At 66.5% G+C, this 225920-nt stretch carries 226 protein-coding genes, 1 tRNA gene and 2 pseudogenes (2 of these 229 cut by a window edge); 133 read left to right on the top strand and 96 right to left on the bottom strand.

The annotated features are described in order from the left end of the window. Both ACOGI8_RS15910 and ACOGI8_RS15905 read right to left on the bottom strand, forming a co-directional pair. Positions 1 to 1843, bottom strand: the 5' portion of a protein-coding gene (locus ACOGI8_RS15910; RefSeq protein WP_419854767.1) for a hypothetical protein. 1112 nt of this gene lie to the left of the window's left edge; 1843 of the gene's 2955 nt are visible here — the first part of the coding sequence; its start codon is at positions 1841 to 1843; its stop codon lies off the left edge, out of view. After that, positions 1840 to 2406 (bottom strand): hypothetical protein, encoded by a 567-nt coding sequence (locus tag ACOGI8_RS15905; RefSeq protein WP_419854766.1) that lies wholly within the window; start codon positions 2404 to 2406, stop codon positions 1840 to 1842. Before ACOGI8_RS15905 ends, ACOGI8_RS15910 begins: the two co-directional genes overlap by 4 nt. Positions 2407 to 2832: 426 nt before the next feature. Between ACOGI8_RS15905 and ACOGI8_RS15900 the strand changes: the two genes are divergently transcribed. From ACOGI8_RS15900 to ACOGI8_RS15890, 3 genes are all read left to right on the top strand, one after another. Further along, positions 2833 to 5664, top strand: a complete 2832-nt coding sequence (locus ACOGI8_RS15900; RefSeq protein WP_419854765.1) for a DEAD/DEAH box helicase family protein — start codon at positions 2833 to 2835, stop codon at positions 5662 to 5664. Then, entirely contained in the window at positions 5661 to 6899 is a 1239-nt protein-coding gene (locus tag ACOGI8_RS15895; RefSeq protein WP_419854764.1) for a restriction endonuclease subunit S, read from the top strand. Before ACOGI8_RS15900 ends, ACOGI8_RS15895 begins: the two co-directional genes overlap by 4 nt. 156 nt (positions 6900 to 7055) lie before the next feature. Continuing rightward, entirely contained in the window at positions 7056 to 8519 is a 1464-nt protein-coding gene (locus ACOGI8_RS15890; protein ID WP_419854763.1) for a hypothetical protein, read from the top strand. 14 nt (positions 8520 to 8533) lie between these two features. On the opposite strand, the gene ACOGI8_RS15885 is transcribed toward ACOGI8_RS15890, so the two are convergent. Then, positions 8534 to 9910, bottom strand: coding sequence for a DNA cytosine methyltransferase (locus ACOGI8_RS15885; RefSeq protein WP_419854762.1), 1377 nt, complete (start codon positions 9908 to 9910; stop codon positions 8534 to 8536). After that, positions 9897 to 11939, bottom strand: a complete 2043-nt coding sequence (locus ACOGI8_RS15880; protein ID WP_419854761.1) for an ATP-binding protein — start codon at positions 11937 to 11939, stop codon at positions 9897 to 9899. Before ACOGI8_RS15880 ends, ACOGI8_RS15885 begins: the two co-directional genes overlap by 14 nt. A 519-nt stretch (positions 11940 to 12458) precedes the next feature. On the opposite strand from ACOGI8_RS15880, the gene ACOGI8_RS15875 reads away from it, so the two are divergent. Next, positions 12459 to 13898 carry a type I restriction-modification system subunit M gene (locus ACOGI8_RS15875; RefSeq protein WP_419854760.1) on the top strand — a complete coding sequence of 480 codons (1440 nt, stop codon included), beginning with the start codon at positions 12459 to 12461 and terminating at the stop codon, positions 13896 to 13898. 139 nt (positions 13899 to 14037) lie between these two features. On the opposite strand, the gene ACOGI8_RS15870 is transcribed toward ACOGI8_RS15875, so the two are convergent. From ACOGI8_RS15870 to ACOGI8_RS15850, 5 genes are all read right to left on the bottom strand, one after another. Next, positions 14038 to 14730, bottom strand: coding sequence for a hypothetical protein (locus tag ACOGI8_RS15870; protein ID WP_419854759.1), 693 nt, complete (start codon positions 14728 to 14730; stop codon positions 14038 to 14040). A gap of 74 nt (positions 14731 to 14804) precedes the next feature. Further along, positions 14805 to 15056: a MoaD/ThiS family protein gene (locus tag ACOGI8_RS15865; protein ID WP_419854758.1), complete on the bottom strand. Its 252-nt coding sequence runs from the start codon at positions 15054 to 15056 to the stop codon at positions 14805 to 14807. Between the two features lie 42 nt (positions 15057 to 15098). Then, a complete protein-coding gene (locus ACOGI8_RS15860) occupies positions 15099 to 17372 on the bottom strand; it encodes a xanthine dehydrogenase family protein molybdopterin-binding subunit (protein ID WP_419854757.1) in 2274 nt (757 codons plus the stop codon). A gap of 51 nt (positions 17373 to 17423) precedes the next feature. Then, positions 17424 to 17903 carry a (2Fe-2S)-binding protein gene (locus ACOGI8_RS15855; RefSeq protein WP_323671058.1) on the bottom strand — a complete coding sequence of 160 codons (480 nt, stop codon included), beginning with the start codon at positions 17901 to 17903 and terminating at the stop codon, positions 17424 to 17426. Continuing rightward, a complete protein-coding gene (locus ACOGI8_RS15850) occupies positions 17903 to 18781 on the bottom strand; it encodes an FAD binding domain-containing protein (protein WP_419854756.1) in 879 nt (292 codons plus the stop codon). Before ACOGI8_RS15850 ends, ACOGI8_RS15855 begins: the two co-directional genes overlap by 1 nt. Positions 18782 to 19042: 261 nt before the next feature. On the opposite strand from ACOGI8_RS15850, the gene ACOGI8_RS15845 reads away from it, so the two are divergent. From ACOGI8_RS15845 to ACOGI8_RS15680, 34 genes and pseudogenes are all read left to right on the top strand, one after another. Continuing rightward, positions 19043 to 20068 (top strand): NADP-dependent oxidoreductase, encoded by a 1026-nt coding sequence (locus ACOGI8_RS15845; protein ID WP_419854755.1) that lies wholly within the window; start codon positions 19043 to 19045, stop codon positions 20066 to 20068. A gap of 46 nt (positions 20069 to 20114) precedes the next feature. Next, positions 20115 to 21080 (top strand): sterol desaturase family protein, encoded by a 966-nt coding sequence (locus tag ACOGI8_RS15840; RefSeq protein ID WP_419854754.1) that lies wholly within the window; start codon positions 20115 to 20117, stop codon positions 21078 to 21080. Further along, positions 21077 to 22801: a GH3 auxin-responsive promoter family protein gene (locus tag ACOGI8_RS15835; protein ID WP_419854753.1), complete on the top strand. Its 1725-nt coding sequence runs from the start codon at positions 21077 to 21079 to the stop codon at positions 22799 to 22801. Before ACOGI8_RS15840 ends, ACOGI8_RS15835 begins: the two co-directional genes overlap by 4 nt. Before the next feature lie 23 nt (positions 22802 to 22824). Beyond that, positions 22825 to 23955 (top strand): mandelate racemase/muconate lactonizing enzyme family protein, encoded by a 1131-nt coding sequence (locus tag ACOGI8_RS15830; RefSeq protein WP_419854752.1) that lies wholly within the window; start codon positions 22825 to 22827, stop codon positions 23953 to 23955. Then, positions 23952 to 24410 (top strand): hypothetical protein, encoded by a 459-nt coding sequence (locus ACOGI8_RS15825; protein WP_419854751.1) that lies wholly within the window; start codon positions 23952 to 23954, stop codon positions 24408 to 24410. Before ACOGI8_RS15830 ends, ACOGI8_RS15825 begins: the two co-directional genes overlap by 4 nt. A 302-nt stretch (positions 24411 to 24712) precedes the next feature. Continuing rightward, positions 24713 to 25387 carry a 50S ribosomal protein L3 gene (rplC, locus tag ACOGI8_RS15820; RefSeq protein WP_419854750.1) on the top strand — a complete coding sequence of 225 codons (675 nt, stop codon included), beginning with the start codon at positions 24713 to 24715 and terminating at the stop codon, positions 25385 to 25387. A gap of 11 nt (positions 25388 to 25398) precedes the next feature. After that, positions 25399 to 26091, top strand: a complete 693-nt coding sequence (gene rplD, locus ACOGI8_RS15815; RefSeq protein WP_419854749.1) for a 50S ribosomal protein L4 — start codon at positions 25399 to 25401, stop codon at positions 26089 to 26091. Further along, on the top strand, positions 26088 to 26378 hold the full coding sequence (rplW, locus tag ACOGI8_RS15810) for a 50S ribosomal protein L23 (protein ID WP_419854748.1): 291 nt from the start codon (positions 26088 to 26090) through the stop codon (positions 26376 to 26378). Before rplD ends, rplW begins: the two co-directional genes overlap by 4 nt. A gap of 10 nt (positions 26379 to 26388) precedes the next feature. Beyond that, on the top strand, positions 26389 to 27225 hold the full coding sequence (gene rplB, locus ACOGI8_RS15805; protein ID WP_419854747.1) for a 50S ribosomal protein L2: 837 nt from the start codon (positions 26389 to 26391) through the stop codon (positions 27223 to 27225). A 4-nt stretch (positions 27226 to 27229) separates the two neighbouring features. Continuing rightward, entirely contained in the window at positions 27230 to 27508 is a 279-nt protein-coding gene (gene rpsS, locus ACOGI8_RS15800) for a 30S ribosomal protein S19 (protein ID WP_323671047.1), read from the top strand. A gap of 61 nt (positions 27509 to 27569) precedes the next feature. Further along, positions 27570 to 28268: a 50S ribosomal protein L22 gene (gene rplV / locus ACOGI8_RS15795; RefSeq protein ID WP_419854746.1), complete on the top strand. Its 699-nt coding sequence runs from the start codon at positions 27570 to 27572 to the stop codon at positions 28266 to 28268. 2 nt (positions 28269 to 28270) lie between these two features. Beyond that, a complete protein-coding gene (rpsC, locus tag ACOGI8_RS15790) occupies positions 28271 to 29158 on the top strand; it encodes a 30S ribosomal protein S3 (protein ID WP_419854745.1) in 888 nt (295 codons plus the stop codon). Beyond that, positions 29158 to 29574: a 50S ribosomal protein L16 gene (gene rplP, locus ACOGI8_RS15785; protein WP_323671046.1), complete on the top strand. Its 417-nt coding sequence runs from the start codon at positions 29158 to 29160 to the stop codon at positions 29572 to 29574. The genes rpsC and rplP overlap by 1 nt, the downstream gene beginning before the upstream one ends. Then, complete coding sequence (rpmC, locus tag ACOGI8_RS15780) at positions 29574 to 29963, top strand: 50S ribosomal protein L29 (protein ID WP_419854744.1); 390 nt, start codon at positions 29574 to 29576, stop codon at positions 29961 to 29963. The genes rplP and rpmC overlap by 1 nt, the downstream gene beginning before the upstream one ends. Next, positions 29960 to 30238, top strand: coding sequence for a 30S ribosomal protein S17 (rpsQ, locus tag ACOGI8_RS15775; RefSeq protein WP_419854743.1), 279 nt, complete (start codon positions 29960 to 29962; stop codon positions 30236 to 30238). The genes rpmC and rpsQ overlap by 4 nt, the downstream gene beginning before the upstream one ends. A 4-nt stretch (positions 30239 to 30242) precedes the next feature. Continuing rightward, positions 30243 to 30611, top strand: a complete 369-nt coding sequence (rplN, locus tag ACOGI8_RS15770) for a 50S ribosomal protein L14 (RefSeq protein WP_419854742.1) — start codon at positions 30243 to 30245, stop codon at positions 30609 to 30611. A gap of 43 nt (positions 30612 to 30654) precedes the next feature. Next, complete coding sequence (gene rplX, locus ACOGI8_RS15765) at positions 30655 to 30963, top strand: 50S ribosomal protein L24 (protein WP_419856424.1); 309 nt, start codon at positions 30655 to 30657, stop codon at positions 30961 to 30963. Positions 30964 to 31028: 65 nt separating this feature from the next. Then, a complete protein-coding gene (gene rplE / locus ACOGI8_RS15760; protein ID WP_419856423.1) occupies positions 31029 to 31586 on the top strand; it encodes a 50S ribosomal protein L5 in 558 nt (185 codons plus the stop codon). Between the two features lie 45 nt (positions 31587 to 31631). Next, positions 31632 to 31817, top strand: coding sequence for a type Z 30S ribosomal protein S14 (locus ACOGI8_RS15755; RefSeq protein WP_323671042.1), 186 nt, complete (start codon positions 31632 to 31634; stop codon positions 31815 to 31817). A gap of 13 nt (positions 31818 to 31830) precedes the next feature. After that, positions 31831 to 32235, top strand: a complete 405-nt coding sequence (gene rpsH / locus ACOGI8_RS15750; RefSeq protein ID WP_419854741.1) for a 30S ribosomal protein S8 — start codon at positions 31831 to 31833, stop codon at positions 32233 to 32235. A 9-nt stretch (positions 32236 to 32244) separates the two neighbouring features. Next, a complete protein-coding gene (rplF, locus tag ACOGI8_RS15745) occupies positions 32245 to 32826 on the top strand; it encodes a 50S ribosomal protein L6 (RefSeq protein ID WP_419854740.1) in 582 nt (193 codons plus the stop codon). Then, positions 32823 to 33176, top strand: a complete 354-nt coding sequence (gene rplR, locus ACOGI8_RS15740) for a 50S ribosomal protein L18 (protein ID WP_419854739.1) — start codon at positions 32823 to 32825, stop codon at positions 33174 to 33176. Before rplF ends, rplR begins: the two co-directional genes overlap by 4 nt. Continuing rightward, positions 33145 to 33897, top strand: coding sequence for a 30S ribosomal protein S5 (gene rpsE / locus ACOGI8_RS15735; RefSeq protein WP_419856422.1), 753 nt, complete (start codon positions 33145 to 33147; stop codon positions 33895 to 33897). The genes rplR and rpsE overlap by 32 nt, the downstream gene beginning before the upstream one ends. Beyond that, positions 33894 to 34151: a 50S ribosomal protein L30 gene (gene rpmD, locus ACOGI8_RS15730; RefSeq protein ID WP_419854738.1), complete on the top strand. Its 258-nt coding sequence runs from the start codon at positions 33894 to 33896 to the stop codon at positions 34149 to 34151. The genes rpsE and rpmD overlap by 4 nt, the downstream gene beginning before the upstream one ends. Beyond that, entirely contained in the window at positions 34135 to 34626 is a 492-nt protein-coding gene (rplO, locus tag ACOGI8_RS15725; protein WP_419854737.1) for a 50S ribosomal protein L15, read from the top strand. Before rpmD ends, rplO begins: the two co-directional genes overlap by 17 nt. A 9-nt stretch (positions 34627 to 34635) precedes the next feature. Further along, positions 34636 to 35964: a preprotein translocase subunit SecY gene (gene secY, locus ACOGI8_RS15720; protein ID WP_419854736.1), complete on the top strand. Its 1329-nt coding sequence runs from the start codon at positions 34636 to 34638 to the stop codon at positions 35962 to 35964. Further along, positions 35964 to 36524, top strand: coding sequence for an adenylate kinase (locus ACOGI8_RS15715; protein WP_419854735.1), 561 nt, complete (start codon positions 35964 to 35966; stop codon positions 36522 to 36524). The genes secY and ACOGI8_RS15715 overlap by 1 nt, the downstream gene beginning before the upstream one ends. Positions 36525 to 36630: 106 nt before the next feature. Beyond that, positions 36631 to 36744, top strand: a complete 114-nt coding sequence (gene rpmJ / locus ACOGI8_RS15710) for a 50S ribosomal protein L36 (protein ID WP_323671035.1) — start codon at positions 36631 to 36633, stop codon at positions 36742 to 36744. A gap of 18 nt (positions 36745 to 36762) precedes the next feature. Then, positions 36763 to 37140, top strand: a complete 378-nt coding sequence (rpsM, locus tag ACOGI8_RS15705) for a 30S ribosomal protein S13 (RefSeq protein ID WP_323671034.1) — start codon at positions 36763 to 36765, stop codon at positions 37138 to 37140. Positions 37141 to 37198: 58 nt separating this feature from the next. Then, the gene (gene rpsK / locus ACOGI8_RS15700) at positions 37199 to 37591 is read left to right on the top strand and encodes a 30S ribosomal protein S11 (RefSeq protein ID WP_323671033.1); all 393 of its coding nucleotides are present in this window, start codon (positions 37199 to 37201) and stop codon (positions 37589 to 37591) included. A 1-nt stretch (position 37592) separates the two neighbouring features. Further along, entirely contained in the window at positions 37593 to 38210 is a 618-nt protein-coding gene (gene rpsD / locus ACOGI8_RS15695; RefSeq protein ID WP_419854734.1) for a 30S ribosomal protein S4, read from the top strand. 59 nt (positions 38211 to 38269) lie between these two features. Then, positions 38270 to 39283 (top strand): DNA-directed RNA polymerase subunit alpha, encoded by a 1014-nt coding sequence (locus tag ACOGI8_RS15690; RefSeq protein WP_419856421.1) that lies wholly within the window; start codon positions 38270 to 38272, stop codon positions 39281 to 39283. 2 nt (positions 39284 to 39285) lie between these two features. Further along, a pseudogene (gene rplQ, locus ACOGI8_RS15685) lies at positions 39286 to 39636 on the top strand (50S ribosomal protein L17); the annotation flags it as partial. A 24-nt stretch (positions 39637 to 39660) separates the two neighbouring features. Next, a complete protein-coding gene (locus ACOGI8_RS15680) occupies positions 39661 to 40380 on the top strand; it encodes an RraA family protein (protein ID WP_419854733.1) in 720 nt (239 codons plus the stop codon). A gap of 40 nt (positions 40381 to 40420) precedes the next feature. On the opposite strand, the gene ACOGI8_RS15675 is transcribed toward ACOGI8_RS15680, so the two are convergent. The 3 genes from ACOGI8_RS15675 to ACOGI8_RS15665 all read right to left on the bottom strand — a co-directional run bounded on the left by ACOGI8_RS15675 (position 40421) and on the right by ACOGI8_RS15665 (position 42443). Beyond that, entirely contained in the window at positions 40421 to 41359 is a 939-nt protein-coding gene (locus tag ACOGI8_RS15675) for an acyl-ACP desaturase (RefSeq protein WP_419854732.1), read from the bottom strand. A gap of 122 nt (positions 41360 to 41481) precedes the next feature. Continuing rightward, on the bottom strand, positions 41482 to 41817 hold the full coding sequence (locus tag ACOGI8_RS15670) for a transcriptional regulator (RefSeq protein ID WP_419854731.1): 336 nt from the start codon (positions 41815 to 41817) through the stop codon (positions 41482 to 41484). Continuing rightward, positions 41811 to 42443, bottom strand: coding sequence for a hypothetical protein (locus ACOGI8_RS15665; RefSeq protein ID WP_419854730.1), 633 nt, complete (start codon positions 42441 to 42443; stop codon positions 41811 to 41813). The genes ACOGI8_RS15670 and ACOGI8_RS15665 overlap by 7 nt, the downstream gene beginning before the upstream one ends. A 224-nt stretch (positions 42444 to 42667) precedes the next feature. Here ACOGI8_RS15665 and ACOGI8_RS15660 point away from each other — a divergent pair, with 224 nt between their 5' ends. Then, positions 42668 to 43924 carry a DUF6361 family protein gene (locus ACOGI8_RS15660; RefSeq protein ID WP_419854729.1) on the top strand — a complete coding sequence of 419 codons (1257 nt, stop codon included), beginning with the start codon at positions 42668 to 42670 and terminating at the stop codon, positions 43922 to 43924. Between the two features lie 113 nt (positions 43925 to 44037). On the opposite strand, the gene ACOGI8_RS15655 is transcribed toward ACOGI8_RS15660, so the two are convergent. Then, the gene (locus ACOGI8_RS15655; protein ID WP_419854728.1) at positions 44038 to 44634 is read right to left on the bottom strand and encodes a hypothetical protein; all 597 of its coding nucleotides are present in this window, start codon (positions 44632 to 44634) and stop codon (positions 44038 to 44040) included. Here ACOGI8_RS15655 and ACOGI8_RS15650 point away from each other — a divergent pair, their 5' ends adjacent. Beyond that, a complete protein-coding gene (locus ACOGI8_RS15650; RefSeq protein WP_419854727.1) occupies positions 44635 to 45921 on the top strand; it encodes a phospholipase D family protein in 1287 nt (428 codons plus the stop codon). Next, positions 45918 to 49826 carry a helicase C-terminal domain-containing protein gene (locus ACOGI8_RS15645; protein ID WP_419854726.1) on the top strand — a complete coding sequence of 1303 codons (3909 nt, stop codon included), beginning with the start codon at positions 45918 to 45920 and terminating at the stop codon, positions 49824 to 49826. Before ACOGI8_RS15650 ends, ACOGI8_RS15645 begins: the two co-directional genes overlap by 4 nt. Positions 49827 to 49894: 68 nt before the next feature. Here ACOGI8_RS15645 and ACOGI8_RS15640 read toward each other — a convergent pair whose 3' ends face one another. The 3 genes from ACOGI8_RS15640 to ACOGI8_RS15630 form a co-directional block, all read right to left on the bottom strand. After that, positions 49895 to 50299, bottom strand: a complete 405-nt coding sequence (locus ACOGI8_RS15640; RefSeq protein ID WP_419856420.1) for a type II toxin-antitoxin system VapC family toxin — start codon at positions 50297 to 50299, stop codon at positions 49895 to 49897. Then, positions 50299 to 50523 carry a ribbon-helix-helix protein, CopG family gene (locus tag ACOGI8_RS15635; RefSeq protein ID WP_419854725.1) on the bottom strand — a complete coding sequence of 75 codons (225 nt, stop codon included), beginning with the start codon at positions 50521 to 50523 and terminating at the stop codon, positions 50299 to 50301. Before ACOGI8_RS15635 ends, ACOGI8_RS15640 begins: the two co-directional genes overlap by 1 nt. A 68-nt stretch (positions 50524 to 50591) precedes the next feature. Then, complete coding sequence (locus ACOGI8_RS15630; RefSeq protein WP_419854724.1) at positions 50592 to 51212, bottom strand: superoxide dismutase; 621 nt, start codon at positions 51210 to 51212, stop codon at positions 50592 to 50594. A 118-nt stretch (positions 51213 to 51330) separates the two neighbouring features. On the opposite strand from ACOGI8_RS15630, the gene ACOGI8_RS15625 reads away from it, so the two are divergent. Next, positions 51331 to 51675, top strand: a complete 345-nt coding sequence (locus ACOGI8_RS15625; protein WP_419854723.1) for a hypothetical protein — start codon at positions 51331 to 51333, stop codon at positions 51673 to 51675. Positions 51676 to 51773: 98 nt separating this feature from the next. Then, positions 51774 to 54806: a M16 family metallopeptidase gene (locus tag ACOGI8_RS15620; protein WP_419854722.1), complete on the top strand. Its 3033-nt coding sequence runs from the start codon at positions 51774 to 51776 to the stop codon at positions 54804 to 54806. A 9-nt stretch (positions 54807 to 54815) separates the two neighbouring features. Here the strand turns inward: ACOGI8_RS15620 and truA are convergent, their stop codons facing one another. Further along, positions 54816 to 55706, bottom strand: a complete 891-nt coding sequence (truA, locus tag ACOGI8_RS15615) for a tRNA pseudouridine(38-40) synthase TruA (protein WP_419854721.1) — start codon at positions 55704 to 55706, stop codon at positions 54816 to 54818. A gap of 103 nt (positions 55707 to 55809) precedes the next feature. On the opposite strand from truA, the gene ACOGI8_RS15610 reads away from it, so the two are divergent. The 19 genes from ACOGI8_RS15610 to sucD all read left to right on the top strand — a co-directional run bounded on the left by ACOGI8_RS15610 (position 55810) and on the right by sucD (position 79625). Further along, the gene (locus ACOGI8_RS15610; protein WP_419854720.1) at positions 55810 to 57531 is read left to right on the top strand and encodes an N-acyl-D-amino-acid deacylase family protein; all 1722 of its coding nucleotides are present in this window, start codon (positions 55810 to 55812) and stop codon (positions 57529 to 57531) included. 117 nt (positions 57532 to 57648) lie between these two features. Further along, complete coding sequence (gene rplM / locus ACOGI8_RS15605; protein WP_419854719.1) at positions 57649 to 58095, top strand: 50S ribosomal protein L13; 447 nt, start codon at positions 57649 to 57651, stop codon at positions 58093 to 58095. A gap of 59 nt (positions 58096 to 58154) precedes the next feature. After that, the gene (gene rpsI / locus ACOGI8_RS15600; protein WP_419854718.1) at positions 58155 to 58547 is read left to right on the top strand and encodes a 30S ribosomal protein S9; all 393 of its coding nucleotides are present in this window, start codon (positions 58155 to 58157) and stop codon (positions 58545 to 58547) included. 6 nt (positions 58548 to 58553) lie between these two features. Beyond that, on the top strand, positions 58554 to 60029 hold the full coding sequence (locus ACOGI8_RS15595; RefSeq protein WP_419854717.1) for a phosphoglucosamine mutase: 1476 nt from the start codon (positions 58554 to 58556) through the stop codon (positions 60027 to 60029). Between the two features lie 110 nt (positions 60030 to 60139). Continuing rightward, positions 60140 to 63934, top strand: a complete 3795-nt coding sequence (locus ACOGI8_RS15590) for an SIS domain-containing protein (RefSeq protein ID WP_419854716.1) — start codon at positions 60140 to 60142, stop codon at positions 63932 to 63934. 12 nt (positions 63935 to 63946) lie between these two features. After that, the gene (locus ACOGI8_RS15585; protein ID WP_419854715.1) at positions 63947 to 64315 is read left to right on the top strand and encodes a holo-ACP synthase; all 369 of its coding nucleotides are present in this window, start codon (positions 63947 to 63949) and stop codon (positions 64313 to 64315) included. A gap of 27 nt (positions 64316 to 64342) precedes the next feature. Continuing rightward, the gene (locus tag ACOGI8_RS15580; protein ID WP_419854714.1) at positions 64343 to 65779 is read left to right on the top strand and encodes an NAD(P)H-hydrate dehydratase; all 1437 of its coding nucleotides are present in this window, start codon (positions 64343 to 64345) and stop codon (positions 65777 to 65779) included. Continuing rightward, positions 65776 to 66999 (top strand): alanine racemase, encoded by a 1224-nt coding sequence (gene alr, locus ACOGI8_RS15575; RefSeq protein ID WP_419854713.1) that lies wholly within the window; start codon positions 65776 to 65778, stop codon positions 66997 to 66999. The genes ACOGI8_RS15580 and alr overlap by 4 nt, the downstream gene beginning before the upstream one ends. Positions 67000 to 67011: 12 nt before the next feature. Then, positions 67012 to 67515 carry a tRNA (adenosine(37)-N6)-threonylcarbamoyltransferase complex ATPase subunit type 1 TsaE gene (gene tsaE / locus ACOGI8_RS15570; protein ID WP_419854712.1) on the top strand — a complete coding sequence of 168 codons (504 nt, stop codon included), beginning with the start codon at positions 67012 to 67014 and terminating at the stop codon, positions 67513 to 67515. A gap of 25 nt (positions 67516 to 67540) precedes the next feature. Continuing rightward, positions 67541 to 68239, top strand: a complete 699-nt coding sequence (gene tsaB / locus ACOGI8_RS15565) for a tRNA (adenosine(37)-N6)-threonylcarbamoyltransferase complex dimerization subunit type 1 TsaB (protein ID WP_419854711.1) — start codon at positions 67541 to 67543, stop codon at positions 68237 to 68239. An 86-nt stretch (positions 68240 to 68325) separates the two neighbouring features. Then, positions 68326 to 68907: a ribosomal protein S18-alanine N-acetyltransferase gene (gene rimI / locus ACOGI8_RS15560; protein WP_419854710.1), complete on the top strand. Its 582-nt coding sequence runs from the start codon at positions 68326 to 68328 to the stop codon at positions 68905 to 68907. After that, positions 68904 to 69911, top strand: coding sequence for a tRNA (adenosine(37)-N6)-threonylcarbamoyltransferase complex transferase subunit TsaD (gene tsaD / locus ACOGI8_RS15555; protein WP_419854709.1), 1008 nt, complete (start codon positions 68904 to 68906; stop codon positions 69909 to 69911). The genes rimI and tsaD overlap by 4 nt, the downstream gene beginning before the upstream one ends. A gap of 178 nt (positions 69912 to 70089) precedes the next feature. Continuing rightward, positions 70090 to 70380 carry a co-chaperone GroES gene (groES, locus tag ACOGI8_RS15550; protein WP_419854708.1) on the top strand — a complete coding sequence of 97 codons (291 nt, stop codon included), beginning with the start codon at positions 70090 to 70092 and terminating at the stop codon, positions 70378 to 70380. Between the two features lie 34 nt (positions 70381 to 70414). Next, positions 70415 to 72064 carry a chaperonin GroEL gene (groL, locus tag ACOGI8_RS15545; protein WP_419854707.1) on the top strand — a complete coding sequence of 550 codons (1650 nt, stop codon included), beginning with the start codon at positions 70415 to 70417 and terminating at the stop codon, positions 72062 to 72064. 153 nt (positions 72065 to 72217) lie between these two features. Continuing rightward, the gene (gene guaA, locus ACOGI8_RS15540; RefSeq protein ID WP_419854706.1) at positions 72218 to 73795 is read left to right on the top strand and encodes a glutamine-hydrolyzing GMP synthase; all 1578 of its coding nucleotides are present in this window, start codon (positions 72218 to 72220) and stop codon (positions 73793 to 73795) included. Between the two features lie 96 nt (positions 73796 to 73891). Then, positions 73892 to 75088 (top strand): bifunctional glutamate N-acetyltransferase/amino-acid acetyltransferase ArgJ, encoded by a 1197-nt coding sequence (argJ, locus tag ACOGI8_RS15535; protein ID WP_419854705.1) that lies wholly within the window; start codon positions 73892 to 73894, stop codon positions 75086 to 75088. Positions 75089 to 75146: 58 nt separating this feature from the next. Further along, on the top strand, positions 75147 to 77519 hold the full coding sequence (locus ACOGI8_RS15530; RefSeq protein WP_419854704.1) for an ATP-dependent helicase: 2373 nt from the start codon (positions 75147 to 75149) through the stop codon (positions 77517 to 77519). A gap of 63 nt (positions 77520 to 77582) precedes the next feature. Further along, positions 77583 to 78725: an ADP-forming succinate--CoA ligase subunit beta gene (gene sucC / locus ACOGI8_RS15525; protein ID WP_419854703.1), complete on the top strand. Its 1143-nt coding sequence runs from the start codon at positions 77583 to 77585 to the stop codon at positions 78723 to 78725. A gap of 15 nt (positions 78726 to 78740) precedes the next feature. Next, a complete protein-coding gene (gene sucD / locus ACOGI8_RS15520) occupies positions 78741 to 79625 on the top strand; it encodes a succinate--CoA ligase subunit alpha (RefSeq protein ID WP_419854702.1) in 885 nt (294 codons plus the stop codon). 35 nt (positions 79626 to 79660) lie between these two features. Here sucD and ACOGI8_RS15515 read toward each other — a convergent pair whose 3' ends face one another. Next, positions 79661 to 80968 carry a glycosyltransferase family 4 protein gene (locus ACOGI8_RS15515; RefSeq protein WP_419854701.1) on the bottom strand — a complete coding sequence of 436 codons (1308 nt, stop codon included), beginning with the start codon at positions 80966 to 80968 and terminating at the stop codon, positions 79661 to 79663. A gap of 154 nt (positions 80969 to 81122) precedes the next feature. Between ACOGI8_RS15515 and ACOGI8_RS15510 the strand changes: the two genes are divergently transcribed. Both ACOGI8_RS15510 and ACOGI8_RS15505 read left to right on the top strand, forming a co-directional pair. Beyond that, positions 81123 to 82118 carry a lysylphosphatidylglycerol synthase transmembrane domain-containing protein gene (locus ACOGI8_RS15510; protein WP_419854700.1) on the top strand — a complete coding sequence of 332 codons (996 nt, stop codon included), beginning with the start codon at positions 81123 to 81125 and terminating at the stop codon, positions 82116 to 82118. A gap of 33 nt (positions 82119 to 82151) precedes the next feature. After that, the gene (locus ACOGI8_RS15505) at positions 82152 to 83480 is read left to right on the top strand and encodes a cytochrome P450 (protein ID WP_419854699.1); all 1329 of its coding nucleotides are present in this window, start codon (positions 82152 to 82154) and stop codon (positions 83478 to 83480) included. 86 nt (positions 83481 to 83566) lie between these two features. Here ACOGI8_RS15505 and ACOGI8_RS15500 read toward each other — a convergent pair whose 3' ends face one another. Then, entirely contained in the window at positions 83567 to 83854 is a 288-nt protein-coding gene (locus ACOGI8_RS15500; RefSeq protein WP_419854698.1) for a DUF1330 domain-containing protein, read from the bottom strand. Between the two features lie 103 nt (positions 83855 to 83957). Here ACOGI8_RS15500 and ACOGI8_RS15495 point away from each other — a divergent pair, with 103 nt between their 5' ends. After that, positions 83958 to 84485, top strand: coding sequence for a pyridoxamine 5'-phosphate oxidase family protein (locus ACOGI8_RS15495; protein WP_419854697.1), 528 nt, complete (start codon positions 83958 to 83960; stop codon positions 84483 to 84485). Here ACOGI8_RS15495 and ACOGI8_RS15490 read toward each other — a convergent pair. Further along, the gene (locus ACOGI8_RS15490) at positions 84482 to 85702 is read right to left on the bottom strand and encodes an aromatic ring-hydroxylating oxygenase subunit alpha (RefSeq protein WP_419854696.1); all 1221 of its coding nucleotides are present in this window, start codon (positions 85700 to 85702) and stop codon (positions 84482 to 84484) included. The genes ACOGI8_RS15495 and ACOGI8_RS15490 overlap by 4 nt on opposite strands. Positions 85703 to 85749: 47 nt before the next feature. On the opposite strand from ACOGI8_RS15490, the gene ACOGI8_RS15485 reads away from it, so the two are divergent. Next, entirely contained in the window at positions 85750 to 86232 is a 483-nt protein-coding gene (locus ACOGI8_RS15485) for a VOC family protein (protein WP_419854695.1), read from the top strand. A gap of 4 nt (positions 86233 to 86236) precedes the next feature. Here the strand turns inward: ACOGI8_RS15485 and ACOGI8_RS15480 are convergent, their stop codons facing one another. Continuing rightward, positions 86237 to 87874, bottom strand: a complete 1638-nt coding sequence (locus ACOGI8_RS15480) for an aromatic ring-hydroxylating oxygenase subunit alpha (protein WP_419854694.1) — start codon at positions 87872 to 87874, stop codon at positions 86237 to 86239. 163 nt (positions 87875 to 88037) lie between these two features. Here ACOGI8_RS15480 and ACOGI8_RS15475 point away from each other — a divergent pair, with 163 nt between their 5' ends. Next, complete coding sequence (locus tag ACOGI8_RS15475) at positions 88038 to 89318, top strand: NAD(P)/FAD-dependent oxidoreductase (protein WP_419854693.1); 1281 nt, start codon at positions 88038 to 88040, stop codon at positions 89316 to 89318. A 40-nt stretch (positions 89319 to 89358) separates the two neighbouring features. Further along, complete coding sequence (locus ACOGI8_RS15470) at positions 89359 to 90204, top strand: bifunctional 5,10-methylenetetrahydrofolate dehydrogenase/5,10-methenyltetrahydrofolate cyclohydrolase (protein ID WP_419854692.1); 846 nt, start codon at positions 89359 to 89361, stop codon at positions 90202 to 90204. A gap of 64 nt (positions 90205 to 90268) precedes the next feature. Here the strand turns inward: ACOGI8_RS15470 and ACOGI8_RS15465 are convergent, their stop codons facing one another. Next, positions 90269 to 90541, bottom strand: coding sequence for a hypothetical protein (locus ACOGI8_RS15465; RefSeq protein ID WP_419854691.1), 273 nt, complete (start codon positions 90539 to 90541; stop codon positions 90269 to 90271). Beyond that, complete coding sequence (locus ACOGI8_RS15460) at positions 90538 to 91644, bottom strand: aromatic ring-hydroxylating oxygenase subunit alpha (RefSeq protein WP_419854690.1); 1107 nt, start codon at positions 91642 to 91644, stop codon at positions 90538 to 90540. Before ACOGI8_RS15460 ends, ACOGI8_RS15465 begins: the two co-directional genes overlap by 4 nt. A gap of 76 nt (positions 91645 to 91720) precedes the next feature. Here ACOGI8_RS15460 and ACOGI8_RS15455 point away from each other — a divergent pair, with 76 nt between their 5' ends. Next, on the top strand, positions 91721 to 92719 hold the full coding sequence (locus ACOGI8_RS15455; protein WP_419854689.1) for a PaaX family transcriptional regulator C-terminal domain-containing protein: 999 nt from the start codon (positions 91721 to 91723) through the stop codon (positions 92717 to 92719). 92 nt (positions 92720 to 92811) lie between these two features. Next, complete coding sequence (locus ACOGI8_RS15450) at positions 92812 to 93801, top strand: malate dehydrogenase (RefSeq protein ID WP_419854688.1); 990 nt, start codon at positions 92812 to 92814, stop codon at positions 93799 to 93801. A gap of 93 nt (positions 93802 to 93894) precedes the next feature. Here the strand turns inward: ACOGI8_RS15450 and ACOGI8_RS15445 are convergent, their stop codons facing one another. The 6 genes from ACOGI8_RS15445 to purN all read right to left on the bottom strand — a co-directional run bounded on the left by ACOGI8_RS15445 (position 93895) and on the right by purN (position 100386). After that, positions 93895 to 95154, bottom strand: a complete 1260-nt coding sequence (locus ACOGI8_RS15445) for an RNA ligase (RefSeq protein WP_419854687.1) — start codon at positions 95152 to 95154, stop codon at positions 93895 to 93897. An 87-nt stretch (positions 95155 to 95241) separates the two neighbouring features. Next, on the bottom strand, positions 95242 to 95787 hold the full coding sequence (locus ACOGI8_RS15440; RefSeq protein ID WP_419854686.1) for a DUF6036 family nucleotidyltransferase: 546 nt from the start codon (positions 95785 to 95787) through the stop codon (positions 95242 to 95244). Between the two features lie 2 nt (positions 95788 to 95789). Beyond that, positions 95790 to 96185: a hypothetical protein gene (locus ACOGI8_RS15435; RefSeq protein WP_419854685.1), complete on the bottom strand. Its 396-nt coding sequence runs from the start codon at positions 96183 to 96185 to the stop codon at positions 95790 to 95792. 64 nt (positions 96186 to 96249) lie between these two features. Further along, entirely contained in the window at positions 96250 to 98046 is a 1797-nt protein-coding gene (locus ACOGI8_RS15430) for a D-alanyl-D-alanine carboxypeptidase (protein WP_419854684.1), read from the bottom strand. A gap of 70 nt (positions 98047 to 98116) precedes the next feature. Continuing rightward, complete coding sequence (gene purH, locus ACOGI8_RS15425; protein WP_419854683.1) at positions 98117 to 99679, bottom strand: bifunctional phosphoribosylaminoimidazolecarboxamide formyltransferase/IMP cyclohydrolase; 1563 nt, start codon at positions 99677 to 99679, stop codon at positions 98117 to 98119. After that, a complete protein-coding gene (gene purN, locus ACOGI8_RS15420; protein WP_419854682.1) occupies positions 99676 to 100386 on the bottom strand; it encodes a phosphoribosylglycinamide formyltransferase in 711 nt (236 codons plus the stop codon). The genes purH and purN overlap by 4 nt, the downstream gene beginning before the upstream one ends. Before the next feature lie 83 nt (positions 100387 to 100469). Between purN and ACOGI8_RS15415 the strand changes: the two genes are divergently transcribed. Next, positions 100470 to 103502: a UPF0182 family protein gene (locus tag ACOGI8_RS15415; protein WP_419854681.1), complete on the top strand. Its 3033-nt coding sequence runs from the start codon at positions 100470 to 100472 to the stop codon at positions 103500 to 103502. A gap of 122 nt (positions 103503 to 103624) precedes the next feature. Next, positions 103625 to 103701, top strand: a tRNA-Met gene (locus ACOGI8_RS15410). 46 nt (positions 103702 to 103747) lie between these two features. Here the strand turns inward: ACOGI8_RS15410 and ACOGI8_RS15405 are convergent. Continuing rightward, on the bottom strand, positions 103748 to 104902 hold the full coding sequence (locus ACOGI8_RS15405; protein WP_419854680.1) for an IS481 family transposase: 1155 nt from the start codon (positions 104900 to 104902) through the stop codon (positions 103748 to 103750). A 220-nt stretch (positions 104903 to 105122) separates the two neighbouring features. On the opposite strand from ACOGI8_RS15405, the gene ACOGI8_RS15400 reads away from it, so the two are divergent. The 3 genes from ACOGI8_RS15400 to ACOGI8_RS15390 are packed head-to-tail and all read left to right on the top strand — an operon-like array spanning position 105123 to position 106117. Then, positions 105123 to 105542 carry a GNAT family N-acetyltransferase gene (locus ACOGI8_RS15400; RefSeq protein WP_419854679.1) on the top strand — a complete coding sequence of 140 codons (420 nt, stop codon included), beginning with the start codon at positions 105123 to 105125 and terminating at the stop codon, positions 105540 to 105542. A 52-nt stretch (positions 105543 to 105594) separates the two neighbouring features. After that, a complete protein-coding gene (locus ACOGI8_RS15395) occupies positions 105595 to 105816 on the top strand; it encodes a hypothetical protein (protein WP_419854678.1) in 222 nt (73 codons plus the stop codon). Further along, the gene (locus ACOGI8_RS15390; protein ID WP_419854677.1) at positions 105803 to 106117 is read left to right on the top strand and encodes a type II toxin-antitoxin system PemK/MazF family toxin; all 315 of its coding nucleotides are present in this window, start codon (positions 105803 to 105805) and stop codon (positions 106115 to 106117) included. The genes ACOGI8_RS15395 and ACOGI8_RS15390 overlap by 14 nt, the downstream gene beginning before the upstream one ends. Positions 106118 to 106339: 222 nt before the next feature. Here ACOGI8_RS15390 and ACOGI8_RS15385 read toward each other — a convergent pair whose 3' ends face one another. The 5 genes from ACOGI8_RS15385 to ACOGI8_RS15365 all read right to left on the bottom strand — a co-directional run bounded on the left by ACOGI8_RS15385 (position 106340) and on the right by ACOGI8_RS15365 (position 109948). After that, on the bottom strand, positions 106340 to 106735 hold the full coding sequence (locus ACOGI8_RS15385) for an FAD-dependent oxidoreductase (protein ID WP_419854676.1): 396 nt from the start codon (positions 106733 to 106735) through the stop codon (positions 106340 to 106342). A gap of 73 nt (positions 106736 to 106808) precedes the next feature. Further along, positions 106809 to 107960: a transporter substrate-binding domain-containing protein gene (locus tag ACOGI8_RS15380; RefSeq protein WP_419854675.1), complete on the bottom strand. Its 1152-nt coding sequence runs from the start codon at positions 107958 to 107960 to the stop codon at positions 106809 to 106811. A gap of 37 nt (positions 107961 to 107997) precedes the next feature. Beyond that, positions 107998 to 108516 carry a superoxide dismutase family protein gene (locus ACOGI8_RS15375; RefSeq protein ID WP_419854674.1) on the bottom strand — a complete coding sequence of 173 codons (519 nt, stop codon included), beginning with the start codon at positions 108514 to 108516 and terminating at the stop codon, positions 107998 to 108000. A gap of 155 nt (positions 108517 to 108671) precedes the next feature. After that, the gene (locus tag ACOGI8_RS15370; RefSeq protein ID WP_419854673.1) at positions 108672 to 109184 is read right to left on the bottom strand and encodes an RES domain-containing protein; all 513 of its coding nucleotides are present in this window, start codon (positions 109182 to 109184) and stop codon (positions 108672 to 108674) included. Then, positions 109181 to 109948, bottom strand: coding sequence for a helix-turn-helix domain-containing protein (locus tag ACOGI8_RS15365; RefSeq protein ID WP_419854672.1), 768 nt, complete (start codon positions 109946 to 109948; stop codon positions 109181 to 109183). Before ACOGI8_RS15365 ends, ACOGI8_RS15370 begins: the two co-directional genes overlap by 4 nt. 186 nt (positions 109949 to 110134) lie before the next feature. On the opposite strand from ACOGI8_RS15365, the gene ACOGI8_RS15360 reads away from it, so the two are divergent. Next, complete coding sequence (locus tag ACOGI8_RS15360; protein ID WP_419854671.1) at positions 110135 to 110539, top strand: hypothetical protein; 405 nt, start codon at positions 110135 to 110137, stop codon at positions 110537 to 110539. A 29-nt stretch (positions 110540 to 110568) separates the two neighbouring features. Here the strand turns inward: ACOGI8_RS15360 and ACOGI8_RS15355 are convergent, their stop codons facing one another. Continuing rightward, positions 110569 to 111045, bottom strand: coding sequence for a mobile mystery protein A (locus tag ACOGI8_RS15355; RefSeq protein WP_419854670.1), 477 nt, complete (start codon positions 111043 to 111045; stop codon positions 110569 to 110571). 279 nt (positions 111046 to 111324) lie between these two features. Between ACOGI8_RS15355 and ACOGI8_RS15350 the strand changes: the two genes are divergently transcribed. Continuing rightward, on the top strand, positions 111325 to 112011 hold the full coding sequence (locus ACOGI8_RS15350; RefSeq protein ID WP_419854669.1) for a DUF433 domain-containing protein: 687 nt from the start codon (positions 111325 to 111327) through the stop codon (positions 112009 to 112011). Then, positions 112008 to 112439: a hypothetical protein gene (locus ACOGI8_RS15345; protein ID WP_419854668.1), complete on the top strand. Its 432-nt coding sequence runs from the start codon at positions 112008 to 112010 to the stop codon at positions 112437 to 112439. The genes ACOGI8_RS15350 and ACOGI8_RS15345 overlap by 4 nt, the downstream gene beginning before the upstream one ends. Positions 112440 to 112460: 21 nt before the next feature. Here the strand turns inward: ACOGI8_RS15345 and ACOGI8_RS15340 are convergent, their stop codons facing one another. The 6 genes from ACOGI8_RS15340 to ACOGI8_RS15315 form a co-directional block, all read right to left on the bottom strand. Continuing rightward, positions 112461 to 113114: a uridine kinase family protein gene (locus ACOGI8_RS15340; RefSeq protein WP_419854667.1), complete on the bottom strand. Its 654-nt coding sequence runs from the start codon at positions 113112 to 113114 to the stop codon at positions 112461 to 112463. Between the two features lie 67 nt (positions 113115 to 113181). After that, complete coding sequence (locus tag ACOGI8_RS15335) at positions 113182 to 113730, bottom strand: carboxymuconolactone decarboxylase family protein (RefSeq protein WP_419854666.1); 549 nt, start codon at positions 113728 to 113730, stop codon at positions 113182 to 113184. Positions 113731 to 113741: 11 nt separating this feature from the next. Next, positions 113742 to 114848 (bottom strand): helix-turn-helix domain-containing protein, encoded by a 1107-nt coding sequence (locus ACOGI8_RS15330; protein WP_419854665.1) that lies wholly within the window; start codon positions 114846 to 114848, stop codon positions 113742 to 113744. Between the two features lie 476 nt (positions 114849 to 115324). Continuing rightward, positions 115325 to 115528 (bottom strand): hypothetical protein, encoded by a 204-nt coding sequence (locus tag ACOGI8_RS15325; protein ID WP_419854664.1) that lies wholly within the window; start codon positions 115526 to 115528, stop codon positions 115325 to 115327. Between the two features lie 363 nt (positions 115529 to 115891). After that, a complete protein-coding gene (locus tag ACOGI8_RS15320) occupies positions 115892 to 116260 on the bottom strand; it encodes a hypothetical protein (protein ID WP_419854663.1) in 369 nt (122 codons plus the stop codon). Positions 116261 to 116406: 146 nt separating this feature from the next. Continuing rightward, a complete protein-coding gene (locus ACOGI8_RS15315; RefSeq protein WP_419854662.1) occupies positions 116407 to 116976 on the bottom strand; it encodes a hypothetical protein in 570 nt (189 codons plus the stop codon). Between the two features lie 135 nt (positions 116977 to 117111). On the opposite strand from ACOGI8_RS15315, the gene ACOGI8_RS15310 reads away from it, so the two are divergent. The 3 genes from ACOGI8_RS15310 (at position 117112) to ACOGI8_RS15300 (ending at position 118653) form a co-directional block, all read left to right on the top strand. Beyond that, entirely contained in the window at positions 117112 to 117792 is a 681-nt protein-coding gene (locus tag ACOGI8_RS15310) for a hypothetical protein (RefSeq protein ID WP_419854661.1), read from the top strand. Further along, positions 117789 to 118289 carry a hypothetical protein gene (locus ACOGI8_RS15305; RefSeq protein ID WP_419854660.1) on the top strand — a complete coding sequence of 167 codons (501 nt, stop codon included), beginning with the start codon at positions 117789 to 117791 and terminating at the stop codon, positions 118287 to 118289. Before ACOGI8_RS15310 ends, ACOGI8_RS15305 begins: the two co-directional genes overlap by 4 nt. A gap of 193 nt (positions 118290 to 118482) precedes the next feature. After that, the gene (locus tag ACOGI8_RS15300; protein WP_419854659.1) at positions 118483 to 118653 is read left to right on the top strand and encodes a hypothetical protein; all 171 of its coding nucleotides are present in this window, start codon (positions 118483 to 118485) and stop codon (positions 118651 to 118653) included. A gap of 17 nt (positions 118654 to 118670) precedes the next feature. Here ACOGI8_RS15300 and ACOGI8_RS15295 read toward each other — a convergent pair whose 3' ends face one another. Together ACOGI8_RS15295 and ACOGI8_RS15290 are read right to left on the bottom strand one after the other, a co-directional pair. Then, the gene (locus ACOGI8_RS15295) at positions 118671 to 118904 is read right to left on the bottom strand and encodes a hypothetical protein (protein ID WP_419854658.1); all 234 of its coding nucleotides are present in this window, start codon (positions 118902 to 118904) and stop codon (positions 118671 to 118673) included. A gap of 85 nt (positions 118905 to 118989) precedes the next feature. Beyond that, a complete protein-coding gene (locus ACOGI8_RS15290; RefSeq protein WP_419854657.1) occupies positions 118990 to 119247 on the bottom strand; it encodes a DUF3892 domain-containing protein in 258 nt (85 codons plus the stop codon). On the opposite strand from ACOGI8_RS15290, the gene ACOGI8_RS15285 reads away from it, so the two are divergent. The 3 genes from ACOGI8_RS15285 to dcd all read left to right on the top strand — a co-directional run bounded on the left by ACOGI8_RS15285 (position 119231) and on the right by dcd (position 122083). Next, positions 119231 to 119773: a helix-turn-helix domain-containing protein gene (locus ACOGI8_RS15285; RefSeq protein ID WP_419854656.1), complete on the top strand. Its 543-nt coding sequence runs from the start codon at positions 119231 to 119233 to the stop codon at positions 119771 to 119773. The genes ACOGI8_RS15290 and ACOGI8_RS15285 overlap by 17 nt on opposite strands. 581 nt (positions 119774 to 120354) lie before the next feature. Then, on the top strand, positions 120355 to 121491 hold the full coding sequence (locus ACOGI8_RS15280; protein ID WP_419854655.1) for a hypothetical protein: 1137 nt from the start codon (positions 120355 to 120357) through the stop codon (positions 121489 to 121491). After that, complete coding sequence (gene dcd, locus ACOGI8_RS15275; RefSeq protein WP_419854654.1) at positions 121481 to 122083, top strand: dCTP deaminase; 603 nt, start codon at positions 121481 to 121483, stop codon at positions 122081 to 122083. The genes ACOGI8_RS15280 and dcd overlap by 11 nt, the downstream gene beginning before the upstream one ends. A gap of 102 nt (positions 122084 to 122185) precedes the next feature. Here dcd and ACOGI8_RS15270 read toward each other — a convergent pair whose 3' ends face one another. Beyond that, complete coding sequence (locus ACOGI8_RS15270; RefSeq protein ID WP_419854653.1) at positions 122186 to 123856, bottom strand: hypothetical protein; 1671 nt, start codon at positions 123854 to 123856, stop codon at positions 122186 to 122188. 219 nt (positions 123857 to 124075) lie between these two features. On the opposite strand from ACOGI8_RS15270, the gene ACOGI8_RS15265 reads away from it, so the two are divergent. The 9 genes from ACOGI8_RS15265 to ACOGI8_RS15225 all read left to right on the top strand — a co-directional run bounded on the left by ACOGI8_RS15265 (position 124076) and on the right by ACOGI8_RS15225 (position 132181). Then, positions 124076 to 125881, top strand: coding sequence for a DUF262 domain-containing protein (locus tag ACOGI8_RS15265; RefSeq protein WP_419854652.1), 1806 nt, complete (start codon positions 124076 to 124078; stop codon positions 125879 to 125881). Positions 125882 to 126054: 173 nt separating this feature from the next. Next, positions 126055 to 127110, top strand: a complete 1056-nt coding sequence (locus tag ACOGI8_RS15260) for a nucleotide kinase domain-containing protein (RefSeq protein WP_419854651.1) — start codon at positions 126055 to 126057, stop codon at positions 127108 to 127110. A 65-nt stretch (positions 127111 to 127175) separates the two neighbouring features. Further along, positions 127176 to 127505, top strand: coding sequence for a hypothetical protein (locus ACOGI8_RS15255; RefSeq protein ID WP_419854650.1), 330 nt, complete (start codon positions 127176 to 127178; stop codon positions 127503 to 127505). Then, on the top strand, positions 127502 to 128332 hold the full coding sequence (locus ACOGI8_RS15250; protein WP_419854649.1) for a hypothetical protein: 831 nt from the start codon (positions 127502 to 127504) through the stop codon (positions 128330 to 128332). The genes ACOGI8_RS15255 and ACOGI8_RS15250 overlap by 4 nt, the downstream gene beginning before the upstream one ends. After that, positions 128332 to 128832: a holo-ACP synthase gene (acpS, locus tag ACOGI8_RS15245; RefSeq protein WP_419854648.1), complete on the top strand. Its 501-nt coding sequence runs from the start codon at positions 128332 to 128334 to the stop codon at positions 128830 to 128832. Before ACOGI8_RS15250 ends, acpS begins: the two co-directional genes overlap by 1 nt. Beyond that, on the top strand, positions 128829 to 129206 hold the full coding sequence (locus ACOGI8_RS15240) for a helix-turn-helix transcriptional regulator (RefSeq protein WP_419854647.1): 378 nt from the start codon (positions 128829 to 128831) through the stop codon (positions 129204 to 129206). Before acpS ends, ACOGI8_RS15240 begins: the two co-directional genes overlap by 4 nt. A 72-nt stretch (positions 129207 to 129278) precedes the next feature. Further along, complete coding sequence (locus ACOGI8_RS15235) at positions 129279 to 130517, top strand: ImmA/IrrE family metallo-endopeptidase (protein ID WP_419854646.1); 1239 nt, start codon at positions 129279 to 129281, stop codon at positions 130515 to 130517. A gap of 120 nt (positions 130518 to 130637) precedes the next feature. Continuing rightward, entirely contained in the window at positions 130638 to 131258 is a 621-nt protein-coding gene (locus ACOGI8_RS15230) for a C1 family peptidase (protein ID WP_419854645.1), read from the top strand. Between the two features lie 95 nt (positions 131259 to 131353). After that, positions 131354 to 132181 (top strand): MazG nucleotide pyrophosphohydrolase domain-containing protein, encoded by an 828-nt coding sequence (locus tag ACOGI8_RS15225; RefSeq protein WP_419854644.1) that lies wholly within the window; start codon positions 131354 to 131356, stop codon positions 132179 to 132181. 38 nt (positions 132182 to 132219) lie between these two features. Here ACOGI8_RS15225 and ACOGI8_RS15220 read toward each other — a convergent pair whose 3' ends face one another. The 3 genes from ACOGI8_RS15220 to ACOGI8_RS15210 form a co-directional block, all read right to left on the bottom strand. Beyond that, positions 132220 to 133320 (bottom strand): hypothetical protein, encoded by a 1101-nt coding sequence (locus tag ACOGI8_RS15220; protein WP_419854643.1) that lies wholly within the window; start codon positions 133318 to 133320, stop codon positions 132220 to 132222. Between the two features lie 200 nt (positions 133321 to 133520). After that, a complete protein-coding gene (locus ACOGI8_RS15215) occupies positions 133521 to 134840 on the bottom strand; it encodes a hypothetical protein (RefSeq protein WP_419854642.1) in 1320 nt (439 codons plus the stop codon). A gap of 147 nt (positions 134841 to 134987) precedes the next feature. Beyond that, entirely contained in the window at positions 134988 to 135671 is a 684-nt protein-coding gene (locus tag ACOGI8_RS15210; protein ID WP_419854641.1) for a TIGR02391 family protein, read from the bottom strand. 149 nt (positions 135672 to 135820) lie between these two features. Between ACOGI8_RS15210 and ACOGI8_RS15205 the strand changes: the two are divergent. The 4 genes and pseudogenes from ACOGI8_RS15205 to ACOGI8_RS15190 all read left to right on the top strand — a co-directional run bounded on the left by ACOGI8_RS15205 (position 135821) and on the right by ACOGI8_RS15190 (position 142930). Then, positions 135821 to 137374, top strand: a pseudogene (locus ACOGI8_RS15205) (N-6 DNA methylase). Positions 137375 to 137394: 20 nt separating this feature from the next. Then, positions 137395 to 138321: a hypothetical protein gene (locus tag ACOGI8_RS15200; protein ID WP_419854640.1), complete on the top strand. Its 927-nt coding sequence runs from the start codon at positions 137395 to 137397 to the stop codon at positions 138319 to 138321. 506 nt (positions 138322 to 138827) lie between these two features. After that, complete coding sequence (locus tag ACOGI8_RS15195) at positions 138828 to 139514, top strand: restriction endonuclease subunit S (protein ID WP_419854639.1); 687 nt, start codon at positions 138828 to 138830, stop codon at positions 139512 to 139514. Next, positions 139511 to 142930: a DEAD/DEAH box helicase family protein gene (locus ACOGI8_RS15190; RefSeq protein WP_419854638.1), complete on the top strand. Its 3420-nt coding sequence runs from the start codon at positions 139511 to 139513 to the stop codon at positions 142928 to 142930. The genes ACOGI8_RS15195 and ACOGI8_RS15190 overlap by 4 nt, the downstream gene beginning before the upstream one ends. Positions 142931 to 142945: 15 nt before the next feature. Here the strand turns inward: ACOGI8_RS15190 and ACOGI8_RS15185 are convergent, their stop codons facing one another. Then, positions 142946 to 143569 (bottom strand): NYN domain-containing protein, encoded by a 624-nt coding sequence (locus ACOGI8_RS15185; RefSeq protein WP_419854637.1) that lies wholly within the window; start codon positions 143567 to 143569, stop codon positions 142946 to 142948. 478 nt (positions 143570 to 144047) lie between these two features. Between ACOGI8_RS15185 and ACOGI8_RS15180 the strand changes: the two genes are divergently transcribed. The 4 genes from ACOGI8_RS15180 (at position 144048) to ACOGI8_RS15165 (ending at position 146028) form a co-directional block, all read left to right on the top strand. Then, the gene (locus ACOGI8_RS15180) at positions 144048 to 144842 is read left to right on the top strand and encodes a DUF5131 family protein (RefSeq protein WP_419854636.1); all 795 of its coding nucleotides are present in this window, start codon (positions 144048 to 144050) and stop codon (positions 144840 to 144842) included. After that, positions 144839 to 145186: a hypothetical protein gene (locus ACOGI8_RS15175; RefSeq protein WP_419854635.1), complete on the top strand. Its 348-nt coding sequence runs from the start codon at positions 144839 to 144841 to the stop codon at positions 145184 to 145186. Before ACOGI8_RS15180 ends, ACOGI8_RS15175 begins: the two co-directional genes overlap by 4 nt. A gap of 185 nt (positions 145187 to 145371) precedes the next feature. Next, positions 145372 to 145695 carry a type II toxin-antitoxin system RelE/ParE family toxin gene (locus ACOGI8_RS15170; RefSeq protein WP_419854634.1) on the top strand — a complete coding sequence of 108 codons (324 nt, stop codon included), beginning with the start codon at positions 145372 to 145374 and terminating at the stop codon, positions 145693 to 145695. A gap of 12 nt (positions 145696 to 145707) precedes the next feature. Continuing rightward, on the top strand, positions 145708 to 146028 hold the full coding sequence (locus tag ACOGI8_RS15165; RefSeq protein WP_419854633.1) for a helix-turn-helix domain-containing protein: 321 nt from the start codon (positions 145708 to 145710) through the stop codon (positions 146026 to 146028). 120 nt (positions 146029 to 146148) lie between these two features. Here ACOGI8_RS15165 and ACOGI8_RS15160 read toward each other — a convergent pair whose 3' ends face one another. From ACOGI8_RS15160 to ACOGI8_RS15150, 3 genes are read right to left on the bottom strand one after another with little or no spacing between them, the layout of a single operon-like run. Beyond that, positions 146149 to 146412 carry an antitoxin Xre/MbcA/ParS toxin-binding domain-containing protein gene (locus ACOGI8_RS15160; protein ID WP_419854632.1) on the bottom strand — a complete coding sequence of 88 codons (264 nt, stop codon included), beginning with the start codon at positions 146410 to 146412 and terminating at the stop codon, positions 146149 to 146151. A 1-nt stretch (position 146413) separates the two neighbouring features. Beyond that, positions 146414 to 146788, bottom strand: coding sequence for a helix-turn-helix domain-containing protein (locus tag ACOGI8_RS15155; RefSeq protein WP_419854631.1), 375 nt, complete (start codon positions 146786 to 146788; stop codon positions 146414 to 146416). Beyond that, entirely contained in the window at positions 146785 to 146988 is a 204-nt protein-coding gene (locus ACOGI8_RS15150; RefSeq protein WP_419854630.1) for a type II toxin-antitoxin system HicA family toxin, read from the bottom strand. Before ACOGI8_RS15150 ends, ACOGI8_RS15155 begins: the two co-directional genes overlap by 4 nt. 334 nt (positions 146989 to 147322) lie before the next feature. On the opposite strand from ACOGI8_RS15150, the gene ACOGI8_RS15145 reads away from it, so the two are divergent. From ACOGI8_RS15145 to ACOGI8_RS15135, 3 genes are all read left to right on the top strand, one after another. Next, positions 147323 to 147913: an ArsR family transcriptional regulator gene (locus ACOGI8_RS15145; protein ID WP_419854629.1), complete on the top strand. Its 591-nt coding sequence runs from the start codon at positions 147323 to 147325 to the stop codon at positions 147911 to 147913. 99 nt (positions 147914 to 148012) lie between these two features. Beyond that, the gene (locus tag ACOGI8_RS15140; RefSeq protein ID WP_419854628.1) at positions 148013 to 148246 is read left to right on the top strand and encodes a CopG family ribbon-helix-helix protein; all 234 of its coding nucleotides are present in this window, start codon (positions 148013 to 148015) and stop codon (positions 148244 to 148246) included. Beyond that, positions 148243 to 148602: a type II toxin-antitoxin system PemK/MazF family toxin gene (locus ACOGI8_RS15135; RefSeq protein ID WP_419854627.1), complete on the top strand. Its 360-nt coding sequence runs from the start codon at positions 148243 to 148245 to the stop codon at positions 148600 to 148602. The genes ACOGI8_RS15140 and ACOGI8_RS15135 overlap by 4 nt, the downstream gene beginning before the upstream one ends. Before the next feature lie 56 nt (positions 148603 to 148658). Here ACOGI8_RS15135 and ACOGI8_RS15130 read toward each other — a convergent pair whose 3' ends face one another. Genes ACOGI8_RS15130 through ACOGI8_RS15115 form a run of 4 tightly spaced genes read right to left on the bottom strand, consistent with a single transcriptional unit; the run spans position 148659 to position 151070 of the window. Then, on the bottom strand, positions 148659 to 149387 hold the full coding sequence (locus tag ACOGI8_RS15130; protein WP_419854626.1) for an ABC transporter permease: 729 nt from the start codon (positions 149385 to 149387) through the stop codon (positions 148659 to 148661). Continuing rightward, positions 149380 to 150312: an ABC transporter ATP-binding protein gene (locus ACOGI8_RS15125; protein ID WP_419854625.1), complete on the bottom strand. Its 933-nt coding sequence runs from the start codon at positions 150310 to 150312 to the stop codon at positions 149380 to 149382. Before ACOGI8_RS15125 ends, ACOGI8_RS15130 begins: the two co-directional genes overlap by 8 nt. A 55-nt stretch (positions 150313 to 150367) precedes the next feature. Beyond that, positions 150368 to 150916, bottom strand: coding sequence for a DUF1697 domain-containing protein (locus tag ACOGI8_RS15120; RefSeq protein ID WP_419854624.1), 549 nt, complete (start codon positions 150914 to 150916; stop codon positions 150368 to 150370). A 10-nt stretch (positions 150917 to 150926) separates the two neighbouring features. After that, positions 150927 to 151070: a hypothetical protein gene (locus tag ACOGI8_RS15115; protein ID WP_419854623.1), complete on the bottom strand. Its 144-nt coding sequence runs from the start codon at positions 151068 to 151070 to the stop codon at positions 150927 to 150929. 346 nt (positions 151071 to 151416) lie between these two features. On the opposite strand from ACOGI8_RS15115, the gene ACOGI8_RS15110 reads away from it, so the two are divergent. Continuing rightward, on the top strand, positions 151417 to 153093 hold the full coding sequence (locus ACOGI8_RS15110) for an HNH endonuclease signature motif containing protein (RefSeq protein WP_419854622.1): 1677 nt from the start codon (positions 151417 to 151419) through the stop codon (positions 153091 to 153093). Positions 153094 to 153365: 272 nt separating this feature from the next. Further along, the gene (locus tag ACOGI8_RS15105) at positions 153366 to 153992 is read left to right on the top strand and encodes an MSMEG_1061 family FMN-dependent PPOX-type flavoprotein (RefSeq protein WP_419854621.1); all 627 of its coding nucleotides are present in this window, start codon (positions 153366 to 153368) and stop codon (positions 153990 to 153992) included. Between the two features lie 201 nt (positions 153993 to 154193). Here the strand turns inward: ACOGI8_RS15105 and ACOGI8_RS15100 are convergent, their stop codons facing one another. From ACOGI8_RS15100 to ACOGI8_RS15090, 3 genes are all read right to left on the bottom strand, one after another. Beyond that, positions 154194 to 154952, bottom strand: a complete 759-nt coding sequence (locus ACOGI8_RS15100) for an SDR family oxidoreductase (RefSeq protein ID WP_419854620.1) — start codon at positions 154950 to 154952, stop codon at positions 154194 to 154196. 114 nt (positions 154953 to 155066) lie between these two features. Continuing rightward, on the bottom strand, positions 155067 to 155252 hold the full coding sequence (locus ACOGI8_RS15095) for a hypothetical protein (RefSeq protein ID WP_419854619.1): 186 nt from the start codon (positions 155250 to 155252) through the stop codon (positions 155067 to 155069). A 51-nt stretch (positions 155253 to 155303) separates the two neighbouring features. Continuing rightward, positions 155304 to 155747 carry a VOC family protein gene (locus ACOGI8_RS15090; RefSeq protein ID WP_419856419.1) on the bottom strand — a complete coding sequence of 148 codons (444 nt, stop codon included), beginning with the start codon at positions 155745 to 155747 and terminating at the stop codon, positions 155304 to 155306. Between the two features lie 158 nt (positions 155748 to 155905). On the opposite strand from ACOGI8_RS15090, the gene ACOGI8_RS15085 reads away from it, so the two are divergent. After that, positions 155906 to 156274 (top strand): hypothetical protein, encoded by a 369-nt coding sequence (locus ACOGI8_RS15085; protein WP_419854618.1) that lies wholly within the window; start codon positions 155906 to 155908, stop codon positions 156272 to 156274. Positions 156275 to 156284: 10 nt separating this feature from the next. Here the strand turns inward: ACOGI8_RS15085 and ACOGI8_RS15080 are convergent, their stop codons facing one another. From ACOGI8_RS15080 to ACOGI8_RS15070, 3 genes are read right to left on the bottom strand one after another with little or no spacing between them, the layout of a single operon-like run. Then, a complete protein-coding gene (locus ACOGI8_RS15080) occupies positions 156285 to 157928 on the bottom strand; it encodes an FAD-dependent monooxygenase (protein WP_419854617.1) in 1644 nt (547 codons plus the stop codon). Between the two features lie 18 nt (positions 157929 to 157946). Next, positions 157947 to 158516 carry an NADPH-dependent FMN reductase gene (locus ACOGI8_RS15075; RefSeq protein ID WP_419854616.1) on the bottom strand — a complete coding sequence of 190 codons (570 nt, stop codon included), beginning with the start codon at positions 158514 to 158516 and terminating at the stop codon, positions 157947 to 157949. A 1-nt stretch (position 158517) separates the two neighbouring features. After that, positions 158518 to 159468 carry an alpha/beta fold hydrolase gene (locus ACOGI8_RS15070; RefSeq protein ID WP_419854615.1) on the bottom strand — a complete coding sequence of 317 codons (951 nt, stop codon included), beginning with the start codon at positions 159466 to 159468 and terminating at the stop codon, positions 158518 to 158520. A 195-nt stretch (positions 159469 to 159663) separates the two neighbouring features. Between ACOGI8_RS15070 and ACOGI8_RS15065 the strand changes: the two genes are divergently transcribed. Next, on the top strand, positions 159664 to 160065 hold the full coding sequence (locus ACOGI8_RS15065) for a VOC family protein (protein WP_419854614.1): 402 nt from the start codon (positions 159664 to 159666) through the stop codon (positions 160063 to 160065). A gap of 1 nt (position 160066) precedes the next feature. Here ACOGI8_RS15065 and ACOGI8_RS15060 read toward each other — a convergent pair whose 3' ends face one another. From ACOGI8_RS15060 to ACOGI8_RS15015, 10 genes are all read right to left on the bottom strand, one after another. After that, the gene (locus ACOGI8_RS15060; RefSeq protein WP_419854613.1) at positions 160067 to 161044 is read right to left on the bottom strand and encodes a DUF1295 domain-containing protein; all 978 of its coding nucleotides are present in this window, start codon (positions 161042 to 161044) and stop codon (positions 160067 to 160069) included. Positions 161045 to 161138: 94 nt separating this feature from the next. Further along, positions 161139 to 162041 (bottom strand): SH3 domain-containing protein, encoded by a 903-nt coding sequence (locus tag ACOGI8_RS15055; protein WP_419854612.1) that lies wholly within the window; start codon positions 162039 to 162041, stop codon positions 161139 to 161141. A gap of 5 nt (positions 162042 to 162046) precedes the next feature. Next, positions 162047 to 162508, bottom strand: a complete 462-nt coding sequence (locus tag ACOGI8_RS15050; protein WP_419854611.1) for an FxsA family protein — start codon at positions 162506 to 162508, stop codon at positions 162047 to 162049. A 61-nt stretch (positions 162509 to 162569) separates the two neighbouring features. After that, positions 162570 to 163952, bottom strand: a complete 1383-nt coding sequence (locus ACOGI8_RS15045; RefSeq protein ID WP_419854610.1) for a serpin family protein — start codon at positions 163950 to 163952, stop codon at positions 162570 to 162572. A 134-nt stretch (positions 163953 to 164086) separates the two neighbouring features. Continuing rightward, a complete protein-coding gene (locus ACOGI8_RS15040; RefSeq protein WP_419854609.1) occupies positions 164087 to 164755 on the bottom strand; it encodes a 3-oxoacid CoA-transferase subunit B in 669 nt (222 codons plus the stop codon). Then, positions 164752 to 165462 (bottom strand): 3-oxoacid CoA-transferase subunit A, encoded by a 711-nt coding sequence (locus tag ACOGI8_RS15035; RefSeq protein ID WP_419854608.1) that lies wholly within the window; start codon positions 165460 to 165462, stop codon positions 164752 to 164754. The genes ACOGI8_RS15040 and ACOGI8_RS15035 overlap by 4 nt, the downstream gene beginning before the upstream one ends. Positions 165463 to 165480: 18 nt before the next feature. Further along, a complete protein-coding gene (locus ACOGI8_RS15030) occupies positions 165481 to 165786 on the bottom strand; it encodes a putative quinol monooxygenase (protein ID WP_419854607.1) in 306 nt (101 codons plus the stop codon). A gap of 145 nt (positions 165787 to 165931) precedes the next feature. Next, positions 165932 to 167353 carry an amidase gene (locus ACOGI8_RS15025; RefSeq protein WP_419854606.1) on the bottom strand — a complete coding sequence of 474 codons (1422 nt, stop codon included), beginning with the start codon at positions 167351 to 167353 and terminating at the stop codon, positions 165932 to 165934. Between the two features lie 162 nt (positions 167354 to 167515). Continuing rightward, positions 167516 to 168637, bottom strand: coding sequence for an epimerase (locus ACOGI8_RS15020; RefSeq protein ID WP_419854605.1), 1122 nt, complete (start codon positions 168635 to 168637; stop codon positions 167516 to 167518). 15 nt (positions 168638 to 168652) lie between these two features. Then, a complete protein-coding gene (locus tag ACOGI8_RS15015; RefSeq protein ID WP_419854604.1) occupies positions 168653 to 170503 on the bottom strand; it encodes a hypothetical protein in 1851 nt (616 codons plus the stop codon). A 186-nt stretch (positions 170504 to 170689) separates the two neighbouring features. On the opposite strand from ACOGI8_RS15015, the gene ACOGI8_RS15010 reads away from it, so the two are divergent. The 8 genes from ACOGI8_RS15010 to ACOGI8_RS14975 all read left to right on the top strand — a co-directional run bounded on the left by ACOGI8_RS15010 (position 170690) and on the right by ACOGI8_RS14975 (position 178576). Beyond that, complete coding sequence (locus ACOGI8_RS15010; RefSeq protein ID WP_419854603.1) at positions 170690 to 171097, top strand: hypothetical protein; 408 nt, start codon at positions 170690 to 170692, stop codon at positions 171095 to 171097. A gap of 101 nt (positions 171098 to 171198) precedes the next feature. Next, positions 171199 to 172398, top strand: coding sequence for a CaiB/BaiF CoA transferase family protein (locus ACOGI8_RS15005; protein ID WP_419854602.1), 1200 nt, complete (start codon positions 171199 to 171201; stop codon positions 172396 to 172398). A gap of 78 nt (positions 172399 to 172476) precedes the next feature. After that, positions 172477 to 173670, top strand: a complete 1194-nt coding sequence (locus ACOGI8_RS15000) for an acyl-CoA dehydrogenase family protein (protein ID WP_419854601.1) — start codon at positions 172477 to 172479, stop codon at positions 173668 to 173670. Between the two features lie 68 nt (positions 173671 to 173738). Beyond that, positions 173739 to 174770, top strand: a complete 1032-nt coding sequence (locus ACOGI8_RS14995) for a hypothetical protein (RefSeq protein WP_419854600.1) — start codon at positions 173739 to 173741, stop codon at positions 174768 to 174770. Positions 174771 to 174848: 78 nt separating this feature from the next. Continuing rightward, complete coding sequence (locus ACOGI8_RS14990) at positions 174849 to 175904, top strand: hypothetical protein (RefSeq protein WP_419854599.1); 1056 nt, start codon at positions 174849 to 174851, stop codon at positions 175902 to 175904. A gap of 118 nt (positions 175905 to 176022) precedes the next feature. Then, a complete protein-coding gene (locus tag ACOGI8_RS14985; protein WP_419854598.1) occupies positions 176023 to 177108 on the top strand; it encodes a hypothetical protein in 1086 nt (361 codons plus the stop codon). Between the two features lie 126 nt (positions 177109 to 177234). Then, positions 177235 to 178029 carry an enoyl-CoA hydratase/isomerase family protein gene (locus tag ACOGI8_RS14980; protein WP_419854597.1) on the top strand — a complete coding sequence of 265 codons (795 nt, stop codon included), beginning with the start codon at positions 177235 to 177237 and terminating at the stop codon, positions 178027 to 178029. Positions 178030 to 178069: 40 nt separating this feature from the next. After that, positions 178070 to 178576, top strand: a complete 507-nt coding sequence (locus ACOGI8_RS14975; RefSeq protein WP_419854596.1) for a cupredoxin domain-containing protein — start codon at positions 178070 to 178072, stop codon at positions 178574 to 178576. A 60-nt stretch (positions 178577 to 178636) separates the two neighbouring features. Here the strand turns inward: ACOGI8_RS14975 and ACOGI8_RS14970 are convergent, their stop codons facing one another. Next, the gene (locus tag ACOGI8_RS14970) at positions 178637 to 179515 is read right to left on the bottom strand and encodes an LLM class F420-dependent oxidoreductase (RefSeq protein WP_419854595.1); all 879 of its coding nucleotides are present in this window, start codon (positions 179513 to 179515) and stop codon (positions 178637 to 178639) included. 138 nt (positions 179516 to 179653) lie between these two features. Between ACOGI8_RS14970 and ACOGI8_RS14965 the strand changes: the two genes are divergently transcribed. Then, entirely contained in the window at positions 179654 to 180997 is a 1344-nt protein-coding gene (locus ACOGI8_RS14965) for an MFS transporter (protein WP_419854594.1), read from the top strand. Between the two features lie 88 nt (positions 180998 to 181085). Here ACOGI8_RS14965 and ACOGI8_RS14960 read toward each other — a convergent pair whose 3' ends face one another. Further along, complete coding sequence (locus tag ACOGI8_RS14960) at positions 181086 to 181937, bottom strand: hypothetical protein (protein ID WP_419854593.1); 852 nt, start codon at positions 181935 to 181937, stop codon at positions 181086 to 181088. A gap of 43 nt (positions 181938 to 181980) precedes the next feature. Further along, a complete protein-coding gene (locus ACOGI8_RS14955; protein ID WP_419854592.1) occupies positions 181981 to 182760 on the bottom strand; it encodes an SDR family NAD(P)-dependent oxidoreductase in 780 nt (259 codons plus the stop codon). Between the two features lie 146 nt (positions 182761 to 182906). On the opposite strand from ACOGI8_RS14955, the gene ACOGI8_RS14950 reads away from it, so the two are divergent. After that, on the top strand, positions 182907 to 183272 hold the full coding sequence (locus ACOGI8_RS14950; protein ID WP_419854591.1) for a VOC family protein: 366 nt from the start codon (positions 182907 to 182909) through the stop codon (positions 183270 to 183272). 18 nt (positions 183273 to 183290) lie between these two features. On the opposite strand, the gene ACOGI8_RS14945 is transcribed toward ACOGI8_RS14950, so the two are convergent. Next, positions 183291 to 184442, bottom strand: a complete 1152-nt coding sequence (locus tag ACOGI8_RS14945; RefSeq protein WP_419854590.1) for an NAD(P)/FAD-dependent oxidoreductase — start codon at positions 184440 to 184442, stop codon at positions 183291 to 183293. 23 nt (positions 184443 to 184465) lie between these two features. Beyond that, positions 184466 to 184876, bottom strand: coding sequence for an RDD family protein (locus tag ACOGI8_RS14940; RefSeq protein ID WP_419854589.1), 411 nt, complete (start codon positions 184874 to 184876; stop codon positions 184466 to 184468). An 87-nt stretch (positions 184877 to 184963) separates the two neighbouring features. Here ACOGI8_RS14940 and ACOGI8_RS14935 point away from each other — a divergent pair, with 87 nt between their 5' ends. After that, positions 184964 to 185953, top strand: coding sequence for a dienelactone hydrolase family protein (locus tag ACOGI8_RS14935; protein WP_419854588.1), 990 nt, complete (start codon positions 184964 to 184966; stop codon positions 185951 to 185953). 39 nt (positions 185954 to 185992) lie between these two features. Here ACOGI8_RS14935 and ACOGI8_RS14930 read toward each other — a convergent pair whose 3' ends face one another. The 3 genes from ACOGI8_RS14930 to ACOGI8_RS14920 form a co-directional block, all read right to left on the bottom strand. After that, positions 185993 to 186220 carry a hypothetical protein gene (locus tag ACOGI8_RS14930; protein WP_419854587.1) on the bottom strand — a complete coding sequence of 76 codons (228 nt, stop codon included), beginning with the start codon at positions 186218 to 186220 and terminating at the stop codon, positions 185993 to 185995. Further along, the gene (locus tag ACOGI8_RS14925) at positions 186211 to 186456 is read right to left on the bottom strand and encodes a type II toxin-antitoxin system HicA family toxin (RefSeq protein WP_419854586.1); all 246 of its coding nucleotides are present in this window, start codon (positions 186454 to 186456) and stop codon (positions 186211 to 186213) included. Before ACOGI8_RS14925 ends, ACOGI8_RS14930 begins: the two co-directional genes overlap by 10 nt. Positions 186457 to 186577: 121 nt before the next feature. After that, positions 186578 to 187588 (bottom strand): hypothetical protein, encoded by a 1011-nt coding sequence (locus ACOGI8_RS14920; RefSeq protein WP_419854585.1) that lies wholly within the window; start codon positions 187586 to 187588, stop codon positions 186578 to 186580. Positions 187589 to 187661: 73 nt separating this feature from the next. On the opposite strand from ACOGI8_RS14920, the gene ACOGI8_RS14915 reads away from it, so the two are divergent. After that, the gene (locus tag ACOGI8_RS14915) at positions 187662 to 187931 is read left to right on the top strand and encodes a type II toxin-antitoxin system Phd/YefM family antitoxin (RefSeq protein ID WP_419854584.1); all 270 of its coding nucleotides are present in this window, start codon (positions 187662 to 187664) and stop codon (positions 187929 to 187931) included. Next, entirely contained in the window at positions 187928 to 188212 is a 285-nt protein-coding gene (locus ACOGI8_RS14910) for a type II toxin-antitoxin system RelE family toxin (protein WP_419854583.1), read from the top strand. Before ACOGI8_RS14915 ends, ACOGI8_RS14910 begins: the two co-directional genes overlap by 4 nt. Positions 188213 to 188332: 120 nt before the next feature. On the opposite strand, the gene ACOGI8_RS14905 is transcribed toward ACOGI8_RS14910, so the two are convergent. Beyond that, on the bottom strand, positions 188333 to 188539 hold the full coding sequence (locus tag ACOGI8_RS14905) for a hypothetical protein (protein ID WP_419854582.1): 207 nt from the start codon (positions 188537 to 188539) through the stop codon (positions 188333 to 188335). 76 nt (positions 188540 to 188615) lie between these two features. Continuing rightward, positions 188616 to 189797: an ATP-binding protein gene (locus ACOGI8_RS14900; RefSeq protein WP_419854581.1), complete on the bottom strand. Its 1182-nt coding sequence runs from the start codon at positions 189795 to 189797 to the stop codon at positions 188616 to 188618. Between the two features lie 234 nt (positions 189798 to 190031). On the opposite strand from ACOGI8_RS14900, the gene ACOGI8_RS14895 reads away from it, so the two are divergent. Then, the gene (locus tag ACOGI8_RS14895) at positions 190032 to 190805 is read left to right on the top strand and encodes an SRPBCC family protein (RefSeq protein ID WP_419854580.1); all 774 of its coding nucleotides are present in this window, start codon (positions 190032 to 190034) and stop codon (positions 190803 to 190805) included. Positions 190806 to 190851: 46 nt separating this feature from the next. Here ACOGI8_RS14895 and ACOGI8_RS14890 read toward each other — a convergent pair whose 3' ends face one another. The 3 genes from ACOGI8_RS14890 to ACOGI8_RS14880 form a co-directional block, all read right to left on the bottom strand. Next, a complete protein-coding gene (locus tag ACOGI8_RS14890) occupies positions 190852 to 191244 on the bottom strand; it encodes a nuclear transport factor 2 family protein (RefSeq protein WP_419854579.1) in 393 nt (130 codons plus the stop codon). 76 nt (positions 191245 to 191320) lie between these two features. Further along, positions 191321 to 192379, bottom strand: coding sequence for an LLM class flavin-dependent oxidoreductase (locus tag ACOGI8_RS14885; protein ID WP_419854578.1), 1059 nt, complete (start codon positions 192377 to 192379; stop codon positions 191321 to 191323). Positions 192380 to 192427: 48 nt separating this feature from the next. Next, positions 192428 to 193978 (bottom strand): trimethylamine methyltransferase family protein, encoded by a 1551-nt coding sequence (locus ACOGI8_RS14880; RefSeq protein WP_419854577.1) that lies wholly within the window; start codon positions 193976 to 193978, stop codon positions 192428 to 192430. 199 nt (positions 193979 to 194177) lie between these two features. On the opposite strand from ACOGI8_RS14880, the gene ACOGI8_RS14875 reads away from it, so the two are divergent. Continuing rightward, positions 194178 to 194993 (top strand): enoyl-CoA hydratase/isomerase family protein, encoded by an 816-nt coding sequence (locus ACOGI8_RS14875; RefSeq protein WP_419854576.1) that lies wholly within the window; start codon positions 194178 to 194180, stop codon positions 194991 to 194993. Positions 194994 to 195060: 67 nt separating this feature from the next. Here the strand turns inward: ACOGI8_RS14875 and ACOGI8_RS14870 are convergent, their stop codons facing one another. Continuing rightward, on the bottom strand, positions 195061 to 196980 hold the full coding sequence (locus ACOGI8_RS14870; protein WP_419854575.1) for a flavin-containing monooxygenase: 1920 nt from the start codon (positions 196978 to 196980) through the stop codon (positions 195061 to 195063). A gap of 83 nt (positions 196981 to 197063) precedes the next feature. Between ACOGI8_RS14870 and ACOGI8_RS14865 the strand changes: the two genes are divergently transcribed. After that, complete coding sequence (locus tag ACOGI8_RS14865; protein WP_419854574.1) at positions 197064 to 199136, top strand: hypothetical protein; 2073 nt, start codon at positions 197064 to 197066, stop codon at positions 199134 to 199136. A gap of 85 nt (positions 199137 to 199221) precedes the next feature. Then, positions 199222 to 200496 carry a DUF3179 domain-containing protein gene (locus tag ACOGI8_RS14860; RefSeq protein WP_419854573.1) on the top strand — a complete coding sequence of 425 codons (1275 nt, stop codon included), beginning with the start codon at positions 199222 to 199224 and terminating at the stop codon, positions 200494 to 200496. A gap of 77 nt (positions 200497 to 200573) precedes the next feature. On the opposite strand, the gene bfr is transcribed toward ACOGI8_RS14860, so the two are convergent. The 3 genes from bfr to ACOGI8_RS14845 all read right to left on the bottom strand — a co-directional run bounded on the left by bfr (position 200574) and on the right by ACOGI8_RS14845 (position 202272). After that, positions 200574 to 201047, bottom strand: a complete 474-nt coding sequence (bfr, locus tag ACOGI8_RS14855; protein WP_419854572.1) for a bacterioferritin — start codon at positions 201045 to 201047, stop codon at positions 200574 to 200576. Positions 201048 to 201166: 119 nt separating this feature from the next. Beyond that, on the bottom strand, positions 201167 to 201397 hold the full coding sequence (locus ACOGI8_RS14850; RefSeq protein WP_323672585.1) for a (2Fe-2S)-binding protein: 231 nt from the start codon (positions 201395 to 201397) through the stop codon (positions 201167 to 201169). A gap of 197 nt (positions 201398 to 201594) precedes the next feature. Continuing rightward, positions 201595 to 202272, bottom strand: a complete 678-nt coding sequence (locus ACOGI8_RS14845) for a metal-dependent transcriptional regulator (RefSeq protein ID WP_419854571.1) — start codon at positions 202270 to 202272, stop codon at positions 201595 to 201597. A gap of 228 nt (positions 202273 to 202500) precedes the next feature. On the opposite strand from ACOGI8_RS14845, the gene ACOGI8_RS14840 reads away from it, so the two are divergent. The 4 genes from ACOGI8_RS14840 (at position 202501) to ACOGI8_RS14825 (ending at position 209081) form a co-directional block, all read left to right on the top strand. Then, complete coding sequence (locus ACOGI8_RS14840) at positions 202501 to 203268, top strand: SDR family NAD(P)-dependent oxidoreductase (protein WP_419854570.1); 768 nt, start codon at positions 202501 to 202503, stop codon at positions 203266 to 203268. Positions 203269 to 203331: 63 nt separating this feature from the next. Next, positions 203332 to 205731: a xanthine dehydrogenase family protein molybdopterin-binding subunit gene (locus ACOGI8_RS14835; RefSeq protein ID WP_419854569.1), complete on the top strand. Its 2400-nt coding sequence runs from the start codon at positions 203332 to 203334 to the stop codon at positions 205729 to 205731. Positions 205732 to 205923: 192 nt separating this feature from the next. Then, complete coding sequence (locus ACOGI8_RS14830) at positions 205924 to 207183, top strand: ABC transporter substrate-binding protein (protein WP_419854568.1); 1260 nt, start codon at positions 205924 to 205926, stop codon at positions 207181 to 207183. Next, positions 207183 to 209081 (top strand): hypothetical protein, encoded by a 1899-nt coding sequence (locus ACOGI8_RS14825; protein ID WP_419854567.1) that lies wholly within the window; start codon positions 207183 to 207185, stop codon positions 209079 to 209081. The genes ACOGI8_RS14830 and ACOGI8_RS14825 overlap by 1 nt, the downstream gene beginning before the upstream one ends. 37 nt (positions 209082 to 209118) lie before the next feature. Here the strand turns inward: ACOGI8_RS14825 and ACOGI8_RS14820 are convergent, their stop codons facing one another. The 4 genes from ACOGI8_RS14820 to ACOGI8_RS14805 all read right to left on the bottom strand — a co-directional run bounded on the left by ACOGI8_RS14820 (position 209119) and on the right by ACOGI8_RS14805 (position 215230). Continuing rightward, on the bottom strand, positions 209119 to 211956 hold the full coding sequence (locus ACOGI8_RS14820) for an ABC transporter permease subunit (RefSeq protein WP_419854566.1): 2838 nt from the start codon (positions 211954 to 211956) through the stop codon (positions 209119 to 209121). A 72-nt stretch (positions 211957 to 212028) separates the two neighbouring features. Then, positions 212029 to 212985: an IS481 family transposase gene (locus ACOGI8_RS14815; RefSeq protein ID WP_419854565.1), complete on the bottom strand. Its 957-nt coding sequence runs from the start codon at positions 212983 to 212985 to the stop codon at positions 212029 to 212031. 111 nt (positions 212986 to 213096) lie between these two features. Further along, positions 213097 to 214446, bottom strand: a complete 1350-nt coding sequence (locus tag ACOGI8_RS14810) for an ABC transporter substrate-binding protein (protein ID WP_419854564.1) — start codon at positions 214444 to 214446, stop codon at positions 213097 to 213099. A gap of 13 nt (positions 214447 to 214459) precedes the next feature. Beyond that, positions 214460 to 215230: an ABC transporter ATP-binding protein gene (locus ACOGI8_RS14805; protein ID WP_419854563.1), complete on the bottom strand. Its 771-nt coding sequence runs from the start codon at positions 215228 to 215230 to the stop codon at positions 214460 to 214462. A 112-nt stretch (positions 215231 to 215342) separates the two neighbouring features. Between ACOGI8_RS14805 and ACOGI8_RS14800 the strand changes: the two genes are divergently transcribed. Next, on the top strand, positions 215343 to 216494 hold the full coding sequence (locus ACOGI8_RS14800) for a serine hydrolase domain-containing protein (protein ID WP_419854562.1): 1152 nt from the start codon (positions 215343 to 215345) through the stop codon (positions 216492 to 216494). A gap of 96 nt (positions 216495 to 216590) precedes the next feature. Continuing rightward, positions 216591 to 217850, top strand: coding sequence for an LLM class flavin-dependent oxidoreductase (locus tag ACOGI8_RS14795; protein WP_419854561.1), 1260 nt, complete (start codon positions 216591 to 216593; stop codon positions 217848 to 217850). Between the two features lie 31 nt (positions 217851 to 217881). Here ACOGI8_RS14795 and ACOGI8_RS14790 read toward each other — a convergent pair whose 3' ends face one another. After that, positions 217882 to 220281, bottom strand: coding sequence for a CoA transferase (locus ACOGI8_RS14790; protein WP_419854560.1), 2400 nt, complete (start codon positions 220279 to 220281; stop codon positions 217882 to 217884). 124 nt (positions 220282 to 220405) lie between these two features. Between ACOGI8_RS14790 and ACOGI8_RS14785 the strand changes: the two genes are divergently transcribed. Continuing rightward, a complete protein-coding gene (locus ACOGI8_RS14785; protein WP_419854559.1) occupies positions 220406 to 221557 on the top strand; it encodes an MFS transporter in 1152 nt (383 codons plus the stop codon). 37 nt (positions 221558 to 221594) lie between these two features. Here the strand turns inward: ACOGI8_RS14785 and ACOGI8_RS14780 are convergent, their stop codons facing one another. Both ACOGI8_RS14780 and ACOGI8_RS14775 read right to left on the bottom strand, forming a co-directional pair. Further along, positions 221595 to 223865, bottom strand: coding sequence for a xanthine dehydrogenase family protein molybdopterin-binding subunit (locus ACOGI8_RS14780; RefSeq protein ID WP_419854558.1), 2271 nt, complete (start codon positions 223863 to 223865; stop codon positions 221595 to 221597). A gap of 108 nt (positions 223866 to 223973) precedes the next feature. Continuing rightward, positions 223974 to 225689 (bottom strand): flavin-containing monooxygenase, encoded by a 1716-nt coding sequence (locus tag ACOGI8_RS14775; RefSeq protein WP_419854557.1) that lies wholly within the window; start codon positions 225687 to 225689, stop codon positions 223974 to 223976. A gap of 199 nt (positions 225690 to 225888) precedes the next feature. Here ACOGI8_RS14775 and ACOGI8_RS14770 point away from each other — a divergent pair, with 199 nt between their 5' ends. After that, positions 225889 to 225920, top strand: the 5' end (the start) of a protein-coding gene (locus ACOGI8_RS14770; RefSeq protein ID WP_419854556.1) for an LLM class flavin-dependent oxidoreductase. 994 nt of this gene lie beyond the right edge of the window; the window shows 32 of its 1026 coding nt (coding positions 1–32); the start codon lies at positions 225889 to 225891; its stop codon lies off the right edge, out of view.

Below are 225920 nucleotides of genomic sequence, written 5' to 3'. Positions count from 1 at the left end.
GGACATTGCCCATGTCGGAGGCCTCACGTGCCGGTGACGGGTCCGGATCGTTCATGAGCGTTGCCAGGAGATGCCAAACCGTCTCGCGGAAGCGGAAGGGAATGCGGTTGTCTCGGTCGCCGACGCCCGTCTGGATCAATGACGCGACCTCGCCTCGCGCCCACCGCCATCCCGGGTCGCGATCCCAGCCGGGATCGTCGCCATCCTCTTCGAAGGGATGTCCGACGACCGACGACATCAGGGCCAGCACAGGCTCCCAGTCGAACTGCACGCCGCTCTTGATTGCCGATTGAAAGCCGTCCAGGCAGTGGCGAACGTACGTGGGGTCCAGCGTCGCGAGGCTGTCGGCGATTGGCGCGAATTCGGGTGCGCGTTCCGCGACAGCCTCCTTGACGACGCGCCCCAGGTCCTCCATTGAGGCGCTGAAGTGAGGCCGCTCGGAGTCTGGACGCCAGGCTCTGAGGTAGTCGGCGACCTTGGAGGGCGGCCAATCGTCCATCTCGTCTTTGGACAGCGGGCTGTCTGGACCCGAGTCGGTCGTTATCCAGCTGACGAAGTCAGGATGCTCAGCGTCGCCGTAGCGCGTGACGTGACTCCGGTAGAGCTCCGCTGCTCGGTCGGATAGGTGGTCGGCCACGTAGCTCAACCAGTCGCGCTGCCAGTCAGCGATGTAGCCAGACTCTTCGTCTCCGGTAGGGGTCGTGTCGTCGGACGCAGTTCGCCACTCGCGGAATCTCTCAAGGTCGGGTCCGGCGTAGACCCACTCCATAAAGCGCTGGCGTGCCTCGGCCGAGGCGTCTCCGAAGCGGTGCCGCAGCAAGGCTGCGTACTCGTGGCGCAGCCGGTAATCGTCGAACAAGTTCCTGTCCGAAATGCGTTCGCTGGCCAGTGTCTCGCCACCGTCGGCGTGTGCCAGCACGTGCAATGCGATGCGGCGGTGCAGAGATGTCGCCTTCTCGAGCTGAACCACCACGGCCTCGAGTGCGTGCGCCGAGGTGCTCGCAAAGCGAACCGCTGCATCCCTCACCGCCGAGACAAGGAGGCTGGCAACGTCACGGTCGGAGTTCTGAGCGTGGTCTTCGACCGCCGGCCGCCAGATATAGGAGTGATTGGCTTCGTCGGCCGACTCGCCTGCATATGTGCTCAGTCTCAGCGCATCGTTGAGCAGCGCCGAGAACATCCGCACGGCGTCAAGGCCCGCCGCGTCCACCAGGTCGGGCAGGAATTGCTCGATCGCCCGGCCGTATGCCCAGTCGGACAGTTGACTGACAGGCTGTGGCCGCAGCAACGAGGCCGCTTCGTCGGCCTCATCGGATGCGTGCGCATCCGACTGCGGCTCAAGTCGCAACAGCTCTCTCGCGACCCGCGCGCTCATGTCGACTTCGCCAATGCGCGCGAGACGCGAGATCGTCGCCGCCGCCTCATCTGCGAACTGATCGCCGAACCGAAAGCCCAACGGCTCTCTCAGCCACTCCAACACCTTCGGGGCCAGCCGACCGAAGTGGTCGTCAGGCAGAGCTCCCACGATCCTCAGCGCGGTTTGCGTGGCGACCGGATTGTCCGATGCCGGCAACGCCTCAAGAACGGACATCACGGCATCGGGCGCGAGCGGCACCATGCGCACGAGGTAGCGCCCCTCCGGCCACGGTGGGAACCGTACGGAACCCTGCTCTCCGTTGTGTATCGCGCTCGGTGGTGCAGAGAAGAATTCGCGCGCGGCCAGAGGCGCAACCCACTCAGGGTTCTCCAGCCGATCGAAGAAATACGCCCGGTTCTCCCTGCGGGCAACCTGCACCTGCAGCAGATCCAGCTGGGCGTCGTCGGGCGGCGTCCAAGCACTCATCGGCTGTTCGCCTCACGCAGCAACCCGTCGAGGTCTGCGATGTTGTCCTGAGCACGCTTCGAGATCACCATCAGAAACCGCTCAAACGCCAAGAAATTGTCGGTCCATTCACGATCGGCAGTCGGCGGCAATTTCTTGTCCCAACCGTGTGCGAACTTCACTGCATCGCTGTAGGTCGTCTTCCAGAGCCCGAATAGGAATGGAGGATGTGGACCAGGCCCGGCCAATGCCTCGAAGCGAGGTGTTGCGAGAGTCGCTTTGCGCCTCCTGATCGTGACGTGCCGTTCAAGCAATCTGGCCACGTCGTCAATGAACTCGGCCGAAACTTCAGCTTGGCTCGGGCCGGCGGCGGGCCGAATCCGCTCGTCGAGCGACGGACCGGAACCATCGGCGGGGAATCCGTCGGCGATCCAGCGCTTGCGTACCTTTTCCACGAGCGGCTCGTAGTCCAACCTTGGAAGCTTGAGTGTGCCGTTGATTGCGTTCGGAAGGTGGAGGACGAGTTCGCGAATCGCGTGCGCGATGAAGTGGACCCTGCCGGGGAAATCTTCGTCCATCGCCATCCGCAGCGCTGCCAAGTACAACGGGGTGAGATGCGGTGCCGTCCGGTCGAACCAGTCTCGAAGTTCTGCGCGCTCGGAGTTCCACCAAGCCTCAGTCGCTTGGCGGGGCACCGCAGGCCCATAGTCGGCGCTGGGCCCATCTTCGGGCGGTCCACAATCGAACACGCTCACATGATGCCCCCAGCAGTCCGGCGCGCCACGGCGGTTTTTTCAGGCCAGAGGCCCGCCTCGTCGCGCCGTCGTCAACGCGCGGGGTTTCGTACAGGCGCTATGCCGAGGTGTCAGCTAGGGCGGTGAGCTGCCCCCTTCGACGCTCGCGGGATCGAGCGTTACCCCGCCGCAGTCGCTCAGCACCTCGAAAACGGGCGCGCCAGCCCTACCATCGCGGGCTGTGCGGGTTGTTGATGTGTCGTGTGGGGGATCTCCGTGTCCGGAGGTCTGACACCTGAGCAGCTGGCTCGTCGTGACATTGATGAGCAGTTGGTGGCGTGCGGCTGGGTGGTGCAGGACTACAAGAGTGCGGCGGTGGCTGCGGCCCCGGGTGTCGCCGTTCGTGAAGTCCAGACCGCGGCGGGTCCGGCCGACTACGTGCTCTATGTGGATGGCCAGGCGGTTGGTGTCATCGAGGCGAAGAAGGTCGGCAGCACGCTCACCGGGGTTGAGTATCAGACTCGCAAGTACAGCTCCGCGTACCCCGATGAGCTGCCGGCGTTCGAGGTCGATGGGGCGCTGCCGTTCGGCTATGAGTCCACAGGTGCTGAGACGCGGTTCACGAGCGGTTTGGACCCTGTGCCGGTCAGTCGTCGGGTGTACACGTTCCATCGGCCTGAAACCTTGGCCCAGTGGCACGAGGACTTTGTCAATGGCCGTGGTGCCGGTCTGCGTGCTGGCATCCCGCTGCTGCCGGAGCTCGATGTCGCTGCAGGTGCATCAAACTTGTGGCCCGCCCAAGCCGAAGCGATCCGCAATCTTGAGCAGTCCCTGCGGGAGAACCGGCCCCGGGCGCTCATCCAGATGGCGACTGGCTCGGGCAAGACCTTTACCGCCGCCAATGTCTGTTACCGGCTGCTGCTTCACGCTGGAGCTGAGCGAGTCCTGTTCCTCGTCGACCGGGCGAATCTGGGCCGCCAAGCTCTCCGGGAGTTCCAGGGCTTCACCACTCCCGACGACGGCCGCAAGTTCAGCGAGCTGTACAACGTCCGCCATCTCACGTCGTCTCGTCTCGCTATGGCTGGCGAGGCTGCCACCAAGGTGCACATCTGCACGATTCAGCGGCTGCATTCGATCCTGCGAGGCGACGAGGCCGACGATTTCGACGAGAGCCTCGACGAGCTGAGCGGTTTCGAGGCGGCTCCGGCAGCCCCGGTCGAGGTTGCCTACAACCCGGCGGTGCCGATCGAGTCCTACGACGTGATCATCGTTGACGAGTGCCACCGTTCCATCTATGGAGTGTGGCGTCAGGTGCTTGAGTACTTCGACGCGTTCCTCGTGGGTTTGACGGCGACGCCCGGCATTCAGACGTTCGGGTTCTTCGACCAGAACCTCGTGATGGAGTACGGGCACGCCCAGGCGGTGGCCGACCGGGTGAACGTGGACTTCGACGTGTTCCGCATCCGCACCGAGATCACCGAGTCCGGCGGTACTGTCCCTGCTGATTTCGTCACGGACTTCCGCGACCGCGATACTCGCGAAGTCCGGTTCGAGAAGATCGACGAGGACATCGACTATGACGCCAACGAGCTGGACAAGCGAGTGGTGGCACCCGATCAGATCCGCACCGTGGTGCGCACGCTGCGTGATTCGCTTCCCGAGATCTTCCCCGACCGTGAGCGCCGGGACGACGGTCTGCTGGAGCATGTCCCCAAGACGCTGATCTTCGCCAAGGACGACAGCCACGCCGATGACATCGTCCAGGTCGTCCGCCAGGAGTTCGGGCTCGGCAACGAAGGTGCGGTGAAGATCACCTACCGCTCCGGCGATGCGGGCAACAAGCCCGAGGAGCTGTTGGCCCAGTTCCGCACCAGCTACCAGACCCGCATCGCGGTGACCGTGGACATGATCGCGACCGGCACCGATGTGAAGCCGATCGAGTGCGTGGTGTTCATGCGCATGGTGCGAAGCCGCAACTTCTTCGAGCAGATGAAGGGGCGCGGGGTACGGGTGATCGACAGCGACCAGCTGCGCGCGGTCACGCCCGATGCGACGGTCAAGGACCGCTTCGTGATCGTGGACGCCGTCGGCGTCACCGACGCCGAGCTGCACGACACGGTGCCGATGGAACGCCAGCGGACAGTGAGCTTCGACAAGCTGCTACACGACATCGGGCTTGGCTCGACCAACCCCGATGTCGTGTCGTCGCTGGCGTCGCGACTCACCCGACTGAACCGACGCATGACCGCCGAGGACCGGGCCGAAGTCGAGAAGGTCGCCGGCGTCGAGTTGAGCGACCTGGTCCGCAGCATGGTGAACGCGCTGGATGTCGACCGGCAATACGAGACAGCCGCCGCAGCAGTGGGTGGCGATGAGCCCACGACTGAACAGATCGAAGCAGCCGGCACACAGATGATCAAGGAAGCCGTGAAGCCGCTGGCCGGCAACGCAGCGTTGCGCGAGAAGCTGGTCGATGTTCGGCGCAGCTACGAGCAGATAATCGACACCGCCTCCAAGGACAAAGTGATCTCCGGCGAGTTCTCCAAGGAGGCAGCGGACCGTGCGAAGGCCCAGGTCGAGTCGTGGCGCCAGTTCATCGAGGACAACAAGGACGAGATCACCGCCCTGCAGGTCCTCTACGGCCAGCCCTATGGCGGGGGTCTGAGCTACGACGACATCAAAGAACTGGCGAACGCAATCGCGCGCCCGCCACATCGCTGGACTCCCGACGACCTCTGGGAGGCCTACGAGACGCTCGATGCCTCCAAGGTGCACGGCTCAGGCCATCGCGTCAGCACCGACCTGGTCAGCCTCGTCCGCTACACGCTCGGCGAAGCCGATGAACTCGTCGCCTACCCCGATCTCGTGGACGACCGCTTCCAAGCGTGGTTGCTGCAACAAGCGAGCGCCGGTCGAACGTTCTCACAAGAGCAGGCAGCCTTCTTGGAGCTGATCAGGGATCGCATCGCCACCAACCTCGGCATCGAACCTAAAGAACTGATGGCCCCACCATTCAGCACCCAAGGCGGCCTCGGAAGAGCCCAGCAACTCTTCGGCGACGAACTCGACACTCTGCTCGGCGAACTCACCCTGGCCCTCGCCGCATGACGGCTGACCTACCTCCGGGCTGGTTCTGGACGACATTGGGCGAGATTGCCGACTGGAGCAGCGGTGGAACCCCGCGGCGCACCGAGGAGAGCTACTACGGCGGAGACATTCCTTGGGCCGTCATCGGCGACCTGAACGATGAGGTCGTTACTCAGTGCAAGGGTTCAATCACCCATGAGGGGCTGAGCAACAGCAGCTGCAAGATCGTTCGCCCAGGAACAATCTTGATCGCGATGTACGGGTCAATCGGCAAGTTGGGCATCGCCGGGATGCCTATGGCAACCAATCAGGCGATTGCTTCGGCAGTCCCTCGCATCAGCAGCCAGTACCTCTTCTATTTCTTGCTCGCCCAGCGCAGCCAACTAGCGGAAGCCGGCAAGGGTGCGACGCAGCGCAATATCAGCCAGACGATTCTCAAGGCTTGGCCCATTCCTGTAGCCCCACCCGTGGAACAGGACCGCATCGTCGCCGTCATCGAAGAGCACATCTCCCGCCTCGACGCGACTGAGACAGCGCTCTTGACTGCACAGCAGAAGGCCGACGCGCTGCTGAAGGCGGTGGTGGGTCAGGAGTGTCGCGGTTCGTGGGCGACCGTTCCGCTCGCAGAGATCATCACTTCTCTCCGGAACGGAGTCTTTGTCTCACGGCCGGCAGCGGAGCCGCCTGGCCGACCGATCTATCGAATCAGTGCGGTTCGACCTCTTCGGCTTCGAATCGAAGATATCCGGTACGCCCTTCCAGAGCCCAAGAGGGCTGACGAGTACGCTGTGAATTCGGGTGACGTGCTGTTCACTCGGTATAGCGGTAATCCGAGCTATGTCGGTGCGGCGGCGGTCGTTCCCGACGCGGGCAGCGGGGTGCTGCATCCCGACAAGCTGATCCGTGTGGTGGTCGACCGGGCTCAGATCCTGCCCGAGTGGCTCGCTGCGTATATCTCGGTGGGCGAAGGCCGTCGCCAGGTCGAGATGAGGCTCAAGACCACGGCTGGCCAAGTCGGGATCTCTGGGAGCCAACTCAAGAGCGTCCCCGTTGCGATACCGCCTGTCGGCTACCAGCGTTCCGCCGTTGCGAGAATCGTCGGCGTCATGGCCGACCAGCAGCGCATCGAGCAGCAGTTGACGACGTTGCGAGCGAAGTTGTCGGTGCTGAGGCGCTCAATTCTTGCTTGCGCTTTCGCAGGCCAGCAATTGCCGCAAGACTTGGACGACGAGATGGCAGAGGTAATTGTGGGCTGAGTTTCCGACGTGAGACGAGCCCGACGACCTCGGCAGCGTGTGGATCTCCTCCTTGCAGCCGGAGGTGACGGCTGTCTTGCCGGCCGATCAACGCTGCGATCAGCATGGCTAGATTCGGATGCCGCCCAACGCAGTTCGTGATCGGAGTAGTCGGAAGTGATTCACGGCGAATGGTGGGTCGACAAGCGCAAGCGGTACCCGCGTCCGTACGTCCCGCCGCGTCACACCGCGGCTGGCGAACTGCTTGATGAGGGCTTCACAGGCTGGCGGCTTGAGACCCTCGGTCCGTTGTTGCCTAGGCCGACTGATGCGGTCGCATCGAATGGCCGCGCGGACGGCCCGACTGAGCCACTGACGATATGGGGCACTGATTTTGACGGGCACCTCTACAGCCTGCTCAGCGCCCACCATCCGCAGACTTTGCGCCAGATGCCCAGCGTTTACGGCGGTGTGCAGATCTGGCATGTGGGTGCGATCGTCAAGTCGCGCGACGCCTGGGTCGAGCCGGATGAACTCGTCGACCAAGTGGATGTGTACTTCGGCGACCTGGACGCGTGGGCTTCGGATCCTTCGGAGCTCCACGACGAACATGATTGGGAATCTGACGTGCTGTCGATCTCCGTGGGGAGGCACTCGGCGACGGCGTCCGTAGCGGACGCCGAAATCGAGGTGAGGTGGGGCCGAGATGTGAGTTCGTCGATCGAGCGCGTGTCCGCCAGCCCCGGCGCGCTCATTCGGATCATCGACACATTGCCGATCTTCGCCGTTGCGGACAAGTGGTCCCGGCCATTGAGCCAGTTGATGTCGCTGTTGATGATGGGCACCAGTGGCGTGACACACATGCGAGCACGGCTCGCGGGGACATCGGCAACGAGCCGACCCGCCTATCTGGATGTACGGTTCCCGCAACCGTTCGACGCGAACCGGCAGTTTGACTCTGAGTCCAGCATCGTTGGACGCCAGCACGAGATGTTGGCGACCCGCAAAGCTCTGAAGAGTGAGGGAATTGCGTGGAGCCAGCTGCTGCCCGCCTACTTCGCTGCGATCGACGACGATGGGTTTATGACGACTCTTTCACTGCTGACAGCTTCGCAGGAGAAGACGGAGGGCTTCAGATTCGATGATTCACTCCTGTACGCCTTCAATGGAATCGAGAGCCTCCACAGCACCAGATTCGTCGGCCACGTCACCGAGGAAGCACAGGTCGCGAAGGCACTGCGGGAACTGAAGCGGCAGGTCCCTCCAGAGTTCAAGGCGGCAATAAATCCGCGGCTGGCGACCAGTCGACGCAAATGGATGCGCGAGAAGCTTGCGGAGGTGCTGGGCATCTGCGGCGGAACGGCCTCGGCCCTCCAGTCGGCGTGCCCTGACTTGGTGTCGGTGCTCAACGATGCCCGATTGGCTGTCGCACACGCACGAACCGAGCAGCTGAGCGTGCAAGAACAAGTCGATGCGCTCGTCTCGACACAATGGCTCTTGCGGCACGGACTACTCCAGGCCCTCGGGCTCGACGCTGACGCTTGTGACAACCTCATCCTGCGTCATCTTCAGTTCAAGCGTCATGTCCGAGAACTGACCGAGCTCCACAGCCCCGAGGCCCGCGGCGGCCAATCGAACTGATGAGGCGGCGGCGCTTATGGGTGACGCAGTGAGGCTGGGTTTCGATTCGGTGAGCCGCGATGCATGCGTGTGTCGGCCTTCGTCACGCGGCGATCATGGGCGGATGCGGTCCCGTCGGTACGGCCGTCGAGGATCGCTGCCAGCGACCGCCCGTGCATCTCGGTGAACAGAGGCGGTACTGCTTCGCCGATCATGGCCCGTACGGCCGTCGCGCCCCAGTCATCCAGCGAGTTTCCCCAGTCGAAGTCCTGAGGAATCGTTTGCAAGTGTGCGCACTCGAAGGGGCTCAAGAGGCGGTTTTCAAATGGATGAATGGTGTTGTCTGATCCGACGTGACCGCTGGCCGTTGTGATGGTCGGTGCCGGAGCGCCCGGCCGCATTCGTGAGTAGCTCGATCGCCGAAAACCGCGCACCAACCGGTAGCTGCCGTCCGCCTCTTGCACCACCGGTCGCAGGAGAGGCCTAGTGCACGCGGGGCAGACCGCATCGTCAGCATCCACTTGTACGTCACACTTCGCCTCGCAGAACGTGGTGTCCCAAGCGCGCCCGCCGGAGTTAGGCGGGATCGCTGCGACCATGCGGTACCGGTGGTCTGAGCCCCAAACAGGCACTGAGTGCATCGGGGTCGATGGATCGTGTGCGGTCTCGTAGCTTGCCGCGTCGAGTTTCACCGGGTCGAGTTGCTCTAGGGCTTCCTTGAGCGTCGTCCAGTTGCCGTCCTCTGCCGACGCGGTTGGCTCGGGGTAGGGGATGCATCCTGATTCAGCGAGGGAAGCGATTGCCAGTTCATCACGCCGAATGAATGTCATAAAGGCCCGCACGCGGCGCTGTGGCACGCCGTAATCGGCCAGATCGGTAAGGAATGGGTAACACTCGTAGTGCGGTTCGAGCAGTTCCCGGAGTAGCACGGCAGCCGAGATTGGCGCCGGTTCGTCGTTTCGAGGGTCGAGGACCAGCCGCGAGAGAAAGGCCGCGACGTTCTCGACCACAACGAGCCGCGGCCGAAGTCCGTTCGCCACTTGGGCGACTACTTCGACGAGCAAGTTGCGACCGTCACGACTGCCTGCAGCGGCGTCTTCCTCGCGTCCCCGACCACCGCGCGCCGTGCTCATTCCCTGACACGGCGGGCAGGCCGAGAGCAGCGCTGGCGACTCAGTGCCCACTTCGCTCCGGAATGACGAAATGACCTCGCGCCAAGTGAACCGGAGATCGCCCAGCACCCCGCACGCGCCCTCGTGGTTTGCTAGCGCGACCGCGAGGCGGCGTTGCTCGATCTCCGCCATGACGTTGAAGGTGAAACCCGCTTTCGCGTAACCGAGGTCTCCGGCTCCGCAGTTGGAGAAGAGGCTCACTGCGCTCAGCGCTCCGGAGCCCATCTCAAGCGCTTTCACCGTCAGGCGGCCCGGACTCGCTGGCAACCTGCAGCGACGCCTGGCGCGCTTGGAGGAAATCGGCGTTGGATCGTCTTGTCTTCGCCAACAGGTCGTTCCATGTCGTATGAACAACGGTGCCGTCGTCGATGTAGCGGCGGAGCAAGTCGGCCTGCATATTGTCGGCAAGATCGATTTTGTCGACGATCAGGTGAAACATGCAGCCGCGTGCCCAGTGACCGGTCAAGGCCTGTTCCTGCTCCCGCATGGAGGCGAAGACAGTGATGTAGTGGTAGAAGCGAGTGAAGTCGTCCCGCCCGAGTCCCGCATGCGGTCGCTTGATTTCAATGCAATGAAGCTGGCCCGAAGTCTCCATCATGATGAAGTCAGGGCGTCGACGAAAATCTTCTGCGGGCAGATCCAGATCGCTCGGCCAGCGTTCTTGAACTAGCTCGGCATACCGGTCAGCGAAGGTTCTCAGCGTTTGGTTGTCCGAGACGACTTCCCACTCTGGGTTGATTAGCCAGGGGGCGCTACGCAGGATCTTTTGCAAGCTCAATTCGTCAACGGGCTCTGAACGATCTCGCGCTAGGGCAGCTTCGAGACTCGAAATGGCCTCGACCCGCCCTCTGGCTACTTGCGCGTACGAGGCGAGCGCGGCGACCTCCGTGCGCCGAAACAGCTCTACGAGGCGACCCAGTGCATCAGAGTTGCCACTTGTCAGCTGCGCCAGATCGGCAAAGCTCTCGACGAGCAGGTGGTGAGGCGCGACGGAGAGCACGAATTGGACGAGGCGTTCCAGGTACTCCGAATCCTTGAGCTTCTCCTCGGAAACCGACCTGCCGAGCATCTTGGTGAGTTCGACAGCAGAATCGACGAGTTCATCGTCGCCGAACGTGTTTCGCGCCCTCGACTCGACTCCCGACCTCTCAAGCACCCGCGTGGCCATCGACTGCTCGTGCACCGGAATGGCCGACAGCGCAACTTGCTTCACCAACTGCTGGCCATACAGCTTGAGCGCTTCGCCTTCTTCGGAGTTCCAGAGGATGTCTTGCCGGTCCGTCCTGATGAGATCGTCGTGACCGTCGACATCCAGCCAGTCGGCCACAACCTCGCCCACGAGGTACGACCGGACGACGAACTCTCCGCTGTAGCCGGAACTCTGTTCGAAGTCCCGGGTCGTGGCAACGATCTTGTTCCTCGCATAGATGCGGACACCGGCGTCTTCGTCGTTCTTGTAGGCACTCTTGGCCTTCGCGACCCAGCCCGTGACTGGCAACTCCCTGTCTCCACACGGCACTGGGCGATCGTCCAGGAGGATTCGGGTTTGCTCGTCAACTTCGATCTCGAAAGGCGGCAGGGGCTGCGCCCCAAAGAGTGGTTCTCTGAGGTTCAGAACCGCGATCTCGAAGTCGGTCGTGCCTCGAAATATGCGAGCGAGTTGGCGGAGGAACACCTCCGCTGGGGGAACACGCTTCGGAAGGAACTGCCGCAGCGTCACTCTGGTGCCACTCGTTTCCCGCCATGTCCGGTCGAGGTCACCGGACGTGACCGGGGCGGCGCCCGGCTCGTCCCTGATGATCTCGCCGTAGTCCATGACGAAATGGCTCACTTGGTACTGGCCATCGACGAGTTCGCCTCCTGCCGAGACGATTTCGATCTGGCGGCAGATACCAAATGGTGCGAGCTTGCCGATTCCCTTGCGGCCCATGACGGGTCTGTTGAATCGTGGCGATCTCGGCCCGTTCACCGAGCGCGTTCGACGGTCACCGCCGACATCGAGGAATAGGAGTTGCGCTTCTTCGGGACTCATTCCATGGCCGTCGTCTTCGACGATGATGTCCCACGGCTGACCGTCGTTGTCGGGTTTGTCAAGCTGCGTGCCCATGGGCAGGCTCACGGTCACATGGGTTGCATCGGCGTCATGGCTGTTGGCGATCAACTCGGCTACGACAGCGGACGCCCGGTCGTAGAGCCTCACTCCGAGCTTGTCGATTGTGAGCCGAGAGATGTTGAGCTTGTAACTCTCAGCGTCCCCGTCTGCGCTCATCGGTCGCACTTCCAGCCGCGTGGCCATGCGCGCTGTGACTGCGATCTGGACGCTCCGTCGGGCATCGCGTCAAGCTAGCGCTATGGCCTCGCGACCCTGATCCGATTTTCGGAGCGTTGCATTGGGTCACGACTGAGCGGCCAGCAAATTGCTGGCACGAATGAGAGAGCTTGGCTCAAGACTGGCGGGGTGGGTGACGCGGATGGCCCTTGGCGTCAACTGCCTCGACCGCTGGAACTAGCTCCCGCTGCAACTGCCTGCCAGAGGATCGGACTCGCTCGACGGTGGCGGCGGTTGGAATGCTCCAGGTGGTACGTCCTCGGGGCCAGCAGTACCGATGGGCGTGTAGCCGTAGCGGCTGACGACGCGCCCGCGGGAGGAGCGTTTCCTGTCGGCGCGCCCGTCACGGCTCATCTTCGACTCCTGCGCTTGCCAGCTGTCCTGTGGAATGAACGCTAGTGACTCGACATCGCGACGCAGTAGCAGGAATCCGCCGGTCGGCGGACGTAACGTGAGCCGGTGCCTGCTCAGGATCCGAAGGCTCTGGTGCAGAAGCTGTGGGACTTCTGCGATGTGCTGCGTGATGACGGCTTGTCCTATGGCGACTACTTGGAGCAGCTCACGTACTTGCTGTTCTTGAAGATGGCCGATGAGCAGTATGTGTTGCTGGGAGGCGACCGCATCGTGCCGGTCGAGCACGACTGGCAGTCGTTGTTGAGCCGTTCGGGTAGGGAGCTCGAAGACCACTACAGCGATGTGCTGGCCGCGCTGGGCACCGGCGAGGACATGCTCGGCGTGGTTTTCCACAAGGCTCGGAACCGCATCCAGACGCCGGCCAAGCTGGAGCAGCTCATCAAGGAGTTCATCGATCAGCACGAGTGGATGAGCTACGACGCCGACCTCAAGGGTGACGCATACGAGGGCCTGATCGAGAAGACCGCCCAGGAGGGTGCGCGGGGAGCGGGCCAGTACTTCACGCCCCGGGCGCTCATCAACGCCATCGTCGACGTGATGCAGCCAGAACCCGGCCACCGCATCTGCGACCCCGCATGCGGCACCGGCGGGTTCTTCCTTGGCGCATATCGATCGATCGTCGAACGCCACTCGCCGTTGGAGCCCGATCAGGCCGAGCACTTGCGGTCGGGTGCGTTCACCGGTTGGGAGATCGCCGATCTGCCTGCGCGGCTGTGCGCGATGAACATGTTGCTGCACGGCATCGAGAGCCCCGAGTCGGACTCGCCGATCATCGTGGACGACGCGCTTCGGGACTCGCCGGGCAGGCCGTTCGACATGGTGCTGACTAACCCGCCGTTCGGCCGGTCGTCATCGGACAGCTACGAGCGGGAGGACTTCTGGGCGACGACGCGCAACAAGCAGCTCAACTTCGTCCAGCACGTCGTGAGCCTGCTGCGTATCGGCGGCGACGCGGCAGTGGTGGTGCCCGACAACGTGCTGTTCGAGGCAGGCGCGGGCGAGACGATCCGCCGCCGGCTGCTGCACGATTGCGAAGTCCACACGCTGCTGCGGCTGCCGACGGGGATCTTCTACGCCCAGGGCGTGAAAGCCAATGTGCTGTTCTTCCGCCGCCGCGAGGGCGCCGAGGACCCGTGGACCCGTGAGCTGTGGGTGTATGACCTGCGCACGAACAAGCACTTCACGCTCAAGCAGAATCCGCTCACCCGAGCCGACCTGGACGACTTCGTCTCCTGCTACCGAGCCGACGCCCGCCACAAGCGTGAAGAATCCGAACGGTTCAAGCGCTACACCTACGACGAGCTGATCGCCCGCGACAAAGTCAGCCTCGACCTGTTCTGGCTCCGAGACGAAAGCCTCGAAGACGCCGACAACCTGCCACCGCCCGATGTCCTAGCCGCGAAGATCGCCGAAGACCTCGAAGCTGCCCTCGCCGAGATCCAAGTCCTGGCCGACAGCCTCGCCGCCTCAACCAAGCCCGAGTGAGCGACTCCTTCGTTGGGCCAATCTGAAGCTGAGTGGCGAACAGGGCAGGTTGTCGTTGTGCGATGCCATCCGTCCGCCAATTGGCGCAGCGGCGGTAGACGGCATTCGGCGGGATTGGGAGAGTCGGCGCTTCGAGCGCTCATGAGCGTCTTGGATCATGTCGAGCCCGCCAGAACGTTGAACGCTTCGGAGTTGGCTGCTTCGAGCGCTCGCTTGGTGCTGTCTCGGCGCTGGCGTGATCCATCAGCGAACGGAGCCGCAGCATCAGCCCGCCGAGCAGGATTGTGAGCCGCGCGTAGATGCTCGTCCATTCGCTAAAGCGCGGATCGTTGTCATTGAAGCGCGGAAGCCCCTTCAGCAGCTTCATCGCTTCGATCACGTCCTCAAACGCCGCTAGCAGCGGTGCGAGCGCGATCTCTGGTGCTGGATGCCCTTGGTCGGGTGCTTCGGTGCTGGCTCGTTCCGCCAGTGCGTCCAACCGCACCCCGCAACCGCCGATCCGCATTGCGAGCCGCGCGTGCCCTTGCGCCCATTCGCCTGAGAGTGGATCGTCGTCGAAGCGCGGAAGCTCATCCAGCAGCCTCGCTGCTTCAATCACGTCCGCCATGGCCGCCAGCAGCAGTCCGAGGATGTCGATGGGCGCTGCCCGATCTTGCACAGGCCGCAGGATCGGTTCGCTGGCCTTGTACTCCTGCAATTGGCGCAGCCGTTCGCGCTGCGCCTCCGCTATCGCTTCGTCGCCGATGATTGCGGGCAGAGGTTGGTTCCACCGAGCGCGCTGCGCCTCAGATGCTGCATCGGCTGCGCGACGGCGGCGGAATCGACGTAGCACGTCAACAGCTCATTGGCCGAGAGCATCGGCTAATTCTGTTGTGCATCCGTGCCTCGGTTTCCCCGGCAGCTCAGTTATCCGCCCGCGAGCGGGCGGACTAGATGCACCTCTGACGTTGGGGTGAGGACTTCGAGCCAGGGGTCGGGGATGATCTCGCCGTCGATGGCGACTGCCGTTGAGGACGTCTCGACGAGGTGTGCGTTGAGCGACGGGTAGAGCTCTGCGAGCTGACGCACCAGGTCGCGCACATTCGTAGCGTCGATGGTGACCTCAGATGTGCCGCCGGTGTGCTGGCGCTGGTCGGTCGAGAAGTGAACGACCGCCATCGAGTCGCCCCGACGAATCGGCTCAGCGGCTTCGGGCTGCGATCAGCTCTCGGCGGCCGTCAGCGCTTCCAGCACTCGCGGTGGCGAGAGCGGCAGGTCGCTGATGCGCACGCCGGTGGCATCGGCCACAGCGTTGGCCATCACCGGCAGCGGCGGCACGATGCCCACCTCGCCGACACCGCGCACGCCATAGGGATGCGACGGGTTCGGCACCTCCACGATGCAGGTCTCGATCATCGGCAGGTCCGATGCCACCGGGATGCGGTAGTCGAGGAATCCCGGGTTCTCGAGGTTGCCGTCGTCGGAGTAGATGTACTCCTCATTCAGCGCCCAGCCGATGCCCTGCACCACGCCGCCCTGCATCTGGCCTTCCACGTAGCTGGGGTGGATCGCCGTGCCGGCATCCTGCGCGGTGGTGTAGCGCTCGACGGTGACCCGCCCGGTTTCCTGGTCAACCGACACGTCGGCGACCTGGACCGAGAAGGCCGGGCCGGCGCCGCGGGCATTCAGCGACGCAGTGGCGCCCAGCGGGCCGCCGGTGCGCTTGGCATTGCCGGTGATGGCAGCCAGCGTCAGCGGCTCCTGCTCGCCAGGTCCGTGCACGGCCGAGCCGTCCACCCACTCGACCTCTTCTACATCGCAATCCCACGTCTTGGCCGCGCGCTTGCGCAGCTGCTCCTTGAGATCGCGGCAGGCCTCCACGACCGCCATGCCCGTCGCGAACGTGGCGCGGCTGCCCTCGGTCACGTCGGTGAAGCCGACCACCTCGGTGTCGCCCACGACCGGCTGGATCAGGTGCACGTCGAGGCCCAGCTCCTCGGCGGCCATCAGCGCCATCGACGCGCGGCTGCCGCCGATGTCGGGGCTGCCGGTGATCACCGTGGCGGTGCCGTTCTCGTTCAGGTTCACCGTCGCGCTCGACGCCTCGCCGATGTTGAACCAGAAACCGCTGGCCACGCCGCGGCCCTGCCCTTCGGGCAGCTCCGACTGGTAGTGGTCGCTGTCGCGGATCGCTTCGAGGCACTCGCGCAGGCCGATCATCGGCCACTTGGGCCCGTACGGCGTCGGGTCGCCCTGCGAGGGGCAGTTCTGGATGCGGAGGTCGAGCGGGTCCATGCCGACACGCGCCGCGATCTCGTCGACCACCGAGTCCATCGCGAATGCTGCTGCAGGCGCCGAGGGGGCCCGGTAGGCCACGTTGACCGGCCGGTTGAGCACCACGTCGAAGCCCTCCACATAGAGGTGATCGAGGGTGTAGGCCGACACGACGCACATGCAGCCGAGCATCGCCGCGATGCCCTGGAAGGCCCCGTTCTCGTATGCCAGCCAGGCCTTCGCCGTGGTGATGGTGCCGTCGTTGCGGGCGCCGACCTTCATCTTGATGATGGCCCCGGGTGCCGGGCCGGTTGCCCGGAACACGTCCTCACGGCTCATCACGATCTTGACCGGGCGGCCGGCCTTCGTCGACAGCAGCGCCGCCACCGGCTCGATGTAGATCGTCGTCTTGCCGCCGAAGCCGCCGCCGATCTCGGCCGGGATCACCTTGATGCGCGAGGTATCCCAGCCCAGCACCGTGGCTGTCGACGAGCGCACCATGAAGTGGCCCTGGGAGGAGGCCCAGATGACCGCCTTGCCTTCCTGGTCGCAGTCGACCACACAGGCGTGCGGCTCGATGTAGCCCTGGTGCACCGCCTGGGTCGAGAACTCCCGCTCGATCACGATGTCGGCCTCGGCGAAACCTTGCTCGACATCGCCGCGCTCGTACACCGTGCGGGCCGCGATGTTCGACGGCTCGGTGGGCCGCGGCTCGACACCGCGCGTGAACAGGTTGTCGTGCAGCACTGGCGCGTCGTCGGCCATCGCGTCGGAGATGTTCAGCACGTGGGGGAGCAGCTCGTAGGTGACCTCGATGGCCTCCGCCGCTGCCTTGGCCTCGCGCCGGGTGGACGCCGCTACCGCAGCCACGGCGTGGCCGCTGTACAGCACCGTGTCGCGGGCGATGACCGTGCACATCAGGTTGCGCGTCGCGCCCTTGGGCGGTGCTTCGGGGAAATCGGCCCCGGTGACCACCGCTTTCACGCCAGGCATCGCCTCGGCGGCTGACGTGTCGATCGAAACGATCCGGGCGTGGGGATGCGGCGAGCGCAGGATGTGCCCGTACAGCATCCCCGGCAGGTTCAGGTCGGCCGCGTAGCGGGCCTTGCCGGCGACCTTGTCGAGCCCGTCGTGGCGGACGGGGCGGGTGCCGACCCAGCGGTACCCGCTCGTTCCGTTGCCATTGGTGCCGGTGCTTGCCGGAGCTTCAGTGGTGCTCATGTTCAGGTGTCCTTCTGCGATATCAGGAGAGTCTCAGCCAGCCGATGTCAATCAGGCTGGGGTACGGATCTGGACGGCGGCCTCGAGCACCGAGCGCACGATCTTGTCGTAGCCGGTGCAGCGGCACAGGTTGCCGGCGAGCGCGTAGCGCACTTCGGTCTCGGTGGGATCGGGGTTCTCGTCGAGCAGTGCCTTGGCGGCGATGAGGAACCCGGGTGTGCAGATGCCGCATTGCAGCGCAGCTCCTTCGAGGAAGCACTGCTGCAGCGGGTGCAGTTCATCTGCGCTGGCGAGACCTTCGCAGGTAGTGATGGCGGCGCCGTCGGCCTCGGGGGCGAAGATCAGGCAGGCACACTGCAGGCGCCCGTTCATGATGACCGAGCAGGCGCCGCAGTCGCCGGTGCCGCAGCCTTCCTTGGCCCCGATCAAGCCCAGCTCGTCTCGCAGGGCATTGAGCAGCGATTCGCCGTCTTCGGTCAGAAAATCAACGGCGTCGCCGTTGACCTCACAGTTCACATGGGTGCGGCTCATCAGGACGCTCCGTTCTGTCCGTTGCGTGTTCGAATCCGGTCGGCGGCAATGCCGGCGGCTCGACGGGTGAGCACGCCGGCGACCTGGCGCCGGTAGTTGATCGTGCCCCGCTTGTCGTCGATGGGATTGCATGCGTCGCTGGCGGCTGCGGCTGCGGCGGCCAGCGATGCGTCGTCGAGGCTGCTGCCCACAAGCGCTGCCTCCGCGGCGGGCACCCGCACCACGGTCGGCGCCACTGCGCCGAGCGCGACCGAGGCCGCGCTGACGGTGCCGTCGCCGTCCAGCGTGAGCCGAACTCCGGCACCTACGACGGCGATGTCCATCTCGGTGCGGGGGATCAGCCGCAGGTAGGCATCCGAGGTGCGGGCGGCTGGCCGGGCGAGTTCGAAGCACACCACGATCTCGTCGTGCGCCAGCGACGTCTGGCCGGGCCCGGTCACTACGTCGGCGACGGGCACCCGTCGCTCGCCATCAGCGCCTGCGATCACGGCGACCGCATCGTTCACCACGAGGGCAGGCACAGAGTCAGCGGCGGGGGAGGCGTTGCAGAGGTTCCCGCCGAGGCTGGAGCGGTTCTGGATCTGGTCTGATCCGATGAGTCCGGCAGCCTCGGTCAGGCCCGGGAAATCGGCAGCAAAGTCGGCGTTGGACGTGAGCGCCGAGCTGGGAGCCGCTGCACCCACCTGCCAGGTGTCGCCGTCGAGGCTCACCGACATGAGGCGGTCGATCTTCTTGAGGTCGATCACCATCGACGGCTCCGGCCGCCCGGCGCGCATCTGCGGCACGACGTCGGTCGCGCCTGCGAACACGATGGCGTCGGCATCGCCGGCCAGCAGTGTCCTCGCCTCGTCAATGGTGGTCGGTGCGGCATATTTCATGCGGATAGCTCCCGATCCGTTGGGTGTTGCGTCATGTGTCGACACACCGTCTCCCGGCGGTTGCGTCGCTCGCGCCGCCTGCGGGTGACGGCGCACACGGCAGCGGACGTTAGTTGCGCTGAGCCGTGCTCGTCGCATTAGCCACCGTCGCCGGTGTCCCGAGTGACTGCTGCCTCTGGCAAACGAGCGAAGAACCGCCGCTGACGAGCGGCAATCATGTGGTGCCGCAGCGACATCCGTTGACGAACCGAGGAGCGGGTCATGACTGGAGATACGAACACAGCGCGGGTATCGGACTGCGTGGTGCTTGCCGAGGTTCCCGACGGGCCGCTCAGCGCTGAGCACTTCGCGCTGCAGTCCGAAGAGGTACCCGATCCCGCACCAGGCGAGGTGCTGGTGCGGGTTCAGGCGATCACGATCGGCGCGGGACAGCGAGCCGGCCTGCAGGGCAGCGCCAGCTACGCGGGCGCCCCGGAAGTCGGCGTGGTGATGCGAGGCGCGGGCGCGGGCATCGTGGAAGCGTCGAACGCGGACGGCATCAGCGTCGGCGACACCGTCGTGGGCGCGACTGGCTGGCGTCGCCACGCTGCGATGGCCGGCGGCGAGCTGCGCGTCGCGGACGGCGCGCTCGATCCCGCCTTGCACCTGGGCGTGCTGGGCACGAACGGGCTCACCGCCTACTTCAGCTTGCTCGATGTCGGGCGACCAGAAGCGGGCGAGACGGTGGTGGTGTCTGCCGCAGCGGGATCGGTGGGCCACATCGTGGGGCAGATCGCCAAGACGCAGGGTTGCCGGGTGGTCGGCGTGGCCGGCTCGGATGAGAAGTGCTCGCTGCTGGTTGACGAGCTGGGCTTCGACGCGGCGATCAATCGCCACTCGCCTGATTTCCGGGCCGAGTTCCGCGCTGCCACGCCCGACCGCATCAACGTGTACTTCGACAACACAGGCGGCGAGATCCTCGGCTCCGCGCTCTTCCGCATGGCCACGTTCGGCCGCATCGTGTGCTGCGGAGCGGTCTCGGCGTACGACACCGCCAGCCCCGATCCCAGCCCCCGAGGCATCCCAGGTCTGCTGGTGAACAATCAGGTGCGCATGCAGGGCTTCCTCGTGTTCTCCTACACCGATCGCTACGACGAAGCCCGCACCCAGATGCGTGAGTGGATCAACGCCGGATCGCTCGTGCCCCGCCATGTCACCTACGACGGGCTCGATGCTGCGGGCGGCGCCTTCGTCGACCTCCTCGGCGGCCGCACCGTCGGCACCACCATCGTCCGCCTTGGCGACTGAGCGCACCGAAACAAGGGTTCGGTTCATGGCAACATAGGCTCGGCTCATGACGGCCGCCGATCCGCCCGGGCGATTTGAGGCCGCGCATCTGGCCCACTACCCCGAGCGGCCTAGCGCAGCGGGCAGGTTCGCGGTCCGGGTCTCGTACCCGGCCGTGATCCTGCTGGGAGTCGGCATCTTCGCCGTGGCAGGATCGCTGGGGATGCCGGCTGTGGCGTCGTCGTACGTTGCCGTGCTGGTCGGGGCAGGGCTGGTCACGCTGCACGAGATCGTCTTGCCCTACCGCCCCGAATGGCGCCCCCAGGGTGCTGACGTGCGAGCCGACGTGGCGTTCATGGTGGCCGTCCAGGTGGTGCTGCCGCTGCTGCTCTCGCTGGCGGTGACGGCGGCGTTCGCCGGATGGCTGCGAGCAGGCGACTTGACGCTCGGGGGTCTGTGGCCGCACAGCTGGCCCGTCGCGCTGCAAGCGGCGCTGATGATGGTTGTGGCCGACTTCTTCCGCTACTGGCTGCACCGGGCGTTCCACGGTTCGGCCTTCATGTGGCGCTGGCACGCGGTGCACCACTCGCCGCACCGGCTGTATTGGCTGAACGTCGGGCGCTTCCACCCGGCGGAGAAAGCGGTCCAGTTCTGCGTCGATGCGTTGCCGTTCGTGCTGGTGGGCGTGGGAGGCGAGGTGCTCGCGGCCTACTTCGTGTTCTACGCGCTGAACGGCTTCTACCAGCACTCCAATTGCGATGTGCGCCTCGGCTGGCTCAACTACCTCATCAGCGGCCCAGAGCTGCACCGCTGGCATCACTCCGAATTGCCGGCGGAGTCAGATCACAACTTCGGAAACAACCTCATCATCTGGGACGTGCTGTTCGGCACCCGGTACCTTCCCGCCGGCGCGGCGGTCGGACAGCTCGGACTGCTGAACCGCGACTACCCGACTGGCTTCCTGGCTCAGATGCGCACCCCCTTGATTCGAGGACTCGACAAGCGAGCAGCCGCGACGGCGACGCCGTCGTGAAGGGCAACTCGGGGAAAGACAGTTCGGCAATAGGCGGTCTCAACTATCGACTGCTTCGGGCCGGGCTGGCCGCGGCCAGCGGCCGCACCTACCGCGGCCTCGTGCGTGCATGCGCCGATCCGGGGGCGGTTCAGCAGCAGGTGCTGCAGCGCATCGTGTCGGGCAACGCGAACACCGTGTTCGGCGCCGATCACCGCTTCGGCTCGATTGCTGGCTTCGAGGACTACCGCCGTGCCGTGCCGGTGCAGACCTACGAAGACCTGCGGGAGGCGATCGAGCGGCAGGAAGCCACCGGCGAGCAGAGCCTCACCGCCGAGCAGCCGGTCTATTACAACCAGACCAGCGGCACCGTCGCCGAGCCGAAGAACATCCCGCTGACCAAAGCCGGCCTCGCCCGCATCCAGCGCTTGCAGCGGCTCGCGGCCTACGCCTTGTCGCGGCGCACCTCCGCGCTGGGCGGCAAGGTGTTCGTGGTGAGTGGTGCCGCGCACGAGGGCACCATGCCGGCGGGCACGCCGTACGGCTCGGCGTCAGGGCTCCTGTACGCGAGCCAGGGCAAGCTGCTGCGCCGCCGGTATGTGCTGCCCGCGCCGGTGTCAGGCATTGCCGACTACGACGCCCGCTACCTGGCGATGGCGGTGCTGGGTGCGGCTGACGGTTCCGTGACCACGATGGCGACTGCAAATCCTTCGACGTTCATCCGGCTGCTGGATGTGCTCAATAGCTCGGCCGACATCGTGCTCGACGCGGTGGCTGCGGGGAGGCTGCCGGCGGGCTGCGAGGTGCCCGGAGGCGACGACCAGTTGGGCCTTCGCGCGGACCCCAAGCGAGCGGCGGCGTTGAGCAAGCGTCTCGAGGCCAACGGCGAGCTCACCTATGCCGACATCTGGAGCGATCTGCGTGCTGTGGTGACGTGGACCGGGGGGAGCTGCGGTCTGGCGGTCGCGCGTCTGCAGCCGATGCTGACGCCCGATTGCCCTGTGTTCGAACTCGGCTATCTCGCCAGCGAGGTGAGCGGCACTGTCAACATCGATCCCGTCGCAGGCTCCTGCGTCGCGACCCTGCAGGACAACTTCTTCGAGTTCGCAGATCGTGATGAGTGGGAGGCGGCCGCCGACGATGCCGACTGTGGCCAGCAGACCTGCACGCTCGCCGATCTCGAGCCTGGCCGCGACTACTACGTCATCGTGACCACGGCCGACGGCCTGTACCGCTACGACATGAACGACATCGTGCGGGTGACGGGATTCGTCGACCGCGCGCCGGTGCTGTCCTTCATCCAGAAGGGCAAGGGTGTCACGAGCATCACAGGCGAGAAGCTCTACGAGTTCCAGGTGATGTCAGCCGTGACAGCCGCGGTCACCGAGCGAGGCACGGCGGCACCGTTCTTCATCATGCTGGCCGACGCCGCAGAGGCCCGCTACACGCTCTATGTGGAGCTGGCGAGTACGCCGGCTGGCCCACAGGGAGCCGAACTTGCCAGCGATCTGTCAAGCAACATCGAGCGAACGCTGCGACAGGCCAACGTCGAGTACGACCAGAAACGAGCGAGCGGCCGGCTGGCGCCCCTGCGCGTCCGGTTGCTCGCAGCGGGCACCGGCGATGAATTCAGGCGCCAGCGCGTCGCCGACGGTCAGCGAGACGTGCAGTTCAAATACCTCCGGCTGCAATACGACGCCGACTGCTCGTTTCGCTTCGACGATTTCGCAGCTCCAGCCTGAGAGCGACCGAACGAGGTGAATGCGTGCAGATCCGCCGCCTGAAGATGTTCACCTTCCCCGTGCCGTTCAAGCGCGTCTTCCGGCATGCCTCCGCCAGTCGCCGCCACGCCGAGAACCTCATCGTGACGGCCCACGGCGACGACGGCGCGATCGGCTACGGGGAAGGGTGCCCACGGCTGTACGTGACGGGGGAGACCGTCGGGGGCTGCGCCGCCTTCGTCAACCAGCACGCAGCGTCATTCTGCGCGGAAGTCGGGAGCGTGGACGACTTGCGTTCCTGGATCGACGCCCATAGCGATGCCATCGACGAGAACCCGGCCGCGTTCTGCGCGATGGAGCTTGCCGCCCTCGACCTATTGGGCAAGGCGGGAGGCTGCAATATCGAGCAGTTGCTGGGCGTTGCTTCAGGCCCGCCCGACGTGGCCTATACCGCTGTCCTGGGCGACATGGGTCTGCTGCTGTATCGATGGCAGCTGCGCGGATTCCGGGTACGGGGCTTCACCGACTTCAAGGTGAAGCTCTCGGGCTCGCTGCAGCGTGACCGCGCCAAGCTTGCTCCGTTCATTTCCCGGGAGTCGAGCCCGGCGACGGTTCGCCTCGATGCGAACAACCTCTGGGAGACGCCCGAGCAGTGCGCAGCGCACTTGGATGCACTGGGCGACATCGCATTCGCCGTCGAGGAACCGTTGCAGGCGGGTGATGTCGATGGGTGCATGCGCGTCGCGCAGCAATGCCGGGTGAAGATCATCGCCGACGAGAGCTTGCGGCTCGCCCGGCAGCTCGACGCGCTGGCGGAGCCGTCGGCGTGGATCGTGAACCTGCGGGTGTCGAAGATGGGCGGGATCGTCAGGTCGCTGGACGTGGTGGCTGCTGCTGCGCGCGCCGGCATTGACGTCATCGTCGGATGCCAGGTGGGAGAGACGAGCCTGCTCACCCGGGCGGCGCTCGCCGTCATCGCGAGCGCCCCGGGTGCTGTTGTGGGGGCCGAAGGTGCCTTCGGGACGCATCTGCTGGCCCGCGATCTCACCGATCGGACGATCATGTGGGGCGACGGGGGCGTGCTGCGCGGCCGCGATGTGCCTGATCGCAGCGGCGGCGGGCTGGGCTTGCAGCTCGACCCCGCGGCCGTCCTGGTGCCGCTGGAGGACCGGTGAGCGACACTCGATTTGCTGCGGCAAGCCTTGTGTTCGGCCTCGCATTTCTGGCCCGCGTCGCGGGTCAAGCAGTACAGCGCTGGTGGGACGTGGCTTTCCTGCCTTCCCAAGACGCCTGGCAGGGCAGCAGCCTGCCGTTCCCGGCGCTGTTCGCGGCCCAAGTGGTGATCTTGATGATCATCGCTGCCGCGACGCTGCGAATGCGAGTTGGCCGGAACCTCTTCGGGCGGCGCTGGGTGCGACCAGTTGCTTGGTTCGGCGTCCTGTACTTCGCTGTCATGGCGGCGCGTTTGGCAGTCGGATTCCTCGGCGATGCTGGGGCGTTCGGCGACGACAGCATCGCTGCAGGGAAGTGGTTCACTGCCTACCTGCCGACGGCATTCCACCTGGTCCTGGCGAGCGAAGTGATGCTGTTCGCGGCCTATCAACGAGGGCGCCCCCAACCCGCTGGCTGAACGGGCGCGAGGTTGGGGCGGTCGTGGGGGGTCGGTAGCCTGCTTCATTCGCGGCGCGGACTTCCTGCGTCGAACTGACGTCCGGCAAGGCCGGATGCCTCCCCGCTACGGGTCGGGTGTTCGGAACCGGTCGGCACAACCTCAGAACCGCTCCGCCGGCGCAGCCGTGCGGAGCGTTCGCATGGCGGCCCGCTAGGCGGGCAGCCAGAGAGACAGCGGCCCGCTGAGCGGGCGGCCGAAGGGACAACTGCCCGCTGTGCGGGCAGTGAGATGCAGGGCGAAAGCACGAGAGAGACGCGCACATGGCCAACAGGGCGCTCGTCGCCACCAAGGTCGGCATGACACAGCTCTGGGACGACGACAATCGCGTCGTCCCGGTCACTGTGCTGCGCGTCGATGACTGCCGCGTCACTCAGGTGCGCACCAACGAGCAAGACGGCTACACCGCGGTGCAGGTCACCTACGGCCACCGCGAGGCCCGCAAGGTCAACAAGCCCATCAATGGCCACTACGAGCGCGCCGGGATCGACCCCGGCGTACAGCTCGTAGAGCTGCGGCTCGACGATGTGAGCGAAGTACCGGTCGGCACCGAATTGGGTGCCGACCTTTTCAGTCCCGGAGAGCTCGTCGATGTGACAGCCACCTCCAAGGGCAAGGGTTTCGCCGGCACCATGAAGCGACACAACTTCTCGGGCCAGCGCGCCAGCCATGGCGCGCACCGGGTGCACCGGGCCCCCGGCGCCATTGGCGCCTGCGCTACGCCCTCACGGGTGTTCAAAGGCACTCGCATGGCCGGGCGCATGGGCGGCGAGAAGGTCACCACGCTCAACCTCGCCGTCGTCGAGGCCGACGCCGAGCGCGGCCTGTTGCTGGTGCGGGGCTCCGTCCCCGGACCCAAGGGCGGCACGGTTGTCGTGCGCAACGCAGTCAAAGCGCCGCAAGGCGCGTCAAACAGCACAGCATCGGCTGAGGTCTGAGGTCGATTCTGATGCCGCTCACGCTTGACGTTCGCACCCCCGACGGCGGCACCGCCGGCACCGTGGAACTCGATGAGGCCATCTTCGGCATCGAGCCGAACATGGCGGCGCTGCACCAGGCCGTCACGGCCCAGCGCGCCGCCCGCCGGAGCGGCTCTCACAGCACCCTCACCCGGGCCGAAGTACGCGGCGGCGGCGCCAAGCCGTGGCGGCAGAAGGGCACCGGTCGGGCTCGCCACGGTTCGATCCGTTCGCCGCAGTGGGTCGGCGGCGGCGTAGCGCACGGTCCCAAGCCGCGCGACTACCGCCAGAAGGTGAACCGCAAGACCGTGCGGCTGGCGCTGCGCTCCGCTCTCAGCGACCGAGCTCGGAGCGAACGCGTCATGGTCATCGACGAATGGAACTTTGCCCAGCCGCGCACGAAGGACGCCATCGCAGTGCTCGAGAACCTGTCCCTCTCCGGACAGGTTCTGCTGGTTCTGGGCGACAGCACGGCACACCAGACGGCTGATCGCAGTTTCCGCAACCTCCCGTCGGTGCACTCGGTCAGCGCGGCCGAGCTGAACGCATACGACATCCTGCGCTCGGACTGGCTGGTGTTCACTCGCGACACGCTGCCGACCAGTACTGGGCCCACGAGCACTGGGCCCACCAGCACTGGGCCAGCCACGAACGGAGCAGCGAGCGAGGGGGATGACCGGTGAAGGATCCCCGCGATGTGCTGCTCGCTCCCGTCATCTCGGAGAAGTCGTATGACTTCCTCGAAGAGGGCATCTACGTGTTCCGCGTCCACCCGTCTGCAAGCAAGCCGGAGATCCGCCAAGCGGTCGAGGAGATCTTCGACGTCAAGGTCGCCAAGGTCAACACGCTGAATCGCAAGGGCAAGAAGCGGCGCAACCGGCGCAACAACACCGTCGGCAAGCGGCCGGATACCAAGCGGGCCATCGTCACCCTCGTCGAGGGCGACTCGATCCAGATCTTCAATTCCTAGGCGGGGCGTCATGGGCATTCGAGTACGCAAGCCGACCAGTCCCGGCCGAAGGTTTCAGACGGTCTCGGATTTCGCCGACATCACCGCGACCAAGCCCGAGCGCTCGCTCATCGCCAAGCAGCACTCCACCGGCGGCCGCAACAACCACGGCCGCAAGACCTCCCGCCACCGTGGCGGCGGTCACAAGCAGCGCTACCGGGTGATCGACTTCCGGCGCAACAAGGACGGTGTGCCCGCCACGGTCGCCACCATCGAGTACGACCCCAATCGCAACGCGCGCATCGCGTTGCTGCACTATCACGACGGCGAGAAGCGCTACATCCTGGCGCCGGCGGGGCTGGAGGTGGGCGACAAGCTCGCCAACGGTGCCCAGGCGGAGGTGCGTGTCGGCAACGCCATGCCGCTGCGGTACGTGCCGGTCGGCACCACCGTGCACAACGTGGAGCTCAAGCCGGGCGCCGGCGGCCGCATGGCCCGTTCGGCCGGCGCCAGCGTGCAGCTCGTGGCCAAGGAGGGTGCGTACGCCACCTTGCGCCTGCCGTCCACCGAGATGCGCCGGGTGCCGATCGACTGCCGCGCCACCATCGGCTCGGTGGGCAACGCCGAGGCCGACCTCATCAAGATCGGCAAGGCCGGCCGGAACCGCTACAGGGGCGTCCGGCCCCAGACCCGTGGCGTGGCCATGAACCCGGTCGACCATCCCCTCGGCGGCGGTGAGGGCAAGTCGTCGGGCGGGCGTCATCCGGTGTCGCCGTGGGGCAAGCCTGAAGGCCGCACCCGCTCCAAGAACCGCAAGTCCAACGACCTCATCGTCCGCCGCCGCCGGACGCGCGGGTCCCGGAGGTAGAGCGATGCCGCGCAGTCTCAAGAAGGGCCCGTTCGTCGACGACCACCTGCTCTCGAAGGTGGACGAACTCAACGAGAGCGGTGAGCGCAAGGTCATCAAGACGTGGAGCCGCCGCTCCACGATCATCCCCGAGATGATCGGTCACACCATCGCGGTTCACGACGGGCGCAAGCACCTGCCGGTGTACGTGACCGAGTCGATGGTGGGCCACAAGCTCGGCGAGTTCGCCCCGACGCGGACGTTCAAGTTCCACGCCGGCCAGGAACGTGGAGGCAGGCGATGAGCGGGTGCACGCCAACGCAGACGTTCAAGCCCCGCGCCGGACGAGAGCAAGGCAGCAGGCGATGAGCGGGTTGATTGACCTCGACGTCATCGCCGGCGCGAAGGCGACGCACAAGTACGCGCGCCTGTCCGCGTCGAAGGCGCGGGTGGTGCTCAACCTCATCCGCGACGAAGACTTGGCGCTCGCCCGCGACCGCCTGCGCTTCTGCGAGCGCGGCGCCGCCGAGGTGGTGTCCAAGGTGCTCGAGAGTGCAGTGGCCAATGCCACCAACAACGAGCAGCTCGACGCCGACGAGCTGTATGTGGCCGAGTGCTGGGCCGACGAGGGTCCGGTGCTGAAGCGCTGGCGCCCGAGGGCACGGGGCCGCGCCACGCGCATCTTGAAGCAGACCAGCCACATCACGGTGATCGTGGCGCAGCTCAGCCCCGAGGAGCTCGAGATGCGCGAGGCCCGATTGGCCGCCTCGGGCTCTCAGACCGCCGCGGCTGCGCGTGCGGCCCGCGTGGCCGCCAGCCGCGCAACTCCCGACACCGACGAGGCCGAAGAGGCTGCGCCCGATGACATCGACGCAGTAGTTGACGAGACCGCGACAGACGATGCCGCGGCCGCCGGCGCAGAGGAAGCAACCGAACCAGCCGACGAGACCGGAGAGATTACGGCTGCTGCGACGGACGAGATCGAAGCAGCCGATGAGAACGGCGAAGCCAGCGGGGACGATGCTGCCGACCCTGAAGCTGCCGACCCAGAAGAACGGAACTGATCATGGGTCAGAAGGTCAACCCGTACGGTTTCCGCTTGGGAATCACCACCGACTGGAAGTCCCGTTGGTACGCCGACAAGGAGTACCAGGACTATCTCATCGAGGATTGGAAGATCCGCGACTTCCTGCGGACGGAGCTGCCGCATGCCGCGATCAGCCGCATCGAGGTGGAGCGAACCCGGGATCGCCTGCGCGTCGACGTGCACACGGCCCGGCCGGGCATCGTCATCGGCCGCCGGGGCAGCGAGGCCGATCGGCTGCGCACGAAGCTCGGCAAGATCTCGGGCAACCCGAAGGTCCAGCTGAACATCCAGGAGATCAAGCAGCCCGAGCTCGAGGCAGCGCTCATCGCACAGGGCGTTGCGGATCAGCTCGCCGGCCGCGTCGCCTTCCGGCGGGCCATGAAGCGTGCCGTGCAGAACGCCCAGAAGGCCGGCGCGCTCGGCATCCGGGTGCAGTGCTCAGGCCGGCTCGGCGGCTCGGAGATGGCCCGAACCGAGTGGTACCGCGAAGGCCGGGTGCCGCTGCACACGCTGCGCGCCGACATCGACTACGGCTTCCGCGAAGCCCGCACCACGGCGGGTCGCATCGGCGTGAAGGTGTGGCTCTACAAGGGCGACATCCTTCCCTACAAGGTGTCCTCCGACGAGCGCATTCACCGCGAGGCGGCCATGGCCACTGGCCAGACGTCGGGTGACGGCGCACCCCCAGGGGGCGTGGTGTCATCGGCCGGGCGCAAAGGTGATCTCGAGGACATCCCCGAAGAGCCCGTCCCGCTGCTGCGCGAGGCCGATCCCGAATTCGAGCGCCTGCTCGAAGAGGAAGAGCAGATCGAGCGGGCCACACGCGACCAATCCCAGACGCCCAACTTCCGGCCGGGAGACGACTGATGCTGATGCCTCGCAAGGTGAAGCACCGCAAGGCGCATCGCGGTCGCATGAAGGGCCGCACCAAGGGCGGCACGGCCGTGCACTTCGGCGACTACGGCATCCAGGCGCTGGAGCCTGGCTGGATCACGGCCCGCCAGATCGAGGCGGCCCGTATCGCCATGACCCGACACGTCAAGCGCGGCGGCAAGGTCTGGATCAACATCTTCCCCGACAAGCCGGTAACCGCCAAGCCTGCGGAGACCCGCATGGGCTCGGGCAAGGGAAATCCGGAGAAGTGGGTGGCCGTGGTGAAGCCCGGCCGTGTGATGTTCGAACTGGGCGGCGTGAACGCCGAGCTGGCCCGTGGCGCCATGGAGCGCGCCATCCAGAAGCTGCCCATCCGGGCACGGGTGATCTCCCGAGAGGAGGCCATCTGATGGCAAAGGCCGTGACGCTCCGGACCCTGTCGGATGATCAGCTGCTTGACGAGCTGGACAGCGCGAAGAAGGAGCTGTTCAACCTGCGATTCGCATTCGCAACGGGGCAGCTCGACAACTCCGCGCAGGTGGCTGCCACCAAGCGCGACATCGCCCGCATTCACACCGTGCTGCGCGAGCGTGAGATCGCAGCGGCCGATGTGCTGCTGGACCCATCGGCTGGCCCGGTGCAGGGCTCGGCTGCTGGTCTGGCTGGCCCGTCGAATGACCCAGTGCAGGGCTCGGCTGCTGGTCTGGCTGGCGCCTCGCAGGGCTCGGCCGCTGGTCTGGCCGGCGCCTCGCAGGGCTCGGCCGCGGACAGCGCAGATTCCACAGGAGATCCGTCATGAGCACCGAGACTGCCGAGACCGTCGAGCGCAACCGGCGCAAGGTGCGCGAGGGCATCGTCACCTCCACCAAGATGGACCGCACGGCGGTCGTCTCGGTGACCGAGCGTGTGCGCCACCCCCGCTACTTCAAGACCGTTCAGCGCACCAAGAAGCTGTACGTCCACGACCCCGCTGGAGACACGCGTCCGGGCGACCGGGTGCGCGTCATGGAAACCCGGCCGATCTCGAAGACCAAGCGCTGGCGCTTGGTGGAGATCATCGAACGGGCGCGGTGAGGTCATGATCCAGCAAGAGTCCCGACTCAAAGTCGCCGACAACTCCGGCGCCCGCGAGGTGCTGTGCATCCGCGTGCTCGGCGGCACGGGTCGGCGCTACGCCTCGATCGGCGACGTTTTCGTTGCCACTGTGAAGGACGCCATCCCGGGCGCAGCGGTGCGCAAGGGCGACGTGGTGCGCTGCGTCGTGGTGCGCACGCGCAAGCAGCGCAGGCGCCCCGACGGCAGCTACATCCGCTTCGACGAGAACGCCGCCGTGCTCGTCGACGACAACCGCCAGCCGCGTGGCACCCGCATCTTCGGCCCCGTCGGCCGCGAGCTGCGCGACAAGCGCTTCATGCGCATCGTGTCGCTCGCCCCGGAAGTTCTGTGATGGGGGTGACGTGATGGCACGCCAGAAGAACCAGCTGCCGCGGCTGCGAGTCCGCAAGGGCGACACCGTGCGCGTTGTCTCCGGCCCTGACAAGGGCAAGGAAGGCGAGGTCGTGTCGGTGGATCTGGCGCGCCGCCGCCTCACGGTGGAAGGCGTGAACGTGGGGCACAAGCACCAGAAGCCCTCCCAGCAGAACCAGGAGGGCCAGATCATCGACTACCTGCTGCCGATCGACGTGTCGAACGTGGCGGTGGTGTGCCCGCGAACGGGCCAGCCCGGTCGGGTCGGTTTCCGCTTCGAGGGCGGCCGCAAGGTGCGTTACCACCGAGTCTCGGGGGAGGAACTGCCATGAGCGTGACCGAGGCCCCCTCCGCCGCTCCGTCCGACACCGGCGGCAACGAGCGGCCCGAGCCCCGGATGCCCGAACCTCGTATGAAGGTGCTCTACCGCGACACCGTCCGCGCGCAACTGCTCGACGAGCTCGGGCTCGCGAACGTGATGCAGGTGCCCACGCTGACGAAGATCAGCGTGAACATGGGCGTCGGCGCTGCGCTGACGAACCGGGGCCTGCTCGAGGGCGCCATCGACGACCTCAGCCGCATCTGCGGTCAGCGGCCGGCGATCACCCGGGCGAAGCAGTCCATCGCAGGGTTCAAGCTGCGCGAGGGCAACGCGATCGGCGCCCGCGTCACCATGCGCCGTGACCGGATGTGGGAGTTCTACGACCGTCTCGTGTCGTTGGCCATCCCTCGTATCCGCGACTTTCGGGGTCTGTCGCCGCGCAGCTTCGACGGCCACGGCAACTACACGTTCGGCCTCACCGAACAGTTGGTCTTTCCCGAGATCGACTACGACAGCGTCAACCAGATCCGCGGCATGGACATCACGCTCGTGACGTCAGCCGTCGACGACGAGGGCGGGCGTGCCCTGCTGGTTGCGCTCGGCTTTCCATTCCGCCAACACCCAACGACCTAGCACCCGGCTAACTCACCAGGCCCCGATTCAACAAAGGCAGTACCGATGGCCAAGAAGGCACTCGTCAACAAGCAGCAGCGCACCCCCAAGTTCAAGGTGCGCGCCTACACGCGCTGCCGCGTGTGCGGCCGACCGCGGTCGGTATACCGCAAGTTCGGGCTGTGCCGAGTGTGCCTGCGAGAGATGGTCCATGCCGGCGAGGTGCCCGGCGTGACGAAGGCCAGTTGGTGAGGGAGGTGCGCACATGTCGATGACCGACCCCATTGCGGACATGCTCACCCGCATTCGCAACGCCAACATGGTGTTCAAAGACGAGGTGGCCATGCCGTCCTCCAAGCAGAAGGAGCGCCTGGCGGCGATCCTCAAGCGCGAGGGCTACGTGAGCGACTACCAGGTGAGCGACGGCACCGACGGCCCCGCCCCGACGCTCACCATCAACCTGAAGTACACCGGTGACCGCGACCGCACCATCTCGGGGCTGCAGCGCATCTCCAAGCCCGGGCTGCGGGTGTACACCAAGTCCGACAAAGTTCCCCGCGTGCTCGGCGGCCTCGGCATTGCCGTGCTGTCGACGAGCCGGGGCCTGATGACCGACCGCGAAGCTCGCCGTAACCGCATGGGCGGCGAGATCCTCTGTTACGTCTGGTAGGAGGCGGCGATGTCACGCGTGGGCAAAACGCCCATCTCGATTCCCGACGGGGTGACGGTGACGGCCGAACCAGCCCCCGATGTCGCCGGTTCCGTGGCTGGCGATGTGGTGACCGTCAGCGGTCCTGGAGGCGAGCTCCAGCGCGAGCTGGCCGCGGGCATCCGTGCGCGCGTCGACGACGGGGAAGGCGGCAGCCAGGTCGTCGTGGAGCGCGCCGATGACAGCCGCTCGCAGCGGTCGCTGCACGGCCTGAGCCGGGCGCTGGTCGCCAACATGGTGCAGGGCGTGTCGCAGGGCTTCTCCAAGGAACTGCAGATTGTCGGCGTGGGATATCGCGCAGCAGCCCGCGGATCATCGGCGCTTGAGCTGTCGCTGGGATTCAGTCACACCGTGCCGGTGACGGCACCCGACGGCATCAGCTTCGAGGTGCCGAGCCAGACGTCCATCATCGTGAAGGGCATCGACAAGCAGCTCGTCGGGCAGGTCGCGGCCAACATCCGTGCGCTGCGCAAGCCCGAGCCCTACAAGGGCAAGGGCATCCGCTACGTCGACGAGCGCGTGCTGCGCAAAGCCGGAAAGGCGGCGAAGTGAGTGCTCCCACGAGGGCGGCCCGGCGTGATCGGCGCCGCCGTCGCGTCCGCAAGAAGATCACCGGCACCGCAGCGCGCCCGCGCCTGGCGGTGCACCGATCCAACCGGCATATCAGCGCCCAGCTCATCGACGACGAAACCGGCCGCACAGTGGCTGCTGCGTCGTCGCGCGAGGCCGGCGTGACCGGTGGCGGCAACATCACAGCCGCTGGCGAGATCGGTCGGCTCATCGCCGAGCGGGCTCGGGCGGCTGGCGCCACCACGGTCACCTTCGACCGGGGCGGGAACCGCTACCACGGCCGCATCGCGGCCCTTGCAGATGCTGCCCGTGCGGGCGGCCTGGAGTTCTGAGGGAGGACTCGTGACAGACGCACCAACCTCACAGGCCGGCCCTTCTCAACCGCGCAGCGGCAATGAAGCCGGCGGCGGCAGTGAACGCGGCGGCGGCAACGAGCGCGAGCGGGGTGGCCGTCGCCCGCGCGATCGCCAATTTGACAACCCCCGCAACAGCGGCGACGACGGTCTGCGTGAATCGCGGGTCATCGACATCAACCGCGTGGCCAAGGTGGTCAAGGGCGGCCGCCGCTTCTCGTTTTCCGCTCTCGTGGTGATCGGCGACGGCGCGGGCCGGGTCGGCCTGGGCTACGGCAAGGCCAAGGAAGTGCCGTTGGCGATCCAGAAGGGCACCGAAGAGGCCCGCAAGAGCCTGTTTGAGGTGCCCCTGGCCGGCTCCACCATCGTCCACCCCGTGCTGGGAGTCATGGGCGCCGGCAAGGTGCTGCTGCAGCCGGCGGCGCCCGGTACCGGCGTCATTGCGGGCGGCGCCGCCAGGGCGATCCTCGAAGAGGCAGGCATCAGCGACGTGCTGGCCAAGTCGCTCGGCTCCTCCAATCACATCAACGTCGCCCGAGCCACGATCGCGGGTTTGGCGGCCCTGAAGCGTCCTGACGAGGTGGCCAAGCTGCGCGGGCTGTCGCCCGAGGAGTGCATCCCGGCCGGTCTGCTCGAGGCATACCGGGAGACAGAGCGCACGCGCAAGCTGAGCGACGCATCTGCGGGGGCACCGTCATGAACGCGCCGGTTTTGAATCAGCACGGCACCAGCCAGATCGTGGTGACCCAGGTGCGATCGGCCATCGGGGCCAAGCCCAAGGCACGCGGCGCGCTGCGGGCGCTTGGGCTGGGCAAGATCGGCCGCAGCCATACGCTGCCGGATCGACCGGAGATCCGCGGCATGCTGCGCAAGGTGAGTCATCTGATCGCCGTCGAAAACGTCGCAGGTGAATCCGTTACAGCTCAGGAGGTCGGCGATGCTGAGACTGCATGATCTGGCCCCGCCGCCGGGATCGAAGCGCAAGCGCAAGCGAGTGGCGCGCGGCACCAGCGGCAAGGGCGGCAAGACTGCCGGCCGCGGCACCAAGGGCACACGCGCCCGTGGCACCGTTCCTGTCTGGTACGAGGGCGGGCAGTTGCCGCTGCAGGTCCGCGTTCCCAAGCTCAAGGGCTTCAAGAACCCGTTTCGCGTCGAGTACCAGCCGGTCAATCTCGACACCCTCGAAGACTGCGGTCTCGACGAAATCACCCCCGCCGAGCTGCTGGCCCGCGGCTTGGTGTCCAAGGGTGCCATGGTCAAGATCCTCGGGCGCGGCGAGATCACCCGGTCCGTCACGGTGAAGGCCCATGCCGTGTCTGGCTCGGCCCGGGCAGCCATCGAGACTGCCGGCGGCAGCATCGAGATTCTGCCGCCCACATTCAGCGGCCCCCGGCCACCCGCTCGGGGCAACCAGCACACAAATCGCTAGGGGCTCATCGTGCTCGGCCACATGCGCAACATCTTCCGGATCGCTGACCTGCGCCGGAAGATCCTGTTCACGCTGTTCATCATCGCGGCGTACAGGCTGGGCTCCCAGGTGCCGGTGCCGGGTATCGACTTCGACGCCATTGTGTCCTTGCGCGAGCAGGCCAGCTCGACCGGCGGCGTGCTGGCGCTGCTGAACCTGTTCTCGGGCGGCGCGCTCACCAACTTCGCGATCTTCGCGTTGGGGATCATGCCGTACATCACGGCGTCGATCATCATCCAGATCCTCACCGTCGCGATCCCGCGCTTCGAGCAGCTCCAGCAACAGGGTGCGGTAGGGCAGCGGAAGCTGACGCAGTACACCCGCTACCTGACGCTGGGCATCGCCTTCGTGCAGGCCACGGGCATCACGTTCATCTTCGGGCGGGGCCAGGGCACCGCCTTGGGCAACACCGCCGGCGTCATCGTCATCCCCGACTTCACGTTCAACCGCGTGGCGCTGGTGATCCTGTCGCTGACGGCAGGCACGGCGCTGCTCATGTGGATGGGCGAGCTGATCAGCCAGCGCGGCGTGGGCAACGGCATGTCGCTGCTGATTTTTGCCTCGGTCGTGTCCACGATCCCCTTCGACGGGGCCCGCCTGCTGGCGGTGCAAGGCACGGTGTACCTGGCGGCCGCGGTCATCGTGGCCACGGGAATGATGGTGGCCATCATCTTCATCGAGCAGGGCCAGCGTCGCATCCCGGTGCAGTTCTCCCGCCGGCAGGTGGGCCGCAGGCTCTACGGCGGGCAGAACACCTACATCCCGCTGAAGGTCAACCAGTCGGGCGTGATCCCGGTGATCTTCGCCAGCTCGATCCTGTTCCTGCCGGTGCTGCTGTCGAACGTGGCGAACTGGGGCTGGCTGCAGACCGCTGTTGACGAGTACCTGACCCAGCCCGACAACATCGCCTACATCCTGTTCTTCGGCGGGCTGATCGTGGGCTTCGCCTACTTCTATACGGCCATCACATTCGACCCGGTGCGCCAAGCCGACAACATCCGCAAGCAGGGCGGCTTCATTCCCGGCATCCGGCCCGGGCCGCAAACCGAGCGGTACCTGGCCAGAGTGCTGAACCGCATCACGCTGCCGGGCGCTCTGTTCATTGCCTTGGTGGCGCTGCTGCCCAGCGTGCTGCTGTCGCTGACCAGTGACCTCGATGCGCTGGGCTCTGGTGGCGCCGGTGCAGCCATCGGCTTCGGCGGCGTCTCGATCCTGATTGCCTCCGGCGTGGCGCTCGAGACCATGAAGCAGGTCGACAGCCAGTTGCTGATGCGCAACTACGAAGGATTCCTGGCCTGATGAGCACGCGACGACTGGTCATCCTGGGCAAGCAGGGAGCTGGCAAGGGCACCCAGTGCGAGCTGCTGGTGGAGCGCTACGGCGTCGCCCACATCTCGACTGGCGACATGCTGCGCGCTGCGGTCGCTGCAGGCACCGAGCTGGGTCGGCAGGCCAAGGCAGTCATGGATGCAGGCGACCTGGTCAGCGACGAGCTGATCCTGGGCATCGTGGCTGAGCGGCTCACCGAGCCCGACACTGCTGCCGGTTTCCTGCTCGACGGCTTCCCTCGCACCGAAACCCAGGCCGACGGTCTGTTCGCGCTGCTGGCGCCGAACGCGGTGGACCGGGCGATCGACCTGGACGTGCCCGACGAGGTAGTGACCCGGCGGATGCTGGAGCGGGGCCGAGCCGACGACACGCCTGAGGCCATTTCCCGGCGGCTGGAGCTGTACGAAGCCGAGACAGCGCCGCTGCGGAAGCTGTTCGCCGATCAGGGAGTGCTGGTGACGGTGGACGGACTCGGAACCCCCGCCGAGGTCCATGGGCGCATCGTGGCCGCCATCGAGGCGACACTGTGAGCTCTTGTTGGCGGCCATGGCGGCCGCACGAACAGCACAGCGGCCGCCATCGAGGCGGCACTGTGACCCCTATACTTGCTCGCTCGTCTACAGCGCAGGTCACCCGATGAAAGTCCGTCCGAGCGTCAAGAAGATCTGCGACAAATGCCGCGTGATCCGCCGTCACGGGCGGATCCGGGTGATCTGTGAGAACCCGCGACACAAGCAGCGGCAAGGCTGAGACAGGAGTTCTGTATCGATGGCCCGAATCGCCGGCGTCGACATACCGCGTGAGAAGCGTGTGGAGATCGCGCTCACCTACATCTACGGCATCGGCCGCTCGGCCAGCCAGCAGATCTGCGAAGACCTGAACATTGCCGAGCGCACGCGCGTGCGTGACCTGACCGATGCCGAGGTGGCCCGTATCCGCAACCACATCGACGCAAACCTGGCCGTCGAGGGAGACCTGCGGCGCGATGTCGCCCAGGACGTCAAGCGGAAGATCGAGATCGGCTGCTACCAGGGCGTCCGTCACCGCCGCGGGCTTCCGGTACGGGGCCAACGCACGCATACGAACGCACGCACCCGCAAGGGTCCGCGCAAGACCGTCGCGGGCAAGAAGAAGGTACGCAAGTGAACGTGCGCAGCCGAATTGGCCGGCAACGAGAGACCGGACGCATGAGAGGCGGGCGAAAGTGAACCAGCAGCAGCCTCGCCGCGGGCGGCGCAGGGAGCGCAAGAACGTCGGCGACGGTGTGGCGCACATCAAGAGCTCGTTCAATAACACGATCATCACCTTCACCGACCTGCAGGGCAATGTGGTGTCGTGGGCCTCGGCCGGAAACGCCGGTTTCAAGGGCTCCCGCAAGTCGACGCCGTTCGCCGCGCAGCAGGCCGCTGAGCAGGCCTCCGAGCGCGCCATGGAACATGGCGTGCGCCGGGTGCACGTGCACGTGAAAGGTCCCGGCTCGGGCCGCGAGACCGCGATCCGCTCCATCCAGAATTCCGGCATCGAGATCAAGGGCATCCGCGACATGACGCCGGTGCCGCACAACGGCTGCCGCCCCCCGAAGCGCCGGAGGGTCTGAGATGTCTCGCTACACCGGTCCCAAGGCACGCGTCTCGCGGCGGCTCAACACCAATATCTGGGGCACTGAGGGCGAGACAAAGGCGCTCGACCGGCGTCCCTACCCGCCCGGCGAGCACGGCCGCGGCAGGCGGCGCAGCCAGAACTCGGAGTTCTTGCTGCAGCTGCAGGAGAAGCAGAAGTGCCGCTTCACCTACGGGATGACAGAGCGGCAGTTCCGCAACGCCTACGAAGAGGCTGCCCGTCAGCGCGGGGTCACCGGCGAGAACCTGTTGCGGCTGCTCGAGCTGCGGCTCGACAACATCGTGTACCGGGCCGGCTGGGCGGCGACTCGCCCGCAGGCTCGCCAATTCGTGAGCCATGGCCACATCGACGTCAACGGACGCCGCGTGAACATTCCCAGCTTCCGTGCCCGCAAGGATGACGTGATCGAGTTGCGGACCAAGGCCCGCGAGATCGTCACCATCCGCTGGAATCTCGATGTGCTGGACCGCACCCCGCCCCCGTGGCTGGAGGCGAGCGACGGAGGCCAGCGGGTCACCGTGCGCGAACTGCCGATCCGATCCCAGATCGAGATCCCGGTTCGCGAGCAGCTCATCGTCGAGCTCTACAGCAAATAGCCCTGTCAACATCTGCCGCCCACGAAGGGGTGAACGTGTCCATCTCCGACACCTTGGTCATGCATCGACCGACGATCGACATCCTCGGCGAGCCCGAGGGCAACCGCCAGCGCTTCGCCATCGGCCCGCTGGAGCCGGGATTCGGGCACACGCTGGGCAACTCGCTGCGCCGCACGCTGCTGTCGTCGATTCCCGGCGCAGCGATCACACAGGTGCGCTTCGACGACGCATTGCATGAGTTCACGACCATCGAGGGTGTCGTCGAAGATGTCACCGACATCATCCTGAATCTCAAGGACGTGGTGCTGAGGTGCCACATCGACGAGCCCGTAGCGGTGCGCCTCGATGAGCGGGGCGTGGGTCCAGTGCTGGCGGGGCACGTGGACTGGGGCATCGACGTCGAGTGCCTGACCCCCGACCTGCACATCGCGACGCTCGGCGAGGGCGCCCGCCTGGCGATGGACCTCACTGTGGAGCGCGGCTGGGGCTACGCGGCACCCGAGAGCGAGCGAGCCGGCAGCACGATCGGCGTGATCCTCGTGGACGCGCTGTTCAGCCCGGTGCGTCGTGTGGCGGTGGAGGTCGAGCCGGTGCGCGTCGAGCAGTCCACCGATTTCGATCGGCTCGTGCTCGACATCGAGACCGATGGTGCGATGACGCCGCGCGAAGCGCTGTCGTCGGCGGGCGACACCCTGTGCCGGCTGATGCTCATGATCGCCGAGCTGTCGCCGGAGCCCCTGGGCCTCGACATCGCCGAGGTGGCGGTCGGCGGCGGCCGGACCAGCGATCTCGAACGTCCCATCGAAGACTTGGGCCTGTCCGAGCGCGCCCGCAACTGCCTCAAGCGTGCGCAGTTCAACACCATCGGCGAGTTGCTCGACCAGTCGGTGGATGAACTCATGACCGTTCCGAACTTCGGCCAGAAGTCGCTCGACGAGGTCATCGAGAAGCTCGACGAGCGGGGTCTGGCACTGCGTGGCATGAGCCCGTCATCTGAGGCTGAGTCTGAAGGCGAGACCGAGGGCGATGCCGAAGGCGACGTCGAGCAGGCCACCCCTGCGGCGGTCAGCTGATCATGCCCACGCCCACGAAGGGCCGACGCCTCGGCGGCAGCGCCAGTCACCAGCGCTCCATGCTGGCCAACCTGGCGGCGTCGTTGTTCGCTGCGGAAGCCATCGAGACCACCGAGGCCAAGGCCAAGGCGCTGCGGCCGTACGCCGAGAAGCTCATCACGAAGGCGCGCAAGGGCGGCCTGGCACGGCATCGCCAGATCATCGCCAGCCTCAACGGCGACCAGGAGATGGCCCAGAAGCTGATCGACGAGATCGGCCCGCGCTACGAGGGACGTCCGGGCGGCTACACGCGCATCTTGAAGCTCGGACCGCGCCGGGGCGACAACGCCCCCATGGCGCTCATCGAGTTGGTCTAGCTCCTCGCGGCATCCCGGCACATGAGCACCGATGTCCCGTTGAGCACTGGGCCGTTGAGCCTTGGCGTGCTCGACGCGTTGCGGGCGCTGGACACGCCGACCGTCTGCAACGCGCTCGAGGTCGTGGCTCCGCACCGCCGCGCTTACGGGTACACCACGTCACCGCTGGTCTGTCCCGACCCGGACACCGTCATGGTCGGCTACGCCCGCACGGCCACGATCCGCGCCAATGCGCCATCGGGCCGATCCCGTGACGACGACTTGGCAATGCGGGTCGGCTACTACCGGCACATGGCCGAAGGCCCTCAGCCCACGATCACGGTGATCCAGGACACTGACGCCTCGCCCGGCTACGGCGCCTGGTGGGGCGAGGTGAACAGCAGCATTCACGCCGGGCTGGGTTCGCTCGGCGTCATCACCAACGGCTCGATCCGTGACCTGGGGGAGTGGGCGCCGGGCTTCGGCGCCTTGGCCGGCTCGATCGGCCCATCCCACGCATGGGTGCACGTTGTGGAGTACGCAGTGCCGGTGACGGTGCACGGCATGTCGGTGCAGCCCGGCGATCTCATTCACGCCGACCGCCATGGTGCGGTCGTGGTGCCGGTCGATGTAGCGGCTGAGGTTCCCGCGGGGGCCGCGAAGATCGCAGCCGCTGAGCGTGTCCTCATCGACGCTGCCCGCAGCCCGGATTTCGGCATCGAGGGGCTCACGTCGCTGCTCGACCCCAAGGGCGACCACTAGCCCCACCGGGCCCGCTCGGCTCTTGGGTGCAGTTGGGGGTCTATCGCACGAGCGCCGCGTTGCGGCGCAGCGACTCTCGTGCCTCGGCGTAACGCTCCGCGAGGCGCTGACCGACGCGTCCGATCCGATCGATCATCTTCATCAGGCCGTCGCGTGCAACCTCGGCGATGCTCGACAGCTCGGTCAGGCCGGGCAGGTTCCAGTCGCGCAGCACGACCGGTTGCAGGATCTGGTCATGGTGGATGGCCAGGTCGTAGATCCCGGCTTCGGCGATGATGCGGGAGTGGGCGTCGAAGTCGGTGATGCCGACTCCGGGCATGGCAAAGCTCTTGACTTGGTTGGCGATGGCCACCACCGCGCTGGAGGGGTCGATCTCGACCGCGGCGCTCATGACGTCGCGGTAGAACAGGAAATGCAGGTTCTCATCGAAGGCGACCCGCCGCATGATGGCTTTGCCGGCAGGGTCGTCGATGTGGCGCCCCGTGTTGAAGTGCGCGATGCGGGTGGCCAACTCCTGCAGCGTCACGTAGGCGAGGCCTTCCAGCAGGCTCGGCGGCTGGGGTACTTGCCCGCACTGCACCTGCGCCATGCGCGCCCGCTCCAGTGCCACGGGGTCCAGAGCGCGGGTGACCGACAGGTAGTCGTAGATGACCCGGCCGTGCCGTCCCTCTTCCGCCGTCCAGCGGCGAACCCATTCGCCCCATGCGCCCTCACGGCCGAACAGCCGCTCGCTGTCACGGAAGTAGTACGGCAAGTTCTCCTCGGTGAGCACGTTCACGAAGAGGGCGCTGCGAGCCTCAGGGGTGAGGTTGGCTTCCTCAGGTGACCATTCGTAGTCGGGCGCGAAGTCTTCGCCCCGGCTCCAGGGCACGAGCGCGTGGGGGTGCCATTCCTTGGTCTGCCGAAGATGGCGCGCGAGGAGTCGCTCGACCTCGGGCTCCAGATCGGCGAGCGTCCGGGCATCAGCCTCTACCGGCATCGGGCATCGCCAATCACCATGCGGGATGGAGCCTAATGATGTAATCCCACCGTTCAGGACGTGCCGAGCCATGAGGATCTCGCGCCGAAGCCAACCGTCAGCCGCAACGGGCGATCTCGGCGTCAAAAGCTGGTGCGCACGCCGAGGGCCCGCTCGAGGTTGACGAGGTACCCGGCAAACGCCTTGCGTCCTGTCACCGTGGCTTCGATCCACGTGCGCGGCTTGGCGCCGTGGAACTCCTTGGTCGTCGCCACGTAGTCAGCGTTTTCCAGCTTCCGCAGGTGAGTCGTCAGGTTGCCGGGCGTCAGGCCCAGCTGCTTCTGCACGAACCCGTAGGCGAGCCGGTCCCGCTCGTCCAGTGACACGAGCAACGACATGATCTGCAGTCGCGCCGGCTGGTGGATGATCTCGTCGAGGTCGATGGCACCGCCGTCGGGCACCCCGTTGGGATCTACCATTCGCCGGTCCTGCGCACCCACATGGCGATGGCTCCGAGCAGTCCGAGCATCGCGAAACCCGACACTGCTGGTGCGATGTCGTCGAACAGGTAGTGCGGAACGTAGAAAGCAGCGGCCATGCCCACGCCGAAGGCGGCGATCACGGTCCGGTTCAGGATGCCGAAGAGCACGTAGCCGAGCGCGATGACGCCCATCAAGACGAAGGGGATCTTCTCTGAACCGGATTCGTTCCACAGGCCCGCCGCGCCTGGGAGCAGTCCAGCGGCCGCAGTGACGGTCATCCAGTAGGCGAACACGCGGATCCCGGCGTGTTGCATGGCGAGGCCCGGCGACAGGGCACGGCCGGCGCGATGGCCGATGGTCATGCTGCCGATGACGCCGAAGGACGTGATGATCGCCCACAGCGGTCCCGGGAACCACGGGTAGCTGTCGGCGAAGTCGGTTGCGAACGTCGAGATGGCGTACTGGGTGAGGTAGGCGATCGTGATGATGCCTGCCCACATCAGCAAAATCGCCGTGCTTCCGGCCGTGTACATAGCGCTGCGAGCGCCATGCATGGTGCTGAGAACGGTCTCCCAACTCTCGTCGGGTTTCAGAGCTGTCGATTCTCCGGTGTCTGTCGACATCACTGCCTCCTCAGTCCGTGATGCAAACTAGTTTGTATTACAAACTATACAGAGACGCAAGCGGATGCAAGCGCAACTCCGTCTGCTCATGGTCTCGTCCTGGCCCGAGCTAGGTCGTAGAGCAGCAGGTGCATGTCGACACTGACCGCTACTGTCACGCCGGTGGTCTGCTGGTGTGGACTCCGCAGTCGCCGTCTGGCTACGGCGACGAGGGCAGAGCTGCCATGAATGTCCAGTCCGTGGTGGGTTGGCTCGATGCTGACCGAGCCGCCCAAGATCGCGTTGCCGAGTTCCTCAGAGCCTTCCACGAGCCCGGCACGCTTGACTCCCTTGGACTCGGAACAGTGCGCGACACGCTGGCGGACATCATCTCGCCTGGCGTCTCCACGGTGCAGACGCGGCTTCGGTATTTCCTGTTCATTCCGTGGATATGCCAGCAAGTCGAGCGCGAGCAGCACAGTGAATTTCTTGATCGGCACATTCGGCGCCTGGAGGCACGGCTCATCGACTGCCTGAAGCATTTGGGACGCGGTGAGGGCGTGATCGGACGCGTGGCCGGTTCCAGGCTCAAGCGCATGCCCAGTTCCATCTACTGGCATGGACTCGAGATGTGGGGCATTCTCACGCCCGGTCCATTCCGCAATCGCTGGGCCGAGTTGCCGGCCCCGCCGGAGAGTTTCTTGAACGGCCGGATGTCGCTGCAGCTCACCGAGGCAGAAGCTGACCGGTTGTGTGAACTTCTGTGCAGTTCGCCGCATTCACACATGTCGGTCTTGGCTAGGGCCGCCGAGGGAGTTCGCGCCGCTCAGGACGGGATGGCGGTTCCAGCATGGCCGTGGGAAGTGCCAGATGGGGGGCTGACTGACGCTCAACGCGAGGTTCTCTACCACGCTCAGAGTTTCTCGGACACCACTGAAGGCCCACAGATTGCCTACAACCTTCTGCTGGCCGAGCGCGCTATCGAATTCGCTGGAGCCGAATCACCCCATGACGATGCGGAGAGACGATCAGATGAATGGAGGGAGAGGCTGAGGGACTGGGCTGACCACATCACCTCAAGCCTTCACATCGAGCGTCTTCGGTCATGGTGTGGTGGCCTCGATGCACCTGACGGATTCTGGGCCTTCTGCGAACGGCAACGTCGCCGGCCGGCGAGCCCGCCGACACGCGATTTCGTAAATCGAATCGCCCCTCACGTCCTCGATGATCCGAACGGCCTGCTTGACAACGGCGAACTCCGCTCACTGATTCTCGAGCGTGAAGTGCGCTTGAAGGGAGCGAGGGCTCGATTGGGACGGCACAACGGCCCCATTGCCGAGTGGCTATCCGGCGGCATGCCGTTCACAGGAGGACGCCTCGACTACCGCTGGTCGACCGTACGGAGATTCCTATCCGACTTTGCAGAGGCAGGCGAGCTGGTGGATTCGTCGCCGACAGACACCCCGACGTCGCCCGTGGCGTCAGCTGCGGTCGGCACGTGATGCTCGCCCCGGACAACCGCCTTCTACTGCCGGAATTGCTTCGGCCGCCTCCGGAGTACGAGTTCGATGCTGCGATGGCGGTGACCTACACGTTGGACCTTGAGGCAATGCTGTCAGTACCCCTCGCTCTTGTCGGCGGCCTCGCATTGGCTCCACGAGATGAACCGCCCGCGGCCGCGACTGAGATGCGTTCGAGCGAGATTGCCGAGCGACGCCGCGAGCCGGTGGCGCTGTTGGCCGCAGTGAAAGCACATGCCAGCAACATCACCGTGTTCGCACAAGCCGGTCAGATAGCGGTACCAGGCGCCCGTCGCGCGTTCACCTTCCTTGAAGACTGCGTTGTGCCCGTTGTCGCGCCAAGTGGTGGCGTCGTGCATGCGAAGGTGTGGGTGCTTCGCTTTCGTCTCGTCAACGAGGCCGCGGCAGATCTGGAACCATCGCCACGTGTTCGGGTGATCGTCGGCAGTCGAAACTTGACCTTTGACCCGAGCTGGGACACCGTTGCCAGCTTCGACGCATTGCCGTCGACAGCCTCCGGCGCAGGCGCGACGTCGTTGGCTGGGATCGCCGATCTGTTTGACGCTTTGGCTGCTCAGCCGCAGGCTCGCCGCGCCAGCGCACATCATCGTGAGCGGGTCGCCACACTGAGTGCGGATGTGCGTGGTCGCCGTTTCGCCATGCCCCGCGATGTCGACAGCGTCGAAGCTCATGTGCTCGGAATCTCCGGTGCCGAAGGCGGCCGCCCGCAGTCACCGTTGCCCGCCGAGAGTCAGCGTGCCCTCGTCATCTCGCCATTTGTCAGTGCCAGTTACTTCGGCACAGTCCAGCGACCTCAGGCCGCGACACTGGTGTCGCGCGAGGCTGAGTTGGACCGGCTCGACACAGTCGCCCTGAAGAAGGCTGGCCATCTCGACGAGGTATACGCCTTTGGCGACGACAGTCTTGGAGCAGCATCCGAAATTGATACTGATTCGGATCGCTACGACAGCTACAGCTCTCCCGATTTCCCAGGGCGACCACTGGCCGGGCTGCACGCGAAAATATTTGCGTTCGATTGCGAGACTCATCGTTCTCGACTTTTCATCGGATCTGCCAACGCCACGGGCGCAGCGTTCACTCGCAACGTGGAAGTACTGCTCGAATTGGAGGGGCCGACGGATCGCGTCGGCATCGAATCCCTCATCGGCTCACCGGATGCATCCGACGCAGACGGGGTGACGCTTCGCCGGCTATTGGCTCCGTACAACGCAGTCGAACCTGATGTCGCACAGGAGGATCCCATCGCCGATGCGCTCGATGCCGCCCGGCGTCATCTCGGCGCGACGTTGTCGGTTTCGGCCAGCGTCGCTGAAGATGGCGGTCTCTGGAGCACCCGGTACCTCACTAACGAATCGGTCACGCTGCCTGATGATCGGGTTGCCGTCGAAGGCTGGAGAGTCAGCTGTTCTCCTCTAGGCCCTGCCATAGGGCAGGACGTTGATGTGGGCGACCCGCTCGATGTGAGCTTCACGAGCACTTTGGAGGATGTGAGCGCATGGCTTGTGATCCGCGTCATCGCTCACGACGGACAGTGGACGTCGACTCTGCTGCCTGCACGTGTGGCTGATGTGCCCGATGGCTTTGCCACTGCTCGAGACACCGCCGTGATGCGAGGTTTGATTGGCAACGGCGAGCGCTTCTTGTGGTACCTCGTGGCGTTGCTGAGCGGCCATGCCGATACCGGCGACGGTGAGCGCGCCGAACTGAGCAGACGGCTCGATGTCGAGTCGACACCGCAAGCTGGAGGCATCGCCTCAGTTCCGACGCTCGAGGTGTTGCTGCGAACCCTGCGTACTCACCCAGAGCGCCTTCGGTCACTTGAGCCGCTCGTTGATTCGTTCCTTGGCGACCCTGCTGCCGACGACGCGCTGATGCTGAGTGGCTTCGGAGATGTGTGGCGGACTGTCAGCGAGGTTGGCAAAGCCGCCGCGCCCGGACGCACGGGGAGGCGTAGTTGAACACTGCAGGTCTGCCCATCGTCGACGTTGAAGCGGAACTCGGCGAGCTGCGCGAATTCCAACGAGACACGGCCGAGTACGCATTCCGGCGCATGTTCGTCGATGATGACTACACGACCAGATTCCTCGTTGCCGATGAAGTGGGTCTCGGCAAGACCTACGTGGCCAAGGGAGTCATCGTTCAGGTGCTCAACCATCTGCACAACATCGGTGACGAGCGACATGACATCGTCTACATCTGTTCAAACGCGGCTATCGCTCGCCAGAACATCCGCAAGCTCGTCCCCGACAGCGTTGCGGCGGCCAAGCCGGTAGATCGCCTGTCGATGCTGCTTCATCCCAAGCATCAACCCAAGTCGGGGAAAGACGCCAGCAGAGTCAATCTGGTGGCGCTGACGCCCGCTACGTCGTTCAAGATGGGACACCGCGGCGGTCGTTTCGAGGAGCGGGTGCTCGCATTTGTGCTCCTCTCCAGCATCTGGGGCAACGAGTCGTTGAGGACAGCGCCGGCGCGACGGGTGTTCTGGTACGGAATCAAGAACGGCGATCGGAAGCTACGAGCTTGCGCCGCTGAAGTCGAGCAGGACTTCCGCTCACGTGCGGCACGCCTCGGTGTTGGTCACTTTGTCGAGCAGATACGAGTCACGAATCAGCGCCGCAAGGACGAGGACAAGCCTTCGCTTAAGGTCGCGTTCAACCGACTGATCAAGCTCATGCCGGCGCGACGCGACACGAAGCTGTCGCCCGAAGCGTGGGAGGCGCGAGCTGATTTCATCCGCGACATCCGGCACACGATGGCTCGTACTGGCATTTCGCTGTTGAACCCCGATTTGGTTGTGCTTGACGAATTCCAGCGCTTCAAGGATCTGCTCGAACCCGACGAGGATCACCGTTCCGAGGCCACCGAGCACGCCCACTCGTTCTTCAACCACAAGGACGAGAAGAAGGGTCGCAAGGATCAATCGGTGCGTTGCTTGCTGTTGTCGGCCACGCCGTACAAGGCGTATTCCGGTCCCGACGATGCCGACGATCACTATTTCGACTTCATTCGAACGTGCAAATTTCTCTTTGATGATCCGCACGAGACCGAAGCGGTCAAAGACCTGTTCACTCAGTTGAGGCGGTCGCTACGCGAATTGGGTCGTACCGTGGCGGGCGCGTCTGTCGCCGAAGCCGACGCGCAGGTCGCATCTGCCTTGGTTGATGCGCGCGGGCTCTGCAAGAAGCTGTCTGATCGGTTGGGCCGCGTCATGTCGCGGACTGAGCGCCTCGCGGCCACCGCCGATCGTGCTGGGATGCTCGCGCAACCAGAAACACATGCGGAGATGCACTTGGCGGATGTGCAGGCATACCTGCAGTTCGCTGAACTAGCGACCTCTGAGGCCATCCAGCATCACGACCCCGTGGAGTACTGGAAATCGAGTCCCTATCCGTTGAACTTCATGTCGACCGAATACAAGCTCAAGAGAGATCTGTCGGAGAAGTCGGCCCGAGGTGAGCTTCCACCCGTCGATACCGAGGGCCCCGGGCTACTTCGATGGAGTGATGTGGATGGATACGAGCGGATCGACCCGCGCAACGGACGGCTGCGCTGGCTTGTGGACGACCTCGAGCGTCGCAGGGCGTTCGACTTGCTCTGGATCCCCCCGTCGCTTCCGTACTACCGGGCTGACACGCCCTATGAAGCCGAGGCGGCGCCCATGATCGGGACGGAATCTGCCTCTGACGCCGAGGGACAAGGAGGCCTAACGAAGCGCCTGATCTTCTCCGGGTGGCGCATGGTGCCGAGAGCGGTTTCCAGTCTCGTCAGCCACGAAGCCGAACGCCGTGCGGTGGGCGCGAGAGAGAATCTGCCTAGTGGAGACGCCGCGACGCGGGCGCGCTACACCTCTGACTGGCGCGGTGGTCGAAACCTGACTCTGACCATGGTCCGATCGAATCGCAGTGGCGGCACAGTGCGCGCGAGCGGCCCCCGCCTGCAGGTGAAGCCTGCCGGGATGACGTCATTGCTGTTCATGTGGCCGAGCCCCGCGCTCGCGACTTTGGGCAATCCGCGCCGGTTCGAGAGCACCATGGCGGGTCTCGACCGCTCCCTCGACGAATTGCGCGCTGAGGTGGCAGCGCGTATCGCAGATGCGTTTCGGCCTTTGCTGTGGCAACGGGAACAAGCCGTGCTGAATGATCAGCTCAACCTCAATGAGAGACGCCGCGTCAAGCAGCGCCGCGCCGATCCCCGTTGGTACTGGGCAGCTCCGGTCTTGCTGGACTGGCTCATGTCCCCTTACGACTTCGCAGTGTGGTTCTGGTCGTGCTCGCATGACTTCGGCAACCAGCGCCGAACAGAGGATTCGGATGAACTCAACGCACTGACCAAACATGCTGGTTGGGCGTGGGATCTTGCGGTGAACGAACTGAAGGTCCACCGCTGGGGCCGCATGGCCGAACGCGAGTTTGCGAACCCTGCGGACATCACCGAAGGGGCGCTCTTCAATGACGGAGTTGAGCCGGTCCGTCTCGAAGCTCGGCTCGCACCTCCGTCCGACGAGGTTCATCCGCCGTTGGGGGAACTCCCCAGTGATCTGCTCCATGTTCTGACTGAGGTGGCCATAGGTGGCCCTGGGGTGTGCTCGTTGCGTGCGCTTGGGGCTGTCATGGGGCGGGCTGTCGACGACCCCGTCACGCTGGGCGCGGCAGCCCATGTCGGAGGTGCCTTTCGCCATTTCTTCAACACGCCCGAAGCATCGGCGTTGGTGGAGCTTTCGGGTATACGTCACGCAGAGCGCGTTTCGAAGCCCACCGCGCCGTTCTGGCAGAAGGTTGTGGGCCACTGCGTAGGGGGGAATCTGCAAGCTCTGCTCGACGAGCACGTCCACCTACTGCGCGACTGGCGAGGCCATGGCCCCCAGCCGTCCGGCCCGCCATCGTCTGGGACGCAGTGGGCAAGTAGCGCTTTGGGCTGGACGGGCCACAGCGGCGCAGGTGGTGACTTCGGTTGGGGCGGTGTGCTGTGTCGTACATGCGCCCGACGGCCGGGCTCGGGTGAACCGGCGTCGAATGGGTCGAACCACGACACGACATGCCCGAATACAGCTGTCTGCGACACCGCAGCCACGCTTGCCGAGGCATTGAGCCTCCGCACCGCGTCCGTCAACGTGGATGTCCCAGTCCGACACGAGAACGGCACCGTCGATTTCACGTATGCATCCGAATCCTCCGGGCACGGCGAGTCTCGTTCCAGACGCAAAATGAGGCACCGCTTCGCTGTGGCGTACGGGACTCACCTCACGGATCAGGGCGACCAGGTACGTGCCGAGCATGTATCGACGGCCTTCAATTCGCCGTTCTGGCCGTTCGTGCTGACTTCAACCTCAGTCGGTCAAGAGGGCCTCGATTTCCATTTGTGGTGTCACGCCGTTGTGCATTGGAATCTGCCGACAAATCCTGTGGACCTTGAGCAGCGCGAGGGTCGTGTTCATCGCTACAAGAACCACGCTGTGCGTCGCAATCTCGCAGCCGACCTAGGTGGACTGGCACTGCGCGAGACACTTCCGATCAGGGACTTGTGGGAGAAACTCTTCGAACTAGGGCGGGATGAGGGCAACGAGATGGTGCCTTGCTGGGCATACCCAGGCATTGCACCGGCGGAAGAACCCGGCGACATGGCGACCGTCGCCAGAATCGAGCGTCTTGTCCCGCTTCTGCCCTTCAGCCGTGAGGTCGGGCAGCTGGCCCTGCTGCGCAAGAAGCTCGGCGCCTACCGGCTAGCCATCGGCCAACCCCGCCAAGAGGAACTCTTGGAGTACCTGTCAGTCAGTGGCGCACTCGACCGAGAGGATCTACAAGCTCAGCTCGCGGGGGTGCGAATCGACCTCACACCTCCGCCACGAGAGAAGAAGACGAGCTGACTCAGCCGCCACTCGACGCGATGCGCGCGTCGAACAACGGACATCGTGGCATGAGCGATGTCTCTTGGTCAGGGGAGTAGCTCAAGCCGTTCGCAGTGGTTCGGCCGCACGATGCCGAAGTGCCGCCGGTCGAGCGTCGCCACAGTGGTCACACCGAGGCGTTCTGCCAGGACGATGACCGATGCATCGACGGTGCCCAGCGGCAGATCGTCATAGGCATGCACCAGTTCGGCAATGCGAAGCCAATCGCTGGCAGCCACCGGTTCGGTGATCAGGTCACCCGAGGCGAGATCACCCAGGAAACGCACCTCGGCTGTGGTGCCCAAGCGTGTCCCCACCAAGTAGGCCACCTCGGTGATCACCAAGGTGGGAACGATCAGCGGCCCCGGATGTCCTGAGAGCAACTCGAGGCTGGCTGCGTGATGCCGATCGTCTGCGTCGATATAGGCATACAAAGGACCCGCATCGACGATCAGCGCGATGACGTCACCTCGCTGGCCAGGATGTCCTCGATGCGCTCAGAGATGTCCGACTGACCGCTGCGGCCTGCTGCCGCTGCACTCAGACGCCGCCTCGGAGCGAGATGGCACTCGATGGCCTCTCTCGTCAACTCCGAGATCGTGATGTTGCGCCGGGCGGCCTCGTGCCGCAGACGGGCGTCGAGTTCGACGGGGAGCTTCACGGTGGTCCGCATCATGTATGCCAGCATATCCGGGGTGCCTTCGGTATCGGGCTCGCCAGCAGCACGACCGCCGTGCTCTTGAGCTAGGCGTGGGCGTCGAGCGCGGCGCTGTAGTTGGCTGCGGCGAATTCCCAGTTGATCAGGTGCTCGACGAACGCATCCACGTAGGCAGCCCGGGCGTTCTGGTAGTCGAGGTAGTAGGCGTGCTCCCACACGTCGATCACCAGCAGCGCCCTCAGGCCGTCAGTCAGGGGCGTCTGGGCGTCGTCGGTCTGGACGATGCGCAGCGAGCCCGCTCCGTCACTGCCCGAACCGTCGAACACGAGCCAGCCCCAGCCCGAAGCGAAGTTCCTGACCGCACCAGCGGCAAAGTCGGCCCGGAACGCGTCAACGCCACCGAAGCTTGCCGCTAGAGCCGCCGCCAAGTCGCCGCTGGGCTCGCCACCGCCACCGGGCGACATGGACTGCCAGTAGAAGTTGTGGTTCCACGTCTGGGCCGCTGCGTTGAACAGCCCGCCCGCGGGCAGCGAGCGCACCAGATCTTCCAGCGCCCGGCCCTCATCGGGCGTTCCGGCGACCCCGCTGTTCACTGCCTTGACATAGCCAGCGTGATGCTTGCCGTAATGGAAGCTGATCGTGCGCTCGCTGATGTGCGGGGAGAGCGCATCGGGAGCGTAGGGAAGGTCTGGCAGCTGGATGGTCATCTGTTTCCCATGTGGTCACCGGCCCGGGCGAGTATGCCAGCGGAAGTCAGAACTTCGGCGTCGCCCGGGCATGCAATTCGCGACTGGGCCGTTCTGGCCCAGCGGTATGGTGCGGCGCGTGCAGCTAGTAGGCATCTACGACGCTGACGGCGGGCTCGCCGGAGAGCTCCGCTACGCCCTAGGCAAACTGCGGGGCCGCAGCAAGTGCGCCCTGTGCGACATCACCCACGGCTGGAACCCGATGGGCTCGCGCCAGTGGAAGCAGGCCTGTGCGGCTACGCCGGTCGAGCTGGAGCTAGTGCATCGCGACGAGGCCACAGCCGCTCAACTCGCTGCTGCAGCCCAACTCCCTGCCATCGTGGCCCACGACGGCGAGCGCTGGTCGGAGGCGCTCAGCACGGCTGACATCACGGCTTGTGCGGGCTCGCCGGAACTGCTGCTTGAACGTCTCGCCGAGTGGTGAAGCACTTCGAGGACTCCGCCCCTGTTCGACGCCGCTGGCCTCTCGGGTGCCGGTACCGTCCTGTTCCGCATACTCGCTGCCGAAAGGCGAAGCCCTCGATGAAACCAGCTCTGTGGCGCCAGCTCCTGACCGTGCTCTTTGTGACCGCCCTGCTGGCGGCTGCGTGTGCTCCAGACGAACCTGACGGGGTCAGCGAACCCGAAGCGGCCGACGACGAGACAGCCGAAGTTCACACCGACGAACCAGACGCTGTCGATGCCGACGCAGAGCCCGAGGCGACCGACGAGCCCGAACCCGCAGACGAACCTGAGCCTGCCGAGGAGCCCGCCGACGAACCCGAACCCGCCGACGAACCGATCGGCGACCCGGTCGATCTGGGCACGTTCAACGACTACGAGCCTGCCGACCTCGACCCGTCGCTGCTGCCGGTTGACCCGGACGTGGTGATCGGCCAACTCCCGAACGGCCTCACCTACTACCTGCGATCGAACGACTCGCCGGGTGATGCCGTGGTCATGCACCTCGCGGTCAACGCGGGCGGAGTGCTCGACCCCGAGGGCGCCGAGGGCGCCGCGCACTTCTTGGAGCACATGCTGTTCAACGGCACCGAGAAGTTCTCCGAGAACGAGCTCGATCAGGTGCTGCGCGACATCGGCACCGACTTCGGCCACGACCTCAACGCATTCACCAGCCCTGACGAGACGGTTTACATTCTCGACTTCCAGCTCGACGATGCCGGGGCACTCGATCTCGCGTTCACCGTGCTGGCGGAATGGGCGTCAGCCGCCACCATCCTTCCCGCCGACGTCGAGCAAGAGCGGGGGATCATCCTCGACGAGTACCGGCTGCGCGACGAGTCGGCATCGGGCCGGATCTCCAACTTCCTCAATGCCATCTACTACGAGGGCACGGTCTATGAGGGGATGGAGCTCGGCGGTACCGAGGAGTCGAACTCGTCGATCACCGCCGAGGTTCTGCGTGACTTCTACGAGACGTGGTACCGGCCCGACAACATGGCAGTCGTCGTCGTGGGTGACCTGCCGGTGAGCGAGATGGAGAAGCTCGTCGTCGAGCACTTCGGCGACCTGTCGGCGCCCGCCGGCGCTCTGCCTGCTCAGCCGGATCGAAATCCGTTCACGGTGCAGTTCGTGACCGAGCCGGTCACTGACGTCGTGACGCATCCTGATCACGGCCCCATCTACATCTCGCTCGACTGGCAGCTGCCGGCATGGCCCACGGACACCCGTGGCGGCGAGCGGCTGCTGCTCATGGAGAACCTGATCGCGCAGATGCTCGACATCCGCTTGGACGCGGCGCACCGCGCCGGTTTGATGGCCCAGGCGACCGAGCCCCACTTCAGCGCGTTCGCGGCTGCGCGCGGCTTGCGGCTGTACGGCACCAACTACCAGGGCTCCGATCTGGTGCAGGCCACCACCGACTACCTGTCGGTCGTGGAGGGCGCGGCCCACTACGGCTTTACCCAAGACGAATTCGAACAAGCGGTCAGCGCGATCCGAACGTCGCTCGATTTCCAGCTGCAGAGCGACGAGACGCGTCAGGACGACGCGTATGCGATCGGCTATGTCCAGCACTTCCTGTCCGGATCGGACATCTCGTCCACTGCTGAGCGTGTCGCCCGCCTCGAAGGCTTGCTGGACACTTACTCGATCGAGGAGTTGACGGCGCACCTGCGTTGGGTGCTCGACATCGCACCACCGCTGGTGGTCTCCATCGGACCCGACCCCTCCGCGGTGCCGAGCGCAGATGAGCTGCTCTCAGCCGTCGAAGCGGCGCGGCCGATTGCCCCGCCGGAGGCAGAAGAAGCCGTTGACGTGCTGATGGAGGCGCCGAACCCGGTCGCTCCCGTTGCCGAGGCTGAGGTCGACCTGTTCGACGATGCGTACGAGTGGCGATTTGCCAACGGCGCCCGCGTGGTGTTCGCTCCGTCGGACATCGCAGCCGGCGAAGTGAACGTCGTGGCCGAGAGTCTCGGCGGCTGGTCGACGCTGACCGAGGGCGATTCGGCGCTCGTGCGCCACGCAGTCGGCGCGGTGGCCTCCAGCGGTGTGGGGGACGCCTCCGCGACCCAGCTCGACGAGTACCTTGCCACGACCACGGCACGGGTCAGCCCGTACATCGCCGAATTCTCCGAGGGGTTCTCCGGTGCAGCCGGATCCGACGACCTCGAAGCACTGTTCACGCTCATGCACCTGTACGTGACCGAGCCGCGCATCACCGATGTGGCGGTCGCCGAACAGGTGCAGGCCATGCAGACGCGGCTCGCGAACGCCGAGACGTTCCCGCTGTGGATCTCGGAGCTGGAGTTGCTGGACGCGCTGTATGGCGGCAGCCCGTGGCACAAGTTCATTGCGAGCCAAGCCCAGATCGACGCAGTGACCACAGATTCGCTGCTCGGGCTGTATCAAGCACGCTTGAGCGATGTCGACGATTTGGTCGTGGCCGTTGTGGGCGACATCGACCGCGACACGGTGGCCGGCTTGGCGGCGCGCTACATCGGCACGCTGCCCGCCGGTGAGAGCGACACGTTCATCAATCACCGTCCCGGCTTCCCCCAGGGAGTCGAGCGCCTCACGATCGCGGTCGATGCCGATGCTGGTGCAGCGGGCTTCAATGTCATGTTCGGAGCGGAGGCACCGATTTCCGTACGAACCACCGTCATCGCCGACGTGGCGGCGGCAGTGGTCAACGACCTGCTTGTCGGGAGGGTGCGCGAGGAACTCGGCGACACCTATTCGGTCGGTGCATCAGTGTCGCCGAACACTGCGGTCGACACGTGGGAGGCGCGCATCAGCTCGACTGGCCCGTCAGAAGGCCTCGACGTGAGTCACGCGGAAGTGCTGCAAATCTTGACTGAGCTGATAGAGGACGGTCCCACCGAGCGCGACCTCGCCCAGGCGATCGCCGTGGTCAGCGACAACTATGCGCTCGAAACCAACGCAGTGCTCATCAACCCGCTGCTGAGCCGCCATTACCTCGACGACGCAGACGTGGCCACTCCGGCACGTCGGCGCGTGGCCCTCGACGATGTCACCGCTGCCGATGTGCAGCAGTTCATCGCGCTGCTCTTCAACCTCGACAACCGCATCGAGGCCTTCCGCACTGCCGAATAGGCGGTCGCATCAGCGCGCATCGTCGGGGTACCTGACTGCGACAAGCGTCAGCCCATGCGGCGGCGCGATTGGCGCCGCCGCGTCCCGGCTGCGCGCCGCCAGCACAGCGGGCACGTCGCCGGCTGATCGGTCACCGCGCCCCACCGCCACGCACTGGCCCACGATGGCCCGCACCATCTGGTGACAGAACGCGTTGGCCTCGATCTCGAACTGCATCTGTGCGCTTTCAGCCGACCAGCGCGCCCTCGACACGGTGCGCACCAGCGAAGCTTGGGGACGATCCTTGGGTCGCCTGCAGAACGACGTGAAGTCGTGCTCGCCGACGAAGTGACCCGCAGCGGCATTCATCTGGTCGATGTCGAGCGGAGCGGCAACATGCCATTCGAGATCGGCAGAACGGGGATCGGGATGGGTGGCGTTGCGGACCCGGTACTCGTAGGCCCGGCCGGTTGCGGAATGGCGGGCATCGAAGCTGTCATCGGCGAATGATGCCGCCGTCACCGCGATGTCGGGGTTGAGCAAGCGGTTGAGCGAGGACGCCAGGCGCGGAAGTTCAACCGGGCTGTCGTCGCCCTGTCCCGAACCGTCGGCAGTGCTGGCCGCCAAAGCGCGCGCAGCCCGGAGATGCTGGTCATGACTGCCGCCGAGCCGCCGGAGACCCTCGCCGCCGATCCGGAACGACACGACCTGCCCGGTGGCGTGCACGCCTGCATCGGTGCGGCCGGCCACGGTCAGCACGGGCGTTTCGCCCAGGATGCGCTCCAGCGCGGCACCCAGTTCGCCGGCGACGGTGCGGACACCCTCATTGGCCGCAAAGCCACGAAAGCCCGTGCCGCGGTACGCCACATCCAACCGCACGGTTCGCTGCCCGTACCCGCGGGCGGACTCATGCTCGTTCACCGCTGGCACGGTAACTTCGCTGGGAGCGGTGCGGTCGCGGACAATCGTCTATCCGGCTGCATCGGCTCGGTCGCATCGGCCAGGTCACAGGGGGATACCGCACATGCTCGATACCAGGATTGCGGGCGGCACGATCATCGACGGCACGGGGGCGCCGCGGGTCCAGGGCGACATCGGCATCTCCGATGGGCGCATCGTGGCCGTCGGCGACGAGGCCACGCAGGCGGCAGGTGTCGCCAAGCACACCATCGACGCTTCCGGCATGGTGGTTGCGCCCGGCTTCGTCGACATCCACACGCACTTCGACGCCCAAGTCTTCTGGGATACCACCCTGTCTCCGTCGCCATTGCACGGCGTGACCACGGTGATCGGCGGCAACTGCGGCTTCACCATCGCCCCGCTGGAGCCCGACCACGGCGACTACCTGATGCGGATGCTCGCCCGGGTAGAGGGCATGCCGCTCGAATCGCTGCAAGAGGGCGTTCCGTGGGACTGGCGCAGTTTCGGCGAGTACCTCGACTCGATCGACGGCACGCTGATGCCCAACGCCGGGTTCCTGGTGGGGCATTGCGCGCTGCGGCGGATCGTGATGGGGGAGCGCTCGGTGGGCCACGAGGCCACGCCCGACGAGCTCAAGGCCATGAAGCAGCTGCTGGCCGAGAGCATCGACTCGGGTGGGCTGGGCTTCAGCTCGTCGTGGGCCAAGACGCACAACGACGCCGCCGGCGAGGCTGTGCCCTCGCGCCACGCTTCGGCCACCGAGCTGATCGAGCTGTGCTCGGTGCTGCGGTCGAGCCCGGCGGTGGCTCTCGAGTTCATTCCGACCATCGAGCGCTTCGACACCGACGTGTACCAGCTGCTTGCCGACATGTCGGTGGCGGCGGACCGGCCGCTCAACTGGAACGTGATCTTCGCCAACGGACGTCATCGAGATGCCATCGCCCAGAAGCTCGAAGCCAGCAACTTCGCCGCTCGCCAGGGCGGGCGTGTGGTGGCGCTGACCGCCCCGATGCCCGCAGTCAGCCGGCTGTGCTTCGAGAGCGGATTCCTGCTCGACACGCTGCACGGCTGGGCTGAGCCCATGGCGCTGCCGCCGGCAGAGAAGATGCAGCTGCTGGCCGACCCGCAGCGCCGCGCCGAGCTAAACGATCTCGCCCAGCAGCCGAGCGCATTCCGGGGCGTGGCCCGCTGGGAGCGTCTCACGGTTGGCGAGGTCACCAAGCCCGAGCTCACGCACTTCGAGGGTCGCACGATCGGCGAGATTGCCGACGAGCAGGGCATCACCCCGTGGGATGCGCTGTGCGATTTAGTGGTTGCCGATGATCTCAAGACCGGTCTCTACCCGCGTGCCGCTGGCGACGACGACGACAGCTGGGCGCTGCGCCAGGAGCTGTGGAACGACGACCGCTGCGTGATCGGCGCGTCGGACGCGGGTGCGCATCTCGACTTCCTGGCCACGTTCAACTACTCGACGTACCTGCTGGCCGCAGCCCGTGACCGCCAGATGCTCGAGCTGGAAGATGCCATACATAAGCTCACCGACGTTCCGGCCCGCCTGTACGGCCTCGCGGACCGCGGTCGTTTGGCGGAGGGCTGCCATGCCGATGTCGTGGTCTTCGACCCTGACGGGGTGGCGCCGAAGCCGATCGAGGTACGCGAGGACCTGCCCGGGGGTGCCTGGCGGCTCTACGGCGAGGCCGACGGCATCGACACGGTGCTGATCAACGGCGACGTCGCCGTGAGCGGCGGCGAGTTCACCGATGCGCGGCCGGGAACTCTGCTGCGGGCCGGGCGCGACACGGTGCCGGTGACGGCGGTCGGCTGACACTTCGAAACAGCACCTGCAGCGGTGCCGCGACTGCTGGTGCCCTGCAGCGCGGTGGCTGCTGCCCGGTAGCCTCTTGGGGTCTGTCTCGCAGTCGACCCCATGCGGAGTTCCAGCGTGCGCACTTATGCCCCCAAAGCATCTGAGATCGAGCGCTCCTGGTTCGTTGTCGATGCCGAGGGCATGGTGCTGGGCCGCATGGCGACCGAGGTGGCCAAGATCCTGCGCGGCAAGCACAAGCCAACCTTCGCCCCCTACATCGACGGCGGCGACCACGTTGTTGTGGTGAACGCCGACAAAGTGGTGCTGACCGGAGACAAGGCCACCAAGAAACTCGTGCACCGCCACTCGGGTTACCCCGGCGGTCTGCACAGCGAGAAATACGGCGACCTGCTGGCCCGCCGACCGGCCGACGCGGTGAGGCGCACCATCCGCGGCATGCTGCCCCACAACCGCCTGGGCCGGGCCCAGTTGCGCAAGCTGAAGGTGTACGCCGGGCCCGACCATCCCCATGCCGCTCAGCAGCCCCAGCCGCTGCCGTTGCCCAACGCCATGGCGCGCTGAGGCGCCGTTCCGAACGTCGTAGCCAATACGCCATACCCGACGAGAAAGACCCCGATTTCGTGCCCGTTCCGCTGACGCAGACCACTGGCCGCCGCAAGCGTGCCGTCGCCCGGGTGAGGTTCCTGCCCGGCAGCGGCAACATCTCGGTGAATGGTCGCCCATTCGACGAGTACTTCACGTCATCGGTGCACCGCATGGAGATCACCGAGCCGCTGCGACTCACCGAGGCCGCAGCGAGCTACGACGTCAGCGCCACCGTGGACGGTGGCGGGGTGGCTGGTCAGGCCGGCGCGTTGCGCTTGGGCATTGCTCGCTCGCTGCTGGTGCTCGACCCTGAAACGCGGCCCACGCTGAAATCGGCCGGCCTGCTGCATCGCGACGACCGCAAGAAGGAATCCAAGAAGTACGGCCTCAAGAAGGCCCGCAAGGCGCCCCAGTACTCCAAGCGCTAACCCGGCGTGGAACCCACCTTCGGAACCGACGGCATTCGAGGGCGGGCTTTCGATGAGATCGATGAGGTGGTCGCGCACGCGCTGGGGTGCGCAGCGAACCGGGCACTGTCCGCAGACAGCGGCCCGGCGCTCTGGGTAGTTGGCCGCGACACACGCGAATCTGGTCCCGCGCTGGCACGAGCGCTTGTTGCTGGCCTACGAGCGAACGGGGCTGAGGTCATCGACCTCAGCGTCGTGCCCACACCGGTCGTGGCGTTCGCAGCCCAGCACCTCGGCGCGGCTGGCGCGATGGTCTCGGCGTCTCACAATCCGTGGCACGACAACGGCGTCAAGCTGTTCGCCGCGGGCGGCACCAAGCTCAGCGATGCCGAGCAAGCCGCCGTCGCGCAGCGCCTGGGCGATCAGCGACTGACGCACGGCGACCGCCCGTCGACGGCCGACATCGCACACCGGCTCGACGCAGTCAGCGCTGTTGAAGCACAGGCGGCTTCGCCGAGCGAGCTGGACCGGGTGCTGGACGCCTATGAGCATTCGCTGCACGCCGCCATCGAGGGCCGCACGCTCGACGGCCTGCACTTGGTGGTGGACGGCGCGAACGGCGCGAGCGCATCGCTCGCACCCGCAGCACTGCAGCGGCTCGGCGCGCAGGTCACCGTGCTGTTCTGTGAGCCCGACGGCCGCAACATCAACGACGGCTGCGGATCGGTGAATCCTGGCGCGCTCACCGCAGCGGTTCTCGACATCGGCGCAGACCTGGGTGTGGCCTTCGACGGTGACGGCGATCGGCTGATCGCGGTGGACAGCGACGGGCAGGTCATCGACGGCGACCGCCAGATGGCGCTGTTCGCCGTCGACTTGGCCGAACGCGACCTGCTCGCGGGCAACACGCTCGTTGTGACCGTGATGTCCAACCTCGGGTTGCACCGGGCGATGGCCGACGCCGACATTGATGTGATGGAGACCGCGGTAGGGGACCGAGCGGTGCTCGAAGCACTGGATACAGGCGGTCACAGCCTCGGCGGTGAACAGTCAGGCCATGTGATCTTCCGGCACGAAGCCACCACCGGCGACGGGCTGCGAAGCGCCGTCCACTTGGCCGACCTCGTTGCCCGGCGGGCCGCCGGCGATGCGCCACTCACGAGCGCCGCTGTGTCTGATGGTTCGACGCTCACGAGCGCCGCTGTGTCTGATGGTTCGACGCTCACGAGCGCCGAACTGGCTGCTCAGGCGATGCAGGCCGTCCCGCAGCTGCTCCGCAACGTGCCCGCAGGCTCAGCTCCGCTCACCGACGAAACCCGGCGCGTGATCGACGGCATCGCCGCTGGGGCAGGCCCCGACCTGCGGGTGCTGGTGCGCGCCAGCGGCACCGAGCCGGTCGTCCGCATCATGGTCGAAGCCCCGACTGAGCACGAAGCGGCAGTCCTCGCCGATCGCCTCGTCGCATTGGTCGTCGACGGGGCCGGGGCGGCTGACGCCACCTAGAACTTGCGCGCTGCTGCACAGTTGGGCCATGGCCCGCGCGGTCGACACCGCCCAATTGCGGGCGTGGCACCGGGCCGACGGGCGGTCGGGTGCTCGGTACCCTCGCTGGTGTGTGCGGGATTGTGGCCGTCATCGGCCGCCGCGACGACCGGGTTGCGCTGGAGGCAGCAGATGTTGTCCCGCTCCTGCATGACGCCACGGCGCTGCTCGCCGATGCGCTGGCTGGCAGTCGATCCGATGCCGGGGCCCGCAGCTCCTTCGTCGACCTGATCGAGACCGCCGCGGACTCGCTGCGGCGGGCCGATGAATTGCTGCGATCGCTGCCGGGGGTTCGCCTGCTGGTTGCCGATGCCAAGTGCGTGCTCGACATCGAAGCTGCGCTGGAGGCCATGGACGCGCACATAGTCGACATCGACCGCTTGGCCGAGACGGGAGAGGTGCTGAGCGACGAGCGCGACCGCGCCGGCGGCGCTGACGTTCATGCTGTCGAGAACCAGTTCGAGCGCATCAACGCAGGCTTGGGCGAATTGAAGGACCATGCATTCGCATTGCGCCGGGACCGCTTGCGGATGGCCCGCGAGGTGGTCGGACTCTGGGGCGGCACGCCCCCGGCGGCAGCCGTGGGAGGACTCTGGTCGATCCAGGTGGCGCTGTCGGCACTCGACCGTCTTGAGGTTCGAGGGCGAGACTCGGCTGGGCTGCAGGTATTCGTTCACGGGGCACACCTCGACGCCGATGCTCGCAGCGTCGGCGGTGCGCACGGCGGGCGGCTCACCGATCCGCTCTTCGGCGCCGGTGCGGCGCGCGACACCGGCAACGGGCTGGCGTTCGTGTACAAGACCGCGTCAGAAATCGGAGAACTCGGCGACAACACGGTGGCCCTGAGATCGCAGATTCGCCAGGACAGCTTGCTGCGCTGGGCGCTGTCTGCCGACGGTGCCGAGACGGTTGTGCTGGGCCACACCCGGTGGGCCAGCATCGGCATCGTCTCGGTGCCCAACACCCATCCCCTCGATGCATGGGATCCCGCGGCCACAAGCTCGAATGGCGGCGATGTTCCGCACATCGCCGCTGTGCTCAACGGGGATGTCGACAACTACGCCGACCTGATCGCGCAGCGACGGCTTCAGATTGCGCCCGAGATCACGACCGACGCCAAGGTCATCCCGACGATGCTGCGCCAGACGCTCGCTGCAAGCTCCAATGGCGAGCATTCCACGAGTAGTTCAGTGCAGCGGCGGCAAGCCTTCGCTGGGTCAGAACAGCTTCGGCAAGCCTTCGCTGATGCCGCCAGCAGCTTCGAGGGCTCGGTGGCGATAGCGGCGCATGTCTCCGCGATGCCCGACGTGGTGGCGCTGGCGCTGCGGGGGAGCGGGCAAGCGCTGTACGTGGGCGCGACGGGCCCGTCGTATGTCGTCGCCAGCGAGCCGTACGGCCTGGTCGAGGAATGCCGCCAGTACGTCCGCCTCGACGGGGAGACCCCGTCCGATCCGGCGAACCCCGTGGGCAGCCGCGGCCAGATCATGCTGGTCCGCACGCCCGCCGGCGCAGCGGCCGAGTTCACCGCGCTGCGCCGCTGCTCCTACGACGGCACCGAGTTGCCCGTTGACGCCGGTGACATCGTCACCGCCGAAGTCACCACCCGTGACATCGACCGGGGCGACCACCCGCACTTCTTGCTGAAGGAGATCGGCGAGGCCCCCCGGTCGCTGCGGGCCACATTGCGTGGCCGGATTGACACAGCCACGTTGCGTGGCCGCATAGACACAGCCACATTGCGTGGCCGCACAGAGACAGACGCAGCCACAGCAGGCCCGCTGCGTCACGCCCGGCTTGGACCCGACGCCCTGCCTGCCGATGTCCGGTCGCGACTGCAGGACGGTTCCATCCGCCGCATCGTTGCCATCGGCCAAGGCACAGCAGCCGCCGCGGCGTCGTCGCTGCCGCACTTCTTCGAGACCCTCCTGGAGCCGTCGCGCACGCTGGGCAGCGTTGAGGTGACAGCGCCCTTGGCCACCGAGTTCAGCGGCTTCGGCCTGCACGCCGACCTGTCCGACACGCTGGTCGTGGCTGTCAGCCAGTCCGGCACCACCACCGACACCAATCGGACGGTCGATCTCGCTCGCGCCCGGGGTGCGGCTGTGGTCGCCATCGTCAACCGGCGCGGCAGCGACCTGACCGACCGGGCCGACGGCGTGCTCCACACCTCCGACGGCCGCGACGTGGAGATGTCGGTGGCGTCCACCAAGGCCTTCTACGCACAGGTTGCGGCGTGCGCGCTGCTCGCTTCCGCCATCGCTGCCGATATCCGGCCCGACGACGCCGCGACGACCGCTGCCGTCAGCGATCTGCTCGGCGGGCTGGTCAAGCTGCCCGCCGCACTCGAAGCCGTGCTCGCATCGCACGACGAGATCGCCCGGGTCGCCCGGCGCCACGTGGGCGCCCACCGCCACTGGGCCGTGGTGGGGAATGGCGCCAACCGGATCGCATCCCGTGAGATTCGCATCAAGCTGTCCGAGGTCTGCTACCACGCCGTCGCCGAGGACGGGACCGAGGACAAGAAGCACATCGACCTCTCGTGCGAGCCGCTCATCTGGGTGTGCGCGACCGGCCTCACGGGCTCAGTCGCCGACGACGCCGCGAAGGAGGTGGCGATCTACCGGGCGCACCGTGCAACTCCGATCGTGGTGGCCTCCGCCGGCACCGGCCGCTTCGACGCCGCCGCGGAGCTGCTGGAGGTTCCCGCCGTGCATCCGGCAGTGGACTTCATGCTGGCCACGGCCGCTGGTCACTTGTACGGCTACGAGGCGGCGCTGACCATCGACGCCCTGGCCGATCCGTTGCGCGAGATGCGTGCCAGCACCGAATCGCTGCTCGCGGTTGCCGGCAGCGACGGGTCATTGCCGCTGGCCCACGGCCGCGCTGACGCATCGCTCGGTGCCCCCGGCCGCGAGGGCGACCTGCTGGCCGTGCTGGCCGAGCGCCTGCGCGCGCCGGCCAATCGCTTCCGCGACGGCGTGCGCGCAGGCAGCTACGACGGGCACCTGCGGGCAGGCACGGCGGCTCGCCTGGGAGCGGTGCTGCGATACGCCGTGGGCATGACGCCGCTGGAGATGTACCAGGCGGACATCGGCAAGGTGGGGCTGCCCTCGGTCGTCATCGACGACTTCACCGATGCCCTGAATATCGCCATCGACGAACTCACCCGACCGGTCGACACCATCAAGCACCAGGCCAAGACCGTCACCGTGGGCATCTCGCGTGCAGATGAGACGCTGCTCGACTCGATGCTGGTGGCCGCAGCGCTCGAAGCCGGTGCGCCCAGGGATCGGCTGTCGTACGCGGCCTTGCGCACGCTGGCTGCGCTCGACCCGGCGGTGGCCGAGGTCACCGGCTGGTCGCGTTACCGCATCGAGGGCCAGGTGGCATCGGCCAGCAGCCCGGAGATCACGATCTGGCTGACCGATCGGGGCGGCACGGCGCTCGGCATCGAGTCGCGCACGGCGACCAACCCACAGCTGCGCGGCAGCAAGCACCGTGCCGCCTACGAGCGGGAGGTCACCGTGGCCCGCGGCCGCGACGGCCGCACGGTGCTCCACATTCCCGAGACCAAGGACGGAACGACCACCGGGCTCACGCTGCTGCACTGCCGCTTCGTCGAACGGCTGCGTGCGCCGGTGATGCGGGCGGTGCTGATGGGCTACCGCGGTCGTTACGGGGCGCTGGCCGACGCGGTCACCGAGACGCTGCCATGGTTCCGCGACGATCTGCTCGGCACGCTCGAAGTATTCGATCTGCTGACCCGACCGGTGTACGTGCTTGCGGAGCATTGGCTGGGCGCTGCAGCCCCGTCCGCTGGCGGCGGCGCACCTGACTCGCCCGCCAGCGATGAGCCGCGTGAGTAGGGCCGTGGGCGCGTGAGCACCTCGATCGGGCTCGACATGGTGGACGTCCAGCGATTCGCCGCAGTGCTCGAACGGCGCAGCGGCATGCGCGCCCGCCTGTTCACCCCCGCGGAGCTCGCCTACGCCATGGGGACGGTCGATCCCGACACCCGCCTCGCCGCCAGATTCGCTGCGAAGGAGGCAGTGATGAAGGTGTTGGGCATCGGCTTGGGGGCGTGCAAGTTCCGCGACGTCGAAGTGGCACGGCATCGGGGCGGCCGACCCGAACTGGTGCTCCGGGGCCTTGCGGCCGAACGGGCGGCGGCGGCCGGCCTGTCTGAATGGCAGGTGACGCTCACCCACACCGACTCGGTGGCAGCCGCCATGGTGCTGGCGCAATAGGCCTGGAGCGAAACGGTGATCCCGATCGTGACGCCGGCTGAGATGGCGGCAATCGACGCGGCCGCGCCTGAGGGCACCGATGTGCTGGTGGCGCGTGCCGGCGCGGCCGTGGCCATCGCCGCCCGGCGGATGATGGGCGGCACCTACGGCCGGAGAGTGCTCGTGGCCGCTGGCAAGGGGAACAACGGCGCAGACGGGCGGGTCGCCGCGGCGGCGCTGGAGCGATGGGGCGTGCGCTGCCGCATCGCGACGCCGCCTGAAGCGCTTGAGCTCGTCGCCACGGCCGATGCTGAGGTGCCTGCGCGGGCGGTGTGGGATCTCGTGATCGATGCCGCGTACGGAACCGGGCTGCGCGGAACGTGGGGTGCGGATCGAGCACCGGCGGCACCCGTGCTGGCGGTGGACATCCCCTCCGGCATCGACGCGCTGACCGGTGAGGACCATGGCTGCTGGCCTGCGGCCGAGACCGTCACGTTCGGCGCGCTGAAGCCCGGCCTGTTGCTGCACCCCGGTGCCGCCGCAGCCGGCGAGGTACGCCTCGCGCCGATCGGTCTCGATGCCAGTGCTGCTGGGTCTTGGCTTGTCACCGACGCCGATGCCGATGCTGCATTGGTCGGCCTGCAGCCGGCGGCCCACAAGTGGCGACGCGCGGTGCGAGTGATCGCCGGATCGCCCCAGATGCGCGGGGCTGGCTCGCTGGTGTGCGCAGCAGCTCAGCAGGCGGGCGCGGGCATGGTCGTCATCAGCTCGCCGGGTGTTCGCTCGGGCGATATCGCCCGACCCACCGAGGCGGTCGCGCGCGATCTCCGCCCGGGCGCCTGGGCAGAGCCTGCGCTGGAGGGCATCGAGCGATTCGACGCAGCAGTCATCGGCCCAGGCGTAGGAACGGATCCCACGTCGTTGGTCCAGATGGCGCACTTCATCTCCGAATGCCCGCTGCCGCTGGTGGTTGACGCAGACGCCCTCACCGCAGTGGCGGCGCATCCCGAGTGCCTGCAGCGCCGGGCTTCGGCCACGGTCCTCACGCCGCACGACGGTGAATTCGCCAGGCTCACCGGCGCGCCACCTGCTGCGGACCGGTTCGAGGCAGTGCGGCACGCCGGTGCCTCGCTCGGTGTCTTCGTGCTGCTGAAGGGTCCCGCAACGTTGATCGCTAGTCCGCCGTGCCCGCCGGCACCGCCGATGGTGCTCGCCGTGAACTCAGGCACCGCACGACTGGCAACGGCGGGCTCGGGCGATGTGCTGTCGGGCGTCATCGCCGCGGTGCTGTCCGGCGGTCACGACTCGCACGGCGTCACGTCGGCGGTCGCGGCAGCGGCGCACTGGCACGGCCGCACGGCCAGCGTCGGATCACCAGCCGACCAACCTGTCATGATCCCCATGGTCGCCACCGCTCAAGTCGAAGCGCTCACGGCCGCCCGCGATGCGCTCCAGCGGCCCCAGCCAGGGACAGGGCCGACATGAGCGACGCGTCAGAAACGCAGCCGGGTCCCATTGACGCATCGGAGATGCGTCCTACCTGGTGCGACATTGATCTCGACGCGCTCGACCGCAACTTGGCAGCGATCCGCCGACACGTCGGCGAGGCCGAGGTGGTGCCGGTCGTCAAGGCCAACGCCTACGGCCACGGCATAGCGCAGATCGGGCTGGCGCTGCAGGCGGCTGGGGTGTCGTGCGTGGCTGTCGCCTATGTCGAGGAAGCGCTGGCACTGCGCAATGCCGGCGTGACCATCGACATCCATGTCCTCGGTGGCGCTGTCGAGCGCCAGATCCCGCTGTTCCTGACCCACAACTTGATCCTCACGGCGCCGTCGATCGACAAGCTCCGCCAGATCGACGAAGCCGCCGTCGCTGCAGGCACCAGCGCTCGGGTGCATCTCAAGATCGACACTGGCATGGAGCGCATCGGTGTTCACCACTACAACGCCGAGGGGCTGTTCACTGAATCGCTCCGCTGCCGCTCGGTCCGCGTCGAGGGAGTGTTCAGCCACTTCGCCAACGCCGACAGCGCTGATCTGTCCGACGCGCGCATGCAGCTCGACCGTTTCGGTGAGGCACTGAGCTTCTACGAACGCCATTCGCTGCCCACGCCCGTCCGGCACATGGCGGCATCCGCGGCCATTGCCCGCCTGCCCGAAGCCCACCTCGATCGCGTCCGCCCCGGCATCGTGCTGTACGGCGTGGCTCCCAAACCCGAGATCGCAGCCGCCCTACCGACCGAGCCGGTGCTGAGCTGGCACAGCGAGGTCGTCTATTTCAAGGTCGTGCCCCGCGGTGCAGCCGTCGGTTACGGCAGCACGTGGACCGCAGATCGCCAGACCCGGGTGATCACCCTGCCCGTGGGGTACGCCGACGGTTACGCCCGCTCCCTGGGCACAGGTCCGCAGCAGGGGCCAGCACAGGGGCCGGCAAACGTGCTCATCGACGGTGCGCCGCACCCCGTGGTGGGCCATGTCTGCATGGATCAGACGATGGTCAACATCGGCGATGGCAGCGCTTACAACGGCGACCGGGTCACCCTCGTCGGCCACCAGGGCGACGAGGGTGTCACCATCACCGATCTGGCCGATTGGTCCGGTCGCAGCCCATACGAAGTGCTCACCGGAATCTCGCTGCGCGTCCCCCGCGTCTACCGCCGGGCAGATTCCCCGCATTGCGGTCTCGCTGATCGCAGAGCACGCTAGACAAGCTCCGTTATGCGGTTCCGCACCACAAGCGCCGACGGGACGCGAGCTGTCGCGGCGGCGCTGGCCCCGCTCTTGCGCCCTGGCGATGTGTTGCTGCTGTCGGGCGACCTGGGCGCTGGCAAGACGGTGTTCACGCAGGGGCTGGCGGCAGCACTCGGAGTCGCCGAGCCGGTGACCAGCCCTACCTTCACGTTGGCGCAGAGCTACCAGGGCCGCATGAGGTTGCACCACCTCGACGTGTACCGGCTGGAGAACCTTGGCGAGGTGCTCGACCTGGATCTGCCCGAGCTGCTCGACGACGATGCGGTGGTGTGCGTGGAGTGGGGCGAGGTGGTGATCGGCGAACTGCCACGCGACTTCCTGCGCGTACGCATCCGGCTTGCCGACCCCGGCGAATCGCCCGACATCCGCATCTTCGAGGCCGACCTCGTCGGTCCGAGTTGGCACGCTCGCGCCGACTCGCTTGCCGCGGCGTGGCACTTCGCCGACAGCTTCCCGGTGCCGCCGTGTTAGCTCACCACTGCGCGGAGGCAGCGCAGTGTTAGTACTTGGCATCGAGACAGCGACGCCGCAGGTCGGCGTGGCCATCGGCGGGCACGAGGGCATCATCGCCTCGTTCCACACCACCCGAGACCGGCGCCACGCCGAGACGCTCGTGCCGGCGATCCAGTTCCTGTGCGAGCAGGCGCAGATGAAGCTGTCGCAGATCGGCCTGGTGGCCGTCGATGTCGGCCCGGGCCTGTTCACCGGCTTGCGCGTGGGCTTGGCGACGGCGAAGTCCATCGCACATGCCTGCCGGGTTCCGATGATCGGCGTCTCCAGCCTTGACCTCACGGCGTTCCCGGCACGCTTCAGCGATCGGCTCATCGTCTCCACTGTCGACGCTCGCCGGGGCGAGATCTTCTACGCCACCTACCGGCGGGCGCCCGGGGGGATCCAGCTCATGAGCCCGCCGGCAGTCGATCAGCCCATCGACGTGGCCGCGCAGCTGATGGCAACGGGTGCCGAAACGCTGATCGTGGGCGACGGTGCCGAGCGCTACGCCGAGGTGCTGGGCGACGTGCGGGGAGCGGAGATCGGCCGGGAGGGGCTGCGCCATCCCAATGCCGGAGCGCTGGTGGAGCTGGCGCACGCCCGGGCGCTGCGCGAGGAGTTCGTGAGCCCGTCCGAGATAGCGCCGATGTACCTGCGCGCCCCCGACGCCCGCATCAACTGGCAGCAGCGGGAGCGATCGTGAGCACGCCAGCCGCACCCAAAGCTGCAATCCCTGCTGGCCGGCGGCGTGCTCCGATTGTGCTTGGCTCAGCGCCGATCATCGTGCCGATGCGGCGCAAGCATCTGCGCGAGATCCGCCGTATCGACAAGCTGGTGTACCCGCGGCCCTGGTCGATGGCCCTGTACCTAGACGAGTTGCAGCGTGGCGGCGAGCGGGTGTACCGCGTGGCCTGCACGCCGGGATCAGACGGCCGGCCCTCCGGCGTCATCGGCTACGGCGGCTTCATGATCGTGGCCGGGGAGGGGCACATCACCTCCGTGGCGGTGCATCCCCACTGCCAAGGTCAGCGCGTGGGCGCACGGATGATGCTGGAGCTGCACCGCGAGGCCCGACGCATCGATGGGCTGCAAGCGCTGACGCTGGAGGTGCGTTCCTCCAACGCTGCGGCGCAACGGCTCTACCGCTGGTTCGGCTATGCGCCCGTCGGCACCCGCGAGAACTACTACCGGGGTGGCCCCGGCGGAAAGCGAGAGGATGCGCTGGTGATGTGGTGCCACGACATCGACAGTCCCTCCCACGGCGAACGCCTGGACGACATCGCCACGGCCCTCGGCATTACCGAGGGCGGATCAGGCGCGGCCCTCGGCATTACCGAGGGCGGATCAGATACAGCCATGGGGGTGCAATGACGACCATCCTCGGCATCGAGACCTCCTGCGACGAGACGGCCGCAGCGGTCGTGGACGACGGCCGCGACGTGCGCTCCAGCATCGTCAGCAGCCAGGTGGATCTCCATGCCCGCTACGGCGGCGTGGTTCCCGAGATCGCGGGCCGCGCCCACGAAGCCCTCATCACGCCTGTCGTGGCCGAGGCGCTCGTGGAGGCCGGTGCTGCCGACAGCGACATCGACGTCGTGGCGGCCACCTGCGGTCCCGGATTGGTGGGCAGCCTGCTGGTGGGGGTGGCTGCTGCCAAGGCGCTGGCGCTCGTGTGGGACGTTCCCTACATCGGCATCAACCACCACGAAGCCCACCTGTACGCGGCGCTGCTCGATGAGCACGACGCCGAAGTGCAGTTCCCGCTGGTCACCCTGCTGGTCTCGGGCGGACACACGATGCTGATCTCGTTCGAAGGCCACGGCCGCTACCGCCTGCTGGGTGCCACCCGTGACGATGCCGCCGGGGAGGCCTTCGACAAGGTGGCCCGCTACCTGGGGCTCGGCTACCCGGGCGGTCCCATCATCGACCGGCTGGCGTCCGAGGGCGACCCCACTGCGGTCCCGCTCACGAGGGCCATGCTCGACGACGGCTACGACTTCTCGTTCTCGGGCATCAAGACGGCGGTCATCAACTGGGTTCGAGCCCACCCCGACGTCGCCACCGCCGACGTTGCGGCGTCGTTCCAGGCCTGCGTGACCGACGTGCTCACCCACAAAGCCCGCAAGGCGGCCCGCGAGATATCCGCAGCGGGCATCTGCCTGGCCGGCGGCGTAGCGGCCAACAGCGCGCTGCGGGAGCGAACGCTCGACATCTGCATGGAAGACGGCATCAACGCCTACCTGCCGAGCCGAGCCATGTGCACCGACAACGCCGCCATGATCGCCGCAACGGCCTGGTACCGCCTGGCCAGCGACGGCCCTTCCGACCTCGACGGCGGCGCCGATCCCAACCTGCGCATCGACTTCCTCAACTGACCTGCGACTGGCTCGTTGGAAGCCCAGAAAGCGAGCCCGGATCGGGGTGCCGCGAGGTTGTGGCCGCTCACGCGTGCTCGTATCGTTAGCACTCGCCCGGTGAGAGTGCTAAGTGCCGCCGGGCAGTTCCATGACACGCCCCAGACAGGGCACAGCGCCACAGGAGGCACTGCCGACCATGAACCTGAAGCCACTTGAGGACCGCATTGTCGTGCGTCCGAGCGACGCGGAGGAGACCACCGCCAGCGGCTTGGTCATCCCCGACACCGCCAAGGAAAAGCCCCAGCAGGGCGAGGTACTTGCTGTCGGCCCCGGCAAGCGTTCCGACCAGTCGGGCGACATCATCCAGATGGATGTCGGCGTCGGCGACACCGTCGTGTACAGCAAGTACGGCGGCACCGAGATCACCGTGGCCGGCGAGGATCTGCTCATCCTGAGCGCCCGCGACGTCCTGGCCATCGTGGCCTGACGCTGGCTGCGCTGACAAGAAAGAGAACCAACACATGCCGAAGATCCTGAAGTTCAGCGAAGAGGCCCGGCGCGGCCTCGAAGCTGGCGTCAACAAGCTGGCCGATGCGGTCAAGGTGACCCTGGGGCCCAAGGGCCGCAATGTGGTGCTCGAGAAGTCATTCGGGGCACCCACGATCACCAACGACGGCGTGAGCATCGCCCGCGAGATCGAGCTGGACGACCCGTTCGAGAACATGGGCGCTCAGCTCGTCAAGGAAGTGGCCACCAAGACCAACGACGTCGCCGGCGACGGCACCACCACCGCCACCGTGCTGGCCCAGGCCATGGTCCGTGAGGGCCTGCGCAACGTGGCCGCCGGTGCCAACCCGATGGAGCTCAAGCGGGGCATCGAGACCGCTGTGGCTGCCGCTGTTGACGAGATGGTCGACATGTCGACCGACGTCTCCGACGACAAGGACAAGATCGCCAGCGTTGCCGGGATCTCCTCGGCCGACACCACGATCGGCGAGACGCTCGCCGAGGCGTTCGACAAGGTCGGCAAGGACGGCGTCATCTCGGTTGAGGAATCCAACACGTTCGGCGTCGACCTCGAATTCACCGAGGGCATGCAGTTCGACAAGGGCTTCCTGTCGCCGTACTTCGTGACCGATCCCGACCGCCAGGAAGCTGTCTTCGACGACCCGTACCTGCTGTTCGTGAACGGCAAGATCGGCGCGGTTGCCGAGATGGTGCCGGTGCTCGAGAAGGTCATGCAGACCGGCAAGGGCCTGGTGATCATCGCCGAGGACGTCGAGGGCGAGGCGCTGGCCACGCTCGTGGTCAACAAGATCCGCGGCACGTTCTCATCGGCAGCCGTGAAGGCGCCTGGCTTCGGCGAGCGACGCAAGGCGATGCTGGCCGACATGGCGATCCTGACCGGCGGCGAGGTCATCTCCGAAGAGGTCGGCCTGAAGCTCGACAACACCACCCTCGACCTGCTGGGCACCGCCCGCAAGGTGATCATCACCAAGGACGAGACCACGATCGTGGAGGGTGGCGGCGATAGCGGCGACGTCGATGGGCGTGTCGTGCAGATCAAGCGTGAGATCGACGAGACCGACTCCGACTGGGATCGCGAGAAGCTGCAGGAACGGCTGGCGAAGCTGGCCGGCGGTGTGGCGGTGATCCAGGTCGGCGCGGCCACCGAGGTCGAGCTGAAGGAAAAGAAGCACCGCATCGAGGACGCGGTGTCGGCCACCCGGGCCGCGATCGAAGAGGGCATTGTGCCCGGCGGCGGCACTGCGCTGCTGCGGGCTCGTGCTGCTGTGGCAGCACTCGACCTCGACGGCGACGAGGCCACTGGCGCTCGCATGGTGCATCGTGCGCTGGAAGGCCCCAGCCGCCAGATCGCGCAGAACGCCGGCTACGAGGGTGCTGTCATCGTGCAGCAGATCGAGCAGGCCGACGGCAACACGGGCTTCAATGCCGACACCGGCAAGTTCGAGGACCTGGTGTCTGCCGGCGTCATCGACCCGGCGAAGGTGACCCGTGCGGCGCTGCAGAATGCAGCGTCGATTGCGGCGCTGCTGCTCACCACCGAGACACTGGTGACCGACAAGCCCGAGGAAGCCGATCCTGCCGCTGCTGCTGCGGCTGCTGCTGCCATGGGCGGCGGCATGGGCGGCATGCACGGGATGATGTAGCTCCCGCTCCACTCCCTCCCAAACAGGCACAGGGCCGGCGTTTGCGCCGGTCCTGTGTCGTTCTCGGGCGGTGCCCGGCTGCCAAATCCCGCAGTGCCGCCGGAGCCCAGCGGTACCCTCGTTGTTTTCCCCAACTCGGCGCAGCTGCGGCTTATGTCCACTCACTCTCCGGCGGCCGGCGCGGTCGCCCACCCAACGGTCTTGGTGGTGGACTTCGGCGCGCAGTACGCGCAGCTGATCGCCCGGCGGGTGCGTGAGGCGCAGGTCTATTCCGAGCTCGTGTCCCACACGGCCACTGCCGCCGAGCTCGCCGAGCGCTCGCCCGCGGCCATCATCTTCAGCGGCGGCCCGGCATCGGTGCACGTCGAGGGCGCCCCGGGCATCGACCCTGCCGTGTACGAGCTGGGCGTGCCGATCCTGGGCATCTGCTACGGGTCGCAGCTGCTGGCCCGCGACCTGGGCGGGCAGGTGGATCGCAGCGGTCGGGGCGAGTACGGGCGCACCACGATGACGCACGCCGGAGTGCCCTCCGAACTGCTCGGGGATGCCGGCGTCGGCGGCGGCTCCGCCGAGCCCGTGTGGATGTCGCACTTCGACGCCGTGGTCGAGCCGCCCGAGGGTTTCACGGTCACAGCGTCCACTGCCGACAGTCCAGCTGCTGTCATCGAAGACCCGCGGCGCCGCTTCTACGGGGTGCAGCACCACCCCGAAGTCGCGCACACGCCGGGAGGCCAAGCCCAGCTCGAGCGGTTCCTCCACGGCATCTGCGGGATCAACTCCGAGTGGACGATGGCCAACGTCATCACCGAGAGCATCGAGGCCATCCGGGCCCAGGTGGGCAGCGCACGGGCCATCTGCGGGCTGTCGGGCGGGGTGGACAGCGCCGTGGCCGCCGCGCTGACACAGCGGGCCATCGGCAGCCAGCTCACCTGCGTGTTCGTGGACACAGGACTCATGCGTGCCGACGAGGGCGAGCAGGTCACCGACACGTTCCGGCGCACGCAGGGCATCGAGCTGATCCATGAGCGGGCTGCCGAGGAGTTCTTCGAGGCACTGGCTGGCGTGACCGACCCGGAAGACAAGCGCAAGATCATCGGCGAGAAGTTCGTGCGCATCTTCGAGCGCGCCGCGGGCGGCATCACCGACGCCCGCTTCCTGGTGCAGGGCACGCTGTACCCCGACGTGATCGAATCGGGCTCGCCGACGGCGGCAAAGATCAAGAGCCACCACAACGTGGGCGGGCTGCCCGAAGACATGGCGTTCGAGCTAGTGGAGCCGCTGCGGAACCTGTTCAAGGACGAGGTGCGGGCCGTCGGCGCCGAGCTGGGCCTGCCGCCCGAGATCGTGCAGCGCCAGCCGTTCCCCGGGCCGGGTCTGGGCGTTCGGATCGTGGGCGAGGTCACGCCCGATGCCGTCGAAACGGTGCGAGCGGCCGATGTCATCGTGCGCGACGAGATCACGAAGGCCGGCCTCGACGGGGACGTGTGGCAGGGGTTCGCCGTGTTGGCCGATATCCGGAGCGTCGGTGTGATGGGCGATGAGCGCACCTACGCCCGCCCGATCATCGTGCGCGCCGTCACCAGCGAGGACGCCATGACAGCCGACTGGGCCCGCCTGCCCCATGACCTGCTCGAGTTGATGTCGTCACGGATCGTCAACGAAGTGCCCGGCGTCAACCGGGTCGTCTACGACATCACCTCCAAGCCCCCCGGCACCATCGAATGGGAATAGCCCGATGGGAATAGGCGGGGGCTCGCAGCGCAACCGCAACTACCTTGGCTCCACAGCCGCGGCCGGGCCGCGGGAAGCGTGCGACAAGGGCTGATCATGACTTCAGCAGGGGCCGAGAACTCGGCTGCATCGGTGGACTTGCCGGCGGGGTTCGCTTGCCATGTGGGCAACATCGGCATCAAGGACGACACCGCCGATGTGATGGTGCTGGCGGCCGATCGGGTGGCGGCCGCAGCCGGTGTGTTTACCAAGAGTCTTTTCTCGGGGGCCAGCGTGCGTCGCAGCCAGGCCAACGTTGCCGACGGCCGAGTGCAGGCCGTGGTGGTCATATCGAAGAACTCGAACGTGGCGACTGGCGAGCAGGGTGAGCGAGACGCAGCGAACCTCGCGGATCGGGTCGCGGAGCTGGTGGGTTGCGAGCCGGGCCAGGTGCTGGTCGGCTCCACCGGCTTGATCGGCGTGCCCTACCCCGAAGGCAAGGTGGACACGTACTTCGACCGGCTGATCGCCGGCTCCGGACCGGCGCTCGACAGCAACGACGCAGTGGCCGCCGCGACGGCGATCATGACCACCGACACGCATCCCAAGACGGCGAGCGCCTCAGCAGGCGCCGCCACGGTGGTGGGCATCGCGAAGGGCTCGGGCATGATCGAGCCCGACATGGCCACGATGATCTCGGTGATCACCACCGATGCCGAGATCGCTCCCGACCGGCTCGACGCCATGCTGCGCCGTGTCTGCGACGTGACCTTCAACGCGCTGAGTGTCGACACCGACACCTCCACCAGCGACATGGTGGTGATGCTGGCGAACGGCGCTGCCGGGCCGGTCGACGAGGCCGAACTGGAGGCCGCGCTCGGCGCTGTCAGCCTGGACCTCACCCGTCAACTTGCGTTCGACGGCGAGGGAGCGGAAACCCTGATCGTGGTGACGGCGAACGGCGCCCGCGACGACGCGCAAGCCAAGCGTGTCGCCAAGGCCATCGTGAACTCCCCGCTCGTGAAGACCGCCGTGCACGGTCGCGATCCCAACTGGGGCCGAGTCGCGATGGCGATCGGCAAGTGCAGCGACGAGACCGACATCGATCCCGATCGCATCCAGATCCGCTTCGGCGACCAAGAGCTGTACCCGACGCCCGCAACGCCCGAAGCCCTCGCCGAGCTCGAGGCGTACCTGGCGTCGGACGAGGTGCTGATCTCGGTGGACTTGGGCATCGCGGAGGGCTCGTTCACCGTGTACGGCTGCGACCTCACCGACCAGTACGTCCGCATCAACGCCGACTACACGACGTGAGCCGGCCCGCGACTATCCGGCGACGTTGGCGCAGCCTGCGTCGACCAACTTGCAATCCGTGAGTCCACAGACAATGAGCGCCGAACCGACAAGCTCAGGCGACGACCCGATCTTGGCGCCGTTGAATGCAGGCCAGCGGGCGGCGGTGCTGCACGGCGACGGTCCGGCGCTGGTGGTGGCCGGGGCCGGCTCCGGCAAGACCCGTGTGCTCAGCCACCGCATCGCGTACCTACTCGCTCACCGCCACGTCAGCCCGTTCGGCCTGCTGGCCATCACGTTCACCAACAAGGCGGCGGGCGAGATGCGCGAGCGCATCGGCAGCCTCGTCGGTCCCGTGGCGCAGCGGATGTGGATCTCCACCTTCCACAGCGCCTGCGCGCGCATGCTGCGCAGCCATGCAGATGTGCTCGGCTACCCGGGCACGTTCAGCATCTACGACCAGGCGGACTCACGCCGGCTCACCCGCTACGTCGTGCGAGACCTCGACCTCGACCTCAAGCGGTACAACGAGCGCGCCGTGCATGCGGCGATCTCGACGCTGAAGAACCAGCTCACCACGCCGCCGCAGGCTGCGGAGCGGGCCGAATCGCCCGACGGCGGCGGGCCGTTCAACCGCGAAGTGGCCCGCGTCTACTCCGAGTACCAGAAGCGGCTGCGGCGCGCCGGTGCCATGGACTTCGACGATCTGTTGATGCTGGGCGTGGAGCTGCTCAGTGCTCATGACGAGGTAGCCGAGCATTACCGGCAGCGCTTCGAGCACATCCTCGTCGACGAGTACCAAGACACGAACCTGGCGCAGGTGCGGCTGATCGGGCTGCTGAGCGGGCCCGCCCAGAACGTCTTCGTGGTCGGCGACTCCGACCAGTCAATCTACGCGTTCCGGGGCGCCGACATCACCAACATCCTCGAGTTCGGCGCCACCTTTGACAACAGCTCGACCTACGTGCTCGACCAGAACTACCGCTCCAGCCAGTCGATCCTCGACGCCGCCAACTCGGTGATCCGCAACAACTTCGGACGGCCGCCGAAGAACCTCTGGACCGATCAGTCCGGCGGCGCCAAGCCGATCCGCTACCGCGGCACCAATGAGGAAGACGAGGCGCACTACGTCTGCGCGGAGCTGCGCCGCCTGCACGGCGACGGCCGGATCGACTGGTCCGACGCTGCGGTGTTCTACCGGTCCAACGCCCAGTCGCGCGTGATCGAGGAAGAGCTCGTCGCCAATGACGTGCCGTACCAGATCATCGGCGGCACCCGCTTCTACGACCGGCGCGAGATCAAGGATGCGCTGGCCTACCTGCGGGCTGCGGTCAATCCGTCCGACGAGGTGTCGCTCAAGCGGGTCGTGAACCTGCCCGCCCGCGGCATCGGCGATCGCACGATTGCCAAGCTGGACGATGCGGCAGCCCGGGGCGACACATCGCTGGCCGAGGTGATTGACCGTGCCGAATCGCTGGGCGTGCGCGGCACCGCCCGCGGCGGCCTGCAGCAGTTCCGCGAGCTGATGGGTAGAGCTCGGACCCGCATCGACGAGGGCCCCGCAGCTGTGCTCGAAGTGGCGCTGAACGAATCGGGTTACATCCAGGCACTGCACGATGAGGGCACCGTCGAATCCGACGGGCGGCTGGAGCACCTCGAAGAGCTCGCCGGTGCTGCTGCAGAGTTCGAGTCGTGCGACGAGTTCCTGGAGCAGGTGTCGCTCGTCAGCGACGTGGACGAGATGACCGACGCCTCCCAGGTCTCGCTGATGACCCTGCATTCCGCCAAGGGACTCGAGTTCGACATCGTGTTCGTGACCGGCATGGAAGACGGCATCTTCCCGCACCACCGCTCGATGACCGATCCCTACGAGCTGGAGGAAGAGCGACGGCTGGCGTACGTCGGCATCACTCGGGCCCGCAAGCAGCTCTACCTGACGCACTCATGGAGCCGGATGCTGCACGGTCAGACCAGCTACAACCCGCCCAGCCGCTTCATCGACGAGATCCCGGCGGACCTGCTGGACGACCGCTCCGACGACACCCAGCGGCTCGGCAGCTCGTGGCGGCCCGTCACCAGCGACTGGGGCGCCAATCGGCGGGCCAGCGAGCCCAGCGAGTACAGCCAACTCAGCGAGACGGAGCTGGCGGGCCGGAGCCAGCCCCGCAGCGATCCCGCGCGCCACGACGACAGCGCGGCGAAGGGTCGCGAGTCTCGCCGGGAGGAGGCCCGCCGCCGGGTGGCCGCCCGGATGGGCGAGCCGAAGCCGGCCCCCTCGGCCGACCTCGGGTACGGCGTCGGCGATGACGTGTTGCATGACCGTTTCGGTGCCGGCGTCGTGCAGGATGTACGGCCCGACGGCGACGACTGGGAGGTCACCGTCCACTTCGCCGACCTCGGCAACAAGACCCTCGTGGCCAGCTTCGCCAACCTCCGCCGCGTCCGCACCTAGAGGCCTGGAGCTTCCAAGCGTCTTCACAGCGGGCGGCAGGGCTCCGCTCCTATGCTCCCCGCCGTGGATCTCTTCGAGTATCAGGGCAAGCAGTTCTTCAAGGGCTACGGCATGCCGGTATCCGACGGCGCGGTCGCCTTCAGCGTCGACGAAGCGGTAGCCGCAGCGGAGCGCTTGGGCACGCCGGTGATGGTGAAGGCGCAGGTGCACACGGGCGGGCGCGGCAAGGCGGGAGGCGTGAAGTTCGCCGTCTCCGTCGACGACGTGCGGACCCATGCCGACAACATCCTGGGGCTCGACATCAACGGCCACATCGTGCAGCGGCTGTGGATCGAGAAGGCGTCGGACATCTCCGAGGAGTACTACGCCAGCTTCACGCTGGACCGCTCGGCCAAGAAGCACCTCGGGATGCTGTCGGCCGAGGGCGGCGTCGAGATCGAGACGGTGGCGGCCGAGAACCCCGATGCCATCAGCAAGGTGCTCGTGGATCCCGCCGAGGGGCTCACCGAAGAAGCTGCCCGGGCGTGGGTAGAGGGCGCCAACCTCAACCCCGCCGCCACCGATCAGGCCGTGGAGATCCTGCGCAAGCTCTATGTGGCCTACACCGAGGGCGACGCCGACCTCGTCGAGATCAACCCGCTGATCCTCACGCCCGAGGGCCGGGTGCACGTGCTCGACGCCAAGGTCACCCTCGACGCCAACGCCGTGTTCCGCCACGAGGACTACGCGCAGTACGACGAGACCCAGCCCCGCGACGAGCGCGAGGAAGCGGCGCACGCCAAGGGCCTGCAGTACGTGGGCCTGGCGGGCAGCGTCGGCGTGATCGCCAACGGCGCCGGGCTGGCGATGAGCACGGTGGACGTGGTGAACCAGGTGGGCGGCAAGCCCGCCAACTTCCTCGACATCGGCGGCGGCGCCAACGCCCAGGTGATGGCCAATGCGCTCGAGGTCATCAACAACGACCCCGACGTGCGGGCCATCTTCATCAACATCTTCGGCGGCATCACCCGGGGCGAGGAAGTGGCCAACGGCATCATCGGGGCGCTCGACGCGGTCGACATCGAAGCACCGATCGTGCTGCGCCTCGACGGCACCAACGCCGCCGAGGGGCGCGAAATCCTCGCACCGCACCTCAACGAGAAGCTGGTGATGGAACCGACCATGCTCGACGCTGCCCGTCGAGCCGTCGCGATGGCCGCGGCCTGATCACGGGAGCCTCAGATGAGCATTTTCGTCAACTCCGACACCAAGGTCGTCTACCAAGGCCTCACCGGTTCGCAGGGCCGCTACTACGGCATGCTGAACCGCGACTACGGCACCAACGTGGTGGCGGGCACCAACCCCCGCAAGGCCGGCACCGACGTGGAGGGCGTGCCGGTGTTCGCCAACTGCACCGAAGCGGTCGCAGCCACGGGCGCCAATGCCTCGTGCATCTTCATCCCGGCGCCGGGTGTGTTTGCCGCCGTGATGGACGCCGCCGAGGCGGGCATTGAGTTCGTCGCCTGCATCACCGAGGGCGTGCCGGCCCACGACGAGGCTCGATTCTTCAACATGTTGAAGCGCGACTACCCCCACGTCCGGCTGCTGGGCCCGAACTGCCCGGGCATCATCACGCCGGGCGAGTGCAACATCGGCATCACCGCGGGGCACATCGCCAAGCCAGGCGGCCCGGTGGGCATTGTCAGCCGATCGGGCACCCTGACCTACCAGGCGCTGTACGAGCTGCAGCAGAAGGAAATCGGCGTCACGACGTGCGTGGGCATCGGCGGCGATCCCGTGCCGGGCACCTCGTTCATCGACTGCCTCGAAGCGTTCGAAGCCGATCCCGACACCAAGGCCGTGATGATGATCGGCGAGATCGGCGGCTCAGCCGAGGAAGAAGCGGCCGAGTTCATCAAGCACCACATGTCCAAGCCGGTGTCGAGCTACATCGCCGGCGTGACTGCGCCCCCGGGCAAGAAGATGGGCCACGCGGGCGCCATCGTCTCGGGTGGCAAAGGCACCGCTGAGGCCAAGATGGAAGCGCTGCGCGACGCCGGTGCGCGGGTCGGGCTCAACCCCACCGAGGCCGGCGAGCTGATGGCGGAGATCGTCGCCGAGCTGTAGGCGCGCCCGCGCAGAGTTCCCTGCCGCCTCCGCAGCTATGACGTCCGCGCCTCACCGACGGAGCCGCTGCTGATCGTCGCAATCACGCTGGCGTAGATCCTGAGCAGCGCTGCGGCGTGAGCCTCAGGGCCAAACGGTGCCGGCGCCACGGCGCTGGTCGAGGACCCCGCATCGAGATCTGTTCGCAGCGCCTTGGTGAGCGCTGCCGACAGCGCCTCGGCGTTGTCGGGCGGGGCCAAGCAGCCGTTCACGCCGTCGGTAATGAATTGGGGTGCCGCGCCGACTGCGGTGGCGACCACAGGTCGGCCTGCAGCGAGGGCTTCCGCGGTGATCATGCCGAAGCCTTCGCGGCGGCTTGGCACGCACACGAGACGGGCACGCCGGTACCAGTCGCCGATGTCGCCGGGGGGCACGGCGCCGGCGAACTCCACGTTCACGCCGCGCCGGAGTGCCAGCGCTTCGAGCAGCGCCCGGTTCGATCCGTCGCCCACGATGACGACCTCCGGTCGCTGGTCCGCATCCATCTGCGCCACGGCCTCGATCAGCACGTCGAAGCCCTTCTCGGCCATAAGGCGCCCGACGGCCACGACCGGTCCGTTGGGCGGAACAGGCGAGCTGGGTCCGAGCCGGTCGGTTCCCACCGGCATCGACACCACCTGCAGAAGCGGTACAGATGGCCGTACCGCTCGCTCGGTGTCGGGCAGCGGTCGCAGAGCCCTCAATCGCGTTCGGGGTCGCGCGGCATCGGTGTCGTCGGCGCGAGACCGGGGAAGCCGCCCATGGCGTCGCTGCACCAGCGACGACGCCCAGTCACGCAGGTCCTCCGACACCGTGAGCACTGCGCCTGCACGGCGCAGCACCCGGCGTGCCAGCCATCGGTGGACTGCGTTTGTGGTGACAGCGGCATCCGAACCGTGAATGTGCACCACGCTGGACACTCGCCGGCCAGCGAGTGTCGCGGCCGCCACGGCCACGAGCCCACACGGGAACCACCAGTGGCCGTGTACCGCAGCGCCGTCACCCGAACGGCGGCGTGCCTGCGGGGCTGCGACCAGTGTCAACCGGGCGATCATCGGGACGACCCACAGCGCTGACAGCCCGGAGAACACCCGGTAGCTCTCGCCCAGCGCCACTCGCGCTTCGATCCGGCGAGGGGCGAATCGCACCCTGCGCACCTCGATGCCGTCCACCACATGGCGGCTCGGCGCGTCAGGGTGAGCGGGACACACCACGGTCACCTCGGCACCCGCACCGGTCAGCGCCCGTGCGTGATCGAGCAGGAACGGCTTGTGGTGATCGTCCAGCGACGTCGGAAACCCCGGTGCAACCAACACCACACGCACCCGCCCAGTCTCGCAGCGGTCCTGCCGCAAGCCGTTCCGCCGACTCTCCGGGCGTTCGCTGGGACCCCGGTACGCTCGGCGGGATGCCGGCCGGGTGCCAGATGTACCGGGTGCGCCGGACATGCCAGACGCTCAGCAGCGCGGGCGTGCAGACGTGACGGGATCGGACGACAGCATCGGCGAACGGCAACGATCCGGCACCGCCGTGAGGTGGGCGCTGGGGTTGGCGACTGCGGCGATGATCGTCTGGCTCGCCGTCCGGTACTGGGACGACCTGCGCCAGATCGATCTTCAGGTGGATGCCGTCGGGCTGCTGGCCGCTGTCGTCGTATCGATGATCGCCACGTGGTGCCTGGCGCTCGGCTGGCGGGAGCTCATCGGCGGTTATGGCACGCCGCTGGCGCAAGGCCCGGCGCTGCGCATCTGGATGCTGTCCCAGGCAACGCGCTACCTGCCGACCGGGCTGGCACCGGTCGTCGCCCGGGCTGGCCTGGCTGCCCCCTCAGGCGTGAACCGTGCCGCCGCTGGGGTGTCGGTGATCGTCGAGACCGCCACGCTGGTCGGCTGGTCCGCCGTATTCGCCGCGTTGTGGGCGCCAGCCGACTGGCTGGGCACGGCAGGGGGCTGGCTCGCCCGCGTCGTGATCGGCGTGGGTGCGGCCGCCGGGCTGGTGACGCTGCCATGGACGCTTGCGGGCGCTGGGGGCTGGTGGCGCCGCATCGACGGGCTGATGCGGCGGGCGGCAGTGCTGCGATGGCTCTCGGGACGCGTTCCTCCCGACGCGCTCAGCGCCGAGCGGCCAGCCGTCTGGCGAGCGGTATTCATCTACGGACTGGCAGTGGCACAGCGCCTCATGGCCGCGGCAATTCTGGCCGCAGCGCTGCTTGCCGCCGGCGTCGATGACATCTGGCTGATCGCCGGGGCCACCGCCGCCGGCATCGTCATCGGCATGGTCGGCATCACGCCGGCGGGGCTGGGCGTGCGCGAGGTGGTCGTTGCGGCCCTGCTGGCCGAGCGCTTCGGGGTCGGTGACGCAGCGGCATTCGCGATCGCCGTGCGGGTGCTGGAGTTCGCCCACGAACTGGTGCTGCTCCCCCTTGCGGCAATGTCAGGACGCAAGCCGGCTGTCGCCGACGACAACGTTGGCTGAGCGGACCGGAGTCCGGCGCGGCAGGCTGTAGCGGTGCCGCAACGGGATCTGAGCTCCACAGACACGAGCGAGGCGCCTGACGTCGACCTGGACGACTTCGGGCTGTTCGACCCCGCGATCCAGCAGTGCCCTCACGCCTACTACGCCAAGATGCAGCAGGAGGCCCCGGTCTTTGAGGCCGCTACGCCGGGTGCAGAGCTGTACCTGATCACCCGGTACGACGATGTCGTCGAAGTGGTCCGCGACACCGACACGTTCTCCTCGCAGTTCGACACCAGCAGCCACATGAGCAGCGAGCTGGCCAAGCGCATGGCCGACCTGTACCGCAGCCAGGGCGGCTACCTGCCCGTGCGGACCATGCTGACCGCCGACCCGCCGGCGCACACCCGCTTCCGGCGCCTCATCAGCAAGGCGTTCACGCCCAAGGTCATCGCCGATCTCGAGCCGACCATCCGCAGCATCACCACCGGGCTGATCGACGGGATGCTGGCCGCAACGGCTGACGGCTCGTCGCTGGATTTCGTGGAGGCGTTCGCCGTGCCGCTGCCGGTCACAGTGATCGCGAAGGCGCTGAACGTTCCCGATGACCGGCTCGCCGACTTCAAGCGCTGGAGCGATGCCTCCATCGCCGGCATCGGCACCAACATCAGCATCGAAGAGCGCCTCGCAGCCGAACGCGAGGTGATCGAGTTCCAGAAATACTTCGCCCACCAACTTGAGAGCCGCGAGACATCACTGCAGGACGACCTGCTGACGAACTTGCTCAACGCCCGGATCAACCGCGACGAAGACGGCATCGGCGACGCCGAGGCTGATCACCTGACGATGGCCGAGATGCTCAGCATCATCCAACAGCTGCTGGTCGCGGGCAACGAGACCACGACGAAGATGCTCACCGAGATGATGCGCCTGCTGGGCGAGCATCCCGGCGAGTGGCAGCACTTGCGTGAGGATCCCGAGCGCGCCCGATCGATCATCGAGGAGACGCTGCGAATATCGACGCCGGTCCAAGGCATGTTCAGAGTGGTGCGCCATGACACGACCGTCGCGGGGGTCGACATCCCCGCCGGTGCCCGAGTGGTGGCGATGTACTCGGCCGCGAATCGTGACTCAAGCGTGTTCGACGAGCCGGAGTCGTTCTGCCCCGAGCGTGACGGGGCCACCGATCACCTGGCGTTCGGCCGGGGCATCCACTACTGCGTCGGGGCGGCCCTGGCACGGCTTGAGGGCAAGGTGGCCCTCGAAGAGCTGGCCCGTCGACTGTCGTCGTTCGAGCTGGACCCCGCCAACACGTTCGAGTACCACCCCAGCTTCATGCTGCGGGGGCTCAAGCGGCTCGACGTGAACCTGACGGCCACCTAGCGGCAACCCCGGTTCAGCCTTCGGCAGTGGCTCTGGGGCTGCGCCGGGAAGGGCGCCGCGCGTGTCTCGGAAGGAAGAGGGTCGCCTCAGCCCATGCCGTCGGCAAGCACCGCCCGGCCGTTCGTGGTCGCGCCCAGACGGATGCCCACGACGGCCTGGTAGTCGTCCGACTCGTACGCGGCCCGGGCGGCCTCCATCGTCGGGTATTCGATGACGACCGTCTGTGCTCCGGCGTCGCCTTCCTTGATGACCGTCGCCGGGTCGAGCACGAGGAGCTTGCCGCCTCCCGCCATGATGGGCGCGGCGCCGCGCTGGTATTCCTTGTATTTGTCCGGGTCGACGACGTCGTAGTTCGCAATGAGATACGCAGGCATCCGCCCGGTCTAGCAGGCCATGCAGTTCGTCGCCGGGTGTCACTACGGTGAGCGAGAGCGCGAAGCACACGAGCCGACCGGCGCTGCCGAACGGAGTCACGCCATGGCTGAGCAATCGTCGGAAGCCCATCCCGAGGAGAACTACGAAGACGTCACGGTGTACGACCTCGACGCCGACGTCGAGGAACAGCTGCTCCTCGCGCACAACGAGTGCACCTTCATCTGGGCGAACCGCGAGGGCTGGCCCGTGGGCGTGATCATGTCGTACGTCTGGCGGGACGGCCGCTTCTGGCTGACAGCGTCGAGCCAGCGGGCTCGCATCAGCGCCGTGCGACGTGATCCGCGGGTGTGCATTGTGGTCACCAGCACCGGCTCGCCGATGCCGCGCAACAAGGCGATCACGTGGAAGGGCACCTGCACGGTGCACGACGACGCCGAGACCAAGGTCTGGTTCTATCCGGCCCTCGCCGCGGCGCTGTGGCCGGGCAACGAAGCGGGCCAGGCCTCGTTCGTCTCGTTCTTGGACTCGCCCCGGCGGGTGATCCTCGAGGTGGAGCCGACCCAGCGCATCGGCTACGACGGCTCGAAGATGGCCAAGGCCACCTCCCGCTGGCTCGCCTCGCGCAGCTAACGCTGGAACGAAGTCTCAGCGCCGGCGAAGAGTTGGGCGAAGTCGTCGTCGGTCTCTGCAGCCACCATGCGATCGACCCAGCCGTGAAAGCGCTGACCGCCGGCCTCGTTGCGACCGAAGAAGAACTCGGTCTTGGCGCCGGTCTTCACGGCCCGCTGGATCCGGTTGCCGTTGTAGTAGTCCTCGTCGCGCACCACGTGCAGCAGGAAGGCCTTCTGGGCCTCGATCAGTCCTTCGAGCTGCTCGGAGAGCTCGAATGCGGCGAGGAAGTGCTGGACCGTGCGAGACGTGTCGGGAGTGTCGCCGGGGAACAGCGTCGAGATCATGTACATCCGCCCGCCGCCAGGCACCTCGTCGGCGCTCACTTGGAAGCCGGCGACCGAGGTGTGCGGGAAGATCGTCCACACGCCGTCGGTGAGCAGTTCGACGGGCCAGTCGTCCTCGGGGAGGTTGTCGAGCGCCAGGAACCGCCGGTCGGGTGAGGTCACCCGCTGGTGCGGACCCCACGCGTCGTAGATGGCCTTGTTGGCGTAGCCGGGCCCGAACGACTCCCGGTGCAAGATCGGCAGGTGATAGAAGTCGAGATAGCCGTCGTAGGCCACCTTCCAGTTCGGCCCGTCGACGCTCTGGCTGCCCACGTAGGCGCAGCTCGCGAACTCATGATGGGCCAGCATCTCGCCGTAGCCGCAGAGGTAGGCGTCGATGTCGAAGGGCGCCCCCGGGGTCAAGGCGCCGAAGACGATGCCGGCTCGCTCGGCGACGGGCAGCGGTGTGAGGCCATGGCCGTCGGGGTCGAGGTCGCCGAATTCCTCACGGTCGAGGATCCCGACCAGCCGGCCCTCGCTGTCGTAGCTCCACGCGTGGTACGGGCAGGTGAAGCGGCGCGCCGTGCCGGTTCCCTCCGGCACGACGATCGAGCCGCGGTGGCTGCACATGTTCACGAACGCGCGCATCTGGCCGTCGGCGCCGCGTGACAGCAGGACAGGCACGCCCGCTACCTCCAGCGCCTTGTAGTTGCGGCGCTCGGGCAGCTCGCAAGTGAAGCCCAGCGCCAGGGGAGTGCGCTTGAACACCCGCTCCATCTCGAGTCGCCAGCGATCGGGGTCGTAGTAGTTGGCCGCTGGCACCCGGCCGATGTCGCCTGCCAGCGGCACTGTTCCGGCGCGGGCGTGACCGAGCGTCCTGCGTGTGAGTTCGACAAGCGTTTCGCGGCTCATCCTGACACCCCCTGCGCGAGTATGGCCGGGTTCGGGAGGTCAATCCGATGATCGACTACCAGCGGCTCTTCCACACGGGCATCCGGGTGCCAGACCTGGATGCGGCCATGGCAGAGATGGGCGAGACGCTGGGCGTGAGCTGGGCGTCAGTGCAGCACAACCCGGCGCAGCAGGTGTGGACGCCGCAGCAGGGTCTGCAGTCAGTCGAGCTGACCTTCACCTACTCGTGCGAGGGGCCCCAGCATCTTGAGTTGCTGCAGGGCCAACCGGGCACGATCTGGGACGGTTCTGACGATCCCGGGGTCCATCACGTGGGCGTGTGGGTCGACGACGTCGCTGCGGAGACCGAGCGCTGCCTGCAGGTCGGCTGGCAGGTTGCCGCAGCGTCCGCGCCGCCCGACGACGGCTACGGCGTGTTCGCCTACGTCGTGCCCCCGAGCGGACCGATCGTCGAGCTGGTCTGGTCGGCGATCGAGCCCCGCTTCGAGTCGTGGTGGTCAGGCGGAAGGCTCGGCAGCGAGCGCGACTAAGAGCTCAGTCAGAAGTTCCGTTCTCGCGCGTGGCCACGCCCACAGCGGTTTCCGATGCAGCAGCCACCGCACCCGTCGAACGGTCGATGCGCGGCCCCAACCGTTCGAAGTATATCTCGTAGAAGTGCCGGATCTTGGTCTCCTGGTAGGAGGCGAAGATCACCTCCTGCTGCTCTTGAGCGCGAAGGCCCTGCTGCACCAGCGGCAGGTTGAGCGAGTCCTGCTGGAAGATCTTCGCCAGCGGCCCCAGCTCGGGCGCCAACGTCCAGTCATCATCGAAGCCGAGATGGCGCACCTTCGCCGGTGCCGGCCGATCGGCCGGTTCAGGCGGGGCCAGCGGGAACAGCATCACCTCGAAGATGCACTCCTGGGGGTTGTCGCCGTTCGGCCGGAACCGGTACATGATCGGGTTGAAGCAGCCCCACGGCGACCAGTTCGGGAACACCGAGAAGAAGATGGAGTCGATGAGCTCGGCGTCGCTGACGGCCTCGACGTCGATGGCGTCACCCACCTGCCGTTGCACTTGGGCCCGCTTGCGGTCCGCCAGCCACCCCCGCACGTTGGTCACTTCCGGCGGGGGATGCGGCGTCATCAGCGGCATCTCCTCCAGGCCCGGCGGCAGCGGACCGCCGATCCACTTGCACAGGTGCGGGTCGGCCTGGGTCTGCGCTCCGTCGATGTGGTTGCCGTGCTCGTCGAAGGTGCTGACGTTGCCGTCCAGGTCGGTGACGGCGACCTGCCCGTCGTCATTGCGCTCATAGATGTGCCCGCTCAGCGGATGCCGCCAGCGGCCGTACTCCTTGCCGTCGTCGATGCGCTCCCAGCGGGGCTGCCCGTCGAGATGCGGGCTGGGCACGCCCGTTGCGGTCATCGCCCGGCTGTAGTTGCCGAACGTGTCGTAGCGGCTGTTGGCGTCGCCGAGAGATTCCATCAGCGTGGGATGGGTCGCCACCACGTGGTAGCTCTCCATGAAGGCCTCTTGGCAGGTCTTCCAGTTCATCGGCATGAGCTTGGAGACGTGCGCTGCCTTGTACCGGCGCTCGAACGGCACGAATTCGAAGTGGTCGGCCAGGTCGCCCAGGTAGTCGGCCAGCGGCGCGGCGTTGCGGTCGGGGTTGATGAACACGAACCCGTGCCAGGTGTCGACTGAGGCTTCGGGCAGCCCGTAGTCGGCCATGCCCACATCGGGAAAATCCCACTGGCAGGGGATCTCCCGCAGCGAGCCGTTGAGCTCCCAGCACCAGCCGTGGAAGGGGCAGCGAAGGCTGGACGAGCCGCGCCCGTGGTGCTCGCGCAGCTTGCGGCCCCGGTGCAGGCAGGCGTTGCGGTAGGCCTTGATCTGGTCGGGGGCAGTGCGGACGATCAGGAATGACAGGTGCGCGATGTCGTAGACGTGGTAGTCGCCGACCTCGGGGATCTCCTCGGCGAGACACGCGAGCTGCCACGTGCGACTCCACAGCCGCTCGACTTCGAGGTCGTGGACGTCGTGCGCGTAGTACACGCGGGCCGGTACGCGTGTGTTGCCCGGTGTGTGTTCGCCGACTCGCCGCAGGACGTCCGACACCGGGTGCGTGTCGTTGTCGAACAGCTCGTCGTAGCTGATCCCAGCCGAGCGGTCGGTGCCCGTCAGCGTTTCGGTCATGGGTGCAAGCTAGATGCTGCGCAGCCGGGGGAAGCCGTGGCCCGAGGAGCGGCCGGCGAGTGCGTCGCGCAACGGTGGAGAGCACGAGCGGTGAGCATTGGGCTGAGCGAGGCGCCGGCGTGCTGCGCGAGCGATCCGGTGCTGGCGGCGGCAGGCTGTAGCGGTGCCGCACCGGGACATGATCGTGATCGGGGCTGGTCCCGCCGGGGCGGCGGCGGCCATGCGTGCTGCGGGCGCCGGCATCAAGGTGACGGCGTTCGAGAAGGCTCCTGCCGGGCGCGACAAGGTCTGCGGCGACGGCCTGACGCCGCGGGCGGTGGCTGCGCTGGACGAGTTGGGCGTGTCGCTGGACGAGGCGCACCGCATTGCGGGGCTGCGGATGATCGCCGGACGGCAAGTGCGCGAGCTGGATTGGCCCGCCAACGGGCAGTTCGGCCCCTACGGAGCGGTGTGGCCCCGGCGCCGGCTGGACAGCGCGCTGTGCGACGGCGCCGCCGCCGCTGGCGCCGAGCTGTGCTTCGGTACTGAGGCGCTGCCGATCATCGAAGACGGCCGGGCGGTGGGCGTGATGGCCGGCGACGAACGCTGGACCGCCGACTTGGTGGTGCTGGCGGCCGGTGCTCAGGGCCAGGCCGCCCGGATGCTGGGCGCGCTGCGCGATCCCGACGAGCCGTTCGGCCTGGCCATCCGCACCTATGCCGAGACGCCCCGCCACGCCGACGAATACCTCGAAGCCTGCCTGACGCTGCGCGACGCCGAGGGCACAGCGGTGCCCGGCTACGGCTGGCTGTTCCCCGCCGGCGACGGCACGGTCAATATCGGCGTGGGCGCCCTCAACACCATGAAGGGCTTCGCCAACCTGAACCTGAACCGGCTCTGCGACAGCTACCGCGACCTGGTAGCCGAGAGCTGGCAGCTCGGCCCGTACCTGGAGCGGCCCCGGGCGTGGCGCCTGCCCATGAGCGCCACCAAGCGGCACGGTCCCGGCTGGGTGGCCATCGGCGATGCGGCTGGGCTGATCAACCCGATGAACGGCGAGGGCATCGACTACGGCCTCGAGACCGGGATCCTGGTTGCCGACCTGTTCGCAGAGGAACCGTCCGCGGTTGCCGACACCTACGACCGCATCGTCGCCGAGAAGTTCGACGCCTTCCTGCGGACGGGCCGGCGGTTCTCGTTCCTCATCGGCCACCCCCGCATCCTTCGAGCAGGCCTGCGTCTGGCAGTCGGCACCGACGCCATCGCCCGCCTCACCCTGCAGGTGATGGGCAACCTCATCGACAACGAGACCCCCGGCACGCCCGGCCGGGTCCTCGCCGCCGCCGACCGTGCCCTCGCCGCCGCATCACCCACGCTGCGCAAGCTGCATCAGCGCCGCAGCGCCCGCACGCCCGCTTCGCGTAGGACTGCGCCGGCCGGGCCGGCTTCCACTGAGGACGCCTGACGGCAAGAGCCCCGGCACAGCGCCACTACGGTGGCAGGCCGTGACTGCGGTGCTATTGGACGGCCAGGCGCTGGCCGAACAGATCAAGGACAACCTGCGAGAACGGATCGAAGCCGACGGCCTGCAGCCGGGGCTCGGCACGATCCTCGTCGGCGACGATCCGGCATCGCACAGCTACGTGGGGGCGAAGATCCGCGACTGCGGCGAGGTGGGCATCTCCTCGATCCACGAAGAGTTGCCCGCCGACATCACCCAAGCCGAATTGGACGCGGTCATCGAGCGCTTCAACAACGATCCCGCCGTGCACGCGTACATCGTCCAGCTGCCCCTGCCCCGCCAGCTCGACGAGGAAGCGGCGCTGCTGGCCATCGATCCCGACAAGGACGCCGACGGCCTGCACCCGGTGAACCTGGGCAGGCTCGTGATGGGGGTGGACGGGCCGCTGCCGTGCACACCGCGGGGCATCCAGGTGATGCTCGAGCACTACGGCGTGCCGGTGGAAGGGCGCCACGTGGTGGTGGTGGGCCGTGGCCTCACGATCGGCCGCCCGATGGCGCTGCTGATGGCACTGAAGCGGCCGGTGGCGAATGCGGCGGTGACCGTCGTGCACACCGGCGTGGCGGATCTGGGCGCCTACACCCGCGAGGCCGACATCGTCATCGCCGCGGCCGGCGTGCCCGGCCTCATCACGCCCGACATGGTAAAGCCCGGTGCGGCCGTCGTCGGTGGTGGCATCACCCGCGAGGGCCGCAAGATCCTGTCCGACGTGGACGAATCAGTCGGCGAGATGGCCGGCTGGGTGACCCCCCGCCTCGGCGGGGTCGGCCCGATGACCCGCGCCATGCTGCTCGCCAACACCGTCGACGCCGCCGCTGCAGTCGCCTGAGTCAGCGCTTCGTTTCAGCCCTGCAGGAGCGACGGCCTGCGGCATCTGTGTCGTGACGCGCTCTCTATCCGTACGGATAGAGCAGCCACAGCAGTGACAGCGCCACCCAGGACGAGACGATCAGCCAATACGTGACCGGGTCGCCCCGCCGGGTGACGCGCTGCATGAAGCTGCTCTCGCCCGTGACGATGTCGTAGGCGGCCCAGCCCAGGAACAGTGCCGACCACATCCAATACTGCCCGGAGAACGTCAGCACCCACAGGGCGGCCAGCCCGGCCCACGTCATCCAGGGACGTCGGAGGCGGGTCTGCGGCGGATCGTCCCAGCTCTGGATCATCGGTTCTCTCCTGTGTCGGGGGCCGTATGCACAGCTGGCGGCTTGACGCCGTTCAGACGCCAGTTGAGGTAGTGCCCGAAGTCGGCAACGACCCGTTCGATGGGAACGAGTGGGCCGGGAGCGAAGTCACCGATCGCACCACGCTGACCTCGCTCGCAGATCGCTTTGTCTTCGGGCAGGAAGTCGGGCAGTCCGTATGCGGTGCCACCCGCCCAGCGGCTGAACCAGTTCGCGATCCTGCTGCGCGAGCGGTTGCTCGATGCCGTGCCCCAGGCAGCGCCGGTTCTCACGGCACAGCGTTCGGCATCGATGGGATGGACGGCCTGCCAGAAGAAGACGCCCGAGTTGAACGCGCCGACAAAGCCGGGAGGAAGGCTGATCAGCAGGTAGTCATCGCCGGAGGCGACCGAGCCGCCCGTCGCAGTGGCCCGAGCCGAACCGGTGATGTAGTAGGCCCCTTTGGTCGGCGAGAACGGCTCGAGCGTTTCGGGGTGCACCCGGAACAGGTGGTAGCTCTCCATCGCGTTGAGGATCGCGAGCTTCCAGTTGCAGGCCCATTTCTGCGTTTCTTGCTGATCGGACCGGTGTGCCATGGCGTCGAGGCCGTGTGCGGCGACGTGAGGCTCCACCGCGGCGAAGCGCTCGGCGAGCGGCTCGGCATCGGGGTTCAGACTGACGAAGATGAGGCCGTGCCACGACTCCACCCGGTAGGTCGGCAGGCAGTGCGCCGGCTTGTCGACGGCATCTCGTGGCGCGTGCGGCACCGACAGCAGCCGCCCGCCGTCGTCGTAGGCCCATGCGTGGTACGGACACTGGATCCGCTTGCTGTTGGCCGGCCGGTCGACCAGCAGCGTGCCTCGATGGGCGCACAGGTTCGACAGCGCAGCGAGATCGCCGTTCTGCTGGCGGATGAGCAGCACCGGCTGCCTGCCGACGATCACCGGCAGCTGGTCGCCGGGATTGGGCACGGCATCGACGGTCGTGACGAACACCCAGTCGCTGTGCCAGATCGCATCCAGCTCCGCGGCAAAGATCGCCGGGTCACGAAAGGCGACATTGGGCAGTGCCAAATCGGGGTCGAACATCATCTGGCCGAGGCTCATGCGAGCAGCATACGCCAAATGCCGTAAGATATCAACGGCCGTTGATAATCTACGGCATAACAGCTAGGAGCCAGCGTTGACCGATCACACCGTGGAGGAGCACCACTCGCTGCCGACCCGCGCGTTGGTGCTGTCGACGGTCGGCACCGACGGTGCACTGCACGCCGAGCCGATCTTCGTCATGTCGGCCTTGCTCGGCCACAGTGACAAGGCGGTGCGTGACTGCCTGGCTCGGCTTGCCGGCGAGGGGCTTCTCGTTCACGATTCAGGGCGGGGCCGCGGCGCCAGCTACCGGGTGACTGGTGCGGGCCGTGCGGCCATCGAGAGCGACATCGGCTGGGCCGCTTACGCACATCGCGTCGATGCAGGTCTCGAACCGTGGGACCGATGGTGGCATCTCACGGCCTTCGAAGTGCCCGAACGGCGCCGAGCTGCCCGCGACGCCCTGCGTCGCTTGCTTATCGAGCTCGGTGCTGCACCGATCCAGTCGGGGCTGTACGTGCACCCGCACGACCTCTTCGATCTGGTGTCCCAACTCGCCGAGCATCTCGAGGTGCCTGATGCGGTGCGCAGCTTTGTCACGCCGTCGATCCGCACAGGACTCCCTACAGCCGACAGCGGCGAGCCAGCGGACGACGATCTGGCGGAGTTCGCGAGACGCAACTGGCCCGTCGATGAGCTGGCCGATCGCTACGGCGTACTCGAACGCAAGCTCGCATCGATCGAAGCGGATGCCGATCGTCTCGGCGGCGCCGAGCTCGCTGCAGCGATGTTCGCTGCTGCAGCGGAAACTGAGGCAGTTCATCGCGACGATCCGCTGCTGCCGGTCCAAGTGCTGCCCGACGACTGGGCGGGAAGCCGGGCGCGCCAGGCGTTCATGGCTGCCCACGAGGCGGTGAGCGTTCACAGCGAGCTCTACCGCAACTCGCACTCGATGTCGTCATTCGTCGCCGAGATCGTCCGGTCGCTCGACGAGACCTCCGAGCAGTTCTGGCAGCGCTGGTGGCCCAGGTTCCTCGATGCCTACCGGGCCAAGCTTCCCCCGGCCGCAACCGGCCTGGTACAGCGAGACTGACCGGTACAGAGCGGGGTGCAGAAGGAAGGATGCCGCGCTAGAAACGCCCGCAGCCGGGACGGGTGCCCGGCAGGTCGAACCAGGAGAGCGCAGTGAACGATCCAGTACGAGTAGCTGTGACCGGTGCAGCGGGCCAGATCGGCTACAGCCTGCTGTTCCGGATCGCTTCGGGGGCCATGCTCGGCCCCGACCAGCCAGTCGAGCTGCGGATGCTGGAGATCCCCCCGGCGATGGGCGCGCTTGACGGCGTGATGATGGAGCTCGACGACTGCGCATTCCCGCTGCTGGCGTCGCGGACCGGCACGTCCGACCCCAACGAAGCCTTCGAGGGTGCCGACTACGCGCTGCTGGTGGGCTCGATGCCCCGCAAGGCCGGCATGGAGCGCAGCGATCTGCTTGAGGCCAACGGCGGCATCTTCACTGTGCAGGGCAAGGCGCTGAGCGATTCGGCCAACCCGTCGGTGCGGGTGCTGGTGGTGGGCAACCCGGCCAACACCAACTGCCTGATCGCCATGCGCAATGCGCCCGCCATCGCCGACGGGCAGTTCACCGCCATGACCCGGCTCGACCACAACCGGGCCGTCGCCCAGCTCGCCGGCAAGGCCGGCGTGTCGGTGAACGACGTGACCCGCATGACCATCTGGGGGAACCACTCCGCCACCCAGTACCCCGACATCTTCCACGCCGAGGTGGGCGGTCACAACGCAGCGGCCTTGGTGGACGATCAGGCGTGGCTGGAGGACGACTTCATCCCCACCGTGCAGCAGCGCGGCGCTGCGATCATCAACGCCCGCGGCGCTTCCTCGGCGGCGTCGGCAGCGTCGGCCGCGGTGGATCACATGCGGGATTGGTCTTCGGACACGCCCGGCGGCGACTGGGTGTCGATGGGCATCCCGTCCACCGGTGACTATGGCGCACCCGAAGGCATCATCACCTCGTACCCCGTCACCGTCGCAGGCGGCCAGTACCACGTCGTGACCGGCCTCGACCTCGACGCGTTCAGCCGCGCCCGCATCGAAACCTCCTGGGCCGAACTGGTCGACGAGCGCGACACCGTCGGAGGAATGGGTCTCCTCGGCTGACCCGACAATCGCCGCTGATCAACGGACGTTGTGTCGTCGACGGATTCGATCTGACGCACACCGACTGATCTCGGAATAACGCCGGAGCTTGAGTCACTCTGTGTCCGACTCAGGTAGCGCCGCTCGTATTGGGTCGAGGTCGGGGTCGGTAGTGCTGCGCAGGTCGGACCAGATCTGGGCAAGCGCGTCAGCCAAGCGGCCAGTGCGCAACCGGTACAGGGGGTGAGGGGAGATGCCGTGCTCCGCGGCTGCCCGCTGAGCCGCCAGGGCGAAGCAGCGCGGATCATCGACAAGACCGGCAAGTTCGCCCGCCATGAGCTGGCGATAAAGCTCCAGTTGTGCCTCGGCGTCAGCAAGCAGGCGGGCGGCGAGGTGCACGACGGCCGTGTGCATCTCATCGTCGAGCAGGTCCAGCAGCGCATCGACCAGGCCGCCATGGGCGTCAGCGAGTTCGACTGCGGTCTCGGGCGAGACTCGCAAGGCCTTGACCAGCAAAGCCGGATCGCTCATGCCTGCTGCGATGAGCGCATCCGCGGCGGCGAGCTCCCAGACCTTGCGACTGGTGAGGTGGAAGCGCGCGGCATGCATCCGGAGATAGTCGCTGTGCTTCAACTTGAAGCGCAGTGACGGCTCATCGCGAGTCACCGGATCGAAGCACACCACGTATCCCTCTGATTCCGTTCCCCGGCCTCCCCGCTTCGTCTCGGCGACGGCGTCTTTGAGCGTCAGAGGCCGGGTCTGCGCCTTCGGCCCGGGCCAGTCGAGTCCGTGAGCCGCCAGATCGCTCAGCGAGATATCGGCACCGGTATCGATGTCGATTGCCGCGATCAGCACCAAGTCACGTCGCTCTCCGTAGTCCACGATGATGCCACACGCCGGACTGATGATCTCGAACAGCGGTGTGACGTAGCGCGAGAACTTCGTGTCGGCGTACTTCTCGGCGAGTATCCGGTTCGCTTCGGCGCTCTGCTCGGATGTCAACGACCCGCGGGTGCACAGGCGGGAACTGCCGTCGGATGCTACGTAACCGATGCCGAGCACTCCGTCGAATTTCTCGCAGACTCGCATCTCCCAGCGACCCTCCGACGTGTCGGGCATCGTCGGCGCTGCAGGTTCCCCGGGGTAGAAGAACTTCGGAAACGGTCGGGCCACCACGCGGCCATCTGCGTCGACGATGAGTCCGCGGCAGATGTTCGTGACCTCGTTCCATGCAGCGTCGGCCTGGCACTTCTTCGTGTAGTTGAGGATGCGTAGCCCCGCATGGCAGCGTTCGCGCACGAGTCCATCGCGGATGGCTGCGCGCAGCTCGCGAGCTGGCACGAGGTCGTTGATGTTCATGACCAGGAGTTTCACCTCCAAGACCCTCCACGCCAAAGCGATTTAGTTGAGCTGGCAAAGCGCAGTCTTCGCCCCGGTCGTTGATCGGCGGCGAGCCTGGCTCTATCCGCGGGCGCGGTGGTCGCGTTGAGACTCCTCGATCACTGCTTCGAGCCAGTCGAGTTGGCGACGCCCCAAATCCTCGTCGGGGAACACCTTGTGGACGAGCGCTGCGATGTCGTCGATATCGGCGATCCCAGTGATCTCCATGAGTCGCATCGCGTCACTGATGTCGGTGCGACGAGCCGCTCGCGCCTTCATCGCCAGCATGTGCTCTGGACTCGCGGCGATGACCGTCAAGTACGGATGTTCGAACACCTCGCGCCCGTGCCGCTGCTCGGCCTTGGGCATGTACGGCGTTGCTTGTTCGTTCAGCCAAGTTGACGGCCAGCCTCGCTCGCGTGCCATCTCAGCGGCGATGGACATGACCGCCTCGTAGCCGTCGAGAACGGCTGTGTCGATGTCGCGGGTGGCCCGATCAGCGTCGTAGGCCAGCACCATCGCGGCGCCGCCCGCAATGTAGAGGCGTGCATGCGTTCGCCGACGCTCAAGTCGCTCGGCGAGTTCGCTGAGGGCGGACCGGATCTCAGATTCAGAGAGCGGGATCACCGTCAGACGACCGCTAGCTCGCTGCGAGGAAACCAGACACCGTGTTCCTCGAAGGCACCGGGGGTGGTGATGATGGTGCGCACTCGATCGAAGGCGTAACAGCCGCCGGCGTACCAAAAGTCGGGGAGAAACCTGTGTTCCGCCGATGTCCAGGACGGGGGTGCCATGGCTACGGAGCGTGCAAGGTGCTCGGCATATGCGGCCAGGAAGGCGTCCCAGCGGGAGTCGAACAGCTCTGGTTCGTCGGCAATCAAGGCAGCTCGCTCGTAGGGGTTGGCTTCCTGCCAGACGAGTCCGAAGTCGTGCATGAGGAGACGGAGTCGAAACTCGTCATCGCTGGCGCGCAGAGCCGGCACGTAGTCGGCCAGTGCGTTCGGGGGCCGGGTGGATGAAGTCATGGCGGCGCCTGTGGTTCGCAGCGTACCGACGAACCGGCATCCACTCGGTTGTCGGCGGCAGCGATCAGCTCGCGGGGCCGTAGGTGTAGCGGCCTATGGCGTCGAGCGTGCGTTGGCGCAGGGAGTTGCAGCTTCCGATTCGGATGATCAACGGTTCGTTGGCGATCATGGCGAAGGTGAGCACGTCGCCGTTGGCCGCGGTGCTGACCCCGGCGATGGCCGAGCTGTCGTTGAGCTGACCGCCCTTGGCGAAGACCGTGTTCGCCGGGCCCTGCCCGTTTCCGGGGGGCCGCGGGCCGCAGCTCTGCAGCGTCGGGGTTCGACCCGCGATCGACAGCGAGGTCACCAACCGGGAATCACTGCCGGCCAACAGCAGCAGCCGCACGGCAGCCTCGCAGCTCATGCGGTTGTGAACCGACAGCCCCGAGCCGTCAACCAAGACGATTTCGTCGGCCGTCGTGTCCAGGAGATCGCCGAGCGCGGTACTCGCCGCTTTCGCCGAGCCCGCTCGGGACGAGTCGCCGCCGTGCCGACCGATCTGCTTGAACAGCATCTCCGCTGGCGTGTTCTCCGAGTAGCGCAGGATCCGCACCAGCATCTCAGCGACCGATGGCGAGGTGATGCTGCCCAGATCGGTCGAATCGCCTGCTGCGGGGGCGCTGCCCGAACGCGGCCGGTGACGGATCACCATGCCGCGTGCTTCGAGCAGATCGTCGAAGTCCGACGCTGCTGCCTTCGTCGAATCGGCGCTGCGGGTGTGGCTCCGGCGGTCGATGGCGTAGGGCGAGTAGCCGTCGTTGATGATCAGCCCCGACAAGACGCCCACGAAGTTCCCCGACAGGTACGACTGCTTCCAGATCGCCGGGGTCTCCGGCGTCGCGCCCGGCAGGGAGTGCGAGGTGTAGCTCTGCTCGCCGTCGGCGAACCATGATCCGTCGCCGACGATGGCGCCCTCGATGGTGTCGATGCCGTGAGCGTCGAGCGCCGCCATGACGCTGTCTGCGAGCTGGGTCACGTCGGTGTAGGGGCGCGCATCGGCAATGCGATTGATGTAGCCGGGCGTGGCCAGCACCGGGTCACCGCCGCCGATGAGGTACAGGTCGCCGCGCAGCACGCCGTCGCTGACCGCATCGAGCGCGCCGGCGTCGGCAACCACCCGGGTGGTGAAGGTGGCCTCGGCGCCCAGTTCGCTCAGCGCGGCAGTGGCCGTGGCGAGCTTGGCGAGCGATGCCGGCAGCAGGGGCGTGTTCGCCTTGTGTTCGAAGATCGGCTTGCCGTTGCGATACAGCGACATGCACATGTCGTCTGTTGCCTCGCTGGACCGCAGCGCGGCCGAGAATTCGGTTGCCAGCCGCTGCTGCCAGGCAGGCGTGCCGTCAACTTCCTCACCTGTGTCGTCGGATCCGCTGGGGTCCTCACCTGCAGCAAGGGCCGCCGCAACCTCGCCCACCGCGGTTGCGGTCTCCCAGCGATCTGCGCCGTAGACGCGGGTCATCTTGCGGCCCGACAGCTTGGTGTTCGGCACTGCTGCGGGCCCGCCGACGACATAGCCGCCGGCCGCTGCTGTGGCGAGCCTCTCCAGCTGGTCCTGCGGGAATGGGTCGTCGCGGCCGCCGGCCAGCACGATGCAACTCTTGGCGTCCAGCACGCCGACGAGCGTGACGGCCGAGTAGATGTCGGACTGTGCGTCGGCATCGGACGCGACGATCACCGGCACCGCACCGGCGCAGTCGCCCAGCACCTCGGGCGGCGGCAGCGTCGCCGATCCTGCTGCCTGTGCGCCTGCGCTCGCCGGCCACATTCCCACGAGACCTGCAGCTACAAGAACCGCAGCAGCCGCGGCAGCGCCTAGCCGCTTCATCGGAGTCGCGTCGACTGCGTTCGATGGTCTTGCCATTAGTGCCGACTGCGTTCAATGGTTCCGGCACTCATCAGTGCCGGAACTGCCGCTCGCCGGTGAACAGCATGGCGAGGCCAAGCTCGTTGGCCCGGGCGATCACGTCGTCGTCTCGCAGGGCGCCGCCGGGTTGCACCACTACGGCCACGCCCGCCTCAGCCGCCGCCTCGACGCCGTCGCCGAAGGGGTAGAACGCGTCGCTGGCACAGGCGCCGCCGGCAGCCCGCCCGTCGGCTTTGGTTGCCGCGAGCTGACCGGACTCCACCCGGTTCTGCTGGCCGGCGCCAATGCCCCAGGCCGTGCGGTCCCGCGCCAGCACGATCGCGTTCGACATGACGTGCCCGCAGACCCGCCAGGCGAAACGGGCATCGGCCAGCTCGCTGGCCGTGGGCTTGCGTTGGGTGACCACCTGCCAGTTCTCAGGCGCTGAAGCGAACCTGTGGGGCGACTGCACCAGCCATCCGCCGTTGATCTGCCGCAATGACAGGCCGGCCTCGTCGGGCCGTGGCGCCTCCAGCACCCGGGTGTTGCGCCGCTTGGCCTCGAGGCGCTCCACCACGCCGTCCTCGTAGCCGGGCGCGATGATCAGGTCGGCCTGGGCGGCGGCTTCGATGCGCTCGACCGTGTCGAGGTCGACGATCTTGTTGAACGCCACGATCCCGCCGAACGCCGAGCGGGCATCGCAGTCGTACGCCCGCTGGTACACGTCGGCGAGATCGTCGCCGGCCGCGGCACCGCACGGGTTGGCGTGCTTCACGATCACGACCGCCGAAGAGCTCTCAGCAGCGCCGAGGTCGTGCACGATCCGCCATGCCGCATCAGCGTCGAAGAAGTTCAGGTAGCTGAGCGCCAGCCCGCTGTGCTGGTAGGCGTGGTCCCACCAGGTCGACTCGCCGACCGGCCGGTAGCGGGCGCCGAGATGGTGCGGGTTCTCGCCGTAGCGGCATTCGTCCACCCGTTCCAGCGCCAGGTGCACGGTCGGCGGCAGGGGAGCGGGTGATTCATCGGCCCCTGCCTCGGTCTCGCCCTCGGCGGGCTCGTCTAGCCAGCTCACGATCGCCGCGTCATAGGCAGCCGTATGGGCGAAGGCGGCCCGCGCCAGCCGCCGCCGCGTCACCGCGCTCAGCCCACCGGCACCTGCATCGGCCAGCTCGGCCAGGACCGCCTCGTAGTCGGCGGGGTCCACCACCACGCCCACGCCGCCGTCATCGTCGCCATGGTTCTTCGCCGCCGCCCGCACCATCGCCGGCCCGCCGATGTCGATCAGCTCGGGCCCCGGATCGGACCGGAACGGGTACAGGTTGCACACCACCAAGTCGATGGCCGCGATGCCGTGCTCGTCGAGCGACGCCAAGTGCGCTGGCTTCGACCGGTCCGCCAGGATCCCGCCGTGGATGCGAGGGTGCAGCGTCTTCACCCGGCCGTCCAGCATCTCGGGGCTGCCGGTGACGTCTTCCACCGCCAGCACCGGCACGCCGGCCTCGGCCAGCGCCGCAGCCGTCCCGCCGCTCGAGACGATCTCCCACCCGAGGTCCGACAGCCGGGTCGCGAAGTCGACCACACCCGTCTTGTCCCACACCGAGATCAACGCCCTCATCGGGTCTGTCCTTCCTGCCTGTATTCGAGTTCGACTTCCCGCAAGCCCATTGCGTCCTCACCGGCACAGCGCTCCAGGAACACCGCAATCGTGGCCGGGTAGAGCTTCCTCTCCACCGCCTTGATTCGCTCGTGCAGCGTGGCCTCGTCGTCGCCGGCCAGCACTGGCACTGCCTGCTGGGCCAGCACCGGGCCGGCGTCCACCTCGGGAATCGCCACATGCACGGTGCAGCCCGACTCGACAGCCCCCGCATCCAGCGCTTCACGCACGGCGTGCCAACCCGGGAACGCCGGCAGCAGCGACGGGTGGGTGTTCAGCACCCGCCCCCGGTAGCGCCCGTCGCCCCATGCGAAGAACGACTCGTCCAGCACCGTGCCGAAGCCGGCCATCGCCACCACGTCCACGCCTCGACCGCCGAGCACGGAAGCCAGCTCGCAGCTGTAGCCCTCGCGGTCAAAGCGCCGCCGCCCCGAAACAGCGCGCCCTCCCGCCGCGTCGTCCATGCCGGTCGCACTGCCCCCACCTGAGTCGCTGGCCCCGCCCGTCCAGTCCGAACGGGCCACCAGCACTGTCTCGATCCCTGCGCCGTCGGCAATGCCCAGCCCCCGGCACGGCCGATCGGCCCCCACCAGGTCCACCGGCAGCCCGCTGTCGAGCATCGCTTCGAGGATGGATCCGGTTCCCGAGACCAGTACCGCCAGCCGCACGGCGCCGAACCTACGCGCCCCGCGCGCCGGCGGCGCGGTACGCCGCCTGCGGTGCCCGCGCTCCCCAGTAGCCTCAGCGCCGTATGCGCCCGCCCGAGGACATGCCACCCCCTTCGTCTGGGCCACCAGGCGGGCCTCAGGGTCCTCAACGACCCCAAGGTCCCGGCGGCCCCCAGCGGGTGCCACGCCGCCCACGCGGCCTCACCCGGTTCCGCCTGATCATCGGCATCGTCGTCGCGGCCGGCCTCGTCCTGCTGTTCTCCATCCGGGGCCTCGCCGGCTTCTGGACCGACTACCTGTGGTTCGACAGCCTGGGCTACGCCTCGGTGTGGTGGAAGGTGCTGTGGGCCAAGATCGGCCTCGGGCTGCTGTTCACGGCGATCTTCTTCGTGCTGCTGTGGGTGAACCTGTTCATCGCCGAGCGTCTGGCCGCACGCGCCACGCCGACGGGCCCGGCCGAGGACATCGCCGCCCGCTGGCACCAGATCTCCCGTCGTCGCCGCGCCCTCATCCGCATCGGCGTCTCGCTGGTGCTCGCCTTCATGGTCGGCACCGGCGTCTCGGGCCAGTGGGAGTCGTGGCTGTTCTTCATCAACGCCACCGACTTCGGCCTCACCGACCCCCAGTTCGGCCGCGACATCGGCTTCTACGTCTTCCGCCTGCCGTTCTTCAACTTCCTGGTCGGCTGGGCATTCGCCGCGGTGCTGGTCACGTTCATCTTCACCACCATCTGGCACTACCTGAACGGCGCGATTCGGGTGCAAGCCCCTGCCGGCAGCCGGGTGCAGCCGCAGGTGAAGGCGCACCTGTCGCTGCTGCTGGGCCTGCTGGCGCTCATCAAGGCGGTGGGCTACTACTTCGACCAGTTCGAGCTCACGCTGTCCACCCGGGGCTTCGTCGACGGCGCCACCTACACCGACGTCAACGCCCAGCTGCCGGTGCTGCGGCTGCTGATGGTGATCAGCCTGTTCAGCTTCCTGCTGCTGGTGGTGAACATCTGGCGGCGGGGCTTCACCTACCCGGTGATCGCCGTGGCGCTGTGGGTGGTGATCGCCGGGCTGGCGGGCGCTGCCTACCCCGCCATCGTGCAGCGCTTCCAGGTGGAGCCCTCGGAGTCGACCCGGGAGGCGCCCTACATCGAGCGCAACATCGAGATGACCCGCATCGCGCTCGGGCTCGACAACGTGTCGCCCCGCGAGTTCAACTACGAACCCGGGCTGACCGCCGAAGACATCGAGAACAACTTCGACACGGTGCGCAACGTGCGGCTGCTCGATCCCGCCGTCATGCAGGACACGTTCCAGCAGACCCAGGGCATCAAGAGCTTCTACGACTTCCGCGACATCGACGTGGACCGCTACGAGATCGACGGCCAGGTCACCCAGATCGTGCTGGCGGCCCGTGAGCTGCGCCCCACCGAGCTGCCCACCGACACGTGGGAGACCGAGCACGTCGCCTACACCCACGGCTACGGCGTGGCGGCAGCGCCGGCCAACGGGGTCGACGCCAACGGCCGCCCGGCGTACGCGCTGGGCGACATCCCGAATGTGATCACGCCGGGCGCTGAGGCGCTCGAGCTCGACGAGCCGGGCCTGTACGTGGGCGAGGACCTGCAGGGCTACGCCATCGTGGGCGCCCAGCGTGCCGAGGTCGACTTCCAGGACGACGACGACCGCACCGAGACCACCCGCTACGACGGTGCCGACGGCGTGGGCATCGGCGGCTTCTTCCGGCGCCTGGCCTTCGCGGTGCGCTTCGCCGAGCCGAACCTGCTGGTGTCGGGCGAGATCCAGGGCAGCAGCCGCATCCTCTACAACCGCGACATCCAGGAGCGGGTGAGCCTGTTGGCCCCGTTCCTGTCGTATGACAACGACCCCTATCCCGTGGTGATCGACGGGAAGGTGAAGTGGGTGCTCGACGCCTACACCACCACCACGCAGTTCCCGTACGCGCAGCGCACCAATTCGCGGGCGGCCACGCTGGGCAGCGATCTGCGAGACCCGCATAACTATGTGCGCAACTCGGTGAAGGCCGTGGTGGACGCCCACGACGGCACGGTCACGTTCTACGTGGTCGACCGCAGCGACCCGATCGTGCAGTCGTACATCAAGCAGTTCCCGGCGCTGTTCGCCACCGAAGACCCGCCCGCCGAGCTGCAGGAGCACTTCCGCTATCCCGAGGACCTGTTCCGGGTGCAGACCGATGCGTGGGGCCGGTACCGCCTCAATGACCCGTCGGAGTTCTACGACGCTGCTGGTGCGTGGGCGGTGGCGCAAGACCCGGGCGATTCCATCGGCCAGACCACGGTGGAGACGGTGCGCGACGAGACGACAGGGCAGGTGATTGCCACGGTCGAGGCCAGGATCTCGCCGCAGTACCTGCTGTTCCGATTGCCCGGCGACGACGATGCGTCGTTCGTGATCTTCCGGCCGTTCGTGCCGTTCTCCGAGGATGATTCCCGGAAGAACCTCGAGGGCTTCATGGTGGTCCACAACGATCCCGACCGGTACGGCCAGATCGAGGTGTTCGAGATCCGCTCGGATCAGCCCATCGACGGTCCGGCGCTGTTCAACTCGAACATCCAGACCGAGGAGGAGATCTCCGAGCGGCTGACGCTGCTGAACCAGAACGGTTCAGTGGTGCGGCCCGGCAACCTGCTGCTGATCCCGGTGGAGAACTCGCTGCTGTACGTGCGGCCGTTGTTCATTGCGGCCACGGGGCCGACGGCGGTGCCCGAGCTGCAGTTGGTGATTGCCGGCATCGGCTCGAACGTTGTGATCTCTGAGACGTTCGAAGGGGCGCTCGAGAAAGCGATCGGCGCCAGCATCGACATCGGCAACGGCACAGTGCGCCGAACCGACGAAGCGCCCGCTGCGCCCGACGACCCCGAGGACGAGCCTGCAGCAGCCGCGCCCGAAGATGAGGCCGACGAGCCCGACACGGCGCCGGACACTGACGACGTGGGTGACTTGCTCGAACGGGCCGCAAGGGCCTTCGAGCGGGCCGACGCCGCCCTGCGCGAAGGCGATCTCGCCGCCTACCAAACGGCAGTCGACGAGGCCGAACGCCTCATTGCCAGAGCTGCCCGAATCCTCCAACAAGCCGCCACCGGCTAACCCCCCCGCCGCCGCTGCCCGAGGCTCCGGAGTCGCTCAGCAGCCTTCGACTCTGAGATGAGCGGGGCCCGTGCCCAGCCTTGCTGGCGTCGGGAGGCCACTGGTAGGGTTATCGCTCTCGCCGCGGGGTGGAGCAGTCTGGAAGCTCGTCGGGCTCATAACCCGAAGGTCGCAGGTTCAAATCCTGCCCCCGCCACCAAGTGTGATGTCGCGAGACATCGGAACGTTGTGAACCTGCGCGGTTGTCAGTTTTGGGGTTGGTAGTCGCGTTGTGGGTTGAGGGTGAGGGCTCGGATGAGTTCTCCGGTGTCGTGGTCGATGACGCGGATGTTGAGTCCGGCGATGAGCAGGATGACTGGGGTGCCTGTGTGGGAGCGGCCGATGCCGATGTGGTGGAGTCGGCCGTTGTGGCGCAGTGTGACTGAGCCGGTTTTGTCGACGCGGTCTGTGCGGACGCGGTGGTGGGTGGGGCTGTTGTGGGGTTGGGGTGTGGCTTTGGGCAGGCGCCGGTAGGCGACCGCCGGGGTGGAGCGGCCGAGGCTGCGGTGGGGTCTGCGGTTGTTGTATTCGTCGGTGAAGTCGTCGAGGTGTGCTTGGAGCTGGTCGACGCTGTGGGCGGGGGGTCGGGCTGCGAGCCATTTTTTGAGGGTCTGCTGGAAGCGCTCGACTTTGCCGCAGGTTCTGGGGTGGTTGGGGCGGGAGTGCTTCTGTGCGACGCCGAGGTCGGCCAGGAGGGTCTCGAGGGCGTTCTTGCCGCCTCGGCCGCCGGCGTAGCGAGTGGTGTAGACCATGGCGTTGTCTGACAGCACCGAGGCGGGACACCCGTGCTGGTCTGCTGCTTTTGTGAACGTGTCGGCGACTGCTGGGCCGCTGACTCGCCGGTGGGCGGTGACCGACAGTGCGTAGCGGGAGCAGTCATCGAGCCAGGTCAGGATCTCGGCTGGGGCGCGGTCGGCGAGCCGAGTGTGGGTGAAGTCGGTCTGCCAGGTCTCGTTGGGCAGGTCCGCCGCGAATCGCACATAGGAGCTGCGGGGCCGCTTGGCGGGCTCGGGGGTGACCAGGCCCGCCGCGACCAGACGCCGCCGGATCGTGGAGGGCGACACCATGATCTGGTGACGGCGCTCCAGATGCCACGCGATCGTCGCCGGCCCCGCGTCGAGCCCCTGGGCGGCCAGCTCGATGCGCAGGCCCACAACCAGATCGGTCACCGCGTCGGGAACGCGGGCCGGCGAGCTGCGAGGGCGACGCGACCTGGGCTCGAACGCCGCCTCGCCCTCAGCCCGCCAGCGAGCCACCAGCTTGGTCACCCACGAACGCGACAACCCGTACTGAGCAGCCACATCAGCGTGGGTTCGCCCCTCCACCACAACAGCCATGATCACCAGGCGATTCCGCGACATCGCACACCCTGGACCGCACAGCCGAAGTTCCTATGTCTCGCGACATAAGGTTCCTATGTCCTGAACCACCACACTGCCCCCGCCACCAAGGACATGTTGGCCAGTTCAACGACCTGACCGTTGCCCAGCGTCGCCGTGCGACGGGTCTCGGAACCAGGCGCACGAGGTCCGCTAGAAGCCGGGGCGGGTTGAGCAGGACGAGGCTTCTGCATACGGGTTGGTGCCAGAACGGAACTCGTCCGAAGATTATGTCCCGATTCCGCATGGAGACAGCCGCCGTAACGTTGCGGGGCGTGGTGGTGCGGTATTCGTCGTGGAAATCAACGGCCGGGCCGAGGCGATGATGGGCATCGGTTCGACCTCCATCGAGGCGCAGGCCGTGATCTGGGGCATGTGGGTAGCGCCTGCATTTCGGCGCAGGGGGTACGGCCAGCAGTTGCTTGCAGCCGGCATCACATGGGCCCGAGATCTCGGGCTCGAGTCCGTCTCGCTCGAGGTGTTCCCTGCGAACACCGCCGCGGCAGCGCTCTATGGGGCCGCGGGCTTTCGTCCGGTCGTCGCAAACGATGCACCGACCGACCCCAGCCAAGCTCTGACTCTCGTGCTGTCGCTCGACTCACCGCAATCGGGACACGACTGAATTCGGCGCTGCCAGCGACCGAAGGGGATGCATGACAGATATACTCAGTGGTATGTCCGATTCGACTACCATCAAGGTTTCGGTGCGGACGCGGGATGCGTTGCGTCAGCTTGCCGATCGTGAGGGGCTGACGTTCGACGCCCAGATCGAGAAGCTGATCCAGCGGGAACGCCGCCGCATCATCGGGGCTCAGCTCGCGAGCGCCCCGCTGAGCGCCGACGACCAGGCCGTGCTGGATGCGTCGGCCAGCGATGTCCTCGATGCGAGCGGGTGACGTCGCCCACTGCGACTTCGGGGCGCCGGCGAGCGGCGAGCCGGGATTCGTGCGGCCGGCGATCGTCGTCACGTCCGATGACGTCCTCGAATTTCGTCAGCACGCGATCGTGGTCGTTCCCTGCACGACCACGAGGCGAGGGTGGCTGAGCGAGGTCGACGTTGCCGGCTTCGGTGTGGCCCAGGCGCATCTGCCCACGACGCTCAGCGTCGACCGCGTCGTCGAAGAGACAGGCACCAACATCGGATCCGTCGCGCTGCGGCAGATCCGTGAACTCATCGCCGACCTCATCGGACTCTGAACCGCCCATCACTTGGCGGCGGCGGACGCCGGGGGTTGCTGAAATACCGGCGGCATGACGTTCTCACCTGCTGGGCACATCGGGGCGGTGCCGCCGGTGATCCGGACCAGGCGCGTGCCGCCGCCGCGCGCACCCTCGCCTTCTACACCGGCAGCGACAGCCCCGACGCCTGAGGCCAGGCAACTCCTCGGCGCCCGTGGCGAGCGCTTCAAACGACAGCGCCTAGCCAGCGACGGACATCAGCAGGCCGGCGACGTGGTTGGCGGTGCTTTCGCCGGTGGAGAGGGCACCGTTGACCGATGGGATGCCCATGTAGTCGCCTGCCAGGAACAGGTTGTCGATGTTGCCCGCAAGCTGCTCGGGCACATCGGCCAAGGCGGCGAGCATCCCGGGCAGCCCCAGCTCTTCGCAGATGCGGAAGGCGGTGTCGTAGGTGGCGGTGAAGACGAACGCGCCCATGTCCACCGAGAAGCCGTCGATCTGCTCGCCCTTGCCGCGCCCGCCTGCCCGGTCGGAACCCTCGAGCAACAGGGGAGTGATGCCCCGCTTCATCAGCGTGTAGGCAGCGCTGAGCCCAGCGAAACCCCCGCCCACAATGACAACCCGCTCGGTGCTCATGCGAAGGGCCCCCTGGCGTTCACGCTGCGCGTGCTGTCCCCTAGCCGTCCGCGCGCCTGCACCGTAACCGCCCTCAGCCCGAGGGCTGCCACTGGCGGGCGCGCGTGGCGAAGACGGTGTTGTCGGCGAGCCAGTCGGTGATACCGATACGGCCGTTGTCGGTGAGCCAGGCAACGGCGGTGTTGATCGCGGAATGCAGTTCGGCATTGGCTGCGTCGATGGCGAAGCCGCCGTGCTCGACAGCCTCATCGAGTGCGGTGACTGCGAATTCCCCGTCTGAGTCGAACGCCGCGGCGGCGTTGCCGATGGCGCCCCCGGCAATGGCGTCCACGTCGCCACGGGACAGCGCGTCGAGCAACTCCTGCTCGCCCGCCGACTGGCCCGGATACACCACATCGGGCAGGTTCGGGTCGGGCGGCTCGATGCGGGTCCGGTGAGCGAGATCGGCCGAAGCACCGGCTGCCGTGATGCTGTGCCGCCCGTCATCACCGACGAGCACCACGCCTGCCGGCATGTGGACACGGGTGCCTGGGGCAAGTCGGCCGTCGTCGGTGATACCGAGCAATTGCAGCAACCGTGCCTCGCCGGTAGTGCCGGTGAGCACACCCACACGGTCGGTGGCGCGCAAGTCGCCGTGGCTCCGAATGCGCTCGGCATCGGCGGAGCGCACCAGCAGCGACTGACGGAACTCGATGTGCGGTTCGGTGAAGGCGATGACGGTGGCGCCATCGGCGTCACGCGTGCGGCTGTCGAGCGCAGTGATGCCGCCGCCGGTCATGTCGAAGGAATCCGACGCCGCCATCAGCCAGATGCCGGGCCACTCGGTGATCGGGCTTCGGACGAAACGCAGCCCGAACCCGTCCATTGCCTCGATGGCGCTCAGCAGGTCGGCTTCGTACCCGATGTGGCCGCCTCGGTCTGAGGGCCGCTGGCCGTTGCCCGAAGCGTCATGCTCGCTGTGCTGATCGTTCTGGCCGTCGGCCAGCGCGCTCACCGGTTCGAAGTAGGCATAGAACCCGTACCGCACGAGTGTCTCTGCGGTGGAGCTGCCCGATTGCCGCTCGCCTGGTTCGCTCGAATCGGCCGGCACCGTCGAGACCGGCGGTTCGCCGGTGCAACCCGTCAGCCCGAAGAGTGCGAATGATGCCAGCACTGCGATGGCGGCCAGCCAGCGGCGCGAGCCAGCCTTGGGTGACGCAGGCTGATCAGTTCTGCCCCACGTCATGCGCAGCCCGAGTAGCGGTTCGCAGGTGTCGTGCGGTTCAGCTTCGTTCGATCACGCCGCAGGCCACGCGGTCGCCGGCGCCGGGTTCGGCGCCGTAGGAGTCGGGCTGGGCGTGAATGATGATGGCCGAGCCGTCGGCGTCGAACACTGTGGTGTCGGCGTCAGCCGCGAGCGTGATCTTGCTGGTGAAAACGTCGGCCCGAGCAGTGCCATCGCTGGCGGCGTAGAGGTTGGGAAGATCGCCGGCGTGCTGGTCGTCGCCGTACATGAACCCGTGGCCGTGACCGCTGGGGGCGAAGTGGCCGCCGGCGGCGGAGAAGTCTGGTGTGCATGCGCCCGCATCATGAATGTGGAACCCGTGTGGACCCGGCGTCAGCCCGCTGACGTCGGCAGACACCAGCACGCCGTTCGGACCCTGCTCCAGAGTGACGGTGCCCATCGGCGACCCGTCGGGCCCCGCGATAGCGGCTGTTGCCCGCTGGCCGACACCGGCGATGTCGTCGCCGTCATCCCCGCCGCAGGCGGCAAGCCCTGACAAGGCGAGGAGCCCCGCCATCAACACAGTGATCGTTCCCCGAGAGCGCATACCCAGTCCTGACTGTTTCACCAGCTGCAAGCCCCGACCAAGCTAGGTCATGGCACAAGCAACTCCGGGTGACATGCCGCGCCAGCGACAGCGGCGAGTGCTGAGGCTCGCCGACTGTTCGGCCGTTACCACCACTGCTCAAAGGTGAGACGCGCTCGGGGTTGCACCTCAATGCTGCGCGGGAACCACGCGAGTTCTCGAGTGCCGCCGGGTGCGGCCGAGCGGCAGTCGACGCCATCGAGTCCAGCGTCGAATGCCGCTCGGCCGATGGGTTGGCAGATGCGGTGAGGGATGAGGTGCTCGTCGTTGTCGAGCGGGTAGCTCGTCGGCAAGCCCGCAGTTGTCAGACCCGCGTCGGTATATGCATCGACCGCCTGACCCTCCGGCACGTCCACCTGAACCAGCAGCGGCGCCGTGGCAGGGTCGAGATCGTCAGGTCCGTAAGGCAGCCCAGCGAAGCGCTTGGTCAGATTCGCCCGCGCAGTAACCAAGTCGCTGTTGAGGTACAGGCATGGGAGTCCCGGCGGGTTCCACCGCTGCCCGCCGCGTGCCGCATACGAGGAGTCGAGCGGGTCGCCCCAGTCGGGATCGGCGATGCGGTAGTGCTCACCGCCGACGTGGACTGTGACGAGCTTCATGCCACGGTGGCGTAGTCGAAGCTCGCCCGCACCGAGTCGGCCAGCCATTCGTGCTCGCCGTCGGCGATGACTTCCAGCATGCTGCGGCCGCTGTACGCGTCGGCATGGCGGCGCGCCACTGCGGCAGGCATGCCGGCCCGGAGCCGGTGCTGCAGGATGTCGGCAATCTGGGCCAGGGCACCCACCTTGGCGAGCCGATCCGGCGGCGGTCCGGCAAGCAGCCACTTCTCGATTGCTTGGCGCGTCACCCCCATCATCTCGGCCACATCGCGGCTGGAGAGATCGAGGATCGCCATCGCTCTGCGCAGCGGCTCGGCATACCGCTGTTCGAGTTCGATGTCGCTAAACGACTTGAGCAGCCAGGCGAAGCGATGCTCGTCGATGCCAAGGCGTGGCTTGGTGCATTCGTGCGGCAGACCCCGAACAGCCCCTCGCAGGCGATCGACGAGCACGGTGAGGGCGCCGATGCCATCTGCGCTCGGAGCCGCCCAGTAGGTCTCGGCAGCGCTCCGTCGAGACAGGTTGGCAAGCAGTGTGCGGCTGACGTACGTGGTGAAGTCCGGTTCGCGCCGGGGCAGGTCGGCCAAGGTGCGCGATACCGTGTCGATCTGCCACCAGTAGCGGCGAATTGTTGCCAGATCGCCGTCTCGGTCGAGTCCCTTGACCAGCACATCGAGCGCTGCGACAACGTCGGGAAAGGCGCGCGCCGCCGCCTCCGATGCCGACTCAAGGTCGCCGTCGAGCAGTTCGTCCAGAGTGGCCACAACAGCACACTATGCGCTGATGCAACCATAAAGCAATCTATTTCAGTTGCGCCAATATCGCCTGGCGTTGTGTCGCTGGCAGCTCACCTGGGTATTGCGGGGCATCGCCGCCGATGTCCACAGGCGGCACTCGGGTGTCTCATCGGTGTTGCACGGCATTGAGCGGCCGCGACAATTGGGGGTGATATGGCGGCGTCCGGGAGGTTCGAGCAGTTCACGTTGGCTGGGATCGCTGCGCTGCATCTCGGAGTCGGGCTGACGCATACCTACAGTCACGCGGCTGCGGACGTGCCCATACCGGCCGTCCAACAGGTGTACATCGCGGTGGTCGTGACGCTGCTGCCGCTGGCCGCGGTGTGGCTGGCGTTCCGTCGCAGCCTCCGGATGGGTGCTGCGCTTTTTGCCGCCTCGATGTACGCCTCGTTCGTGTTCGGCTACCTGCTGCACTTCGTGATCGACAGCCCAGACCTGCACTCCAACGTCGTCGGCGACAGCGCCGGCGTGTTCTTCCACACGGCACTCAACCTGGCGCTCATCGAATTTGTCGGCTTCGCATTCGGCCTAGTCGCCGCCCTCCGCCGAACCCGCTGAGCGCTGCGCGGGCGACATGCCGACGTTGACTATCGGGGGTCGTCCTCGTCTGTACGCCAGAGGTCACGCCGACGCTTGAATTCGAGGGCGAGGTCCGCGATCTGCGCTTCGAGATCTTCGGGGGTGACTTCTTGGTCCTCTAGCCGCGAGTGGGCCATGACGCTTTGCAAGTGCCTGATGGCGCAGAGCCGAGCTTGAGCGTCGACCATTCCGTCGAGGCCTGTGCGGGGCACGAGTGCATAGACGAGGTCGCATTGCATGGCATCGGCGACCCTGGTGAGGGTGTCGAGCTTGAGCGTCCGTTCTCGCTCGCCTCGTTCGATGGCGGGGATGCGCGATGGGTGAACGCCCATGCGGCGGGCCAAGTCTCCGCTGGTCATCCCCAGTGAGTCACGCAGCGTGCGGATCCAGCCCTGGGGAGGGGGGGCAAGATCAGCGAGGTCACCGTGTCGGCCAAAGCGCTGGTCGAGCCGGCGTCGTGATTGGGCTCGTTTGTCTCGCAGCATCTGACACTCAGCTAATGGGAACTACTTATAGCTATCGTAGGATCGATTCTATGGATATGTATTTGTATTCGAGAGTCGACAGGATCAATACACGTCACAATTCGACATGAAATGGAATGACCCGCCTGCTGCGCGGTTGATCTGCCGAGTTGGTTCAGTCGGGGATGCCGTCCGCGGTCTCGATCCGCGGCCTTCCGATAATCCTGTCGCTGCTCAGGGGCAACTGGTGGTAGTGATGATGTTCGACGGACTCGGCGACTGGAGTGAATGCTGAACGGAATGCGCGAATTCGATCTGGGCCGGCCTGTGTACTCGCTGAGCGATGCTGCGGAGATCCTCGCTGTCAGCCGGAGCACACTCGGCTGGTGGTTGGAGGGAGGCGAGCGTCGTGGCCGCCGCTATGACCCAGTACTGCGGGCTGCGGCCACTGGCGACACGAGCCTTACGTGGCCGGAGTTTGTCGAGGCTGGGCTCCTGCGCCAGTACACGCGTGAGCTACGTGTCCGGCTTCACGAGATCCGCAGCTTCGTCGCTGCTTTGCGAGACGAATTGGGCGTGGCGCATCCGTTGGCGTACGCCGTGCCGTGGGTCGGTGAGGGACGGCGGCTGCTGGTCCGCTTCCAGGAGCTGTGCGAGCTACGCGGTGAGCTGCGTCTCATCGCTCTCGTGGACGGTCAGCCTTTGCTGTTGCCGCCTGCTGACTCGTTCGTGAAGCGAGTCGAATGGGACGGTGATCGGCCGGTCGCGTGGCGGCCGCACGACGACGAGGCGTCGCCAGTGCGCTGCCGTCCTGACCACCGGTTCGGCCGTCCGGCGATCGCGGGCATCAGCACGGCGGCGATCGTGGAGCACCTCGACGGAGGCGAGACCGAGAGCGAGGTAGCCGAGCAGTTCGACCTAGGCCTTGAGAGCGTCAGGTGGGCAGCCGCCTATGAGACATCGCGTGTCGCAGCGCAGGCCGCGTGAAGCTTGCCACGGTCCGTTTCTATTTCGACGCGGACATCCTCGGCCTCGCCAAGGTCGTGGGCATGCTCAGACCGGACGTGACCTATCCCGGAGACTCTGGGGCGCAGATCCACGGTCGAGCGCGTCCACCCTGCGCGATTACGACCGCTGACACGCCCGACACCGTTTGGATCCCGTACACGGCGTCGAACGGAATGATCGCCGTTACGCGGGACGGGAGGATCCGGCAGCGTGTTGCCGAACTCGATGCGGTGATGGAGCACGACGCCCGCTTGGTTGTGCTGACGAGCACCGATGCCAAGACGGTCTGGGACCAGCTTGAGGTGTTGATGACGCAGTGGCGACGAATCGAACGGTTGCACGAGTTGCCAGGGCCGTTCATCTATCGCGCGAGCCGCAGCAGCCTCCAAGCAGTCGAGCTCTCCTGACCTTCACGTCGAACAGGTGCCTTACTCCGGCAGGCTGCGTCCGCCGGTCACTCGGAACGTCAGCTCGTCGCTGTCGCTCGTGTCGGTGCTGTCGAGCACTAGGTGGGCGGTGGTGTCGGGGCGGTACTCGGCCCGGTAGCGGTCCTCGACGGGCATCCAGATGTCTTCCCAGCGGGATCGTGCCGCTTCGCCGTCACGAGCCAGTCCTCGGGCGAATCGGGTGGGGCGTTCGGCTTCGGCCCAGATCAGGAAGTGGTACCGATCGCGGATCGACGGATGGGTGCAGTAGACGCCCTCGACGATGAGCGTGCTGTCATGCGGCGCGGTGACCCATTCGCCGAGCCGGTCAGTGCTCCAGTCGTAGCGCCGGTATCGAATGGGCGCGCCGCGTTCGTGGGGCTCGAGCACCTCTCGCTCCAGCCGGGAGAGATCGAAGAGGCCGCCGATCTGCTGTTCCGACCTGGCCGGGTCGGCCGTCGGCCGCCCGAAGTCGTCGCCGTGGACAAGCGTGACGTCGGCCGGCCAGCAACGGACCAGCTCCGCAGCCAGCCTGCTCTTGCCAGACCCGCCCGGCCCGTCGATGCCGATCCGAATACGCGATCCCGCCGACGCCACCAGCCGCACGATGTCGCCCGCGCCAATCCGGTCGCCCTGAGATACAGCACTTGGCGACATGCATCTCCTCTGACGATGGGAGCACGGAACTCAGGCGTTCGATCCGACCAGACCGACGCTAGGTCGCTCAGTCGGGGATCCAGTCTTCGGTCTCGATGCCGAGGCCGTCGGCGATGCGGTTGGCGTAGGCGTAGTAGCCGACCACTTCGGTGATGTCGAGGATGTCGCGGTCAGAGAAGCCGACGTGGCGCAGGGCGTCGACGTCGGCGTCGTCCATGTCGCCTGGTGTGGTGGTGAGCTTGACGGCGTAGGCCAGCATGGCGGTGCGCTTGGGTGACAGCGGGGCGGTGGTCCAGTCGTGCTCGACGGCTGCGACCAGTTCGTCGTCGGCGATGAGGCGGCGCAGACCGCGCCGGTGGTGGACCACTCAGTAGTGGCAGTGGTTGGTGAGGCTGACGACCAGGGCGATGAGCTCGCGTTCGACCTTGCGCAGCGTGGCGGTGCCGGCCATGGCCGATTCGTAGAGGCCTTGGTGTGCGGCCATGGAGCGGGGGTTGAGCGAGTGGACGGCCAGGATGTTGTCGACCCGGCGGTGGGTGGGGTCCACGACCCGGGGGTGCAGCTCGCCGAGCTCGCCGTCCCAGGAGTCGTCGGGGATCATCTCGATACGCGCCATGAGCCAGAGTTTCACACCGATGCGGAGACCGGCGAATCGTCGTGTGGAAGCTTCGGAAGCTCCGGCAGTTCTTCTTCGTCCCAGGTATCGAACAGCAGGCCCAGGGCGCGCGCCGCCGATATCTCCTCGCCGCGGTAGGCGCGCAGCACGGCCTTGCTGTAAGCCTCAGGCAGTGTCGGAGGCTCAAGCTCGACGGGAACTATGAGCCCGTGATCGACGATGTCTGCCTGCCGAGTGCGGGTCTGTCGAACTCGGTGCACTTCCGCCGCTGGGGCCACGTCGAGTTCCGCGAGTCGCTGCGCGAGCGTCGACATATCCACCCGAAATTCGCTTGCGATAAGAACGGCGTCAGTGCGGGTGTCGTCCCCGCCGTGCCAGCGTTCTCGCAGCGCGGCCCGAGGCAGCAGCAGTGCTCTCGCGAAACGGTCGATGCGGGCCTCAACGCCCTCTGCCTGTGAGTTCGCGACGATCCAGTCGGTGGAGTACTCGTCGGCGAAGACGTAGTGACCGATCTCGTGTGCGAGCGTGAGCCGGCGGCGTCCGACGGCCCGGTTGCCATTGATCACTGCCACGCCGCCTTCGGTGAGCAGCATCGAGGTCCCGTCTGCACTCTCGTCTCCGAGGGCCAAAGAGAACGTGAGCAATCCCATCCCTTCGGCGGCACGGGCGAGGTAGTTCGCCGGCTCTTCATCGCCATAGCCCAACAGCCGACGAGCGGCTGCCGCCGCGGTTTCGGTCTCTTCGTCTGTTGCGGGATAGTCGAACGCAGGCGAGGGCGGGAGCTCGAGTCCGACGCCGAGGCGCTGGAGGAACTCCGTTTCGCGGGTTGCCCGCTCGACCATCCGGTCGACGCTTGGGCTCGGCGCGTCGGAGACTCGCCCGCGTCGACGAGAGATCACTGCAGCAGGCGCCTCGTTGAACAGCCACTCAATCCGGATGTCGACGGCCTCCGCGATGTTGGCCAGCTCCATGGCGCCGACGCCCCGGCCCCCGGTCTCGATCTTGGCCAGGGCGCTGCGATGCAGCCCGGCACGGGTCGCGCACTCAGCCTGCGTCAGCCCGGCGTCTCGCCTCGCAGCGGCGATGCGCTGTCCAAGTTCTGCCGTGTCCAGCGCCACGTGTTCGATTCTAGAACAATCCGGCCGTGCGCCAGGCTTCCGAACGGCGTTCGCGCCAACAAAAGCCCCGCCAGTGCACCTCCGCTGGGCGGCGGCGGACGGCGGGGAAGATTGGGTCAAGCCTGCCACGCCCGGCCGCCCGGCACAACCCCGGACCTGTCGAGACGGTTCTGAGTCGCCGCGCGGTGTGCTGGGTGTCGATAGGCGTTACCGTGTGTCCATTCCTCCCCGCCGTCCCGGCTTTGCCGGGCCTGGCGGGGTTATTTCATGCCGGGGACGGTGAGAGCGGCCTTGACACCCTTGCGTGTTGCGACCGGGTGTCTCGGTGCGTGAGCTGCGTAAGTGGCGAAGAGGTGAGTCGACCACGGCGGTCGGCGGACGCCGCGTCAACAAGGTTGGTGTTGCTTCGGCGGGTCTGGCAGCTATGCTGAGTCCCTAACCCACCCGGCCCTTGAGGGGCCGGGTTTTCTTGTTGGCTACCAGCCGAGCGGCTTGGCGCACGTGCCAACAGGATTTGGCAGCTGGCAGCTGGTGAAGTCCGCTCGGTCGAGTTGGTACCACCAGTGGTCGCCCACGCCGTCGCTGGTGCTGCCTCGTAGATCGCCTGCCAGCTGTCCTGCGCTCGGGTTGACGACACCGACGGGCACACGCAGGCGGCTCTCGCGGATCGGAAGGCTCAAGTCGCTGTCGTTTCTTGGTTCTGCCGTCCGCTGGGGTTGCTGCCGCCATCCATGAACGCCGTGCAATACACGATCCGGTGCAGGACGGCTGAGCGAGCCGTCCATGATCGCCGCCGGTCGAGCAGCCGCTGGCTCAGTTGACGGAGGTCGAGCCAGCGCCAGTCCGGTCGCCCACGACCGCATATGGATCTTCCGCCGTAGTACAGATTCAATCCGTCGGTGTAGACCCCGACTCGCATCCGGCCCTCCTGCCTGAGAGAGTTGTGCCGCCGTTCATAGCGCGAAGCCGAATGGTATGCAAAGAATTTGAAATATATTCTAGTATCACAAGAAGATGTCTGCGTGCAGACGGCGGTGCGGGGACTACTGGGCGTCTCGCATTCGGCGGATGAGCACCTCGGCTGGCTCGCGGGTCTTGAGTACGCTGCGTGCGGAGCGGTACGCCGTGCTGGTGCCTTGCTCCACGAGGTCGACGCTGGTGATGCCATGGATCGAACGCGGCTGGTCCGTCGCGGGGTCTCGCTGCACCGTGCCGGTCACGTCGGCGACGCGGCCACGTGCGTCCCGCAGCGCCGTCTCCGTGTCGGTGGTCGGGTAGCACATCACCGCTCTGCCGTCGACAAGCTCACAGAGGGCGTATTGCGACCCGTCCCGTCCAGAACGCATCTCGACACGACCGCGAACGGTGCCCAACGACACACGGCCGTCGTTCTCGGCGGCGGCCCGGCGCATGACGCGGAGCGTACTTCTGCTGCCCCGGAATCGAGTCGTTAGCTTTCGTCGTGATCGCCGCTGCTGTGGGAAGGTCACATCGATGCCTCGACGCAAGCCCCGGCGCAGGACGGCCTGGCCCCGCCCGAGCAGAGCGCATCCGGGGCTCAGTGCCCGCTGATCTGGAAGTCGAGGGCGCGGCGGATGTTCTCGAGCCGGGCGAGGTGCTGGTCGATTCGTCTGTTGTCGACGGCGAGTCCGTCGGCCTCGGCGCCTATGCGGCCGTGGGCGATGAGATCGATCATCTCGACGACGTCGTCGCGTGCCTGCACTCCACTGATGTCGGCGAAGTGGGCCCACTGGTTGCGGGCACACAACGAGTTGCGGAGTCTCTGGTCAGCCTCGCTCCCGAACAGAGCCGACGCAGCATTCCGCTCTTTCTGGAAGATCTTCAAGTGAACATAGGGATCGTTTGGAGAGACGCGGAACCGGTGGCTCTCAAGGATGCTGTACCGACTGCAGAGCTCCTCATGCCAGTTCTCGCCCCAAGCGGGGCGGAACCTGGGCTCATTCAGCAGCCGCAGTGAGCCGCCGAGCAATTCGAGCGCTTTGCCGAGCAGGTCGCGGGCGCTGTCGTCGGGCGAGTCCGGCCAGTACGACTTGATGGTGTCGCGCAGCCTTGCGGGCACCAGCTTGCCGCCGTCGCCGATCCACGCCTCGTGCGCGATGTCGCCCATCGGGTCGCCGCTACATCACCGGGCCGCGCCTCGCCGAAAACCATTCTTCGCCGCTTACCGCCATAGGTACATTGAGGCGCAGTTCGGCACTGGTGAGAGCCGTTCGCGGCCAGGACTCGGAGCCAGATCAGATCGATGACCGCTTACGAGCCGCTCTCCGCACGCTTGAACGCCGCATTCGACGGCTGCTACGAGGCTCACCGCGCCTCGGCCCTGTCGGGCGTGCCGCAGTCGACGGTGTATCTCTGGGCTCGCAATGGGTTGGTGACTCCGTCGGTGTCGCCCACTCGGGTGAAGCTGTGGTCCTACGCCGATCTGATGGCGCTGCGCATCGTCTATTGGCTGCGGCACCCGAAGTTCGAGACCGAGGCAAGCGTTCCAGCGAGCCCGATACCGCGGGTGCGCGAGGCCCTAGCCGAGTTGGAGCGGCACGGATTGGACATCTGGGACGACAGCGACGGCCGGCTGACGTCGCCGCTGCGGGTTGATGCCTCCGGCAAGATCTGGGTGGACGTGGACGGCGTCCCGCACCAGGCGGGACAGGCGGCCATGCTCGAGTCGATGGACCTCTTGGGTCCGTTCGATGTCGCCGACCGCCGGGGACCCGACCTCATCCGCCCCCGCCCCAACCTCCGCATCGTTCCGGGACGGGTCTCAGGCGAGCCGCACCTCGCCGGCTCGCGCATCACGACCCTGTCCGCCGCCGCGCTCTACAAGAGCCTCGGCGACTACGAGGCGGTCGCCGACCTCTACCCGGGCTTCGACACGGAGGCCTTCAGGGAGGCAGTCGAGCTCGAGAGCTCACTGGCTGCGTGATGCAGCTCCCGCTGGAGCACAACTTTCCTGAACCGATCGTCAACGCCCTGAAGCCTTGGATGGGCTCGCTGGAACTGCTGCCCATTCGTCAGATCGATGACCGGTTGACCGAGCTCGACGACCGGCCGTTGCTGATCGCTCTGCGCCAGCTCGGGTTTGAGGGACTGGTGACCCTGAACTACCGCATGCTGCGGAATCCCAGCGAGTTGGCTGCTGTCATCAAGACGGGGCTCACGGTCTTCGCGATTGAAGGAGTTGGCCACGATCCGCTGCGCGCGACCGGTGCGCTGCTTCTCGACCTGCCGTCAGCGGTCAATGCTGTGGAAGCAGGGGCGACAGGGGTCTTCTGGATGAGACCGCGTACGCCGCAACCGCAGGATCCTCACGACCTGTTCGACGAGGCCGCAACACGGCGGCACGAGGACCCCGACGCGCTCTACGCCAGCGTCGAGGTGTCCGATGCCGAATTGCAGACGCCCGTGTTGGCGGCCAGCTAGAAGGCGCCCTGACCGCCGGGTCGGCAGCACGACATCTGGGATCCGACCACTTCGGAATGGGCCGAAGAACCCCACGCCGGCACCACGCAGCGCCACCGGTCCATCTCAGCGATGCCGCACAGGCCACCGCAGAGATCACTCCCAGTTCAATCACCTGAGGAATACGCTGAGTTCCACGGAGGCGGGAGTCACGATGGCCAAGAACGGTGCGAAGGGTGGCGGCCGGCACGGTGCAGTAACAGGCCGCAGTCAATTCCAGAACCCGAAGAACGGAAACTGGACCAAGCGCGACGCAGCCTCGGGCCGGTTCATGGCGATGAAGAAATCAGGCGGCCCGTTCAAGGGCGTGCGGCGCGAGCGCTAATCACCACAGCCGCGTCTTCACCATTGAGGCCAGGAGGCGGCGATTCTCGCGCGTTCAACCGTGTGCAGCGTGGCGGTGCTGGCCATGGCAGATTCGTAGAGGCCTTGGTGTGCGGCCATGGAGCGGGGGTTGAGCGAGTGGACGGCCAGGATGTTGTCGACCCGGCGATGGGTGGGGTCCGCGACACGGGGGTGCAGCTCGCCGAGCTCGCCGTCCCAGGAGCCGTCAGGGATCATCTCGATACGCGCCATGAGCCAGCGTTTCACACCGTTGGTGAAGCGGGCGAACTACGAGCGGAGAGGCCCAGCAAGCCAGCTATCTCAAGCGATCCAAGCGCTAGCAGTCGGGCAGATCGTTGAGGTTGTTGCGAGTCGTGTGGTCCTGATCGGTTCTGAGGTACTTGCCGTTTGGACCGTTCACGACCCTGATCTCGGTTCGACCAGTCCTCCACGGGACGTGATAGGTGTGGATGTAGTTCTCGATGTGATAGATCGCAGTCTCCTTTGAGACCGACGACCATGTAGCCGTAGGGTTGCACAGCCGGGTGATGTCCCCGTAGATGTCCTTGCCTGTCTGGGTGACTGCCCTGTCCATAACTGATTCTCCTTGGTTCTGGATCAAGAACGAATGTGTTCGTGATCCCAAACATACAGGCAAGCTGCGTGCCTGTCAACTATTTCGCGCAGGAATGTTTGACATCACGAACGACACCAGTCATGATGGAGCGATGAGCGGAAACGATTCTCTGGGTGCTCGACTGCGAGTGATGCGTCAGGAACAGGCGCTCTCGCTCACCGAGGTCGCGCACCGAGCCGGAATTTCGAAGGCATACCTATCGCAGCTTGAGCATGGCGCGTCGACGACGCCGAGCCACGAGGTACTGCGGCGCCTAGCGACAGCGCTGGGAACCTCGATCACGGACTTGACGGGAACGCCTGACACCTGGCAACCGGTTGAGTCTGAGCAGCTACCCGCATCCCTGCGGGCTTTTGCCCAAGGCGCAAGACTCCCTCAAGCCGACGTCGCAATGCTTGCCGGCATTCACTACCGAGGTAAACAACCAGGTGAGCCCGATGATTGGGCCCACATCTACGAGACGATCAAGCGCACGATCCGTTAGCGAGGAATCATGACTCTTCGTGAACATCTTTTGAGCGTTGAGAGCGTTGCAAATCTCACAGCTCTCGGGCGCCTTGCAGACCGAGCGTCATTGGCCGTGCATAGAGCAGCATCAGGCACGCTCAACGAAGACGACCGGAACGCACTGAGCGACGCCCGCGCACTACTGGAAGAACTAAAGGGTTTTGCTGGCGCGACGGTGCCAACCCGAGCTGCGCTACAAACAATGCGGCCGATCTCGGTCCTCGAAGAAACGTTCGGCGTCGCCTCGCGAACAAACGCGGGAGTTGACGTAGGAGCGCTACTTGACGGATTCATTGAATCTATCGATGCAATTGTGGACGGTTCTGGGACGACTGACCAGATCAGAGTCGTCTCCGAGTTCTTCAACGGCCTCGCCACGGCCACCTTGAATCGGACGACCGCTATGGCGAGACGAAGTCCAGAACGGAGACCAAGATGGATGAGCGAGGCCTCGAGCTTGTCCGGAGCTTGATCGCTGGCCACGTCGAGAACGCTCTCCGCGGTCAACCGAGGAGCTACTCGGGTCGCGGCAGCCAGCTCATTGAGTTGCACCGCCGAGTGATCGAGGAAGCACAGGCGAAGGTTGCCGAAGTCGACGCAAGGCTCAGTGCCAACGACGACCCGGCCACACGTGAATACGCCGAACGCACATTGCAGCGGACTCTTGTCGAGGTCGAGAAGATCCTTCCATTCCTACGGCCGCTAATGGACAGCGCCCGAAGAGATGACGTGCCCCTAGGCATGCTGGTGGCGCTTGACTCGGCGATCGAGGCGCTGTTGCCTCAGGGCGCGGATCCAATCGTCCACTTCGACAATGCCCATATGTACTCAACGCTCGATCTGAGCGAAGCGCTCAGTAGGCCTACAGAGCTGAAACCTACGCCCGTGGCGTTCTTCGTTCCCGTGCTCGACCCATTCAACGCGCTACTGATGCCCTTGTTGGTCCATGAGATCGGCCATACGGCAATCTTCCAAGCGAGTCTCGGGAGCGCGACTATGAGCCTCGCTAGCGCTGATCTGAACGACTTGCTCGCGCAGCACTTCTCGGGAGCTGAGACGGAGACTCTCTTCAGGTCTCAGACTCAACTCGTCGGGTGGGTCGACGAACTCCTCTGCGACAGCTTGGCGGCTGCCGTATGTGGCCCCAGCTACCTCTTTGCCGCGGCGTCGTTTCTTCCAGCAACGGCACAAGATGACCCTGCTAGCAGTCACCCTTTCCCGAGCGAGCGACTCCGCACCGTGTTGGAGTCCTTGACTCGTGCGGGTTGGGGCGATTTCCTGGCGGCGACGTGTCCCGAGACCGCTGAATGGCTCCGGCAACAGGCTGCGCCAAGTGCGCCGGCCAATCAACAGGAGGAGTTCTTGCGGTCGGCCTGCAGCGTGTTGGTACCTGCCATCGAGTCCACCATCGCCGGTCACGTTCAGACGCCCATCGACGCCGACGCGTACTACACGCTTGCGCCCGAGGCGATGGGTCAGCTGCGCATGCGAGTGCCGCCGAGTGAGGTCGACCAGCAGCCCATCGGGCCTTGGGAGATCTTGGTTGTGGGGTGGCAGTGGTTCTTCCAGATGCATGGCGATTCGCCGGCGACATTGGTGGAGGCGACACGCGATCTCGAATTGAGCAGGGTGCTGCTGCGCGCAATTGAGATGTCGCAGATCCGTCAACTCTGGAGCGATTCCGATGCTGTCTGATGTCGCAATTCGGGAAGTCCTTAGTCATGAGGATGCGGCCGAACGGCTGGTGGTGTGTCCGTTGCTTGATCCCCGCCAAGTCGGAACGGCCTCGATTGATCTTCGTCTCGGCACCGAATTCATGGAGGTACAACGAGCACAGCAAGGAGTCTTGGATCCTTATTCGGCTCACGGGGAACATCGGTTCAATGTCGCGTTTGGAAACGAGCTCATCATCCATCCTGGCCAGTTCCTCTTGGGTTCGACCCTTGAGTATCTGCGGGTACCACGCCGGCTAGCCGGGCAAGTTCTGAATCGATCTTCCTGGGCTCGGAACGGCCTGCTCGTGGCAACTGCAGTGACCGTGCACCCGGGCTTTACCGGCGCGCTGACGCTTGAGCTAGTCAATAGCGGAACTGTTCCTCTCAAGCTCGTGACCGGCACCAGAATTTGCCAGCTCGTTCTGTGGGAGCTCGACCAAGAAACCTCGCAGCCGTATCCCGAGTTCGCCAAATATGACACGCCCCTCGGCCCGCAACCATCAAGACTGAGCCGAGAAGGCGAGGAACAGGCCCGCATCATCGCGGTTGGGCGACAACTGCAAGGCCAATAGGCGCCACGTCAGATGGCGGCTCGCGGATTGAACAGCGATCTGTGAATCTGACGAGGGAGTTGCGGTCTCGACTGGTAGTGCTGAACGCAAGACGACAGCGGGTCAGCACTTGGGCCAGATGATTCCCGACTCGGCGCGGTAGGGGCCGGGTACGCGGCGATCGTCTACGGCGCGTGGCAGCGCGTCGGCCCACGAGCCATGCTCATCGGGCTCGGCGTTCGGCCAGGCCCAGAAGTCGCATTCGATGCGGACGTTGCCCGGCGGGACATCCACGCCGACAATGAGGGGATAGCTGCGGCCTGTGTGGTTAGCAGCCTTGATGACACCATCGGTCGCTCGTGCCAGACCCGCGTACTCCGCTGGCACCCATCCGCAGCCGTCGGTCCGGATCGTGGTGCCGGGATTCAGCCGAAGCAGTGCGTAGGAGATCCAGCCGGCGTACTCGTAGTCGGCACGCGAGGCCACCATCGCACCAGATTCGTCGAATACCTCAAATTGACAGGCTCCCGTTCCCCACACGGTGGCGTTCATAGCTCGCAGGTCGCCTGCATGAATCGTTTCGCCGGCCACGTAGGTACCGCCACCGATCCATGTGCATACGAGCTCGGGAGCATCGTGCGCGGCGACGTATCCGGCAGGGTTCTCCTCACCGACGAGGCGAAGCGGCCGTGCGTCGAGCGGCAGTGAGTCACACGGCACAGCCTCGATGCCACCAAACCCTTCGAGCGTCTCGCAAGCATCGCTTCCATCTGGCAATGCGTAGGGACATGTCTGTTCTGGCAGCTGGACCGCCGGTGTCGTCGCGCTGGGTGTTGGCTGGTCGGCTGCTTTTGCTTCGCCAACCACTGGTTGAGTGACGTCCGCGACCTCGTCCCTTTCCGGTTGGCTCACGACAGGTGCTGTGACGACAGCGACCTCGCCCTCTTCCGGTTGGCTCAGGACGGGTGCCGTGACTGCCGCGGTCTCGCCTTCCTCTGCTTGGCTCACGACAGGTGCCGCGACTACTTCGGTCTCGCCGCTCTGAGCCGGTGGCGGGATGGTTTCGGAGATTGTCGTGCCAGCAGCTTCTGCCCCGTCCTGCGACGTGTCGAAGATTCGTGATGAGCCGTCGACCACGAGGCCTGCAAGCCACGGCAGCACGACAAACAGCGCGAAGAGCAGCAGCAGCCCTGCGGCGGCGAGGACTGCGAGCTTGATCGCTGCCGCTCTGCATCCGGAGTTGAGTGCCGGCCTCAGCCCCCTCGCGGGACGGGGCAGTGGCCCGATGTCGGACGCATTCTGGCCGAGTCGGATCATCAGCTCGCCCTTGGCGTCCCAGCTGCGCTGAAATGACTGGGCTAGGTCATCTCGTATCCGGCTGTGTTCCTCCGGCGCAGCGCGGGCGACCGTTTCGTCGTTCTTGAACAGGCCCGTTCTCGTCAGGTTCGCCGAGCCCACCAGCACGCCGCTGGGCTGACCGGTGCCGGCGGGGTCGAGAGCGACCCACACCTTGGAGTGCAGCATGCCGTCGGGCGAGTGGCAGCCGCGCACCGACACGTCTTCACGCGCCAGGAATGCGAGAGCGTCCTTGCGGTCATCGTCGGACCACCGGTCAAAGCCCGTACGCAGATCTCCGATCAGCAGACGCACCGGACGTCGCCTGGTTCGCTGATGCAGCCATCCAAGGCCGAACGCCGATCCGTACCCCGTGCCCACCAACAGCTCGCCCTGCGGATGCCGACGCAAGAAATCGTCGATCACACCGGCCGCAGCACGGCCCCCCGAAGCAGACACCGCAGCATTCTGGCCGAACACGGGATCCTCAGGTGAGATCAACACGTTATGTGGCAGATGCATCTCGGCATGTGGAGTGGCTACGGTTCCGAGCTGTTGCCCAGATTCACCGGAGTGGCTCCGAGTTCAGGCCTCTCGAGCCGACCCACGAGGTCAGCCCCAGACATCCGCAGCGATGGACCGCCGTGAATCGAGCCGTCTACAGATGAGCGAGGAGCGATGAAGGCAGACACCCTGACGCTGAAGAGTCTCTTCCAGAAGGATGTCCGATACGTCATCCCGACGTTTCAGCGGCCCTACGTGTGGAACCAGGAGGACCAATGGGAACCACTCTGGAATGACGTTCGAAATGCCGCCGAGCGCTACCTGGATGAGCTTGCGCTGGCAGAGGGGCACCGCCCCAAGGCCGAGGAACAGACCGGCACGCACTTCATGGGAGCCGTCGTTCTGCAGCAGCAGCTCACGGCCGTTGCTGACATCGAGACCCGCTTGGTCATTGACGGTCAGCAGAGGTTGACGACTGCCCAGATTCTGTTGGATGCAGCACAAGAGGTCTTTGAAGAACTCGGAGCGGTGGCTGAGGCCAAGCGAATCTCTCGATTGGTCCTCAACGCCTTCGCCGACGGAGACGAAGCGTTCAAGCTTTGGCCAACCAGCTTGGACCGGGACCCCTTTCGAGCAGCGATGAAGAACGGCGCGCCAACCGCTGGCCACGAAGACTCGCTGATAGTCCAAGCACACGACTTCTTCCGACTCCAGATTCGAGAGTGGATCAGCGCCAGCGTCGACGAGGCGGATCAGGAGCAACGCGCCCACGGTCTCGAAGCGGCGATGTTCGGGCTGCTTGAGGTGGTTGTAATCGACCTGGCGACCGCTGACGACGCTTTCGTGATCTTTGAGACGCTGAACGCCCGCGGCACGCCGTTGTTGGCATCCGACTTGGTCAAGAACTACGTACTGCAGACTGCGACGGCCGTTGGGCTCGACGCTGGCGAGCTACACGAGCGAGATTGGCTGCCGTTCGAAGACTCCTGGTGGCGCCAAGAGATCAGGCAGGGCCGCATCGTTCGTCCTCGCCTCGACGTTTTCCTGAACTACTGGCTGATCATGGAGACTGCCAGCGAGGTGCAGTCGCAGGACGTATTTCCCAGGTTCAAGCTCTACGCCGAGGACCAGGGCAAGGCCATCGCTGAGATTGTCGGCACAGTTCGGGACATTGGCGAGACCTACAAGAGTCTTGAACGTGAGAACCAGGAGAGCCGGATCGAGACGTTTCTCTATCGCTGGAGAACCGTCGACGCCGGCACCTTGACGCCGTTGTTGTTGTGGCTGTTCTCTCGGCCTGAGCACGTCGTCGGGTACGAGCAGCGCCTTCAGGCACTCGGGGCCCTGGAGAGCTACTTGGTGCGCCGGATGATCTGCCGCATGACGACGAAGGACTACAACCGGCTCTTCTTGGAGTTGATGGCGGAGCTTCGCGAAGCCGAGCCTGGGGAGGCTGCCGAGTCGATTGTTGCCTTTCTCGCAGAGCAGACCTCGGAGTCTCGGCGCTGGCCGACGGACGGCGATGTTGAGCATGCGATCCTCGACCTGCCGCTCTACCGGCTCCTGACCCGTCGTCGGCTCAGAATGGTGCTCGAAGCGATCGAGGATGAGTGTCGAAGCGTTTTTTCGGAGGAAGCCAACGTCGCTCGCGGTTCGCTGACCATCGAGCATGTGATGCCGCAATCATGGTCGGAGCATTGGCCTCTCGGTCCGGTGCAGGACGTTCTGCAGGCTCAGCATGAGCTGGAGCGGCTCGTCCACAGCCTCGGCAACCTCACGCTGGTCAACCATCGCTTGAACCCGGCGCTGTCGAACAGGCCATGGGCCCAGAAGCAGGAGACGCTGGACGACCACACGGTTCTGCATCTCAACAAGGACCTGCTGAACGCATACAAAGACGCGGATTGGACTGAGGCGACGGTTGCGGCCAGAGGTGCGTCCCTAGCCGCAGTCGTGACGAGAATCTGGCCCGCGCCCTGAGTGACGGCACGGTCATCCGCCCGCCGGCACGGTAACGCTGGATGCACGGGCCGATCCCGTCGACGATCCACCGCGATCCATGCTGACGAGGCGCGATTCTGGCGTCATTGACCTTCGCCGCTCACGACGGGCCTCAGCGCCCGTGTGCCATGCCACAAGTACTGTGAGCCGCAGTGTCTCTCGCCTTCGGTGAGCCCGAGCAAGGCCAGCTTCCGTTCGAGGAGAACCCTTCGATCAGACTCGCTGGACGGCGAGTGGAGGTGACTGAGGTCTTCTGGTCGTACTGGCGGCTGGCGGCGGAGCGGCAGGCGATCTTCTTCCGCCGTGCCGCGGGCGAGCTTGGCCCGTGGACGAGTGATCCCGTCCTTGCCCGCCATCGGTTCACCAATGCGTATCGAGCCTCAGACCGCGTCAGTCAATATCTGCTGCACCACGTGATCTATGACGAAGAACGCGATGCACCGGACACGATTCTGCGAGTCCTGTTGTTCAAGATCTTCAACCGGATCGACACATGGGAACACCTGGTCGACCGCGTCGGGCCACCGACAGCGGCCGGCTTCAGCGCCGAGAGATACGCACAGGCGGTGGACGAGCTGCTCGACCGGCGCCGGCGGGTTTACTCGGCGGCGTACATCATGCCGGATCCGCGATTGGGTGCAGACCGCAAGCACCGCAACCACCTGTCCTTGCTCGAGATGCTGTTGAGGACCGGTGTGCTCGCTGACCTCGAGCGAGCTCATTCGCTGCGATCCCTGTATGAGCAGCTCTGCGAGGTGCCGTCGTTCGGCCCGTTCTTGGCTTTTCAGTACGCGATCGACCTGAACTACTCGCCGCACTTCGACTTCGACGAGATGGAGTTCGTCGTCGCCGGGCCAGGAGCCATTCGCGGCATCCGCAAGTGCTTCTCGGATGCCGGCGACCTCGACGCAGCCGATGTGATCGCGGCGATGGCCCATTCAGCCAGCGAGTTTTTCGAGATGACCCCGATGCCGACACCGTTTCGGGACCTGTGGGGCCGTCCTCTTCAGCTCATCGACTGTCAGAACCTGTTCTGCGAGGTCGACAAGTACGCGCGGGTCGCTCATCCTGAGCACTCATTGGACGGTCCTGGCCGAATCAAGCAGGTGTATCGGGTTGACCATCGCCCCTTGAGGCTGGGATACCCACCCAAGTGGGGCTTGCCGTTTTCGGCGCGAGCCCCGTCCAGTCTCGTCGCTGTCGGCTAGGCCTAGGTCACCGCAGGGCACCAACTCACTTGACAAGGTATGTCGGAATATCTAACATTGATGTCATGACAGGTGACATTGACACGGGAACCATTTCCCCTCCTCAGCGTCAGGTTGAGAAGTCGGTCGATGTCCGCGAACTCACTGAGACCGAGCTTGGGGCACATGTGAACGACTTGCTCGCGAGTGTCGGTGAAGCCCCTAGCGGCCCCAGCTCAAGCGTGGCCAGCCTCGCCGCGGTGTGGGCGATCAGCCAGGTCGAAAAGGAATGCGGAGTAGGTCCCTTCGTCGATCCTAAGGAGCTCACTAAGGATGATCTCGCTACTCCAGCCGCTCTTGGCCGAATGCTGCACCGGGAGATCCGTAAGCAGGCTGTCCCACTCTTCAAGTCATGAGCGAGCTACTCGACCCGACGAAGACGTTGAGCGAGGCGTGGCTCCAAGCATTGACGCGTACTGCCAGCCAACGAGGTGGCCGCTGCGTTCATCTGGTGATGACGATCGAGAACCCAGGTGCAGAGAACGAAGCAATCCGCGATGCACTCGATCGAACGCTCGATGCTGCGGGAGATCAGAGCGTGGACACGGTAGCGGGCACCATCTTCCCAAGAAGGCTCTACCGGAGTCCAGGATTCGCGTGGTCACCCCAACTTGGTCAGCACGCTGTTGAGGAGCTCGATGCTGCGGCACACAGCCTCTACGAACGCTACGAGCAGATGCTTCCCCTGCTGCTTAGGTTCCGAGGCAACAATCGGGGCACCTATTTCGCTCGGATGATTACCTGGCCTGGCAAGGAGCCCGGCGGGACGAATCAGCTGGACTTGAGGATCTCCCGCATTCGCGATGAGCTCACTCGGGGACGCCGAACCAACAACACGCTCGATATCGATGTCGGTGCAGATGCCCTCGCGTCAGAGCCCCTCGATGGAGTGCAGGTCTATGCGCCCACTGATCAAAGGATGCGGGGCTTTCCCTGCTTGGTCCACATCGATCTTTCCTTGCTTGCTGGAACGTTGCACTGCACTGCCGTGTATCGCCATCAGTACTTGATCACGAAGGCATACGGAAACTTGGTCGGTCTCAGCGACCTCATGTACTTCTTGTGCGAGCAAACAGGCGCCAAGTGCGGCGAGCTGGTTGTCCATGCAACTTTGGCCGATGCGGAGCCAAGTCATCGGCCAAAGCCACGCGACCTCGTGGAGTCGATCGGAGCACTGCTGTGATGGATGTCGACGCCGCGGCAACGTCGCCGTGTGCGGCGCTCGCGGCAGCGCTCGAGACCTCGGCGCTCAGCCAAGACTGCTGCGGCACCGTCGGCGTCGGAATTGATGTCGTATCGGTTCCGCGACTGAGCCAACTCGCTACCGAAGGCGGGCAGGCGTTTCTTGACCGTGTTTGGACATCAGTCGAGCGTGCCGAAGCCAACGGCGATCCAGAACGGCTTGCAACCCGCTGGGCCGTGAAGGAAGCGGTGATGAAGTGCCTCGGTATGGGGATAAGCGACCTCGACCCGCGAGACATCGAAATCGTCTCGTTGGAATCGGGCGCTCCGCGTGCCGTGTTGCGAGGTTCGGCTGCCGAGCGGGCCCAATCGCTCGGCATCTCGAAGCTCCACGTCTCGGCAACTCATGAGAGCGGCTGGGCCGCGGCAATCGCCGTCGCCTCCGCATCGACAGAACACCAAGATCCCAATGTGGCAATACAACGAGAGGACGGATCATGAGCACGGATGCGCCCGAGTCGGACGAGGGCGAAGAAATGGCGCTCGCACAGCGGCTGAGGAATGCACGCGAGTACATCGGATTACTGCAAGAGGATGTCGCAGCTGCGCTGGACATCCCCAGAGCGAGCGTGTCGGCGATCGAGTCCGGCAAGCGTCGCGTCTCATCGCTTGAGCTTCGACGCCTCGGCCGCCTGTACCGCCGCCCCGTGGCGTGGCTGCTTGGGGAGGAAGGCGGCGAGGTTGACATGGATACGCCTCTGTACCGAGCGACCGCGGACCTGTCGGACCAAGACAAGGAGCAGGTCTTGCGCTTCGCCGAGTTTCTCGCTGGGGCGGGACGACCTGGGCCTACCCGGGCTGAACAAACGGAGTAGTCAGTGGTTTCCGGACACACTCGACGTCTTGCGGCTGCGAGCTCCGCGAGCCGCCTCTTGACCGAGGCGGGCGTGGACCAGACGCGCCAAGTGGATGTGTTCGGCTTGATTCAGGACCTCGGGCTGTGGCTCGCTTTCTTCCCGCTCGATGGGCTCCTCGGGGCGTACCTGCCAGAGGGCACGGGCGGCATCTTGGTCACCACCGAGCGATCGACGCCGATTCAGCGATACACCGCGGCACACGAACTGGGTCACTGGCGACTCGACGGTGGCCACGACGCTGTCCTCGATACCGAATCGGACGTGTTGGGTCGCACCAGCATCGAGCGGGAGACGCTGGCGCAGGTATTCGCCGGTGCGTTGCTGATGCCGCCGCCGCTCGTCCACAGCATCTTGTCGCGCCGCAATGCGACATCACTTGGGCCGCTCGACGTCTACACCGTCGCCCGCGAAGCAGGCGTCAGCTATGAAGCAGCGGCAAGGCAGCTGCACCACCTCGACCGGCTCACCCAGGGTGAACTGCGAGTAGTGCTCAGAGTGCAACCTCTGAAGGTCAAGCAGTCAATTGGGGCCGGACGCCGACCGGTCGTCGGCGTAGCCGATGTTTGGCCGGTTGATATGGCATGGCACGGCCAACAACTCAACGTCCGGACTGATGACGAGATCATTATTTCGTTGCCTGAGGACCGCAGCACCGGCTACAGGTGGGCAATCGCAAGTCCCGACCCGAGTCCACGACGCGCCGCGACACCACCGCCTCCCTTCGCTGACAACCGTCCCGCCGGCTCAGAAGCGCTGCTACCGGCTGAGCGACAGGCGACGCCGCGTCGCAGGCCGCCGAGCCAAGCCGTCGACCGTGCTCGAATACCGGCGCCTGCAAAGAAGCCGGAGCCGTTGTCGATCGCTGGTGGGCGGGCAGCTGTGGTCGGTGATGTCTACATCGCGGACGGCACCCCCCAGGCAGTCACCGACGCGGCTATCCGAAGCCGCCGTCTGGCGAGACTCGGGGCCTCCGCGGCGCAGGAAGCTGCGCAGCACGTTCGCGACGAGACGTTTGCTGTCGGCGCAGTGGGACGGAGGGTGCTCGGCGTTCGGCTGACACAGTCCGGCACCACGCAGCTCCGGTTTGAGCTGCGCAATGAGTACAGCGACTCAGACCCAGTCGACGAGTATCGAATCACCGCGACCGTCGAACCGCGGTATGAGGCGATCCCCATCAGTCAGATCAGCGATGACGACGACGACTGGGCGAAGGCAGTGGTCGAGCGGCGGCGGTCCGCTGCCGCGGCATCGGCAGATGATCCTCGCTAGCCGATGGCCAGTTACGACGCGAGGCGACAGCGCAGCCTGGTTCGGCCATCAGTCGATCTGAGACCGATGCTCGCGCCAGCGATCGACCAAGGAATCCGACCGCTCTGTATCCCAATCACCGTGACCGCCGCCCACGAAACGAGTCGCGCGCAGCCTCCGGAGCCGCTCGCACCCGACGCCCTGTGGTCCCGCTGCGTTTCCATCGGCACAGCGTCTCGCGACGGCACGACGCTGGAGGCGGTGAGCGATGCCTTGCGGTCGGATGGCCAGCCCCGTTTGGCGGACTGGCCGTTCAATACCACTATTCGTCACGAAGCCGATCAGGCCCCGTCAACAGCCCAGGCATCTGTCTGGTATCAAGCCGACTTGGCCCCAGTGTCAATGACTAATGACGGCATCGAGGACGACATCGAAGACCTACTGGCGTCCGGCCTCGTCGTTGCATTGATCATCGAGGTCACGGCTGAATTCGAGCAGGCTGCGCCAGACGGCACCATCGAGGTACCCCCGTTGACGGCACCGCAGGGCGCATACCACGCCGTGCTGGTGGTTGGAGCGCGAACGCACGAACAGGTCCGAACCCTGCTTGTTCGAAACAGCTGGGGACCCGGCTGGGGAGCAGGCGGCTATGGCTGGTTGCCTGTCGACTACCTCATCGCGTTCGGAGCACGCGCCGGCGCGATCGATCTGTCGAGCTTCACAAGTAGCGCGCAATCCGGCACATGGAGGGCTGAACCCTGATGACGCACGACTCGCTCACTCTTGCCGAGTACCAACGGCGGTCCCGGCAGACAGACCACTTTCCGCGGCCAAATGATGAAGGTCACGATCCGCTCTTGGGCCCTCTGCTCGGTCTCGCTGGCGAAGTCGGAACTCTGCTCGCCGCTTACAAGAAGCGTCTGCGAGACGGGGCGGCGTACGAGCTCTTCAAGGACAACGTCGCCGAAGAACTCGGCGACATCCTGTGGTACTTGGCGAATGCCGCCGAGAAGGCTGGTCTCTCACTTGATGACGTCGCTGAGCGAAACCTGCTCAAGACATCTGACCGATGGCCGGTTCGCGGTGGCAAGCCACCGAGACGCCGCAAGCCATCAGAACACTTCGACGCAGGGCAGCGGCGACCGCATCGGCTTCCTCGCACGTTCGAGGTGACGATTCGCCCAGCGGCCAGCGACGGTCCCGAGCCGCTGGTCGAGGTGATTTGGCGGAACCGGCGCGTCGCCAGCAGGCTCGGGGACAACACCTACGAAGACAGTGGCTACCGGTATCACGATGCGTTCCACTTGGCCAACGCTGCTGTTCTCGGATGGTCACCCGTGGCCCGTGGCCAGATCTTCGGACGCAAACGTCCAAGGGGAACGATGACCGACGCCGTCGAAGATGGTGGCCGAGCAATCGTCGTCGAAGAGGCGTTCGCGGCTTTCATGTTTGAGTACGCCCGCCAACACAATCGCCTCGTGAACGTGCGACATCTGGACTACAACGCGCTCAGAACGTTTCGGATCTTCACGGCTGGCCTCGAAGTCTCACGCCGACATCTCTCAGAGGTTGAGGATGCGGTGTTTCAAGGGTTTGCCGCGTGGCGTCAACTGAAGGAGAACGACGGCGGTGTCCTGCGAGGCGACCTCGCTGCCAGAAAGCTCACCTACGAACCGTTGGCGTAGAAGCAGTGCGACGTGCGCTCGCTAGTCTCGGCGTCGCGTTACGGCTCTCCTCGAGGTCGTCGAATGGAGCGAATGACCGCATTCAGCAGCAGCACGCCGGGTATGGCGTCGTCTACCTGGGTGAGCTTGCCCAGCAAGCGCAACATGAACAGCAGGTCCTGCGCCGCTTGAGTCACGTAAGCCGTTGACGTGGCCAGTAGGGCCGGAAACACTGCCATCACCACGAGGATGAGCAGCAAACTGAAATCGGCCTCCTCAAGGCTCGGTTCAACGATCTCGTGGAGGGCGCCGTCATGGCTGATCGGGTCATGGTCTCGTGGACCCACGAGGTCAGCGGCCATATCGGCTCGGTTGGCGGCATGTGCGATGTGCTGAATGTCAGCGGCGAGTTCTCGCGACAGGCCGACCGACCGGGCCAAGCTTGCAGCTGACTCAGCGACAGCGGCGAGGTCGGGCCTCATTGAAAGTTGGCGCATGATCTCGGACATCTGCCTATGTGGCAGCACTGCTGGATCAATTCGATAGGACTTGAGCACATTGGTAATGCCGTCGAACTGACTGTGCAGTGCCTTTGCGAGTTTGTCTACGCCTGGGTCCACAGCTGCCCCGAGCGCCTTGAGTGAGTCGGCTTGGAGGCCGATGCCTGTGAGCGTCGATTGAGCGGGGGGGCCGATGCCGGTAGCGCCCAGCGCCTTCTGGATGTCGTAGTTGTGCTTGACGGCGGCTGCCAGTGTGGTGGCAGCGTTTGGTCCCATCGCTGCTCCGACCGCTGCGAGTGAGTCGGTATGACGGCCGATTTTGGCGAAGACAGAAGGCATCGCGGCGCTGGCGTTGGTGGCGTCTAGCACCTTCTGGATGTCGTAGTTGTGCTTGACGGCGGCTGCCAGTGTGGTGGCCACGCTTGGCGCCATCGCTGCTCTGGCTGCTGCTAGCGAGTCGGTGTGGCGGCTGATGTTTGCGAAGGCTGATCGGGTCGCGGCGGCGGCCGTGGCGCTGCCCAGTACCGCTTGCATGGCTTTGTTGTGTTCCGCAGTGATCGCCCCGAAGCTGTCCCGCCATCGAACGGAGTCCTGCAACGCCGTCGCGATGCGCTCCGCTTGGAGGAGATGCGAGGCGACACTGGCCCCCGCCTCAGACATCTGTCGGCTGACCGCCTCATCCTGTTGACGTGCTTGATATGCCATCTGCCGGTGTGAGGCGCTGCAGTACTTGCTCGGTCGTCCAGGGCCGGCCGTCTCCTTCAGGGGCCCTCCGCACCACTCGCACTGCTTAGATTTCACCATTGATGAAATAGTAGCTGCTGTCTCGAACGAGGAGGGAGCGCTTCGGCCCGCTTGGTTCAGGTCCAGTTGGGGGCGTTGTCGCCGGGTGCCCATTGCTCCCACTCGGCTTCGTCGGGGAAGCCGCTGGGGGCAGCGGGCCCGTCGTAGAGCCATTGATCGCTGGGCGGGCCGGCGGCACCAATGGCGAACCAATGCCCGGTGATCGTCCGACGGGCTGCGTACCAACTCTGGCCGTCACGGCTGATGTGCATCACGACGCCGTTGGGCCTCGGCAGGCCGTACTTGTCGGACAGATCGTCGATGATGATCTCCAGGCCCTCGTAGTACCGGTTGCCTCGGTTCCTGTAGTGGCCCATCTGGCAGGTCGCCAACCAGCGAAGCGCTTGCATGGTCTCGGCATGCTCTCGTTGATCGAGCTGCTTGCCGGTTGAGTCTGTGCCGACGAGGCCGGCGTTGAGCTCGAGCCGCCGTTCTGCTGCGAGCTGGGCTTCGCGTTCCTCGCGTTGATCTTGCTTGATATCGCCGATCTCTCGCCAAGCCGCACGGAACCCGACGGCGCGCCCGAGGCGCCAAGAAGCGGTCCCTTGTAGCTCTCGCAGTGCACCGAGCCGTCCGGCACTGCGGATCATCACAGCCAGGCGCTGTGCGCGAATCGGCCGACCGTTTGCAGCGAAGCGCATCCTGGCTCGTACGCCCTCATAGGCCGCGAACCAGGACAACGGATAGATGAGCAGCAGTGCGACCGGTGTCAGCCACAGCGGCAACAAGAACTCGCGGAGCAGCAGGGCTCTGTCAATGTCCGACCAGTCGTCCACCAGCCGCCACGCTGCCCATCCGATCGCCGCTAGGCCGAAGATGCCCAGGTAGGTGTTGGCCATCTTCACGACACCGGTGTGTTCCGCGTCCCGCGCACCGAACGCGGCGAGAAGAGTGCACAGGGAGGCAACAAACGCCGCGGGGATCTCCACCCAGAGGGGGAACGAGGCCAAGTTCGCGATGAATTCGAAGACGACGACGGCCGCGATGATCCGCTTGAGCGCTCTGATGAAGACGCCCTTCTCTTCGACGGCACTGAACGCCTTGCCGAACAGGCCGATGCCCGAGATCAAGCACCACACAACCGTCGCCTTCAACAGGGTTGTGTCCCACGGCCACCAGCGGCTCGCCAATGCCACGGTGACGGCGATGCAGCCCACGTAGCTGGCGAACAAGAGCGGGATCTTCGTGCTCACGAGCGTCGCGAACGCTGAACGTCCGACCTGAAGTATCTGCCCACCTGAGCCGTCGCGGACAACGGCAACAATGGCCAGCATCACAAACGCCGCCAGCGTGACAAGAGACGCGATCTCGCGATTCGTCAACAACGCATTGTCCACCCGGGCGACTGTATGGCCGACATCTGCGGAAGGAACTGCTGGCCGTGCCGCATCAGGCCAGCGACTGTTGCCGCACCGTGGCCGCCGCGGGCATGGATCCGCGACCCACCGCAGCCTCTGGTCATCGAGGTCTTAGATGCAGAGGTCCTACGATTCTTGGCCAGTTTCGATGGCGTCGAGGATTCGCATCAGCAGGCTCGCAGTGGCGACGGCTTCCGCGGCCTCTGCGACGTCGTCGTAATCCACATCTCTGTGCCCTGCCGGATTCCTGAGCACTGCGTAGGCGCCGGCAAAGAGTGCCCGTCGCCCCTCGCGCTCGCCGCTCACCGCATTCGCATCGGCCAGTGAGCCGTCTTTGCCGAACGCCCGATTCATCAGATCGACCCCAACAAGATCGTCCCCGAGACCACTGAGTGCACGAACCCGTACCTCGATCGCCTTCATCGAGACGAATACGGCTTGTTCGTACTCGCCGAGCAGGAACTGTCGACGCGCGCGACTCTCGATCTCAGGGTGGAGGCCCTCAGCGACTTGGTGGAGCGAGCGAACATGAGCCAGGCCCTTGACGAGTGCCTCGTGTCCAGCGCGAGTGATGAAGAACCCGCGCCCACTTGACTCGCTCAAGGCCGGTGCGATGAGGCCTCGGTAGCTCAGCCAGGCGATGGCCTCCTGAATCGCTCGGAGCGCCTCGCCGTGCTGGTATCGCTGATCGCGGCTACAGCCGAGGAAGTAGTTGTAGGTGTTCCACTCGCCCTCAAGGTCGTCGAGGATACGCAAGCCGAGTTCATCGACAGGTAGCTCTTCGATCGTCAATGGGTCGAGATCGAGCATTCGGTCAGTCTGGCGCGTTTGTCGAGCGACGCATCCAGCCGCTCGGTCACGCCCGCCGCTCAGTGGCTTGGAGGGGTACGCATTCTTCGCGATCCGCAAAGGCGCAGCGGGTCAGCGAGACGTGCTCGGATCGGCTGGAATGGGCAGCCATGCTGACACGTGAGCTCAAGAAGCAGATCGATGCTGTGTGGAACCACTTCTGGTCGGGGGGCATCTCGAACCCCTTGGAGATTATGGAGCAGCTCACGTACCTGCTGTTCATCAAGGGTCTTGACGAGCAACAGACGCTCGCGGAAAACAGGGCGAACCGTACCGGGGAGCCGATTGAGAGCAACATCTTCCCCGAAGGGCGAGAGTTCCGACCCGAAGGACGTGCCGAGGGCCGGCCGTATGAGGAGCTGCGCTGGTCGAGGTTCAAGAACCGTCCAGCCGCAACGATGTTTGACCTGGTCGACAACTACGTGTTCCCGTTTCTGCGGCAGCGGGCAGGCGAGAGTTCCCACGCGAAGCACATGTAGGATGCGCGTCTCACGATTCCCACGGCTGGGCTGCTGGAGAAGGCGGTGGACGGACTCGACGCGGTCAAGATGCAGGATCGGGACACCAAAGGTGATGTGTACGAATACATGCTGTCCAAGATCGCGACGGCAGGGCAGAACGGACAGTTCCGGACACCGCGGCACATAATCCAACTGATGGTCGAGATGATGGAACCCCAGCCCGACGATGTCATTTGCGATCCTGCCAGCGGTACATGTGGTTTCTTGGTCGGTGCAAGCGAGTACATCCGTCGAGTGCATCCGGATGCTCTCAGGAACGAGAGTTTGCAAACTCACTTCCACAATGCGATGTTCTCTGGCTACGACTTCGACAATACGATGCTGCGCATCGGATCGATGAACATGCAACTCCACGGAGTGCAGAATCCCAACATTAGCTACCGGGACTCTTTGGCAGAAGATTACGCAGACTCTTCTGATACTTACAGCTTGATCCTCGCCAATCCACCATTCGCTGGTTCACTCGATTACGAAGGTACCGCGAAGAATCTGCTGCAAGTCATCCGGACCAAGAAGACCGAGCTGTTATTTGTCGCTCTCTTCTTGCGTCTCTTGAGACCAGGAGGTCGGGCGGCCATAATTGTGCCAGACGGGCTACTTTTTGGCTCTACTAAAGCGCACAGGAAACTCAGGCAGATCTTGGTGGAAGAACAGAAACTTGATGGCATCATATCGCTACCAGCGGGTGTATTTCGGCCATATGCCGGAGTCACGACGGCGATCATTCTATTCACTAAGACCAACTCTGGTGGCACAGATCTTGTGTGGTATTACGACCTCCGAGCTGACGGACTTAGTCTTGATGACAAGAGAACGCCTTTGCTCGATGACGCAAAGTTTGGAGCAGTCGTCGAAGAAAGACTCACGGAGGACGAGCATGAGCAGAACAACCTACCTGACGTGCTTGCCCGTTGGTTTGCACGCCGAGGATCCGAACTTGAGCGATCAACGCGGGAGCAATCGTTTTGTGTGTCCAAGTCGGACATCGAAGCCAACGACTACGATCTGAGCATAAACCGGTATAAGGAAATCGTGTATCACGAAGTCGAACATCGGCCACCACGAGAGATCATCGCCGAGATCCAGTCCCTAGAGCGCCAGATACAGAAAGATCTTGAGCATTTGGACGGGAATTTGGCATGAGTGGCTACCTTAGGCCAGTAATGGACCGTGCCCACAGGGAAGTATGGCTACCCCTGATTGATCACGAGCATTGTCCCCAAAATATTCTCGGCCAGATATATCGCAGTCTCGTGCCGTTCGTCCGCCAACCAGATGATTCCTACGTACACGACAGCGACGGCAGTATCCGCAACAACGCCCCCAACCTGGTGGACCTCGCTGCGAGGGCCGAAGGCGACGAACAACTGGCGGAGTCGCTACTGTCTAGTCTATCAGGCACTGACTTTGAGAGCGAAGCAAAAGCGCGCAGCGGGCTTACGAGTGTATTCGCAGTGCTTGCGGAAGTCGGATCTCGTGATCTTGAGTCTAGATACGTTGCCTTACTGAGTGAATTTGCCACCAAGTATAGCTTGCGTTACTACGTTGACACTGACGCGGCGTTGTGGATTTCGTTCCCCGGCCTTGCGTCAACTCTCTTCGCACAGATCAAGTCTTCGACATCGCCTCAAGTTTACTTGCACAAGCAAATGATAGCTTTCGAGCATGCCTTGGCAGAATGCCTCGATGATCCAAGAGAGTTCCGCATCGCTACTGCCATACAGAAGCAATGCAATCTACTAGAAGCAATAGGCTCGGGTCACGTGGCGGGCGCCGACCCTAGCTTTAGTGAAATCGTTGATGAGGTCGGTACTTGGCCTCACGACAGTCTAAGCGAAGCGGCCAAAACACTGTACAAGTTCGCGAGCAATTATCCGGGTATTCGTCACGGAGGCACCGAGAGTTCGGCAAAGAGAGAGCTTGACTTACGCGACGTTTCCGCGTTCACACTCACATTTGTTGGCATGGCCGCATATTTGATTCAAGGCATAGATCGACAAGTTAATTCTGCCATTAAGGGTGGAATTAATCGGATCAATACTCTGGCCGATGCCAGCGCACCTTGGAGCGAGAGCAGTACGGTAGAATGACCGGTACTACGCCAGATTCCAGCGGCCGTGGTGAAGCGAGCGGATACCGGAGTTGGCCCCGTGTACAGCTTGGTGAGGTTGCTGCGTTCGAACGGGCCTCCATAGAGCCCGCAAACATCGGTGATGCCACACTCTACGTGGGACTTGAGAACATAACGTCAAATGGCTCGTTTGTTTCGGTTGGTCCGGCTCGCGATGCTGGGTTGAAGAGTACGAAGATGAAATTCGACAGAAATCATGTTCTATATGGCAAGCTCGGGGTTCATCTATCTAAGGTCGCGGTGCCCGACTTTGATGGAGTGTGCAGCACAGATATTCTTCCAATACGCCCTGGCTCAACACTATCGAGACGCTATTTGCTACACTATTTGAGGCTACCGAGAGTAGTGGCATTCGCTGTGAACAGTTCTGTAGGGAGTAGTCACTCGCGGGTACGACCTAGTGTACTTCAATCGCTCATGGTACCTTTGCCGCCGCTAGATGTTCAATACCGTATAGAAGAACTGTTGGACGGAGCCGAATCGCTGCGAGTGAAGCGTCGCAGTGCGCTCCATCGAATCAACGTGCTCACGAATTCAGTTTTTGTCGAGATGTTCGGAAGCCCCGTGAGCAATACAAAAGGCTGGCCAGTCGACTCCCTGACTGCACTAGGGAGTTTGGAGCGGGGCGTGTCAAAGCACCGACCTCGAAATGACCCGGTTCTGCTGGGTGGAAACTGGCCGCTAGTACAGACTGGCGATGTCGCTGGCTCCAATGGCTATGTTGACAACTTCTCGGCGACCTATTCTGACGAGGGACTGGCGCAAAGCAGGCTGTGGCCGAGTGGCACCCTCTGCATTACAATTGCGGCGAATATTGCCAAGACTGCTATCCTCACGTTCGACGCGTGTTTCCCCGACAGCGTAGTGGGGTTTACTGCTCGATTTGAATCAGCGACTGAATATGTTCGCGGCTGTTTGAATTTTCTGCAGCCAATATTGGAAATGCAGGCATCCGAATCGGCTCAGAAGAATATTAACTTGAAGGTTTTGCGCGGAATCGAAATCCCAATTCCACCGATTAGTCTGATGGATGCGTATGCTAAGCGAGTTGGCGAGATTAATGAGTTGATGCAGGTAGGCCGGCACCAGCTTGGAGTTCTCGACACGCTATTTGCATCGCTCCAGCAACGGGTGTTTCGTGGGGAACTGTGAGCGAATCTCAGTTCTCGTTCCTTAGGACTGAGTTTCGACCTGAGTTTGATGCTGCGACTCGGGCTGAGGGTTACGCGCTATCGGACCCGGGTGCCGCGGTCATCTATGCGCGCAAGTGTCTCGAATCTGCAGTCAAGTGGGCGTACCAGCACGACCGGTCGCTGCCTGAGCCATACGACGACACGCTCGGCGCGCGGCTGAACGAGGCGGCGTTCAAGGCGCTGGAAGGCGGGCGGGTCTTCAACGTGGCGCGGAAGATTCAGCTAGCCGGGAATCGTGCCGTGCACGAGTCGAAGGCGCGGTCGAAGCTGGAGGCGGTCGAGATCGTTTCGGCGCTGTTCCAGTTCTGCTTCTGGTTCGCCTTGAACTACGGACGTTCCTCGAAGCCCGACCCGGCGCTGCGCTTCAACCCGCACAGGCTGCTCGACTCGGGCAAGGCCGAGCAAGCATCGCTGCGCGAGCGACAGGAGCTTGAGGAACGGCTCGAGCGGGAGACAGCCGAGCTTGCCTCCGCTCAGCTGCGATTGGCCGAATCGACCCGGACTGCCGATGAGCTGAGCGCCGAACTGGCGAAGCTGCGAGCAGAGGTCGCTGCGGCCAAGAAGCAGGCGGCTGAAACCATTCCGCCGGAGGCGTACGACTGGTCTGAGGCTGAGACTCGCAAGTTCAAGATCGATGCGCTGCTAGCGGAGGCCGGCTGGACCGATCTGATCGAAGGTCGCGACACCGAGTACGAGGTACACGGGATGCCGTCGGGGTCGGGCGTCGGCTACGTGGACTATGTGTTGTGGGGCCCCGACGGGCTGCCGCTCGCCTTGGTGGAGGCCAAGAAGGCCCTCGTGGATCCGAAGGTCGGCGAGCAGCAGGCGAAGCTCTACGCCGACTGCTTGGAGGCCCAGACCGGCCAACGGCCCCTCATCTACGTCAGCAACGGCTACGAGCACTGGCTGTGGGACGACACCCAGTACCCGTCTCGACCGGTGCAGGGGTTCTGCACCAGCGATGAACTGGCCTTGCTCATCCAGCGGCGCACGTCACGCAAGGCGCTGGCATCGCTGGATGTCGGCGAGCAGATCGTCGACCGTCACTATCAGGAGCGGGCCATTCGGGCTATCGCCGAGCACTTCGACAATGAGAAGCAGCGCAAGGCACTGCTGGTGATGGCCACCGGTGCAGGCAAGACCCGTACCGTGATCGCGCTGGTGGACCTGCTGATGCGCGCCGGGTGGGTCAAGCGGGTGCTGTTCCTCGCCGATCGCACCGCATTGGTGAACCAGGCGGTGAACGCCTTCAAGACCCATCTGCCCGATTCGGCGCCGGTGAATCTGGTGACCGAAGGCAACGAGGACGGCCGGGTGTATGTGTCGACCTACCAGACGATGGTCGGCAAGATCGACGAGTACCGGGCCGACGGGACCCGCCGCTTCGGCGTGGGGCACTTCGACTTGGTGGTGATCGACGAGGCGCACCGGTCGGTGTACCGCAAGTACCGGGGCATCTTCGACTACTTCGACTCGCTGCTGGTGGGCCTGACGGCGACCCCCAAGGACGAGGTGGACAAGAACACCTACGACCTGTTCGACCTCGAGACCGGCGTGCCTACCGACGCGTACTCGCTGGATGACGCCATCAAGGACGGCTACCTGGTGCCGCCGCGGGGTGTGTCGGTGCCGTTGAAGTTCGTGCGGGAGGGCATCAAGTACGACGACTTGAGCGAGGACGAGAAGGACGCCTGGGACGAGCTCGATTGGGGCGAGGACGACGAGGGCAACCCGCTCGACCCGCCCGAGGAGATCGACGCTGCCGAGCTCAACAAGTGGCTGTTCAACAGGGACACCGTCGATCGGGTGCTGGAACACCTGATGACCGACGGCATCAAGGTGGCCGGCGGCGACCGGCTGGGCAAGACGATCATCTTCGCCAAGAACCAGCGCCACGCCGATTTCATCAAGGAACGCTTCGACGCCAACTACCCGACGCTGGATGCCGGCGGGTTCGCCCGGGTCATCACTCATCAGGTCAAGTACGGCCAGAGTCTGATCGACGACTTCTCCAACAAGGCCAAGCCGCCGCACATTGCGATCAGCGTGGACATGCTGGACACCGGCATCGACGTGCCCGAGGTGGTCAACCTCGTGTACTTCAAGCTGGTGCGGTCGAAGACCAAGTTCTGGCAGATGCTGGGGCGGGGCACTCGGCTGTGTGCGGACCTGTTCGGGCCTGGCGGCCACAAGACCGAGTTCAAGGTGTTCGACTTCTGCCAGAACCTGGAGTACTTCAGCCAGGAGCTGGTGCCGGCGGACAAGACGGGCGTGAAGTCGCTGGGCGAGATGCTGTTCAGCACGCGGCTGGAGCTGCTACAGGCGCTCGGCTCCATCGAGTCGTACGGCGATGAACGGGCCGAGGTTGCCGCGACGCTGCATGAGGCGGTCAAGTCGATGAATCCGAACAACTTCTTGGTGCGGCCTCATTTGGAGCTCGTCGAGCGGTTCAGCTCGCTGGCTGCATGGGAGACGGTGTCGCTTGAGGATCTCGCGGCGCTGAACGATCGGGTCGCCAAGCTGCCCGATCAGCTTGAGGCCGAGGATGAGGACGCCAAGCGTTTCGATGTCGTGATGTTGAATGCGGAGTTGAGCCTGCTGCATCGGGAACCGTTCGAGCGGCAGCGCAGGCGCATCATCGGCGCTGCGTCAGCCCTGGAGGACCTTGGCACGACGATTCCTGATGTGGTCAAGCAGCTGGAGTTGATCACTGCCATCCAGACCGATGAGTGGTGGATCGATGCCACCTACCCGATGCTCGAAGACGCTCGCAAGCGACTCCGTGGCCTCGTCCACCTGATCGAGCGCACGAAGAAGAATGTGCTCTACAGCGATTTCACCGATGAGCTCGGCGAGGCGGAGGAGGTTGTGCTGCCGGGTGCCGGGGGAGCGATCGACAGCAACGAGTTCGCCCAGTTCCGCAAGAAAGCCGAGCATTTCTTGAAGGAGAACCTGGCCGACGACGTGGTGGCCAAGGTGCGCAGCGGCGAGACCTTGACGCTGGTCGACATGGAGGCCTTGCAGCGGGTATTGGTCGGGGCCGGCATCGGCGACACCGACACCTTCGCCGAGGCGTCGAAACGTGCCGGCAGCTTCGGGCTGTTCATCCGCTCGTTGGTGGGCCTGGACCGGGCCGCAGCGATGCGAGCCTTCTCCAAGTTCCTCGACGACAAGCGCTACAGCGCCAACCAGATCCGCTTCGTCGAGATGGTGATCGACTACCTCACCGACAACGGCACGATCGATCCCGGCCGCATCTACGACTCACCATTCATTAGCGTCGCTCCCCAAGGCCCCGAACTGCTCTACAGCCCAAGCGACGCCGACGAGTTCTTCGAGATCGTCAAGCACTTCCACAACACCGCCGCCGTCTGACCTGCTGTTGCTGCCCTAAGTCGGCAACCACCCCTGAGGTGCCTGCAGCATGTGGCCGTTCGCTTTGAAGATCGGGTCCGGCAGGCGGCTCTTGCGGATGACGCCGTCTCCGATGGGAAAGGCCACGTGGGCCGCTCGTCTGAGTTCGGCGGAGCGCCGCTTTGGAGGAAATGCCACCACGACGGTCTTCGCAGGATGCCTTCGTTGTACGGACTCGATGGGAGGAGCAAGATCACTGTCTCCCGAGATGACGATCGCGACATCAAACAAGTCGTCGTATGCATCGTCGAGAAGCCGCACTGCGATGTTGACGTCCGTCTTCTTCTCCTCGTTGCGCTGCCACTTGTAGCCGCATTGCTTGCATTGAGCAGACTTGGAGAGGAAGTGGCCGAAGTCGATGTCGACTCCACCGTGTGCCTGTAGCGCCTCGATGTAGGTCCCTTGACGGGCCTGCTTCGTAGGGTCGTTCCTGACGCGGGTCGTGAAGTAGCGGACCCCAACGAGTTGTTGATGAGGTTTCAGCAGGTTGGCGCACATAGCCCTGAGATCGAGCCAGCGCGACGATCCGAGCTTGGCCTCCATGAGACCGTGGTAGAAGTTGAAGCCGTCGATGTACGCGACAACCCGTTCGACAGACATGCCATACCGAGGCTAGGTGTCGAGTGTGTTTGACAGGCGTATCAATAGCGATACGCTGAGCGCACCCCACCGGGGCGCGTAACCCCGGTCCGACGGCCCCGGCTTCGGCCGGGGCTGTTTAGCGTCTGGGCGCAGGTTGCCAGCGTCAACGCGACGGTCGGACTCGTGCCGATCATGCTGCGTTGTCGACCCCCACCCCTACGCTGGTGCGTAGGGGTGGGGGTGGACAATTTGATTTGGTCCGCACCACACCCAACGATCACGGCGCGGCAGACACGGCTAGGCATGGCTCGGCTCGATCAAGTTAGGCATGGCTCGGCACGGCAGGCGTGGCAAGACGTGGATTGGCGTGGCAAGGCATCGCACCGATTCGTAGACACGACCTAGCTGTTGCGCGTCGCGCGTGTCGGATCGATTGTCCTGAGCTGACGAAGCTGACGGCTTCCTGACAGTGACACCCCGTCTCTACGGTTGGGGCGTGGCTGACAGGTCGGGGATCGAGTGGACCGAGGCGACGTGGAATCCGACCACGGGCTGCGATCGGGTGTCGCCGGGCTGCGATCGCTGCTATGCGCAGACGCTGGCCAAGCGGCTCAAGGCGATGGGGTCGCCGAAGTACCAGAACGACGGCGACCCGTCGACGAGCGGGCCGGGCTTCGGGCTCACGTTGCATCGCTCGTCACTCGATGTGCCTCGACGCTGGAGCGCACCCCGCCTCGTGTTCGTGGACTCGATGAGCGATCTCTTTCACGACGACGTGCCGTCGGGGTTCATCGCGCAGGTCTTCGAGGTGATCCGCGAGACGCCCCAGCACACCTACCAGGTGCTCACCAAGCGAGCGCAGCGGCTGAGCCGGATCGCACCTGAGCTCGACTGGCCGCCGAACCTGTGGATGGGCGTGAGCGTCGAGACTCGCCGGTACGGGTTCCGCATCGACCACCTGCGCCAGGTTCCCGCAGCGGTGAGGTTCGTCAGCGCCGAGCCGCTGCTCGGCCCGCTCGGCGAGCTCGATCTTGCGGGCATCGATTGGGTGATCGCCGGCGGCGAGTCCGGTGCCGGCGCCCGGCCCATGGAGCTGGACTGGGTCACCGAGCTGCGCGACGCCTGCATCTCGGCCGGCGTCGCGTTCTTCTTCAAGCAGTGGGGAGGCCGCACGCCCAAGGCCGGCGGCCGCGAACTCGAGGGCAAGCTGTGGGACGAGCTGCCGGTTCGACTGCCGCGGGAACCAGTGCAGATCGTGAGATTTCGACCCGCAAATACAATGAGTTCATGACCGGCCGTCTCGAGACCGATACGCGCGAAGCGAAGCGCCGTCCGCTTGGGCGGATGCCAGTCGCGATCCCCGCAGACGTAGGCGATCGGTCGCTGCCCAAGGCAAAGGGCACGGTGAGGCTCCCAGATCATGTCGCGTGGAGCCCGCCGTATGTCTATGACTTGGAAGATCGTCAACAGCGCTGCCGGGCCTACGCCAGGGTCATGACCGAGGGTCTCGAAGCCGACGTGCGGTACTTCGTCGACGTCGACGCTCTCGTCGACATGTGGGATGAGATCTACCTGGCACCCCACGTGCGGGAGCGGTGGCGTGCCTGGCTCACCGAGCACGGACAACTGACCTAGCTGCGTAGTGCTCACCGATCCGGCGCCGAGGCCATCGGCCGAACGCCACGTCCTACGGTCGCCTTCGGGCGGCCGCAGTTGCGCACTAGGTGACGTGCGACAGCTGCTTCGACGCGACGATTTGAGTTCGCGCATCGCCAAAACTACTTTGGTGGCATTATCGCAATAGTGCGATTATCCTGTGCGTGGCAGATGTCGAGATCCACGACGAGGTAGTGGGGTGGCTCAATCAGCTCAGCGAATCCGACTGGCACCGCGTCGTCGTGATCATCGACCGGCTGGCAGATCTGGGTGCCATGGCCCGCATGCCGTTGTCGCGAAGTCTCGGCGGCGGCCTATTCGAGCTTCGCTTCACACTCGGTCCGACATCCCGACGTATCACGTATCGATTCACGGCGGACGGTCGGGTGGTGCTCCTGACGACGTTTCGCAAGCAGCGTGGCAACGAGCGCATCGAGATCGCTCGGGCGCGTCGCGTTGCAGCGGACTGCGCACGCAGCGATCCGTGATGGAGTCGAGCTGTGGCTAATCGATCTCGCTGGGAGGATGTCAAGGCTGGCCGAGGCGGGCCTTCCGCGTCGACGCGCGCAGTCGTCGAGCAGGATCTTGCGTTGGGTCAGCTCATCCATGATCTGCGAGTGCAGGCGGGCCTGAGCCAGCGCGAGCTGGCAGAGCGCATGGGTACGACCCAATCGGTGATCTCACGCCTTGAGGAAGGCGGGGGAGCACGCAACCGGATCGACACGCTTGCCCGAGTTGCGTCCGGACTCAATCGGCACCTCGTGCTGTCGTTCCCGGCGGAACTGCCGAGCCGGCTCCACGACGCCGTCCAGGTCGCCTGAGTCGCCCGGTTCCCCATGGCTTCAGCCACCGATGCCTCCGGTACGATGAGCGCACCCCACCGGGGCGCGTAACCCCGGTCCAACGGCCCCGACTTCGGTCGGGGCTGTTTAGCGTCCTAGTTAGGACGTGACGCCCTCCGCCAGCGCATGCAGCAGATCGATCACGCGTTGGTGCTCGCCGGAGGCGATGACGTCCAGCGGTGTTCGGTCGCCGAGGCCCGGGTTGGGAGATCGCAGCCACGGCCTAACGGCGTCATCACTGATGACCGTGCGGGCGAGATCGATCACCGCTTGCAGCTCCTGCAGCTGGCCCTCGGTCTCCGAGTGGGGAGTTGTCGGCTGCGTCCGCCAGTGAGCGACGCCGCGGGCGTTCGTGCCGCTCACGTCAGCCGGCGACGAGTTGTTGGACCCGCTGGTGCGACACGCCGAGGAGCCGGGCGGCATCACGGCGCGAGACGCCGGCCTCGGTGAGTCGTAGCGCGGCGGCGCGCTGGCGGGCCAGGTAGATCTCGTGCGCCTCCAGCGCCTGGTCGCGCAGGCGTGCGAGTTCGTCGACATCGACGTCGGCGACACAGATGCGCTCGTCGAGCTCCACTGCGGATTCGGGGACATCGGCCGTGACGGCGATGGCCTCGCGGGCGTTCGTCGCCGCTTCATCGAGGTTCCGGCCGAAGGTGTGGACGTCGGTCATGGCCTCGATGTCCACGAGCCAGGCATCGTCGCCTGGGTCTCGCCGGTAGGTCACCGTATAGCTGGTCATCGCCTCAACCATCCTTTCCCGAGGCACCGTTCAAGCTGGCGCTCGATGGAGCGCAGGGTGCCCACTGCAATGTCGCGCCCTGCATGTACCGGCACGGTTGCCAAGCATTCGCCACAGCGCAGTCGCACGTGTGAGCCTCGCTGTCGCAGCACTTCGCAACCAAGACGGCGCAACGTGCGCAACAGCTCGTCTCCCGTCACGTGTCAACCACACTAGACAGACTAGTTTGTTGCCGATCGCGCAGGGCGAGAATTCAAACCTTGAGTCAAGCCGTGACGTCTCCCGGGAGCGCAGCGAACAGGAGGACTCTGCTGATGCCGAGCACCAAGAAGTTCAGCGAACTGCGAGACCAGGCGCGGCGCGATCCCGAGCGAGCCCAGCGAATCGACGAAGCCAAGCTGAGAGCGCTCTCGGAGTTGCGTCTAAACGAATCGTTGACGTCCCCGCGGCACAGGGCGTAGCGCAAGCAGGGGATCGATGAGACCAATCGTCACGTCTCAGCATTTTCTTTAAATGAAATGAGCTTCTCTGGATATGGGAAAGACTGAGGCACCGAAGTTGTTGCCGTTGCTGCGGTCGCGCCAGCAGGGCGAGATTCTTGCTCTACTGCTCGGCGATCCCGAGCTCGAAGCCAGTGTCACGGACATCGCAGCCATGGCGGGTGTTCCGATCAGCTCCGTGCACCGTGAGATCGAGCGGGCCGAAGCGGCCGGAATCGTCACGAGCCGCAGGATCGGCAATGTCCGGCTCGTGCGAGCCGACACCGAAAGTCCCTACTACCGGGGACTCGCCGACGTGCTGGTCAAGGCGTTCGGCCCGCCGCAAGTGCTCGCTGAGGTTCTTGAGGACATCGACGGCATCGAGGCCGCGTACATCTTTGGCTCATGGGCAGCTCGCTGGTCTGGCGAGGGAACGAAACGTCCCGTCGCCGATATCGATGTCCTCGTGCTCGGCGTGCCTGATCGCGACCGGCTCTACGAAGCGCTCTCCGTCGCCGAGAAACGACTCGGTCGCCAGGTCGAGGATGCCATTCGCCCGGCCGACTGGATCGCCGAAGGCACCGACAGCTTCCACGCAACCGTCGTCAGCCGGCCTTTGGTGCCGATCGCCCTCCGTCAGGACTGAACGGCTTCAGGGCGTCTGCTGCGCCGATCTGCTTCGACCCGTCGACAGCGGCCTTCGCCCGCGAGATGAGCGGTGGTATGACTTGGTTATACTGCGGGCATGAAGATCGCCGTTTCGATTCCGGACGATGTGTTTCGGGCAGGGGAGGAATTGGCGGCGCGTGAGCGCTGCTCGCGCTCAAGCCTGTATGCGGAGGCGCTGCGGCGTCTGCTGGCCGAGGCTGGGCGGCAGGAGGTCACGGCCAAGCTCAATGCCGTGTACGAGGCCGAGCGCTCCGATCTCGGGGCCGGCCTTCGTGAGGCGCAGGCTCGGGCGCTGTCAGGCCGCCGGTGATTCAGCGGCGCGATGTCTGCTGGGTGGACTTCGGCGAGCCGGCCGGTTCGGAACCGGGCTACCGGCACCCGCTGGTGGTGGTCTCCGATGACAGCTTCAACCGCAGCCGCATAGCGACGGTTGTCGGGGTGGTGGTGACAAGCAATCTGCAGCTGCTCGACGCGCCCGGCAACGTGAGCCTGCCCGCCGCCGAAGCGGGCCTGCCCCACGACTCGGTGGCCAACGTGTCCCAGGTGGTCACCATCGACAAGGCAGAACTGTCCGAAGCGGTCGGCGCCGTCGGCCCGGCCACCATGGAGCGCATCGACGACGGTCTCCGACTGGCGCTCGGTCTGTCCAGCCCACTGCGCCGCTGAGGCTGCTCAGCCTGCTGAGCCTGCTGAGCCTGCTGAGGCTGCTGAGGCGGGATCGGTCACCCGGCGAGGCCCTCTTTCGGCTTGTGGGCTCGGAATTGCCACAGGGTGATGGCGGTGAACAGCGCCGCGAACCCGACCAGCATGGCGATGGCGCGGCCGAAGCCCTGCTCGCCGTTGAGCACGCTGCGGTAGGCGTCGATCACCCAGTACACAGGGCTGGCCGGGGCGATGGCCTGCACCCAGCCCGGCAGCGCTGCGATCTTGGCGATCGCCCCGCCGGCGCCTGCGATCGCCATGGTGCCGAGCATCGAGGCGGCGTTGAGCTGCGACATGGTCCGGCACAGCGACGTCAATGCGATCGCCAGGGCGACGTACATCGCCGCGCAGACCAACGCCGTGATGACGAGCTGGGCCGCACCGCCGGGCACATCGAGGCTGAACACGGCGATGCCGATGGCCACCATGATGAGCTGCTGGGCGGCGGTGACGGCCAGCATCGGGATGGCGTTGCCGGCGACGAGCTCGATCGTGCGCACCGGGGCGACGCGGAGCCGGTCCCAGGTGCCCCAGCCGTGCTCTCGGAAGAACGAGAACCCCATCGAACCGGTACCCATGAGGGCGAACAGCGAGGCCAGGGCGGGCACCGAGTGAGCCGGCCCGCCGATGAGCGCGTCGGTAACGAAGAACAGCAGCACGCCCGGCATGCCGATCAGCACGAACAACGGGAACGGGTCGCGCTGCAGCAGGCGCAGTTCGTTGCGGGCGATGAGGAGGGTGCTAACCATCGGCGCTGCTGCTGTCGTCGCCGGTATTGCTGTCGGCTTCGGTGCTGGCGTTGCCCGTGCCGGCGTTGCCCGTGCCCGCCCCGTCGGCGTCGCTGCTATCGATGACCCGCTCGTAGAGGCGGCGGACCGACGGCCGCTCCACCACCACTTCTGCGATCTGGTCCTGATCGACGGAGTTGATCGCCGCCATGAGGTCACGGTCGTCGAATGACACTGTGTCGCCGTTGCCGAGCCGGATGATCGTGGCCGGGTCGGGGTCGGTGGCGAGCAGATCCCCGAGCGGACCGGCCGCAACCCGCCGGCCATGGTCGATGATCACCAGCGAATCGCACGCCTCGTCGGCTTCCTCGAGGTAGTGGGTGCTGAAGATGACCGCAGTGCCTTGGGTCGCGAGTCGTCGGATGGCGTCGATCACCCGCCGTCGCGCCGAGACGTCGAGGCCCGCCGTCGGCTCGTCGACCAGCAGCAGCGTGGGCTCATGGATCACGGCTGATGCCAGGTGCACGAGCTTCGCCTGCCCCACGCTGAGGTCGTTCACCCGGCGGCCGGTCAGCGAGTCGAGGTCGAACAGGTCGATGATCTTCGCCACCGCCTCGGCGAGCGCCCGGCCTCGCAGTCCGTACAGGCCACCGAAGTAGGCCAGGTTCTCTGAAACACGCAGCGACAGGTACAGCGCGGTGCGCTGGGCCGCATAGCCGACCATGGCGCTGACCGTCTTCGACTTCGGCGCCAGCCCGTCGATGGCGATGCGACCGGCGGCGGGCTCCAGCAGGCCGACGATGCAGCCCATCGTGGTGGTCTTGCCGGCGCCGTTGGGTCCCAGCAGCCCGAGCGTTTCGCCTGGCGCCACCGAGAACGACAGATCGTCGACGGCGGTGATCGAGCCGTATCGCTTGGTCAGCGATTCGACCTCCAGCAGCGTCACGGCCGACATTCTGGCCGTCCGCGGTGGTCGGCCGACATTGCGCGGGGCTGGCTGGCTAGAGCTTGGCTGCGATGCGTTCGAGCGTGTTCCAGTTGCGGGCGGTGGCGGTCACGCCGAAGTGGCGCTCGAGATGTGCGTACGTCAGGTGGAGCGCCTTGATGCCCTCGGGGGCCCAGACGTATGCCTCTGAGCCTTCGACGTGCACGACTTCTGGGCTGTGGTCGACTTCGGTGAGTTCGCGCACGGCCTCGGGGCTCGGTTCGTCCGACAGGAAGTTGACGAGGTAGCGCGACCCGTCATCGGCGATGTGCCTGAGTGGGTTGCGTTCGAGGATGGCCTCGATCTCGGCGGCGGTGCGGGCCACGCAAGGCACGTGGACGTCGAATTCGTCGGCCAGCAGTTGCTGGACTGATGCGGCCACGGCGGCGGGGCCAGTGGCATCGTCGGGCTGATCAGCGGTGACGATGATGTTGCCGCTCTGCAGGATCGTGATGGGGTCGGTGTAGCCGGCCTCGGCCAGCTTGGGGCGCAGCTCGGCCATGGGCACCCGGTTGTGCCCGCCCACGTTGATGCCTTTGGGCAGCACGACGCAGCGGGTGGTCATGGCTGGCGGCTCACTCGGCCTCGCCGGCGAGGCGATCGAGGATGCGGCGGTGGCGCTGCATGGAGGCAGCGAGGCGTTCTAGGAACTGGTCGTCGGCGGTCGGGCGGCGAGCCTCGGCGCGTCGCTCGCGGTTGTTGTGAGTTGCTCCGGCCATGAGGGAACGGTAGGGCGCCGGCGGCGTCAGGGCCGCCCGATTTTGAGCCGTGCTGCCCTTCGGCCATCGGCTGCCGTGACTTCCGTTGCACGACGCCGGTCGCTCAGCGGTCGATGTCCGCTGGCTGCAGGTGTCTGTCACTCCCCCCTTCTACGTTGGCCGTCATGACCGCCGTCGTCGGAAGCTGATCAGCTGCCGCACGGCGCAGTCCCGCTGGTGGCCGCCGTGGGTCATGCTCAGCGTCCGCGGTGACGGCCATCACCCCCGTCGCACGAAACCGGCTGCTCAGCGGTCGACGTCGGCTGGCTGCAGGCGTCTGTCACACCCCGTTCTTACGGTGGCGGCCATGACCTCGGTTGCACGACGCTTGCCAGCTGGTGCCCCGCACAGCATGGGCGGGCGCCCTGCGGGGAAGGCCTGCCTGGCGGAGATGCGTGCGCGGTTGGCGCTGCGGTGCGGCGGCGTAGATGGCGGCGAGGGCGCCGCTGCTGTGGTTCGAGGCGCTATCGATGCTGCGGTGGGGCCGCTGGCTGGTGCTGGTCCATTGGTGGATGCGGTGGCGGTTCGGTCTGTGGGCGATGAGGATTTGGTGTGGTGCGCGCAGGCGGTGCAGCGCGCCATCAACGTGCTGGAGGGGTCACGTAGCGCGCTGGCTGCCGAAGCGGTACGGCGTCGGCTGCATGCGCGCCGCGGGGAGGCATCGGGGGCAGAAACGCTGGTGAATGCCACCGCGGTCAGCAGTGCGCTGGCGCGTCGGATCGAACGCGACGCGCAAGCCTTGGACGCCCAGCCGCCGGTGGCCGATGCGCTGGGGCGCGGCGACATCAACTCCGATCAAGCCGCGATGGTGGCCGCAGCGGAAGTGCCCGACGACGTGCGGCGCGAGCTGTGCAAGCAGGCGAGGAGCCAGACGGCTGATCAAACACGGCAGACCGTGCGTGCCGCGGAGGCAGCGTGGCGCCGGGAGAACGACGCGCAGCGGCGGGCTCGCCAGCGCGCCGCGAGGTCGGCATCGATGTGGGTCGACTCGCACGACGGCATGTGGCACTTGCGTGCGAAGCTCGATGCGCTGACCGGCGATGCCGTCAACCGCCTGTTGGTGGCCGCGATCGAGCGGAACTGGCGCAGCGACAAGGACCTTCCTGAATCCCAGCGGCGCAGCGTCCCCCAGCGCGCCGCCGACGCGCTCGCATGGCTGCTCACCGCCGCCAGTGCTCAGAGCGCTGATTGCGCGGAAGAAGGTGACGCGAGTTCCAGGAGCACCGGCAGCGCGGGACCAGCGCAGGGCGCGGACTCCGCTCCCGGTGACGCTTCGAGCCCCAGCTGGGCAGGGCATGCAGGTTCTGCGGCTCGAGATGCTGTGTCGGCCCCAGGTGATCTCGAAGCGGCACCCGCAGCCCCCGATAGGTCAACTGTCGCTGGCGTGGGCTCGGGTGACGACGGCTGGGTGGTGCCGAGTCCGACGCAGATGATCGTGCTCACCACCCTGGACAACCTGCGCGGCAGTTCTCCGCACAGCGCAACCGATCCCGAGTGCACATGCGCGGCGTCGAGACCTGCGAAGGATCTGCTGGCGGTTCCGGGCGCTGCGGCGACTACCGAGACTGGCACTGTGCTGGGCGCGGCCGATCTGCGCAGGATCGCCTGCGACACTCAGGTCATACCGGTCGTGATGGGCGGCCCTGGCGAGGTGCTCGACGTGGGTCGTGCGAAACGCACCATCCCCGCAGCGATTCGCCGGGCGCTGATCGCCCGCGACCAAGGCTGCGTGTGGCCCGGCTGCAACCGGGCGCCGATCCACTGCGAAGGGCACCACATCGAGCACTGGCTCGACGACGGCCCCACCAGCTTGGTGAATCTGGCGTTGCTGTGCCACAGCCACCACCAGCGGCTGCACGAGTACAACCTGGTGCTGCACCCGCCGACGGCGCCGGCACCGCCCGGCGAGGGCTGGACAGTCATACCCGCCCCGCCCCGCAAACCCCGCACCCCGGTCAGAGACCACGTCCGGCAGAACTGCTGAGCTGTGGAACGCCTGCCCGGTCACCTACCGAACACGCGCAGCTCTCGGGCGCTGCTGCGACCCGTCAGACGGCCGCAGCCTGTTCGAGGCGTTTCTTGCAAGGGTCGCGACGCGACAGCGGGGCGGCGGGTCGGAGAACGGGCGCGAGAACACGCATGGCTATAGCCGCGAGTGTCCGCAGCAGGACCGCGATTCGGCGAAGCGCCGAAGGATCGAAGGCCCACCAAAGTGACCTCTGAGCGGCAAGACTGCGGCCGGCGAAGGGACGGGCGATGAACGGACGGGTCAGCGACACTACGGCACTGCGGGAGATCTACCGCCAGCCATCCAAGCTGGTGGCCAACAAGAACGTGCCGGCGATCGATGCTGAGTCGGCCCGGTTCCTGGCGTTGTCGCCGCTGTGCGTGCTGGCGACCCATGGCCCGGGCGGGACCGATGCGTCGCCCCGAGGCGGGCCTCCCGGATTCGCCCAGGTGCTCGATGACGGCACACGCTTGGCTTTCGGCGACCTCGCCGGCAACAACCGGCTCGACTCGTACACCAACTTTCTGGACAACCCCCAAGTGGGTCTCATCTTCTTCGTGCCCGGGAGCGACCACACCGTGCGGGTGAACGGCACTGCATCGCTCACAACCGATCCGGATATCTGCGCGGCGACAGCAGTGGGGGATCGGGTGCCCAAGACGGCCGTGGTCGTTGATGTCGACGAGTGCTTTCTCCACTGCGGGAAGGCGCTGATACGCGCCAACCTCTGGGACACCTCGACGTGGCCGGTTAGCGAGGTGCCCACGGCGGGCGAGATTCTCGCCTCCCAGCATGAGCTGCAGGCCGAGCCAAGCGCTATCGACCAAGACCTTGAAGCGGGCTACGAAGCCACGCTGTGGTCCGACGCTGGTTGATCGCCAGGGCCGCTTCTCCGCAGACGGGTCTCGCGGGCACGGCCGCTCCGGTCGCAAGCCTCGATTCCCGCACCTGCGTCGTGAACCCATCGAGAACGCCGTCCCGGTCGTGCATGCTCAGGACGGCGCTGCTCGCTGCCCTTGCTTCCCCCGTGCGCTCATCGATTCCTGGTGGGGCGATCGGATTGTCGGCCGGGTTCGTCAGGGTGCGACGGTGCGAAGGGTTTCGGTGTTGCCGTCCACGCTGAGGACTTGGCCCGATACGTAGCGGGCGGCGTCCGAGAGCAGCCAGCAACTGGCCTCGCCGATGTCGTTGCCGGCGACGAGCGTGTGCATCGACACCTGTGCGGTGTAGCCGGCCTTGATCTCCTCGGCAGTGCTGCCAGTGGCGGTTGCCTCTCGCTGGATCACGCCGTCCATGCGGGGGCCCTCGGTGGTGCCGGGGCAGACGGCGTTGACCCGGATGCCGCGCTCGCCGAGTTCCATGGCCCACGTCTTGGTGAGGCCCACCACTGCCCACTTCGACGCGGCGTAGGGGCTCCGCAGCGGGTAGCCGAAGATGCCGGCCGTCGAGACGATGTTGACAATCGAGCCGCCCGCACCTAGCAGCGGCACCGCCGCCGCAGTGTAGCGGAATGTGCTGCCCACGTTCACCTGCACACAGTGATCGAACGCTGCCGGATCGAGGTCTTCGACGCGGCCCGTGGGGCCGGCGATGCCGACGTTGTTGACCAGTCCGTCGATACCGCCCATCTGCTCGACGGCGGCCGCGAACAGATGGGCCACGTCAGCCTCGTTGGCGACGTCGTAGTGCCGGTCAACATCGGTGTCCCGGTCGATGTCCACACCGAACACCTCGGACCCATAGCCACGAGCGGTTTCCGCAATGGCAGCACCGATCCCGGCCCCGGCTCCGGTCACCACGATGCGCTTGCCCTCCAAGCGTTGATCTGCCGACATGTCGGGGACGCTAGGGCCAACTAGATGCTCCGAAGGCCGCCACAGCGGCAGTCCGAGCTCGGATGTCGAGGCTGGTCTCAGTGGCGGTAGTCGGCGCGCCCTAGCGCGGGGTCGTCAATCTGAGGCTTCGAGCATCCATCGGAAAGCAAACCGAGCCATGACGAGCACTGCTGCACCGGTCAAGAACATGGCCAGTGCCAATGCAGGGCGATCACCGATCATTGTCGCGGCGACAGCGATCGGCACAATGGCGCCGACCAGCATGAGCAGGGTCGTCCAGAAACGAAAGGACGCTGACACAGGAAAACAGTAACTCTTGGGGCGGGACACTCCGTCCCCACACGGCTGCCTCTACGGGGCCGCGATATAACCGATAGCCGGGTCGTACGGCTGAGTCGACGGTCCCTTGAGTTCAACGGTGTTGCCGTCGGGATCTTTCACATACATCGACGGTCCGCGCCCGTCGGCACCCCAGTTGTTGTACAGGCGGCCAGCTTCGATGCCGTGGTCAGCGAAGTGCCGGCGCAGATCGGCTTCGTCGAACGGCTCGATCCGTACGCAGAAGTGGTCCACGTTGTGCGCCGTCGGTCCCGGAGGCGGGCCGCCCTCTCTCCCGAGCACACCCGCCACATCGACCAAGTCAATGATGCAATCGCCGGCCCGCAGCTGGTACAGGCCGATCTCGTCATTGATGTGCTCGACCGTGCAGCCCAGCACCGAGGTGTAGAATGCCATGCTGCGTTCGACATCGGCGACTCGCAGCACGATGTGGTCGAGCGACTTCAGACGGAACACCTGGCGACCTTCCGTGGGCCTGCCGACGAGCAGAACACCGCCAACGAGAGTATTCGGGCTCACCGGCGGACGTTGCCGCGAGCGAGCGCCGTAGCATCGAAGCGAGGACCTCCCGCCCGGTCGTCCAAGATCGGGCACTCACCGAGAGCGCACGTGTCATGAAGAGCATCTGGCGAGCTATTCGCAACGCCCTCGTCAGCTTCGCCAACTTCTTCTACTTGCTCGTTCGCATGCCCCTCCGGGGACCGCGAGTGCCGCAGAGCCACACGGGAATGGCCCGCGAAGCCATGCACGTGTCTCGCCGCGGTTCGGGGACCACCGCGTCCGACCGGTTTCTTGCGACTGAGATCTCCAAGGGACACCAGATCAAGCTGCATGGCGATCCTGGCTCAGCGCGCCCTGTGGCCAGCTATGGAGGACGGCCGCCGATGTACAAACGGCGGTCAGGCCTGATCACGATCGTTCTGTTCGTGATGACCCTCGCCGCAATCATCGGTTGGGTCCTGGAGGCCAGCGGACGCTGGTGAGGTAAGCCTGCTACCGCATCAGCAGCGCATCGAGTGCGACCAACGCGTTCGCCACGCTTGAGGTCCATGCAGAGCCCGGGTCGCGCCAGGCGACGTGACCGTCGGGCCGCACGAGCACGGCGCCGTGCGCGCTGATGCCGTGAGCTTCGGCCAGCCGGCCCCCGGGATCCGCAAGATCAGCCCCAAGCCGGAACACGCGCAGCATCGGATGAGCGGCGGGCGCGTCTTCAGCGGTGCCCCCGGCTGCAGCGCCGCACAGCAGCACGAACCGCGTGTCGTACAAGTCCAGGGTTGACGTCGCACCGTCGAATCGGATCGGCACATGCGGCGCCCGATGTCCTGGACGAGCGGTCGGCGCGTAGTCCGACACAGGGTCGTCCACCTGCGGGGGGTCGCTGCCGTCGGGAATCAGGCATCCTTCGTCGTAGTGCAGCCCGAGGTCCATGCCGAGCCAGTTGCCGTACCGCGCCGAGGCCCAGATGGCCTCGCGCTTCTGCTCGACGGTCGCCGTTCCCGACTCGATCAGCCGCCGGATGCGCCCCACGCTGCGTGAATTGTCACGGGAGCGGTCGGCGTTGTACTGAGCGATCGGTGCCCGCTCGGCCTCGTAGGTGTCCAGCAGCCCCTCTGCGGCATGGCCGCCGGCCACCGCAGCGAACTTCCACGCCAGGTTGTGGGCGTCCTGGATCGCCGTGTTCATGCCGAAGCCGCCCGTCGGCGGCAGCTGGTGCGCCGCATCGCCGATCAGGAACACCCGCCCGTCCCGGAAGCGCTCAGCCACCGTCGAGGACATGACCCACGGGATCACATCGGTGACCCGCAGTTCGAAGTCCCCGGGCAAGTCCGGCCCGATCGACCGCCGGATCCAATCCGTCGCCACGTCGGTGCTGAAGTCCTCCGCCCGGTGCGTCGACGGGTCGTAGTTGATCTGGCACAGCCACCGGTCGTCGGTGTCGATCTTCTGGAACACGTTGCGGGCCGGGCTCGTCGTCCAGTACAGGGCGGCGGGGCGATGGTCGGTCCACGGGCCCAGGTCGGCGTAGAACTGGCAGTTGATCATCGTGCCGAAGCTGGCGATGCCGTCCATCTCGATGTCGAGGCTGCGCCGCACCTTCGAACTGGCACCGTCGGCACCCACCAGCCAGCGCGCCGTCAGATGCCGGGTGCCCGATGGGCCGCTCAGCACGGCTGTGACCCGCTCACCGTCCTGGGTCACCTCGACCAGCTCGGTGTCCCAGCGAACTTGCACCTGCGGCAGGTCCCCCAAGCGGCGTAGCAGGATCTCCTCGATCCGGTCCTGCGAGGTCAGCAGCCACGGCGCCGGCGACAGCTCGACGCCGTCCACAACGGGCTGCACCCCCGTCGTCACCCGGCCGATCTCGGTGCCCGCCAGCGTCTCGCAGTACACAAACTGCTCCGTCCACGGCAACGGCAGGCTCGCGGCCTCGATGTCGTCCAGCACACCCCACTGCCGCATCAGCTCCGCAGTCCGCACGTTGACCGACCGGGCCCGGGGATGGGGGTTCACGCCGCCGCGACGTTCCACGACGATCGCGTCGAGTCCGAAGCGCGCCAGCAGGATCGCCATCGAAAGCCCAGCCGGCCCCGCACCCACGACGAGCACCGTCGTATCGGTGTCGGCTGCGGTGGTCAAGGCAGTGACCCCGGAGATCTAGCTCGGTGAAACCGTGGCCAGGGTGGCGAGAGCGGCACGCAGCTCGGCATCGAGCGCGGCGTCAGACACGGCTCCCACTTCGGCGTCGAAGTTCTCGCCGAACCGTGGGATCGCCAGGCTGGCGAGCACCTCGTTGCCGAAGTAGCTCGCGAGATGGCCGGCGGTTCGCAGCACGAACCCGCCCCCGCCGCCGCCGGGCGACGTCGACAGCATCACGATCGGCTTGTCGTGGTAGACGCGCATGTCGATGCGTGACGCCCAGTCGAAGACGTTCTTGAACGCAACCGTGTACGAACCGTTGTGCTCGGCGAACGAGATCAGCAGCGCATCGGCAGCGCCGATCGTGTCGTAGAAGTCGTGAGCCTGTCGCGGGATGCCGCCGGCCTCCTGCCGGTCGAGGCTGTAGATCGGCATCTCGAAATCGTTCAGGTCGAGCGTGGTGATCTCGAGCGCAGCGGCGTCCACGCCGTCAATCTCCCCGCCTCGCAGCAGTCCAAGCGCGTAGTCGACGAGTTGCCGATTGATCGACTGGCTGCTGTTGGATGCGGCAAAGGCCAGGAGCTTCATGTCATGCACCGCCTACGCCGCGCGCCACGGCATGCGCAGTGTGGCTGATGATGGCATCGATGATGACGGGCCACAGCGGCTCGGGCAGGTCGTGACCCATGTCGCCGAGCAGCAGCAGGTGCGCGCCCGGCACCAGTTCAGCAGTGCGTTCGCCGCCGTTGGGCAGGATGAGCGTGTCGTCCCGCCCGTGAATCACCAGCGTCGGCACGTCCAGCTGCCCGAGTGCTTCGGTGCGGGGCGCCGAGCCTCGAACGGCCGCCATCTGCCGGGGGAGTCCCTCGGGGTAGAACATGCGGTCGAACGCAACGGCCAGGAAACCGGCCATCGCATCGGCGTCGTAGTGGCGGCGGCTGGACCAGATCTTCGATGACGCCACGCCGTTGGCGATGAACTCGTCCCGGTCGACCGGCGGCGGAGCGGTCAGCGCTTCGAGCGCCTCGGGGGCCGCCTCGAAGTACCCCCGTTCACCGGTCGTCGACATGATCGAGGTCATCGACAGCACCCGTTCGGGATGGTCGATCGCCATCTGCTGCACGATCATCCCGCCCATCGACACCCCGGCGATGTGCGCGGCCCCGATCCCGAGATGGTCGAGCAGTCCGATGCCGTCGTCGCCGAAGTCCGACAGCGTGTAGGGCACCGGCGGCACCGGCCCGCCCGCCAGCGCAGCCTTGGTGACCGCCACGACATCCACCTCCACACCGTCCAGGTGTGTCGACAGGCCGACGTCGCGGTTGTCGAAGCTGACGACGAACCGACCCCGTTCTGCAAGCTGCTCGCGGAAGCCCGCCCGCCAGCCGAGGATCTGAGACGAGTACCCGTTCACCAACAGCAGCGCTGGATCGGCCGGATCGCCGTGAGTCTCGTAGTAAAGCCGAATCTCTGACGTTTCGCATTGCTCGCCCGAGTCAGGATCGGACGAATCAAACGTGTTGACGGTCGCATACGGCATCTTGGGTGCTGCTCCTGGTGGCGGCGCGGCTGGCGCTGCGCTTCCAGCGCCGAAGAGTCTGCCGCAAGAACCGCCCGTTGGGGCCAATCGCGTCACTCCGCCACGTCGTCGGTAGCCGGCCAGCGCACTGCAGGTCATAGACATGTCCGGCGGCGTCCTTTCGTTCGAACGATGCGGCGCTCTATCGTTCGAGCCATGCGGCGCATGCACATCGGACTGCAGGTTGACGACCTCGACGAGTCGATCGAGTTCTATTCCCGGCTGTTCGGCTGCGAGCCCACGCTGCGGCGCCCCGACTACGCCAAGTGGATGCTGGACGACCCCCGGGTCAACTTCTCGCTCGACGTTCACGGCGACGGGCAGCCCGGCTCGGCCCACTACGGCATCCAAGTCGAGTCGCCCGAAGAGCTGGCGGCGATGCGCGACCACATCGACGCGGCCGACCTGCCCCGCGCCGATCAGGACGACCTGGTGTGCGGCTACCAGCTGCAGCACAAGTCGTGGGTCACCGACCCCAACGGCCTGTGGTGGGAGGCGTTCTTCACCGAGGGTGTCGTCGACGGGGGCTACGGCACCGCCGAGATGCCCGATCCGTGAGCTACAGATACGCCGCCCGTGACCGGCGGCGACGCGGGCTGAGCGGGTTCGGGACGAACATCGGCACCGCGGCCTGATACTGCCGGTACGTGGGGTACCTCGACGCCGAGATGCGCTCGGTCAGTCGCGTCGAGACGGCAAACAGCAGCAACAGAACCAGGCAGCCCCCTGCGGTCCAGTGCCACAGGTCTCCTGACGCCGAGATGGCGAACAGGTAGAAGACCAGCCACATGCCCTGTTCGGCTGTGCAGTTGGGGTGGCGGCACCAGCGAAACAGCCCCGTGTCCAGGAACGGCTTCGCCACCGGCTCGCCCGCCGCGATCCGCCGTTGCTTGTCCTGCTGGAAGCGCCACATCTGCTGGTCCGCAACGGTCTCGATCACCAGCAGCCCCACGAACGCCACGATTGCGACGTAGTCCAGCCAGCCCAGCGGCACGTCCGCGTGCAGCCATGCTTGGTGCACTGGCGACGTGAACCACCACACGAGAGCCATCTGGCCGTACGACACGAAGAGCACGTTGAATGTCTGGAAGCCCACCTCGCCGATCTGCCAGCCGAGAATTCTCCGCTGGCAGATCTGCTCTCGGAGGTAGCTCCAGCGGTAGTCCTCGCTGTCGGGCCGCCACCCGCCCCGGCGGATGAGGTTGAAGGTGAGCCGCGCTCCCCACGCGCACGCCAGCGCAGTCATCACGGCGACCCGGCCCGAGCCGAGTCCCACCTCGGCGAGCACGATCCCGCAGTACAGCGCCGGCACGATCGACCACAGCCGGTCGACCCACGAGGCGTCCTGCGTCACGATCGACGCCATCCAGCACAACGCTGCCAACGCAGCGCACGCACCCAGCGCCACGCCGTAGGGGGTCCCGACAAGCGGATGGTCGATGTCGGGATAGACGGTCGCGCCGAGCACCGCCGCCACCGCGCCGATGGCGACAACCCCTGCCAAGCCGGGCAGGCCGACGCGGATCCACGGTGTCATTCGTCAGCCCGAGTGACCCGAATGACCCGGATGATGGTTGCTCGATCAGCCGGAACGACTCGGGCTTCCGAGCAGCAGTGCTCCGAAGCGGAACTCAGTTGCAGAAGCCCTCTGCGCTCACGCCGCGCTCGATGTAGCACATCAACGTGCCCTCGACGTTGCGCAGCGTGTAGCCGTCGCCGCCTTCGCTTGCCTGGGCGAACACGCGCAGCCGCAGACCTCGCAATGAGTCGTCCGGCGATCCGACCACGTCCATCGTGATCCCCGAGACCACGCCCGCCACAGGCGCTTCCGAAATCCTGACCCGTGGCTCGGGTTCTTCGGGCGCCAGCGCGTTGGCCACGAGCCGGCCGAGGCCCGTCAGCGTCTCGGCGCTCGGAGAATCGCCCAGGATCGCGACGACTTGCGGCGTGATGTCGAACGTCGTCCCCAGCGGCGCCACGTACTCGCTGCTGACCCAGCCGACCGTCTCATCCGCCTGAACCTCGAGCCAGATCGTGCCTGACTGTGAGCGTGTGGTGCCGGTAGGCACGAGACCGGTGGCCTGCGAATCCAGCCGGCCGATCACTTGTCCCTCGGGAGCGCTGCGCAGATTCAAGTTGCTGTCGTGGCCGATGCCGACCACCGACAGCACCAGTGGGCCGGGCTCATCGGAGTCCATGTCGCCCTCGGCAGTCGTGGTCGCCGTGACGATCTGCTGTGCGGCGGCCGTCGTGGGTGTCGGCGGCAAGGTCTGAACGGTGCCCAGGGTGGTGGTAGTGCGCACCGTCGGCGTCGTCGGTACCGGTGCCGCTGTCGTCGCGGCCACGGTCGCGGTCTCGGCTGTTTGGGTGTCGCTGGCATCGTCGTCGTCGACGGCGAGCACCAGCGCCACGATCGCCACGGCCAGCGCCAGCAGCGAGATGCCGAGCGGGAGCCGATCTCGCATCGCGATGAGGCCATCACCGGGCGGACGACCGCCGTCTGGGGGACCTGGGAATTCAGTTGGATCAGTCATGCGTGTCAGTCGTCCGTTTCATTCGAGAAGCTGTCGGCGTCGAGGGTGGGCCCCGAACGGCGGTGTCCACCAGGTGCGCCCGGCCCGCCGGTCCAGCCGGCGGCCGTGATGCGTTTGGAATAGCGGCGCACCAGCACCGAGCGTACGGCTATACGGGTCGGCGGGAAGAGCAATACCAGGCCGACTGCGTCGGTCAGAAAGCCCGGCGTCAGCATGAGCGCGCCCGCAACCAGGATCAGCACCCCGTCGACCAGCTCGTTGCCGGGGAGCTCTCCCCGTTCGAGGCGGGTGCGAATCTGGTTCAGCACGCCGAGCCCGGATCGGCGCACCATCCACGCGCCCACAACCGAGACGGCCAGCAGCAGCAGGATCGTCTGGCCGACACCCAGCCCGCCGGCCACCTGCACGATCACGTAGAGCTCCACCAGCGGCACTGACACGAGCAGAAGAATCAGCACCGCCAGCACGTCGCCCACCATACGGCCGTCCGGCAAGCGCGCTCTGTCAGGCTCGCTCAGCGGCCCAGGTTCACGCGGCCGGATTGACGAGACGCCCGACGAAGAGGACGGCCTGTGTCTCTCGGTGGATGATCGCCCACAGGAACGGCCGATCGGCAACAACGGTGAGATCTGGCGGCGGGGGCATCGACTCGAGGAACGCCATGGCCGTTGCTGCCGCCGCTTCGGTGCCCTTCTCGTCGACGATCACCTTGGCGCTGTGCAGCGCGGAAGTGATGAAGATGCCAGGAGCGATGCCGTCGAAGCCGGCCCCGGCGCAGAACCCCTGCGGGCACAGCCACTCGAAGAGATCAGCCGGCGGCAGCGTCTGCTCCCACTTCGGCATCGTCAGCTTGACCGTGCCCGAACGAGCGATGCTGTCCAGCTCAGCCAGTGCGGCAGCGTCGAGCGATGCTTCGACGGCAGCGAGACCGTCGCGTTCGTGGGGGACGATGAGCCACATGGCCAAGTCGCGGCCGACATAGGGCAGTTCCACGGCATCGGCACCGTCCATCCGGACATAGCGGCGATCCTTCGCTCTGTGATCGCGCATGAACGGCACCGTCACCGTCTGGCCGGTGTCGGTGGTGAATTGGCCATCGCCGGTGAGGTCTGCCAGGAAGGGTTTCAGCCAGTCCGCCTTGAGATAGACGGTGTTCACCAGGATCAGTTGCTGACCTTGGACCGTGCGCTGGTCGACGATCATGGGGATGAGTCCGCGGGTGCGCCCGGACACCCAGTCGTTGATGACGCCAGCCGCCTCGTCGCCGTTGGCGGTGTCGACCGGCTGCATCGTCGCGCCGTAGTGCGCGGCGGCCGTCTCGAGGAACTCGGCCCGCGGCGAGAACCCGTCATCGGGGAAGAGGCGGTTGGCGACTTCCACGGTGTTCGGCTCAACCGATGCCTCAGCCAGCGATAGATCAACCGCGCTGGCGGCGCTGTGGCTGCCCTGCTCGGGGAACCCGAAGATCGCGTCGAGCGCCGCGGCGCTGCTGGCCGAGGCACCTGCCCGGCTCAGGCTGAACGCGACACCGATGCTCATCGGGCTCGACACGGCGTTGCCGTCGAGGTGCCGGTGGAAGTCCCATCCGGCTGCATTGACCCCGGCGACCCACTCAGCCGTCGGAGCATCAGGGTCGGCCGGCAAACGATTAGCGACCAGCTCGACAACTGTGGTGGCGGTGGGATCCGCAGCGGTAGCGCTGGCGACGGAAGCCGTCGCCGCGGGCGCGTCTGTTCCGCCGGCTGCGGGGCCAGTCGACCCGGGAGCCGCCGTATCGGCAGGGGCCATCGCCGCTGGCGCGCCTGCACCGTCTTGCCCGCCGCCGCCGGCCGCGGGGTCCGTGGTGTCCGTCGAGAAGCCGCACGCCGCCGCCACGAAGCAGAACAGCACCAGCGACGCGATCGGTCGCATCCGCACCCCGCTCACCTTACGGCCGGTCCCCGGCTGGTTGACCGCGGCTGCTGTCGCGCGCCCCTTCGGCAGTCGAACATAACGTCGACGCCTGCGAGGACCGTCTCGTCGCTGCCGGGCGCGGCGACCGAGCGCTAGTTGACGCCGCCGGGGCGTTCGTCCCGAAGCGGCGCGTCGGTGCGCGCCGCGACCTCGTCGAACGACCAACCGGGCGCAATCTCGATCACCGCAAAGCCCTCGGGAGTCACGTCGACCACAGCAAGATCGGTGTAGACGCGGCTCACCACCCCGGCGCCGGTTAGCGGGTACGAGCATTTCTCGACCAGCTTGGGCGTGCCGTCACGCGTGCAATGCGTGGTCATGACGCGCACGACCCGCACGCCCGACACGAGATCCATCGCTCCGCCGACGGCGGGAATGGCATCGGATTGACCCGTCGACCAGTTGGCGAGATCGCCGTTGGAGGCCACCTCCATGGCACCGAGGACGCACAGGTCCAGGTGCCCGCCTCGCACCATGGCGAAGCTGTCGGCGTGATGGAAGTAGGAGGCGCCGGGATTGGCCGTGACCGGCTTCTTGCCGGCATTGATGAGCTCGGGGTCAACAGCATCGGGCGCCGGCGCCGGCCCCATCCCCAGCAGGCCGTTCTCGGTATGCAGCACGATCTCGCGCCCCTCGGGCACGTACTGCGCGATCAACTCGGGCATGCCGATGCCGAGGTTCACATAGGAACCGTCGCCGATGTCCTGCGCGGCGCGCTCGGCAATCTGGTCTCGTGTCAGGCCCGACGGCGGCGTGCTCATGGGTAATGCGCTCCCTGGGCGACCAGGTCGAATTCTTGTGCAGGATCGGCGATGTGCACGACACGGTTGACGAAGATCCCCGGCGTGATTACCGTCTCGGGGTCGAGCGAACCCGGCGCATCCACCAATGCAGCCTGCACCACCGTCGTCCGTGCAGCCATGGCCATGATCGGCCCGAAGTTGCGGGCCGTCTTGTTGAACAGAAGATTGCCGTGCCAGTCGGCCGCGCCAGCCTTGATCAATGCCCAGTCGGCCCGCAGCGCGTGCTCGAGCACGTGCGGCACGCCGTCGAAGGACCGCTGCTCTTTGCCGTCGGCCAGCTCGGTCGCGGCTCCCGTCGGCGTGTAGAAGGCCGGGATGCCCGCCCCGCCGGCCCGGATGCGCTCGGCGAGCGTGCCCTGGGGGACCAGCTCGAGTTCGACGCGGCCAGCCCGGTACACGTCAGCGAAGACGGTCGAATTCGAGCTGCGCGGGTACGAGCCGATGATCTTCGCAACCTGGCCGCAGCGGATGAGCGCCGCCAGCCCGACCTGCCCGTTGCCGGCGTTGTTGGAGATGACTGTCAGGTCCGAGGCGCCTTGGTCGATCAGGGCGTGGACGAGCTCGATGGGGCTGCCGGCCTCGCCGAAACCGCCGATCATCACCGTCTCGCCGTCGGCGATCTCAGCAACGGCCTCCGCTGCGCTCGCAACCCGCTTGTCGATCATCGAGCCTGCCGCATCGCGCTAGAGATCGAGTCCGACGGCCGCGACCGGGGTCGTCATCTGCATCTGCGGGGGCGATCCCATCAGCGGTCCGAACGCAGCCATCGCCTCTTGCATTGCCGGCGTCTGGCCGTGGTGCTGCATTGACTCCGCATCACTCATCAACGCGAAGAACCAGAACGTGTTGCCCTCGCCCCGGTGGTACGAGTAGATCTCCACGCCCGGCTCGTCGCGGGCGGCCTCGACCATCGAAGCCAGCACGGCCTCCATCTCGTCGGCCTTGCCGTCCTGGCAGTCGAAGCTGCCGATCACCGTTGCTTTGCCCATGGCCGTGCTCCTCGGTAGTTCGGGTTGTCCCCGGCTGAGTCTGCCTGAGCCTGAGCGCCGTCCGCGTCAGGCGCGCCAAGCAGCAGGATCGGCGTCGTCACCCAGCACTGCAAACACCACCACGGCGCTCATCGCACGCCGCCGCTCAGCCGCCGGCCCACAGTGGCGGCGTCGGCATCGGGCCGCGGGCCGCTTCGTACGCGGCCGCCAGCGTCAGCGACAGGGTCTCGTCGCCGCCCCGGCACATGAACTGGATCGACGTCGGCAAGCCGCCCCCCGGTCCCGCCGGCGACACACCGGTCGGCACGGTCGTCGAGCACAGCGCCAAGAAGTTCGCCGCCCGGGTGAACAACGCCGGCGTATTGGTCTCGTCGGCTTCGTCCACGGGCAGCGGCAGCATCGGCGTGGTCGGCGTCACCATCGCATCGAAGCCTTCGAACGCCTCGGCGAACTCGGCCAGGTCGACACGCCGCTGCACCATCGCCGCGATGTACTCGCTGGCCGAGATGCTGGCCCCCGGCAGCACTCTCGCCCGCACCCGCTCGTCCACCTTCGAGGCCGGGTTCTCCATCATCTCGCCGTAGTAGTGGTACGACTCGGCGGTCACGATCACGAAGCGGGTGTTCTTCATCTCCTCGAACGACGTCGGCGGGTCGAAGGGCGCCACCTCGGCGCCCATCCCGGCCAGCAGCTCGAGCGCAGCGTCGTAGGCAGCGAGCTGCGCGGCATCCACACCCGCACGCTCGGCATCGCTCAAACAGCCGATGCGCCGCCCGCCCAGGCCGCCCTCGAGCGCCGCCCGAAGCGCCCCGTAGCGACCAGCACCGGCCAGCCAGTGACGTTCGACCTCGGCCGGCGACGTGCCCAGCATGGCATCGAACATGAGCGCCGCATCCAGCACCGTGCGAGCCAGCGGCCCCGGCGTGTCCAGCGTGTGCGACAGGGGGACGATGCCGTCGATCGGCAGCAGGCCCTCGGTGGTCTTCAGCCCGACGATCCCGCACAGCGCTGCCGGCAGCCGCACCGACCCGCCCGTGTCGGTCCCCACCGCGCACGGCGTCATGCCCGAAGCCACCGCCGCGCCCGACCCCGACGACGAGCCCCCCGGCGTGCGCAGCACCGCCGGATCCCACGGGTTCCACGGCGTTCCCATGTGCTGATTGGTGCCCCAGCCGCCCATGGCGAACTCGACGGTCTTGGTCTTGCCTAGCAGGATCCCTCCGGCATCCAGCAGTCGCTGAGCGATCACCGCCGTCGCTGGCGAGACCCGATCGGCCCACTCGGCCGATCCCGCCGTGGTCACCCGACCCTCCACGTCCACGATGTCCTTCAGCGCGAAGGGCACCCCGAAGAACGGCCCCAACGACGCACCCGAGTCCCGCGCCGACGCCACCGCCACCTCGGCAGCCCCGGCCGCTGCCCGCGCCTCGTCCGGATACACCGCCTGCCAGGCCCCGACCCGTCCATCCAGCGCCCCAATCGCCGTCAGGCACTCCTCGGCGGCCTCGACCGGCGACCGGGACCCATCCCGGTAGCCCGCCGCCAGATCAGCAATCGTCGCCGTCACACTGCCCCCAACTCACGAATCTCGCCATCGGCCCTCCGCGACAAGCAACCGGCAGTCTCGCGCCACTCAGCCCGACGCTGCCGGTTCGCACGCGCCCGGACGGTCATTCGACGAGCCGATGCCGCAAGCGCCGAGGCCAGCACTGCGCCAGCGCAATTCCCCTTACGCCCGGAAGCTGCCGCGCCGCCCCCCGGGATTCTCGCGGGGTCCGTAGTAGCCGAAGGTCCAGCCCGGCAATTGCTCCCACTCGATGCGTCCGATCGCCTCCGCATAGCGCTCGGTCGCGGCGATCAGCGCATCCTCGGCGGCGTAGTCGAACGGATCCTGCAGCCGGGTCGCCGCGCCGGCGTCACCGGGAAGGTTCTCAGCCTGCCATCGCACGGTCCGCCGCAGCCCCTCCTCGGGATCCATCTTGTCGCGATAGCCGAGCTGCTGGCGGATCTTCTCAGTGCTGAGGATCGAATGCGCCGACGAGTGATTGAGCAGGAACGGCCCGCCGGTCGCGGCCAGCTCGCCCGGCACCGAGACGAGCTCGAAGGGGTTGCCGAGCTCGTCGCCGACGATCTGCGCGATCTGCGCGTACGTGAACTGCCGATCGTCGCCCACGTTGTAGATCTCACCCGCCGACGCATCGATGTGATCCACCGCCAGCAGCACCGCCGAGGTGGCGTTCTCGACGAATGCCGACGTTGCGACGGTGAGCCCACCGTCGGGCACGATGACCCGCTGCCGGCCGTCGAGCGCACGCTTCACCAGCGTCCACTCCCGCGGCAGCACCTGGTTGGGGCCGTAGATGTACGGGTACCGGAAGTGCGTTGCATCGGGGTGCAGCGAGAACGTCAGCTCCTCCGACTCGGCCATCTTGAGCGGCTTGGGCCCCGAGCGCTCATCGCCGACCAGCAGGGCGTCCTCGCTCGTCGGCACCGCCATCCCTTCGGGAAACTCGACCGCAGGTTCGGCGTACCCGCTGTACACCGGCACACCGCCGATGGAGATGAGACGTGGCGTGCGGCCGACGAGCACCTTGACGATCGACCGCAGCCGGCCGTACATCGCAAAGACCACATCGAAGTTGCGGCCCTCGATCGACGAGCGGAACGCATCCTCATCGAAGGGATCGGTGTGGATGTGCTCGAGATGGTCGGGAATGGTGTCGACCTCATGGCGCCCGGTGTGCAGGATCGTCACGGTGTGACCACGGTCGACCAGACCGTTCACGATGTGGGGTCCAGTCGGCCCCGTCCCCCCAATGACAAGGATGTCCATCCCGTCAGCTTGGTTCACCGTCGACGCCGACGCTCAGTCCCGGTGCACTTCGGGCGGCGTCGGCACGGCCCGGGTCAGCCAGCACGCTGCGGTGTCATCGCGTCGCAGACCGCATGCGTGCTCCCAGCCGACCGAGACCGACGCGAACGGACCCTCAGGCACCTCCATGTCGGCCTCGGTCACATCGCCCCAGCACTGAACCGAACCGTTGACCCGCACGCCGCAGCCGTAGTCCTGACTCAGCGACACATCCAGGAACCCGCCAGCGGGTGGCTCTGCCTGGCCCGTCTCGTTGAAGCCCCAGCACGTCAGCTCACCGTCGAGCCCGATGGCGCAGGCGGTGGCCCAGCCCGCTGCCACTCCGAGGAACTCCTTGTCCGGCACCCGGGTCTGGCCGAAGCCGTCGTCGCCCCAGCACCGGACTGTCCTGTCATGCCCCGAAGCGCATGAGAAATGACCCCCTGCGGACACCTCTACGAATGTGCCCGATGGCGCGTCGAGCTGGCCGTAGCGATCGTCGCCCCAGCAGGTCACGGTCTCGTCCGAGAGCAGCCCGCAGGCGTGTTCCTGACCGGCGGTCACCCGGTCGAAGGTGCCTGAGGGAGGCCTGCTGGCGCCGTAGTTGCTGTAGCCCCAGCACCTGAGGACGCCGTCGGTGCGCGCTCCGCACGAATACAGGGCACCGGCCGACACATCCCAGTAGAGGCCTGGCGCCGGCGACGCGCGATCCCACACGTCCGCGCCCCAGCATTCGACTCGCGCGTCCGAGCGGATCCCGCATGAGTGACCGCTGCCTGTGGAGATTCGGCCGAAGGTGCCGCCGGGCGCGTCGATCACGTCGCCGAGGTCGTGTCCCCAGCAGGTGAGCACGTCCTCGGTCGTGACGCCGCAGGTCTGCAAGCTGCCTGCTGACACCGACCTGAAGGGCCCCTCCGGCGGGTCAGTCTCGCCAGCCTGGTCCGCTCCCCAGCAGCTGACGCTGCCCGTGACTCGCAGCGCACACGATGTCAAAGATCTCGCCGATACCGAGGAGAAGCTGCCGCTGGGCGCAACCGTGCGTCCCGGGCCGTTGTAACCCCAACAGGTGAGCTGCCCGGTGCTGCGAACTCCGCAGCTGTGGACGTTGCCCGAGGAGACATCCAAGAACGTGCCTGTCGGCGCTTCAGCCTGTTCCGCGTCGTTCAAGCCCCAACACGCCAGCGTGTCATCCGAGCGCACACCGCAGGCGTGATACGAGCCGGCTGATACCTGGGTGAACTTGCCCGTAGGCGGCTCAGCCTGCCCGAACCTGTTGTTGCCCCAACACCTCAACGTGTGGTCGGTCCGCAGACCGCACGTGAAGCCATCGCCGGCGGATACCCTCGTGAAGTCGCCAGACGGAGGTTCGGACTCCCGGTCGGCGTTGCGCCCCCAGCAGGCGAGCGTGAGGTCGTAGCGGACAGCGCATGAGTGACCGGAAGTGCTGACCGACACTTGCCCAAACTCACCAGCGGGCGGTTCGGCTTGGCCGTACGTGTTGCGCCCCCAGCAAATCAGCGAGTAGTCGCCGCGGACCGCGCAGGCGTGCAGGCCGCTTGTCGAGACCGATTCGAACCACTCGACGGGAGCGGCCGCCGTGCCGGTCAGCTCACCGCTCGGGGCCTCACCGTCGGCGGGGGCCGCATCCGAGGTCGTAATGGGGGCCGGAGTCGCCATGGAGGTCGTGGCGGAAGCCGGAGCAGTCGCGGCCCGTGCAGGAGCGTCGACGCCATCGATCTCGGCACCGTCGTCATCCCCGCTGTCAAACAGCCACCTCGATGCAAGCAGGACGACGGCACCCAAAACCACGAGTGCACCAACCAGCTGGATCCAGCTCACTGCTGGTCCGTCGGCGTCCTCGTCCATGCCGCCGATCGTACGACCGCCCGCTCGCGCGTACCCCGGCCCAGCAGACGAGCCCAATCGGCGCGCACCTCTGCTAGCTCAGGCGGCTACGGGGTCGTCGTCCTCGGCGTTGGAGGTCTGCTGCCAGTGCTCGAGGCCGTGGGTTAGGTTCGGCGGCGGCGCGGCGCATTGACGAGGGGGCTTGCGATGGTTGATGAGATGGACAGCCATGAGCTCGACAAGATGCGGGGGCTGACGTTCCTGTGGGTGGTGCTGCTGGCTGGCGGCCTAGCGCTGATGTTCGGCTTGACGCAATGGGGCCTGCTCGACGACGTTCCGATAAGCGAGAGCGCGGCCATCGCCGTGGGTACCAACAACGGCATCGGCATCGTCGCGTTCGGCGGGTGGAATGCCATCGGCATCGTGTCCATCGGAGGTGCGAACTCCATCGGGATCATCTCGATCGGCGGGCTCAACAGCATCGGGGTGATCTCGTTCGGGGGTCTGAACTCGGTGGGCTTCCTCGCCCACGGCGGCCTCGGTGCCTTCGGTGCTCGCAGCACACGGTTCCTCGCGTGGTCGCCGCTCAAGATGCGCGGCGGCCAGCCCTGCTGAATGGACGTGCATCTGCCCGCAGACGGCTCGCTTGGCCGGTGTACCTCACCGGAGCACTCGGTTGTGAAGACTGCCCGGCAGTGCCGTTCGAGGCGTCAGCGGTGACAGCGGTCGAGTCGGGAGCGCCGCAGGGGCCGTTGGCGGGCATCCGCGTCGTCGAGATCGCCACGTTCATTGCCGCGCCCGGCGGTTCGCATCTGCTGGCGTCGCAGGGTGCCGAGGTCATCAAGGTGGAAGACCTAGTGGTCGGCGATCCGCTGCGCATGTTCGGGTCGAGCCGCAACGGCATGTCGGGCTGGTTCGCCAACATCAACGCCGGCAAGCGCTCGCTCGCCATGGACATCGCCTCGCCCCAGGGCCGCGAGCTGATGGCCGACCTGCTCGCCACCGCCGACGTATTCGTGCAGGCGTACCGCCCCGGCGTGGCCGAGCGGCTCGGCATCGGCGAGGCCGACGTGCGCAAGCGCAACCCCGACGTCATCTACGTGTCGATCAGCGGGTTCGGCCGTGACGGGCCCTATTCGAAGCGCCCTGCCTACGACGCCGTCATCCAGGGCTGGTCGGGCATTGCGGCGGTGCAGGGCGGCGACGACGAGCCGCAGTTCGTGAAGAGCTTCATCCCCGACAAGGTCACCTCACTGACGTGGACCCAGGCCGTGTGCGCGGCGCTGTTCGCACGTGAACGCACCGGCCAGGGAGAGCACGTGGAGTTGTCGCTGCTCGATTCGGCGGTCAGCTTCATGTGGCCCGACGCGATGATGGACCACACGGTGCTGTCCGACGACGCCGACCACCGCCCGAACCTGCTGGCCGACTACCGGCTGCTGGCGTGCCGCGACGGCTACGTGGCCATCATGCCGCTCACCGATGCCCACTGGAAGGGCGTCGCCGATGCGTTCGAGCGGCCCGACTTGCTCACCGATCCTCGCTTCGCCGAAGCCGGACTACGCGCAGCGCACTTCGGCGACATGATCGACACGCTCGGCGAAGTGGTGGCCGATGTGGCCCGCGACGAGGTGGTCGAGCGGCTCATCGCAGCCGACGTGCCGGTGGCGCCGGCGCTGCGTCCCGACGAGATCGCCGCCGACCCGCAGGTGCAGCACTCCGGTGTGGTGCGGGAAGTCGACCACCCGATCGTCGGCCCGATCCGCCAGCACCGCCCCGCGGCACTGTTCGCAGGCGGCATGCCCGAGCTGCGCCACGCCGTCGAGCGCGGCGCCGACACCGACCAGATTCTGAGCGAGCTCGGCAGGACGGCCGACACCATCGCCGAGCTGCGCGCCTCAGGCGTGGTCCGCTAGATGCTGAGCCGAGTCGCGAAGCCTTCGGGACACGCCTGCGGAGTGCGCCAGCCGTAGCGGTGCGTTAGGAATAGCGAGATGACCGTCACCGAGGCAGAAGGTGCTGCCGCTTCGGGTAGTCCGCCCCCCGATCTGCGCATCGACGAGCACGCCGGTTCGGTGCTGGCTGAGCACGCCGCCTGGAACGAACAGCACCGCCACCTGTCCGAGCACTCCTTGTCGGCCCTGCGCGACTCGGGAGCGCTGCGGCTGCTGGTGCCCGGCCGGGTCGGCGGCGACGAGCTGACGTTCGCCGACATGGTGGCCAACGTGCGCGAGGCCGCCCTCTACGATGGCGCCGCGGCCTGGGTGCTGATGGTGCTGGTCGGGCACAGCTGGATGCTCGGCTCCATGAGCGAAGACCTCCAGGACGAGGTGTACGGGGCCGACCTCGACGCGATCGTGCCGGGCTCGCTGGCGCCGGTGGGCTCGGCCACCGAGTGCGACGGCGGCTGGCTCGTCGACGGGCGTTGGCCGTTTACGAGCGGAGCGGCCTGGGGCGATTGGTTCCTGCTGGGTTCGCAGGTGCTCGAGCCGGGGGAGCGGCCGCGCTTGATCCACGTGGTGATGCCGCGCTCCGACATCACCGTCGACGACAACTGGTACGCGATCGGCCTGCGCGGCACCGGCTCGTGCGATGTCACCGCCGAGCAGGCCTTCGTGCCAACTCACCGCATGCTCGACTCCGGCGAGCTGCTCGGCGCCCGCTCGCCGTGGTCAGCCCGCCACCGCACGTCGCTGTACCACACGCCGGTCCTGCCAGGGCTGGCGGTGCATGTCGCGGCGACCGCGCTCGGGCTCGCACGGGCCGGACTCGACGATGCCGCCGACCGCTTCGGCGTCCAGGACGATCGCTACATGGGCACGGCCAAGTCGCGCCGGCCGGGGCTGCACATGCGCCTCGCTGAGGCCAACACCGAGGTGCGCTCCGCCGAGATGCTCATCGACGACACCATCGGGCTGCTGCGCCGGGCCGCCGAAGGCGACGATTCCAAGGCGCTGCGGGCCCACGCCAAGTACCAAGGCAGCTACGCCATCGAGCTGTGCCGCCGGGCGCTCGACCGGGTCACCACGGCTGCCGGCGGGCGGGCTGTGTTCGACGGCAGCCGCCTGCAGCAGGCCTTCCGCGACGTCACGATGGCCTCCCAGCACCAGGTCGCCGATCTCGACACAGTCGGCGAGGCGTACGGCCGCACCCGCCTCGGCATGGACCCCGGCCCCCACCCGCTGTAAGCAGAAAACCCCACGCTGTCTGGCAGTATTGGGCGCTCAGGCATGACAGCGCAGTGCAAGGGAGCTTGATGAACTTGCGACCCAAGCGGCGACGATCAACCCCGAAACTGCTGGCGGCCATCATCGCCGCAGCAGTCCTCGTCATCAGCGCGTGCGGCGGTTCGCCCGACCAAGAAGTGATCGCCGGCAACCAGGCCGACGGTCTGGCCGACGTAGACAAACCAGATCCGTCCGAGCTCAGCGCCCGGGAACTGGTGATAGCGGCCATGAACGCTGAACACACCGAATCCAGCCGAGTCAGCACCACCACCGACGCGGGCGACGCCGACGGCGTGGCGCAGGAGCAGTACTCCGAAATCGACGAGCACAGCAACACGCGCACGATCACCCGTATTGGGGTGGGACTGGACGACCCTGAAGCGCAGGCCTCCGTCGAGATTCTCACGGTTGATGATGTCGTGTACGCCCGGGTCAGCATGCCCGAGGAGCTGCTCGACGACGTTCCCGAGGAGCAGCTCGACGAGTTGGGCATCGAGTTTCCCGACGGTTGGCTGACGATGGGCCGTGAAACGATGGAGTTGCTGGGCCTCAACTGCGGCCCGCCGGTGCCGGCTTCGGGGCCTGGCAGCGACGAGTGCGTGCCGCCGAACGATTTGTCCGGGATGGCGGACTTCGTGCTCGAAGCCACCATCGTCGGCCGCGAAACTGTGCGCGGCGTCGAGACGATCAGGGTTCAGTCTGTGCTCGACTTCAAGTCGCTGATGGAAGAGGCCCTCGGCGAAACCGTCGATGGCGGCTTGATGGCACTGACGCTGGCGATGATGCCCAGTGAGGTGCCCATCGAGTTGTGGGTTGACGATGATCTCCGGACACATCGCATGAGCATGGAGCTCACGCTGAACTTCGAGGCGTTGAGCGAAGCGCTCGGGGAAGAGATCGACGAGACACCGACGGTGGCCATTGTTATGGAGATCTACGACTTCGGTGCCGACATCACCATCGAGGCACCGTCGCCCGACGAGATCGTCGGCGAGTTCGGTGAATGGCTCGAAGACTTGGGATTCGCGGACTTCATTGAGGATCCGCTCTCCACGGCGTAGCTGTCAGCTCCGGCACGGGCCCGAACATGTGACCAAGTGCGGACATGACCTACTGAGATACTGGCCGAAGGCCGGTTCGTGTCTGCGGTGTCCAGCAGATGGCGCCGCCGCTCCGGCGAGGAGATGATGAACGTGAAGGCTCGCACGGCGAGGCTCGCGACGGCTGTCGCGGCCGTGGCGCTCGTTGCCGCTGCATGCAGTGGCGCCAGCGACGGAGATGGGGGAGATGCCGCTACGCAAGCGACATCTGCGCCGGCGACTACCGCAGTCCCGCCGACCAGCCCGGCGCCCACAACAGCGGCGCCACCGACCGCATCTGCCAGCGAATTGCCGACCGATGCGATGGGCTTGCTGATCGCTGCAATCGAGAACAGCGCCGAGCGGTCGGTGCGCGGCGACATGCGCTTGGACATGGCCGAGATGGCCAGTGTGGCCGTGCAGTTCGAAACCGACGGCAACCAAGACCAATCGATAACGATGCAATTCGGGGAGATGATGGGACCCGACGGCGAGGGTCTCGGCATCGAGATCCGGTTCGTTGCCGGTGTTCAGTATCTGCAGTTCGTGGTTCCCGAGGGGATGCAAGGTCTCGTTGGCGACGCGATGCCCGAGGGCTGGTTCACGCTGGACGCAGAGGCGGCCTCCGCAATGGGAGTGGTGTGTCCCTCGCCTGTGCCCGGCGGTGCGCCGGTTGGCGGTGCGTGCCCGCTTCCGAATGACAACACCTTTCTTATTCAGCACGTGACCAGCGCCGAGATCGTCGGTCAGGACGACCTCGACGGGCTGGCTGTTTCTCACGTCCGGTTCACCGCCGATGCAGCGGCGCTAGCGGCAGCAACCATCGCCAGGTCCGTAGGTGGCGATAGCGCCGGAGGCGTCATCCCATTCGGCGGGGACTCCGGCCCCGACGAGTTCATCTTCGATGTCTGGGTCGACGGCGATGGCCTGATCAGGCGCCTGAGCGTCGACTTGGGCGCCGTCATGGAAGAACTCATCGGCGATCCCATGTTCGATATCACCAACGTGATCGACTTCTACGACTACGGCGCCGACATCACCATCGAGGCACCGCCCGCAGGCGAGATCGTCGGCGATTTTGGCGACATGATGGGAACGGGATTCGGAGCCGGTTGACACGACAGCAGCGATGTCGTCGATAGCGACTGACGCGCTGTCATTGTCGCTGACGGCGGTGCTGTCGGCGCGGCCTGTTGCTGCGCTGAGACCGCCATGAGCTTGATAGAAGTAGGTCATGACGGCTACTGGTTCCTCCCCTGCCACGTCGCCGAGCGGTGCCGCATCCGAGCACTGCCGGCAGGAGGTCGATGAGGCCGTCGCCGGGGTCGTATCGGCTGCCACACCCGGCACGCCGACACATCGCATCCGCAGGTCACGATGGGTCGCGGCGCTAGTGGCGCTGTTTCTCGTCGCTACTGCGTGCACCGGCGGCGCTGACGACGACCGTGCAGCGCTTCCGACGGATGCAATGGAGCTGCTTCGAACGGCATTCGAGAACAGCGCCACCCGATCCGCCCGAGGCGACATGCGCATGGACATGGGCGGCTTCGTCAGCGCATCTGCCCAGTTCGAGAGCGACCACGACCAGAACATGTCGATGGTGATGAACCTTGAGTGGGCGAGTTATGCCGACATGCCTGGGTTCGGCTTCGAGATGCGATTGGTCGACGACGTCACCTATATGCGGTACATCCTCTCCGAGGAAATGCAAGACCTCGCTGGCGATGTGCTGCCCGAGGGCTGGCTTACGCTCGACTCAGATTTCGCTGCTGCCGCGGGCATCATTTGCGCCTCACCGCTGCCTGGCATTACAGCGGATGACGGATTGTGCCGGGCGCCCAACGACAACCTGTGGATGATCGAGCACGTAACAGACGCGGAGGTGATCGGCGGCGAGGTCATCGACGGCGTTTCGATGACACATGTGCGCCTGACGCTGGACTACGGCGCCGCGATGGATTCGTACGTCGACGAGCCCCAAGACGGCAACGCCTTGACGCCGTACCTCGGTTTCATGCATATCGACGAGGTCGCCGTCGACATGTGGATCGACGATGACGGGCTGACCCGGCGCATGAGCATGGACTTAGGCTCGATGATGCAGGACGCCGTCGATGGTCTTGTCGATGATCTCGACGAAGCTGACATTGAAGGCGACGGAAGCGATCTCGACGAATTTCTCGATCTCGTCGTGTCCAATACCTCCAATGTCACCGAGTATTTCGACTATGACGCGGACATCACGATCGAGGCGCCCCCGGAAGACGAGATCGTCGGCGATTTCGGCGACCTGATGGGCCCTTTGCTTGACGCGAGCTGATTCTGGGCGACAGTCTCGTGGCCCCTGCCGACCGGTCCGCCTTGTTCCGCAAGGATCACGCTCGAACCCTGGCATCAGGCGCGTGTCAGACTGCCGCGTAGACAGCAGCCTGAACGGGGAGCAGCGATGTCGTTGGAATGGGAGACCGTGCGGGTGGACGGCGACGGGCCGGTGCGCCACTTGGTGCTGAACCGGCCCGAGGTTCACAACGCCGTCAACTCCCAGCTCATCGCCGACGTTCACGCCGCCTGCCTGGCGCTGGACGCCGACCCGAGCGTGCGGGTGGTGATCGTGCGCGGCGAGGGCCGCAGCCTGTCCTCAGGGGCCGATCTGAAGCAGGGGCGCGGCACCAGTCTCGATGCCATGCTCGGCTCCAAGGCGGGCGCCCGCATGTACGACACGCTGATGCACCTCAACGCGATCACGATCTGCCTCTGCCACGGGTACATGATCGGCGGGGGAGGGGTGCTGCCCGCTGCGTGCGACTTCCGCATCGGCAGCTCGTCGATGAGCCTGACGCTCAACGAGGTCAGCATCGGCTTCAACCTCACGTGGCATTCGGTGCCGGCGCTGGTCAACCTGGTGGGGCCGCACCGGGCCAAGGAGATGCTGATTCTCGGTCGCACCTACGGGATGGAAGAGCTCGATTCGTGGGGTTTCTTCACCGAGACCGTGTCTGGCGACGATGAGTTGGTGCCGGCCGCCGAGCGACTGGCTGAAGCTGTCGTGAACCAGCCGCCGGTGCCGGTCACGTCGTCCAAGGCATCCATCAACGCGCAGGCGATGCCGCTCGGCCGGGCGATCAACCACCTCGACCACGTCGCCGTCGGCTACATGGGCAAGAGCGAGAGCTCGCGCGCCGCCGTGCGCAGCTACTTCGACCGGGACGATCCCGACGCCCGCACCTGGTCCGACGACTGACGGGGACCGCTCGGCGCGACGCACCTGCGAGGATGGACGCGTGACCGAGCGGCGCAATGCCTCGTCGCCGACTGGGGCGGACGGCGAGCGAGACGCCTCTGCGTTCCCGGGTGCCGCTTCAGGCGACAACGATGAGCAGACCGGGGCGCCAGATGTGCGCTCGGTGCAGCGGCGTGACTGGGGCTGGCCGAACCAGCGCACGTTGCTGCTGTACCTGCTGGGCGGGCTGCTGATCGCGGCAGTCCCCGTGGTGGTGGCGCGCTTCGTCGACCAGCCCCCTGGCGACACTTACACCATCGACATACCGCCCGGAACGGCCGCCGCCATCGCAGCCGGCGAGGATGTGGAGGTCGTTCCCGACGAGCTGGACCTCACGCTGCGCGACGTGCTGATCATCGTGAACCGTGACTCGGTGGCACACACCATCGGCCCGTTCGAGATCGGTCCGGGCGAGCAATCCGAGCACTCGTTCAACGAGGTGGCTGCCATCAGCGCCTACTGCTCGCTGCACCCTTCCGGCAGCATCAGTATCTCCATCGGCGAGTAACTGAGGCTTCGAAGAATCAAATCCGCAAGCCCAGATGCCACAGCGGGCTCACGTGACTCTCTACGACTCCCTGCAGGCCGGCAGAGCCTCATCTGCAAACTGCGCGACGGCGTCCTCGGGCCGGCCCATGCGCAGTGCCGCCGTGTTGATCAGCAGTCGCTGCACACCGTGGTCGCGGTACACCTCGAGCCCTTCGAGCCCCTCGCGGTGATAGTTCCAGTACGCGGTCAGCGCCAGCTCGGCCGGGTCGCGCCCCTGCCGGTCGCACTCGGCGTGCATCTCGCCGATCAGGCGCTTGAAGTCGTCGAGGTCCTTGTGGATCACGTACCAGCCGTCTCCCCGCGCCACCAAGCGGCGGATGGCAGGCGGCGTGGTGCCGCCGATGAGCAGCGGCATGCGGGGCCGCTGCGCCGGTGTCGGCAGCATGGAGAACCCAGTCCAGTCCAGGAACTCGCCCTGGAAGTCCACGTCCTCGCCGGTCCACGCGGCGGTCATGGCGTCGATGTACTCGTCGGCCCGGGCGCCCCGGCGGCCGAACGGCACGCCGAGCGCGTCGAATTCCTCCTCCAGCCAGCCCACCCCGATGCCGAGCTCCAGCCGCCCGCCCGACAGGTGGTCGAGCGATGACGCCTGCTTGGCGAAGTACAGGGCGTTGGCCTGGGTGACGATGTTGACGCCGGTACCGAGCCGCAACCGCTCGGTGGCCCCGGCGACGAAGGTCAGCGCGATGAACGGGTCGGTGAAGCCTGCGTCCGTTGGGAGGCCCAGCTTGCCGCTGGGGTTGTACGGGTACCGGCTCTCGTAGTCGTGCGGCACGATCACGTGCTCGAACGTCCAGACCGACTCGTACCCGAGCTCCTCGAGCTGCTGGGCGAACGACCGCAGGTACCCGGGGTCGAGATAGGCGGCCGAGTTGATGGGGGTGATGCCGACGTGCATCTGCGGGACTGTACGCAACACCCGTAGCGGGTGCCGGTGGCCCCGCTGGTCCCGCCGAGCCGGCCAGTCTGCAGAGCCCGCCAGTCCGGCGCTCCGCGCAGTCGTGCATGCAGCGGCCCGGTGCGCCAAGCTGTTGCGGTGCGGGAGGGGACAGTGTTCGCGGTACAGCGCGCCTCCGCGTACACGCGCGCCGACCAGGAGCGCGTCCAGCGGCGCACGGTCGTGGTGCTCATTGCCAGCCAGGCCGCCGGCGGCTTCGGCCTGGTGGCCACCTACATCGTGAGCGCCCTGCTGGCCGAGGACATCACCGGCAGCTCCACGCTGGCCACGATCGCCGCGAGCAGCCTGTCCATCGGCTCGGCCTCGGTCGCGGCGCCCATGTCGAAGCTCATGAACAAGTACGGCCGCCGTTCGGGCCTGCGCTTCGGCTACCTGGTGGGCGCGGGGGGCGCCACGCTGGCCGTGCTGGGGGCGATCCTGCTCAGCTACCCGCTGCTGTGCCTGGGCGTGTTCGGCGCCGGCGCCGGCAACGCCGCCAACCTGGCGACCCGCTACGCCGCGTCCGACCTGGCGCAGGAGAACCGGCGCGCCAGCACGATCAGCATGATCGTGTGGGCCACCACGTTCGGGTCGTACACCGGCTCGGTGGTGTCGGGCTATGCGAGCGAAGTGGGCGTCTCGCTGGGCCTGCCCGACAAGACCGGTTCCTACGTGTTCGCCGGCGTGATGTTCCTGCTGGCAGCGGCGATCGTGGAGATCTTCCTGCGCCCCGACCCGCTGCACATGGCCAACGAGCTGGCGGCCGAGGGCGTCGCCAACGGCACGCAGAAAGCCCAGGCAAAGCCCACAGTGCGCGAGGCGGTCTCGCTGATCATGCAGCAGAGCCAGGCGCGCCTCGCCGTGTTCGCCATGATCGTCTCGCAGGTGACGATGGTGGGGGTGATGGCGCTCACTCCGCTGCATATGAACGCGGGCGACCAGTCTCAGAACGTCATCGGCCACATGATGGGATTCCACATCCTGGGCATGTACCTGCTGTCGCCGCTCATCGGCCGGCTCACCGACTCGGTCGGCAAGTACCCGATGCTGTATGTCGCGGGCGGGCTATGTACCTGGGGCGCGTGGTGGGCGGCGGTGACGCCGCCCGCGGGCGTCCTCGGCGTGTTCATGGGCAACTTCCTGATCGGGCTGGGCTGGTGCTTCGGTGTAGTGGCGGCGTCGAGCCTGCTGGTGGAGCTGTACCCGATCCATCAGCGGGTGTCGGTGCAGGGCGTGGGCGACTTCGCCATGCTCGGCGCCGGCGCGATGGCAGGGCTCAGCTCGGGTGCGCTGTACGAGACGTTCCAGTACCGCGGCGTGAACTACGCGAATGCGCTGTTCGGCGTGGCGCTGGTGCTGGTGACGTTCTTCACCTACGCCGGTGTACGCCGGGCGATGCGCCGACCCCGCCGCCAGCAGCCGGCAGTCGCTGTCGGCGGCTGACCCGAGGCGCCCCGTCGGGCGTTGGATCCACCATCACCGATGCGGGTTCGGGTTCCAACGCACCGATGCCAGCGACGGTTCCTTCACGTCACGATTCGGTCTCGCCGCTCGCTGCTGCGCTCTGCAGCGAGGCCAGCAGTGAGCCCTGCCGGCCCAGCGGCGCGACGCCCAGCGTGCGGAAGATCCGCCAGTGCAGGCTGATGTCTGAGGAGATGATCGGCACGCCGAGCTGCGCTTCGATGTCGGCGGCCAGGCTCACGAAGCGGCGCGGCAGCCCGTCGGCGCCGCGGTAGTTGGACATGCCATTCACCAGCACTGCGTCCACGTCGGGTGCCTGGTTCAGGGCGTGCTCGCAGGATCGCAGTGCCAGGTCGCCGGGGAAGATCCAGGTGCAGCCGTTCACCTCGTCCTGGGTGGCGTACCAGCCCTGGTCGACGAAGTTCCCAGCCCACACGACGTCGATGTCAGCACTGCGCAGGAACCGCACCACGCCGTCGCGCCAGTCGGGCCAGAAGTACACGGCGTTGAGCGCGATCCGCTCGTAGCCCTGCGCCTCGCAGGCTTCCACCAGCGTCAGGCCGGCCATGTGGAACGGCGTTTCGTACTTCTCGGACATCTCTGCCGTGAAGCGGCGAATGTCGGCAGCGTTGGTGCCGGCGGCATGCACCCAGTTCGTGCCGACCTGCCCCACCACGTCGGCGCCGCTGCCCGACAGGCAGTGCACGGTCTCTTCGAGCAGGTGGAACAGCCCCGCCCGGTCGCTGAGCCGGTGCGCGTAGCCGGGGGCGTGCAGCAGGCGGCCGTGCACGCCCACCGACGGCGGGCACATGCGCAGGAAGTCGGTGGGAGCGGCGTCGAAGTCCATCGGCGGTGCCGTAAAGCCGACCTGGTGCGGGAACAGCTTCTTCGCTGGGTCAGACCACTTAGCCGGCTTGCTCATGCTGCTGCTAGCGCCATGCTGAGGCGGTCCGTCGGTTGACAGCTCAGCCGATGGGGCTCTGTGCTGTGAGGCCACCGTCCACAGTAAACACGCTGCCTGAGACGAAACTGGCCGCCGGGCCCGCCAACCAGGCGACCACTTCGGCGACGTCATCGGGGGTGCCAAGGCGGCCGACGGGATGGCGCTTGATGGCCGCTCGCCGGGCCGCGGCGGGGTCCGCTTCAAGGTCGAACACGGCATCGGCGAGCGCGGTCGCGATCCAGCCAGGGCTGACCGCGACGCAGCGGATGCCCTGATGGCCGTGATCGATGGCGATGGCCCGGGTAAGCGCCTCGACGGCGCCCTTGGATGCGTTGTAGACGGCCATGCCGACGTCAGCGTGGGTCGCGGCGATCGACGCGACGTTGATGATGACGCCGCCGTCGTGCCGGCCGGCTCGCTGGCTGTCGGGCTGCTCGGCTCGCTGGCCGTCGTGCTGGCTCGACATCTGACGCACGGCCGCACGGCAGATGTTGAACACGCCCCGCACGTTGACGTCCATGACGAGGTCGAATTCCTCGTCGGTGGTGTCGGCCACGGTCTTCTCCACCTGCACGCCGGCGTTGTTCACCACCACATCCAGCCGCCCGAACCGCTCAACGGCGGCGGCCACCAGCGCATCGGCCTGGGCCGGATCGGCCACATCGGTTTGCAGCCACGCGGCACCTGCAAGATCGGGCTCCCGCCGGCTGCCGGTCAGCACATCCCACCCGTCGGCCAGGAACCGCCGAGCGATCGCCTCGCCGATCCCCGAGCTCGCCCCCGTCACCACCACACTGCTCACAACCACTCCTCCGCCACGATCTCCCGCCGCAGTTGGCAGGCTTGCAGCATGGCTCATCGGCACCACGCCTCCGGCACATCCCCGGTGTCGCCCAGCGTTCGCAGCGGCACGGCCAGCGGAGTCGGACGGCGTGGCGGTTCGGTGTCGTGAGGATTGTCGCGATTGATCACGTGCAGCTCGCCATGCCTGCCGGCGAGGAAGCCGTCGCTCAAGCGTTCTGTGAGGGCCTGCTCGGGTTGCCGCGAGTGCCCAAGCCACCTCATCTGGAGGCCCGGGGAGGCTGCTGGTTCGAGAGCGACTGCGTCAAGGTTCACCTCGGCGTCGAGAACCAGTTCAGTCCTGCCCGTAAGGCCCATCCTGCCCTGCAGGTGCAGGACCTTCTGGCGCTTGTTGAGAGGCTCCGTGCCGCTGGCGTCACCGTCCGGGACGACGAACCGCTCGAGGGTTACGACCGCGTCTATGTGGACGATCCCTTCGGCAATCGCATCGAGCTCTTGGAACCTCGCTCCTGAGTTACGCCTCCGGCTTTGTCAGGGACGGAACGATTCGAGTTTCAGCACCGGGTCGGTCCAGCCCGCTTCGGTGAAGAGCGTGCCTGCGAGCCGACCGATCTCATCGGCCGACTTGGCGGCGGAACCGCATCCGCCCACCGCGACGGCGACGCGGTCGTCGACCCAGTCGATCCACGGCAGGTCGTGCGGCGTGTTCGTGACCACGCAGGGCTTGAAGTCGCGCGACCGGATCGTGCGGTCGGGGAGGAACTCCCGCAGCCGTTCCTCGAGGTCGTCTGCCTCGGCCACGCTCCCGCCGCCGCGGAACCAGTCGACCACAGAGGGCACATCGTCGGCCATGGTGGCAGCAGGGTCGTAGCCGCCGATCTTCAGCATCACCCGACCGTCGGGGAACCGAACCGGCGGCACCCAGTAGACGTCGTGGCGAGGATCCTCCTCGCAGGTGGCCGGGTCCGTCCGGGAGATGAGGCTCGGCAGCGCGGGGCCATCGTCGAGTTCGGCCATCAAGATTGTCCGCAGACTGCGCTCGAGCGGCAGATCGACGCCGACCAGCTCGGCCGCCCACGCGCCGGTGCACAGCAGCACGCCCCTGGCGAGCATCGTGTCGTTGCCGACGGTCAGCTGCACGCCGTCGGCCGTCGGCACGGCCGCCGAGACGGGCGCGTCGATGACGGCTCCGCCCGCTGTAGCCGTCAGCATGCTCTGCGCCGCGACCATCCGTCTCGGGTTGATATGCCCTGCCGGTGCGGCTTCGAGGATGATTGCGTCCGCGCTCGACATGTCGATCCCGAAGCGCTCTGCGACCTCAGCAGCGGTGACTTCGCGCGCATCGACGTCGAGCTCGAGCGCATGGGCGAGGTCCGCATGCGGATCGGCCCCCGAATAGACGAGCCCGGTGCCCGAATGAAACTCGATGCCCGAGCGTTCCTCGATGTCGGCGTACCTGCCGATCGAGCGGATCGCCAGGTGCGACCAGGCCGGATCCGGATCGATCATCCGGGTAATGCGGCCTTCGTCGTAGTGGCTCGCGAACGGACCGCTCGACGCGGCGTAGTCCTCCGGTTCACCAGGCCCGATCAACGCCACCGAATGCCCGGCCTCCGCGAGATGGCGAGCCGCCGCACTGCCGATCAGCCCTCGCCCGACAACGGCCACCTCAAAGTTCGACATGCCCGCAAGGTAGACCGGCGCAGTCAGGACTGCAGAGTCGAGACGCGGACGATCGTGCTGCCGACGACCCGGTCGGTGACGGACCGGCGGTCACCACTGAGCATCAGGACGCCCGCGTCCAGGATCGTGCCGAAGCCCAGCGAGACGCCCCAGAAGAGGCGTTGGAAAACGTCCCGGACGAACATGCGGCCCCAGCCGAATGGGGTGCCGTCGGATCGCACGGCCACCAAGCCGGTGAGGAACTTGCCCGGTGTCTGACCCCATGCCAGCAAGAAGAGCCAGCACGGCAGGTACACGAAGATGAGCCACCAGAACATGACCACCAGCAGCCCGAAGAACCCATCGAGCAGGTGGGCGGTCAGGCGCCGAACGGGTCCCGCGCTGGTCAGGTGCGCATCGGGTTCGCCCTGCGACGGCTCGATCCGGTCAGACATGCGGCGAGTCTGGCAGCGCGCCTGCGTCGACGCAGTGATCGGCGCTGTGCGGATGCCGGACGCGTCGAAACGCGGCAGGCTGTGTACGTGCCAACGCGAGCAGCCGAGCCAGCCGACGAGGACGCTGTCTATGCCGACGACTACCGCTTGGCCAATGGCCTGTCGGGGGAAGCGCTGACCGTCCCGTCGGCAAACCCGATCAACTTTCATCAGGCCATCTCCGACACTGCGGCGATGCCTCGCCAGGACATCTGGGCCAAGCTCTTCCTGCCCGACGGGCCCGGACCGTTCCCGGTGGTCATCGTGGTGCCGGGCAGCCTCGGGCTGCAGCCGCACCATCTCGCCCACGCATCGGCCATCGTCGACGCCGGGATCGCCGCGTGCGGCATCGACCCATTCGGTCCCCGCAGCGTCACCTCGACCGTCGCGAACCAGGTCCAGTACTCCTTCGCCGCCAGCGCCTGGGATGTCCTTGCAACCGCTGAGGTGCTGGCATCCCGTCCCGACATCGATGCGGCACGCATCGGCGGGCAGGGCCACAGCCGGGGCGGCTCGGCGGTGCTGAGCGCGGCCTCGGTTCACCTCGCAGCAGCCTCCGGCGCCCCGGAGCTCGCCGGTGCGTATGCCGCCTATCCCTGGTCGGGCCACCAATTCGTCGACCCGTCGGTGGGCAGCACCCGAGTTCGGGCGATCATCGGCGATCAGGACGACTGGTGCTCGCCGATGCAGGTCCAAGCCCATATCGGGGCCATGCGGGTGGCAGGCGGCGACGCCACGGTGCGGATCGTGCCCGACGCTCACCACAGCTTCGACCGCTTTACCCCGCTGGAGCACATCGCAGATGCAGCCGTAACGCCGGGAGCGCCCACCGTCTACATCGCCGACAACGGAGCCTTCATCCCGCCGACCTCCGACGAGCCAGACCCGTCGATGGTCGATCTCGACGGCTTCCTCTACTCGATCAACGCCGGCTACGGCGTCCGCGGCGCCCACATCGGCGGCACCCCCGAACTAGCCCCCCTCTTCACCCAAGACATGCTGACCTTCTGGACCGCCGTCATGTCCCCAACCCGATGATCCGGCTCAGCACAGGGCCGCTGACCGCATCGGAGAGACCTACGGTGCCACCCCCGTCGTTGACTCAACGAAGTTGACGGACAGGTCGTCGAGCACGCCCTCGGCCTCGGCCCATTCACGGATGGCATCCATGAGGTCCGGCAGCTGGTCAGCGCCGCCGGCGAAGCCGAGGTCATCCTCCGCCCACCAGTTGGTGCCGTCCTCGGTGTTCTGGTACACGCGCACGGTGTGCATCTGCCTCTCCAGTGGCTCTGCGCCTACTTCCATAGTAGGTCCCGTATCTCGGCCTCAGTCAGGCCGACGCGCTCGCTGAGGATGTGCCGCAGCGCGCGCGGTGGCACATCGTCGCGATCGTGGAACGCAAACCCGATCGGCGGCCGGTTGGGCGCAACGAGCTTGCGATGCGAACCGGCTTGCCGTTCGATCCGGTAGCCCAGCTTGGCGAGAAGACGCAGCACCTGGCGGGCCTTCAGTGCCGGGAACTGTGCCGCCGGAATGGCCATTCGAGACACATTATCGATATATATCAACTAATCACATCGATTTCTGATGCAATGCCAAACGTACGTGTCCCTAGCCCGTAGCGGCTGATCCCGCAGCGCGCGTTGCAGTCCGAGGCTGGCGTTACCAGGTGCTCGCCAACTTCCGCAGACTGGCGAGGTCGAGGCGGCGGTCCTGGCACCACCACCAGGCGTAGCTGCACACGGCGCCGTTGGTGAGGTCGTACGAGTCCGTGACTTGGCGCAGGTGGTAGATCGACACGTAGGCCTCGGCGTGGGCGTAAGCGACGACCGGTGGATCCCAGCGCTCGGTGTCGGTGCTGGCCCACTCGTAGGCGTGGGCGAAGGTAGCGGTGGCCAGACGCACAGCGGCTGGCACAACCGATGCGTTCCAGTCGCGCATTGACGCCTGCACTTGGTCGATCTCGGCGGGTGACGGGTCTGGAACGTCGGGATTGTCGCGGGCTGACAGGCAGCTGAGCAGCATCGAGGTGTGCTCTCGCTGGCTGACTTGCGTCCCCGCGAGTGCGTCGTCGAGATCGTGCCGGGCTTCTTCGAGCGCCGGGCCGGCGTCGGGCGGCGGCCACGCCACCGGTCCGGGAACGACATGGGCGAGGCACAGCCCGAGCGAGCGGGAAGCGCTCACCTCGTTTGCCAGTTCCATGACTGCCTGGTGGGCCTCGTGCATGCCTGCTGGCCACCGCACATCCGGGTTGCTGAACGACCGCAGCGCAACGCTGTGGTCAAAGAGGGCAGGGTCAAGTTCGGCCGTCGCATGCGGGCTGTGCGCGAACTCGTCCAACGCCGAGTCCCAACAACGCGGGTACGCCCGGCGGCACAGTTCGCTTGAGTCGTATGGCGACACGGATCGGGTCGCGATGTCGCCCAGCAGTGCCGCGGCCATGGCAACCTGCAGCCCGTCGTCAGGCGGGTCGCTGCCGGGTCCGGGGAAGCCGGGAAGTCCATCGGCGGCGGTGGCCATCTCGTCGCACGCGCGTACGGCGAATTCGGACCATGCGATGGACTCGTTCGTCGGCAGCGCCGCGCGCCACGCCTCGTGGGCGCCGTGCACCAGCCAAGCCGGCCGCTCAGCGGAGTTGTAGTCGGGAAGGATGCGTGTGGTGAGTTGTGTCATGGCCCGCAACGTACGAAGGGGCTGTCACAAGACTGATTGGAGCCGGGTACCGCAACGTGGCACAATTGTGGTCATGACGACTGAGTCGCTGCGAACGGTACGAGATGGCTTCTCCGACTTCGTCGATCGTGTGTGCAGGCACCACGAACGTGTCGTAGTCACGCGCAACGGCACGCCCGCAGCGGTGCTCATCAGCCCGCAAGATCTCGAGTCGCTCGAAGAGACCTTGGCAATTCTGAGCGAACCGGACGCGATGCGAGAAATCGCTCAGGCGGAACGCGAAATCGCCGAAGGTGACGTCGTGCGCGGCGTGGAGGCTGTCAGGGCGCTTCGGGCGCAGTGAATGCAACGCCGTACGACATCGTTTTCGCGCATTCCGCTGCTGCTGCGATCGCTGAACAGCTTCCGGAGTCGGTCGTTTCAGCCGTCCTCGAGCTGATTGCAGGCGACTTGGCGGAAGCGCCGCGCCGAGTCGGAACACCATTGGGTGGTGAGCTCGATGGCCGATGGACAGCGCGCCGCGGCACGTACCGGATCGTTTATCGCATCGACGACGTGCGACGTGAAGTCGTCATACTCCGGGTTGCGCACCCTCGTGATGCTTACAGACGCCTCGACAGGTAGCGGTACCGGTTCTCGATCGCGACAACTCCAGCACCGGGATCGCCTGGTCTCGCGTGATCACAAGCGCAGGCCGGGCCTTCTGGTTCGGCGTTGCAAGCAGCTGCGGTTCGAGCCGAACTGCTACGGCTCGGCCTCGGTCATGGCGATCGAATTGGCCAACGCTGCGGCGTCCTCGTCTGGCCCCTGCGGAACTTGCCGGTACGACTCGGCAATCGCTTCACCTTCGCGTGCGCGCCGAACGCTGTCGGCCTCGACCAGATCGCCTGGTGCGACCCGGTCCGCCCAGCCTTCCAGCGCTGCTGCCCGCTGTGCACGCGTGCGCTTCATGACGTGCACCATCCTGTCAGGTGTTTGGGCGCGGCCAGCGTCGGTCAGCGTGGTGGGTCGTCATCTGCGAACGGTGTCAGTCGTGGGGCAGGGTGAAGCCAACGCTGCGCTCCTCGGTGAGGTGCAGGCTCTCGCTGATGTAGGAGAACTCGTCGAGGGCTCTGATCCAGCTTCTTGTGCTCGGCAGCGCGAACGCCACGGTTCGTTTGCCGACGTCGGCCACCAGGCCGGACTTGATGAGGCGGGCGCGGTAGACGCTGACGTATCCGCTGGTCACGTCCATGCGGCGTGCAATGTCGGTGAGCTGCGATTCGCCGTCGTCGTGGGTCATGGCGATAAGAAATCGTCGCGCAGCGGCGGGCTGATCTCGCCACAGCGGTGCGATGACCAACTGGCCGATGTGCTGTTGAGCTGCACGAGCGCCCTCGACGACATCGGCCAAGGCGACGGCGGTGTCGGGCTCGGCGGCAGCCTCCCAAGTGTGGAAGCCGACCAACTGCACCATGAACGGGTAGCCGCCAGCAGCCTCCACGGCGTGATCGATCGCCTCGGGCGACATGCGGCCGCCTCGCTGACGGATGGGCTCGGCGAGTGCCGTCCGAGCGGCGGCGTGGTCCAAGAAGCCGACCTCGTAGCGACCGCACCGCTGCAGGAACGTGACGCTCTCGTCTGACAGCAGGGTGTCTTCGAGCACCGGCAGCCCGGCGCCGACGAACGCCATGGGCAGCTGTGCGAGCCGGGTCACGTCCTGCAATGCGATGCCGAGCGTGCGCAGCTCGTCGGTTTGGCCGGCGTGCAGTTCGTCCACAGTGACCGCCATGCCTGCGCCTTGCCGGTCGAGATGTTCTGCGAGCACGCTCAATACGGTGGCGAGGCGTCGGGCGAGGTCGGCGCCGGGGTCGTAGGCGGTGCCGATGCCGATGCCCGCAGCGGCTAGGTCGCCGCGCAGATCGGCGTCGAGCGCTTCCGCGGCGCGGTTGAGGTGTTCAGCGGCGGCATGGCCGAGCCGGTCGAGCAGACCGGGTGTGACCGCCGCGGCCGAGACCGTCAGCCAGCCTTGGCGCTGCGCCAGCGCTCGCAGTTCCTCGAGCACCACCGTCTTGCCCGTGCCGCGTCGCCCGAGCAGCAGCGCCGTGTAGCCGGGATGCGTGGGCCCGGTCTCCCACGCCGCGGCAATGTCGCCAATGACGTCGGCGCGGCCGGCCAGCACCGGCGGCAGAGCGCCGAACGTCGGAGCGAAGGGGTTGGCCGAGCGCATCAGATGCCGTTGGCGGCGGGTCTCATGTCGTTTACGTTAGCGCTGTTGTTGGATTTGTTGTTTCTTGTTGCAGTTGTTGTCTCTTGTTGTCGTTGTTGTCTGGGACGTGGTGGCGCAGGCCCGATTCGGGTTTCTGGGCACTCCGGACGCTGGCAGCAGGGGACGTCACCGGCGGCCAAAAGATTGGCGATTGCTTCGGTCTTGGCTGCACCGACAGCGGGGCAGAATGAGGGCATGGCGGATTCGGGGCGAGTGATTGATTTGTCGGTCGAGGTGATCGGCGACGTTGACACGGTGTGGAGGGCGGTTGCGACCGGGCCCGGGATCTCGTCGTGGTACGTGCCCCACACTGTCGAGGAGCGCGCTGGGGGAGCGGGCGTGGCTTCGTTCGGCCCTGAGCCCGAGATGCAGATCGAAGGCCGGGTGGCGGCATGGGAGCCGCCGCGCCGCATCGTGTTCGACGGGGGCGAGGGTGTCGGTGGGCTGTCGTTCGAGTGGATCGTCGAACCGCACGACGACAACACCTGCACCGTGCGGCTGCACAACGCAGGCTTCGGCGACGACGACCCGCAATACGACGCCATGGTGGACGGCTGGAAGCTGTTCATGTCCAACCTGCAACTCCACCTCGAGCACTTCGCCGGACAGAGCGCCACCTCCGCGCTTCCGATGGTGATGTGGCCGGTGACGCCCGAGCAGGGCTGGGAGATCCTCGCCGGCGGGCTCGGCATCGGCCAGATGCCCAGTGTCGGCGACCGGCTCGACGTGGCGGCCGACGACGACACGAAGATGGGCGGCACGGTCGTCGGCACCGGGCCACGCCGCATCAGCCTGCTGCTCGACACCCCCGCACCGGGCACCGGGTTCCTGACGTCGGAGGACGGTGGCGGGTTCACGATGGTCTCGGTGTGGCTGTACCTCTACGGTCCTGAGGGCGCAGCCGCAGCCGAGCACGACGACGCCCGCTGGCGCGCCTGGCTCGACAGCCGCGCCCCGGCGACCGACTGACGTCTCGACTATCCGCCTGCTGGCCCGAGACGGGGCCTGCGACAACTCAGTCGGGGTACACCTGCATGCGGCGGCGCTTCAGCATGCGGTCCTGCACACGCCAGCCCTCGGGCGTCTTCACCACCAGGTCGTGATACGACGCGGTGCCGACCTTGCCGCCGCCGAGCAGCGCCAAGATGCGGAACTTCAGCTCCACGCCGTCCGCTGTCTCGTTCACGTAGATGTTGGTCATGGTGTGCGTGCGCGGGTGCTCGGCCTCGTCGGCCATGAAGTCGCGGATCGCGGTCAAGCCCTCCAGCCGCGGCGCGCCCAAATCGGTCAGATCGAACACCGCATCGTCGGTGAAGATCGTCCCCAGCCGATCCCAATCGCGGTCGTCGATGATGTCGCCGTAGCGGCCCGGCAGTTCGTGCAGTTCCAGACGGTCAGCAATGTCCATGCCGGGACCATAGGTCACTCGACGCATGCGTTCCCCGGCGAATCCGGCCTGAGGCCGGGATTGCCGAACCAGACCGTCAGCGGGCGAGGTTGGCGCGAACTCTGGGAATGACGTCGCGGGCCATGCGCTCCAGCGAGGCGTTCATCACCGATGGCGGGAGGCCGGGCGGGCCGCCCCAGGTGACCAGGTCGGTGACGTCGTGGTCGCGGATCATCGCAGTCAGCTCGGCGACGCAATGGTCGGCGTCGCCGACCGTCCACACCAGCGGGTTCAGCGGATCGGGCTGGCGCGGACCGGTGCGGGCAGCGCGCTCGCGGGCGGTCTGCTTGTGGTCGGCGCTGGTCTTGATGATGCCGATATAGACCTCGCGGCGGTACTTCTCGGCCGCAGCCACCGCCTCCCAGACGGGGTCGTCGGCAGGATCCGTGCCGTCGGTCACATACACGCCGCGAATGATCCCCACCCGCTTGTCGCCGGGGTCCCGGCCGTCCGCCGCCAGCGCTTCCTTCCACGGATCCAGCACGGCAGCCTTCGGCCCTTGGGGCAGCAGGTTCGTATCGAAGCGCGCAGCCCGCAGGGCACCGGCGCGGCTCGTGGCCGCGACCCACAGCGGCGGCCCGCCGGGCTGCACCGGGTCGGGCGTGACCCGCAAGTCCCGGTAGGTGTACCGCTTGCCCTCATAGCTGAACGGCTCGCCCGACCACGCCAGCCGGACGATCTCGATGGCCTCCTCGGTCAGCGACACCCGCCGGCTGAGCGGCAGCCCGAAGCCGGCGAACTCATGCGCGGCATAGCCCATGCCGACGCCCAACTCCATGCGGCCATCGGAGATGTTGTCGAGCACGGCCAAGTCCTCGGCCAGCCGCACCGGGTCGCGGAACGGCATCAGGCAGATGTCGGTGGAGAACCGGATGCTGCTGGTGAGCGCCGCTGCCGCACCCGCCACCGGCACGAAATTCGGCAGGTAGCCGTCGGCCATGAAGTGGTGCTCGGTGAACCAGCACAGCTCCATGCCGAGCTGCTCGGCCAGCACTACCTGCTCGAACGTCTCGGCGTACACCTGCGGCATCGTCACGTCGCTGCCCGGCGGGCAGCGGAAGTCGTGCACGATCCCGAACCTGAGCGATTGCGCCATGCAGCGAAGCTACTTGGACAGCCCCAGGCCGGCCCGGGCTCGTTCGGGTCAGTACCAGGCGTCGGGCACGGCTGATTTGCGGTCTTCGACGAAGGCTTGCAGCTCGCGGTCGACGGCGGGGTCGAGGGATGGGGGCGGCTCGTAGTTGGCGAGGGTTTGCTTCCACTGGCGGTTGGCTCGCTGGGCCATGTCGAGCGCACCCTCTTCTGACCACTGCTCGAAGGATCGGGTGTCGCACAGCGCGGCCTCGAAGTTGGCCGTCTCGAAGTTGGCGATGGTGTGGGCGGTTGCCAGATAGTTGCCGCCCGGGCCGGCTTCGCTGAACGCCTCGCCTCCGAGCTCGTTGCTGTCGACGGTCAGTCCTTCTATGAGGCGATGCAGCATGCCGCAGCGGTCGGCGTCCATCACGAACTTCTCGTACCCGAGCGTCAGCCCACCTTCCAGCCATCCCGCCGCCTGCAGGATGAAGTTCGCCCCCGCCAGCAGTCCCGGCGTCATCGCATCAGCCGACTCCTGCATGGCCTGGGCATCGGCGATCTTCGAGGCCGTGTAGTGGCCGCCGCAGCGGAACGGCAAATCCAGTCGCCGGGCGAGCTGGCCGATCGCGTAAGTCGCCAGCGTGGATTCGGCAGTGCCGAACGTGGGCGCTCCCGAGCGGAGGTCCATCGTGGTCAGGAAGTTGCCGTAGATCATCGGCGAGCCGGGGCGCACGAGCTGGGTGAGCGCGATGCCGGTCATGGCCTCGGCATGGGCCTGCGCGACCAGCGCCGGCTGGGTGACGGGCCCCATGCCGCCGCCGATGATGAACGGCGAGATCAGGCAGCCCTGGTTCGCCCGGGCGTAGGCCTTGAGCGCACCGCTCATCGTGGCGTCCCACACCAGCGGCGAATTCACGTTCACGTTGCCCTGGATGACGCAGTGCGTCTCCATGTACTCAGCGCCGAACACGATGCGGGCCATCGCGATCGAGTCGTCGGCCCGCTCGGGCGCGGTCACTGCGCCCATGAACGGCTTGGCCGACCAGCGCAGGTGGGCATCCACCATGTCGAGGTGGCGCTTGTTGACCGGCACGTCGACCGGCTCGCACACCGTGCCGCTGCCGTGCGCCAGCCACGGCGACATCCAGGTCAGTTTCACGAAGTTCCGGAAGTCGTGGATGGTGGCGTAGCGACGACCCTCGTCTAGGTCCGTCACGAACGGCGGGCCGTACGTCGGTGTGAAGATCACGTGATCGCCACCGATCTCGATGCGTCGACCGTCGCGGCCCCACATGGCGAAGTTGCTCGGAGCAGTCGAGCAGAGCTGCCGGGCCAAACCGGGCTCGAAGCGCACGCGCACGCCATCGACGTGTGCCCCGGCGGACCGGAACAGCTCCAGCGCTTCGTCGTCGCCGCGGAACTCGACGCCGATCTCGGACAGGATCCAGTCGGCGTGCGCTTCGAGCCGATCCAAGGCGGTGTCGTCCAGCAGCTCATAGGTGGGAATGCGACGGCGCGGTGTCGTTCCGAGCTTCGATGGCGCCGGGCCGGCAGTGCGCGCAGCGACCCGGCTCGACCGCCCCCGCCGCGTGCGACGCTCGCCACCGTCTCCGCCAGCCATCGGCACATTCTGCGCTACCACTCGCTTCGCCGTGCCCAGCGCCGACATCGGCAGCGTTCGGCGTTGCCAGTTCGCACGTGCGTCGCCGCATCGGCGGCCCAGGCAGGACAATCCGGATCGGCCCGAGAGCGCCCCGATCCCGCTGGCTACTGTGCTGTCGCTGCACGACACAGCGAACACTGAGCGAGAGGATGTCCCGATGTCCGACGGCTACGAGAACCTGAGCATCGATGCGCCCGCCGACGGCGTCACCCGCATCACCTTCAACCGGCCCGAACGGCTGAACGCGATCACGCACGGGCTGGTCAGCGATCTCCACGACGCGCTCAGCGCTGTCGACAATGACCACGACACTCGCGCCATCGTGCTCACGGGCGCCGGCCGAGGTTTCTGCGCCGGGCTCGACCTGACCGGCTATGGCACGGTCCCAGGCACCGAGGAACATGGCGGTCCCCAGCGCGGCATGGCCGTCCAGCAGGAGATCGCCGAGCTGGTCCATCACATGCGCGACGTGCGCCAGCCGATCATCGCAGCCATCAACGGCGCGGCAGCCGGCGGCGGGTTCGCCATCGCCTGCGCGTCCGACGTCCGCTACTGCGGCGAGACCGCCAAGTTCGGCACCGCCTTTGTGCGCCTGGGCATCTCGGGCTGCGACATCGGCGTGAGCTGGATGCTGCCCCGTCTCATCGGCGCCTCCCGGGCGTGGGAGCTGCTGCTCACCGGCCGGGTTATCGACGCCGCCGAAGCCGACCGGATCGGGCTCGTCAGCGCCGTGGTCCCCGACGACGACCTCATGGACACCTGCCTCGGCGTCGCCGCGGAGATCGCGGCCAACAGCCCATTCGGCGTGTGGATGACCAAGGAAGTGATGTGGTCGAACCTTGAGATCGGCAGCCTGCGCGCCGGCATCGACCTTGAGAACCGCACGCAGATCATGTCGTCGCTCACCGAGGACAGCCGCGAGGCCATGGCGTCGTTCCTGGAACGCCGCCAGGTCAAGTGGTCCAACCGCTGACCGCGGTAGCCAGCCAGCAACGGGCTCGACCGGCCCGGCGCAGGGTTAACCGGCGGACGGTTTCGGACTAGCCGGCGGGCTGGGCTACCTGGTCTGGCTTGAACTCGAACAGGTAGGGGTCGAGCGATTCTTGGGCGGCGATGCGCCACTTGTGCCAGTAGCCGCCGCCGTAGTACGCCAAGCTGCCCGGCTGCGCGTCGCCGTGACCGTTGTAATACGACAGGCAATCGCGCAGCGGGGCGGTGGTGATGTCGGCCACCCTGCAGTGCTCGGCGTAGTTCACCTCTGAGTCCTCGGTGATGTCCACCACGTTCCACGCCTTGTCGCGCATCTCGGTGAGCATCCAGATGATGTAGTCGCCGTGGGTGTCGATGGCATCGGTGAAGTTGAAGCTGCCGCCGCCTCCCTGCGGGCCCGACACGATGAACAGGTTCGGGAAGCCGTGGCTGTGCAGTCCGAGGAACGTCCGGGTGCCCTCGGTCTGCCACTTCTCGCTCAGCGTCACACCGTCACGGCCGCTGATCATGTTGAACGTCGAGGTCGCCATCCACTGGAACCCGGTGGCGTAGATCAGCACGTCGAGCGGGTACTCGATGCCCTCATGCACCACGCCCCGCTCGTTGATCTCCTGCACGCCCATCGGGGCGGTGTCCACCAGGTGCACATGGGGCATGTTGAACGTAGGCAGGTACTCGTCGTGGAACGTGGGCCGCTTGCAGCCGTAGGGGTAGTAGGGCTTCAGCGCCTCGGCAGTCGCGGGGTCTTCCACGATCGCGTCCACCCGGGCACGGATCTGCTCCATGATCCGGAAGTTGGTGTTGAGCTGCTTCTGCACCAGCTCGTCGGGCGACAGCTTGCGGGCGTGCTGCTTGCGCTCCTTGAAATCGTCGACCCGGCCGGCCAGGTAATCGTCGTTGGCCTTGATCGCGGTGCGGCCCGAGGAGATTCGGGAGAAGCGTTTGCGGCGGGCCCGTGCCCAGCCGGGCTCCTTCGACCACTCGGCGATCTCCTCTGGGTCGGTCTCGCGCTGGTCGCGCACGTCGATCGACGACGGCGTCCGCTGGAACACGTACAGCTCGCCGACCACCTTGGCGATCTCGGGGATGACCTGCACGGCGGTGGCGCCGGTGCCGATGATGCCCACCCGCTTGCCTTCGAGGTCGATGTTGTAGTCCCAGCGTGACGTGTGGAACGACTCGCCCGCAAAGCTCGCCATGCCGTCGATGCGGGCCAGCTTCGGGCTGGTGAGGATGCCGTTGGCCAGGATCACGTAGCGAGCCTTCATGGCATCGCCGCGATCGGTGTAGACGGTCCAGCGGCCGGTCTCCTCGTCCCACACCGTGGAGTCGACGGTGGTGTGAAACAGGCAGTGGTCGTAGAAGCCGAACTTGTCGGCCATCGCCTGGCAGTACTCGAGAATCTCGAAGCCTGAGGCGAACTTCATCGTCGGGATGTACTTCATCTCCTCGAGCAGCGGCAGGTAGCTGTACGACTCGACGTCGCAGGCGATGCCCGGGTAGCGGTTCCAGTACCAGGTGCCGCCGACGTCGCCGCCCTTCTCGCAGAAGCGCACGTCGGTGAATCCGGCGCTGCTCAGCTTGTGCCACAGCAGCAGCCCGGCGAACCCGGCGCCGATGCACAGCACCTCGCACTCGTCGTCGAGCGCCTCGCGCTCGATCGGCGGCTCGGAATAAACGTCGTCGAGGTAGCGCTTGAACTCGCCCTCCATGGCCATGTAGTCGGCAGCGCCCCGGCGCGCTTCCTTGAAGTCGCGGTACTTGGCCTGCTCTTCGGCGTTGAACACGGCGCCGGGCGGGGGAGGGGGCAGCTCCTTCAGATGCTCGTCGGCGTTGACCGAGTAGCCCACGCCGTCGATCTTCTCTGACGCCTTCGCAGCTCGGGTGTTGAAGATCTTGCGACCCGTCTCCGGGTCGATGCTGACCGCCGGACGTGTGCTCGTGTCAGTTGCCACCTGGCTCGCCGCCATCGGTTCAACCTCCCTGTAGGCCCCGTTTGATGTTAGGGGAGAGGCTTCGGGGCGCGCCGGGGTGTGACAGCCTTCTCAGCGGTATGCGGCGTGACCCACCGCGAGCGTTCATGTGGGCCTCGATCGGAATGTGCGTCGTGCTGGCCGTGTTCGTTGTGCATCTGCGCATCGCAGTCGTAGCGGGCGGGCCGGTGGCGGTGCCCGATGTGCCGGCATACCTGGGAATCGCCCAATGGGTCGGCGGCGACGGGCTCGCGCTGGGTCACATCCCGTTCCAGCCGGGCTACGGGCTGCTGGTTGCGCCGTTGGTGGGCGTTGCACAGGTCTCGTTGCTGGGGACGCAGGGCGAGGCGGTGCACTACCTCGCGCTGGTCGTCAACTCGCTGGCGGCGGTCGCCGCCGTGGTGGTTGCCGGCCGGCTCGGCCTGGTGGGCTCGCGGCGCTGGTGGGTGGCGGGTGCAGCGGGGCTGGTCGCGGCGGTCCATCCGTCGCTGTCGAGCGCCTCGCGCATCGCCTGGCCCGAGACCCTGCTCTCCTTGTTCGTGCTCATCGTGGCGCTAGCGGTGGCCTTCGCCGTGCTGCATGCCGGCTCCGCGGCGAGCCAGCGGGCGTGGGCCCGTGCCGGGCTGTTCGCCACGTTGGCAGTGGCACTGCACGCCCGCATGATCGTGCTGGTGGTGGCTGTTGTGGCAACGGCGCTGCTGTGCCGCATCGGTCGCCGCGCCCGGGCTGCTCTCGGCATGGGACTGGTCGCCGGCGGTGCAGCCACGGCCGCGGCGCTGACCCTCACCGACACCTGGCCGACAGATCGGCTGAGCGAAGCGGCGCAGCTGGATCGCGGCGCGGAGCCGATCGCCACGGTGTCGGGGCAGCTGCTGGCGCTGGGCGGGGGAACGCTCGGCCTCGGCCTGATCGGCCTGGTGGCCGGGCTGGGCGTCGTCTTCGAGTTCGTCCGAAGGCGGCCTTCCGACGAGGAGGATGCGCTGACTGCACCGGCCAGACCGGCAGCGACAACCGGCGGGCTGTTCGGACGGCGGCCTCCTGAAGGGCGTATGTCCGGGGACGCTGAGCGCAGTCCGGCCGCTCGGATGCCGCGTGAACATGCCGGCATCCCCGGTGCGCTCTCGGCGGCGCTGGTCTGCTTGGCGATTGGCGCGTTCGGGGCCGTGCTGCTCGGCGGCTGGACGTTGACTGGAAGCGCGCGGGCCGACGCGCTGCTGTACGGGCGTTATGTCGACCCATGGGCGGTGCCGCTGGCTGTCGCCACGCTGGCCTGGCTTGGGGCCCGGCCAACGACGCCTCGCAGCGAATCGGTGGCGTCTGACATCGGTGCTGCTCCCCGGCCGGCAGGGCATCCTCGCAGCCCGTTGCCGTCCCGCGGTTCGGCCGTCCTCGGGACAGCCGCGGCCGTGGCGGTGGTCGCGTGCGCGGTGGTCGTCGGTGTTGCAGGCGGCTACGACGCTGCGCCGCGCCGCATCATGACCCTGTCGCTCAGCCCGGCGTGGACGTGGCTCGATGAGCGCCTGAGTGCCGTGGCCATGGCGGCGCTTGTTCTCACGCTCTTCGGTGTGCTGTTGGCCGCCGCAGCGCTGCGCAGGCGAGTCGAACTCGGCGAGGATGAAACCTCTCCGCCCCCTACATCTGACATGGATCGTCGGGATACTCGCCCGCGCACGGCGAAGATCCCCGACGTCGCGCTGGTCGCACTTGTTGCGGCAGCGCTCGTGCTCGGAGCGGTCGCGACGGTCTCGAATCACCGCCACCTGGCCGATGTCGGTGCCGTCGCCCGAGACCAGGTTGTCTCCGCAGGCACCGTGTCCGACGCCGTCGACGATGGCCTGACGTGTCTTGCCCACGATCGAACATCGGTGCCTGAGTACGCGCTCTGGTTGTACCGCTTGGAGCTGCCCGAGATCGGCCACGAAAGGGTGAAGCTGGACGCCGGCGACCGGCCGTGCTCCGAGCTGGTCATCGCCCATGATGACCTAGCGCAGCGATGCACGAACGCCCGGCACCTCGTCGACGAACCGGCCGCTTCGTGGGCGCTCTGGCATCTGCCGGAGCGCACCTGCGTCAGCACCCTGAACATGAAGGCGCGAACGGCCGGAGTAGCGTCGCACGATGGCTCTCACGACAGCGGCGTCACTACCGGCTGAAATCCGAGCTAGTACGACTGCCTGCCGCCGTCTGGGCCGAATCCGGCTGAAGCTCGCGGCTGTACGAGGGAGCGGCGTCCGCGGCGTGCTGGTGCTGCTCGCAGCAGCGCTCATGCTCGTCGCGCTCGGGTGTGCCGACGACTCGTCCAGCGACGAGCCGTCCGAGCCTGACACCGTCGATGCAGCAAGCGCCGACACCGCGCCGGCAACGACGGCCACGGCGCCGCCGACCTCGCCCACCGAAGTGATCGTCGACGTCAGGGTCACGCAGATCCCCGGCGACCCGCGCGAATCCACCGTCTCGGCGCTGCGCGAGGGCATGACCGCGCCGCTGCTGCCCGAACCGCTGGTGTCGCCCCTCGACGTCCTCTCCGGCGGGCCGCCGCCCGACGGCATCCCCTCCATCGACGCACCGGAGTTCGAGCGGGCCACCGATGTCGGCTTCCTGCAGCCGCAGGAGGCAGTGGTCACGCTCACGCTCAACGGCGACGCCCGCGCCTACCCGGTGCAGGTGCTGCTGTGGCACGAGATCGTCAACGACACCGTCGGCGGCGAGCCGGTCACCATCACCTACTGCCCGCTGTGCAACACCGCCATCGGGTACTACCGCCAGCTCGGCGATCGCATCTTCGACTTCGGCACCTCCGGCCGGCTCTACAACTCCGCACTCGTCATGTACGACCGCCAGACCGAGAGCCTGTGGGCCCACTACACCGGGCAGGCCATCGCCGGCGCGCTCACCGGATCCCAGCTCGAGTTGATCCCGATGGCCACCGTGGCCTTCGAAACGTTCCTCGATGAGCATCCCAACGGCCTCGTGATGACCCGTCCCGGCGGTTTCGGGCGCTCATACGGCACCAATCCCTACGTCAACTACGACACGCCCAACGGAAGCCCGACCTTCTTCGGCGGCACACCTGATGATCGCCTGCCGCCGCAGACCCGCGTGCTGGTCATCCGCCACAGCGGCGCTTCGATCGCAGTGCAGCTTGACACGCTGAGCTCTGACGGCGTGCTGCCGCTGAACCTGGGCGGCACGACGGTTGTCGCACTTCATCTCCCCGGCACGGCGACGCCGATCCAGAACCAGCAGGTGGCCTTCGGTCGCGACGTGGGCGCTACCGGCGTGTTCGATCCCAACGTGGATGGCCAGGCGCTGACCTTCACACGCATGCCCGATGCTGCGAGCTCGTCCGGGCCGGGAGCATTCACCGACGATCAGACCGGCTCCACCTGGTCGATACTCGGCCGGGCGCTCGACGGCCCCCTGGCGGGAGCCCAGCTCCAGCTCATCGAGCACATCGACACGTTCTGGTTCGCTGCCGCTGCCTACGACCCCGAGATCGAACTCCACCCCTGAGGGCCCAAGTGGTCTAGAACCGATGCCCTCGCCGCCTGCGCAGCCGACGCACCTAGTTCCTCAACCGTTGAGGGGCGCTAGTCGTCGCCGATCTGGCTCAGCAGGTACCGCTCGATGCCGATGTCTTCGATGAGGCTCTGCTGGGTCTCGATCCAGTCGAGATGCTCTTCCTCGCCTACCAGCAAGTGCTCGAGCAGCTCCCGGGTGCCGGCATCGCCATGGTCGAGGCACAGCCGCACACCGCTGCGGTAGCGCTCGATGGCGTGCTCTTCGAGCTGCCGGTCGAGGGCAAGTTGTTCTGGCACGGTCTCGCCGATCATCACGCTGCCCAGCCGCTGCATGTTGGGCAGCGCATCCAGCAGCAGGATGCGCTCCATGAGCTTCTCGGCATCGCGCATTTCCTCGACGGATTCCTCGTGGTACTTGGAGGCCAACCGGTCATAACCCCAGTTGCCGGCGATCTTCGAGGCGGCGAAGTACTGGTTGATGGCCGTCAATTCGGCCGTTAGCGCTTCGTTCAAGAACTCGATGACCTCGGGTGATCCCTGCATGAACTCCACCCTACGCGCATGCCGGAGCAATCCGAGTCGGCAGACAACAGCGCACGCTGGCTATTGCTTCCCGCTTGTGTTCGCGCCGGTCGCGGGCCGCTCGGGCCCGGGGCCTCGCGCTAGGCGCCCACCGCGATCGCCTCGAAGGCGATCGAGTGGACTGGGTGATGCTCGGGGTCGATGGCCTCGAGCACGCATTGGTCGAGCACGGCCTGGATCATGGCGACGCAGCTGCCGCAGTCGGTCCCGGCACCGCAGGCCATCGACACGTCGCGGACCGTCGTGCCACCGTGCGCGGCAAGCCGCCGGATGGCGGCTTCATTCGTCGCAAGACATTGGCAGACGATCATCGACGTCGGCGACCCCGGCGCAGTACTGAAGGGCGCACCAACGTGGTGCACGACTCCTTATGACCCATGTTAGGCACTGCTAACGCACCGCGCGCAAGCGTTGACTGTGACAGAGCGCAAGCGCTCATCGGCACAGCGCGCCAATGCGCACCCGGAGATCGAAACTGAGCAGACGCCGCAGCCGGGCGCGTGAACGCTTAGTCGCCTGCAGTGACGAGGATGCGCGCAGCGGTGTAGGCGCTGACGCCCACCGTGCCCTCGTTCATCTCCACAGTGGCGGTGCCGTCGGGCGAGACTGACATGACGGTTCCCGAGCGGCCCGGCATGAGCCCGGATTGCTCCAGAAACTCAAGCTGTCCGGGTGCGAATTCCAGCTCTTCGGGAATGCGCTCCACCGTGAAGCCCCCGGCCGTCCCGACGTCTGCGAGCGGCTTCGCGTCGGTCGGCGCGGTGTAGTCGGAGCCGGGAATGGGGTTGCCGTGCGGGCACGTGTTCGGATCGTGGAGCAGCTCCATCATCGCCCGTTCCACGACGGGGGAGATCACATGCTCCCAGCGGCCCGCCTCATGGTGGGCGTCAGCCCAGTTCAGCTTGAGGACGTCGGTCAGGAACCGCTCAGCGAGACGGTGCCGGCGCACCACCGTGGTGGCGATCTGCTGGCCTTCATCGGTGAGGCTGATGTGGGCGTCGTCGTCGACGTTCACAAGGCCCTCACGCTGCATGCGGCGGATCATCTCCGACACCGCCGGCCGCGAGACTTCCAGCCGTTCGGCAATACGCGCCTGGATGACCTCGACCCCGTCCTCCGCCAGTTCGTACACCGTCTCGGAGTACTCCTCGAATGCCGGATGGTGCTCAGTCGGCTCGTACCCCATGGCCGTCACCATAGCGGTAGCCAGCAGACCGGCCGTACCGGATTGCGGCAGAGCTTGTTGCCGTCGTGGTGGGGCGGTGCCGGGGCGCGCGGGCGCTCACGTGCTGATCGCGGCAGAGTTTGTTGCCCTCGTGGTGGGGCGGTGCCGGGGCGTGCGGGCGCTCACGTGCTGATCGCGGCAGACTGACGGAACCCCGTGCGGGCACGGGCACACGAATCGGAGCGTGCGATGGATCTGCAGCTGACGGGAAAGAACGTCCTTGTGACAGGCGCGGGCCAGGGGCTCGGGCTGGCCATCGCTGCGGCGTTCGCCGACGAGGGTGCGAATGTGGCCTTCGCCTACAACGCTTCGAGCGAGGGTGCCGAGAAGGGCGCAGCCGCAGCCCAAGAAGCCGGTCTCGCGGCACTGGCGGTCCGCTGCGACGTCACCAGCGGCAGCGACGTGCAGCGCACGGTGGATGAGGTGGTCAGCGAGTTCGGCAGCATCGACGTGCTGGTCAACAACGCCGCCTACACCGACACCCGGCCGTTTCTCGACATCGACGCCGACGACCTGCAGCGAATGGTCGACGTGACGGTCATGGGCACCATGCGCATGACTCAGGCCGTGGTGCGCCACATGGTCGATGCGGGCATCGAAGGCTCGATCGTGTCGCTCATGGGCGACTCTGGCCGGGTGGGTGAGAGCCGTCTGGCGGGGGTGGCTACGACTCGGGCGTCCACCATGGGCTTGATGAAGTCGGTTGCCAAGGAATTCGGCCGCAACGGCATCCGCGCCAACACCGTGTCGCTTGGGTTGGTGCGCTCGGAGCGGTTTGCCCACCACACCGGCAATGCCGACGACGAGCGCATGGCCCGCATCGCCAAGATGTATCCGCTGCGGCGGGTGGGCGTGCCTGACGACGTGCCGCCGATGGTGCTGCTGCTGGCCTCGCCGCTGTCGGGATGGACGACCGGCCAGACCGTCTCCGTCAACGGCGGCTACTCGATGGTCTGAGCGACGCCTCCGTCCGGATTGCGCCAGAGCAGCCGGTCGGGAACCGGCGGAGAAGAGAGCAGCGTGGCAGACGAGCCATTCCGGCTGGATGAGACAACACCAACCGAGGGCGGTCCTTTCGGCAAGCCCGTGCCCCGGCGCGAAGACAGCCGGCTGCTGCAAGGGCGCGGTCGTTACATCGCGAACGTCCGCTACGACGGGCAGCTCGCCGTGGCGTTCGTGCGGAGTCCCGTGGCTCACGCGCGGATTATCTCGGTCGATGTCTCGGCTGCCCGGCAGGCGCCCGGCGTGGTCGATGTTGTGACCGGTGCCGACCCGGACTTCGCCGACCTGGCGCTCGTCGCCGAGTCTGCGCTGCAGACCCATGTGAACACCCCCCAGATGGTGCTGGCGACCGGCAAGGTGCGCTACCAGGGTGAGGCTGTTGCGGCGGTGGTCGCCACCACCCCCGCGGCGGCGACCGACGCCGCCGAGCTCGTCGATGTGGCCTACGACGAGCTCCAGGTGCATGTCGACGCCGTGGCTGCTGCGACGGATCCTTCCGAACCGGTGCACGACATCGCGCCCGACAACCTCATCGTCACTCGCACCTTCGACGCCGGCGACGCGGACGCGGCAATTGTCGGCTCGCACCTGGTGCTCGAACGTCACTACCGCACCAACCGGCACGGTGCCACGCCCATGGAGGGTCGCGGCGCCGTGGCTGTCTGGAATCGCGAGGGCACCAAGCTGACGCTGCACGCCACCTCGCAGGTGCCGTACCTGCATCGCGCCGGCATGGCCAAAGTGCTCGGCGTGGCCGACAGCGCCGTGCGCATGGTGGTCGGCGACGTCGGCGGCGGGTTCGGCATCAAGGGGGCGCTGTATCCCGAAGACGTCGTGGTGAGCCAACTCGCTCGGCGGCTCGGCTGTCCTGTGGGATGGGTCGAGACTCGATCGGAGCACATGGCAACTGCGCTGCACGCACGTGACCACCAGTACTCGCTGCGGGCCGGCTTCGAGGCCGACGGCACACTGGTGGCGATCGATGCGGTGCTGCATGCCAATGTCGGCGCCTACAGCTCGCCGCCATGGACGGCGGGCATCGAGCCGCTCATGGCTGGCGGCCTGCTGACCGGCCCCTACAAGCTCTCCCATTACCACTGCGAGGTGCTGGGCGTGGCCACCAACACCACGCCGACCGGCCCGTACCGGGGTGTGGCCCGACCAGCGACGGTGTTCGTGATGGAGCGCCTGCTCGACGATGCAGCCGCCGAGCTCGGCCTGGACCCCCTCGACATCCGCCGCCGCAACCTCGTGGCTCCCGACGACCTGCCCTACACCGCTCCCACGCGGCTGGTGCACGACTCACGCACCTACCTCGACTGCCTCGACCAAGCCGTCGAGCTCATCGACTACGACGGGTTCCGAACACACCAGGCCCAAGCCCGCGCTGCTGGAGTCGAACGGCGCGCGTTGGGCATCGGCTTCGCTTGTTACAACGAGCTGACCGGTCTCGGTCAGAAGGCCTCAGCGGGTCCGCGACTGCCGTTCCGCACCGGCCACGAATCGGCTGAAGTGCGCGTCGACCCGTCCGGAGCGATCACCGCGGCCATGGGCGTCACCTCGCAAGGCCAAGGCCTTGAGACCACCATGGCGCAGGTGGTGGCCGCCGAGCTCGGCGTCGGCGTCGAACAGGTGACCGTCGAGATGGGCGACACCGACCGCATCTCGTTCGGGATGGGAGCGTTCGCCAGCCGCCAGGGTGTCATCGGCTCGGGTGCAGCAACGCTGGCAGCCCGCGCCGTGCTGACGAAGGCGTTGGTCATCGCGGCGCATCTGCTCGAAGCCGAGCCCGACTGGCTGAGCATCGACGACGGCTTCATCCACACGCAGGACGCGCCTGCTGTCGGCATCACCCTCGGCGAGGTGGCGCACGTGGCCTACTTCGAGCCCCACCGCCTCCCGCCCGGCCTCGAGCCCGGCCTGGAGGCCATGCGCTTCTACGACCCGATGACTGGCACCTTCGCGGCCGGCGCGCAGGCCGCAGTGGTCGAAGTCGACCTCGACACCGGCGAGGTGGAGGTGCAGCGCATCGTGTGCGTAGAGGACACCGGCCGCGTGATCAACCCGATGATCGTGGAGGGCCAGATGCACGGCGCCATCGCCCAAGGCGTGGGCGGCGCGCTGTACGAGCACTTCGTCTACGACGCCGACGGCCAGCTGCATTCGGGCACGTTCATGGACTACCTGGCCATCACTGCCGACCGGATGCCGTCGATCGAGCTGGGCCACATCGCCGATCCTGCGCACAACCTGAACCAGATCCGCGGCGTGGGCGAGGGCGGCACCCTCGGCCCCTACGCCGCCATAGCAAACGCCGTCTGCGATGCGCTTGCGCCGTTGGGCATCAGCATCGACGAGCTGCCGCTCAGCCCCGCCCGCATCCACGCCGCAATCGCTGCTGCCCGCTCCCAGCCCTAGAGCGCAGCGTCCGGCGCCCGCGTGGCGATGTCACTGCACAAATGCGGGCGATGTACGCACTGCAGACCTGTGTGCACCTGTTGCATGCGCCAAGACACATGCATTCCGAATATACGAGCCGTTCACATCTACGATCGCCATATCCATCGATGGATGGAGCGCTCCCGCGACTCTCAGCAAAGGAACGACGCAATGTCTACCCCCCCCCCCCCGTTGCTCGGGCGGTTGGCAGCTCTGGTTGCGGGCGTGGCCATCTTGGTGGCGGCGTGCACCGGTGCCGCGCCTGATGAAGGCGTAACGACCGGTACATCAGAGGCGCCCGCGCCGGCGACAGTGCCGGCGGCCGGTGATCAACCGACGCCGGGGGTTTCCGATGATCGTGTCCTGTTCGGGCAGTCCGCGGCGTTCAGCGGGCCGGCCCAGGCGTTGGGACATGCCATGCGCTTGGGCATCGAGGCCGCGTTCGCGGAACAGAACCGAGCAGGCGGGGTCCACGGCCGCATGCTCGAACTGGTCACGCGAGATGACAGGTACGAGCCGGGATTTGCGTTCGCGAGCACACGTGAGCTGATCGCCCAAGAGCGAGTGTTTGCGCTGATCGGAGAGGTGGGAACGCCGACGTCGCGCTCGGCTGTCCCGCTCGCCGAGTCGCGGGCTGTGCCGTTTGTCGGACCGTTGACCGGCGCCGGCTTCCTTCGCGATCCCGACCTGAATTCGGTGGTCAACCTGCGGGCCTCCTATGCGCAGGAGACCGAGCACATGGTGGAGCGGCTCACCGAAGACCTGGGCGTCACTCGGGTGGCGGTCATGTACCAGAACGACTCGTTCGGCCAGTCCGGCCTGAACGGTGTGACCGAGGCCCTCGACAAGCGCGGGCTGGCACCCGTTGCCACTTGGTACTACGAGCGGAACTCCAGCGCGGTGAAGGCTGCGGTGTTCCACATCGCAGAAGCGCAGCCCGAGGCGGTCATCTTCATCGGTGCTTACCAGCCGGTGGCCAAGGCGATCACGCTGCTGCGCATGGACGTTGATCCGGTCTTCATGGCCGTTTCGTTCGTGGGCGGCAACGCGCTGGCGCAGGAGCTGGGAGATGAAGCGTCCGGTGTGTTTGTGACACAGGTGGTCCCGATTCCCGATGATGCCGGGACCCCGGTCGTGGCGGAGTACCGCGAGGCGCTCAGCGAGCTCGATCCGAGCGCAGTGCCCGGGTTCGTCTCGCTGGAGGGGTACCTGGCGGGACGATTGGCCATCGTGGCGCTCGAAACGTGCGGAGCAGATGTGAGCCGCGCGTGCTTCTTGGGCGCATTCACCGAGCTCGGCGCCATCGACCTGTCCGGCGTCAGCCTGCAGTACGGCCCGGGTGACAACCAGGGATCCGACGAAGTCCTGCTGACGGTTATCAACGACGACGGCAGCTTCGTGCCGGTGGCCAACCTTGGGGACACGCAGTAATGGGCCGTCTGCGGGTGTCGGCCCGGCTGGCGACGATCACGCTGGTCGTGTTCGCGATCATCGCTGCGAGCACGGCCGTCGGCTGGGTCGTTGCCGGCGACTCGGCGACTCCGGCGGATGACGAACCCGACATTGGTGCGGTGACGAGCGCGCTGGCAGTCGTGCGGCAGGTGAAATCCTTGGCGGACGCTGCCACGGTGGCAACGCACGCGGGCATGACTGCAGAAACGTTGGCGGAGTCCCGAGCCTCGATGGACGCAGAGATTGAGGCTCTGTATGAGCAGCTTGACGCCTTGCAGAGCGCAGGGCACTCGCAGGCAGCGGCGACGATACGTGAGCTGACCAATGAGCTTGTGCAGCGCTCTGCGGAGATCGAACGCCGACGACTCGCCCTTGCCGAAGTCCGACGCGAGTCCGAACGACGCCGGCAAGAGATCATCGCCATGACCAATTGGGAACTCGTGCCCGCATCAGTGGCGAGCGAGGACGACGTGTTCTACGGCTTGATCACCGACCGCAGCGATGCCGTCGCACCCGACGACCTGCTGCGGTACTCACGCCTCGCGCTCATGACCCAGCAAGTCGACCAAGGATCGGTCCTCCTCGAAGTCGCGGCCAGGCAGTCGGACATCGCCTTCATTGCCACGGTCGAGGAAAACGTCGATCTGGTGATGTATCAGCTCGAAGACAGCATCGATGTCTTCGCTGAGGACCCCCACCCAGATCTGGAACCCACGCTGATTCCGCTCGCGAGGGAACTCGTGGACGGTGCCTATGGCGAGGCGAACATGATCGACATGATGAAGATCCGCTTGGGTCTGGCCGCGCAGGAGGCGCGCGATATCGCCGCAGTCGATGGGACGGTGGCGGCGCTGCAGGCGGAGGCCACGGCGTTCCTGACGCAAGCGGTCGACAGCGTCGGATCCGTCGATGGGTACCTCGGCATCGCCGACGTTCTCAATGCAGCTCTGGCAGCTGACCAGCACGTGGGCGCCGTCGCGGCGGTTGCCACGGCCAGGAGCGCACCGACGACGCCGCTGGGTGATCTGCCGGCGGTCCGCGACGCTGCCGCAGCCGACCTGTCCGGCATTCGCCAGCACCTGGAGGTCTTGGAGGGCGCAGGCCATGGCGACGCCGTCGTGGGCCTGTACTCAGCCGTCGACGGTCTGCAATCCAATGTCGACGCGATTCACGATGGCCGCGCCGAACTCGTCGAGGCTCTCCAATCTGCAGCGGGTCAACGGGCGCAGCTGAGGGCCTTCTTCGACTACCAGCTTCGGCCGGCGGTGGTCTCGAGCCTCGACAACCAGCTGTATTACATGCTGACCGGCCGCAGCGAGTTCGCCGACGGCGGGGCGAGCGGTGCTGGTCCGCTGTCACGTGAGGAGCTCGTGCGGTACCGGCACTTGGCGCTCATCTTCAACCCGCTCTTCCGGACCTTCTCGGGCCTCATCATCGCCATCATCATCTCCGAGCCGACGCTGATCGCCGAGGCCGAGGAGAGGTTTGCGACCGCGGCCCACCGTCTGGAGTCGAGCATTGCGTATCTGGAGCAAGAGGGCGGAAGCGAAGTACACCCCCAGTTGGTCCCGCTGGCACGCCAGTTCATTGCCTTCGGCAACGGAGATGCGAACTTCTTCGACTCGCTGCGACACCGGCTTCCCCTCATCGCTCAAGAAGCAGAGCTGATCGAGTCGAGCCGTCAAGCGACGCTTGCGCTGCAAGCTGGCATCGACACGCTGCTCGACGACGTCCTCTCCGACGCTGCCACCCTGGATCCCGATGCCAACGAACCTGATGCACGCGTGATTGTGCTGGTGATCGGCATCGTCGCTGCCATCGCGACGCTGCTGATGGCCGCTGAGGTTGCCCGGCGCCGCGATCCCGAGTCGGTCTGAGCCGTTCGTTCGAGGCGTCAACCGGGCTCAGCGTCGCTCAGGTGTGAGCGCCCGAACCCAGATAGGCATCGACCACGGTCTCGTTGGCCCGGATCTCCGCTGACGTGCCCTCCGCGATGATCTGACCGAAGTTGAGCACATAGATGTAGTCGCAGATGTCGAGCACGAGATTCATGTCGTGGTCGATCAGCAAGATCGACACGCCCTCCGATGCCACATCCAGCAACCGCACGCCCAGCGCGATGCTCTCCGCGGTGGTCAACCCTGCGGCCGGCTCGTCAGCGAGCATTACCCGGGGTTCCGACGCCAGCGCGCGTGCAACACCGAGCAGCTTCTGGCGGCCGAGCGGGAGGTTGGCTGGTCGTGTATCGGTGTCACCGACCAAGCCGACAATTTGCATCGCTGCATCAACCCGCGAGGTGTCCGCTGGCCGCTCGGGTACAACGAGATCGGCGAGCACCGAGCGCATCGAAGACCGCTCGGCGGCAACCTGCACGTTCTCCCGCACGGTCAGGTCACCGAACAGCTCCAGCGACTGCCATGTGCGCGCCAGCCCCCGCTGGGCGCGCACATGGGGGGCTTCACGGGAGAGCCGTTCCTCGCAGAACGTCACACGCCCACGGGACGGCACGAAACCAGTCAGTGCGTCGATCAGCGTCGTCTTGCCGGCGCCGTTCGGCCCGATCAATCCCACGATCTCGCCCTCGCGAACTCGCAGCGACACCTGGTCCAGTGCCTTCAGCCCGCCGAAGCGCACCGTGAGATCCTCGACCCCTAGCACGACCGGTGCGCCCTCGAAGCTCCTCTGGCGCTCCTTGCGCCGATACTCCGACAGGCGGACCGACTCGCCCGGTGTCCCGGGGCCGGGCTCGGCGGGCATCGCTCCGAGATCGCTGCGTTCGCGCGCCTCTGCCCGGGCCCGCCTGCGTGACCGGAATGCTCGCAGGCGTGCGAGATTCTGGCGGTACGCGCCGGCCACACCTTCGGGGAAGAAGATCGCAGTGGCCACCAGGGCGACACCAGCCACCAATTGGTACCACCGGCCCAGTTCGGCGATCCGGTCTGCGGTGATGTAGACGATGCCGAGCGGGGCGAACAGCCCCGCGATGATTGCGCCGGGCACGCTCGTGATGCCGCACAGGTAGGCCAGCGCCAGGAAGCTCAGGCCGATGAGCACGGCGAAGCTCTCCGCCGAGAGCTGTCCCCGGCTGTAGCCGATGAACGCGCCGCCCACGCCAGCCAGGAACGACGCCAGCGCGAACGCCAGCATCTTCGTGCCCGCGACATTGATGCCGACCGACGCGCCCGCCCGCTCGTTGGAACGAACGGCCAGGAAACGGCGCCCTGTCGCACTTCGGGCCAGATTGCCCACGGCAATGGCGCACACGGTCACCACGGCCAGCACCAGGAATCCGAATTCCATACGGGCGAAGTTCCTGCCCTCGCGAATGCTGAGGTTCGCCCCGAAGAACGAAGGACCTGTAATGGGATTGCCGTACAGGCCGGTGATGGCGGAGTTGCGAAACACGAACTCCTCGAGCGCGACCGCACCGGCCAAGGTGACGACCGCGAGCTGCGCACCGCGGATGCGGAGGGCCGAGACGCCCACCACGAGTCCGAAGGCGGTGGCCATGAGCGCTGCCAGCAGCAGCGAGATGGGAAACGGGATGCCAACCGAATCGCCCAGCTTGCTGAGCGCGAAGCCAGCGGCTCCCGCGATGGCGGCCTGGGCCAGCGAGATCTGGCCGACGAGGCCGGTCAGCACCACCAGCGACAGCATGACGATCGTCATGATCATGCTGGTCATGATCCCGATGCGGTAGCTGCCCTGTGCCACCGCGGTCAGCACTCCGGCCGCTACCACGGCCGATGCGACCACGCTCGGCCGCATCTTCGGCCGAACGACCTCGGGCAGGGCATCGGCTTCGACGGCGCCACGGGTCGGCAGGTTGTGGCCCAAGCCGAACAGGGCGATCACGATGACCCCGAACGGCAGTGCGTCGGGTATGCCGGTGATCGCCCAATCGGGCCACCACGGATTGGTGGTCTGGTACACGACGATCGACTGGAAGATGCCGAGCCCGAACGCCGCCGCCACGGTGACGGCGATCGACAGCAACCGACCGATGACCGCCGCGGCGAGCGCCGGAACGATCGCGAGGTAGGTCCACGGGCTGAGGGAGACGACCGGCGAGGCCATGATCAGCAGGAAACCGACGAGGGTGCTCGACAGCACCCACGTTGAACCGGCCAGCACCTGCGGTGAGTAACGGGCCAGGCTGACCGCCCGTTCATTCTCGGTAGAGGCCCGCGTGGCGAGCCCCAAGCGCGTGAAGCGGAACCATGCCCATGCCGCGGCGGCGGTCAGCAGCACGACGGCAGTGAGCCAGAGGCGATCGCGAGAGAAGCTGACCCCGGCGAAGCTCACTGGCTCGTTGGGCAGGATCGGAGCGACGACGCGGGCGGAGCTCATGAAGTGCATCACGATCAGGGCTTGGATGATCAGCAGCACGCCCACCGACGCGACCACGCGAGCCAGGATCGGGGCTCGTCGGAGCGGCCGGAAGACCAAGAAGTGCACCAACAGCCCGACGAGGCTGCACGACAGCACGGCGAGGACGATGGCCACCCCGAAGGGCACGCTGCCCGAGCTGCCTCCGAGGCTGATGCGGCTGCGGATGAGCACCAGCGGCAGCACGAGATCGCCGGTGTCGCTGAGCTCGTCGTAGACGTACGCCCCCCACATCGCCATCGCGCCGGTGGCGAAGTTGATGATGCCGGTGCCCCGGTAGGTGATGACCAGGCCCATCGACAGCGCCGCGTAGAGGCAGCCCGATCCCAAGCCGATGATCGCGAAGAGCAGGTACTGGTCCACTTCGGCAGATCCGCCTCAGATTGCCCGACAACTCATCCGCAGATGCTCGCAGATGGATCGGAGGCTGTGTGGCTAATTGTCGGTTCTAGTGAGGTTGTGTGCGCGTGATGCGGGTGGGCCGCCGACGGCGGTGTGGTGTCGGTGGCAGTTGTAGTCGTGGACCCAGCGCGTCAGGCGGATCCTGCGGTCGGATTCTGATCTGAACACCCGGGCGTAGAGGAACTCGTCGGCCAGGGTGCGGTTGAACCGCTCTGCTTTGCCGTTGGTCTGGGGGCGGTAGGGCCGGGTGCGGCGGTGCTTGATCCGCCGTTCGGCGAGCAGCTCGGCGAACTTGGCGGAGGTGAAGTTCGGGCCGTTGTCGGTGAGGACCTCGTCGACGGCCATGTTGTTCGCCCAGAACCAGTCCTGGGCGCGCCGCCAGAACCCCACCAGCGTGTCGGCTCGTTCGTCATCGAGCGCCTCGACGTACGCGACCCGGCTGTAGTCGTCGATAGCGACGTGCAGGTAGGTGTAGCCGCGGCGCTTGCGGCGCCGCCGTTTGGTCTTGGGCGACCCGCGGCCGTGCACCCGCCAGCCGCCCCCGGGCGGCACCTTGCCAATTTTCTTGACGTCGAGGTGCACCAGCTCGCCGGGCGCACAGCGCTCGTAGCGGCGGATCACCCGCCCGGTGGGACGGTCCATCCAGGCGAGCCGGTTCAGCCCGTGACGGCGCAGCACACGCCAGATCGTCGAGGGGGGCACTCCGGTGCGCGCAGATAGATACGCCGGGCCCCGCTTGGTCGAGCGCCGCAGCCGACAGATCCGCTCCTCGGTGCGGGCATCGGTGCGCCTGGGGGAACGGTGCGGCCGGCTGGAACGATCCCGAAGACCCGCTTCGCCCTCAGAGCACCACCTATGCCACCACTTCGCGACCGTGCCCCTCGACAGGCCCATCTGGCGGGCCACCTCGGCCTGGGTCGTCCCCGCCTCGATCCGTTCGACCAGCAACAGCCGCCCAGCGGGCGTCAAGCGAGCATTAGCGTGAGACATCGAGCCTCCTGATGTGTCCGTGTTGTTGTCGCCAACACCACGTTCGCACAGGAGGCTCAACCCATCACCCTGCTACCAACCTCTATGTCCAGAACAGCTAATGGCTGTTGTCTAGAGCCCGCTCAGCTCGTACGCGTCAAAGAGCCCATCGCCGACCACGATCCGGCGCAGCGATCCGTCGTCGGCCTCGACCACCTGCCAGACCATGATGTGTGACATGCAGTGCGAGGACTCCGGCGGCCATGGTGCTTGACCGCAGCGCAGGTTGGGGCCGAACCATCCGGGAGTCTCGCCGGCGTTGGTGAACGCGTCGGTGATCGACTCGGAAGTGATCGGGCCATCGATGGTCTCGAGGATGAACTTGATCTCGCGCCATGCTCCGTAGGGGGCGATGGCGAAGCCCTCGATCAGCTGCTCGTGACCGGCCGCTGTCATGTGGTCGGCGTACTCAGCGAGGCGTTCTTGGATCTCGGGCGGCGCAAACTCGGCAACCCACGGGACCCACTGGTCGCCCTGGGTGTAGGTGCCGATGGCGGCAGACCCGAGCACGCCGATGTACAGCGTGCAGGACCCGGCGAAGATCGGCTTGTCGAAGCCGCTCGCGGCGGCCGATCCGACCATGCCGATGCAGCCGAACTCGTCAAGCTGGCCCATCATTCCCTCGACACCGGCGGACTGCGCCGCCGCGATGGCGGCGGTCCAATCGGGCGCCGCGATGTCGACCACGACGCGCTCCATCTCGATGCCGTAGTGCTCGAGCACCGGGGCGATGATGTTGTCCATGAAGTCGAGGGCGGTGGAGGAGTCCTGGACGACGACTGCGATGTGGTCGATGCCGAGTTCGGAGAAGGTCTTGGCGGGTCCCACGGCGAATGCCCCGGTTGCCACGTGGAGCAGGAAGGAGCCGGGACTGTTCCTCTCGGTTTGGCCCCACGAGTGGGACGAGACGTAGGGGATGCCGGCGTCGAGCCACAGCCCGAACGCCGCTTCGGAGCCCAGCTCGACGCCCATGTAGGCCATGTCGACGTCTTCTTCGATCAGCTTGATCGCGCAGTTGATGGCGCTCTCGGGCGTGCCGTCGGAGAGGCAGACGACCGGCTCGATCATGGCGCCGTGGATCCCGCCAGCGTCGTTGATCACCTCGATGGCCACCTCGCCGCCGATGCGCAGCTCCGGCAGCGAGATGTTGCCGCCCTCGTTGTTGACGTAGCCGACCCGGATGACCTCGCCGGTGCGGTCGATCGGCGCCGCATCGCCCGACGCGTCGTCGCCTCCCGCTGCGACGCCGCCAGCGCCGTCGGCGGTCGTGTCATCGGTCGCTGTGCCGGTGTCCGTGGCGGCGCCGCTCGAAGCCGTGGTGGTCGGGGCGTCGTCGCCAGTGCCGTCTGAACCGCCGCACGCAGCTGCCAGAAGACAGAACGCAACGAGCAGCGCCAATGATCGTGCATGTAGATGTCTCATGGAGCCTCAGACGCTACTCGTGGTCGAGGGTGCGCTCCCCGAGGTAGCTGGCTTCGAGCACCTCGGGTCGCTGCGCCAACTCGTCCGCAGTGCCCGACAGCGCCAGCTCGCCGTGATTGAGGACATACGCCCTGTCGGTGATCGCGAGTGCGGCATGCACGTGCTGTTCCACCAGCAGCACGGCGGTGCCGGTCTCGTCGGCGATGCGCCGTACCACCGGCAGCAGGCGCTCCACGATGATCGGCGCCAGCCCGAGGCTCATCTCGTCGACCATCAGGAGCTTCGGATCAGCGATGAGCTTGCAGCCCAGCGCCAGCATCTGCTGCTCGCCGCCCGACAGCAGACCGGCGCGGCGGTCTAGGAGCGTGTCGAGCGCCGGGAACCAGCCGATGATGTCCGCTTCGGTCACCTCGCTGCGACGGTGCCGGTGCAGGCGCAGGTTCTCAGCCACCGAGAGCTGGAAGAAGATGCCGCGGTCCTCGGGCAGCAAGGCAGCGCCCCGGCGCGCCACTTGGTGAGCGCTGGCACCGTCGAGCGGCTCGCCGAGCACATCGATCTCGCCGTCGATCGGCCGCAGGATTCCTGCGATGGTCAGCAGCGTGGTCGTCTTGCCGGCACCGTTCGGTCCCAGCAGTGCCACCACCTCGCCGGGGTGGACATGCAGCGACAGGTCACGCACGGCGGGCACGCCGCTCCAACCGGCCACGAGGTTCCGCACGTTGAGCGCAGGAGTCGTGGCTGGCCCGAGTGTGTCGACCGGTGTCTGGGTGTCGGTGTTGTTCATGCGTGTACCTCGGAACCAAGCTAGGCGTGGGGAGTGCTCGGCGATTGACGCTGCCATGCTGTGCGCCAGACGGGCCTGCAGGGTGCAGGGCAACCGTGATTCGGGAGGCGGCATGGAGATACACGGCACGTGCAAGGAGGGATTCGAGGCAGTCCGCGACGCCTTCGAGCGGAACTTTGGCGAAGGCCTCGAAGTTGGTGCAGCGGCGGCGGTGACCGTCGACGGCGAGTCTGTCGTGGACATCTGGGCCGGAGACGCCGACACGAACGGCACCCCGTGGGACCGGGACACGATCGTGAACGTGTACTCCACCACCAAGACCATGGCGGCGACGTGCATGCTCGCCTTGGCTGATCGGGGCGAGCTGGATTTCGATGCGCCGGTGTGCGAGTACTGGCCCGAGTTCGCACAGAACGGCAAGGAGGGCGTGCTGGTGCGGCACGTCATGTCGCACACGGCGGGCCTGCCCGGGTTTGTGCCGCCGGTTTCGGCCGAGGATCTGTACGACCTCGACGCGATCGCCGAACAGCTCGCTGCCCAGGAACTGTGGTGGGAGCCAGGAACCAAGTCGGGTTACCACGCCGTCACCCAGGGCAACCTCGAGGGCGAGATTCTCTACCGCATCACCGGCAAGCGCATGGCGGAATGGTTCCGCACCGAAATCGCCGAGCCGCTCGGTGCCGACTTCTGGATGAGCCTGCCCGAATCCGAAGACCACCGAGTCGGCGAGCTGCTTCCGCCCCCGTCCCTGCTGGAGGTGCTCGAAGCGAGCGGGGTGCCGATCGACCCTGATTCGATTGCCGTGCGCACCTTGGCGAGCTGCTCGCTTGACGCCACCGAGCCCCGGACGCGTGCGTGGCGAGCAGCCGAAATCCCGGCGGCGGGCGGGATCGGCAATGCCCGCGCGGTTGCGCGGGTGCACTCGATGCTGGCCTGCGGCGGAGAAGTGGACGGCGTTCGGATCATGTCCGAGGCCGGGGCGCGCAAGGGCCTCGAAGAGCAGGTCGACAACATCGACGAGGTGCTGATGCTTCGACTGCGGCACGGCCTGGGATTCGCCCGCCAGCTCGACGGCTGGGTGACCAGCCCGAATCCGAACCACATGTACTGGGGTGGCTGGGGCGGATCCATCGCCGTCGTCGACTTCGACGTGCGCACCTCGGTGGCCTACGTGATGAATCGGATGGATGCCGCCATCACCGGCGACCCGCGGGGCGGTCGCATCGTGGATGCCGCCTTTGCCAGCATCGCCGCGGCGGACTGAACGCAACGAGCCCGCTGCTGCTCACTGGCGGGCGCGCCGAGTCGCGCCAGTTACGGCACACTACGAGCCGCTCATCGCCGCTCGAAGGGAACCGGCATGCGCTTCAGCATCTTCTACGAACACCAACTGCCGCGCCCGTGGGACGACGGGGCCGAGGCTCGCATCGTGCACGAGGCACTCGAACAGGTGCAGCTCGCCGACAAGCTGGGCTTCAGCACCGTGTGGGAAGTGGAGCACCACTTCCTGGAGGAGTATTCGCACTCCTCGGCACCCGAGGTGTTCCTGTCGGCATGCGCCGCAACCACCCAGAACATCCGCATCGGGCACGGCATCGTGCCGGTGCTGCCGGGCTACAACCACCCGGCTCGGGTGGCTGAGCGCATCGGCACGCTCGACATCATCTCGAACGGCCGGGTCGAGTTCGGCACCGGCGAGACGTCGAGCGACATGGAGCTTGGTGGCTTCGAGATCGAGCGGGCCGACAAGCGGGCCATGTGGGAAGAGGCCGTCCCCGAGATCGCCAAGATGATGGCGCAGTCGCCGTACGAGGGGCACACCGGCAAGTTCTTCTCGATGCCGGCGCGCAACGTGGTGCCTAAGCCGTTGCAACGCCCGCACCCGCCGATGTGGGTGGCGTGCAGCCAGCGCGACACGATCCTGATGGCGGGCCAGCGAGGCCTCGGCGCGCTGAGCTTCTCGTTCATCGATCCTGACGAGGCCCGCCAGTGGGTGTCGGACTACTACGAGGCCTTCGAGGCCTGCACCGACCCGGCGGGCCTCGCGCCGAACCCCAACATCGCGGTGACGACGGGCTTCATGTGCCACCCCGATGAGCAGACGGCGATCGACCGGGGCCTCGACGGCTTCCACTTCTTCGCCTACTCGCTGCTGCACTACTACGCGTTCGGCACCCACACGCCGGGCGCCACCGACATCTGGACCCAGTTCGAGGAGAACCGCGAGGAGATGGGCTTTGCGAAGCTGACCGCCACCGTGCAGGCGGCCGTCGGCTCGGAGGGCGCGGAGAACCTGGTGTCGGCTGGCGGCCTCGACTCGCTGCGCGGCTGCATCGGCACGCCCGACCAGATCCGCGAGTTCGTGCGGGCGTACGAGGACGCTGGTGTCGACGAGCTGATCTTCGTGAGCCAGGCGGGCCGCAATCGCCACGAGGACATCTGCGAGTCAATGGAGCTGTTTGCCCGCGAGGTCATGCCCGAGTTCGCCGAGCGTGCCCCCGGGCGGGAGGCCGCAAAGCGCGAGCGCTACGCCGAGACCATCGAGCGGCTCCAGAACTTCCACGATCTCGACCTGACACCGGAAGTCACCACCACCGTGCAGGCTGCCGCCAGCGCCTGAGGCGCCGCGCCAGTACGCCACCTGCGCGCGCTCAATCGGTGTGAGCCGTGGCGGGTTCCTGAACGACTCCCCGGGCGATCAGGTCGTCCACCGCATCGGGCGCGTATCCCAAGACATCGGTCAGAACCTCGACGGTGTGCTGGCCGAGCAGCGGCGCCGGGCGTCGCAGCCCGTTGGGGCCGTCGCTCAAGCGCCAGGGGACACCGGGCACCACCCGCTCGCCGGTGCGTGGATGGTGAGGCCGCTCGAGCATGCCGATGGCTTCGAAGTGGGGGTCGCCGGTCCACAGCTCGTGCGATGCCAGCGAGGGAAAGGCGGTGACGCCGACCGCCTGCAGCTCCTCGGTGATCTGCCAGCGGTCCCGCGTCTGCGTCCACGCCGAGATTGCGGCATCGAGTTCTGTCTCGTTCCGCTTGCGATTCGCGGCGCCGGCGAACTCCGGCCGGGTCGCGAGGCCGGGGTCGATGACCGTGCACAGCGACTGCCACATGTCTTCGTCGGTGCAGGCGATGGTGACCCATTGATCGTCTCCGCGGGCCGGGTAGCAGTTGTGGGGCGACCAGATCGGGTCGTGGTTGCCGATGGGAGCGGGCGACTGGCCGCTTTGCTGGTACTGCATCCAGCCCTCACCGACGGTGGCGGCAACGGCTTCGGCCATCGCGACATCGATGGTGGCGGCGATGCCGCTGCGACGTCGAGCAGCGAGCGATGCCACCACCGCCCACGCGGCGGTGATTCCTGTGCACGGATCGCCGATGGCCACGCCGGTCTCGTACGCCGGACCGCCTTCGTAGCCGTTGGAGGCGTACAGGCCGGCGAATGCCCCGCCGGCAGGTCCGTACGCCACATACTGCGCGCAGGGGCCCGTGCTTCCGTACCCGGACAGCGAGGCGATGACGACATCCGGGTTTATCGCACGCAGTTGCTCGACGCCGAACCCGAGTCGATCCATGACGCCGACGCCGAAGTTGTCGACCACCACGTCGCTGATGGCGACCAGCCGTGCGACCACCTCCACAGCATCCGGATGGGACAGGTCGATGCCGACGCTGCGCTTGTCGCTGTTGTAGAGCTGAAACAGGCCCGAGGTGTCATGCGACGGCGGGCTGTCGGGCGGGCTCAGCGGCAGCCGCCGGAACATGCAGAGGTGATCGGGAGATTCGAGCTTGATGACGTCCGCGCCGAGGTGGGCCAAGATCTGCGTGCAGAACGGACCGGCCCAGATCCAGGTGAAATCGCAGACCCGCACGCCTTCGAGCGGGCGGCCTCCTGCAGCTGCGGGCGTTGTGCTGCTGGCGCTCGCGGCGGCTCCGGCGCCCTCAGCGGCAACCGTCCTGTGCCGCCAGCTTTCCCCTTCGTGAGCCCCTGCGTCAGGCGCTTCGGCGGCGAGATTCCACCACGGCTGATCGATCTGGAACCCCGGACCCGGCAGCTTCAGCCCGTCGGGCGTCGTGGCAAAGAACCCCCGCTCGGCGAAGTGCCCATTGGCTTCGAGCTGGGCCATCGTGTTCACCGGCGTCACGGCAATCCGAGCAGCTTGGGCGGCGTGGTAGATCTCATCGGCCCGCTGTTCGGCGAACCACTCGGCCAAGTACATGTTGACGACATCGGAGTTCTGGGTGCGGTCGGGACCGGTGGCGAACACGTCGAGTGATGCCCACTCGGGAGAGCCCATGAGCTCCACGAACGACTCCCACTGGGACTGCTCGGGGCAGATGAGCTGCAGCAGCCCGTCGACACACTGGAAAATGCGCCACGGCACCACCGTGCGCGTGCCCAGCCGCGAGGCCTCCACGCCCAGGAACGAGACCGACGCCGGAGCGACCTCGGTGAGCTTGGCCGCTGCGGCGACAGCCGAGAAATCGATGTGCTCACCGTGGCCGCTCACGACGGCACGTTCGGTTGCCGCGAGGGCCACGATCGCGGCCACCGAGGCCACGTTGATGTTGGCGTGATGCCCCGGTGCCTTCAGCGGTGGCAGGTCGGGATCGGCGGCGCCCCCGGGTGACAGATTTCCCCAGCTCGACCCGTGGATGACATTGATCTCGGCCGCGTCGTAGTGCGCGTAGGGCCCCGTGAGCCCGAACGGGGTGATGGACAGCACAACAAGCCGGCTGTGCTGCTGTGTCAGATCGGCCAAGTCACGACGATCGTGAATCACCAGGTCGGCACCGGCGATCAGCTCGTCGCTCACTGACCAAGCGGAGCGCTTGTTGGAGTTCAGCCATCGGTGGACATCGTGGGGCCGCGACCTGACCAGGTCGTAGTCGTCCTCGATGCGTATGACGTCAGCGCCCAGGTCGGCGAAGAGCTTCGCCGCCCAGGCAACTCCCACGCTGCCGGCAAGCTCCAGCACCCGAACATGGGACAGTCCGGCTTCGGGAACAACGGGCGCCGGGCGGCGGGACGGCACCGGCGCTGCTTCGGCCATGACTGCCCCCGTTCGTCGCGCGGCGATGGTAGGCGCGAGCGATTGCGCTCTGGGCTGGAGCGCTATCGCCCGGACCCCTCCGACGACCGCGAAGTAGCGTGCGGGGGCTTATGGGGGGACGGCGGTGAACGGCGAGTGGCGCCGGGTGCTGCTCTATCTCGGCGGGATGATGGGCCCGCTCGGCACGTTCGTGATGCTGCCGATGATCCCCGAGCTGCGCGACACGTTTTCCGTCAGCACCAGCCAGATCGGCTGGGCGCTCAACGTCTACTTGGTGCCATTTGCCGGTCTGCTGCTGGTGTCGGGCACGCTCGGCGATCAGTGGGGAAGGGCGCGAACGCTGCGTACTGCCGTTGCGTTGTATGCCGTGGCGACGCTCGGCTATGCCCTGGCGCCGAACTTCGGGTGGTTTCTCGCGGCCCGTGCAGGCCAGGGCGCCATGAATGCGTTCATCACGCCGCTGCTGCTGGCGACACTCACCGAGACCGCGCCGACCGGGGGAATCGGTCGCATTGTGGGCCGTTACGCGGCGTGCCAGGCGCTGGGTCAGCTCTCCGCTCCGATGCTGGGCGGGATTGGTGCCGACACGAACTGGCGCATCGCCTATGTCGCGACTGCCGCGATCGGTGCGGTGATTGCACTGTTGTTGCCGGCCAGCGCACGCGAAGCTGAGCCGGACGCTCGCTGGAAGGCAGATGCCCCGCCTCGATTCCAGTCCTTGATGCGACGTCCAACGCTGCTGGTGGCCGCCACGGCATCGCTGTGCGCTATGGGACCCATCGGGGCCAGGATCCTCGTGAGCCTGAGCGGCCGCGATGTGGTGGGACTGACGGGTTCGCAGGTGGGAGTGCTGCTGCTGGCCGGCGGCTTGGCCGGCATGGCAGCGGCGCCCCTGTGGGGGATCGCGCTCGACCGCTTGGGCGGCCGGCGGGCGACCACCATCGCCATCGCCGTGTGCTCAGGCCTGGTGGCACTGCTTCCCGCCGCGGGTGCGGCATGGCAGCTGGCCGTTCTCTGGTTCGTCACTGGCGCTGCAACGCAGTCGGTGGTGGTCAGCTTCCAATCGCTCGCCTCGATTGCGGCACCCGACAATCGCGCGGGAGCACTGTCGTTCACGCTCTCGCTCCGATTCGGCGGTCATGCGCTCGGTGCGGTGATCTGGTTGCCCGTATTCGCCTTCAGCCCTACGTGGGCCTACCTCGGCTCTGCGGCGGCAGGCGCGTTCGCCATCGTCGCCGTTCTGGCCAGCCGGATCGACACTGCTGGCCCATCCTGAGACAGCGGCGCGGCAGCCCCGCTGGGAATGCCGAAGGTCAGGGGTGCTGCAGGTGCTGCCAGACCCGTTCTGGGGTGCACGGAAGTTCGACGTGGCGGACGCCGAGGTGCGCCAGCGCGTCGATGACGGCGTTGTGGACGGCCGGTGTCGCACCGATGGTTCCCGACTCGCCGATGCCCTTGGCGCCGAGCGGGTTGCGGTCGGTGGGAGTCTCCAGGGGGATTCGCTCGAAACTCGGCAGCTCGGCGGCCGAGGGGATCGCGTAATCCATGAAGTTGCCGGTCAGCGGGTTGCCGTCGCCGTCGTAGACGAACACCTCGCCGAGCGCATGAGCGATGCCCGAAGCCACGCCGCCGTGCACCTGGCCCTCGACGATCATCGGGTTCACGATGACGCCGGCGTCGTCGCACGTCACATGGCGCAGCGGGGTGACCTGGCCGGTGTCGCGGTCTACCTCCACCACCGAGAGCTGCACGCCGAACGGGAAGGTGGCCGCGGGCGGCTGGAAGTCGCTCTCAGCTTGCAGGCCGGGGCCTTCCGACTGGCTGGCATGCGCCGCTACCTGGGCCCAGTCGAGCGACCGGGCGGGTGTGCCGACCACGGCGAACGTGCCTGCGTCGGCGTCGAGCACGATGTCGGCGGGATCGGCCTCGAGCATCGCGGCGGCGGTCTCCTTTGCCTGCTCGACTACTGCCTCGGCTGCTTCGAATACCGCAGCCCCGCCTGTCTGGAGCGAGCGGGAGCCGCCGGTGCCTCCGCCGCGCTTGATCTCGTCGGTGTCGCCATGGCGCACCTCGATCATCTCGAAATCGATGCCGGTGAGGTCCGCAGCGATCTGGGCGTACGCCGTGTGGTGACCCTGCCCGTGGTTCGACGAGCCAGTGAGCACCAGCGCCGATCCGTCGTCGCGAACCTCCACGCTGCCGAACTCCGGAGCTCCCATCGGGTTCGAGATCTCCACGTACGCGCTCCAGCCCAACCCGAGCAGCCTCGATGAGCCCTCCGAACGGCGTCGCTCCTGTTCGGCCCGCAGGCCGGGATAATCCGCGGCTTCCATCACGGCGTCGAGGGCCTTGGCGTACTCGCCCGAATCCATGTCGGCGCCGGTCGGCGTGGTGAACGGGAACGCGTCGGGCGGGATGAAGTTGCGTCGGCGCAGCTCGCCAGGGTCCATCTCGATCTCGGCCGCGAACAGGTCCATCATCCGCTCGATCGCCAGCGCTGCCTCAGGGCGCCCGGCTCCCCGGTACGCGCCGACCGGCGCAGTGTTGGTGGTGACCGAGTTGGTGGACACCGCCACGTTCGGGATGTCGTACACGCCCGACGCCATGGTGCGGACGAACATGGGCAACAGCGACCCGATCATCGGGTAGGCGCCGGCGTCTTGCAGCGCGTCCACCTCGTATGCCGTCACGTTGCCGTCGCGGGTGCCCCCCAGGCGTGCCGAGTACGAGATTGCCCGCGCGTGCGTGAAGCCGACCATGGCCTCCGAGCGTGTCTCCGCCCAGCGCACCGGGCGTTCGAGCTGGCAGGTGAGGCGAGCCACCACGAAATCCTCGACGTACTGGGCGTTCTTGGCGCCGAAGCCCCCGCCGACGTCAGGCGTGATGACGTGCACCTGGCTGGGCTCCAGCCCGCAGAACGCGGAGAGCGTGTCGCGGGTTTGGTGCGGGAATTGGGTGCAAGCCCAGTAGGTGAGCCGCTGCGCACCCGCGTCCCAGGAGGCAAGGGCAGTACGAGGCTCGATGGGCGCCGCAGTCATCCGGGGGTTGCAGAACGCCAGCTCCACGACCACCTCGCAGGCGTCGAAGGGATCCTGCCCGTTCTGTTCGCCCGGCGGGATGGCGAAGACTGTGTTGGTGTCGGCCTCCGGGAACAGCAGCCGGTCATTGCGTGCAGCCTCGGCAGTGTCCAGCAGCGGATCGAGCGGTTCGTAGTCGGCATAGACCAACTCGGCGGCATCGATCGCTTGAGACTGCGACTCGGCGACGACCACGGCGAACGGCTCGCCCACATAGCGCACCCGGCCAGTGGCCAGCGGCGAGCGCAGCATCTGCTGGTTGAGCATCGGCATACGGGGCGGATCGGCGCTGAGCCCCAGATCGGCGGCCGTGAAGGCCCCCACCACGCCGGGCATCTCACATGCCTTGTCCACGTGGACGGCAGCGATGTCCGCGTGCGCCATGGTCGATCGGACGAAGACCGCGACGAGCGCGCCCTCGCATTCGACATCATCGACGTATGTGCCGCCGATGGTGAGAAGTTCGGGGTCTTCCTTCCGTTCGACGCGAGTGCCGAGCATGCTCATGGGCGGGCGACCTCCGAAAGCGGTGCCGCCTGACGATCAGGCAGCGAAACGGAACCGAGCCGAGACCCCAGTTCGCGACTGCCGGAGAGTAGTCAGTGCTGCTTCGGTTCAGCCGACGCCGACGGCCGTGCGCTCGGTGGCGAACGACACGCCCTCGTAGTCGTGGTCAGCGATCTCGTCGATCCGACGCTTGTACTTCGGAGCGCCGCCGTTGTACACGAGGTAGCGGATGGTGCCCTTCTCGTGGCCGTCCACATTCGAGTTGTAACCGGTGAACCAGCCCTGCGCCTTGCGCATCAGCATCATGCTGTACATCTCGATCACGTGGTTGGTCCACTCCCGCTCGGCGTCGGGGTCGGCCTCGAAGCGGGTGTAGTCGTGCTCCCAGACGAAGTCGAGCATGCCGGTCACCCAGTCGACGCCGATCTCGATGCCGCGCGGGTAGTTGGTAGACGCTGAGCCGCTCTGGGGCCCGGCGATGGTCATGAGGTTCGGGAAGCCGTTCACCATCAGGCCGATGTAGGTGACCGGCCCGTCCCGCCATTTGTCTCGCAGCTTCACACCGCCCGAGCCTCGGAAGTCGATCCGGTCGAAAGCGCCGGTGATGGCATCGAAGCCGGTGGCGTAGACGATCAGATCGAACTCGTAGTGCCGGTCGGAGGTCTGGATGCCAGTCGGCGTGATGCTGGTGATCGGTGTGTCCTGAATGTCCACCAGATCCACGTTCGGGCGGTTGTAGGTCTCGTAGTAGCGCGTCTCGAGCGGCACTCGCTGCACGCCGAAGCCGTGGTCCTTGGGGATCAGCTTGTCAGCGACGATCGGGTCGTCGACCCGCTCGCGGATCTTGTCGGCGATGAATGACGACAGCTCGGCATTGGCCTCCTCGTCGAAGAAGATCTCGCGGAAGTTGGCCATCCAGATGCCGAAGCCCGGCTCGCCGTACAGCTTCTCCCACATGGCGCGGCGCTCTTCGGGCGCGACGTTCCAGAAGCCGCGGCGGTCGGGCTCGTGCACGAAGCCGCCGGGCGTACGGGCGCACGTGTCGAAGATCTCGTCGTAGCGGGCGCGGATGCCGGCCATCTCTTCGTCGGAGATCTCACTGTTGTGCAGCGGGGCGCACCAGTTCGGCCGCCGCTGGAAGACCGTGAGGTGATCGGCCTGCTCGCCGATGGCCGCAATGGCCTGCACGCCGGTGGCGCCGGTGCCGATGACCGCCACCCGCTTGCCCTTGATCTCGACCGGATCGGCAGGCCAGTGGTAGGTGTGGAACGACGGGCCCTCGAACACGTCGGTGCCGTCGGCGTTGACGCCCTCGATGCGGGGATAGGTGGGTGCCGACAGCAGGCCGAGGGCGGTCAGCAGGAAGCGGCAGCTCAGGTCGCGGCCGTCGCCCAGGTGCAGGCGCCAGACGCCCGCATCGTCGTCGAAGTGCGCCGTCTCGACGGTGCAGTTGAACTGCATGTACTTGCGCAGGTCGAACTTGTCTGCGACGTAGTTGAGGTAGCGCAGGTTCTCGGGCTGGCCCGAGAAATGTTCCTTCCAGTGCCATTCTTCGAGCAGCTCGTCGGAGAACGAGTAGCCGTAGCTGTAGCTCTCCGAGTCGAAGCGGCAGCCGGGGTAGCGGTTCCAGAACCAGGTGCCGCCGAGATCGCTGCCCATCTCGAGCACGGTCGCATGGACGCCGCGCTCGGCCAGCCGGTACATCTGGTAGATGCCGGCCACGCCCGCGCCGATGATGATGACCTCGTAGTCGGGCATGTCAGCAGCCGACGGCCCCGCGCTGTGCGAACCGTTGGCTGTGCCGTTCGTCGTTCCCTCTGCCATGAGAAATCCCCCGTTATCGAGGCCCTGCCGGGGCCGGCGGTTGCGGGCGAACCGGCGGTTGCGACCCGGTTTCGGATCGCTTTGATGAACGCCCCAACCCTTGCGCTTCACCATAGTCGAACGCGTCTTAGGAAATTTTCGGGCAGCGCGGCGCGTGGGCCCTCGGCCTGGCTCTGCGACGCCGTCGTAGTCTCCGGCCATGGCTCAATCACTGCGCTTCGGGGTCGTCCA

The sequence above is a fragment of the Candidatus Poriferisodalis sp. genome (genome assembly GCF_965204195.1).
GTDB lineage: Bacteria > Actinomycetota > Acidimicrobiia > Acidimicrobiales > Poriferisodalaceae > Poriferisodalis.
Note: the sequence above shows the minus strand (reverse complement) of the source record. Positions and strands in the feature narration are given on the sequence as shown.

What these genes read in the sequence shown, in the direction of transcription:
- ACOGI8_RS15905 (WP_419854766.1), bottom strand. Translation starts at nt 2,406, where the DNA reads ATGGCGATGGACGAAGATTTCCCCGGCAGGGTCCACTTCATCGCGCAC.
- ACOGI8_RS15895 (WP_419854764.1), top strand. Translation starts at nt 5,661, where the DNA reads ATGACGGCTGACCTACCTCCGGGCTGGTTCTGGACGACATTGGGCGAG.
- ACOGI8_RS15880 (WP_419854761.1), bottom strand. Translation starts at nt 11,939, where the DNA reads ATGAGCGCAGACGGGGACGCTGAGAGTTACAAGCTCAACATCTCTCGG.
- ACOGI8_RS15865 (WP_419854758.1), bottom strand. Translation starts at nt 15,056, where the DNA reads ATGGCGGTCGTTCACTTCTCGACCGACCAGCGCCAGCACACCGGCGGC.
- ACOGI8_RS15860 (WP_419854757.1), bottom strand. Translation starts at nt 17,372, where the DNA reads ATGAGCACCACTGAAGCTCCGGCAAGCACCGGCACCAATGGCAACGGA.
- ACOGI8_RS15855 (WP_323671058.1), bottom strand. Translation starts at nt 17,903, where the DNA reads ATGAGCCGCACCCATGTGAACTGTGAGGTCAACGGCGACGCCGTTGAT.
- ACOGI8_RS15850 (WP_419854756.1), bottom strand. Translation starts at nt 18,781, where the DNA reads ATGAAATATGCCGCACCGACCACCATTGACGAGGCGAGGACACTGCTG.
- ACOGI8_RS15845 (WP_419854755.1), top strand. Translation starts at nt 19,043, where the DNA reads ATGACTGGAGATACGAACACAGCGCGGGTATCGGACTGCGTGGTGCTT.
- ACOGI8_RS15840 (WP_419854754.1), top strand. Translation starts at nt 20,115, where the DNA reads ATGACGGCCGCCGATCCGCCCGGGCGATTTGAGGCCGCGCATCTGGCC.
- rplC (WP_419854750.1), top strand. Translation starts at nt 24,713, where the DNA reads ATGGCCAACAGGGCGCTCGTCGCCACCAAGGTCGGCATGACACAGCTC.
- rplD (WP_419854749.1), top strand. Translation starts at nt 25,399, where the DNA reads ATGCCGCTCACGCTTGACGTTCGCACCCCCGACGGCGGCACCGCCGGC.
- rplB (WP_419854747.1), top strand. Translation starts at nt 26,389, where the DNA reads ATGGGCATTCGAGTACGCAAGCCGACCAGTCCCGGCCGAAGGTTTCAG.
- rpsS (WP_323671047.1), top strand. Translation starts at nt 27,230, where the DNA reads ATGCCGCGCAGTCTCAAGAAGGGCCCGTTCGTCGACGACCACCTGCTC.
- rplV (WP_419854746.1), top strand. Translation starts at nt 27,570, where the DNA reads ATGAGCGGGTTGATTGACCTCGACGTCATCGCCGGCGCGAAGGCGACG.
- rpsC (WP_419854745.1), top strand. Translation starts at nt 28,271, where the DNA reads ATGGGTCAGAAGGTCAACCCGTACGGTTTCCGCTTGGGAATCACCACC.
- rplP (WP_323671046.1), top strand. Translation starts at nt 29,158, where the DNA reads ATGCTGATGCCTCGCAAGGTGAAGCACCGCAAGGCGCATCGCGGTCGC.
- rpmC (WP_419854744.1), top strand. Translation starts at nt 29,574, where the DNA reads ATGGCAAAGGCCGTGACGCTCCGGACCCTGTCGGATGATCAGCTGCTT.
- rpsQ (WP_419854743.1), top strand. Translation starts at nt 29,960, where the DNA reads ATGAGCACCGAGACTGCCGAGACCGTCGAGCGCAACCGGCGCAAGGTG.
- rplN (WP_419854742.1), top strand. Translation starts at nt 30,243, where the DNA reads ATGATCCAGCAAGAGTCCCGACTCAAAGTCGCCGACAACTCCGGCGCC.
- rplE (WP_419856423.1), top strand. Translation starts at nt 31,029, where the DNA reads ATGCCCGAACCTCGTATGAAGGTGCTCTACCGCGACACCGTCCGCGCG.
- ACOGI8_RS15755 (WP_323671042.1), top strand. Translation starts at nt 31,632, where the DNA reads ATGGCCAAGAAGGCACTCGTCAACAAGCAGCAGCGCACCCCCAAGTTC.
- rpsH (WP_419854741.1), top strand. Translation starts at nt 31,831, where the DNA reads ATGTCGATGACCGACCCCATTGCGGACATGCTCACCCGCATTCGCAAC.
- rplF (WP_419854740.1), top strand. Translation starts at nt 32,245, where the DNA reads ATGTCACGCGTGGGCAAAACGCCCATCTCGATTCCCGACGGGGTGACG.
- rpsE (WP_419856422.1), top strand. Translation starts at nt 33,145, where the DNA reads ATGCTGCCCGTGCGGGCGGCCTGGAGTTCTGAGGGAGGACTCGTGACA.
- rpmD (WP_419854738.1), top strand. Translation starts at nt 33,894, where the DNA reads ATGAACGCGCCGGTTTTGAATCAGCACGGCACCAGCCAGATCGTGGTG.
- rplO (WP_419854737.1), top strand. Translation starts at nt 34,135, where the DNA reads ATGCTGAGACTGCATGATCTGGCCCCGCCGCCGGGATCGAAGCGCAAG.
- ACOGI8_RS15715 (WP_419854735.1), top strand. Translation starts at nt 35,964, where the DNA reads ATGAGCACGCGACGACTGGTCATCCTGGGCAAGCAGGGAGCTGGCAAG.
- rpmJ (WP_323671035.1), top strand. Translation starts at nt 36,631, where the DNA reads ATGAAAGTCCGTCCGAGCGTCAAGAAGATCTGCGACAAATGCCGCGTG.
- rpsM (WP_323671034.1), top strand. Translation starts at nt 36,763, where the DNA reads ATGGCCCGAATCGCCGGCGTCGACATACCGCGTGAGAAGCGTGTGGAG.
- rpsD (WP_419854734.1), top strand. Translation starts at nt 37,593, where the DNA reads ATGTCTCGCTACACCGGTCCCAAGGCACGCGTCTCGCGGCGGCTCAAC.
- ACOGI8_RS15690 (WP_419856421.1), top strand. Translation starts at nt 38,270, where the DNA reads ATGCATCGACCGACGATCGACATCCTCGGCGAGCCCGAGGGCAACCGC.
- ACOGI8_RS15680 (WP_419854733.1), top strand. Translation starts at nt 39,661, where the DNA reads ATGAGCACCGATGTCCCGTTGAGCACTGGGCCGTTGAGCCTTGGCGTG.
- ACOGI8_RS15675 (WP_419854732.1), bottom strand. Translation starts at nt 41,359, where the DNA reads ATGCCGGTAGAGGCTGATGCCCGGACGCTCGCCGATCTGGAGCCCGAG.
- ACOGI8_RS15670 (WP_419854731.1), bottom strand. Translation starts at nt 41,817, where the DNA reads ATGGTAGATCCCAACGGGGTGCCCGACGGCGGTGCCATCGACCTCGAC.
- ACOGI8_RS15665 (WP_419854730.1), bottom strand. Translation starts at nt 42,443, where the DNA reads ATGTCGACAGACACCGGAGAATCGACAGCTCTGAAACCCGACGAGAGT.
- ACOGI8_RS15660 (WP_419854729.1), top strand. Translation starts at nt 42,668, where the DNA reads ATGAATGTCCAGTCCGTGGTGGGTTGGCTCGATGCTGACCGAGCCGCC.
- ACOGI8_RS15655 (WP_419854728.1), bottom strand. Translation starts at nt 44,634, where the DNA reads ATGAGCTTCGACGCTGTCGACATCGCGGGGCATGGCGAAACGGCGACC.
- ACOGI8_RS15635 (WP_419854725.1), bottom strand. Translation starts at nt 50,523, where the DNA reads ATGATGCGGACCACCGTGAAGCTCCCCGTCGAACTCGACGCCCGTCTG.
- ACOGI8_RS15630 (WP_419854724.1), bottom strand. Translation starts at nt 51,212, where the DNA reads ATGACCATCCAGCTGCCAGACCTTCCCTACGCTCCCGATGCGCTCTCC.
- ACOGI8_RS15620 (WP_419854722.1), top strand. Translation starts at nt 51,774, where the DNA reads ATGAAACCAGCTCTGTGGCGCCAGCTCCTGACCGTGCTCTTTGTGACC.
- ACOGI8_RS15610 (WP_419854720.1), top strand. Translation starts at nt 55,810, where the DNA reads ATGCTCGATACCAGGATTGCGGGCGGCACGATCATCGACGGCACGGGG.
- alr (WP_419854713.1), top strand. Translation starts at nt 65,776, where the DNA reads ATGAGCGACGCGTCAGAAACGCAGCCGGGTCCCATTGACGCATCGGAG.
- tsaE (WP_419854712.1), top strand. Translation starts at nt 67,012, where the DNA reads ATGCGGTTCCGCACCACAAGCGCCGACGGGACGCGAGCTGTCGCGGCG.
- rimI (WP_419854710.1), top strand. Translation starts at nt 68,326, where the DNA reads ATGCGGCGCAAGCATCTGCGCGAGATCCGCCGTATCGACAAGCTGGTG.
- tsaD (WP_419854709.1), top strand. Translation starts at nt 68,904, where the DNA reads ATGACGACCATCCTCGGCATCGAGACCTCCTGCGACGAGACGGCCGCA.
- groES (WP_419854708.1), top strand. Translation starts at nt 70,090, where the DNA reads ATGAACCTGAAGCCACTTGAGGACCGCATTGTCGTGCGTCCGAGCGAC.
- groL (WP_419854707.1), top strand. Translation starts at nt 70,415, where the DNA reads ATGCCGAAGATCCTGAAGTTCAGCGAAGAGGCCCGGCGCGGCCTCGAA.
- guaA (WP_419854706.1), top strand. Translation starts at nt 72,218, where the DNA reads ATGTCCACTCACTCTCCGGCGGCCGGCGCGGTCGCCCACCCAACGGTC.
- argJ (WP_419854705.1), top strand. Translation starts at nt 73,892, where the DNA reads ATGACTTCAGCAGGGGCCGAGAACTCGGCTGCATCGGTGGACTTGCCG.
- sucD (WP_419854702.1), top strand. Translation starts at nt 78,741, where the DNA reads ATGAGCATTTTCGTCAACTCCGACACCAAGGTCGTCTACCAAGGCCTC.
- ACOGI8_RS15500 (WP_419854698.1), bottom strand. Translation starts at nt 83,854, where the DNA reads ATGCCTGCGTATCTCATTGCGAACTACGACGTCGTCGACCCGGACAAA.
- ACOGI8_RS15495 (WP_419854697.1), top strand. Translation starts at nt 83,958, where the DNA reads ATGGCTGAGCAATCGTCGGAAGCCCATCCCGAGGAGAACTACGAAGAC.
- ACOGI8_RS15490 (WP_419854696.1), bottom strand. Translation starts at nt 85,702, where the DNA reads ATGAGCCGCGAAACGCTTGTCGAACTCACACGCAGGACGCTCGGTCAC.
- ACOGI8_RS15485 (WP_419854695.1), top strand. Translation starts at nt 85,750, where the DNA reads ATGATCGACTACCAGCGGCTCTTCCACACGGGCATCCGGGTGCCAGAC.
- ACOGI8_RS15480 (WP_419854694.1), bottom strand. Translation starts at nt 87,874, where the DNA reads ATGACCGAAACGCTGACGGGCACCGACCGCTCGGCTGGGATCAGCTAC.
- ACOGI8_RS15465 (WP_419854691.1), bottom strand. Translation starts at nt 90,541, where the DNA reads ATGATCCAGAGCTGGGACGATCCGCCGCAGACCCGCCTCCGACGTCCC.
- ACOGI8_RS15460 (WP_419854690.1), bottom strand. Translation starts at nt 91,644, where the DNA reads ATGAGCCTCGGCCAGATGATGTTCGACCCCGATTTGGCACTGCCCAAT.
- ACOGI8_RS15435 (WP_419854685.1), bottom strand. Translation starts at nt 96,185, where the DNA reads ATGACTTCATCCACCCGGCCCCCGAACGCACTGGCCGACTACGTGCCG.
- ACOGI8_RS15430 (WP_419854684.1), bottom strand. Translation starts at nt 98,046, where the DNA reads ATGAAGCGGCTAGGCGCTGCCGCGGCTGCTGCGGTTCTTGTAGCTGCA.
- purH (WP_419854683.1), bottom strand. Translation starts at nt 99,679, where the DNA reads ATGAGGGCGTTGATCTCGGTGTGGGACAAGACGGGTGTGGTCGACTTC.
- ACOGI8_RS15415 (WP_419854681.1), top strand. Translation starts at nt 100,470, where the DNA reads ATGCGCCCGCCCGAGGACATGCCACCCCCTTCGTCTGGGCCACCAGGC.
- ACOGI8_RS15405 (WP_419854680.1), bottom strand. Translation starts at nt 104,902, where the DNA reads ATGTCGCGGAATCGCCTGGTGATCATGGCTGTTGTGGTGGAGGGGCGA.
- ACOGI8_RS15395 (WP_419854678.1), top strand. Translation starts at nt 105,595, where the DNA reads ATGTCCGATTCGACTACCATCAAGGTTTCGGTGCGGACGCGGGATGCG.
- ACOGI8_RS15390 (WP_419854677.1), top strand. Translation starts at nt 105,803, where the DNA reads ATGCGAGCGGGTGACGTCGCCCACTGCGACTTCGGGGCGCCGGCGAGC.
- ACOGI8_RS15385 (WP_419854676.1), bottom strand. Translation starts at nt 106,735, where the DNA reads ATGAGCACCGAGCGGGTTGTCATTGTGGGCGGGGGTTTCGCTGGGCTC.
- ACOGI8_RS15380 (WP_419854675.1), bottom strand. Translation starts at nt 107,960, where the DNA reads ATGACGTGGGGCAGAACTGATCAGCCTGCGTCACCCAAGGCTGGCTCG.
- ACOGI8_RS15375 (WP_419854674.1), bottom strand. Translation starts at nt 108,516, where the DNA reads ATGGCGGGGCTCCTCGCCTTGTCAGGGCTTGCCGCCTGCGGCGGGGAT.
- ACOGI8_RS15370 (WP_419854673.1), bottom strand. Translation starts at nt 109,184, where the DNA reads ATGAAGCTCGTCACAGTCCACGTCGGCGGTGAGCACTACCGCATCGCC.
- ACOGI8_RS15360 (WP_419854671.1), top strand. Translation starts at nt 110,135, where the DNA reads ATGGCGGCGTCCGGGAGGTTCGAGCAGTTCACGTTGGCTGGGATCGCT.
- ACOGI8_RS15355 (WP_419854670.1), bottom strand. Translation starts at nt 111,045, where the DNA reads ATGCTGCGAGACAAACGAGCCCAATCACGACGCCGGCTCGACCAGCGC.
- ACOGI8_RS15350 (WP_419854669.1), top strand. Translation starts at nt 111,325, where the DNA reads ATGCGCGAATTCGATCTGGGCCGGCCTGTGTACTCGCTGAGCGATGCT.
- ACOGI8_RS15340 (WP_419854667.1), bottom strand. Translation starts at nt 113,114, where the DNA reads ATGTCGCCAAGTGCTGTATCTCAGGGCGACCGGATTGGCGCGGGCGAC.
- ACOGI8_RS15320 (WP_419854663.1), bottom strand. Translation starts at nt 116,260, where the DNA reads ATGCGCCGGGCCGCCGCCGAGAACGACGGCCGTGTGTCGTTGGGCACC.
- ACOGI8_RS15315 (WP_419854662.1), bottom strand. Translation starts at nt 116,976, where the DNA reads ATGGGCGACATCGCGCACGAGGCGTGGATCGGCGACGGCGGCAAGCTG.
- ACOGI8_RS15310 (WP_419854661.1), top strand. Translation starts at nt 117,112, where the DNA reads ATGACCGCTTACGAGCCGCTCTCCGCACGCTTGAACGCCGCATTCGAC.
- ACOGI8_RS15300 (WP_419854659.1), top strand. Translation starts at nt 118,483, where the DNA reads ATGGCCAAGAACGGTGCGAAGGGTGGCGGCCGGCACGGTGCAGTAACA.
- ACOGI8_RS15295 (WP_419854658.1), bottom strand. Translation starts at nt 118,904, where the DNA reads ATGGCGCGTATCGAGATGATCCCTGACGGCTCCTGGGACGGCGAGCTC.
- ACOGI8_RS15290 (WP_419854657.1), bottom strand. Translation starts at nt 119,247, where the DNA reads ATGGACAGGGCAGTCACCCAGACAGGCAAGGACATCTACGGGGACATC.
- dcd (WP_419854654.1), top strand. Translation starts at nt 121,481, where the DNA reads ATGCTGTCTGATGTCGCAATTCGGGAAGTCCTTAGTCATGAGGATGCG.
- ACOGI8_RS15265 (WP_419854652.1), top strand. Translation starts at nt 124,076, where the DNA reads ATGAAGGCAGACACCCTGACGCTGAAGAGTCTCTTCCAGAAGGATGTC.
- ACOGI8_RS15255 (WP_419854650.1), top strand. Translation starts at nt 127,176, where the DNA reads ATGACAGGTGACATTGACACGGGAACCATTTCCCCTCCTCAGCGTCAG.
- ACOGI8_RS15250 (WP_419854649.1), top strand. Translation starts at nt 127,502, where the DNA reads ATGAGCGAGCTACTCGACCCGACGAAGACGTTGAGCGAGGCGTGGCTC.
- acpS (WP_419854648.1), top strand. Translation starts at nt 128,332, where the DNA reads ATGGATGTCGACGCCGCGGCAACGTCGCCGTGTGCGGCGCTCGCGGCA.
- ACOGI8_RS15240 (WP_419854647.1), top strand. Translation starts at nt 128,829, where the DNA reads ATGAGCACGGATGCGCCCGAGTCGGACGAGGGCGAAGAAATGGCGCTC.
- ACOGI8_RS15220 (WP_419854643.1), bottom strand. Translation starts at nt 133,320, where the DNA reads ATGTCTGAGGCGGGGGCCAGTGTCGCCTCGCATCTCCTCCAAGCGGAG.
- ACOGI8_RS15210 (WP_419854641.1), bottom strand. Translation starts at nt 135,671, where the DNA reads ATGCTCGATCTCGACCCATTGACGATCGAAGAGCTACCTGTCGATGAA.
- ACOGI8_RS15200 (WP_419854640.1), top strand. Translation starts at nt 137,395, where the DNA reads ATGGACCGTGCCCACAGGGAAGTATGGCTACCCCTGATTGATCACGAG.
- ACOGI8_RS15185 (WP_419854637.1), bottom strand. Translation starts at nt 143,569, where the DNA reads ATGTCTGTCGAACGGGTTGTCGCGTACATCGACGGCTTCAACTTCTAC.
- ACOGI8_RS15175 (WP_419854635.1), top strand. Translation starts at nt 144,839, where the DNA reads ATGACCGGCCGTCTCGAGACCGATACGCGCGAAGCGAAGCGCCGTCCG.
- ACOGI8_RS15155 (WP_419854631.1), bottom strand. Translation starts at nt 146,788, where the DNA reads ATGACCAGCTATACGGTGACCTACCGGCGAGACCCAGGCGACGATGCC.
- ACOGI8_RS15145 (WP_419854629.1), top strand. Translation starts at nt 147,323, where the DNA reads ATGGGAAAGACTGAGGCACCGAAGTTGTTGCCGTTGCTGCGGTCGCGC.
- ACOGI8_RS15140 (WP_419854628.1), top strand. Translation starts at nt 148,013, where the DNA reads ATGAAGATCGCCGTTTCGATTCCGGACGATGTGTTTCGGGCAGGGGAG.
- ACOGI8_RS15130 (WP_419854626.1), bottom strand. Translation starts at nt 149,387, where the DNA reads ATGGTTAGCACCCTCCTCATCGCCCGCAACGAACTGCGCCTGCTGCAG.
- ACOGI8_RS15120 (WP_419854624.1), bottom strand. Translation starts at nt 150,916, where the DNA reads ATGACCACCCGCTGCGTCGTGCTGCCCAAAGGCATCAACGTGGGCGGG.
- ACOGI8_RS15115 (WP_419854623.1), bottom strand. Translation starts at nt 151,070, where the DNA reads ATGGCCGGAGCAACTCACAACAACCGCGAGCGACGCGCCGAGGCTCGC.
- ACOGI8_RS15110 (WP_419854622.1), top strand. Translation starts at nt 151,417, where the DNA reads ATGACCTCGGTTGCACGACGCTTGCCAGCTGGTGCCCCGCACAGCATG.
- ACOGI8_RS15105 (WP_419854621.1), top strand. Translation starts at nt 153,366, where the DNA reads ATGAACGGACGGGTCAGCGACACTACGGCACTGCGGGAGATCTACCGC.
- ACOGI8_RS15100 (WP_419854620.1), bottom strand. Translation starts at nt 154,952, where the DNA reads ATGTCGGCAGATCAACGCTTGGAGGGCAAGCGCATCGTGGTGACCGGA.
- ACOGI8_RS15085 (WP_419854618.1), top strand. Translation starts at nt 155,906, where the DNA reads ATGAAGAGCATCTGGCGAGCTATTCGCAACGCCCTCGTCAGCTTCGCC.
- ACOGI8_RS15075 (WP_419854616.1), bottom strand. Translation starts at nt 158,516, where the DNA reads ATGAAGCTCCTGGCCTTTGCCGCATCCAACAGCAGCCAGTCGATCAAT.
- ACOGI8_RS15070 (WP_419854615.1), bottom strand. Translation starts at nt 159,468, where the DNA reads ATGCCGTATGCGACCGTCAACACGTTTGATTCGTCCGATCCTGACTCG.
- ACOGI8_RS15065 (WP_419854614.1), top strand. Translation starts at nt 159,664, where the DNA reads ATGCGGCGCATGCACATCGGACTGCAGGTTGACGACCTCGACGAGTCG.
- ACOGI8_RS15060 (WP_419854613.1), bottom strand. Translation starts at nt 161,044, where the DNA reads ATGACACCGTGGATCCGCGTCGGCCTGCCCGGCTTGGCAGGGGTTGTC.
- ACOGI8_RS15055 (WP_419854612.1), bottom strand. Translation starts at nt 162,041, where the DNA reads ATGACTGATCCAACTGAATTCCCAGGTCCCCCAGACGGCGGTCGTCCG.
- ACOGI8_RS15045 (WP_419854610.1), bottom strand. Translation starts at nt 163,952, where the DNA reads ATGCGACCGATCGCGTCGCTGGTGCTGTTCTGCTTCGTGGCGGCGGCG.
- ACOGI8_RS15040 (WP_419854609.1), bottom strand. Translation starts at nt 164,755, where the DNA reads ATGAGCACGCCGCCGTCGGGCCTGACACGAGACCAGATTGCCGAGCGC.
- ACOGI8_RS15035 (WP_419854608.1), bottom strand. Translation starts at nt 165,462, where the DNA reads ATGATCGACAAGCGGGTTGCGAGCGCAGCGGAGGCCGTTGCTGAGATC.
- ACOGI8_RS15030 (WP_419854607.1), bottom strand. Translation starts at nt 165,786, where the DNA reads ATGGGCAAAGCAACGGTGATCGGCAGCTTCGACTGCCAGGACGGCAAG.
- ACOGI8_RS15015 (WP_419854604.1), bottom strand. Translation starts at nt 170,503, where the DNA reads ATGGACGAGGACGCCGACGGACCAGCAGTGAGCTGGATCCAGCTGGTT.
- ACOGI8_RS15010 (WP_419854603.1), top strand. Translation starts at nt 170,690, where the DNA reads ATGGTTGATGAGATGGACAGCCATGAGCTCGACAAGATGCGGGGGCTG.
- ACOGI8_RS15000 (WP_419854601.1), top strand. Translation starts at nt 172,477, where the DNA reads ATGACCGTCACCGAGGCAGAAGGTGCTGCCGCTTCGGGTAGTCCGCCC.
- ACOGI8_RS14995 (WP_419854600.1), top strand. Translation starts at nt 173,739, where the DNA reads ATGAACTTGCGACCCAAGCGGCGACGATCAACCCCGAAACTGCTGGCG.
- ACOGI8_RS14985 (WP_419854598.1), top strand. Translation starts at nt 176,023, where the DNA reads ATGACGGCTACTGGTTCCTCCCCTGCCACGTCGCCGAGCGGTGCCGCA.
- ACOGI8_RS14980 (WP_419854597.1), top strand. Translation starts at nt 177,235, where the DNA reads ATGTCGTTGGAATGGGAGACCGTGCGGGTGGACGGCGACGGGCCGGTG.
- ACOGI8_RS14970 (WP_419854595.1), bottom strand. Translation starts at nt 179,515, where the DNA reads ATGCACGTCGGCATCACCCCCATCAACTCGGCCGCCTATCTCGACCCC.
- ACOGI8_RS14960 (WP_419854593.1), bottom strand. Translation starts at nt 181,937, where the DNA reads ATGAGCAAGCCGGCTAAGTGGTCTGACCCAGCGAAGAAGCTGTTCCCG.
- ACOGI8_RS14945 (WP_419854590.1), bottom strand. Translation starts at nt 184,442, where the DNA reads ATGTCGAACTTTGAGGTGGCCGTTGTCGGGCGAGGGCTGATCGGCAGT.
- ACOGI8_RS14940 (WP_419854589.1), bottom strand. Translation starts at nt 184,876, where the DNA reads ATGTCTGACCGGATCGAGCCGTCGCAGGGCGAACCCGATGCGCACCTG.
- ACOGI8_RS14930 (WP_419854587.1), bottom strand. Translation starts at nt 186,220, where the DNA reads ATGGAAGTAGGCGCAGAGCCACTGGAGAGGCAGATGCACACCGTGCGC.
- ACOGI8_RS14925 (WP_419854586.1), bottom strand. Translation starts at nt 186,456, where the DNA reads ATGGCCATTCCGGCGGCACAGTTCCCGGCACTGAAGGCCCGCCAGGTG.
- ACOGI8_RS14920 (WP_419854585.1), bottom strand. Translation starts at nt 187,588, where the DNA reads ATGACACAACTCACCACACGCATCCTTCCCGACTACAACTCCGCTGAG.
- ACOGI8_RS14915 (WP_419854584.1), top strand. Translation starts at nt 187,662, where the DNA reads ATGACGACTGAGTCGCTGCGAACGGTACGAGATGGCTTCTCCGACTTC.
- ACOGI8_RS14905 (WP_419854582.1), bottom strand. Translation starts at nt 188,539, where the DNA reads ATGAAGCGCACGCGTGCACAGCGGGCAGCAGCGCTGGAAGGCTGGGCG.
- ACOGI8_RS14900 (WP_419854581.1), bottom strand. Translation starts at nt 189,797, where the DNA reads ATGCGCTCGGCCAACCCCTTCGCTCCGACGTTCGGCGCTCTGCCGCCG.
- ACOGI8_RS14895 (WP_419854580.1), top strand. Translation starts at nt 190,032, where the DNA reads ATGGCGGATTCGGGGCGAGTGATTGATTTGTCGGTCGAGGTGATCGGC.
- ACOGI8_RS14890 (WP_419854579.1), bottom strand. Translation starts at nt 191,244, where the DNA reads ATGGACATTGCTGACCGTCTGGAACTGCACGAACTGCCGGGCCGCTAC.
- ACOGI8_RS14885 (WP_419854578.1), bottom strand. Translation starts at nt 192,379, where the DNA reads ATGGCGCAATCGCTCAGGTTCGGGATCGTGCACGACTTCCGCTGCCCG.
- ACOGI8_RS14880 (WP_419854577.1), bottom strand. Translation starts at nt 193,978, where the DNA reads ATGGCTGGCGGAGACGGTGGCGAGCGTCGCACGCGGCGGGGGCGGTCG.
- ACOGI8_RS14875 (WP_419854576.1), top strand. Translation starts at nt 194,178, where the DNA reads ATGTCCGACGGCTACGAGAACCTGAGCATCGATGCGCCCGCCGACGGC.
- ACOGI8_RS14870 (WP_419854575.1), bottom strand. Translation starts at nt 196,980, where the DNA reads ATGGCGGCGAGCCAGGTGGCAACTGACACGAGCACACGTCCGGCGGTC.
- ACOGI8_RS14865 (WP_419854574.1), top strand. Translation starts at nt 197,064, where the DNA reads ATGCGGCGTGACCCACCGCGAGCGTTCATGTGGGCCTCGATCGGAATG.
- bfr (WP_419854572.1), bottom strand. Translation starts at nt 201,047, where the DNA reads ATGCAGGGATCACCCGAGGTCATCGAGTTCTTGAACGAAGCGCTAACG.
- ACOGI8_RS14850 (WP_323672585.1), bottom strand. Translation starts at nt 201,397, where the DNA reads ATGATCGTCTGCCAATGTCTTGCGACGAATGAAGCCGCCATCCGGCGG.
- ACOGI8_RS14845 (WP_419854571.1), bottom strand. Translation starts at nt 202,272, where the DNA reads ATGGGGTACGAGCCGACTGAGCACCATCCGGCATTCGAGGAGTACTCC.
- ACOGI8_RS14840 (WP_419854570.1), top strand. Translation starts at nt 202,501, where the DNA reads ATGGATCTGCAGCTGACGGGAAAGAACGTCCTTGTGACAGGCGCGGGC.
- ACOGI8_RS14830 (WP_419854568.1), top strand. Translation starts at nt 205,924, where the DNA reads ATGTCTACCCCCCCCCCCCCGTTGCTCGGGCGGTTGGCAGCTCTGGTT.
- ACOGI8_RS14825 (WP_419854567.1), top strand. Translation starts at nt 207,183, where the DNA reads ATGGGCCGTCTGCGGGTGTCGGCCCGGCTGGCGACGATCACGCTGGTC.
- ACOGI8_RS14815 (WP_419854565.1), bottom strand. Translation starts at nt 212,985, where the DNA reads ATGTCTCACGCTAATGCTCGCTTGACGCCCGCTGGGCGGCTGTTGCTG.
- ACOGI8_RS14810 (WP_419854564.1), bottom strand. Translation starts at nt 214,446, where the DNA reads ATGAGACATCTACATGCACGATCATTGGCGCTGCTCGTTGCGTTCTGT.
- ACOGI8_RS14805 (WP_419854563.1), bottom strand. Translation starts at nt 215,230, where the DNA reads ATGAACAACACCGACACCCAGACACCGGTCGACACACTCGGGCCAGCC.
- ACOGI8_RS14800 (WP_419854562.1), top strand. Translation starts at nt 215,343, where the DNA reads ATGGAGATACACGGCACGTGCAAGGAGGGATTCGAGGCAGTCCGCGAC.
- ACOGI8_RS14795 (WP_419854561.1), top strand. Translation starts at nt 216,591, where the DNA reads ATGCGCTTCAGCATCTTCTACGAACACCAACTGCCGCGCCCGTGGGAC.
- ACOGI8_RS14790 (WP_419854560.1), bottom strand. Translation starts at nt 220,281, where the DNA reads ATGGCCGAAGCAGCGCCGGTGCCGTCCCGCCGCCCGGCGCCCGTTGTT.
- ACOGI8_RS14780 (WP_419854558.1), bottom strand. Translation starts at nt 223,865, where the DNA reads ATGAGCATGCTCGGCACTCGCGTCGAACGGAAGGAAGACCCCGAACTT.
- ACOGI8_RS14775 (WP_419854557.1), bottom strand. Translation starts at nt 225,689, where the DNA reads ATGGCAGAGGGAACGACGAACGGCACAGCCAACGGTTCGCACAGCGCG.